The organism is Parashewanella sp. 2304DJ23-3, assembly GCF_056591695.1.
This window is the reverse complement of the sequence record NZ_JBWQOH010000004.1, coordinates 57,672-288,357: the sequence shown is the minus strand read 5'-3', so window position 1 is coordinate 288,357 and position 230,686 is coordinate 57,672. Positions and strand designations below refer to the sequence as shown.

Below are 230,686 nucleotides of genomic sequence, written 5' to 3'. Positions count from 1 at the left end.
TAATCTCAGATGCTGGTACACCGTTAATTTCAGACCCTGGCTATCATTTGGTTAACTATGTGCGTGAAGCGGGATTTGATGTCATTCCTTTGCCGGGCGCCTGTGCTGCAATTACTGCATTGAGTGGCTCGGGGTTACCATCGGATCGCTTTTCGTTCGAAGGTTTTTTACCTGCGAAAGAGAAGGGCAGAACAGATAAGCTTAAGGCATTAGTCAATGACCCTCGTACGCTAATTTTTTACGAATCACCACATCGTATTATCCAAAGCTTACAGTCGATGTTGACTAGCTTTGGTGCTGACCGTCAAATGGTCATGGCACGTGAACTTACCAAAACGTTTGAGACTTTTTTATCTGGAACGGTAGAAGAAGTACTGAACAAAGTTGAGTCTGACTCAAATCAGCAACGCGGTGAAATGGTACTGATGATTCATGGTGCAGAAACTGCGGTTCAAGATGCTTTACCTGCTGAATCTATCGAAACCCTGAAAATTCTTTGCACTGAATTGCCATTAAAGAAAGCATCAGCTTTAACCGCACAAATTCATGGTTTGAAGAAAAATGCGCTCTATAAGCATGGTTTAGAACTCGGCTTATAATTCTTTATTTTTCATTCTACATTTGAAACGTATGCACCCATTTGCTGCATACGTTTCAATTTAACGCACAGCCGTTTCAGGCCTTGAAAAGTGCGCTTTCAAATAATCGATCAGTAGACGTATTTTTTTAGAATCCGCATTTCCGGGGGGAAACACACCAAAGACCTTAATGTCTCTCATGGTGTAATCGTCTAATACTGATACCAGTGTACCGTTTTCAATTTTAGGTTTGGCATCATAAACGGGAATACGAGCAAGCCCATGCCCACCCTCAACAAATGCGGTTCTTGCCGAAGCATTATTGGTTTGAATTGTGCCGTTCATTTCAATGCTAAATGAACGACTGCCTTTGGTTAACTCAAGCGCTGATGACGTTAGCTTATAGACTACCCATTGATGCTGATTTAAGTCCGTTGGGTGTTTAGGGAAACCAAACTTTTTAAAGTAAGAGGGTGAACCACATAAGCAGGTTTTAAGCGTCGACAGCTGAGTGGCTTGTAAACCTGAATCTGCCAGTGGTGCGCCACGTATTGCCAGATCAATGCCTTCTTTCATGATATTGACGACTTCATCGGTCAACATGACGTCGAGTTCAATTTTAGGGTAAAGACTTCTAAAATCATTAAGCGCAGGAACAATGGTTTGTAATCCGATGTTCACTGGGCAGGTGATCTTAATCAAGCCAACAGGTTCGTGTTTCAGGTTTTCGATTTGTTGATTCGCAGCAGACGCTTGCTCGGCAATCGTTCGGCAGTATTGATAATAATCGTTTCCGGCTTCGGTGAGCGATAAAGTGCGAGTGGAGCGATTCAGTAACTTGATGCCTAACTGGGTCTCAAGCTTTTTAATGTGGTAACTGACCACCGCCCTCGATAACCCGATGTGTTTGGCTGCACCACTTAGCGTGCCTTGTTCAATGACGTGTGAAAACACCACCATACTTTTCAGTTGCTCAAAAGAAATATTCACCGATCATCTCCAACGTTCTCATCGCTTCATTGTATTAAATTTTGATACAAAGATATCGATTTTATCTGCATTATCCTTATTAATATACTGCTGTAGACTGTCTGACAAATAATTACTTCAAATGATTAGAGGTCAATATGAGTGCAAAGAAAGTATTAATGGTATTAACGTCACACGATACTTTAGGTAATAGCGGAGAAAAAACAGGATTTTGGATTGAAGAGTTTGCCTCTCCTTATTACACATTCATTGATGCAGGCTTTCAAGTAACACTTGCTTCTCCGGCTGGTGGTCAAGCGCCTATTGACCCTAAAAGTGAATTAGAAGATTTTCAAACAGTGTCAACGCATCGATTTGATGAAGACAAAACAGCACAACAAGCGGTGATGAATACCCATGTGCTATCGACGATCGATCAACAACAATTCGATGCTGTTTTTTATCCGGGTGGTCATGGGCCATTATGGGATCTGACTGAGAATCAAACGTCCATTGAATTAATCGAGCAGTTTTTAGCAGCACAAAAACCAGTAGCCGCGGTTTGTCATGCAACCGCAGCGTTATTAAACGTGAAAGACGCAAGCGGTGAGTTCGCCATTAAAGGTAAAGCGGTTTCTGGTTTCACAAACACTGAAGAAGCAGCGGTTCAGCTTACTGATATCGTGCCATTTTTGCTGGAAGATGAACTGGTAAAACGAGGCGCTGATTATCAAAAGGTAGAGGATTGGAGTGCGTTAGCAGTACAAGATGGGCTGATCATTTCAGGTCAAAACCCAGCGAGCTCAGAGTTAGTGGCGAAAAAATTAGTTCAACAAATTATTAGGTAAGTACCTGAAGATAAATTTCTTAAGATTTTATCGTGCCCATATTCAGCACTCTACAGCGTTGCAACTCCTTGCCATAGTTACGGCTATGACTCGTCATTGCGCCTTGTATTTCGCTAAATCTGAACACGATAATTTTCAAAGAACTTATCGTCAGGTACTCAATTGAGGATATCACTTTGTTAAATTTCACATTTCAAAATCCAACTAAAATCCATTTCGGTGAAGATCAAATCAAGATGATCGCAACTGAGATCCCTGCAAATGCAAAAGTACTGCTTGTGTATGGTGGTGGCTCAATAAAACAAAATGGTGTGTACGATCAAGTAGTAAAAGCACTGTCTGAACACACGTGGTTTGAATTCTCTGGTATTGAGCCAAACCCAAAATACGACACGCTAATGAAAGCGCAGCAGTTGATTAAGCAACATGATGTGGATTACCTATTAGCTGTGGGTGGTGGTTCCGTGGTTGATGGCTGTAAGTTCATTGCCGCTGCAGCATTATTTAACGGTGACGATCCGTGGGATATTCTAGCAAAACAAACGCCTATCACTGATGCATTGCCAATGGGTGCAGTACTCACACTTCCTGCAACAGGTTCTGAAAGTAATGGTAACTCAGTTGTGACTCGTGACGGTCACAAACTGCCATTCTCAAGCCCGATTGTGCGCCCTCAATTCGCAGTATTGGATCCAAAGGTGACGTTATCGCTGTCTGATCGCCAAATCAGTAACGGTGTTATCGACGCATTTGTTCACACCATTGAGCAATACCTGACTTACAGTGTTAATGCGAAAGTACAAGACCGATTTGCAGAAGGGTTACTACAAACCTTAATCGAAGAAGGGCCTAAAGCGCTTGTTGCAGAAAGCAAAGAAGACTTAGACGTTCGTGCTAACATCATGTGGTCAGCCACCATGGCCTTGAACGGACTTATCGGGGCTGGTGTGCCACAGGATTGGTCAACGCACATGATTGGGCACGAGTTAACGGGTGGCTTTGGCATTGATCACGCACGAACCTTGTCTATCGTGTTACCAGCGGTTATGAAAGTGAAGCGCCAAGAAAAGCGTGAAAAACTGGTTCAGTATGCTGAGCGTGTATGGCAACTTACCGATGAAGATGAAACCGTAAAAATTGATAAAGCCATCGCAAAAACAGAAGCATTCTTTAAACAAATGGACGTACCGACACGACTTTCAGACGTGAACATCAGTGAAAAAGACATTGATGATTTAGTGAGTATGCTAGAGCAGCACGGAATGGTCGCACTGGGTGAACACAGCGACATTACTTTAGCCGTCAGCAAGCAGATTTTAGAGCAAGCTCTATAACCTTAGACGACATTAAATTGCGCAAAGTATTCTGAATTGGAGTGCTTTGCGATTCTTGTTTTCTCAATATCTAAATCGAGATCTTCATGATAACAGTCCATCATTTAAATCAGTCTCGCTCTAAACGTGTTTTATGGTTACTGGAAGAGTTGAATCTTCCTTATCAATTAGTGAACCATCAACGTGATCCAATTACTCAATTAGCACCAGACAGCTTAAAAGCCATTCATCCGTTGGCGAAAGCGCCAGTCATTGTTGACGGTGATATTACCTTGTGTGAATCAGGTGCCATTATGGAGTACATTTTAAATCAAAATGAACGTGGGTCACTTCGTCCTCAAGCGAACTCAGCTGAATATTATGCGTATTTAGAATGGCTGCACTTTGCAGAAGGTTCTCTTAGTTTACCCGTCATTTCCACTTTGTTTATGCAAATGGAAACACGGGACGGCAGCCAAGCCATGGATCACTATATTGGCAAAGAAGTCGCGCTAGACTTCGGTTATATCGAAGCCACGTTAGAGAACAACCCTTTCTTTGCAGGCGAAAGCTTCACCGCAGCAGACATCATGATGACGTTTACATTAGAAGTCGCACATCGATTAGGTTTACTGGAAAACCGCCCGAATACTCTGGCTTATCTTGAGCTAGTACAGAGTCGAGAAGCTTATAAAAAAGCAGCGAGTTTTGGGTGAGTCGGTTTGTTTAAGATTAACTTTTTGCATCTTAGGTTTTTTGATCTTTCGTGATTGTTTTTGCAGCGAAAAACTGGTTATTTTATGCAAGGCAGCGCTTGTGCGGTTTGGTGATTACCGACATATAAATCTGTCGTTACTTCGTTTCCAAATAAACAAGCGATAACGTAGCACTTTTTATTTTGAAATAGCGACCAATTTTCGCTTTCTCTTTTACTTGAAGGACGGTGCTCATAATCTTCCTCTTGTGTTGTGGTAACTAAAGGGTAGTTGAGTTACTGTCCTTCATAGTTTTTAGTGTCGTCGGGTGATAGAGATTTATATCCAACTACTGCTATTTCTAAATATGCTTTATTTTTGGCTTAAGAAACTTTCTGATAAGCCTTTTCTATCAAGCTTTTAAACATCGTTTAATGATTTTAAGAACCAGTCTATGATTTTGGGATAGTTCCTTAAGAAAAGAACTGGAGGGAGAATGCCTTTATAATTACTCAACCAGATTTACTTTGATTAAGTTAAATTAATAATAAAGCTAACTCTAGTCAATGTGACCTACTTTATAATACACGAGTGTCAATTTACTAATTGCTGCCTCTACGATGCCTGCTTCTACGCCACCTTCATCAATGCTCCCTGTGGGACGCTATGATATTCAATGGGATAGTGGGAGGCGTGAGATACAATTGTGGAAACAACAAAAAATTAAAGACGACATTGTTCTAGGTGGTAATTGGCAAAAAGTGGTGTTTAGTTTCTCTGATGAGAAATGCGCTCCATCAAAAAGATCTTACGAACGATGTTTTGAAGTTAAAAAAGTAAAAATGCCAGATGGTCGTCAAAGCTTCCTTATCCGTGAATCGAGCCGAGTCAAACGTCTGTTACCAGACTTCCTATTTAAATCTAAATATAGAATTGCACTTGATAATGATTTTGATGTTGACTGCGAAAGCCAACCAGTAGCTCAAACTCATAATGAAACAGTAGATAAGGTAAAAGCGCTAACCTGTTGCATTCCAGAAGCGAAATGGAATAAAGGCATCGATACAGAATGTGCTGATATTGGAGCGGCTCGACGCGATACAGAATTTAGAACCGTTAAAGGTAATAAAACAGATAAAGTTACTACCCTTGATTTTGATACTCAGTGCAATCCAGATTTGTTAGCGAAATGTCGAGTGAGTGATATTCACACCTCAATCCAGGTTCCTATTGCAATCAGAAAGCCTGAATGTAGACGATTAAGAATGGAAGCTGTGATGAGTGTGGCTGATATTGGGGGAGCCGTTAATGTTTCAAAACCCATTTTTGTATTTGATATTGATGAAACATTGGTGCAAAAAACAAAACACTCGAATGGTATTAAGAGTTCTGAAGCGGTTGAGAAAAATATTAATACTCATTTAGCTAATTTAAAAAAAAGATTTCCTAATGCTCATATTATTGCCGTCTCACACGGAAAAGGAGCTAAGGAAAAGCTGAATTTTGCGAATATCAAAGATATTTTTAATGCCATATACACGCCGGAAAATGCAAGTTCAGAGCCTGGAGTAAAGTTTGATAAAAGCAAGGTCATAAAACAGTATATGCGAGAACAAAGATTGCAAAATAGTTATGTGGTGTTTATTGATGACAGTATTGAAAATCATCAAAAAGTTGCAAATGGATTTAACGGAAAGCGTGTGCAGCATTTTTTATTTTTGGGCGCAACAGACGATAAAACAAAAGTATTAAGAGATGGGTATGATTCAAATTCTCAGTTGTTTGATGAAGATGAACATGCTCTGTTTTGTTATAACCTTCATAAGGCTTTAGAGGAAATACAAAAAAAATTAGCAATCAAACAAAAGCGGATGGCCTTTAAAAGAGACTATGCAGCCTTTTCAAAAGGGAGATAATAGAGCCAGTCAAGTCAAGACTCATATGTATAAGTACAGGCAATGGTGTGTGCGACATGGGAACAACTCATAGTAAGAGTATATCAGCATGATGTGCAACGGCACGATCTAAAGTATTCTTATAACTTTATCCATCCTTATTCTCTTTTGAAAACTCATCAATGAACTTATTGCTTGCTTAAGCGATTCAAGTCTTAAAGCAGGTGATTTTTTTATAAAAGAAGTCAACTTTACAATTTAGATCCCACAAGATTTGAATTTCTTCTCTATAGAATATAATCTGTTTTTAATTGTGTGACTAATAGTCACAAAATGACTTTGAGTCACAAAATGACAGAAATTGAATTAACTCGTAAACAAAAAGCATTTGCTCAACGAGAGCAAGACATCATTGATGCTGCCCTTATTCTGCTTAGTGGTGATGATTGGCAGTCCACTACAGTCGAGCAAATTGCTAAAAAGGCTGAAATTGGAAAAGGCACTGTTTATAAGCATTTTGCATCAAAAGAAGAGATCTATGCACAGATCACTTTGGATCATTGTAAAGTCCCATTAGCCCTCATGAGACAAGTAAATTATGAGAGTGGCATTTTGTCGGGCTTGCAAAAAATCATTGAAGCATCATTGTTTAACGCAGTGAATAACCCCGTATCAGCCAAGATCACTCACTATTGCCACAGTTCTGATTTTAAAAATCGACTGACAAATAAATACGCCACAGCGTTTGAAGAGTTTGATCAAGAGTGCGATCAAATGATCGTCAAGCTGTTGCAAGCAGGTATAGACAAGGGTGAGCTGCCTAAGCAACCTATTGAAGAACTCGTCATTGCCATGCATACCTGTTTTCACGGTGTATTAGCCATGGTGTGGGATGGTCACATCAAAGAGTTTAACAACGTAAAACAAGACGATTTTATACGCATTACTACTCGATTCATGATTGCAGGTGCGTTGGGGTATCAAAAATAGGTAGTCGCTTCACGTTTAAAAAATAACGGAATTAACAAATTATAACTGGGACTCAGATGTTTAAATCGAAAAAAAGCTCATTGATCATAGCTTCAATTCTCGCTGTGGGTGCCTTAACTTGGCTCGCCACAGGCAACATTGCTGGTAGTCAGTCATCGGTGTCGGCGAAAGCTGAGAATACCAACACTAAAATCCCTGATTTATTTAAAGTTCAAGTGGCTGAGTTTATCGCAGCGCCATTAGTGAACAGCATTCATTTACAAGGGCAAATCGAAGCATACCGCCGCATTCAAATTAAATCAGAAACCAGCGGGCTGGTGGAAGAAAAACTGGCAAAGAAAGGCGACGTACTCAAAAAGGGCGAGCAATTGCTGCAAATTCAGTTGAATCATAAATTGCTTGAACTTGATTATGCCAAAGCTCAGTTATTGGCAAGAGAAGCCGATCTTGAAGCCAGCCAGCGTTTGATGAAATCAAAAATGGTGTCGTCGAATCAACATAAACAAACTCAAGCGGAACTCGCACAAGCCAAAGCACGGGTAAAGCAGCTTAATATTGATATTCAACATACTAAAATCACTGCCGCTTTTGACGGTGTGCTTAATGACATTCAAGTCGATAAAGGTGACTATTTATCGGCAGGCGATCCGATTGCAACATTGGTGGATAACACCAGTTTGATTATCACTGCCAACGTACCGCAAGCCTTAGTTCATAAATTACATTTAGGGTTGCCAATAAAAGCGGAATTGATTGGTGGTCGAGTGTTAAAAGGCGAGCTGACCTTTATCTCTAACGATGCCGACCCACAAACTCGAACTTTCAGAGTTGAGTCTCGTATTAACAACCTAAAAAACATGCCTGCGTTTGGTCAAAGTGCATCGATTACGCTGGATGTTGATCCTGAACTCGCTCATCAATTGCCGAATTCATTATTGGATCTTTCAACCGAAGGTACGCTGCAAGTTAAGGCGGTGGATGACAATGACATGGTGATCAATATGCCTGTCGAAATCATCCGTTCGCAAAACGCAGGCACGTTTGTGAATGGGTTACCAAAATCCGTTCGGTTAATCACGGTTGGTCAAGGTTTCGTTAAAGCGGGACAAGTGGTGATCCCAGAGCTTGAAGCAGCAAGCGGGGAATAATCGCAATGAATACAATTATTAATTGGGCGATGAACCACGCCCGAGCTGTGATGGTGTTCCTTGCCTTCATTTTATTGAGCGGGCTGGTGGCGTATAACTCCATTCCTCGTGAATCACAGCCTGATATTGCCATCCCTATTATTTATGTGTCGATGTCGCACGAAGGGATCTCGTCCTCAGATGCAGAGCGCTTACTCATTCGGCCGATGGAAAAAGAGCTGCGTACCATTGAGGGCGTAAAAGAAATGACCGCCGTGGCTTCGGAAGGTCATGCCTCTGTGCAACTTGAATTTGATGCGGGTTTTGATGGTGATAAAGCGCTGTTAGATGTGCGTGAAAAAGTTGACCGTGCTAAAGCGAAACTGCCTCAAGGTGGTGAAGAGCCAGAGGTGCATGAGGTGAACGTTGCGCTGTTCCCGATCCTGTCGTTGAGTCTTTCTGGCCCCATTCCTGAGCGTCAGCTGTTGAGAATGGCTCGTGATTTAAAAGACGAAATTGAAGCCCTGCCAGAAGTGCTTGAAGTCGATATTGGCGGTGATAGAGAAGAAGTCTTAGAAGTTATTGTTGACCCTCTGATCTTAGAAACGTACCAAATCGATTTTCAAACGGTTGTGAATAGCATCAGTCGTAATAACCAATTGGTGGCTGCAGGCGCACTGGATAATGGTGACGGGCGCATGGTCGTTAAAGTGCCGGGTGTTATCGAAAATATCGATGACATGTTGTCATTGCCGATAAAAACTGTGGGTCGTACCGTGGTGACGTTTGGTGATGTCGCCAGTGTTCGCAGAACCTTTAAAGATGCACCCAGTTTTGCCCGAGTGAATGGTCAAAGTGCGATTTCACTTGAAGTCTCTAAGCGTGTTGGTTCAAACATCATCAGTACCATCGAGCAAGTGAAAGCCATTGTGGCACAACGCCAAACAATTTGGCCGCAAAGCGTGCAACTGGATTACATTCTTGATCAATCTGGTCAAATTGAAACCATGCTGGCGGATTTACAGAACAACGTGGTCAGTGCGATTATCATGGTGATGATCGTAATCGTAGCCGCATTAGGTATTCGTTCATCATTGCTCGTTGGTCTTGCGATCCCAGCTTCATTTTTAGCTGGGATTTTAGTGATTTATTGGATCGGTTTTACACTCAACATTGTAGTGTTATTCAGCCTCATTTTAGTGGTTGGTATGTTGGTGGATGGCGCCATTGTGGTGACGGAGCTTGCCAACCGATACGCCACTGAGGGCTTAAGTTCTAAACAAGCCTTTGGTCTGGCGGCTAAGCGTATGAGCTGGCCAATTATCGCATCAACAGCAACAACATTAGCGGTATTCGTGCCGTTAGTGGGGTGGCCGGGAACGGTCGGTGAGTTCATGAAGTTCTTACCGATAACGGTGATGATTTGTTTGCTGGCGTCATTGCTGGTGGCTTTGGTGTTTTTGCCAGTATTGGGCGCCGTACTAGGCGGAAGTAAAGGTAATAAACAAGAACAAGACATTAATCAGTCAGACATTGAAGCAACCACGATTAAGCAAAATACGTGGTATTCAAGAACGCTCAAGCTTGGTTTATCTCACCCTGCAAAAGTACTGGGGCTTGCAATGATGACCATCATTTTGAGCTACATCAGTTATTTTTCTTTCGGCTTAGGTACGGAGTTCTTCCCCGAAGTGGAACCTGAAACAGCACAAGTGTTGGTGCATGCCCGTGGCGATCTATCCGTTTATGAAAAAGACGCTTTGCTTAAAAAAGTGGAAGACCGTTTACAGGGGATGAGTGAGCTTAAATCTCTATACGCTCGTTCATTCAACAAACCAGACAATAAGTTTGCCACCGATGTAGTTGGTGCCATTCAATTTGAATTTGTCGATTGGAAACAACGCCGAAAGGCATCGAGTATTTTGGCGCAAATGGAACAAATGACGGCTGACATAGCTGGGGTGAAACTTGAGTTCCGTGGTCAAGAAAATGGCCCAACACAAGGTAAGCCGATTCAACTGCAAGTGAGTGGTATTAGCCAAGATAATATTTACCAAGTGGTGTCTGAAATTCGCAGAACTATGGATTCGCTTGGTGGGTTTAAAGATGCCGAGGACAACCGTCCGTTACCGGGTATTGATTGGCAAGTGAAAATTAACCGAGAAGCCGCCGCTCAGTATGGTGCCGACGTGACGCTGATTGGCAGTGCGATTCAAATGATGACACGTGGTTATAAAGTCACAGAATATCGCCCAGATGATGCAATTGAAGAAGTCGACATTGTGATTCGATTTCCACAGCAACAGCGGCATTTAGATGAGTTTGTAAACTTTAACCTGCAAACTCCGAATGGGCCTGTACCGCTATCGAACTTTGTTACGCTTACACCTGTAGCGAAAACGGGCACCATTAATCGTGTGGATGCCAAGCGGGTGATTACGGTTCAAGCAGATGCGGCGGAAGGGTACTTAGTCAGTGAACGTTTAGAAGCATTGCAAGCAGAAATGGCGACTAAAACCTTTCCGTTAGATGTGCGTGTTGCCGCTAAAGGTGACTCAAAAGAGCAGCAAGAAACGGGCATGTTCCTGATGACGGCATTCTTAATCGCCATTTTTGCGATGCTGATGATTTTATTGGTTCAATTTAACAGTTTTTACCAAAGCTTCTTGGTACTGAGTGCCATTGTGTTCTCAACGTCTGGTGTATTGCTGGGATTATTGATTGCTCAACAACCATTTGGTGTAGTGATGGTCGGGTTAGGTATTGTCGCCTTGGCGGGGATTGTGGTGAACAACAATATTGTATTGATTGACACCTACAATTCATTACGTAAATCAGGGCATCGAGCTTTTGATGCAGCGTTGATTACGGGGCAATTACGTTTCCGTCCTGTACTGCTGACAGCGGGCACAACTGTATTAGGGCTGATACCTATGGTGATGTCGATGAACATTGATTTTGTAAATCGTGAAGTGGCGTTTGGTGCACCATCAACACAGTGGTGGACGCAACTTTCTAGTGCCATTGCTGGTGGTTTAGGTTTTGCTACTGTGCTGACATTATTTCTGACACCATGCTTGTTGGTGTTAGGTGCAAATATTTCTGATTGGTGGCAAGTGATAAAGCCACGACTTTTCAGAAAATTGGCTCTATCGCAGAAATCGTAAATAAAAGGAAATAAGCGGTGGTGTACTCATACTGAGTTGGGTATAATCGCCGCCCTGAGTTGGCCGAGACAATCGCCGCGTTGCTTTTATGAGTAACGGGGAGGAAAGTCCGGGCTCCGAAGAGCAGGGTGCCAGATAACGTCTGGGCGGCGTGAGCCGACGACAAGTGCAGCAGAGAGGATACCGCCAGATACTTGTATTTGGTAAGGGTGAAAGGGTGCGGTAAGAGCGCACCGGGCCACTGGTAACAGTTGGTCGCAAGGTAAACTCCACCCGGAGCAAGATCAAATAGGGTTCCATATGGCGTGGCTCGCGTTGGAACCGGGTAGATTGCTTGAGCCTGTGAGCGATTGCAGGCCTAGACGAATGATTGTCGCTCTCGTAAGAGAGAACAGAACCCGGCTTATGCGGCCAACTCAGACCTTTTCTTTTTTATTATCTCGAATATTACCGCTTTCATAACCGCAGTCATTCATGTCTGTACTATACTTTTTTCAATTGATACTTGCTTTGTGCAAGGGAAAATTGAAGGAGAGGAAAGAGAGCATGGAAATCAAATATTTTAATATTTTAGCAAGCGTATTTCTTTTTTTTACTATCATCGGGTATTTCTTTCTCGATAAATCGATTGCGCTTTATTTCCTGCATAATTTTTCAGATGCTGAGACTACCCAATTTTCACATAAACTTGCTTCATGGACATCGTCTAAAAAGATTTGTTTTTTAGGGTTGTTTATATGTGCAATAACATTCATTCAATTACTTAAAAACAAAATAAACCTTACGCATCCACTTGTTCGAATTTCAGCCATCTACGCTTTATCGATAGCCATTGTTTTCGTCATAAAAGGTGTCATCGCTCGTTATCGACCTGAGCTGTTCTTCTCTGATGACCTGTATGGCTTCCACTTTTTTAGTGCGAAGCATGCTTTTACTTCAATGCCTTCAGGTCATGGAATAACGGCATTTACCTTATTACTTATTCCTGGAATGTTCTTATGGTGTAAAAATAAATTGTTGAGCATCATATTTATTTTTTGTGGGCTCTTCTTGGCATTCAGTCGTATTTTAACGACGGACCATTATTTTTCTGATGTGGTATTTAGCTTTGCGATAGGGAGTTATGTCGCTGGATATATATTCTCAAAAGTTCCAACTCAGGAATGATCGTGTTAAATAATTAACTTACGTAACGTTGAGGTACGTAAGTTAATTATACTCTTTTACAAATTTTGACTTGTCTCTCATTTGTTAAATTAAAGATTTTCTTTATCAGAAAAATAACATCTGTATGGTATTATCACGATGTTTTTAGTTCTTTTTTATAAATAAAGAAAATCACACAATAAAAATATTAAAAAAACAGTTAAGGGACAATTATGAAGTTATTTAAACTTCTTTCTGTTGCTATGTCGATATTGCTACTTTCGGCATGTGCTAGCACTTCAAAGATGAATGCTAAAAAATTACCTAAAGGGGTAAAGATCGCTAAGGGCGTTGAGCTACCGAGAGATATTGAACTTGCCTATTACATTCCTAAATCATTATCTGATGAAAGCTTTTACTTAAATAAATATAAAACACGCGTTAATACCGGCCCAGCGTTAAAGTCGGGTGTTGAAGATGCATTATCGGTTTATTTCAAGAGTAGAAAAGCGTTTGATCGCAAGTCACAAGAAAAGTTTGGCTTACTGTTAGATTTAGAGCCTAAGTGGTCATTCGAATACCCGAATGTCAAGATGACTATGAAATACAATGTGTTTGACTCTGCGATGAATAACATTCATTCAGGTGAAAAAGAATTCAAAGTTAATTTTGGTCATATCGGAAATGATGCAGCGTTTTACAACGTATCGTTACGCGCTGCACAGCTTGTCGTTGTTGATGTTATTAATAAATTTAAACCATCAGCAGCAACGTTTCCAGCAGAATTCGCCATGTCAAACGTTGATGTAGTGAAACTGGCCAATACAGAAAAACCATATTCAAGCGGTACCGGTTTTTATATCAATGATTCAGGGCAAGTACTAACGGCTGCTCACGTACTGCGTAAGTGTCTTTATACCGAAGTGAATAAAGATGGTGAGTCGCATGTTGCTCATACGATCGCAGATTCAACACTGCTTGATCTTGCTGTTATTGAAGGCAAAGGTAAAGTTGAACGCTTTTTACCTTTTAGAACAAAGCAAGAGATTTTCCTAGGTGAGCAAGTGACGAACGTTGGCTTTCCACTTCAAGGTGTTTTAGCTCAGTCTCCTAACTTAACTAGAGGCAATGTGAGTTCTCGTAAAGGCTTAAAAGGTGATGTGGCAAATTTCCAATTCTCTGCACCGATTCAACCTGGTTCTAGCGGTGGCCCTGTTGTATCCGATGGTGGCGAATTGTTGGGCTTAGCGGTAAGCACTTTGAACTATAAAGCGTTAGTTGAAAATGGTTCTTTACCACAAAATGTTAATTTTGCTTTAGATGCTCAATATATTGTTAAGTTTTTAAATAAGCACGAAATAACATTTACTGAAGTAGAGCCGAACTTGGAAGGCAATATCAGAATCAGTAATGATGCCGCTTTGACTTCAGTTGTACAGCTAAACTGCTACCAATAATAAAGGAAAATAATTATGAGATTAGCATTAGGATTATTGCTAAGTATTGTTAGCTTTTTGGGGCAAGCTGAGGCCTTGCCTCCAATGAGTTTTGGTAGTTCATTCAACCACGAAGAACTTTACGATATTTTAAAAGACAAGCCATTGTTTAAAAATATGGACTCCGAGCTAATTGGTGCACCAATTCGACTTGAAATCAGCCATACCTTTAAGGCCACCGCAGGTGGAAATGCCGCTGGATTAGCCTCTGCAATGTGGGCTGGAATGTCGTTAGGTATCTTACCTGTTGTAACCAATCGTGATTTAGTTATTCGCTACGAAGTGTTTGTGAAAGGCCATCCAATTTCAAGTCATGAGTTTTCTGAGAATTTTACAGAAGCGATAAATATGTACAGTGTACAAAACAGCTTTAAGCTTGATGGTAAGCCTTATGAGTGGGTTAAAAGTACGATTCCACAGGCGCTAAAGTTGATTGAAGAAGATAAAAAAGTGAAAGAATTACAAAGTGAGTACGAATTTTATTTCGGCGAAAAGTAATTCTAAGTCCCCTATATCAGGTCTGATGTAGGGGATAGTTAACATTATTTACGATAACTCACTTCAATTTTTACGTTACCTTCTTGTGCTGTAATCTCATTGAAACGCATATCCTCAATTAATACGTGTGGTGTGGATGTATAAAGTCCAATGTGTGTCAGTAAGTCAAAATCTGAAGGCGCATCTTCGATAAAAACCACGCCATTTTCTACGGTGAACTTTTTAAAGTCAGGTAACTGAGTTTGATAAAAGTTAATAACGTTATTGATGTCGTCATCCGTTGCAAAAACCGCCACAGGAAGGGAGCTCGTACCTAATACATCACCCATTCCATCAGGGAAGTGACTCACAACTCGGTGGTTCATATACAGTGGAAGAGTAACTTGCCCAATATCGGATTGGTTTGCATGCAGTTTGAGCCCTTGGTTTAACCTTTTTGCCGCTTCCTTTAAAGAACTTGGTGGTGAATACGCAGCGGTTTCACAGCGATCTATCGTTGCTTGAGACAGGTCAAAATGTGATCTTAATCCATTGGTAACACAGTTACCAAATTCTGTTGCGTAGTGTTCTTTTTCTGCACGTTCAATGCTTTCAGGGAGCCGTTCACCGCAAGTGTTTTTCGCATCTTTGAACACGTCATTAAAATCTACTCTTGAAATACCTAGGCAACTGAGTGGTGTCGATGATAAACCCTCTTCAATGATTAACGCAGCTTGTTGAATCAGTTTATCTTTAGGTGTGATATTCGCATTTACTGCTACAGGGAGTAGAGCAGTGATAAGAGATAGTCCAAAAATCCTTTTCTTCATCAATCCATTCCTTAGATTTGAAAACAGCAAAATCATTTTGCATAAAAAATATGCTAGCAAGTTAATTATAAAAGAACCAGTTAATTGTTTAGCCGACCCATGTTACCAGTAGGTATAAATATTTTAGACCGTGATAGCGTTTGTTCTATTCAGCCTTCGTTAAGTTTATGATACGTATGATGTATTTTAAGTGGAATACTTTGAGGTAAATGTTGTTAGTTAAACTATATTTTATCGCGTGATGTTTTTCCTCAGCGGTGAAATATCGTTGCAGTAATGAAGCTGTTATTCCCCATGAGGCTACAATTGCTTTACTTGCAATAATTTCAGAGAACTTATTGAAGGGTATTTACTTATTTCTTCTTATTAAACAGGAAAAGCTCTATGGCTAGTCGTATAACGTTTATTACTTTCTCTTTAATGCTCAGTTGTTTCCATGTTGCATATGCGCAAACGGTAACTCCATTTTCTCAAGTTGAACAAGCAGTCAGTGATAGCCCTGAAGCCTTTAATCTACATAGGATGATTTTTTCTAAAGATAAATCGGAAGTGTATATTGAGGCAGAAGATAATAATGGCCAACAGATAATAAGTTGTGATGTTCAACCTGGAGCCGATAAACCTTTCTATGCGTGTGTAAAACACCATTGGAGTTATAGCTACTTTTCAGATATGGCCGTCAACCCTACAGATAAATCTTTATTTGTTTCTTTGAATAAAGATGGAGCATTTCTCAAAAAATGCATAGTAGATGGGCCGACGAATAATAATTGCAGTTTCATCAAAGCACTTGATAAGTTTAACCTTGAAAATATAGGCTCGTTAGTAATAGATCCGTCAGGACAGGTTTTGACTGTTTTAGCACAGAAGCTTAAACCTAATACTCGTTCTCTTTATGATGTAATGATTACTTGTAAATTACTCTCTGGTAATGATATGAATTGTGCACTCAAAGAGTTAAGTGCTTTAATGCCCGTAGTTACATGTACATCACATCCAGATAATAGTGAGGGTTGTTCAGTTAAAGAAGGTAGTGATTCAAAAATTCAGCTTCACGGTCCGACAGTGTTAAAGTTTAATAATAGTGGAAAGAAAGTTTACTTATATAATGATGATATATCGCCAAAATTTCTGAGTTTGTGTAATTTTAATACTGAGGATGGTATCACAGATTGCCATTATTTAAATGGAGCGGCTTTTATCAAGGAGGATGGTGGAATAGCAGCAAATGATGATAACGACGAATTTTGGGTTTTAGGTGAGGAAGGGCAGCTGAGTGAATGTAAGTTAGAAAGCAGTGATAAGATATCTTGCAGTTATAAAGGTGTAATCAAAGTTTCGAGTTCAACTTATCTAGGAGGAATTGAGAGCTCTCACGATTATGTTTTTGCAACGGTACATAATCCAAAAAGTGATCATATAGTTAGGTGTGAAAAAAATCAGGAATTGAACAATTGTGATCAGTTTGAACTTTCATTTAAATAGCATTATTTTCCTCTTACAAAAAAGCCGCTAAATAGCGGCTTTTGAGGATGTTTTTCAACATTTTCATTTTTGTTTCAGGTTAGAACGGAATATCGTCGTCCCAACCATCATCTAGATTTGGCGTGTAATTTTGTTGTTGCTGAGGCTGCTGCGGTTGTGATTGAGCAGGCTTTGCAGGAGCCGATTGTTGTGCCGGTGCAGATTGTTGCTGTTGTTGAACAGGCTGGTACGCAGGCGCAGATTGTTGCTGCTGTGGCTGTGATTGGTAAGCCGGAGCTGACTGCTGTTGCTGTGGTGCAGAAGAACCGTAAGATTGCTGCTGTGGAGCTTGTCCATAACCGCCGCCTTGACCACCGTTACCACCACGGCTGTCTAACATTTGCATTTCATTAGCAACGATTTCTGTGCGGTACTTATCTTGTCCAGTTTGCTGATCTTGCCACTTACTTGTTTGTAGACGGCCTTCAACATAAACTTTTGCACCTTTCTTAAGGTACTCGCCTGCAACTTCAGCTAAACGACGATACATTACAATGTTATGCCATTCAGTTCGTTCTTGTTGCTGACCTTGTTGGTCTTTCCATGTTTCACTTGTAGCAATCGTGAAGTTCGCTACAGCGTTGCCGTTTGGCATGTAGCGTAGTTCAGGATCACGTCCTAAGTTGCCAACTAAAATTACTTTATTAACACCACGACTGGCCATTAATATCTCCTGAGAGTCTTTATATATTTTATTGCTTACTTGCGTTACGGCAAAGGTACGCGGTTTTTTGATATGCCTCTGAATTATGCTTATTCAAAGGCATGAATAGATTATTCAGTAGAGCCTAACACAGCTCGAGCCTCGGATAAATCAAATTGATCATTTACCTTGAGGTAGGCTGCTTGCTCTTCTGCAATCAAGGTTGCTTCAGCAACACCTTTTAGGTTTGCCAGCTCTTCAGCCATGGTTTTAGCATGTTGCTTATTCTTAATATTAGCCGTTAATGTATAACTTTTCAGTAGTACAGGGTTTTTCATTCCAAGTGATAAAAATAACCAAATTGTGACGAGTACAAAGGCGAAGATAAAGACGCCTGTACTACCAACAAATTGATACATGCTCCCTCCCATCATACCGCCGCAGAATGCACCTAAAAATTGGCTAGTGGAGTAGATGCCCATAGCGGAGCCTTTATCGCCAACAGGGCAGAATTTAGCAATTAAGCTTGGTAATGAGGCTTCTAAATAGTTGAAAGCGGTGAAGAACAATAGAATGGCAACGGCAATTGCCCAGAATTGCCCCGAAATGGCTAAGATTGCTAATGCTGCGAGCATTATTAACAGTGAAATTTGGAACGTGGCTTTGGTATTTTTCTTCTTAACACCAATAATGATCAACGGAACCATCAAAAAGAATGCGCCGATAAATGTTGGGAAATACAGCTTCCAATGCTCTTCTTTAGGAAAACCTGCATTTACTAATACAAAAGGCAATGCAACGAACACAGCCGTTAATGTTAAATGAAGGATGAAGATCCCTGCATCTAAACGTACGAGCTGAGGATTTTTTAGCATGGCTTTTAAACGTGCTGGTGCCGCAGTTGTATCACCTTTAGGAGCATGAGTTACTGGGTTTGGCACGAAGAACTGAACAATCAGCATTCCCAATACGGCAAAGGCAGCAGTCATCAGGAACAGACCATGTAAGCCTAGATGCTCCGCAACAATAGGCCCCGCTAATAAGGCTAATGCAAACGAAAACCCAATGCACATGCCAATGATCGCCATGACTTTGGTTCGCTGCTCATCACGAGTTAAATCTGAAGCCAGTGCTAAAACGGCGGCGGCAATTGCTCCCATACCTTGAACCGCTCGACCAAAGACAACCATATAAATACTGTCTGCGGAGGCTGCGATTAAGCTACCAATAGCGAACAAGACGAGACCAATGAGAATAATAGGTTTTCGTCCAAACTTATCAGAAAGAATGCCCATTGGAATTTGTAATAAGGCCTGGGTTAAACCGTAGGCACCAATAGCAATACCCACCCACAATGGAGAGAACCCCGTTAAGTGCTGACCATACAAGGCAAATACCGGCATGATCATGAAAAGCCCCATCATTCGGAGGCCGAACACACTTGCCAGAGAAAATGCGACTTTTTTCTCTATTTTAGATAAGCCATTGTTGACCATATGGGAGCCTTAAACATCAAAAAAACAGAAGGGGACGCATAATAACATAGTGAAAATGCTCTACTCAAAAAAAATCAAGACGCCGTACAGTTTAAGGTCAGGTAAGTTATTGAGAAATCTGTAAGAAAAAGTAGCTAAGAACAAATAACATAAGGTTAGTTTATGTTATTTGTAACTAGAATTCAGTGTCTGTGAGACTAACTAAAGCTAAATACTAGAAATACATCAGAAAACTTGGCAATAATGTTCTTCTGTTAATTTTAGTTATTCTCATTTTAAATTTTTTTTCATAAATATTGCATATAGAAATAAGCAGCATAGTCTAGAGTTACTTTTCTTTAATACTTTCTTCTTATGGCAGCATGGCTTCCCAATACGCACTCAGCTTTACCCTTATTGGAAAATAAAACTGATAAGCAAGAAATGCGCTTATTCCCTAATCAGCTTGTTATTGGCACAGCTACTAAAGGTGAGCAAAAGTGGCAAGTTAAGTCTGGGAGTATTGAAGAAACCGAAAATTCAACTTGTTCAAGTTGGCATCATAATGGAAGTGTAACGAAAAAAGCTGAATTTGTGAGTGTAGAGTCAACTCCCCTCTGTTTTTCAGAGTTTGACGTTACTCCTAAAGAGACATTTAAATTCTCGTTAGAGCAATATATAGAAGACCCCTCAACTGCTGAACCAGTAACAGTTGAAAGAAGTATTGAGCCTAGCAGTGCACAATATGAAGCAGCAGACTGCAAACATTTATCTTCTAATTTGGCGCAAGAGTCTTTTGAACTAGTATGGTACTGTGAAGTTGAAGTAAGAAAAGCCTTGAAAAGTAAAGATAGGTCAGAAATAAGTAGAGTATTCAATAAATATAGTAAACGGGAACAAATACCGTTTTTAATTAAGTTAAAGGAAGAGGGGAACTCAGAAGACATAGAATTGCTTCTTAAATCGATGCATAGTCCCAGTCATAATGGGAAGCCTACTTTATCAACGCATTCAGACGCATTAGATTTAGCAAGTGTACCAAAGCATTGGACTGAGTCAGTTACGCCGAAGCTCACTTTTCCTCGGAGTTTTGACGCATTAGATTTAGCAAGAGAGCCTAAACATCGTCATGTTCCTCAAGAGGCGTCACCTATTGATCTTGGCAGCCTTGACGCTTTAGATCTAGCCGGTGAACCTAAAATATCGAAATCCACTTTGCCCCTTAATATTGATGCACTAGATCTCGCAAGAGTACCTGAAAATTGGAGTGAACTCGATACACCACAAATGTTATTAGCAAGCCATTTTCTGATTGCAAAAAACTATCAATGCTTTAAACAAAAAATAAACGATGACCTTACGAGAGATCAAATAAAGTTGCTGCTTAAGAGAGCATCTGAATTAGGTGATTTAAATGCAATTAAGATTATTCTTGAGACTTCTCAAATTAATATTAATGAACCTATAGATGCGGCAAGGAATACAGTATTACATTTAGTTGCACACAAATTTAACTTCAAAGCAATTGAATATTTACTTGAACTTGGTGCATCTACTGAACTAAAAAATGCCGATGATAGAACGCCACTTGGCTCATGGACCGAAAGTTTGGCTCAAGGATCGAAAAGGCCTTTCAGAAATATTGAGACTGGGGAAACAGTTTTTCATGAGGCGGTTAAATATGGATGTCCACATATTGTAAAGCATATAGTAGCACAAGGAGTGCCAGTAAATTATTGGGCATCTCCAGCTGAAAAAGTCTCAGAAAAAGTGGCTCAGCCTAATATTTCAGAACTTGGAATGGCTATAAAAAGTGGTAATGCTGAAATAGTCAAAATTTTAATTTCCTCTAAAAATATTAAGCCAAATAGAGTTGAAGTCCATGACATGTTCCCGCTTGGTTTGGCAATAGAGACAAATAATTATGAACTTGTAAGGCTTTTACTCGAAAGTGGCTTTTCAGCAAAAGGCGATGCTTTTTTTGGGGAAAAAGCCATTAATTTTGCTGCATCTTATGGACATGTCGAAATCCTAAAGCTGTTAGTTGAATTTGGGGCAGATGTTAATTGTGAAAGTAATTACGGTTTTAACACTGTGGTATGGGCTATTCAGCATGGTCAGTTTGAAGCTGCAGAATTTTTAATACAAAGCGGTGCTGATCCATTGTTGAGGGTGCCAGAGGACTGGTCTCCATTTGGAGAAAGATCTTTAACTCAGGATACACAGAAATGGCTCAGAGTTAATCCAACTACTGGAAACGAACCTATTCATGATTTGCTTCAACATATGGGTAAATATGAGGTGTTATTAACACCTTTTATGAGTCAGAAAACGAAATGGAGTAACAAGGAAAACAAAGAGGGTTTAACAGCGTTTGATCTAGCAGTTCTAAGAGGTGATAAATCGCTAGTGAGTATTATGTTAAAGGACACTGAAACTGCAAAACTTATCAATGCTTCATCTTCTAAAACAGGCAAAACCCCACTGATGTTGGCGATTGAGGCTAAACATACAGAAATGGTCAAATTACTCCTCGAGAGTGGAGCTGGACCTAATCAACATAACAAGGGAATGACACCGCCATTAATTCTTGCTGTGAATTCAGGAGAGCCAGAATTATTCAAGGAGATGTTGGTTGAAGGACTTAATATAAACATTCAGGATTTAGATGGTAAAACTGCTCTGCATTATGCTGTAGAAAGTGAGGGGGCCGTGTTCGTCAAACTGATGTTTGAATTTCAGGATAAGTTTAGTATTTTGTCAGAATATAGTAAGGGTTCCTCGGAGTACCAATGTTATTTATTATCACAAATTAAAAGTAACCTTGGAGATAAGAGTGAACGATTGCCGCTTCACTATGCTATTGATGCAAAAAATAAGCTGGCGATTCGATATTTATTACATCATGGTATTGATCTTGATAGGCCCTTAGAAGATAAATGCCCAGCAGAACAAAGTTCTTTATTAGAAAATGGAGCAGATATTTATTTTAAATTAAGCGAAAATAAACACTCTCCACTAGCTTATGCAATTGTATCAGCACCACTTGATATTATAACGGCCATGATAGAAGAAACAGCCAAAAAATATTGCTTGAGAGAGTACAGAGGCAAGGAGTCTCGACTTGGGTATATTTTAGCGCACAGACCTGAAGAGTTTATTAAAATCGCAGGGTTATTAAAGAAACATGGTATGTGCTTTTTAGATAGAGTAAGCACTGATAAAGATGAGGGGAAAATACTTGCTCAAGCATTGCTATCGGGACATATAGAGAACGCCAATTGGCTAATAAAAAACTATAGGTCTCGTGTTCATCGAGGGCTGCTTGTAAAAAATGATAATGGACAAAACCTATTACATCTTGCAACAACAATTCGTGGGAACCATTCAATAAGGCCGCTTTTAGATCTTATGCCGAAAAGTTGTCTGCTCGATGCTGATAAAGATAATTTTCATCCTATTCACTATGCTATAAACCATGGAAACATTACGGCAGTTAAAGAGCTTGCAGAAAAAATGGGAGCAGATGTTTTTCGTAAACCATCTGATAAAGCAGTTGATTCTATCGGACGCGCTATCAACAATGCACCATTATCCTTCGTCAAAATTATGTTAGAACACGCCATTAAAGACCCAAACCGTTTAAGCAAAAGATTAGACAAATTCTGGTTGGAGTTCATTTTGCAAAATAGGCCTGATGATTTTATGGAAATCGCTCCTATGCTTAAGAGCTGCAAGGCATGTTGTGTTAAGTCGGAAGGTCAATTAGTGGGAGGAGAACATATACTCTCTAGAGCATTAATATTGGGACGATTTGATATTGTTCATTGGGTGTTCCACAACTTTAAGTCTGAATTTAATAAGTTACTTACTATTCCCAATGAGCGAGGCCAAAACCTCTTACACTGTGCAGTGATGAACTCTCAAAGCCATTCATTGGCGCCTTTAATGAGCTTGGTGCCTAAATCGTATATACTTCAATCGGATAAAACAGGAAAGTTGCCGATTCATTATGCAATACTACACGGTAATATTTCAGCTGCGAAAGAGCTTATTGAACAAATGGGAGAACAATGGAACGCTCTTGATGGGCTGGGGTTTGATGTCGTGGCTTATGCAACATCATGGGGGCAAGTAGAGCTATTGAAGGAGTTGGAACGACTTAATCTTCTTACCTCTGATGTTCTCACTCAAAGTCATTCGAAGCATTCTTTACATGTTCAAGCCGTCATGTCTGATTCTACTGAGATGATCGATTATCTCATTGAGCATAACTTTGATTTTCGTACACCTGCTAATTTACAAGGCGAGACTCTCTCTGAGATGGCAATAGGTAGTTTAAAATTGAAGACTTGGTTCAAATTAAGGGGGATTGATCATGAACAAAAAGATTCGACAAAGGCTTCTATAGAGATAAAAGACTGGGGGCAGCAACAGTTGGCAGGCTTTTCGTCGAAAGCTGCAAATGCGCTTGAAAAGGCTATTTTAGAGAATGAAGAAGATATTACTAGAGAGATACTTTTTTATATTGATGAAGTTATGAATTTGATGACATTTACGCATTGGATGATACACCTTGGAAAATTAGAATCGATAAAACTACTGAAAAAGATTGAAATTCCTGAGCCTCTGCAATCTCTTGAAGATGAACCTGACTGGGCTAAATACGCAAGCGAATGTCAACAAGACAAGATCGCTCAATGGTTTAATGACGAGCAAAGTCAATTATCGGCTTAAAATTGCAAAGTAAAACTAAACTCTATCTTGCCTTTATTCTTTGAGAATTAGAAATATAGCTTTTACTCGCAAATAGCATTACTTCAATAAACAGAATCTGTCATACTAGCTGACTGAATTTTTTACGCTAAGGGCATGTAGAGTCAGATGGATAAAATTGAAGTACGCGGTGCCAGAACCCACAACTTAAAAAATATCAATTTAACCATTCCCAGAGATAAGCTAATTGTTATCACTGGTTTATCTGGCTCAGGTAAGTCCTCTTTAGCGTTTGATACGCTTTATGCAGAAGGTCAACGTCGATACGTTGAATCACTGTCAGCGTATGCTCGTCAATTTTTAAGCTTGATGGAAAAACCCGATGTCGACCATATTGAAGGCTTAAGTCCAGCCATTTCCATTGAACAAAAGTCGACCTCGCATAATCCTCGTTCGACCGTTGGTACTATCACCGAAATCTACGATTACTTACGTCTCTTGTTCGCAAGAGTTGGTGAGCCTCGATGTCCGACTCATCATCAAGCATTGACGGCGCAGACGGTTAGCCAGATGGTGGATAAAGTCCTTGAGTTGCCTGAAAGCAGCCGCCAAATGCTATTAGCACCTGTCGTTAACGCCCGTAAAGGTGAGCACGTTAAGCTGCTCGAAAGCCTTGCTGCACAAGGCTATATTCGAGCTCGAATTGACGGCGACGTGTGTGACTTATCCGACCCACCAGCTTTGGATTTACATGTTAAGCACACTATCGAAGTGGTTGTTGACCGCTTTAAAGTGCGTGAAGATTTAAAACAGCGTTTAGCCGAATCGTTTGAGACTGCACTTGAGTTATCCGGTGGTATTGCTCATGTTGTGTCGATGGATGACGATGCGAGTCATGAGCCTCTTATTTTTTCGGCCAACTTTGCATGTCCACATTGTGGTTATTCGATTACTGAGCTCGAGCCGCGAATTTTCTCATTCAATAACCCCGCTGGTGCTTGTGGAACTTGTGATGGTTTAGGTGTTCAGCAGTTTTTCGATCCAACGAGAGTGGTTATTAATGATGACTTGTCGCTGGCTGGTGGTGCAATTCGTGGCTGGGATAGACGTAACTTCTACTATTTCCAGATGTTAACATCGCTGGCTGAGCATTATGATTTTGATGTTGAAACCCCGTTTAATCAGCTGGATGACAATATCAAAAAAATCGTATTTTATGGCTCTGGGCGTCAGAAAATAGCGTTTAAATATGTCAACGATAAAGGCGATGTGGTTAATCGTAATCACCCATTTGAGGGTATCCTCAATAATATGGATCGCCGTTATCGAGAAACTGAAAGTAATGCCGTACGCGAAGAATTGGCCAAATTTATCAATACTCAACATTGCCAAAGCTGTAATGGCTCGCGCCTGAAAGAAGAAGCGCGTAATGTGTTTATTGGTGATATCAACTTACCAGTTTTGACTACGTGGTCTATTGGTGAAGCCAAAGCGTATTTTGATGAGCTGATGTTTGAAGGTCAAAAAGCAAAAATCGCTGAAAAAATCTTAAAAGAAATTCAAGAGCGTTTAGGCTTCCTTGTGAATGTGGGGTTGAATTACCTTAACTTATCTCGCTCAGCTGACACTCTTTCTGGTGGTGAAGCACAGCGTATTCGATTAGCCAGCCAAATTGGTGCAGGCCTTGTTGGCGTGATGTATGTGCTTGATGAACCTTCAATTGGTTTGCATCAACGCGATAATGAACGCTTATTGAAAACCTTGAAGCACCTTCGTGATCTAGGGAATACCGTGATTGTGGTTGAGCATGATGAAGATGCCATCCGTATGGCAGATCATGTTATCGATATTGGCCCTGGTGCAGGGGTTCACGGTGGCCAAGTGATTGCTGATGGTACATTTGATGACATCACATCGTGCAAGGACTCAGTTACAGGTAAATACCTCTCTGGTGAGTTAAAGATCCACGTGAAAGGTGAGCGAGTTCCTTATGATGCTGAAAAACTCATTGAGCTAAAAGGTGCACGAGGTAATAACCTTAAAAACGTCGATTTAGCGATTCCTGTAGGCTTGATGACTTGTATTACCGGTGTTTCTGGTTCAGGTAAGTCAACACTGATCAACGATACCTTTTATCGAATTGCTCATAAGGTGTTAAACAAGGCTACAGTTACTGAACCTGCACCGTATGACGAAGTTATTGGTATGGATCATTGCGACAAAGTGGTCGATATTGATCAAAGCCCGATTGGACGTACACCTCGCTCAAACCCTGCAACGTATACCGGGATATTTACCCCAATTCGTGAAATTTTTGCAGGCACACAAGAAGCTCGCAGCCGTGGTTATCAAGTTGGGCGTTTTTCGTTTAACGTCAAAGGTGGTCGTTGTGAAGCTTGCCAAGGTGATGGCTTAATTAAAGTTGAAATGCACTTTTTACCTGATGTTTACGTCCCTTGTGACTCTTGTAATGGTCAACGCTATAACCGTGAAACCTTAGAAGTACGTTATAAAGGCAAGAACATTCATGAAGTACTGCAAATGACCGTTGAAGATGCTCGTGAATTCTTCGATGCTATTCCTGCAGTGTCTCGTAAGTTACAGACATTAATGGATGTCGGGCTGTCTTATATTCGTTTAGGACAAAGTGCAACGACGTTATCCGGTGGTGAAGCACAGCGAGTGAAGCTAGCAAAAGAGTTATCAAAACGTGACACAGGCAAAACGCTCTATATTCTGGATGAACCAACAACAGGCCTGCATTTTGCTGACATTCAAATGTTGTTAGACGTATTGCATCGATTGAAGTCTCACGGTAATACGGTGGTAGTGATTGAACATAATTTAGATGTAGTGAAAACTGCGGATTGGATTGTGGATTTAGGCCCGGAAGGTGGCTCGGGTGGCGGCACAATTTTAACTTGTGGAACACCTGAGCAAGTCGCTGAGCATCCAGTGTCGCATACGGCAAGGTTTTTAAAGCCTATGTTGAAATAAGCGTTAAGTTTAGCTTAAGCCATAAGCCCGATTTTATCGGGCTTTTTTGTGAAGTCAGCTAAAACCTGAATGAGTTTAATGTTGTCTGAATTTACCTTTACCGTAAGCTGTAGTTAAGTTTTTTAGTTTATTATTCAGTGAATTATTCTTATTTAAACGTTTAATCACTATGGCTGAAGCTCAAACCGGAATTAGTTTTCATAGAGGGTATACTCACTTTACGATTGAGCATGACGGTACACCATCATCTCAACAGCACTCTGAGTTAACTAAAGCTGTTCAAGAGCAGCGATTGTTGGTCGTTACCATGAAGAAATCCGATTCTGAATGTTTTAGCTATGCCGTCAGACCAAGGTTAGCTCTTGATTACAGCCATTCGGCTAAAACTATGAGCATGATTGAATGCGAACATTTATCCAGGAGTGCATTTTTTGAAGCAATTTCCCCAGAAAATGAAGATAAACAGCTCTGGATTAATCCAATATTTGTAGAAGAGGTCCCTGAAGGATTATATTTTAAAGAGGACTTAGAGCGCTTAAAGACAGGTGTTCTAGAGCCCAGTACAGATACATCATCAAAAAAAACCAAAGAGCAAAAAATTTTCTATCACTATGTTTGTACAAGTAGTAAAGAAGGTGTATTGGGCATGTTTAATTTTGTTGCTACTGTTAATTCATTTTTGCATTTAGGGCGGAAAGGAAAAGAGAACTTTGGATTTGTCGATAAAGGGAGGCTCATCATTGAGGGAGAAAAGCATAATATCACAACGGCATCGCTTTTAGCTAAAGGTACGGATGGTAAAACGTTATTGATGATTGCGTGTACTGCTAATAACCTTAAGCAAGCTCGGCATTTTATTGAATATGGTGCCGACCCTCTTGTTGAATGTAATGGCATCACAGCGTTTGAGTATGCTTGCAATCAGAGTTCACACAAACTTTTGGAAGTCCTACTTTCATCCAAAACAGACACCAATCGAGTTGCTCAAAATCATTTACACACACTTTGTTATGCTGTTACAAAGGAGAATACGCTGAAACATATCGAGCTATTGTTGCAGCATAGCGCTGATCCTGATGGTAACGTTACGGAGGCCCAAAGAGGTAAAACTCCCTTAATGACATGTTGCCTCCCAGCACACAAAAGCTCAGGGCGGTATATAAAATTATTAATTCAAAATGGCGCAAACGTTAATTTGCAAGATGAGCAGGGTAATACCGCTCTTCATTATGCCATGTTGTCACAGAATACTGACCTTATAAAGATGTTGTTAGATTTAGGAGCCGATCCAAATATTCTTAACGACCGTCAGGTAAGTGCTTTTGAAGTTTGTCCGCTTGCAGAACAATGTAAAACTGAGTTGGCAGTGCCCCTATCTGAGTTTATTCATCAAGCTATGCAACGTGGTGCTTGCTTTGCTGCTATCCAAGTTTATAACCAAAATAAAATATACATAGCAATTGAGCTTGATAGCTCTGCTCCTCGAGTGAGTGATAAACATCGTTATACATGTAGTGCTTTAGAAAAAAGTTTGGATAGTAGTGTCAAAAATACGGGCTTACCGACTAAAGAGTTGCCTTTGGTTAAGGCATTGCTCTGTGGGGACTATCAAGCAGTGGAATTGCTCTTGCAGGTGCACCCTTTTGATATATTGAGTATTGCTGAAGACAGAGATGTGTTTGCTAGCATTAAGTCATCAAGCGGATATAGAAACAGTGAACAAATACGTAAGCTATATAATGAAACGTTGGAGCATTCTAGAAAGGAACTCCTTGCGAAAGTGACAGTGAAAGAGTCAGCAAAAGATGAAGATAGTGATTTTCTTGAAGTGGATCTAGTTGGTTAAACTTATAGGTGTGTAGTGACATCTAATATACAACTCACAAAAAAGCCCGATTTTTCGGGCTTTTTTGTGAAGAAAGCTTAACCACTTGGTCGGGGTTGGCTTCATCTTATCTTGTTAAAATATAATATATTAAGTTTTAAATTAATGGAGGATATGCCAATGCCATGTGCTTCCTCCCATATAATCTCTGCTGGTCACTGGAACTCTCATAGCTTGAAGTTCAGTGTTTCTGATAGTAATGAAATCGCACTTGAAGATGTATCGAGCTTTGATTCTGGTAATGGTTTTTTTATTGAAGTTGCTCGATTACTATGCAGATGGTTTACGAAGTTAGATAAGTCTAAAGTTGAAACCAATTTTTTGGCATTAGGCAAAGCTAAAAACGATGTCAGTTGTCTAAGAGTAATGGAAGACCTAAACTATTCACTTCGCTCAGCAAAAGGTGTCAGTGTTAAGTGTGAAGTTGAGCAGAATCCAGATTCTCACACATTAAAAACCACCTATTTTCTCACAATGCCAGATCAAACGCGTATTAATTTGAAGAGTGTTGAAACGGATAATCAGCTTGAACATGCAAGTCATTTTCAGCGTAAACAAAAGTTTCAACAATTGAGTGAACACTTTAAACAACACCCTAATTACCATCTCATAAGACCTCAATTAGTTTTATTAATTGCTGGTAAATACTCGGAGCCAGAAAAGTTAATACATACCGCTCAATATTTAGAGAGACTCATTGTACCTGCTGAATGGGGCGGCCTTGAAGTTAAGCAATGTCGAAATGTAGTTCGAGTTCATTTAAGGTTACCTGATCACTCATGCATTGAATTAAGGGAGCTTCGGCTCGTAGATCCTGCTCAAAGAGAAGAAGAGGTGGCTTTATCTAAGCGATTGAGTAGTGAATCAAGGCTAAAAGTAGCACAAATGTACGAGCATCAAAAAACACCGAGGGTCGGAAGTAGAAATACAGTCGATAAAAGGCATTTAGAAGACTTAAAAATTTCCATTGGTAAATGTGGACGCAAATATCGAGAACTCCTTGAATTGAATTCCGGTTTCTATGATGGACTTAAATTAATCAGTGGAAGTAGTGTAGGTGAAGCGTTTTGTGATGAGCAAATGACTGAACTTAATCATGCTCTGCAGAATTGTGAAATGGAATGCCAAAAGAAAGCCATGGTTGACACGGATGGTCAATATCACGCTTATTACTATTTAGTCACTCCAGGCAGAGAACCAATTTTATTAACCAAAAAACCTGTGGCCGGGAGTATAGCTTTTAATGATTTATCTAAGCTTGAGCAGTTAAACTTATTATCAGAAAAAGAAATAACAGATCAAAATTCCGTAAATGAATTTAACCGATTGATATCTAAAGACTTTGCGACTGTTGAACAACTATATGTTGCGGCTTGTGAATTGACAGAGTGCTTAAATCAGGTAGGTGTCGAATGCGATTTGTCATACAAGATTCATGCGAAAGAGCCTCAATCATTTTCTGTGAGTTTGGAGTTACCAGCACATCGTTCAATTCAGTTAAAATCGATTTCCTTACCATTCTTCCTTCTTGATACTGAAGTGCTTTCTGTACAAGATGCTATTAAGGCTGAGAGGGTTTTAAAACTTGAAGAGCGGCCTACGGGCAAATATGTAAAGTGCCAATATAGTGAGCTTAACAGATCCATGAAGGTTCACTTGAAAGGTCAATGGGAAGATTTAATTCATATGAAAGAATCTTTTTATGAACCGTTCAATCAAATAACTGGCATGACATCAACTTCATTGTCAGAGGATGAACTTGATGAGCTTGCATCCCAAATTCAAAACGCAGGTTGGGAAAAAGGTATCCGCTGTAGAAAAAGGAAGAGTGAACTAGGTGTAAGTTACTATATTTACATTGTCACTAACCTATTAAAAGATGACTCTGAACAACAAAAAATTGATAACTCTGAACACTTACTCGTTTCTGTTCCTACAGATAAATTAAAGCAGTCTTTTGAACATCGATTATTTTAATTAAGCACCTTCAAGAGTTCATATATAACGATTCTAGAATGAAAAATAAAAGCAGAAATGAACCAAGGTTAATTTAATGGTTGGGTATCGCTTAATCTCTGGGTGCTAAGCTTTAGATATGATCATTTTTCAAGGTGGAATGCTTTATGGCCGCACCAAGTGTGACACTTCAACACAGTGGTTGGGTATCATCTAGTACTCAATTTGAATTAGAAAATTTCGCTAGCACGAATTCATCAAATAAACCAAGCAAACAAGATACTACTGGTTTTATCAATAAGGTGCTAGGGATGTTGAAAGGCATTTGGAATGGACTAAACCCTGCTAAAATCGAGAGGAATATCGTAGAGTTGCATACAGCAAAAGACATCGGAGCATGTGACATGGCATATAGAGAGTTACAAGATGGGCTTTCTACGACGGATAATGCGAATATAGAAAGAGAATTTATTCCACCAAAACATGCTGATGAAGATGATTGGACAATCAACTATAAGTTAGTGGTCAAGGATGTTGGCACAGACAAGAGTGAAAAATTAGATTTAAGACGTTGTCAAGGAAAGCTGAATGAAGAGCACAAGAAAGAATTTGCTTTACAAGAAATTAGTCAAAAGCTTCAAGGGAAAAACGATCGCAATAGCGTGTACACCACATTGAATGGAGTTTTCCGAAGTGTAAACACTGTGAATGATGCTAAGAGTCAAATAAATGAGCTTAATACGAAGTTAGGGGAAAATATAAAACTCAAATGTCTTTCAGCTAGTCAATATGACCTTCAAAAAGTTGTGGTTATGGCGGTAATTAAGACAGAAAGTGGAACAACGGTTGATGTCAGGCTTGGCTCTTTCAGGCTTGGAGAAAGAAGGGCTGTAACAAAAGATATGCTTGAGAATTATAAAACTTTTGAAGAAGAGTTTGATGAGCTTCAAGTTAAAACTCGTAAGAATAAGCATCTAAACCGATGTCGAATGGCAGAGCGTGATGGATTAGTTTTGAAAGGGCATGAGCATAATCGATTCGCAGCACATACAGGATTTAAAAAGGTTTAAACCAACTTTTAAAAGCTCAGGTAATTTGATTTAAGCATTCGATAGTATTTAACTTCTATTTCAGTTATACTACGCCGCTTATCGGTGCGGGAAATCGACACGGGGTTGATTTTCTGTCTGTGAATTACTTTGCACTTTTCTGTGCATCCACAAGGCTACAACTCAATGTCATCCAGTGAAAAAACTTTCCGTGATCTCGGTTTATCTGAGTCATTATTGCGTTCTCTTGACGATTTAGGTTACGAGAAACCAACTCCAATCCAATCTGCTAGTATTGAGCCATTAATGGCTGGCAAGGATATTCTTGGTCAAGCGCAAACGGGGACCGGCAAAACCGGTGCTTTCGCACTCCCTCTTTTAAACAGCTGTAATCCAAAGCTGAATGCACCTCAAATTTTGGTTTTAGCGCCAACGCGCGAACTTGCTGTTCAGGTTGCAGAAGCTTTTAATAGCTATGCAAAACATATGAAAGGTTTCCATGTACTACCAATTTATGGTGGTCAAAGTATGGGACAACAGCTACAACATCTAAAGCGTGGGCCACAAGTTATTGTTGGAACACCAGGCCGTGTGATGGATCACATGCGTCGTGGTACGCTTAAACTTGATAGCTTAAAAGCACTCGTATTAGATGAAGCTGATGAAATGCTAAAAATGGGCTTCATTGACGATATCGAATGGGTATTGGATCATAAGCCTGCTGGCAGCCAGCTTGCATTATTCTCGGCAACCATGCCTGAGCAAATTAAACGTGTTGCTAGTAAACATTTAAACGATCCGACTTATATTAGTATTGCAGCAAGCCATACAACGGTTGAGTCTATCGAGCAATGCTTTGTTCAAGTTTCACAACATAACAAGTTAGAAGCTTTAGTACGTGTACTTGAAGTGGAGAATACCGAAGGGATTATCATCTTCGTTCGTACTCGTAACTCTTGTGTTGAACTTGCTGAAAAGCTAGAAGCTCGTGGCTATGCTTCTTCACCTTTACATGGTGATATGAATCAACAAGCGCGTGAACGTGCTGTTGATCAGCTTAAAAAAGGTAAGTTAGACATCATCATTGCGACTGACGTAGCAGCGCGTGGTCTTGATGTTGAGCGTATTGGTCACGTTATCAACTATGATATTCCTTACGATACAGAAGCCTATGTACACCGTATTGGTCGTACAGGTCGTGCTGGTCGTCATGGTATGGCAATCTTATTCGTAACACATCGTGAGATGCGTATGTTACGCACCATTGAGCGTGCTACGAATAGTCGAATTGCGCCAATGTCAGTTCCTAGTCCTGAAATTGTAGCCGAAAAGCGCCTGTCACGTTTAGGTGAACAAGTGGCTAAAACGCTATCTGGCGACTTAGATTTCATGAAAGAAGCAGTTGCAGAACTGTGTAATCAACTTGAAGTTGATACCGATTTATTGGCTGCAGCATTATTGCATAAAGTACAAGAAGAGCGTCCTCTTCAATTACCAGCAATGCAAGAGCGAGTTCGTGATGGTCGTGATAAGCGCCGTGATGGACGTGAAGGCCGTGATGGCGGTCGCCGCATGCCACAAAACATGGGCACAGCGGAATCGCTTAAAGATAACCCAGACGTTAAAATGTGTCGTTATTTGATTGAAGTCGGTCGCGATAACAAAGTTGGCGTTGGTAATATTGTTGGTGCTATTGCAAATGAAGCAAACATTGACAGTCGCTACATTGGTCAAATTCATTTATATGATGCCGTTACTACGGTTGACTTGCCTGATAGCATGCCAAAAGAAGTATTACAGCACCTTAAAAAAGTGCGTGTATGTGGACGTCAATTGAACATTCGCGAAGCGGGTGATCAAGCGATTGCTGATAACAACAGTCGTCCTCCTCGTCGCCGTAACGGTGGTGGTAATGATCGCCGTAGCAATGGTGGCGGTGAACGTCGTGGCAATGACAGAAATCGCTCAAACCGTTCTGGTGGTGAGCAACGTCGACCACGTCGTCCAAAGCAAGAAAGTTAATTTTTGCTGATAAATATAAAGGAGCTTCGGCTCCTTTTTTATTAATTGCACAGGCTTATTTTCAGTGTTTCATTGAATATAAGCTTTTTATTTTTTGTTTAACCGTTTTTTTATTGAAGAAAAAGTCATTAAAAATGTTCATAAACTCAAATAAAGCTACTTTTATTGGGTTTGCTGAATTTACTGATTTAGTTATACCAAACTCAACGGGTTGAACCTCCTGCTCAAATGTGCCAAATATTCGATCCCATATTATTAAAATACCACCAAAGTTTTTGTCCAAGTATTGTTTGTTTTTTCCGTGATGTACTCTGTGATGCGCTGGTGTATTGAAAAGTAATTCTAAGACCCCCAATGATTTAATTGCTTGAGTATGAATAAAGAATTGATAGACCAGATTGGTGATAACAGCAACAGTAATCCATTCAGGGGAGTACCCTATGATAATTAGAGGCAACCAGAAAAACGTAGTGAATGAAAAAATTCGTAACGGGCTCAGTCTCAATGCGGTTGTGTAATTAAAGTATTCGGAGCTGTGATGTACTGAATGAGAAATCCATATGAAGCGAAGTTTGTGACTGGTGTAGTGGTAGCAATAATATAGAAAATCTTGCAGTACGATTAAAAGGGTGAGGGTTAACCAGTTCATGTTGATATGGAATAGTTGAAAGTTCATGGTATCAGCAAAAATTTTCCCTGTGAAGAAAGCAAAATAAACATTAAAGAAATAACGCCAAGCGTATAGAGCAAAATTACAGGATATTTCTCTAAAATTATATTGGGCATTTTTCCGAACTTTTACTTTGTTTTTTTGTAAAAATGAGTAATGAATATACTCTATTACCATACAAGGAATATAAGCGATAAGAACAAGGTAAGTTATTTGGGCTGGATGAGTAAATACTTCAGGGAGCTGCATAGTTAATAAATCCATAAACTATAATATTGAACTCTATTCGCTCAAGGTTTAATGTAAGCTTAATGATGCGAAGATTTTTGCGATATATTTATACTTTTTAATCTTTTTTAAACTAAATTACTTTAATTAGAGGCTCACATATTTTGCTTCTTTGAAAACTTAAATGAGCAAATACTTGTCGCTTAAATACTCTAGTGCCACAATTAACTAAATAATTTACATCTACCCTATTTATGAAACCATCAACAAAAGCACTCTTATTTTCAGTCTTTGTATTTCCAGGCTCTGGGCACTTTATTCTTAAAAAGCGACTGCGAGGATGGATATTTATTATTGTAACAATGGCAGCATTTGCTTTACTGATGCAAAAAATCATGGAGATCGCCAATAAGATCGCCAATGAAATAGTGGCTGGCACAATCCCTTTAGACCCTGCTCAAATCATGCAAATGATTCATCAAAGTGTGTATCAAGATATCTTGCTTTCAGCATCTATGGGCTTGAAAGTTTTAATTGGGTGCTGGGTTTTAGCGATTTTGGATTGCTTATTGATCAGTTACTTTAATTTAAGAAAGTAAAAAGATATTCAGCTTATCTACAGCATAGTTTTTTCATACTCTATACATTACACCATTAAAAATGGTTTTTAGAATGTCATTAGGTTCAAACTCCCAACTATTTGGACAAACTACTCCAGAATTTTTAGGAACGTCAGCACAAGATTTTGATTTAGAAACAATTGAAGTCGAGAATCAAACTGAAAATTATGTACAAAAGGTTGAAGCAGAAAAAGCTATTGAAGACTTTCGCTTGGCTCCTACTTCTGAAAAAAGTCGAATGTATCATCAAGCTGAAATTTTTTTTTCCAGCTTGGGTGATGATGACGCAAATTTGTATAAAACGAAACTAGCTGAAGAAAAACTAAAGGATTGTATAGAACAAGTTCAAACTCTGAATTATAAACAATGCCTTTTAGGACATTCAGTTGCAGATATTAAAAAATATTTTATTGAACATATTAACTCTCAACAGTTTCAACCACCAGTACAAGACGATGATTTAAAAGTGGAATCGCAAGAGCGAGCAACAAATCCAAGTTGTGAGGTTTTGGTTGCCGAACAACCTCAAATATCACTGATTTCTGAGGCAGAAGAATTACTTCAAGAATTTCCATCATTGCTTGATTCTCCATTAAAGAAACAACTGGCAGAACTCAAATTTGCAGTATATTGTTCAGCATCGCAAAGATGCATCGAAAGAAAAAAATGTATTGCATATCTCAAAATTGCAAGGGCTTCTGGAATGCAGGCTGGTATGAAAGCCTGTGATGGTGCTATAGCTGCTTTAGACCAATTGCGAAGTGTTCATTGTGTAAATTTAATGAGTGAAGAAGTTCAAGAGCAAAGCGTAGAGCAAATTGACTCTGAATTAACAAGAGTATGCTTTTTGCTAAAAGAACGCCCAGGAGATGTTCATGCAAAGAGAGAGAGAATTCGTTTTGAGCAGTTAAAAGCGTTACGTCTCCCGGTGGAAATAAATGAAGATGGAAAAACGCGTTTGTTAAAACTTACTGAAGTTGGGCAGAATTTTGACCGTTTACAGAAGAAGGCAATGACTGAACGGTTAGGACAAAATCGGGTCAGTGAGAATGAAAGGTTGACAAGAGCTATTCAAAGCGAAGCTACAGCAAATGGGGAAGCTATTATTAAGGAAAAGACGGCCTATTGTGATTTTATAAAACGCTCTGCAGATAGATTAAAGGCTGTAGAGGATAACTTGGAACTCTGTAGAGGCATATGTGAAGACGATGAACTTCCAGTGCTTGAGGTATTTATCAGATTAGCCAGATTAAGCGCTGTTCATGCCAAAGTGCAAGGTTTATTTCAAGATGCACAATTGTGTTTATTACAAACAGGTCGACAAAAAATTGATAATTACGAAGAAGCTTTAAAGCTGTTATGTGACCTTTTTAATGAGCAAGCTACTCCAATAGTGTATGCGAAAGAGAGTGAGTTTGAAGGTGATATTTCTGAGAAATTAAAAGCTGAAGGTGAAGATACTTCTTACATTGCTGTCGAACAGCTTATTTTGTTAAAAGTGACTGAAAGTAACACTAGTGAAGAATCCTCCGTAAGTTCAGCGGACACTGAGCTGGAAGTTAAAGAAAAGGCAAAAAAAGAAAAAAGTGAAACAAAAATTGAGTCAATAGAAAGTGACAAATATAAACAAATGCTCGTTTACCTGCTTGCAATGATGGTGCAGACAGAAGTCATGTTAGCAACGGTAGAAAAAGCTGAGTCACCAAGGAAACTTGAATTAATAAACTCAGCATCTATTCATTTACGTTCAGCGAGAAATTTTGGCTTGGATGAAGGACAAGCGACGGATCTGGAGCTGTACCTAAAAAGTCAGAAAGATAATATTGTTTTTCTAAAGAAGAAAACAAATTGTGTGATTATGTAGCGAGAAAGGCTCTCGCTACAATTTTTACTTCAGCTTCATTGAAATCAATAAACTAACAATAATTAAAAACGTCGAAAACCACAAACAAGCTTCTAATCCATAAACTTGATAAATCCACCCTGAGAGCACAGTGCCGATCAGCCTTCCCATTGCATTCGCCATATAGTAAAAACCGACGTCTAACGATACGCCATCTGCTTTGGCATAACTAACAATCAGATAACTATGAAGCGATGAATTTACCGCGAATAAAGCACCGAAGATCAGTAATCCTGCAACAATAATCAAAGTAAGCTGAGTCGAGTTACCAATCCCTAATGCGATTAATGCAGGGATAACCGATAGAGGGATCAACCAGAGAGTGGCCGCTTTTGCTGTAGGTGCTTGACCTTGTTCTCTGCCGGTAACTTTAGGTGCCAATGCTTGCACAAAGCCGTAACCTATGACCCACAAGGCCATAAAGGAACCGACTTCCCAGTCCGTCCATTTTAACGTTACTGCTAAATAAACGGGTAGGGCCACCACAAACCAAACATCACGAGAAGCAAATAAACATAGACGAGCAGCAGACAATAAATTGATTTCACGACTCTTAGAAAACAGATCCTTAAATTTAGGCTTGGCTTTAGATTTACCGAGTTCTTGCTTGAGCATTGCAGTACTGAATACCCACACGACGGCTAACACTATGGCCATTGCAAACAAAGCACCTTGATAACCAAGCACAGTCAGTAACAATCCACCTAAGAAAAAGCCAATGCCTTTGAGCGCATTTTTAGATCCTGTTAATAAGGCGACCCATTGATAGAGTTTTCCTTGTGCATTGGCCGGAATCAAGGTTTTAATTGCACTCTTAGCGCTCATTTTATTCAGATCTTTCGCAATACCTGAAAAAGCTTGTGCGGCCATCACCCACGGAATACCAGCAATAACACTTGGCAATAGTTCAGCAGGAACAGTGAGCATGAGTAAGGCGAACACTTGTAGAGCCAAACCAATATTCATAGTGCGATTCAAACCAAGCTTTGCACCCAGATAGCCGCCAACTAAATTGGTGACAACACCGAAAAATTCGTAAAACAAAAACAGCATGGCGATTTCAAGCGGTGAGTAACCAAGCTGGTGGAAGTGCAGTACCACTAACATTCGCAATGCACCATCTGTCAGAGTAAAACACCAGTAATTGCCTGTGATGATCAGATATTGTTTTACAGAGTCAGGAAGCGCTTTGATAGAAGCTAACATAAGTCATTTGCTCTAAATTTAGCAGCAGTACTTCGGATGAGGCACTACTGCTTTACAGGTGAATAAAGATAAGTTTTGACTTTATTACTTGTCCATCTCACCAATCATGCGGGCAAGTTCTGCAGTGCGGTTTGCGTAACCCCACTCATTGTCATACCAAACATACAGTTTAGCTTGAGTGTCATTGATGATCATGGTCGACATGGCATCAACAATTGCTGAACGGGGATCTGTTTTATAATCGATAGAAACCAGCGGGCGAGTTTCAATACCTAGCACGCCTGCAAGTTCACCATTAGCAGCTTCAGTGAGCAGTTGATTGATTTCTTCAGCTGTAACAGGGCGTTTCATCTCAAATACACAATCAGTAATTGACGCATTGGCTAACGGTACACGAATCGCATGACCGTTTAGCTTGCCTTTTAATTCCGGGAAGATATGTGTAATGGCTGTTGCACTACCCGTAGTTGTTGGGATTAAACTTATTCCACAAGCACGTGCACGACGAAGATCTTTGTGTGGGGCATCAAGGATAGTTTGAGTATTGGTAATGTCATGAATTGTGGTCATTGATCCATGTTCAATGCCTATTTTTTCATGAAGCACTTTAACTACTGGTGCTAAACAGTTTGTTGTGCATGACGCTGCAGTGACAATTCTGTGCTCGTCCGGGTTATAAAGGTGATGATTTACACCCATAACAACATTAAGCACGCCTTCTTGTTTCACTGGTGCTGTAACTAATACACGTTTAACGCCTTGATCTAGATAAGCTTGAAGTTTTTGCTTATCTTTCATTACACCCGATGCTTCAATAACTACATCACAGTTCGACCAGTTTGTATCCGCAATAGCGCTATTTTGAGTAAATTGGATAGCTTTGTCATTGATAACGATTTCATTATCACTTGCAGTTACAGTCTCTTGCCAAGTGCCATGAACAGAATCGAATTGCATTAAATGCGCAAAGGTTTCAGCGTTTCCTTGTGGGTCATTGATTTGCACAAACTCAATATTTTCCCAATGCCATGCTGAGCGTAGAACTAAGCGACCCATGCGGCCAAAACCATTAATACCAACTTTAATTGTCATGATAATTACCTAATAAAAAATAAATTAACAACACTGGGTTTGACGTTGAGGACGGTCACCCATTTTATTCAATCTGTCTAATGCTGTTTGATAATTCTTGGGTTCTAAAACCAATTGATCGAGCATTTGAGTAAACCAAGTTGGAAGTTCAGGGTTAAGGAAATAAAAGACCCATTGCCCTTGTTTTCGGCCACACAACACCCCTTGTTTTTTTAATAATGCAAGGTGACGTGAAACCTTAGGTTGGATTTCATCCAATGCAGCCATAAGCTCACAAACACAGAGCTCTTGCTGAGAATGGATGAGTACAACACTCGTTAAGCGAGTATGGTCAGAAAGTGCTTTAAATAAGCTCAATGAATCCATAAAAATGATCTCCCAATAAATATCTTAAAAATAGTATATATTAAAAATCGTATGTGTAAACCACTAGATTACTGCTTCAATTAGACGTAAAATATTGCTCAATTTTTTAGGTTAGATATTTGACTAATAACGATAATTTAAAGCACTTTTACAGTAGTGTTTTAAAAATGATTAAATCTAACCTTATGAAAACAAATAAAAAATAAATTACCCTACCTGAAGGAAAACTCTGAGATGAGTCTTGCTGATTCTGTTCTTGCTGTAAATGATGATCTTCCTATTCGCACAGATAAACCAGTACATAGTGGTAAAGTGCGAAGCGTTTATTGGTTAACGGATACTGATAGCCGCCGTTTGATAAAAGAGAAAGGCTATCCGGTACCGGATGATACACCGCTTGCGGTAATGGTAATCAGCGATCGTATTTCAGCTTTTGATTGTATTTTTCATGGTGAGCAAGGATTAAATGGTATTCCAGGTAAAGGAGCAGCATTAAACACCATTTCAAATTACTGGTTTGATTGTTTTAAAGAGCAAGGGCTTGCTGATAGCCATATTTTAGATGTACCCCATCCACTGGTATGGATTGTACAAAAAGCTCGACCAGTAATGGTTGAAGCTATTTGTCGTCAATACATCACAGGTTCGATGTGGAGAGCCTATGAAAAAGGTGAACGAGAGTTTTGTGGTATTCGTTTACCTGAAGGACTGAAAAAGAACCAAAAATTACCTGAGTTACTGATCACGCCATCTACGAAAGGGATTTTAAATGGTATCCCAGATGTGCCGGCACAAGATGATGTAAATGTTTCTCGAAAGAATATTGAAGACAACTTTGAAGCCTTTGGTTTTGAATTAAAATCTGATATCGATCTGTATGAGACATTGCTGAAAGAGGGGTTTAACCTGATTTCTGAAAAACTAGCAGCTCACGATCAAATCTTTGTCGATACCAAATTTGAATTTGGCTATGTTACGGACAAGCAAGGCAATTCAAAATTGATTTATATGGATGAAGTTGGTACACCTGACTCGTCAAGAATTTGGGATGGTGCAGCTTATCGCGATGGTCAGGTAATTGAGAATTCGAAAGAAGGTTTTCGTCAGATGCTTCTGAATCACTTCCCTGATCCAGATATTCTACTCAATAAGAACCGTATGCCCGAACGAGAAGCGTTAGCCAGAGACAATGCTTTACCACTTGAAACCATGATGAATGTTTCTAAAACTTATTTAGGTATTTCAGAAAAAGCGACGGGTAAAGAAATTGAGATTTCAGAAAACCCAAGACTAGAGCTTATTTCAGTATTAAAAAATTATCGTTTAGTTGATTAATCTAGAGGCCGTTCCCAATTAGTCATTTCGATTTGTTACTGCCTAAAATTGGCAAACTCGAGGCACGAAGATAGAAGTTTAGTGAGCTAAATGAAAGATGAGTAACAAAGAGTTTGCCAGTTTTAGGCGTAACCCGAAGGGCTGTGTATATTTTTCGTTTCTTCTGTTTTGCCGAATGCTTATGTAGAACAACTACACCTCACATTCGTCGCCTTGAATAAACAAAAAATCTACAACAGCAAATCGAAATCGTTAATTGGGAATGGCCTCTAGTCTTATTCGAAGGTAATCTGCATAGAAATTAAAATGTAGATTACCTCTAAATTAAATAACGTTTATCTTTGTAAAACCTTAATAATTCCATGTTTATAATGTTCTTATTGTTATTAACAGGTTAAATTTATGGCGTTATCTGCTCATTTTTCTGATTTACATTCTCCCTATGGAAAACAACCACTTCCTGAAGATTTAAGTAATAATTCCAAAAAAGATATACAACTTAAATGTTTATCAACGCTAACTAAAACTGATACCAGTGGTAAAAATGCATCTAAACTCACAGTAAGTGATGGAAATCCAGAAAACCATCAAAGAGCTTCTAGGTTTCATCTGATTGGAAGAGCATCAAAACTTACGTCTGCAGCAGGCGATATTGCACGTTATATTTTTACACACGTTCGAGATGCATCGGCATCGTTAGCTAACGCTACAGAAGAGCTTGATGAAGTTGATTCTGATGGCGGGGAAGGAGATACAGTACCAACTGCGAATAATGAAGAAGTGTTAACTCATCGGAGCCTTGAACAACTTAGTGAAAGTGAAGAGCAGAAAGAAAGAGAAGCTAGGCACTCAGAGCAAGCTCAGCTTATAAGTAGAGAATATCTGCATTATACACAAGATAGTAAAGCAGAATTTAAAATTAGACAGCGTTTTTTAAATAAACTTAATATTGGTAATTCTAACCCAGCTAGACCAAAGTGATTGGCCTAGCTAGATAATTAGAGTTTACTTCAGTAACAAATCCAAGTGAGCCCCAAAATCTTTTGGCCCCATAAATCCAGTTATACGATACTGATCTGCTGCTTTGCCTTGCTTGTTAAAGAACATAATCGTTGGCAAACCTAATACATCATAATGCTCTAACAGCTCGATATCATCGTCATCATTTTTGGTGACATCGGCTTGTAATAGCACCATGTTATTCATGCGTGCAGCAACATCTTTATCAGCAAAAGTAATGTGTTCAAACTCTTTACAAGCTACACACCAGTCAGCATAAAGATCGAACATCACAACTTTACCTTGAGCACTTGCTTTAGCTACTTCAGTGTTCAATTCGGCCAGTGTTTTAACACGTTTAAAGCCTTGCTGCTGTTGCGGCTCACCGCCATCAGCAACGTGTGCTCGTTCTGCTTTTGGTGCTTGAAAACCTAGTGTCTCCATCATTGACATAAAGCCGTAAGAAAAACTACCAAGTAGAGCACCTGTCAGTAGAACCGAGCGAACGGTTTGCTTCCAGTTAAACTCAGTTTTCTTATTTTGATGAATTAAGTAACCCGTAAGTGCTACGCCCCAAATAGCCCATAGCACATCAGACACTACACCTGTCCAAATACGGCCTATCATCATGATTGATACTGCAATGAGAAGGAAGCCAAATACAGTCTTAACAATTTCCATCCAACCGCCTGCCCTTGGCAGTAATTTACCACCAGAAGCGCCCATGATAAGCAATGGAACACCCATACCCATACTTAGAATGTACAATGCTAAGAAACCCAATACTAAATCGCCAGACTGGGCAATGTAGATTAATACGCCTGAAAGTGGCGCTGAGGTACAAGGAGAAGCCACTAAACCTGAAATGGCGCCCATTACAAATACACCAATGAAATTACCACCTTTTTGGGTATTGGAGGCATTGTTCATTTTGTCTTGCCATTTGGCCGGTAGCTTTAAATCATACAAGCCGAACATTGATAAGCTTAATACCACAAACAATGCGGCAAGAATCAACAATATCACAGGGCTTTGTAGTGCAGCCTGGTACTTTAAACCTGCAGAAGCAACAATTAACCCTAAAACAGAGTAGGTGATAGCCATACCTTGAACATAGGTCATCGCTAATGCAAAGCCTTTGCCTACAGAAAGCTTTTCACCTTGTCCAACAATGATACCAGACAAGATAGGGTACATTGGAAATACACATGGCGTGAGTGCGAGACCAATACCTAAGCCGAAGAAGATTAATAGCGTGATTAGCAAGCTGTTATTTGAAAGCATTTGCGACAGCTTATCTTGCTGCGTAATTGGTGCTTGTGTTTGCTCCGCAGTTGATGCTTTGTCACTAGCCATTGAGTCATCAGCCGTTGCGGTACTCGCATCTACCTGAGTTAATTTAACGACTCGCTTGGTTGGTGGGTAGCAAAGCTTTCCTTCAGCGCAGCCCATAAAGGTGACTGTGAAAGTACTGCCTGCTTTCGCTTCTTTTAGACTTATCGGGAATTCGATAAAACTGGTATAGACTTCTTGCTCACCAAAATATTCATCATGATGAATTTTGCCTTTTGGTAAAGCTATTTCACCCAAGGTTGCGCCATCAGCCTTAAACTTGAGTTTGCCTTTATACATGTAGTATCCATCGGCAATTACCCAACTTAATTTCAGTTTGTTTCCTTGTTGATTAGCTTCGAAATCAAACGCTTTTTCAACGGGTAGAATTTCAGGTTCAGAACTAAAGAGTCCACCACTTGAGTTGTTAAAAATGCCATTGCTATGAGCAAGCGGCGCTAGTAAAACTAAGCTGGTAAGCAATATACTTAATAATTTTTTCATAGCTGAGTCGTGGTTTAATCCAGTTTAAATAAGCTCCTGAACTTTGTGTATTGGTATGCAATACGTTCAGGTACATCGTATGGATGGTGCAAATTGAGCAGTTTTTAAATTGCTTCAACATTTTGCTTCATGCATCTATATGCAATGCAGTCTCTTGATCTTCGCACACTTCATCTTGTTAATGATAGTAAGATGTTACATGTTGTATTACTTGTATTATCGGTAATACTTTCTGCTCTAATAATTGCTAGGTTAAATCTTTAGCGCATCGTAGAAGCAAGATGTTGCATTATTTACAATTATTCCTAAAAGTTACTACTTTAATGGTTATTATACTGAAATAACATTAATTGCAGATTAACTTTTGCTTATATTGTAATCAATTCGTAATTATCTCTATCTAAGACTTGAAAATAGACCGAATTACCCCCACTAATTATTCAACGGAATTAATTTTTTTTGGTGTATTCATGTTACTTGCTCTATTAGTCATCTTTATTGCTTTGCCTGTTCTTGAGATCTCATTGATGATCCACGTAGGGCAAGTGCTAGGAACATGGAATACTGTTGCACTCATTATCTTATCCGCGGTTATTGGCGCTTCACTTGTCAGAAGTCAAGGTGTCGCTAAGTTGATCCTTGTTCGTGAGAAAATGGCAAAAGGTGAATTACCTGGTATTGAAATCGTGGAAAGCATGATGCTGGCGATTGCGGGTGTATTTTTGGTGTTACCTGGGTTTATCACTGACTTTATTGGTTTGTTGTTTATCACGCCGTTTACTCGCAAACCGATTGCCAAATTTATTTTCTCGCGAATGAAGGTAAACATTGTTTCTAATCAGAGCTTTGGGCAACCAAACAACCCATTTGGGTCTTCACCGTTTGATCAGCACTCAAATGATCAACACGGAAATACCTTTGAAGGCGACTTTGAAAGAAAGCCGGAAGAAGTGAAGCCTGAAAATCGACTCAACGATGATGATAAAAAATAATTTTCTAAAGTTAAACTGAATTTAAGCCAAGCTTTTCTCCTAAGATACAAGCACTGACGGCTTGCATAAGGATGACATCTCTTTGAGTTGGATTAATGTTGTCATCCGAATTTTCAGCAAACTGAATTAATTTTTGCTGATCATAAAAAGGTAAGTTTTTCATCGATTGACTGTGGACTTTATCAAGTAAGAACTCATTGAGTAACAGACTTTGATTACTTTTAGACGGCGGACTGAGAAAAGGGTGTTTCATCCTTTTGTACATAGTGTCAGTTAACACAGGTTTTGCAGCCTCTCTGAGTAAGTACTTCTCTTTCATTCCTCTAATTTTTAAATGTTCAGGTAACCGAGCAACATACTCGGTGAGTTTATGATCTAAAAAGGGAACTCGACCTTCAATCGAGTGAGCCATTTCCATCCTGTCTCCTAGTAATGTGAGTAAATAGTGAGGCAAGACTGAGCGTGTCCAAAGATATAGGCTTTGATGCAATACCCCTTTACCAAGCAGTTTTTCTTTTACTGGCATTGAGTTTAATAAGTTTGTTATAGGATCAGAGTCTTTTACGATGTTCAAATAATCGTCATTAAATATCTGCTTGCTTGTAGCACTGATGTATGTAAATGCACTCATCCAGTTAGGTTGATATCCAAGAATGCGTTGTGCAGCATTCATCGCGGGATCATTTTGCTTTCCAATAAGGAGTCCTTGGCTGACTTTATTTGCGTTTTTAAATTCGGCTTCAACTTCTTGTTTTTGAGCCGAGGACATTTCGTTCATGTAATGAGCGAGATAATCTTGGCGGAAACTGGCATATCCAGCTAAAAACTCATCAGAGCCTTCACCCGTGAGTACAACTTTAAAACCATGTTGCTGAACATTTTTACTGAGTAAATATTTTGAAACAGCATTGCAATTGAAGATAAGCTTTTCACCTTTGTATACGCTGTCTTCAAAGTTATCGACAATATCCTTAGCGGTGACAGGTACTTCTATATAATGACTTCCAGTGAACTTCGCGGTTTCTTTTGCATAAACGGATTCGTCGTAAGATTGATCATCAAAAGACAAAGTAAAAGCCGTTATTGGTCGATGATATTGTTGTTGTGCAGCCCCTAAAATAGCGCTTGAATCAATCCCACCACTTAAATAACAAGCAACAGGGACATCAGCATTAAGTCTAAGCTTAACAGCTTCGTTAAACTTTTCTCTGAACCCTTGCACGGCTTCAGCTTCTGAAATGTCATACTGTTGTTGGGCTTTTGCTGAAAGGTACTTGATATCCCAATATTGCTTAATGGTGAGCTTGTCTGATTCGAAAGCTTTTATGAGATAGTGAGAGGCGGGCAATTCCTTAATGTTTTCAATGAGCGAGTGATCAGCAATATGAAACAATGATTTTTCTTGTAGGAAATTAGCTTTGTTCCACTTCAATGATAAGCCCAAGGGCTTAAATGCTTTCATTTCTGAAGCGAAGTAAATGTTCTCTTTATCTTGGTAATAAAAAAGAGGTTTGATACCAAAACGATCTCGCCCCGCAAAGATTTGGTTATTGTTCTTATCCCATAATACGAAAGCAAATTCGCCCCGAAGATGCTCGAAGCATTCTGCGCCATATTTTTGGTAAAGGTGGATTAGAATTTCGCTGTCGGAATGTGTTTTGAATTTATAACCTTCGAGAGTGAGCTCTCGAGCAATACGTTTATAATCATAAAACTCACCATTAACAACGGCGACAATACTTTGATCTTGATTGGTAAGAGGCTGGTGCCCTTGATTAAGGTCAATAATTGAAAGGCGGGCGTGCCCTAAGTGTATGCGGTTATCAAAGCTCCCCCAATGACCAATCTCATCAGGTCCGCGATGCTGAATAGCGTGTATTCCATTTAAAATACTTTGCTTATCAATCGCATTAGTTGGAGCAAAAGCACATAAAAAACCGCACATATAAACCTTCCCTTCTAGATCATGGTTTAGTAATTAAAGTGTGCGGTTGATGTTACGTCAATATATGCCAGTGTTTAGTTTTTCAATTTGACAGCGTTAATTCAATCTAATGGATGTTATACCAATTACTGTAATTGGTATTACTTATCGGCTATCAGCTTTTCTAATTCAGTGACTTTCTGTTGAAGTTGCTCTAGTTTTTCACGCGTTTTTAATAAAACATGTTGCTGTACTTCAAATTCTTCACGGCTTACAAAATCCAGCTTCATTAATTGGTTTTGCAAGACTTGCTTACTTTTACTTTCAAATTCACCAGCAAACTGCTTTAAGCTGTCAGGCATGTTGTCAGATAATTGCTTAGCAATCTCTTCAATTTTCTTTGGGTTCATCATTAATCTTACTTTTGAAGGCAATATGTTAATCATATCGAAAAGGGGATAACTTGTCGCTATCCCCTAATGGGTTAAGATTTATTTTCACTAAATTCTTTTAGCGGTTGGTGCTTTTCTGCGAGGAAGGTATAGAACACAGGAAGTACGAATAAGGTGAAAATCGTACCGATACCCAAACCAGATAAAATAACTAATCCAATATTAAACCTTGCGACAGCACCAGCGCCAGAAGCAAAGATGAGAGGGATTAACCCCGCAATCATTGACACCGTTGTCATCAGAATGGGTCTTAGACGAATAGACGCTGCATATTTTATCGCTTCAAGGCGATTGAGCCCATTATGCAGTTGCTCTTCTTTAGCGACTTCACACATCAAAATTCCGTGTTTTGTGATCAAGCCAATCAGAGTGATCATCCCTACCTGACTGTAGATATTCATCGACGAAAGGCCAAAGATATGAGTCCAATCTAACGCAATTAATGCTCCACTGATGGCGAGTGGCACTGTGATCAAAATGACCAAGGGATCTCTCACGCTTTCAAATTGGCTTGCAAGTACTAAGAAGATAATTGCAATCGCTAAAATGAAGGTTGTATACAGCGAGCTGCCTTCAGTTACGTACTGGCGAGCTTCACCCAAAAAGTTATAGCTATAACCTTTAGGTAAATCATTGTTACCGATGTTTTGCATAAACTTAATGGCATCACCTAATGCAACGCCTGGAGAGTTTACGGCACTGATGGAAACGGAGTTCATTTGGTTAAAATGTGGTAATGAACGAGGTTGAGTCGTCATTTCTACATCTACTAAGCTCGATAGTGGGATTTCTCGCCCATCCGCCGCTTTAACATAGTAATGTGATAATGATTCTGGTCCACTTCGAAGGTTACGAGTTACTTGTGGGATCACTTCATATGAACGTCCATCAAGGTTGACTCGATTGGTATATCCATCACTGATCATCGTTGACAATGTCGATCCAATATCTTGCATTGTAATGCCGTAGGCACCCGCTAAATCTCGCTTAATATGGATTTTCATTGTGGCGGAATCGTATTTTAAGTTGATGTCGCTATACACAAAAAGCGGGCTGGCTTGCACTTTGGCAAGCACCTCAGAACCTAACTGGAATAAGTTAACAAAGGGCTCAGAAGAAGTAATAACAAATTGGATCGGTAAACCACTCGAAGCCCCAGGAAGTTCTGGCATTTGGAATGTGGTTAACGCCACTCCCGGAATATCCTTAAGTTCAGCAGAAAACTCCTTCTGCATTTCTTTTTGACTCTTAGTTCGTTCACTCCATGGTACTAAAGGAGCAATACCGAATGCTTGGTTAGAGCTTGGAATACCCACGAATGCTAATGTTGCCGCAGTCTCAGGAGCTTTTTTAAGGATATTTGTGACTTGCTCCATGTTCGCTTGGATAAAATCTAAATTTGCTGAAGATGGTGCAGTGCCTGACATCATTACAACACCGTTATCTTCTTTGGGAGCAAGCTCCGTAGGAATTTGCTTGAACATGACGGGTATTGAAATCAATACAATTGCAGAGAAGACAAGAATGACAGAGCGTTTGTTTAAGGTCGCACTTAGCATTCGGTCGTAGCGTGATGTTAAACCTGAAAGAAAACGTTCTACTCCTTTTTCAAACGCATTGGGCTCTATGTGTGCTTTTAAAATTTTACCGCACATCATTGGCGATAGAGTTAATGCAATGATACCTGAGATAAATACACTACCAGCCAGCGTTAAGGCAAACTCTTTAAAGAGTGAGCCTGTGACCCCACCCATTAAAGCGATAGGAGCGTAAACAGCAGCTAGCGTAATGGTCATCGAGATCACAGGGACTGTGATTTCTCGGGTACCTATAATGGCCGCTCTGAAGGGGGACTCACCTTGCTTTATATGCCGATCGACATTTTCAACGACTACAATAGCATCATCCACAACAAGGCCAATAGCCAGTACCATTGCCAGCAAGGTCATCAAATTGATAGTGAAGCCAAACATCTGCATGACGAGTGCTACACCAATCAGAGATAGAGGTATGGTGACAATTGGGATCAGTACGGCTCTTAACGATCCCATAAACAAAGTGATTACGATGACGACAATTAGTGCTGCTTCGGCAATCGTTTTTATGACCTCATTTATTGACTCATTGATTGCTTGAGATGAATCATATAACACTCTTGCATTCATTGAAGGAGGCAAGTTTCGTTCTATTTGAGGTAATAGATCTCTCACTCCTGCCGCCACAGTTAATGGGTTAGCGGTCGGTGTTACATCAACGCCAATAACGACGGCTTCTTTTCCATCTGCAAGAGCACGATAGACGTCACGACTTTTCTCTAGGCTGACAGTTGCAATATCTCCCAATCGAACCACACCGCCTTTTTTACTGCGAATGACCAGTTTTTTAAGTTCATCAACCGTTGATACTTGTGTATCTGCCGTTCCATTCATCAGAGTGAAGTAGCTGTTGAGTTGTCCGACGGCGGATTGAAAGTTATTAGCTTGTAATACTTGGCTGACTTCTGATGCTGTAAGGTTGAAAGCCCCCATACGTGCAGGGTCAAGCCATATTCGCATGGCATATTGAATCCCGCCGTACAGGTCTGCTTTTGCTACGCCATTTACGGTAAACATTTGCGGCTTAACAACACGCTCTAAATAGTCAGTGATTTGGCTGGAATTTAATTTGTCACTTGAAAAGGCAATATACAATACAGCAGTCTGCGAGCCTGTTGATGAGGTCACAGTTGGATCTTGTGCTTCTTTAGGCAGTTGAGAACGAACAGAATTAACTTTCGCTAACACATCAGCCAGTGCACCATTTGGATCAGTGTTCAACTTCATATTAACTGTAACCGTCGAGGTACCTAAGGTACTTTCAGACGTCATGAAGTCGATATTATCAGCCTGAGCAATGGCTTGCTCAATGGGCTGAGTAATAAATCCTTGGACCAGACTCGCATCCGCACCGTAATAACTAGTCGAAACCGTAATAACAGTATTTGTGATTTTCGGGTACTGACGGACTTGCATATTACTCAGTGCATTTAAGCCCAACATTAAGATGAGTAAGCTTATTGAGACAGCAAGAACAGGTCGTTTAATAAATATATCAGTAAACTTCATCGCTGCCTCCTTAAAGTTGTGGCATAGCTTTAGGCGTTGTGATTGTTTTGCCGTTCACAATTTTAACTTTACTGTTATTGCTTAAACGAATTTGCCCAGTAACCACGATTTGATCGCCAGATTGTAAGTTACCTTTTACCAAGGCAAGATTTCCATTGCGTTCGACAATACTGACGTCCATTTGAGAGACCCGTTTTATTGATTTACCATCTTCTGAAATGGTGTTAACAACGTAAACGGTATTGCCATATAAAGCATAATTAATTGCCGTTTGCGGAATGATAATTTGATTTTCTAATTTAGGAAGTTGGACGTTTACCTGTGCAAACATACCACTACGAAGCTTTTCATCAGGGTTTGGTATTTCTGCTTGTATTTGTATAAGGCCACTTTGGTAGAATACTGCAGGTTCAATTGCTGAGATATGACCGACGAAATGCTGGCTAGGATAAGCATCAACATTGACATTTACTGCTTGGCCAACCTTTACTTTTGATAACTGAGTTTGAGGAATAGTAAAGCGAATTTTTAGTGTTTTTATATCTTCTAAGCGGACGATTTCACTGCCTGCTTGAAGAAACTCACCCAAGTGCACACTTCGAATACCAATTAAGCCAGAGAAAGGGGCTTTAATGACTTTGCGGTCAATCGTTGCTTGTAATGACTTTATATCGGCTTCTAAAGCGAGGTACTTCGCTTCAGCGTTATCGAGATCTTGTTTAGATACGGACTTTTGTCGATACAGTTTAATCAAACGTTGATAATCAGCTTTTGCGGCTGGAAGCTGAACCCGTTTACTGGTTAAATTCGCTTTTTCTACTTCATCATCTAAACGAACAAGAACTTGCCCTTTTTTGACTTCAGCGCCATTTTTAAAGTCAATAGAGCTGATCACGCCAGCTAACTGGTTAGAGACAGTTATACCCTGTAATGGTTCAACAAAACCAATAGCATTAACTTGTGGTTGCCATGATTGTTTTTTCAGAATCTGAGTGGTAACAGGAAACTCTTGTTCAGATAAATTGGATAAAGCGTCAGAGATTTTTCCCTGCACAAATAGATTGAAGCCAATAACTGAGCCAAAGGCCGCAACGGCAACCAAAAGCATTATTAGAATCCACTTTTTCATAATCTGTTATGACTCCTAGCTGTTTGAAAAAGAAGTAGATATTGCTGACCAGCATCGCTTGCAAACAACAAGCAGATCTGAATCGTTATATTCCAAATGTCCTTCTGAAATCCTGTGTCCTAATGCAATCGCTGGCTCAAAACCAATCGAAAACAAATACTCATCTTCAAGATGAGTGATTAAACCTTGTTGCTGACCTTGCTTAAACATCGTAAGCAAAGGCTCAAACGTATCTTGTTCAAATGCTCGGTGTTCATCAGTTTCAGTGCCAGGAAGCTGGCTGTATTGCTGATAGTTGAGCTGGTTTGAACTCTGATTGCTGCCAAGTTTTAAAAAATTAAACCAAAGGTGAGTGAATTGCGCTTCTACACCCTCCTGTGTGAAACCATTGAAAATAAATTCTGCAACGTTTTTAAGTACGTCTTTTCTTAACTCAGAGATAAGTTCTTCTTTATCAGTGAAATACCGATAAATGGTACCCGCAGCCACTTGAGCCGTTGTGGCTAACTTCTGCATTGAGAGGTTATGAAGGCCCTCTTCAGCAATGAGCTGCTCTGCTGCTCTCAAAATTACGTTTCGTTTATTTGCCATAGGTCCAAAATATAAAAATGAATGAATGTTCATTTATTATTGTAAGATTTGTATTTATAACGAGCAAAAGGTGCGCATAAAAATGTGATTCTGATCGTGTTTTTATACGTCGTATACAGTCTGATGAGTTTTAAGTTATGTTGGTTCAGCCCTGATACAGATAATTAGATCACGCTCACAAATATTTATCAGTATAGAAGGCTTTGATATCATTGAGCCCAAAACTCGCTATATACGATAGTAAACTGCTTGCCAAAAAGGGAGTGGTGTCTCAAACGTCTTTTATACTATTCAGTAGTCTTGGGTGCGTTTGCGTTATATAACTCTTTTAGTTCCATCGTCACTCATATTTTGGAAATTGCTTTTAATGAAACTTAATCCTGGTCAAAACGAAGCTGTGCACTATGTCTCAGGCCCCTGTCTCGTACTCGCTGGAGCTGGTAGTGGTAAGACTCGGGTGATCATTAATAAGATGGCTTACTTGCTTGAAAAGTGTGGTTATCGGGCGAGAAATATTGCTGCTGTAACCTTCACTAACAAAGCAGCACGTGAAATGAAAGAGCGTGTTGCACAGTCTATCGGTAAACAGTTATCACGTGGTTTATGGATTTCTACGTTTCATACACTAGGTTTAGAAATCATCAAAAAAGAATATAAAGTTGTTGGTTTAAAAGCAGGTTTTTCTTTGTTTGATGATCAAGATTCATTAGCTCTGCTAAAAGAGCTTACCGAAAATGAATTACAAGAAGATAAAGATCTACTGCGTGCGCTAATGACTGAAATTTCCAATTGGAAAGGTAACCTTGTCATTCCAGAGCATGCATTGAAGATAGCTAAAGGAGAGCAGCAGCAACTCTTTGCTCTATTATACAAACGTTATGCTCAACACATGAAAGCCTATAATGCGCTTGATTTTGACGATTTAATTTTACTGCCAACACTATTACTCAAGCATAACGCTCAAGTGAGGGATCGCTGGCAAACTCGTTTTCAGTATTTGCTTGTGGATGAGTATCAAGATACGAACTCGAGTCAGTATGAGTTAGTGAAATTATTGGTAGGTGAAAGAGCCAGATTTACCGTAGTGGGCGACGATGATCAGTCAATTTACTCATGGCGCGGTGCTAAACCACAAAATCTTGTACTCCTAGGGAAAGACTTCCCACATTTAAAGTTGATTAAACTTGAACAAAACTATCGCTCGAGTCAGCGAATTCTAAAGTCAGCCAATATCCTGATTGCCAACAATCCTCATGTTTATGATAAATCATTATTCAGCGAGCTTGCCTATGGTGAACCATTAAGGGTTTTACTTGCGGCAACCGAAGAACAAGAAGCAGAGAGGGTGGTAGCTGAGATCATCAGGCATAAGTTTGTTGGAAAAACTCGTTACGGTGATTATGCCATTCTATATCGTGGTAATCATCAATCCAGATTGCTTGAACGTGCGCTGATGACCAATCGCATTCCCTATAAGCTCAGTGGTGGTACTTCGTTTTTTGCGAGAGCGGAAATTAAAGACATCATGGCTTACCTGCGTTTAGTTGTTAATCCAGATGATGACAATGCCTTTCTAAGAGTCGTCAATCTACCAAAGCGAGGCATTGGCCCTGCGACATTAGAAATACTCGGTAACTTTGCTAACAGTAAGCATATCTCTATGTTTAGTGCGATTTTTGAAGCCGAGTTGAACCACCATCTCAGCCCTAAAGCGTGTGGTGAGTTATATAAATTCGGTAAGTTCATTGTCGATACGGGGGAAATTGCAACTCGTGGCGAAGGAATCGATGCCATTAAACAGCTCATTCGTAATATTAATTACGAAGATTACCTGTATGAAACCAGTACCAGTGCTAAAGCTGCTGAGATGAGGATGAAAAACATCTCTGAGTTATATCGATGGGTCACAGAAATGCTGCAAGGTGATGATTTGGACGAGCCTATGACGTTGCCAGAAGTGGTTACTCGCTTAACGCTTCGAGATATGATGGAGCGAAACAGTGAAGATGAGGCGGGTGATCAAGTGCAATTGATGACATTGCATGCATCGAAAGGTCTAGAGTTTCCTTATGTGTTTATGGTTGGAATGGAAGAAGGTTTGTTACCTCATCAAACGTCAATAGATGAAGATAATGTTGAAGAAGAGCGTCGTTTAGCATACGTGGGGATCACTCGCGCACAACGAGAGTTGTGGTTTATTATTTGTCGAGAGCGTAGGCAGTATGGTGAGGTTATTAGAACCGAGCCAAGTCGATTCTTAATGGAGTTGCCTCAGGACGATGTTATTTGGGAAAACAAAAAGCCCGCTCAGTCAGAACAAGAAAGAGTGAGTGCTGGTAAGTCAAATATCTCAAATTTAAGAGCGATGTTGAACAAAGACTAACTGGCGACTTTAGGCGTTGGGCTCATTGTTTGGGAAGGCTGGTGGAGAACATAACGTCCGCGTCCTTTAGCCTTAGCTTGGTACATAGCCATATCTGCATTTTTTAACATATTTTCAGTGCAAGATGTGGTTTGTGTACTAATGGTTATCCCAATACTGGCACTAGAATAAAACTTGTGCTCATTGAGAGAGTAGGGTTGAGATAAGAGTTGTAGTACTCGGTCGGCAATTTCAATCGCATCGGTAGTGTGCTGAATGCTATCTAACAAAATGACAAATTCATCTCCGCCTAAACGTCCTAACGTGTCATTTTGTCTAATACAAAGTTTTAGCCTATCTGCGGTTTCTACAAGAAAGCGATCGCCCTCAATATGGCCAAGCGTATCGTTGATCAATTTAAACTTGTCTAAATCAATAAACATCAGCGCAAAGGTGTCATCCGGGTGACGCTGAATATGATTAATGGCATGCTGTAGACGCTCCATAAACATTGCTCTATTCGGTAAGCCTGTTAGAGGGTCGTGTTTGGCATCATAAATGAGCTGTTGTTCAACTTTTTTGCGTCGACTGATTTCCTTTTCAAGTTCTTTATTCGACTTTTCTAACTCTTTTGTACGCTTGTCTACCTGCTTCTCCAGTAGTTTGTAACTACGCTGCATTGCTTCTCTTGATTCTTTTCTTTCGATAGCAGCCGCAATATGTTGTCCAACAAAATTGAGCAGCTCTAAATCTTTTTCTTGAAATCGAACATCTGGTTCATTGTGATGGACGACGAGGCTACCACGAATTTTTTGTTGGATGATAAGTGGCGTGCCCATCCACTGGGTTATTAAAGGCACATTTAAGCAGAAAGGCGTTTCTTGAAAAATCAATTTCTGCTTAGTCATTAAAAGAATGTCATCTTTAGAAAGTAAAATGGGCCTTTCTACTTTCATTACGTATTCAGTCAAACCATCTTTGTATCCGCGGCCTTCATGAATATGGGTTGAATCCTCTGAACTGTAAAATGGAAAGTTAAGCCAATTTTTCTTTTTATCATGCATGGCAATGTAGCAATCGTTGGCTTCAAGTAATTCGCAAAGAATATTGTGCAGTTCGTGATAAAAATCATTGTCGTCAATATAGGACTGGCTGAGATTGGCAATTTTATAAAGTGAACTTTGAAGTCTTTCGGCTTTAATTCGTTCTGTGACTTCAAGTTTTAAATCATTGTAAGCCGTAATCAGTTCACGCGTTCTTACTGAAATAGCCTGTTCTAATTGTGCGTGCTGTTTCAAGCGCTCGCTAACGCCCTCAATGTGCTGACAGATAAAACTGAGTAGTTCTATCTCTGGTTGCCCATAGCAATCGTAAGAGCTGTAGCTTTGAACAACAATGACACCAACTGGGGTGCCGCCTTGCAATATTGGGGTACCAAGCCATGATTTACAACTGGGACCTTGAGGAGTAATACCTTGCGCTGATATTTGCTCATCAATATCTTTACCACAAAATAAAAATGGTTCTCCGGTTTTGATTACATGGCCTGTCAAACCTTGCCAAAGCTTTTTTGATATTTGCTCTGCAGTATTAACAAATGGACAATCGTCTTTTTCATCCACAAAAAAAGGAATGTCGAGTCGATTCGTTTGAGTGCACAAAGCCGCAATGAAAAAGTTATCAGCAGGCATTATTTGTTGCAACTGTTGATGAACGCCTTGATAAAAACAATTGAGAGTCTCTGCTTTAGAAGCAATGTTTGAAATAGAAATGAGAGTGTCTCGAGCACATTTAGCTTGCTTATATTGCAAAGCAATGTCTTTCAATCGAACAATCCGTTTCTTTAATCGACCTACGGTACTGCTCTTTTGATGTGTTTCTGGTTTCTTTACGCCAAAATCCATTTGTTCGTATTCGCTCCAGCTCAGAATTATTCACTTTTTTTATTATCGCAACTAGAATTAACATGTATTTTTTTATCTGCCAAGTCAAATTTTAATCGAATAATGTATAATTCTCGACTTAATGTGCTAATTCTTGAGCAAATAAAATAAAAAGTGAAATCAGTACTAGACGCGGCATTCATTTATCCCTATTATACGCCGCGCTAACCGATGATGAGCGCCCATAGCTCAGTTGGATAGAGCGCACCCCTCCGGAGGGTGAGGCCGAGGGTTCGAATCCTTCTGGGCGCACCATTTCTGGAATGAATGCACTATTCATTAAGTTGTTAGCAAATATTTGTGGTGATTGTAGCTCAGTTGGTAGAGCCCCGGATTGTGATTCCGGTTGTCGTGGGTTCGAGCCCCATCAGTCACCCCACTTCTCGGTGATTAGCGCAGCCCGGTAGCGCATCTGCTTTGGGAGCAGAGGGTCAGAGGTTCGAATCCTCTATCACCGACCACATTTTAAAAACTGATTTTTCAGTTTTCCCAGATACGGTGATTAGCGCAGCCCGGTAGCGCATCTGCTTTGGGAGCAGAGGGTCAGAGGTTCGAATCCTCTATCACCGACCAAACATTAAGCCCTAGTTTAAACACTAGGGCTTTTTTGTGTCTGCTTGAGTTTCAAAATGAATTGGGTAATAAAAACGACTGTGGTCTGAACCTTTAAGAATTAGAGGGAAGTCATGGGAATTATGATTTCTTGCAGATTGCTGGGTAAATGAGTTCAATAGCTCTTCTGCTGATTTGTTTGAAAGAAGACAAAGCTCGTTTAATGGTTCTGATTTTAAACCATTATCGTATGGGATAATATTGAGTCGTGAATACATCATAATTCCACTCCTTGGAAATAACACGCTAACTAAATTTGATCATATCGATTAATAGACAACCCAAACATCGCCTTCTGCATCAAGTTCTTCTACTGCTCCGTTTTGTAAGTATATTTTTTTGAGCAGTTCTAACTTTTTTCTCTCCTCTTCTTCCCAAGGGAAGCATTGCTTTGATAGCACCATGCCTTTTACTCTTTCAATTCCGGGGAGTTGCTTAAAGCTTTTTAGTAACTCGACAAATGCTGAAACTGAACTCTTGATTCCTTTAGGTGATTTTTCGTGAGTTTCAAAGTCACCAATAATCACTTCATTTTCTTCAACTCGATAAGTCATTGTCCACTCATCTGTATTAACGGTTTTTCCTACTTCGTAGTTACTTTCTCCGAAGTAGGCCGTTTCAGGCGTAATTCCCTTACTGATAAAATATTCAGAAACTGGATCCATGGTTCACCTATTATTTGCTGATAGCAGCTTCGATAGCTCTATGTAAGTTTACAAGCTCAGTCAGTAGAGAAATCATATCGACAGAGGTTTTATTTGCTCTTGAGTAAGCATCGCTTACATCTTTAGAAAACTGTTCAGAAATTTGGTCAACTAAACCTGCAATCGTTCTTTTGATATCTGCACCATAAGTAATTTGAGCGCTACCCATACTACCAGCTCCATCGGTGAGCTTACTGAACATTTGGCCGCCAATTGATAAACTTTCACCTATACCAATTTTACCCAATCCACCACCAATGACACCGCAGACACTCGCAACAGAGCCAATTGTAGCACCAGCAACACTTAGTCCACCGGCGAGCATGGCTGCATTACGAGTTTGCCCTATTGCATCCATTTTCTGATTTAAGGCGTTCATTTTGATATCCCAATTGAGCTTATCGAACAGTGTTTTAGCATCCTGAACAATATTACGCAGTGCTTGGAACATTTTGGCTAATTTAAACATTAAATCGTTAATTTCAGCGATGGCTTGAGCACCATCAAGGTCACCTGAACCTAGATTGCCATAATCTTTTTTTAGTGCCGAATAAAAGTCATTACAATCTTTATTCAAGTCGCCAATATCATTAATAAGCTTATCGTCTGATTTTAGCGTACTTGTGAGTTTGTCATGGTTACTCAGCTTAGCGAAAGCAGCATGCCTTTGTTTGTAATCTTGAGTATGTTTACCCATGTTTTGTACTTCATCGTCTAAATCATCTAATTGACGATGTACTTCACTATTCAAGGCTCGATTCAACTCATTTTGTTGATGCTTTCCTTTTTGGGCTTTGTTATTTCGGTGGTGACCCGTTGCTGATTGTAGGTGTCCGCCTTTTCTTGACGCTCGCTTTCCACCTTTTCCTTTTTTACCACCTTTGATGTCATCATCGTCTGAGTAAAGCATGTCGACGTTTTGTGCAGCAATATGCGCCGCATGGAGTGGTGTAATGCTAGTCATAATAAATTCCTCATGTCTAAATCTGTATGTTAACGGCTAATATTCACAGCAACCTGAACGCTTACTTGCATCATTTGCTCTTGCATATCCTTAACGTTTTGTAAGACTGTTGCACTTTTACTAAGCACGTCTTTAATTTGTTTCTCTTCTTCTTTCCTGCTTGAGTCCATATCTTGGTCTAGAAGCCCTAAAAATCCTTGTTGCGTTATCAGTATTTGGATTGCTTTTGTAAAATTACCTTGAACGATAGTATTCGCCCCTTTACCACCTTGACTGATCGATTGACCCAAGCCGAAAACAGCAGTTAAAAAAGTGGATTTTATGGTGACTTTGATTGCAGCCATTAAACAGCGCTTAAAGATTTTTACTCTCATGTCGCTAATAACTCTTGTCAGGTTTCGGTTGATGCCTTTAGCGGATTGTTTTGCCGCTTCATCCATTGACTCTTTTAGGCTGTCTTTAACCATCTTTTTAATTGCATCTTTACCAAAGGCTTTTGTAACGCGTTTGAATACATTTTTAACCGTATCTTTAAGGGCTTCTTTACCTATTTTGTAGCCTTCTTTACCCGCTTCCTCGACGATTTCTTTGACACCTTGGTTAAGAATTCGTGTAACAACAGAGTCTCCAAGTTTTTCAGACACTTCTTCAGCTATTTTTTCAGACACTTCTTCGATGGATTTAACTGCTGCATTAACACCTTGATCAGTCACTTCCATAACTCCCTCTTTAGTGCCTTCAGTACCTGCTTTGGAAACGGCGGCCATGACTTGTTTACCTGCAGCTTGTGTCGCAGTTTCAGCTGCGCCTTTTACTGCACTATTCGCAGCTTTAAAAGCCATACCTGCACCCAAAATATCCGTTGCAAGACCAACCATCTCAATACCCAGTTGAATGTAACCTGCTATTTGAGCTACCTTGTCACAGATTTTGGGGTTAGCACCACAAAGTTTCGCCGTTTCAGCCGCAGCTTTAACCATGCCTGCCACACCTGCTGCATAGTAAGCCGCACCTGCAACAATACTGGCGTAGGCATTTGGGTCACAACCTAAACTTGCAACGGCTTCAACAACGCCTTCGACGAGTTTAAATAAGCCATAGATTTGCTCAGCAATACTGACCACCCAGTCTACGACGCAAGCAAAAATACCTAGCTTTTTGGCTTTCTTTGCGGCATCTACTTGTTTCTTTAACTGATCTTGATACTCTTTAACTTTGTTGTCTCGGATTTTACATTGTGAGTCCGTCATAATTTGACTGGCTTTAGACTTCGCATCAGCTGTAGCTGAGAAGACAGATAAGCAAAGGTTACCCATCATTCCTGAGAGCGATCGCATATTTATTTTTGGTAGATCCCTACCTGAAATAGTGCTGAGTGATTTGACCGCCGCTCTCACCTCTGGTGAATTAGGCTTCGCATTATGAGTGATCGCATTTAAGATATTCTGTGTAGATTGATCGTAATCTTTGAAGCTTACTTGTTCTTTTCTTTCCTTTTTCTCTTGCTCATCAACGTGACTCAGCAATGCACCGGCAGACTGATTAAAATGCGGCAACGATGTTGCTTTTTTGATCGCATGATTGCTTGCATCAATTAAATCTGGGTTAAGATCTGTGTTGTATTCTGGTGTTTCCACTTGGGGGATATGTACACCAGGTTTACCTGTAATTCCGCTACCACTAGGCATTTTGAACCTCCTCAGTTTGAGCTGCTAACAGAGCAAGTTGCTCTTTAGCTGAAGCCTCTACTTCTGAAAATTCAGTCCGTCCGTTTGTCCAATTTAAGGAAGCAGTAAAGCTCTTTGTTGCAAATTCTAAATTTCCAAGCGCACTATAACTTAGCCCTGCATGGTAAGAAGGCAATGGATTATCGATTTGAAGGGTTCCAGCTCTGCATAGGCAATAAATGGCTTCGTGATGTTGATCTAATTGTTGACACATCAAACCTAAAGAGAAGTTGTAATCAAAGTTCCAACTATCGATGCGCCAAAGCATATAGAAGATATTTCTTGCACCGTGGTAATCTTTGAAAGCTACAAGTTGTAACGCATATTGATAAAGGTTATTTAAATCTTTATCGTCAATATCCGTTAGCATTTTCAAAGAGCCGCCCATTTGGACGAACTTTTGTAGCGTATCGAAATCTTCATGTTTCATCTTACAACTCCTTCAATAGGTACTACACAGATGAATAAAAATTGTTTTGCTAGAAGTCTTATGCTTACTCTCTCGAGTCGTTGAAGAGCTGTGGCTTCTGCCTTTTTTGCACTTAACGTGTAGCTGCTATAGTTTTTAGTATAGTCATATCGCTGAGTTTGGCTGATGAACAGGTCATTTTTAACAGCGTTTTTAGACTTCTTCTGATATTAATAATAGATGGTTAAGTTTCTGGCGATATCGAAAAATAGAATAAGTATTTTTGTAACTGGTCAAACCACTAAGTGGTTGTTTATCGCATTACTAATGTTTGAGGCATTTAAATGAAAGATGCAGATGTAGTGATAATTGGAGGTGGAATTTTAGGTTCTGGCGTAGCGCAATGTGCGTCAGCAGCAGGTTACAGAGTTATCTTAGTCGATAAGAATAAAATTGCTAAAGCCACATCCTCGAATTCGAGTAAATTGATTCATGGTGGGCTAAGATATCTTGAAACGGCACAATTAAAGTTGGTATACGAATCATTGTCAGAGCGTTCGTTTCTACTTGCTAATGCAAAAGATCTAGTTAGGCCAGTCAAGTTTTATATTCCAGTATACCAATCTAGCCAACGTAAGCCGTGGCAGCTTTTTACAGGTTTAAGTTTGTATTATTTATTGAGTGGTTTTAGCCGTTATGGTCGGTTTCGTCGTGTTAATAAAAGGGAATGGCCAACTATTACAAGCATTAAACAAGAAGGAATGATCGCCTTATTTCAATATTGGGATGCTCAAACTGATGATCACCTTTTAACATCGGCGGTGGCTGAAAGTGCAAAAGAAATGGGCGCCGAAATTTATGAGAATTACGATTGCACCAAAATTGAGAAAAAAGGTGAATCTTATGTCGTTGAGACTGAAGCAGAAGGTGAAATTGTACAGATTAATGCTAAGTGTGTCGTAAATGCTGCCGGGCCTTGGGGGACGGAAATAGCCAAAAAATTGGTTCCACGAGTACCTGATATGGAAGTAGAACTTGTGGCTGGTTCTCATGTTTTACTGGATATTTCAGCGAGTGACCATATTTTGTATCTTGAATCACATCAGGACTCAAGAGTGGTTTTTGTGATGCCTTGGTATGGAAAGACATTGGTTGGGACAACTGAGAGTGCGGTAAAAGAAGCACCTGATACGTTTAAAGCCTCAGAAAACGAAATCCAGTATCTTTGTGAGATCTACGCTCATTATTTTGAGCGGTACTCATATGACGAATTACAACATTTGATTCTAAAAACCTTTTGTGGCGCTAGAGTCTTGCCTAAAAGTTCGTCCAATCCTTTTAAGCGGTCACGTGAAACCATGATGAAAGTATACCCAGAGCATCAAAATGTGGTCACCATCTTAGGAGGAAAATTAACGACTTATCGAGTGACGGCAAGGCAAACACTGGCCTGGCTTGAAAAACGACTGGGTAAACGAACCCAAGTGGCCGATTTCGATAAGATCGCTTTAAGCAAGCCAAAGGCTAATTGATCGTTTAAGTTCATGGTTGATATCAATAACTAATAACTAATGACATAAATTAAATGCAATCGAACAATGTAATATTACTGACATTAAAGTGTCATAATCTGGCTCAAAAAAATACTTAGGGAAAAGGCAATGCCTATACATATTTTTGGGCAGTTTCTTATTTTAGGTTGTATTTGTTTTGGGGGACCTGTTGCCCATATCGGTTACTTCAATAAACGATTTGTTGGTGAATTGCAGTGGCTCAGTGAAGCGCAGTTTCAACGATTGTTCGCTTTATGTCAGTGTTTACCAGGCCCAGCTTCTAGTCAGCTTGGTTTTGCTGTTGGATACCATCGAGGTGGTTTAGTCGGAGCGCTAGCCGCTTTTATTGGTTTTACATTACCTTCATTTTTATTGATGTTTGCATTAGCGGTGGTCAGTTCAACTTGGCTTGAAACGTCTTGGCTGCTGTTATTGATTCATGGTTTGAAACTATTAGCAGTGATAGTGGTGGCCGATGCCGTCGTCGGTATGAGTAAAAATTTCTGTGATGATATTGCCACTCGAATCATGGCACTGTTTTCGTTTGCCGTGCTGTTGTATTTCCCGAACGCTATTATACAAATTGCGGTATTGCTGATAGCAGCAATCATGGGTAGTACGCTTCTTGCAGAGACAAAATCAGTAACTGAAACTTCATCATTGAAGTTTAAAAAGCGCTGGTTAGCGCTGTTTTCATCACTACTATTTGCATTGATGTGGTCAAATCACTATCCACAAAATATTCAAGTGTTAAAAGAGTTTTATCTAGCAGGTTCATTAGTCTTTGGTGGCGGCCATGTCGTGTTACCTCTGTTACAAAATGGGTTATCTGAAATTATTGATTCACAAAGCTTTCTTGCTGGATACGGTTTTGCGCAATTGATACCGGGCCCGATGTTTACGCTCAGTAGCTTTTTAGGGACAACGGCATGGCAAGGGAATGCTTTCATTGGTGCATTGCTGGCAACATTAGCGATTTTCACGCCCGGATTTTTATTGTTGCTGGCAGCAATGCCAGCGTGGGAATCTTTGTGTCAACGACCGAGGTTTAATGCAGCCATTAAAATGTTAAGTGCTGCGGTAGTTGGCATTCTTGCTGCGGCGTGGGTATCGCCCGTTGTCACTTCATCTATTAATTCATTTGTTGATGGGGTGATTGTTTTAATCGGATTTTATTTGCTGAGATGGAAGGAATTTTCAATTCTTAAGCTCAGCCTGCTTATCTTACTCTTTCAAATCGCAAAATTTGTACTACAAACTTTATAACCGCTATTCCTTGTACAACTCGCTTAGGTTAAAATAATCGGCTGATTTTTTAATTTACTTGAAAGTGGTCCATGGCCGCTTTCAATGCGGATAAGCGAATAGAAATTCATGTTTGAAGTAAATCCGGTGAAAACCAAAATTAAGGAGTTGTCTGAGCGGACAGATCTTCTTAGGGGGTACCTTTGACTATGATGCTAAGAAAGAGCGTCTAGAAGAAGTTACCCGTGAGCTTGAAAGCTCAGAAGTGTGGGACAATCCTGAACATGCCCAAGCGCTTGGTAAAGAGCGTGTATCGTTAGAAAAAGTCGTAAAGACCATTGATGATATGGACAGTGGCTTAGAGGACGTTGAAGGTCTTTTAGAGCTAGCGATTGAAGAAGATGACGAAGAAACGTTTAATGATGCGAGTGCTGAATTAACCGATCTTGAATCTCGTCTTGAAGAGCTTGAGTTCCGCCGTATGTTCTCTGGTCAAAGTGATGAATCTGATTGCTACCTTGATATTCAATCAGGCTCAGGCGGTACTGAAGCGCAAGATTGGGCGAACATGGTTCTGCGTATGTTCCTGCGCTGGGGTGAAGCTCACGATTTTAAACCTGAATTAATTGAAGTGACTGATGGTGATGTTGCCGGCATTAAAGGCGCAACCATTAAATTTACCGGTGAATATGCGTTTGGCTGGTTACGTACTGAAACAGGTGTTCACCGTCTTGTGCGGAAATCGCCGTTTGATTCATCAGGTAAACGTCATACTTCATTTTGCTCTGTATTTGTTTATCCAGAAGTGGATGATTCTATTGAAATTGATATCAATCCCTCTGATTTACGTGTTGATACCTACCGTGCCTCTGGGGCGGGTGGTCAGCACGTGAATAAAACGGAATCTGCGATTCGTATTACTCACTTGCCAACTAATACGGTTGTGCAGTGCCAAAACGATCGCTCGCAACATAAAAACCGTGATGCGGCCATGAAGCAGCTAAAAGCAAAGCTTTATGAGCTTGAAATGCTAAAGCAAAATGCAGACAAGCAAGCTGCTGAAGACGCTAAGTCTGATATCGGTTGGGGAAGTCAAATTCGTTCATACGTTTTGGATGATTCCCGTATTAAAGATTTACGCACAGGCGTAGAAAATCGTAGTACACAGTCCGTCCTTGACGGTGATCTAGATAGATTTATTGAAGCCAGCCTGAAATCAGGTCTGTAATTGTTAACGAGAGAAGAAAATGACTGAACACGTCCAAGATGAAAATAAGCTCATTGCTGAGCGTCGTGCAAAGCTCGCCCATATTCGCGAAGCTTGTCCTGCTAATGGTCACCCAAACAACTTCGATCGAAAACACAAGGCCGCAGATATTCAAGCTGAGTATGGCGAGTATACCAAAGAGCAGTTAGAAGAAATGGGCATTCAACGTTCAATCGCTGGTCGTGTAATGGCGAAACGTGGTCCTTTCTTAGTGATCCAAGATGTTTCTGGTCGCATTCAAGCCTATGCTGGTAAGCCCGTTCAAAAAGAGCTAAAAGCGAAATATCAAGGTTTAGACATCGGTGACATCATTGGTGTTACTGGCCAGCTACATCTTTCAGGTAAAGGCGATCTTTACGTGAACATGGAAGATTACCAATTGCTGACCAAAGCATTGCGTCCACTTCCTGAAAAGTTCCACGGCTTAACTGACCAAGAAATGCGTTACCGTCAGCGTTATGTTGATTTGATCGTGAATGAAGATTCTCGTGAAGCCTTCATCATGCGTTCTAAAGTGGTTTCCTCAATCCGTAACTTCATGATCAAAAAAGAGTTCATGGAAGTTGAAACCCCAATGATGCATACCATCCCAGGTGGTGCAACAGCGCGTCCATTTGAGACTCATCATAATGCACTTGATATGGCGATGTACCTACGTATTGCACCAGAGTTATATTTAAAGCGTCTAGTTGTTGGTGGTTTCGAGCGTGTATTTGAAGTTAACCGCAACTTCCGTAACGAAGGCTTATCACCACGTCATAACCCAGAATTCACTATGATGGAATTCTATATGGCGTACGCTGATTACCAAGATCTAATGGATCTAACGGAAGAGATGCTGAGTTCAATCGCAAAAGAGCTTTGTGGTGATACTAAACTTCCTTATGGTGAGCATACCGTTGATTTTGGTGCGCCATACGCTCGTATGAGCATGCTTGATGCAATTAAGCACTACAACCCAGATAACGCAACGGTTCAGTCAATGACTTATGAAGAAGTTAAAGACGTTGAATTTATGCGTAAGCTGGCGAAGAGCCTTCATATTGAAGTGGAGTCATTTTGGACTTGTGGTCAATTGCTTGAAGAGATCTTTGGTGAAACGGCTGAACCTCAGTTAATGCAACCAACGTTCATTACGGGTTATCCTGCGGATATTTCTCCACTTGCTCGTCGTAATGATGAAAACGAATTTATTACCGACCGTTTTGAGTTCTTCATCGGTGGCCGTGAAGTCGCAAATGGTTTCTCTGAGCTTAATGATGCGGAAGATCAAGACAACCGCTTTAAAGCACAGGTTGAAGCGAAAGATGCCGGTGATGATGAGGCGATGTTCTATGATGCAGACTACATTACTGCACTAGAGCACGGCTTACCGCCAACAGCGGGTCAGGGTATTGGTATCGATCGTTTAGTGATGCTGTTTACCAACACGCATACGATTCGTGACGTAATTTTGTTCCCAGCAATGCGTCCCCAAGCATAGTTCATGCGTCCTCAAGCTTAATTCCTGTTTTATCGCAGAGAAAAGCCCTGATTTATCAGGGCTTTTTTGTAAGAAAAATAATAGCTTAATTCTGTGGGTGTGGATCTAAAGCATATTCGAACGTTGCCGCAACAGGGTAATGATCTGATAAGTCCCAAATGCCCCACAAGTCACTTGATGAACTTCTCATTGGGATCACTTCGTTAGTTGCTTTCAATGGAACTAAATGATCATTAATTGGCAATACGTAATCGAGGTATTCTTCGATGCCTTCGGCCCAATGGTTATGCTGCGGATCAAACGTATACTTCCATCCAGATAAATCAGGCACGGTTGTATCTAATGTGGTTTGCATAGTGTCATATTCATCAGGCATGTTGATTTTATCGATGTTTAGATCGCCAGCCACAATCACAGGTTCATCTTTTGGGATGTTTTTCGAGTCGATAAAGTCTTTTATCTCTTGGATTTGTGCTAAGCGATCATTTTTGGCATCAAAAGATGTCCCTGATTGAGTATGTGAGATAAAGAGATGATATTTCTGACCGAGCTTGTTTATTTCAGCGTACACAACTCCTTTTGAAGCAAAACACTGCAAACCATCACAACGATCGAAATAGTGAACATCTGCAGCAAGGATTGGGTACTTCGATACTACTCTAAGTCCAGTGCCTACAAATCGAATGATTTTGTCATGAAATATCGGGTGGTAATCTTGGGTAACATAGGGGTATTCTTTTGAAAGAAGGGGGAGCAGAGTTTTAGTTGCTGGCTTTTGGTCAACGACTTCTGAAAGGGCTAGAACATCATAACCGTGCACTTGCTCAGGAATAGCAGAGAATCGTTCATCTTCTTTTTTTGAACCGTAGATTTTAGTTCCCCATACGTTGTAACTCAGAATGGATATTTTACTTGCGTCGTTATTGATTTCTGGGCCCAAATGCGTTGGATTTAACATTACAGATAAATTTGCAGAGGATAATTTTGCTGCAACTTCCGAATGAAATGAAGCCATTTCAGGGTTGAACCGTTTTACCTTCTCATCGGCTTTCAAAGCTAAGTTGCAGGTTTTGTGTATGCCGTTTGATTCACAATCTCCAGTTAAGGTAGCATTGAATGTTCCGTTAGTTTCAACGACATCAAATGTTAATTGTCGGCTCATATTTTCTAGTTGAACTTCAAATTGATTTTGTAAGTTACCATCACCTGTCAATGTGAAGTTCCCATTACTGAGTGCATTGATGCTTGTCGGCTCATCAAGCAGTTCAGATTGATTCTGCTTAATCGAGGTAATTGAAATTGGATTGGTGAAGCTGTTGGTTATAGAGATAGTAAATTGGTTAGCATAACTGTTTGCTGTGAATAGTGATAAAAGTAAACTACCTGCAACATGAAGGTGCTTTGCAGTCATATTTAATCCTCAAATGCCGTTAAAGTTTGGCGTCCGAGCGGATAATATCCTTTGTAGAACAATTGATTATATTGCGGTTTGTCTGCAGTTTATATTAGGAAAAAGAATTAGGTATAAAAAAGGGGGCTAATGCTTAGCCCCCTAGAAGTTAATATGAGTACTACAGTGCTTTAAGAATATTGGCCACACTTGCTTTAGCATCGCCAAAGAGCATTTGCGTATTTTCTTTGAAGAATAACGGGTTTTGAACACCAGCGTAACCCGTATTCATCGAACGTTTAAACACAACGACGTTTTCTGCATTCCATACTTCAAGTACAGGCATACCTGCAATTGGTGAGTTTGGATCGTCTAGTGCTGCAGGGTTAACAGTATCGTTAGCACCAATCACCAGAACAGTATCTGTATCAGAGAAATCATCGTTGATCTCGTCCATTTCTAATACGATATCGTAAGGCACTTTAGCTTCTGCTAACAATACATTCATGTGTCCCGGTAGGCGTCCAGCAACAGGGTGTATACCAAAACGAACATTAATCCCTTTATCACGCAGTTTCTGTGTGATTTCAGCTACAGGGTACTGTGCTTGCGCTACTGCCATTCCGTATCCAGGAGTAATGATCACATTGCGAGAGTTTTTCAGCATATCTGCAACATCTTCAGCTTGAGTTTCACGGTGCTCGCCTTGCTCTTCATCAGAAGAAGACTGCTGCACCTTGGTACCAAAACCGCCTGCAATAACCGAAATAAATGAACGGTTCATTGCTTTACACATAATGTAAGAGAGAATCGCCCCTGACGATCCCACTAACGCACCAACAATGATCAATAAGTCATTAGAAAGCATAAAGCCTGCTGCGGCAGCAGCCCAACCTGAATATGAATTCAGCATTGAAACAACCACTGGCATATCTGCGCCACCAATTGATGCAACCAAATGCCAGCCAAAAATACCTGCAATTACGGCCATAATGATCAGCGAAGTGATACTTGCATGAGAGCCAACAAAGTGGATAAGAATGGCAGTGCTCACAACTAGAGCAAGCAGGTTGAGTTTGTGGCGATGAGGTAGCATCAGCGCTTTAGAGTTAATAACGCCTCTTAATTTACCAAATGCTACAACAGAGCCAGTAAACGTGACCGCACCAATAAAGATACCTAAATACACTTCAACTAAATGGATGTTGTATTCAGCACCGCTGTGGCTTATTTGTTTTATAGCGTCAGAAACTGAGCCCACTGTTTCGGGGTGTAGATCAATAAAGCTATTAAAGCCAACTAACACCGCAGCCAAACCAACAAAGCTGTGCAAAACCGCAACCAGTTCTGGCATTTCCGTCATTTCAACACGACGGGCTAGATAAACACCAATTGCACCACCAAGCACCATTGCGACAACTATCCATTCTATACCCAAGGTTTCAGGTTTTAAGATGGTTGCTATTAAGGCAATGGTCATACCGACCACACCGCAAATGTTACCTTGCTTCGCAGTCTCTTGTTTTGACAGACCTGCAAGGCTGAAAATGAATAGTACCGCAGCAATTAAGTAAGCGGCTGTAATAATCCCTTGTGACATAATTAAGCCTCTTAATCTTTACGGAACATTTTCAACATACGTTGGGTGACGGTAAAGCCCCCAAAGATATTGATACTGGCAATCAATACAGCAAAAAAGGCTAGACCTTTAATTAACAATGAGTCATGCCCAATTTGGAGTAGCGCTCCAACAACGATAATCCCCGAGATGGCATTAGTGACTGACATCAGAGGTGTATGTAATGAATGCGATACATTCCACACGACGTAATAACCCACTACGCAAGAAAGTATGAAAACTGTAAAGTGTGATAAGAAAGCCGCAGGCGCAGTCGCTGCTATGGCTGTGAAAGCTAATGCGCCCAGTGCACCAATCCAATATTTTTTATTGGATGGTTTTTCAGGCTCTTTTAGTTGAGGTTTTGTTTCTTCTTTCGGTTTTTGCGGTGCCGCAGATACTGAAATCGGTGGCGGCGGGAACATGATTTCACCTTCGTGAGTCACTGCCATGTTTCGAGTCACAACATCCTCAAAGTCCAATTCAACTTGGCCATCTTTCTGCTTGCAAAGCAGTTTCATTAGATTGACTAAATTGGTTGAATACAGTTGGGAAGACTGAGTCGGTAGTCGACCAGCCAAATCGGTGTAACCAATCACGGTAACCCCATTTTCAGTGGTAACTTTTTCACCTGCAACACTTGGTTCAACATTACCACCCGAACCCGCAGCCAGATCGACAATGACCGATCCAGCTTTCATCGAATCAACCATCTCTTGTGTGATCAATTTCGGCGCTGTCTTACCTGGAATTTGTGCCGTAGTGATGATGATGTCCACATCTTTGGCTTGTTCTGCAAACAAGGCCATTTCAGCTTCAATAAACGCTTCAGACATGACTTTGGCGTAACCATCAGTCGAGCCACCGTCCTCATCACTGAATTCAAGCTTGAGAAATTCACCTCCCATGGATTCAATTTGCTCAGCAACTTCTAGTCGAGTATCAAAGGCACGAACAATGGCGCCTAATGATCCTGCTGCACCAATTGCGGCTAAACCTGCAACCCCTGCACCAATGACTAATACCTTAGCTGGTGGTACTTTACCCGCTGCGGTAATTTGACCTGTAAAGAAACGCCCAAATTCATGAGCTGCTTCAACAACAGCACGGTAACCACTGATGTTCGCCATTGAAGAAAGGGCATCCAATGATTGAGCACGTGATATACGTGGCACCATATCCATGGCTAAAACCGTTACTTTCTTTTCAGACAACTTTTGCACAAGTTCAGGATGCTGAGCTGGCCAAATAAAGCTGACAAGAATGGTTCCGGCTGTTAACTTTTCGATTTCATCATCAGTCGGTGCATTCATTTTGAAAATGATATCTGCTTGCCAGATATCCTCAGAAAGGTTTGCACCAGCATCCATATAGGTCTGATTAGTGAAGCTTGCCGCAGCTCCAGCATCAGGTTCAATCTGTACATCAAAACCAAGTTTAATGAGCTGAGCAACACTGATTGGAGTTGCAGCAACTCTTGGTTCATTTTCGAGTGATTCTTTGGGTATTCCAATTTGCATTATGGTTCCCTTTGTAAAACAGTGGGCGTATGAAAAATAAGCTAAATATGACGATATGGTAGACTCGATTAAAATGCAATCAGATTAGTCTACAAAAAGGTTGACCGTTGGTAATAAGCGTAAATTTCAATTGAAATGGTATATGTTATGAGTTTTAAAGCGGAAACTTTGCCGCACAGCCGAAGATTTAGCGAATACAAGTGAAAGAGTTGTTCAAATGATCACACTACATGTTGAAAGTGTGAAGAGCAATTACTCAAGCTGCAGCTCGAAATGAGGTATAACGAATTTGTATATAAAATAAACAATTAGCCTAGTTAGGTTATTTCAGCCAGCATTAAATTCGATTAATGTGAGCATGCCACATCTTCCAAAATTTGCTTCTAAGCAGTTGTTTCGTAGAAAACACCTATGGTGTGACATTGTCGCAAGTGAGGCTATGAAGCTACCCATCGACATAGAGTTTTTCAACAAGCTTAATTCCAAGTCTTCAAATACGAGAATGATGAAGAGGTGTATAAATGTACCTAAAAACGTTGAAACGGGCTTTAACCGTTACTCCGCTTTTACTTTCTGCAATGGCGATTCAAGCGCAAGCGCAGACACAAGTAAATGATGTAAACTCAAACTCTTACCCTAAAATTAACGATATTCAGACGACTGTTTTACAAACAGGAACAGGTTATGAGCTCAAACAAGTGACCTACTATTCTGACGATTCTTCTCAACAGCAGAACAGTACACTGTTTTATATCCACTCGGTGCAAGGGGCAATGAATGCTGCGAGGGAAGCAGGGCTTTCAAAAGAAGAGGAACAAGGGATCATTGATGATTACTCCCACAAAAACTGTGAAAAAAATGATAAACAGTGCCTTAACCGAGAAATCTCTCTTATTGTGGTAGATAAAGGGGTTGCTGATCATTTAAATGACTCTCCTGAGCAATTCAACGCTTACATTCAGTCGACTAACCTTCAACCTTATGTTCAGCAAAGACTAATGAGCTTGGGTAAAAACGTCAATGCTCAAGGCATTGCCCCAATGAGCAGCTTTTATAGCTGTAATAGTCGCAGTCAAGAAGATTTCACTCTCAAAAAAGATTTCGACCAGCCTTATAGAGAATCAAAAACTGCAGCAAGCGGTAATGCAAACCTGAATGGAGAAATTGATGCTGAATTTGCTATTAAGACTAAAGCTCAAATTTATTACAGCGTCTATTCAAAGCTATGCATTCCCCATCGTGTAGAAGTCGATAAAGTGGTTGGTACCGCCAATTACACTATCACGGGTAATTTTGATATTCATGGCAGTGTGGCTGGCGACATTAAAACTTGGGATTGGGATATCAAAGACCCAGTTATAGGCAGTGGTGGTTTTAAAATTGCGAGTATTCCATTTGTTTACGATGTTAGGTTACCAATAAGTGCAGGTGTTGGTGACATCCATTATCAAGCTAATGGCGATATTGGCCTTAAAAAGCAATTGGATATCGAAGGTGAATATCAATACGAATGTACCAAGCATGAGTGTAAAAAAACCGAGTCGACTTATAATGATAATGGTTTGGTGACGCTTGATGATATTCGATATCAGGCACTTGGTTCAATTTCGCTTACACCACACATCAATTTGATGATTTTAGCTGACGTATTTAATGGCTATATCCATGCTCAAGCTGGAATTGATGCCAATATGCCAGTAAATGTAAATGGGTATGTTGGTAATGACTGTGGTAATGGGAATGGACTTGGTGCGGACGATACTGTTTATGCAGGTTTTGTTAAGGTCGATCTTCATGTCAATGCTGCAGCAGAAGGGCATGCGTTTCATAAGAACTTCTTAGATAAATCGTGGCCACTCGTAAATAAGAACGTCTTATTTAAAGATATTGCGCACCCAAGTTCAGCACTTTCGCCTATTGTTCGATCAAGTGTTAACGGTCAAAATGTAGATTTATCTGTAGGGCTGCGTTCTTGTGTAGGACAAATTCCAAGTTCTTATCAGAATTACGTGGTTGATTGGGGGGATGGTCAAACCCAGAAAATTGATGGAATGAATGGTGGAACATCGTTGCAACATTCATACACTCAATCTGGTGATTATAAAGTTACGGTTAAACATAAAACAGGGCCAAGCACTACGTTAGATGTGAACACTTAAAATCCAAAAAAATGTATTTTTCAAATGGATCTTGAAAAATACATTAAAGGTACTGCTTTATATTTCTTTTCTTTAATTAATGCTAATAATTCATGTGAATCAAATCTTCTACTACATAAACTATAATTAACTGGTTTAGATCTAAGCTATTAATTAAATTGTAGACTTTATCCACAAGTATTACTATTTACTAATAGCTATGTGTATTCTCATATGAATTGGCAAGTCAATCAAATCCAGGCTGGAGCTCCAATGTTTGTTGCTGCTCCGATTTATGTTACTACTGTGCGACCGCCCTTTTGGGTTGCTCCTGCAAATAAACAGTCATATCTCTCCGAACAAGTTCCCGTTCCTGCAGCAACAAGAGAATTTTGGTGTTCTACTCAACATCAAGAAGCGACTTCAGAGCCTGAAAAGGAAGCAGGATCTGTTTCTAAGATCACTAATCACCAAAGTGTTGGAGTCCGTTATGGAATTGACGGTCCTAGTGTTTTAACTGGGGAGTCGAAAGAGGTTGCGAAACTACAAAACGATTTAGTTGTAACTCAAATGGAGTTAACTTCTGCTCAGCAAAGGTATTCTGAAGTCAAGAGTTCACTAAAAGTTGAAGTGAGTAATTGCGATAAGTTGAAGCAATGGAAAGAAGGCCTCAATGAGCGTTTAGTAAAAGCACAAGAGGATTTACAAACGAAAAAAAGAGATCTCGAGCTCTACAAAGTAGAATACCAAAAAATTGCTCATCAGCTGATAGCTTGTAAATCACGACAGACTCAAATGGAACAGGACTTTGAGAAAATTAGAAGTGATTGCTTGGCAGTTGACTTAAAAATTGAAACTAAAACTAAAAACTTAGAGCAAGCTAGAGAAAATTTAGCAAAACTTAGAACCAGCTTTTCTTCTTTAGGGGAAGCTGCGCAACTGAGAGTATCTCAGCTTAGAGAAAATGGTGTTGGTAAGAATCTTTTTTCTCAATTTCCAAGTTTGACAATGCAAGCTAATGCAGACGGCCGTTATATAACTCAGGGTAGTATATGGGGTGAGCGTTCACCGGCTGTCACTTCTCATTATTTTGCGCAAGATGAAATGGCGTTTTATAGCCAGAGAAATGGCACTAAAAATCAACGACTTGCAACTGATTTGAATAAAGCTAAGACAAGGGTAACAGATTTAGAAGGGCGCTTATCAGAACTATATCTTCAAAAGAGAGGACTGGATGGTCAGTTTGTAGAGCAAAATAGTAAGCTTCGACAACAGAACAGTTGTGAAGAACAGTTAACAGAAAAATTGAGAGGATACAGTATACATTGCTCCACATTGGCTACAGAGGTGATAGAACTAGAGAACGATATAGCCTTCAATAGTGAAAAGCTTCACAAAGAAAAAATAGCAGTTTCAGAGCTTCAGGCACATTGTATTACTGGTTCAAAAAAATTAGAAGAACTGCAGAATATAATAACATCGAAACAAGCACTGCTCGACGGGTTGAACGCAAACCTATCGATTGCAGCTAAGTTACAAAGCTAAAGTTGCAAACGAAGTTCTTAAAAAAACAAAGAGCCGTTTTAAAAGCTCTTTGGTCGTGATGAATTCATTAAAATTTGAAGTTTAGCTTCGCAGAATAACTTGCCCCATCAAATCCGTAAGGCACAGCTCGTACAGGATATCTAAATGCTCCATTAGTGATGAAGTTTAGCGCTGTGTTTTCTCCAAGCTCATCCGGTCTGTGATCAAACACGTTATTTACTGCTAAGTCGAGGCGCAATGCTTCGGTAAGTTGGTAGCTATAAGCTAAATCAATTAATACAGCTGCAGCCACTTTACTGGTTGGCAAGAATGAACCTGTCGGAGATAACTCGTCTGGTAAGCCGATATGGTTGTTACCAAAATAATCAACTTCGGTTTTACCGTAATAGTTCGCACGTAGGGAGGCATCCCATTTATCTTTTTGATACTCAAAGCTCAATGTCGCACGTTGTTTAGGTTGCCCACCCGTTAAGAAACCACGTTGCAAGTCATCAAGGGCGATATTGTCTGGGATACCCGGCGCAGCATTTACACTATCAATATCCGTAGAGTTGACATTGCCTGCGAATGTAACTTTAACATCGCCTTCCGCTAATTCAGTTTCATAGGTTGTAATCAAGTCCACACCTTGTGTGGTTGAGTTTACTGAGTTAGAGAAGTAATTTCCTTGTACTGCACCTGTTGCCTCAAGTGCAGTGACTGCTTCGGAGCTAAATGCTACTTGTTCTGCTGACAGCAAACTGCCAAGGGAAATACGATCTTCAATTTGTACACGATAAGCATCGATAGTCAGAGAAACTGAGTCAGATAAGTTGGCGACAAGGCCTAGACTTAAGCTTTTTGAGGATTCTAGTTTAAGGTTATCTACGCCCAACGCTGATGGGAACGGTGAACCAGCCGTTGCTGTAAATGATTGAGATAAGGCGCCTCCAGGTCCGATATTTGTCGTAAAAGCGGTATATCCACTTTGTTGTAATGACGGTGCTCTAAACCCTGTTGCTAAGGCACCACGAAAAGCAAAGTCGTCTGAAATGTCATAGCGAGAGGATATTTTACCTACCAGCTTGCTACCTGCATCAGAAAAGTCTTCAAAACGTAATGCTGTTCCGATTAACCAGTTACTGGTGACTTGAGTCTCGACATCCAAGTAAAGAGCGTAACTGTCTCGACTCGTTTTGCCTGATGCATTGGGTTGAAGCCCTGGATAAGCTTGAAAGCCACAAGCAGCGAATACACTGGCATCCATAACGGATGGAAAAGCCGTCGTACTGCCTGAGGCACCACATGAGTATGAAGCTAATTCTCCAGGAACAATTTCATAACTCTCATCACGATATTCGGCTCCAAAAGCCACATACAGATCATCATCTCGACCGATATCTATCGCACCAGAGACGTCGGCATTAAAGGTCAGCTGATCAAATCGAAAACCACCACTGTAACCCGAAGTTGGTCCTGCATTAGCCGCAATGTCAGCATTTGATGCATCAGGATTATTGTATTTATATTCAGCAGCATATGACGCATTTAACGTATTCATAGAGCCAAAATCATAGGCGTTACGTCCGTAAACTACTGATACATCGTAATGCCAGTCGTCATTCAAATCACCGCGTAAGCCTATTGCCGCAGAACTGTCTTTAGCTTCATTATCAATCAGTGGTAAAAAACCATCGGGATAGACTTGCGCCACATTCTGTGCGGTGGCGTTAAAAGCGCGGTAAAAACCATTACCCAAAGCTGTTCGTTTCGAGTAACCACCAAATGAGTAAAGCTCAGCATCACCGACTGGCAGTGCTGCATTATAAAATACGGATAAAAACTCTGAGTCAGCATTACCTTGTTTATATCTTACTGTGTCCGATAGGGTTCCAGGTTCAGTAGTCGACGAGCCTGTAGTATCTTTTTGTGCTCGGTTAGTGCCCTTATAATCTCGATATTCGAGAGATAAATTAATGAACCCGTCTTCGAGTAGGGAAAAACCAGTATTTAGCCCTAATGAGTAGCCGTCCCCATCACCTTCAGTTGTAGCGCCAGTCTGAATGTAGCCCGTTGTTACATCTGTTGAATCTTTCAAAGAGAGGTTGATGACTCCGGCAATGGCATCTGAGCCATATTGTGCTGCGGCACCGTCACGCAACACTTGTACATTTTTAAGTGCAATCAGCGGAATCGCATTCATATCTGTGCCAGCAGAACCTGCACCAACAGTACCATTTAAACCGAGAAGCGCTTGATTATGACGACGTTTACCATTGATCAATACCAGTGTTTGATCCGGTTGCAAACCACGTAATGTTGCAGGTCTAAATAGATCAGAACCATCAGAAACTTGAGTACGAGTGAAGTTAAAAGAAGGCACAGAGGATTGTAAACTTTGACCCAGCTCAGTAAAGCCACTCTTGGTCAGAGTTTCACTATCAATAATATCAACAGGGACAGCTGAGTCGGTTTCGGTACGGCTAGAGACTCTAGAGCCTAAAACAGAAACTCTTTCTACAGCAGCGTTAGCCTGACTATCCGTAGAATTTGCATAGGCTAAAGGTGCCGAAAAGGCAGCAGATATGGCTAATGCTAGTGCATGGCAGGTAAATGTCTTGTTCATGTAACGTTTTTCCAATTCTTATAATTATACTGGTTGAGTTAAGCAGGAAAACCGTTAACCCCTCTATTGTTGTTTTTTATAGTTATTCTGAATCGGAACATATAATGTTGCTGGATAGTTTGTCTAGTGTTTATTTTTTGTTAATTGTGGTTTTTTGGATTGATTGATGATGTTTTTTCTTTATTTTACAGTGTTTTATTTTGTTTTTATTATAGTGAAAAAAGTTTATTAAAGTGGATTGTCAACGGTTTTTGTGGGCTTGAGTTTACGTAAACGTAATATAGTTATTCGCTTTTATAGCGTTATATTTCAGAATTGAGGTGTAGAATGTAAATCGTTGAATATAAAAAAAGCACAGTTAACTGTGCTTTTTGGATGAAATAGACAAAACTATGAGTTACTTACCTTCCCAAAACCAAATTTGGCAACCATTAATGTTGGCTCGTTGAAGTTTATGCCGATCGTGTTCTGCTTTACGCTTACGAGGATAAGGGCCTATTACAACTTTATACCAGGTGCCACTCTTAATATCGACTTTGCTAACAATGGCTTCTAGACCCTGAAAAGCAATTTTAGCTTTGAGCGCATCAGCTTGTGATTGTTTACGAAAAGAACCACATTGCATTTGATAAGGTCGAGAAGGTTTTGTACTCGGTTTAGGTACATCAACTTCGACTTCTTTCTTTTCAAGCAGGTCTTGATATTCCCACTTTTCTTTTGGTTTTGGAGGCAAAGCATCTTGCTTACGTGGTTTGGGTTTTGGTTGTTCAACTTTTGCAGTTTTAGGCTCAGGTCCAGCACTGTCCTTAATACTCCATAAAAAGTACCCAAAAGCACCAATACACATGATCACAAAAAGCAAAGCCAAAATCGGGAATGATTTTGGTTTTTGCTTAGTGGACTTATTGCCACGACTGCTATTGCGTCGTGGCTTAGGTTTATTAGCGTAATCGCGGCTCATGTTACATTTGCTCTAACGTTTCAATCCCTAGAAGTGCAAGACCTTGCTTTAAGGTGCGTGCAGTTAGTTTAGCTAATAATAAGCGGCTTTGCTTTTGTGCTTCTGAATCGGCATTAAGTACAGGACAAGCTTCATAAAAGCTAGAGAATGCACCAGCAAGTTCAAACAAGTAACCACATAGTACATGAGGCTGGCCTTTAGCACTAACGCGAACCAGAATTTCATTAAATTGACCTAGCTTGTTACCAAGATCTTTTTCTTTCTCATGCTCAAGGTTGATCTTAGCATCTGACAAATCAATGTCTTCAGCACGTTTAAAGATACCCGCAACCCGAGTATAAGCATACAGAAGATATGGTGCGGTATTGCCTTCAAAGCTCAGCATCTGATCAAAGCTGAAGATGTAGTCACTAGTACGGTTTTTAGATAGATCAGCATATTTAACTGAACTGATCCCCACGACTTTAGCAATTTTATCAACCGTTGCATCGTCCATGTCTGGATTCTTACTACGTACCAACTCATTAGCACGAACAATGGCTTCATCTAATAAGTCTGCTAGCTTAACTACGCCACCGCTACGAGTTTTAAATGGACGACCATCTTCGCCGTTCATCGTTCCAAAGCCTAAGTGCTCTAAAGACATTGAATCAGGCACAAATTTAGCTAGCTTCGCTAAACTGAATACCTGCTGGAAATGCAATCCTTGGCGTAAATCAACAAAATAAAGAGCACGATCTGCTTTAAGAACATTAGCACGGTAGCGCATTGCCGCTAAGTCAGTAGTTGCGTACAAATAACCGCCATCGGCTTTTTGAATGATTACTGGTAAGGGTTCACCGTCTTTATTCTTAAACTCTTCTTGGAAAACAACTTTCGCCCCTGCACTTTCTTTGAGCAGTCCTTGATTTTCTAGATCACTAACGACTTGAGCTAAATCTTCGTTATAAGCACTTTCGCCATGTACGTCATCGCGTGTTAGGCTCACACCAAGTTTGTTATAAACTTCATGACAATGACTGAGTGATATGTCGTTAAATTTGCGCCATAACTTGTTGCAATATTCATCACCTGATTGCAATTCGACCACCAAATTACGAGCGCGAGTCGCAAACTCTTCGGATTCATCAAAGCGAACTTTTGCAGCACGATAAAAGGTTTCTAAATCTGAAAGTTCAAGACTGGCTTTACTTCCGTCTTTAGCCTGTAATTCTTCCATGTACGCTAGAAGCATACCGAATTGAGTACCCCAGTCACCGACATGGTTTTGGCGAATAACGTTATGGCCTAAAAATTCAAGAGTACGAACAACACTGTCACCGATGATCGTTGAACGTAAGTGACCAACATGCATTTCTTTTGCTAGGTTTGGTGAAGAGTAGTCAACCACAATGGTTTGTGATTCAGGTAAGTTAACACCCAATTTTTCATCTTCTAACGCATCCTGCAATTGGTTGGCTAACGCATTTTCATCAATAAAGAAATTAATGAAGCCAGGGCCAGCAATTTCGACTTTCGCTACATGCGATGACGCTGGTAAGTTGTCGATAATTAACTGAGCGAGTTCACGTGGGTTTTTGCGTGCAGCTTTCGTCAACATCATTGCTAAATTTGTTGCAAAATCGCCATGACTTTTATCTTTGGTTCGGTCAACCTGAATTCGAGCCTGAATGTCAGAAGGAACGATCTCTAACTGGATTAATGTGGCTAAGGTTTGTTCAAGCAAAGACTGAATATGTGATTTCATTGGCGATCTTCAACGTCTAAAATGAATGTGAAAAGTGAACCAGACATTTTAACCCAATGTAGTGCTATATGCTATGCAAACGAATGGACTATCTAACAGAATGTCGATTTGGTTGATGTTAATTTTGCACAGGGTTAGGAAGCAGAGGTCGAGTGTTGTCTGGTTGTGGAGACGTATTAGAGGAAGCATTCTTTGAATGGGCATAGCTTCTATTTTTTGTGCGGCTTCTTAATTGCTGTGCGAGTTGCCAATTCATTCTTGAACCCGGTTTTAATTTTGCTAAAAAGTCTTGCCGCTGTTTCATTTTAAGCTCTTCTGCATCTTTCGTTTCTTGTTCTTGTTTTTGTTGGCATTGAAGTTCAAGTTCTGCTTCTTCTTGTTCTAGTCTCGGCAGTAACTTTTCAGTCTCTGTACTCACCTGTTGAGCATAATCCATGGCATCAGCGGGGAAGCACATGCTTGCAGTTATTTTACATTGTTTCAGTTTTAATTGAGAGTGTTGACCTGCTTCGAGCACTTGTATGGCGGTATGAGCGCAATTCTGACCTATTACTTTATATCCTTTCGACTTGATTTCATTGAACTTACTGATCATGCGACTCGTTTGAGCTTTTGGTATTTTTATGTGATTTTCTTGTTGAATGGTTCTGTCTCGGTACTTACGTATTTCTGCTTTAAGTCTTTTTCTTATGCTTGTTTCATTTTCTTGTTTATCTTCTTTTGAAAAGGTTTCATGTTCTGCTTTTACGTCAGAACATCTTTCAGAACCATTATTGAATGATAAAAAAGCGTAGCCACTACTCGTTTTGACGATCATGGCAGCGTGAGCCCCACCTTGAAAATTCAAAAATAAGGCTTCTCCGTTTTTTGAACACTTGTTTAGGAGTGTAGTGGCAATATCATCAGCGACCTCATCAGGTATTCCTGCATTACATTCTTGCTTCAACGTTGCCAGTATCCACTTGGCTAATCCCTTTAAAAGTCGGAAAGGGTTCGATAATTGGCTTTTGTGAAAGCTAGGCACTGAAGGTGCTTCAGAAGGTTTGCAGTCATATTGATTTTTACCAAATCTGGGATTTTGTGATTTAATTTGAATTGAACCAGTCCGAGCAGGGTTATATGTCTTAAACTCAGGTCGAGCAAAACGCATCATATCCAAACTCATGTTTACCACCTTAGAAACTCATCAGCTTGGGGCTATCGTTTAGTGTTTCCTCAAAACAGTGCGTGTAGCTGCCAAAACTGACTAAAGTATTTACACTAATAATTATAGGCGGTGAAGATGAAATTAAGGTTGATCAAATGATTAATTTTTGGAAACCAGTGAGCTAGTTTGACCCTAGAGGAGATCTTGAGGATCTCTATCAACGTGCCATCGACACTTTTTCGCAATAGGCAGTTGCTCAACTTCAGCCAAAGTTTGTTCAAAAACTTTTTGCATAAGAGGTCTTGATTGCGTTTGGAACATTAAATGACGACGAAATTTGCCTGCTTTTTTGTCCATTGGAGCTGGCATGGGACCTATCACTTCACAATGTTCGTTTTGTGGTAGGCGCTTTGCAAACTCATTGAGTAAGGTATCAGCATCAATGGGATTGTGAGCTTCAGCTTTTACTAGCACCATATTCCATGCTGGTGGTAACAGTGCTTGTTTACGCTCTTCGAGTTGATTACGGGAAAATTCTGCATAGCCCTTGTGTAAGATTTCTCTTAATATGGGATTATCAGCTTGATGTGTCTGTAAAAGTACTGTGCCAGCTTTAGTTGCTCGTCCTGCTCGACCTGAAACTTGTGTATAAAGTTGCCCAAAACGCTCTGGAGCACGAAAATCTGCAGAGAAAAGTGCACCATCTACATCAAGCATTCCAACCAAGGTTACGTCTGGGAAGTGATGTCCTTTAGCCAACATCTGTGTTCCCACTAAAATCTTATATTCACCTTTGTGAATGGCATTAAGATGAGATTCTAATGAACCTTTGCGTCGAGTACTGTCACGATCAATTCGAACAACAGGGTATTTAGGGAATAACTGTTGAAGTGTTTGTTCAAGTTGCTCAGTTCCAATGCCTTGTCCTGCAAGCATGGTGCTACCACATTGATGACACTGGCGAGGAATAGCATACTGATTACCACAGTGGTGACAGCGAATTTCACCTAGACCTTGGTGAAGGGTAAAAAAAGCATCACAGCGATCACACTCATGTAAATGACCACATTCATGACAGAGCAGGGCAGGTGCATAACCACGGCGATTTAAAAATAGTAACACTTGATTGCCAGCGTCAAGGTGAATACGAACTTCATTGATGAGCGCTGTTGATAACCCTGCTTTTAATGGTTGATCACGTATATCAATAATGCCTTGACGTACTTTTTTTGCAGCACCAGCGCGATTGGTTAATTCGAGGTGTTGATAACGGTTGGAAAGCGCATTGTTTAAGCTTTCTAAAGAAGGAGTGGCAGAACCTAAAATGACTGGAATATCTTCAAGGTTTCCGCGCATTACTGCAAGATCTCGTGCATGATAACCAACACCTTCTTGCTGTTTAAAGCTGCTATCGTGTTCTTCATCCAGAATGATGATGCCGGGATATTGCATAGGCGTGAATAATGCCGAGCGAGTACCGATGATAATAGCAGCCTCGCCTTCTCTGGCTTGTTGCCAAGCTATCAGGCGTTGTTTATCTGTTAATCCTGAATGAATCACACACACTTGCACATCAAAGCGCCTGCGGAAACGACCAATGGTTTGAGGCGTCAAGCCAATTTCTGGCACCAATACCAGCGCTTGTTTACCTTGTTTAAGAATATGTTCAATAACAGAAAGGTAGACTTCAGTTTTCCCCGAACCTGTTACACCTTCAATTAAGCTTGTTTTAAAGCCAGATTGCTGTGTGAGTGTTGATACCGCAACGGCTTGTTCAGCGTTGAGCTTGTGAGGCGTTTCACCTAAAACCAGTGATTTTCGCCAGCTGAGGTCAAACTCAGTTGCTCTTTGTTTATCTTCAACCCAACCTTTTTCTTTGATGGCCTTTAATGCAGATTTGCTGAAGGAGAGTTCATTAAATTCTGCTGGTGACAGGGTACCGACTTTTAACGCTTCTAGTAGTTTCTTTTGTGCAGGTGAGCGTTTAAGAGTCGACAATTCAATCTCACTGCCTAAGGTTGTAATGCAGTATTCACTTTGTCCTTCAAATTCACTTTTGCCCCCTTTTCGTAAGGCAACAGGGATGGCCTGGCTGAGCATTTGGCCGTGACTGGTAAAATAGTATTTTGCTGCCCAATCACACAGTTTTGCCAGTGATTCGGGTAAGAGGGGGCGTTGATCAAGCAGTTCTGAAATGGGCTTTATCTTGGATTCATCCAGCTCACAGAAAGGTTTGATATTAAGAATAATGCCAACACGATGTTGGTTACCAAAAGGCACACTGACGCGAGAACCAATTTTTGCTTGATCAACAAGTTCATCGGGTAATAGGTAACTAAATCTTTGTCTTAATGGAACAGGCAAAGCAACATCAACGAAATTTGGCATATAGAATTTAAGTATGAAGGTATAGGCTAAGTTTATTCATGTTAACGGTATCGAGCTAGAGATAATTCAATATTTTACTTAAGTTAAGCTAACTTTGAGTTTAACTGCTCGAAATATAACTTCTACTTGTTTGAAGTGCTAGGATAAGTTAAAATCTTGCGCCTTCGAATACTGCTGTTAAGCAGCAATGGCGAAGTAACGAATTTTAAATTTTAACGCATGTGGTGCCCAACTTCGGGTTGGGAAGGCGACATGGCCTTATTTTTGAGGTAACCCAAATGAAGCAAGGTATCCACCCAGAATACGAAGAAATCACTGCAACTTGTACTTGTGGTAACAACATTAAAGTTAAGTCTACTGTAGGTAAAAACCTTCACTTAGACGTTTGTGGTGCATGTCACCCATTCTACACAGGTACACAGAAAGTTGTTGATACTGGTGGTCGTATCGACAAGTTCAACAAGCGTTTTGGCGCACTTTCAAGCAAGAAGTAAATTCTGCTTTGAATTGAACTATAGAAAGGCGCTCAATGAGCGCCTTTTTTGTATTCTAATTTTTCATCTGAAAAGCTAACTTCAACCATTATTGTTTTGTTTGAAATCATAATCTTCTACAGAGTGGTGAATATTATAAGCAATAATGCTCGCTATCATCATTAAAACCGCAGCCAAGGCTAGAGCATAAATGGTGTGATTATCAAAAATCTTTTTCATAACAATACTCATAGTACTTGAAACAATAAGCTGTGGAATAACTATAAAGAAATTAAAAATACCAAAAAAGCTTCCAACTTTATGTTGAGGTATAACACTCGAAAGCATTACATAAGGAAGTGATACAATCGATGCCCAAGCAATACCTATACCTAGCATAGATATCAATAAATAGTTTGGGTTTTGTAAAAATAAAAATGAAGCAAATCCAACAGAACCAACGAAAAGGCACAGTGAATAAGCTTTTCTTAAGCCTGTAACTTTTAGTAATTTAGGGAGCATAATGGAAACTACTGCTGCTGTGCCACTGTATGTGGCAAACAATACTCCAACCCAATTAGCTCCTTTATTATAAGCATCAGACAATATATCTGTGGTATGAAAGAATGCAGAAGTCACCACCGGTGTAGCATAAATCCAGACAGTAAAGAATGCGAACCAAGTGCAGAGTTGGGCACAAGCAAGTTGTTTCATTGCTTTAGGCATATTATAAATATTCTGAATAACTTTTTCGAAGGTCTTGTGTTTTAGACCTTTAGAACGCCGCCAAAACATGGTTAATTGCAGAAGGCCAAAATAAGTAAATACACCGGTTAAAATATAAGGTTGAAAACCGGCCTTTTGTATAAAGAGCAATAGTGAAATTAATAGCCCTGTGACTAAATAAAATAGACCATTTTTAAAAAGCTTTGTTTGCATTAAATGATCTAGCTCTGATTCTCTTAAAATGTTCCTTTGTTTTAAGGGGTAATCTAATTGTTGTGGTTTTACTTCATTTGTTTTAAAAAAAGTCCAGCTAGTGCATATAAATAAGGTTATCGCACCTAATAGATATGACAGTTTTACCGTGTCAGATACATTATGAAGGGATGAGTGATTAGCAACGCCGAAAAAGTTAAATAGCCAGGGCATGCATGAAGCTACAATGGATCCTATGCCAACAAAAAAACTTTGCATTGTGAAACCCAAAGCTCTCTGTGAGCTTGGTGTATTGTCTGCAACGAGTGCTTTAAGGGGTTCAAGAGTCAAATTCATAGCTGAATCAAGCAGCCATAAAAGGCTAGCGGCTTGCCATAAATATTTTGTATTGGGCATGAGTATAAGAGCAATACTACTAATGAATGCCCCGACTATAAAATAGGGCTTTCGTCGTCCGAACCTGGTCCAAGTTTTGTCGCTAAATACACCAATTATAGGCTGAATGATTAAACCAGTAATCGGGCCTGCAATCCATAAAATAGGAATAGACTCAAGACTCGCACCATGTGTTTGTAGAATTCGGCTCATATTTGCATATTGCAAAGCAAAACCAAATTGCAGACCAAATGAACCAAAAGTCATGTTCCAGATCTGCCAAAAGGTTAGTTTACTTTTTTTCACTTGTACGCCTCTATAAATTCGGGGTGATTAAAAAGGTATGAATGTTGGACTCACTTCGAAAAGTAGTTGTTGAGGACGTAGCTTAGCCATGACTCTGTGCAATAAGAAAATATCAATTTTTTATCTGATAGATTTTTGAATATTAGGGTTTGTTGATCTTTCGTGATTGTTTTTGCAGCGATAAATTGGTTATTTTATGCAAGGCAGAGCTGGTACGGTTTGGTTATTACCGACATATAAAACTGTCGTTACTTCGTTTCCAAATAAACAAGCGATAACGCAGTACTTTTTATTTTGAAAGAACGACCAATTTTCGCTTTCTCTTTTTTCGATGCTTTTTAGCGTTCATTGTTCTGTGTTGTGACCAGCTCACTTAGATGACTAAGCTTCACTGCTCACGCCTTGAACAGGTAAACGCTAAAATAGCACAAAATTTAATCCTGAAAGATCAACAAATCCTGGTTTCAATTAATACTCATTTGTGTTCAGATTAAATTCAGAATCTTCAAATATAAATGTGATGAGTAAGTATCAATATTTCTATCTAACTTTGTCATTAGTGTCCGGTGGTTTTTTGGCTGCAATGATATTTTTTAACAGTCAGCTTGCTGTTTTTTACTCTCCAGCTGAGTCATCTTGGTTTGCACATGGGATTGGTGGTGTTACTGCTCTTATACTTATTTTTAGCCTTAACCGAGGTAGGCAGCAATTATTTGCAAAAACAAGCAAAACGCCTTGGTGGGCATATTTAGGTGGTCTGCCAGGAGCATTTACCGTTTTACTTGCTGGGATAACTGTAAACAGCCATTTAGGACTCACAGGATCTTTAGCGTTGGGGTTAGTTGGGCAAATCTCATTCAGTTATCTTTGTGATTATTTCGGTTTATTTGGTTTAGAACAAAAAAAAATGACGTTGAGAGATCTTGTGAGCCTATGTTTGATATGCGGTGGTAGCTTGATGATTATCTTTTCAAGAGGAGCTGTCTAATGACCATGGTATTACTGGCTTTACTCAACGGAATTTTAATCGGACTTGCTAGAACCTTGAATGGACGCTTGGGGAGCAGTCGAGGTGCATTTTCCGCTTCTTTTGTGAACCACTTTGTTGGTTTTGTTTTTCTCACGATTTTGCTTTGGCTTGTATTCGAAACACCTCATTTTGATAAGTCTATTCCTACACATGCTTATTTAGGAGGGGTTATTGGAGCACTATATGTTGCTGTAAACAGTTTTGTATTACACAAAGTTGGTGCAGTAACTTCTATATTATGTGTGTTGAGCGGTCAGATGTTAGCGAGCCTGATGATTGATATGTGGTTGTTAGATTCAGCGCTTTCTTCAAATCAAATTTTGGGTGTTTTGTGTATTTTTGCGGGAATGTACCTAACGTTAACAAAAAAACAGGTCTGATGACTTGGGTGAATTTTTGAGTTTTTCTAACAAACTTCTTCAATTTTAAAAAATCATTTTTTATCACATTTGTTAGTTTAAATACAAAATTGTATACAATTCGTGCTCAAACCACTTTCGAATTGCGCTAATACAATTTAATCGCCAGTTAAACTGTATTTAAATTACATATCTTGAGGGAAAGTATCTGTTTTGCTTCAGTTATAGATAAAGAAAACTCATCAAAAAGACAAATTGTTCACTAAAGTTAAAATGACAAAGAGCTTGTTCCATTTGGTGTTAATGACTAAAATTGCCGAATTATCTGCTTAAGCCCCAAGCAGTTAATATATAAGTTATTTTTTTGTTAATTGCGTTTCATTACAACAACAAAATGGAACAATAAAAATCGCACACTTCAGGACGTGAACATGTCAGATTTTCGCCAACAAGCCCTCGATTATCATGAATTTCCAATACCAGGAAAAATGGCTGTAACTTTAACTAAACCTGCTAAGACTAGCCATGATCTTTCTTTAGCATACAGCCCTGGTGTAGCAGAGCCCGTTCGAGAAATTGCTGCGGATCCTGAAAATGCATATCGATATACAGCTAAAGGTAATACCGTCGCTGTTATTTCTAATGGCACTGCTATTTTAGGCTTAGGAAATCTAGGCCCAATGGCATCAAAGCCTGTAATGGAAGGCAAAGCACTATTATTTAAAACTTTCGCTGATATTGATGCAACAGACATTGAAGTTAAGCACAACACGACTGCAGAGTTTATTAATACAGTTTCTGCGATAGCAGATACATTCGGTGGCATTAATCTTGAAGATATCAAAGCACCTGAGTGTTTTGAAATTGAAAAAGCCTTGATTGAAAAATGTAATGTACCGATTTTTCACGATGATCAGCACGGTACAGCCATTGTTACCGCTGCAGGGATGATCAATGCATTAGAGATTCAAGGTAAGAAAATTGAAGATGCAGTGTTTGTATGTTTAGGTGCAGGTGCGGCTGCAATTGCTTGTATGACAATGCTGGTGAAGTGCGGTGCTCAACGTGAGCACATTTACATGTTAGATCGTAAAGGTGTAATTAATACTCAACGTGACGATTTAAATGAGTACAAAGCCCTGTTTGCAAATAATACGGATAAACGTACTCTTCAAGATGCAATTAAAGGCGCAGATGCATTCTTAGGTTTATCTGGTCCAAACTTATTGGGTGAAGATGACATTAAGTTGATGGCTGATAACCCAGTTATTTTTGCATGTTCAAACCCGGATCCTGAGATTAAGCCTGAGCTTGCCAAATCAGTTCGTCCTGACGTCATAATGGGGACAGGTCGTAGCGATTATCCTAACCAGGTTAACAACGTACTGTGTTTCCCATTTTTGTTCCGTGGTGCACTAGACGTTCGTGCACGTGAAATTAATGATGAAATGAAAGTCGCTGCTGTATTTGCACTTGCTGAACTGGCAAAAGAGTCTGTCCCTCAAAAAGTATTAGAAGCTTACCCTGATGTGGCTGAATTAAGCTTTGGCGCTGATTATGTGCTGCCTAAGCCAATGGACTCACGTTTATTGCCTAGAATTGCGACAGCCGTGGCTGAAGCCGCAATTAAATCTGGTGTTGCAGGCATAAACGAATTACCTGAGAATTATTTAGCCTAAAGTATAGGTGGTATAACAGGGAGCTATGGCTCCCTTTTTTGTTCATGAGAAGCAGTAAATATGGATAAAAACTTCGATAAACTCGCAAATAAGTTTGCAAAAAATATATATGGCTCTCTAAAAGGAGAGATTCGAAGTCAGGTTTTATTAAGAGACCTCTTTGAACATATTGATTTACAGTCAGGCACCAAACTTCGGATTCTTGATGCAGGAGGTGGCTTTGGATATCTCAGCCAGAAACTTGCAAAGTTAGGCCATAAAGTAGTGCTATGTGATATTTCTTCACAAATGCTAGAGCTTGCTCAACAGCAGATTGAGTTGCTAAGTGAACCTGTAGATATTGAGCTAGTGCACTCATCTATCCAAGAATTGACAGAGACAGAGTTTGGTCAGTTTGACGTTATTCTCTGTCATGCTGTTGCTGAGTGGCTCGCAGATGCTGAAAATACACTGCAAAATTTGCTGAAACTATTAAAGCCGAACGGGGCTTTTTCACTGATGTTTTATAATAAAGAAGCACAGCGATTTCATAGCCTTGTTTCGGGTAATTTTGAGTATGTTGAAGCAGGCTTGAAAGCCAAAAAGACCGTTGGCTTAACCCCTGAATACCCACTTTATATTGAACAAGTGACATCGTGGTTTGAAGCCTGGAAATTGAATTTGGTTTGTACGTCAGGTGTTCGTGTGATTAACGATTATATGAAACCATATCCAGATCAAGAAATTAACTTTGATAAATTAATGCAAATGGAGTTGACCTACTCTCGAAAGCAGCCCTATATTTCAATTGGGCGTTATGTTCATTTTATCGGCAAATTTGCATAAAACTATGTTCTTTCGAGGTCGCCTGGTATGCAAATCAGTCGATTTCGAGAGGGTTAAATGCTGCATCGAAAACAAGACTCGCATCAAGGAGGTGTATTCAGTACACCTGAATCTAGACACGAGCTTCCTAAAGATAAACTTCCACAAACAAGCCATTCCTCAAATACAATTTATCAGTTGATCAAAGATGAACTCATCTTAGATGGAAACTCTAGGCAAAATTTAGCCACTTTTTGTCAAACTTGGATTGAGCCAGAAGTTGAAAAGCTGATGGCTATTGCTGTCGACAAAAATATTGTCGATAAAGATGAGTACCCTCAAACGGCTGAAATTGAAAAACGCTGTATTCATATCATCTCTGATCTTTGGCATGGAGAAAGCGGTGGAGAGTCAGCACTTGGTACTTCAACTACAGGCTCAAGTGAAGCTGCAATGCTGGGAGGATTAGCGTTACTTCGGAAATGGCAAATAAAAAGAAAGTCACAAGGTCTCGATTTTGATAAGCCAAACCTTGTTACTGGGCCTGTACAAGTGTGCTGGCACAAGTTTGCAAGATATTGGGGGGTGGAGCTGCGTGAAGTACCAATGGAGCAGGATTGTTACCAATTAACGCCTGAAGCCACAATTAAACATTGTGATGAAAACACCATTGCGGTAGTTGCCACGTTAGGGCTGACATTTACGGGTCAGTATGACCCCATAGAGCAGATAGCAAAAGCGCTCGATGAATTTCAATTGAAAACAAATATTGACGTCCCTATGCATGTTGATGCAGCTAGTGGTGGGTTTGTTGCCCCGTTTATTCAATCAGACCTTAAATGGGATTTTCGATTGAATCGAGTACGCTCAATTAATGCCTCCGGTCATAAGTTTGGATTAACACCATTGGGCGTCGGTTGGATATTGTGGCACACAGAGTCTGACTTGTCAGATGATCTTGTGTTTCACGTTAATTATCTTGGTGGCAATATGCCTGATATCGCCCTTAATTTTTCTCGACCCAGCGGGCAAGTCATTGCACAGTATTACAACTTTTTACATTTGGGTTTTGAAGGTTACCAGGCCATACAGTCAACCTGCCGAGATATCGCCATTTATCTTGCCGATGAAATTAACAAGCTAGGATATTTTGACATTATCTATAACGGTAATGGTGGGCTACCTGTCATTAGTTGGCAGTTAAAAGAGAATATAACGGATTTCAATCTCTATGATTTAGCAGATAGGCTAAGAAATAAAGGTTGGCAAGTTCCAGCCTACGCACTCCCTGTGAATCAGCAAGATACTGTAGTTCAAAGAATATTAGTGAAACGAGGGTTCAGTAAAGACTTAGCTTGCTTGTTAATGCGGGATTATAAGCAAGCTATTGAGCATTTAACTTCGCACCCAAGAGTTAAACCCTTAGAACAGAGCGAAGCCAGTGGTTTTCGTCACTGACAAATTGCAGGAGAGCTCCAGCAGCTCTCTATTTTTGCACCTGCTTTTTTAAGGTATTGATTAATACTTTTTTCTCCAGCTAAATGCGCTGCACCAACTGCAATAAAAAGCTGATACTTAGAACGTTCTTGTAATTTTTCAATGATGGACGAAGCCATACTTTTGTTTCGCTGCCAGAGTAACTTATCAATGAACTCTTGATCTCCTTGTCGTTTTAATTCCTCCTGAGAAAGGGCATCAATCGCATTTAAATTACCTTGTCGCCACGCTGCAAACATGGTTGTTACTTGGCTGTCGGAAGCGGTGATGGATTGAGTAAGCATTGACTCTTGAATACTTCTACTCATTTCACTCATTAGCTTCAATTGAAACTCTGTACTCTCTAATTGTAATAGCAGCTTTGAACCTTTATTTTCAATGAGGTGAGATTCAATGCCGAAGTTGGCGTGGTAGCCTAATTGATTTAAACGAAAGAGGGTAATTTGAGTAGCTTTAACCCAAGGTGAAAAACGCTCTAGTGCTGCGCACAGGCGGTGATGTGTTTTACAGTAATTATCATAGGCTTTATTTTGATTTTTATCAGTTTCAGCTCGAAGGGAGTATTTCGTAATAAGATGCTGGTCTTCAGCGGATGGTACCGCTTCGAGAACAATAGCATTACTAAGGTTAAGTTGTTTTTTAATTAAACTAGGTAAGGGGTAGAAATCCGGTTTTCCGACATGGACAGAACCAAGTAAGTAGGCTGTGTGCCCTTCAAAACTGATTTTAAAGAAAGGTGGCGTATCAGACTCTTTGGCTGATGCCGTTGATAATGCAAAATAGAAAAAAACGAAAATTAATGCATTAAGCTTTTTGCTGCTTTGCTTCATAATCTTTTATAATCCCTGTCAATTAAGATATCGAGAACAGTGTATGTCGTATAGCAAGATTTTTGAACAAATTCAGCAAAATATTCAACTGGTGTATCGTCAGGCTATTGATGCTGACCAACAATTGGACTCATTGAAGCAAGCTGGTCACGGGAAGTATAAAAGTATTTTTACTAAAGATGAGGGGTTTGTTGTAGAGAGCAACCGTTTCAAGCCTTATGTTGCAGAGCTTGTCGAGGAGTTTGAAGGGTTAAAAAAGCAGGAGCAACCCGATAATCAAGCTATTGCTGATGTGGTCGCCCGCTTGGGTGTGATATTACAAACATTACAATTACTAAAAAAGAAGTCTAAATAATTACTTTAATTTAGTTTTTGCCATTTTATCCATCCAGCTATTTAATAGGTGAGTTTCGTATTTAAACGGACGATCAAAGGCTGGTTGGATACGATCTAAGAAGCCCAAATCAGAAATATTCTCTTTTCCTTCCGCAAGGACTTTACCATCTTGAGTCACTTTATAAGTAAACTTAAATCTTGGTGGATAAACATCTTTTACCACTCTAATGTCGGATGCGCCCGCACCAAAACTTGGACGAACATCGCCGGCTAAATCAACATCAGTGACGGTCATTTGGAGCTTCTGATTAGATTTAAGTACCTTTTTAGCTTCTTTACTCAAGTTTTTTGTTAAATCTTTAAATAATCGAGCTTGAAATCGAGATTGTAATTCACCCGACGACTTTATATCACGATAATGATCTGGGGACTGCCAAGTCACCGATACATTTCCGTTTTCAATGTTTACAGTTTCATCTTTTTTTGCGTCATGAGCTGATGCTGCGCCAGCAAATATTAATGCAGCCAGCCCTAATACTAGTTTATTCATGGCTCCTCCTAATTTGAGCGTTATCAATAGTAACTTATTGTATTTGACAGGTTTGTGCTACTGAAGTTCTATTAATTTTAGTTTAGTCTTCATTCATTTGTTAATTTGTGATCCAGCACGACGTTGCCTATTAAATAACGATAAGTATTAAAGACTTCTCATCGCTGCATCAAACCGTTAGTATTCTCAACATTCTTTGCATAATAGATATCACTCATGCCTTTCTCTCTGCGTATTCTTAGTGTTTTATACGTGCTTATCATCGTTGCCGCTGTTTGGCGTTTTGTTGATGCGAATTCATTAGAAGTGTTTACTGTAGGCGTTTTACCTGTTTTATATGGGGTATGGAGAATCGAACCGTGGACGCTCATTGTTTTAAGGGTTTACCTTGCTTGTCAAACATTAGGCGTTGTTGCCCTTGGTGCTACGGCGGTGATTGCTTATCAAATTACGCCCGAAGATGTGAAGGTCGTTTTTGAAGGGTATAATATTCCGATGTTACCTTTAGTCGTGGCTATTATTGGTCTTTTGGGCTTTCAATGGTGGGTAGCGTTCAGCGCTAAAAATATTAAATATTTTAAGCAGCAGTAAATTTTTCTGGTGTAACTCCTGAGTTATGTGTCTATACTAGGAAATGAAGGTCGAAAAATGACCTCTTGCTTGCAGTTATTGGCAGTAATTCTAAGAAACACTTCTTCGTTGTTTGAATTCAATATAAAGCACTGACTTTAGGCTAAGCCTTAAAATATTACGTGAATGAGTTATTCGCTCAGTTTATGAAAGTGGTAATACATACGTTAAAAACGTAGAGTCTTACTTGAATTATCTATGGAAAGAAGAGACAACAATATGAATAAAAGTGAACTTGTTGCCATCATGGCCGAGAAAGCTGAAATCACAAAAGCAGAAGCAGGACGCGCATTAAGTGCTTTTGAAGGTGCTGTTACTGGTGCACTGAAATCAGGTGATAAAGTATCTATTTTAGGGTTTGGTTCGTTTGAAACCTCAACTCGCTCAGCAAGAACTGGTCGTAATCCACAAACGGGTAAAGAGATTCAAATCCCTGCAGCGACAGTTCCAAAATTTAAAGCTGGTAAGGCACTAAAAGACAGCGTTAATTAACTGCACAGTCAAGCTTGAAAAAGCAATGCAATAGCATTGCTTTTTTTTGTTTAATGAGCTTGAACATCAGCTGGTGTATAAAACTCTCTAAGAGTGCTTTTGTTCGGTCTACTATTCTGGATGGTTTGTGTGATAACCCTTTGAATGAGTTCGTCTGTTATTTCTAATTTCGTTGCCCCATTAGCAATCTCCCTGTTTAAATTTTGAGCGAATGCGAAGGCGAAATAACCTGAGTAGCGAGCGCAATTTTTGGAATCGAAATAGCTTTGCCATTTAGTACGGTATTGAGTGACGTTTGCACCGCACTCATATTTATATGCCTTGGGTTCGATCATGAATACTTTTTGGCGAGTAATAATTAAACAAGTTGCATGATCCGCTCTTTTTCCAACATGTTTCCAAAAAGGAAACATGCGTAACAACTTAAAAATTCCACCTCTGTAGCCTCGTTCTGATATTCCAAAAGGACACACAACAACTTTCTTTTCTTCATTTTCTTCATTGGCTATGCCAAGTTCACTATTAATATCTGAAGAAATATCGGTTAAAGGTGTACCATTAATAGAGTGTTGGTTTTGGATTTTTACAGGTAATTTTTCACTATTTATTTTTTTAACTATGTACGAGGTTACTTTTTGTGTATCTACTTGTTCACTAAAGTCACTTAGCTCTTTATCACTTTGAGAGCTCTCTATCGTCTTTGCGTGTTTCTTTGCTATTGAGCTTTCCATATCAGGACCTTCTGAACCAATGACCTCAATAGTTAAATCCAGTGATTCAACGACCTCGGGTCGGGCAGTACGGTCATATGATGAGCCCGTTTGAGAATCTTTTTCATCTGGTAGAACTGAGGCTGGAGGTAATTCTCGGCTCTCGATTTGGGGTGTTGCGCTTTGAGTTTCAGAGTGTCCTGAACTCATAGAGTTTTGTAATGAACTATTATCACTTATCTCATTTTTAGGTGGAGTATAAGGTTGGTCTTTAGATAATGGTGTTGATGAAGTTTGCCACTCAGAGGTAGGAGTTGAGGCAGCGCTTGCTTCATCATTAAGCGTAACTTCATACTCACGACCATTTTGATTAAGCGTTCTGTGTACTTCTTCCGGGCATGGAGAATCTTTCACAATTGAAGTTGTGAGGCTGGTGGCAGGATTCGAACCATCTACAGCTGACGTCATAAATAATCCATCAAGTTTAAAATACACATAAATTTGGTATGTCGTTTACGCTTAATTATAACCCTTTAATTTTGTAGAGTTTGTTTGTGAAAGTTTCTTAATCCTCAGTTTAAAGCATGTTTATTAACTAAAGTTCAAGTCTTTAATACTGGAAGTCATATTCAGAGAAATGTGATTAAGGTTGCGTTTTAGAATTGAGTCACTAATAATCCGATATAAGCAGTAGCAAAGGTTTAAGACGGAAAGCATTAATGAAACTTACACGGATGCTCACAAAAAAATTAGCCAGTTTTTGGTTAGGTTCATTAATCGCTGTGGCCGCCGTTTTTCTTATTGCTGCACTGCTCAGCTTTTTTCATCTGGCCAACCGGATGCAACAGCAGCAAGTTACTGAATTACAAGAAATGCTTTTGCAGCATCACCACCAGCATCTCACTTGGGATTTGGATGAGTGGTTGCCGCCCGTATTAATGAGTTATAAAACAGTAAAATTTGAGCTAACCCAAGGTGGACGCTCCTTATTTCAGTATCAAGGAAACAGTCATACGCCGTTTGTAACTGAATACCATAAAGCTTTCGATCCTGAGCATAACATTGTTATGCATGTCACCCTTGAGTCACCATATGTTTTACACCGTGTCGATGGTGTAGAGGTGGCCATTATTCTCATTGCATTAAGCCTGATAGGTTTATATGTCCGCTATGGTTTTAATTGGCTCTATAAGCAATTATTTGGTGTAGAAGAACTCGTTGCTCGCGGCCAAATGGTTCTTAATGGTGAGCATCATCGAGCACTTGAAAATAAGGGCAATGGTCAGCCGAGAATCATTAACCGTGCGCTTACTCAATTACTTGAGGAGCTTCAAGATGCACATAAAGAGCGATCAAGGTTTGACAAGTTTATCCGTTCAAATACTTTTCTTGACCCGGATACAGGGATAGGGAATCGGTTATACCTAAAAAACCGAATTGCAGCTCTTTCTAATGATTATGGCATGCTATCTCATGGTGTTATTTATTTGCTTGAAATGGAAGAGCTTGACGTGCTTCAACAAGATGCAGGTGAGGCGGCCATCATTGAATATTTAACAACCTGTGTCACTGCAATTGATAGTGCGTTAAAAAATCAAGCCAACAGTTTTGTCGCACGACGAGAATTCAATCAATTTGCAATCGTTATCCCGCAAATATCTCTACTTGAAGCAGACAGTATTGCTGCGAAGGTGCTAAGCATATGCCAACGTATTCCTATGCCAGAAGGTTTTAAACTTGATAATTTTTATCACATTGGTGGGGCGTACTTTAGCGTACAAGACAAACCTTCACAGTTGATCGAAGAAGCTGAAATGGCACTTAGGGCAGCTCAGTATCAAGGTAATAGCAGCTGGTTTATGTACGACAAAGGGAGTGTTGATCAAGAGTTTGCTAAAGGTTCTGTTCGATGGAGAACATTGTTGGCAATGGCATTGGAGAAGAAAAGGTTCGTTCACTTTGCGACTCCAACGCTCGATTTTGATGGTGAAATACTGCATCAAGAAATTTTCGCTCGCTTGAGAGAGAAAAAAGACAGTTATATACGTGCGACTCAATATGCTCCGATGGCTGTGAAGTGTGGTCTAATGCCGCAAATTGATCGAATGCTCATCAACGAGTTATTTAATAAATACCTGAAGCAAAAAAAGTATCAGGGTCAACATTATTGTATTAATTTAAGTCTTGATTCAGTGATGAGCGAACAATTTGTTAGCTGGTTAAAGACAACCTTGTTAGAGCACCGAAACCACGTTTCAAACCTCATTTTTGAAGTGCATGAGTCTGCGGCTTTTAAGCATAGTGAACAATTGAAACCCGTGTTTAACATCATCAGAAAAATGGGGGCAAAAATCAGCGTTGATTTTGTCGGTCAGCAAGTTGTCGGGAGTCAGTATTTGAAAGAGTTACAAGTTGACTTCATTAAGTTGCATCCATCTATTATTAGACAAATTCATTTGCGCCCAGAAAACCAACTGTTTGTGCGTAGTTTAATTGGTGCGTTGTTCAAAACAGAAATACAAATTCAAGCGGAAGGTGTCGTTAGTTTTGAAGAGTGGCAAATTTTGAAAGTCCTTGGTGTTACTGGTGGTCAAGGACCTTATTTTCAAGAGTTGAAAGAACTTTAAAACCGGTAAACAACTTGATCAAATTAGGTCAATTTATAAGGTAGTATTTTTGGTAGTATTTGACTCGTTTGAATCACAAAAGTCTGAGCCATTTGATAGCCGTTATCTTAGCTTACTTATTGGGAGCGACCGCTAGTAAATCGCTGCGCAAAATACTTTCATCTGCCTAAGTGAAAGTTCTGTGATTATTTTCTATTTCCCTTAGCTGTAACAATAGAAAACTATTCACCTCTCTGATATTTCGATGATTATGATACCGGGTAGTTTGTCGAAGTCTTATCGATGTCGCTGTTGTTTTTTGACAATAAAAACAATGGCTTTCTAGATTAATCTTGTTTTGAATAGTATGAGTAGATTAATGACTTTTTTCTGAAGGTTAATGATAAACAATAGAGATATGTTGCTTATTTCTAAATAAACTCAATCAAGCTTGACCTTTTACTGTCAATTAATAGAGAATTGTCAATTAATTGCCCGACTTAGAGTTGTGCGCGAAGTATACTTATAATAATCATAAAGGCGTTTGTATGAGTGCTGGGTTGTATCAAAAGCTGGCTTTTTGGAAGCAATCCAAGGAGCGGGTCAACATTGGTGTGTTTTTAACAAAAAACACTCTATGGTTAACGATGCTTAATGAGCATGACCGTCCGCAATATTCATCTATAGATTTTGATGGAAATTGGCATCAAGCGTTTTCACAGATTCAGCAACGTTTTCCAAGTGCCAGTCTTTCAATCGTTCTAAGCTCAGAATTTTATCAATTGGTTCAGGCCGATAAACCTAATGTTGATGAATCAGAGCTTAAAGCTGCACTTATTTGGGCCGTAAAAGATCTTGTAAATGTGCCTCCGGCGAACATACATCTGGATTATTTTGATACGCCTATAGCCGCAAATGGAAAAGTAAATGTCGTGGTGGCAGCCAAAGATGCGATACAAGACATTGCGCTTGCAGCTCAAAAACATAATGTACACATCAAACAAATCAGTATTGAAGAATTACTTCTGCCAAAAATTTCTAATGACGTAGACCAAGCTCAGCTTGTACTTTGTCACTACGAGGGAGGGGAGTTGCTTTTATCCATCGTAAAAAATGACGCTATTTATTTGCAACGAAGAATTCGTGGATTTCATGCTTTAGATAAAATGAGCCGTGAAGACTTAAGTTATGGCGCAACAGATAATCTCAGTATTGAAATTCAACGCTCGATGGATTTTTATGAAGGGCAGTTGAGACAAGCCCCAATCAAGAAAATTACTGTGGTGATTGATAATGTTGCCGAGGATTTAGCCGACTTATTAAAGGTGAATTTTGCACAAACTGTCGAAGCGATAAAAACCGATAATGTGAGCGCTTATTTATCCGGATTAACGCTCGTTGAGATTGAGCAAGAAAGCGCTGAGGTGAGTCAATGAGTCAAACAGCTTTAAAGCTAAGCATTAATCTTTATTCTTCTGAGCTGTTACCAAAACAACTCAAGTTGTCATTTGCTCGGTTGATGGCGGCCTTAATTTTGCTTCCCTTAATTAGCGGTTTTTACTTCGCAGTGAGTTATATAGAGAAACTAGACGTTCAATCACAAATTGCTCATGCAAACCAACTAAAGCAACAGTTAACCCAAGAGCAAGACACATTAAAAAAGCAGCTTGAATTACATAAACCCACGAAGAAGCTTTTAGATGAAGTGGCAAATGGCCGGCAACGTCTTGAGCTTACACAAAAGTTGATTTCTAAAGTAGGAAGCTCCGACCAATATCAGAGCAAAAGCTTCCAAGTACTATTAGAAGATCTCGCCGCAACAGCCGATGGCACGACTTGGTTAACTCACATTATTGTCGAAGGTAAAAAGGTCAATCTCACTGGTGAAACGCAGCAAGCTGCAGCAGTGCCAGCATGGATTAAGCGGTTAGGAAAAACATCAGCATTAGCAGGCGTCAGTTTTAATCAGCTTCTTGTTAACCGAAACCAAGATAATGTGTTGCAATTTCAGATTAATTCGCAGTCTGCGCCGCAAGGAGAAGTAAAATGAAAGCACTTTTCCTGACGTGGCAACAAGCTTTTGAGTCGTTGACCAAACGTGAAAGATCGTTGATTGGGTTATCAGCACTGATCGTAATCGGTTGGCTCTCATGGTTGCCGATAGAGGGTATCTTAAAAGACGTTTCTGCTAAAACGCAGCAGTTAAAACAACTTGAGATGGATAATGGTGTCGCTCAACAGTTGAATGACAGTTATCATCAAGCATTACTTAAAGACCCCAACGAAGAGTTTCAACAGCAGTTGCAGAGTTTAAATCAACAGCAAAATCTATTAGAAGACAAGTTAAAAGCGCAAGTTGTTGATATGGTTCCTGCAGAACAAATGCCTGTTCTGTTAGAACAATTTCTGGATAAAACCAGAGGGAATACATTGCTTTCTCTTGAGTCTATCGCACCGACACCCTTATTAGATCCAGATGTTAACAATGCGCCTAATTTGTACCGTCACGGTATAAAAATCAAATTAAGTTCAAGTTACTTTGATTTTCTTGATTTTGTAAAAGCGGTTGATTCAATGCCTAAGAAGCTTTATTGGCATCGGTTAGATTACCAAGTTAAAGACTACCCAAAAGCAGAAGTTGAGCTGGAATTGTATTCGTTAAGCTTATCTAAGGAGTTTATTCGTGTTGCGCAAAACTAACTTAGTCATGCTGTTTTCTGGCTTGCTTTTTTTACCTCAATTACAAGCTAAATCTGAAATATCTATTGATCCTACTCGGCCTGGTGTTGTTGTGACACATTCAAAGTCAACCAAAGAACAAGCGTCGGCATGGAAGCTAACGAGTATTGTAATGGGCGATAAACCGTTTGCCATTATAGATGATCAGATTAAACAAATTGGTGACAAGATTCATGGCGTAAACATTACGTCTATAACGTCAGATTCAGTAACACTTTCCGATGGGCGTGAATTGGCGCTTTTTGAGTCAGTAATAGAGCACAAAGGATAATAATAAGATGACTTTAAATAAAATTCTGATTTCATGTATCGCTCTGTCATTAATAGGATGCCAAAGTGCTTATCGGCCAGAGCCTAAAGCGGCTAAGCATGAATTGGAACAGGCGATCTCCTCTGTTAAAACTAAACCAAAAACGAATTCACTGACACCACCGCCACCCTTACCACAGGCCGTTCAGCAAGAGTTATCAGCAAATGCGTTACTGGGTGATACAGGCCGAAGAATTCAAGAAAAGCGTTTTGATGTTAATGCCAAAGACGTCGATGCCAAGGTGTTTTTCGCAAGTTTAGTACATAGCTCACCTTTCAGTATTGTGGTTCACCCTCAAGTGACAGGAACCATTTCCCTGTCGCTAAAAGCAGTTACCTTGTCGGAAGTTCTTCAGGTTGTTCAAGATATCTATGGTTATGAGGTGCGCCGCCAAGGGCGTATTTTGCGTGTCTATCCAGCTGGATTGAGAACAGAAACATTCCCTGTTAATTACCTTTACATGCAACGCCAAGGGACATCGCTCACATCTGTGAACTCAGGGCGTATTTCTGACAATAATCAGAATAATAGTAGTAACAATAACAACAGTAATAACGGCGGTATTGGTAACAATAATAACTCGAGTAATAACCAGAATGGCGCTAATAGAAGTAATAATTCGGTAACGAATGGTACCTTTATTCGTACCACGAATGAGACTGATTTTTGGAAGGACTTACAAAATACGTTAAGTTCAATTGTGGGTAGCGAAGGACAGGGCCGCCAAGTCGTAGTGACGCCTCAAGCTGGGTTAGTTACAGTAAGAGCTTACCCAGACGAGCTTCGTCAAGTTCGCGAGTTTCTCTCTAAAGCCGAGTCTCACTTGCAAAGACAAGTGATCTTACAAGCTAAGATCATTGAAGTTACTTTGTCAGATGGATACCAACAAGGGATTCAATGGAAGCAGCTTAGTGCAACAGCTGGCAGTGGTGGAAATACCAGTATTGACTTTGGGACGTCATCACCGACTGAAGCGATTGGTAATCAAATTACTCGAGCGATTGGCGGTGTCGCAGGGCTAACAGTCAAAGGCTCTAACTTTGAAGCGATGATCAACCTGCTTAAAACGCAGGGTGATGTTGATGTGCTTTCCAGTCCAAGAGTGACAGCCTCGAATAACCAAAAAGCAGTGATTAAAGTTGGCTCAGACGAATATTTTGTGACAGAGGTTTCTTCCAATGTTGTGCAATCTTCAAATGGTTCGGCACCAATAACTCAGCCAGAAGTTGAACTCACGCCATTCTTCTCTGGTATTGCACTCGATGTTACACCACAAATTGATGATGATGGTGGTGTACTTTTGCATGTTCATCCGTCAGTGATAGACATTAATGAGCAGACGAAAAGCATCGAAATAGGTGATGAACCTTTAGTATTGCCATTGGCACGCAGCCAGATCCGTGAGTCAGATACAGTGATAAAAGCGAAGACAGGTGATGTGGTTGTAATCGGCGGATTAATGAAAACTGAGAAGGTTGATCAAGTTTCTAAGGTACCATTTTTAGGTGATATTCCTATTATTGGTGAAGCATTTACTAACCGTAAGAAAGTAAACCATAAGACGGAGTTAATTATTTTACTCAAGCCAACAGTTGTGGGTGAAGGCACCTGGAAAACAGAACTTGAGCGTTCTCGAGATCTGCTGAATCGCTGGTATCCAGAAAATTAATCTGGAATATACCTATGTATGAGCAGCATTTTGGTTTAACGGAGCTTCCATTTACGCTTACGCCCGACACGAGTTATTTTGTTGGGCTTGCTCCTCATGTCGAAGCCATTCAGGTGTTGCAGGCAGCATTACAAATGGGAGAAGGTTTCATCAAAGTGACTGGTGAAGTCGGTAGTGGTAAAACATTATTGTGTAGAAAGCTGCTTAATGAACTACCTAAACAGTTTCAGTGCGCTTATATACCTAACCCATATTTAACTCCGGAGGAGTTGAACTGGGCTTTAGCCAGTGAATTGGATATCAAGTTTAAACAGAACGTGAATCAGATTCAGCTGAGTAATTTAATCCAACAGAAATTGATTCAGTTAGCCGCAGCTAAAAAAATTGTGGTGTTAGTGCTAGATGAAGCACAGGCAATACCCAGTGAAACATTAGAAGCACTCAGACTTTATACCAACTTAGAAACAGAAAAGCGTAAGCTCCTACATTTAGTGATGTTTGGCCAGCCAGAATTAGATCAGCGTTTAGCGACAAACGAATTCAGACAGTTACGTCAGCGGATCAGCTTCAGTTACGGTTTGCGTTTACTCACTAACGATGAAGTGCATAACTACATTGAGCAACGTTTAAGGGTTGCGGGCTTAAAAGGTGCAAGTTTACTTACCCCGAGTGTAAGTGAAACTATCGCCAGTGCTGCACGTGGTACACCGAGATTAATCAATATTTTAACTCACAAAGCCTTATTACTTGCTTTTGGAGAAGGTGCACATCAACTCTCTCGTCAGCACATTTTAACCGCCGTATTAGACACTGAAGATGCAACAAAAGTAGGTATGCGTTCCCAAAAAACTGTTTGGGCCTATGGTATTGCTGCAGGCTTACTTGGCACTGTGGTTTACTTTTTTTCAAGTAGAGGTTTTCTATGAGTGTTATCAACAAAATGTTGAAGGATTTAGACAACCGCCAACAACCCCACGGAATTGAAAATATTTCAGCAGCGCAAAAGTCATCGCAGCAGGTTAAGCCAAATCGATTGCCATGGATTTTAATTGCATTCATTCTTGTTGCTGGTATGAGTTATTACTTCTTTCAGCAAAACTCCTCGACAGAAACGACGCCTAAATCAACGAATAGCCAAGTTTTAGCGAAGAAGCCATTCAAGGACAAATCTGAGGCTCAAGTCGCTGCAGAACCAAAGCAAAAAGTGATCACGAAAGTTGAAAAATCTTTGAGTGAATCAAGTACTGAGGATAAGACATCTAAAGCGATAAATGCGAGCGTGGGCGATCGTTTTCCGAATACAAAAAAAATTGAGCAGCGTAAACAGCAACGAGCCATTCAAGCAGAGGATCAAAAAAACGGTTTTGATGCGAGCACTCATGAGGCAGAAGTTGTGCCTGAGCAGCCTGAAAAAAGTAGCCAAATGGCGGCGCAAAGCCAATCACAAACAAAGCCTGTCGATAGCGTGTTAGAAATAAAAGAAGTGAAGTTATCGCCTCAAGAATTAGCAAATAAATTTGCAAAGCAAGCACTGTCTGCAGAACTGTCTGGTGAGTTGTCGCTTGCAAGAGAAAATTATGCCAAAGCGTTAACCCTGGATAAAGCAAAGCATTCAGTTCGTACAAAGTTAGCCGCACTTTATTATGGCGAGCATGACAATCGTCAAGCAATGCAATTACTTGAGGATGGTATAAAACGATTTCCTAACCAGTCTGAATTCAAATTACTCCTTGCGAAGATACAAGCTAAGGAGAACAAACCGCTTCAATCGTTAAAAACCTTAGACACTATTGCTGATACGGATAATCTAGCGGCAGAAAAATGGGTACAACAAAGCACTATTGCTCAGCAACAGAAACAGTATTCACTGGCCATTAAAGCGTTTCAAAAACTGACCAGTTATGAGCCCTCTCAAGCTCGATGGTGGCTTGGTTTGGGTTACAACCTAGATGCGTCTGGACAGTACTCTTTAGCCGTCAAGGCATACCAACGTGCGCTCCAGCAAGCGAATTTATCTCGTGCGAGCAGAGAATACATAGTGTCTCGTCTTTCGCAAATCACCCACTATAAATAGGAAGCAGAGTTTTATATGAAACCTAAGTTAAAAAAACGTCTTGGTGATTTGTTAGTAGAAAACGGGATCATTAGTGAAGAACAACTAATGGAGGCGTTGGCCGAGCAGCGAAGTTCAGGAAGAAAACTGGGTAAAACGCTGACCGATTTACGTCATATCTCTGAAGAGCAATTACTGACATTCTTATCCCAGCAGTTGAACTTACCGTTTCTTGATATCAGTCGCCGCCCTATTTCTGCCGAGGTTGTAGCACTGTTACCTGAAGTTCAGGCTCGCCGTTATCGAGCTTTGGTGATTGAAGCGGATGACAGTTCCGCTAAAGTTGCGATGAGTGATCCGGCAGATCTGCAAGCGCTCGATAATATTGAGTCATTGCTCGCACCAAGAAACATCAGTCTTGCCGTGGTGCCTGAACAGCAGCTTTTAAATGCGTTTGATACGCTTTACCGCCGAACTCAAGAAATCGCTCAAATAGCTGAAGAGCTTGAACAAGAATATGCTGCCGATGATTTGTTTGATTTAGGCGGATTGACCGCAGGTGACTCAGATAATGAAACAACAGTTGTCAAACTCCTGCAATCGATTTTTGAAGATGCCGTGCAAATGCGTGCTTCAGATATTCACATTGAACCCGGTGATGGAAAACTGTTTATTCGCCAGCGTATTGATGGTCAGTTGCAAGAGAATATTCTGAATGAAGCGAATATCTCCTCGGCGCTCGTGCTGCGTTTGAAATTAATGGCTGGTTTAGATATTTCTGAAAAACGCTTGCCACAAGATGGTCGTTTTCATATTGAAATTCGTGGTCATAGGATTGATGTACGTATGTCAACCATGCCCATTTATCATGGTGAATCGGTAGTAATGCGTTTACTTGACCAGTCTGCAGGTCTTTTAACACTTGATGAAACCGGTATGCCGGCAGAGATGCTTGAAAAAGTGCGAAAGCAGATCAAGCGCCCTCACGGTATGTTATTGGTTACAGGTCCTACGGGTAGCGGTAAAACGACCAGTTTGTATGGTGTGTTGAGTGAGTTAAACACGCCAGATCGTAAAATTATCACAGTAGAAGATCCTGTTGAATATCAATTGCCACGAATCAACCAAGTTCAAGTCAATCATAAAATTGGTTTGGATTTCTCGAATGTACTGAGAACAACACTTCGTCAGGATCCTGATATCATCATGGTCGGTGAGATGCGTGACAAAGAAACCGTTGAAATTGGTCTACGAGGCGCATTAACCGGTCACTTTGTATTATCTACACTTCATACTAATGACGCAGTGACCAGTGCTTTGAGACTGCTTGATATGGGGGCGGCAAGCTACCTTGTTGCCAGTGCACTTCGAGTTATCATTGCACAACGTTTGGTACGCCGCGTTTGTCAAAATTGCGCCGTAGATTATCAACTAAGCCATCAAGATTTGATTTGGTTGATGAATGCAACCACCAAAGACTTTACTCAAGCTAAGTTGAAAGTAGGCACGGGTTGCCAAAACTGTAACCACAGTGGCTACCGTGGACGAATTGGTGTGTTTGAAATGCTTGAGCTTGACGATGAGCTCGTTGATGTAATGCGCAGTGGCAATCCGCAAGATTTTGCTCGCGCTGCGAAAAACAAACCTGACTTTATACCATTAGCACAAGCTGCAATGGATTACTTATATCAAGGGATGACGACCATCGAGGAAGTCGCTAAGTTGGTTGAAACCGTTAATGAAATAAAACAACCGGTTTCAGCAATCAACACGATGTTAGAGGAATAGTTTATCGATGGCATGGTTTGAGTTTCGAGGTCGGGATAGCAGTGGCCAAGAAGTAAAAGGAAAGCTTGAAGCACAGTCTGAAAATGCAGCCGCCGATTTATTGATGGCTCGTGGGACAATTCCACTTGAAGTTAAGCTGCATAAAGAGGCGGCTAAATTTGATGTTGCAACGCTGTTTCAGCGTAAAGTCAGCCTCGAAGAGTTACAAATCTTTACTCGGCAACTGTACTCGCTTACTAAAGCGGGCATTCCAATTCTTCGCTCGATAGCAGGGCTTGCAGAAAGTACGCATTCGATAAGAATGAAGAATGCATTAGCGTCGATTTTAGAACAACTGACGGCGGGTCGCCCATTATCTTCTGCAATGAATCAACATCCTGATGTGTTTGATGCACTGTTTGTTTCGATGGTTCATGTCGGAGAAAACTCAGGTAAGTTGGAAGAGGCTTTGATTCAACTCTCTGGTTATATTGAGCGTGAGCAAGAGACACGTCGTCGAATAAAAGCGGCCATGCGATACCCAACTTTTGTACTAGCTGCAATTGCTATCGCAATCACGGTGCTAAATATTCTGGTGATCCCCAAGTTTGCCGATATGTTCAGTCGTTTTGGTGCTGATTTACCTTGGGCCACCAAAGTATTGATTGCGACTTCTAACGCATTTGTTCATCACTGGGTATTAATGCTAATTGCGTTGGTTAGCGCAATCGTTGGTATACGTTTTTGGCATGCCAGTGAAAAAGGTGAAAAACAATGGGACAAATGGAAGCTAAAAATCCCCGTTGTAGGCTCGATCATTGAGCGCTCCACCTTGTCACGTTATTGCCGCAGTTTTTCTATGATGTTAGGCGCTGGTGTTCCAATGACTCAGGCACTGAGCTTAGTGGCGGATGCGGTAGATAATCAGTATATGCATGACCGAATTGTCGGTATGCGCCGTGGTATTGAATCTGGTGAGTCGATGTTACGAACTTCAGCGCAAAGTGGTTTGTTTACCCCTTTGGTGTTGCAAATGGTTGCCGTGGGTGAAGAAACAGGGCAAATAGACAGCCTGCTTACTGACGCTGCTGATTTTTATGAAGGTGAAGTGGATTACGATTTAAAAAATCTCACCGCTAAGCTTGAGCCTATCCTTATTGCAATTGTCGCTGGCATGGTTCTGATTTTAGCATTAGGGATTTACTTACCGATGTGGGACATGCTCAACCTTGTGAAAGGTGGATAATGGCAAGAATGGATCGCCAGCAAAACACAGAAGCAAATTTGATGCATTCGCTTGTGCGGATTATCTCAGTAGCGATGATTTTAGGTTTGATTGCCGTTGCCATTCACAAAATGTTAGCGCCATTGCAGGTTTTTCATAATGAGACCTTTAAGCAAGAGTCATTAAGGCTAAAGCAAGTCATTTCAGTACTGCACAATCAATGGTTGATTAAAGGTAAGCCCGATGTGTTAAAGGCTCAATGGCATCAACTTGATGCTGAAGCTAAAACGGAGAAACTCGTTTTAAAAGGCGAGCATAGCATGATTAAGTTTACCAACAGTGGGTACCCGATGCCGAACTCGCTTGATAATCAAGGTTGTATGGCACTATGGAATGACTTGATGGCTGCAGACTCTAAGCACTTAAAACTTTTTGCTCAATACCATGAAAAAAGTCGTTTATGTCGGTATCACCAACAAGGTGACACTCGAAACAGCGGTAAGTTATCAAGCATTGAGTACCAATGGAAGATAGGAAAAGTTGCTTATTTATTTTTAGATACAGAATAAAAATTTGCAGTAACTTGCGAATAGCGTCAAAAATTTGTGGTTGGATGAGTTTAGGGCTAGGTAAGTAATTAAAACTTCGATAGAATAACTTTTGACTAATCATTTTTTCCTAGTAGGTTTTTATAATTTCTCGGGTGAAAAGGATAATAAAATAACAACAGGATGGAGTTTTATCAGGAACTCTCTCATGTAGTGAAAATTGGAGTAGTAACAGCAACAACTGACGTTTACACGATGGGTTGATTGCTGCACGTCACGGAAGATTGAGGGTGTCATAGCCGAGTAGCGTGAGCTGATCGATATGATTTTCTGGGACGGCGGTTTTGCGATTATTTATATAGTTAATTGTGCAACCGTAACTTGTATCATTCGTACCCCTTACCTCTGAAATACCTAAATATTTTTGCATCAACATTACGTCATTGATTTAGTCTGTGTGGTTTTTTGTTGGTCTTGTTTATTGTTTGGAATTTCAGAATAGGCAGTGTGAATAGCATTGAACTTGAGAAACATTATGAAAATGAAACAACAGGGTTTCACCCTAATTGAATTGGTTGTTGTGATTATTATCTTAGGTATTTTAGCGGTGACAGCTGCACCTAAGTTTCTAGATTTTGAAAAAGATGCGAAAGAAGCGACTATTAAAGGGTTGGAAGGTACTTTAAAGAGTGCGGATTCATTAGTTTACTCTAAAGCTGTAATTAAAGGCTTAGAGACAACAGATAAAGATGCGACTACAACTCCTACAGTGGATTCCATTAATCTGAATTTCGGTCACCCAGTTGCTGTATGGTCTAACTCTTTAGAAAATGCGCTAGATATTTCTGCTGATAGTACAGGAACTTCTTCTGACTGGTTATATGTTGAAGATACGGACGATAGTTCTATCTATTTTTACCCACAAGGTGAAGCAAGTCCTATAGCGGATTCTGACGCTGGAACTTGTTTTGTACAATACACTAATGATCTTGATGCAATTGGTAGCGTGAGCATTAAGTCGACTACTACAGGTTGCTAAAGGGATATAAAATGAAAAAAAATAATAATGGTTTTACTTTAATTGAACTTGTAGTTGTTATTATCATCCTTGGTATTTTAGCAGTTGTTGCAGCGCCTAAATTCATCAATTTTCAAGGTGATGCAAGAGTTTCAACTTTAAAAGGTCTTCAAGGCTCGATAAACAGTGCCAATGCTTTGGTTTTATCTAAGGCATCACTACAAGGTGAGCAGAAGAAAGCAACCGGTTCTGTTGTTATCGTTAAAGGGGCGGCCACAGACACTGACGTTTCAGTCACAACAAAGTACGGCCAGTTGAGTAGTGAGTTTGCTAATTTCGAAAAAGCATTAGATTTAAGTATATCTGAGGGATCTAATCCTCAAGCCGAGGATATTGATACAGATTGGATCTATGAAGCTGGCTCAGATACTGATGCTGGCACTGGCAAATTCTGGCAAGCTGGCTCAAAAAGTACGTGCTTTATCACTTACACAGAAGCAACAGCAACAACATCTGCGAAGTTTGGGGCTCTACCAGCAAACACCGCTTGTTAAGTTTTATTCTGTTTGTAGGTATTGAATAACTCTTTATTCAAGTATCAAATAATGCCTCATCATTATCTTGATGAGGCATTATTTCAAACGCCTACATAACCTTAACCAACTCCCACATCTTTTCTCCTCTAACTTCCTGGGATTTTGGCTCAAACTCTAACTTTTGTATCTCTGCAAACTCTCCCGTAGAACTGTTGTACTTTGCGTAATACCCCATTTCCATTAATGAAGCCAAAACCTTATTAATACTTTTGCTGCTTATCTTTCTGTCTGCGGGAGCTTTATATCTGGCTGGCAAGATGTACTCTTCTTCATCAGTATTAGGCTCTGGAAGTGGTAGAGCAGCGTTATTGATTGAAGCAATCGAGTTCGCAAACTCTACTAACGTCTTTTTAGCTTGCTCAAGGGTGAAACCTTGCCAAGATTTTTGTATTGCCTCCACTTGTGTTTGGTTATACCAAGCACGATACGTGACTTCGGGTGTTGAGGGCTCTTCTGGAGTAAGCTCAGGTTCGGGTAACAAAACCCAGTCCTTTAATGAAAGCTTACCAGCATTTGCTGAAGTGGCATTAGATTCATTTTCGTTTAAGCTTACATACTCATCAATGGCTTCGGTTTCCTCATGCAACGGAGATGTTGGAATCCATCTGCATTTAACGACTTCAGAAAATCTGGTTTTTTTCTGTCCAGGGGGTAATTTATCAAAAAAATCACCCCGAGATATGGGAGGACCTTCTGGAACATCATATCTTGTTAAACTGTTGTTTAGTGACGTAGGCTCAAGCTCTGGTTCGGGAATAATCGGGCTGCCATAATTAACACCAGTCAAGAGTTCTTTTTCTCGTAATTCAGAGCTTTGAAAACGGGTTGATTTAACAGGAATGGTATTAAAATCTAAGTTCCGATCTATTGGCTTTACAGTATAACTTTCGAGTACACATGCACTACTTGAGCTACCACTGTCTTTAGGCTGAGATGAGGTACTGAGTGATTTCGAAGGTAATAAGGCTGTAAATTTTGTTTTTATGGATTGTACCCATGTTGTTTGAGTGTCGGTTGGGTTAGCTACAGTGTAAGTCAGGTGATTAAAAGTACAAAGAGGTGAAGCTGAAGACGAGGTAGCTTTCGCATTCGAAGACGTATGCGTAGGATTTATTGAAAGAGGAGTGTCCAAAACAAAGTTCACCGCAGCTCTCATTTTCCTGTGGCCATGAGATAACTTTACTTTTAACGTTTAGAAGATGTAATTAAATATTATTTATCTGACGTTCACTGTCGACGTTAATTATATTGATTTTATTAGCTTTAAATATAGTGCTGTCGTCATTTTTATATGTAATACCTTTTTGGAACAGTTGTTAAAAGCTCTGAAGTATTGATAAATGATCAGTCTGCCGTACTCAATAACCCTCTTTCCATTTCTTTATTCTCAAAGTAAAGTAAGCGCGTACTTTTATTATTTTTATCAAGGTGATTACTGATAGGGACATTAAATTACCCGTTACGTATGCACGCAATTTAAAGAGGTATTGCCATGCAGAAACAACAAGGTTTTACGTTAATTGAACTTGTAGTTGTGATCATTATTCTTGGGATTCTTGCCGTTACAGCAGCACCAAAGTTCATCAATTTACAGTCAGATGCTCGAAAATCAGCGCTTCAAGGTTTAAAAGGGGCGATTGATGGTTCTAATGCACTGATATTTTCTAAAGCCGCACTTGAATCAAAACAAAAAGCGGAATCAGATACGCTAAGTATTAATGGCTCCTCGGGCGTTGAAGACGATGTTGCAATTAAATATGGTTATATGGATGCTAACCTTACGGCATTTAATAATGGTATGGATGCTAATTTTGAAGCCGGCACAAGCCCATCAGACTCAGGTAACAGTGATTGGGTAGCCAACGTCGACTCAAGCGGAACGTCAATAACGTTTTGGCAACGTGGTGCTCCGGCGGATACCAGTGGTGGTAGTACTGCTTGCAAGATCGTGTATACCCCAGCAGCAAGTGATGGGGCATTACCAAGTGTTGTTATTACCGATAATGGTTGTTAATAATTTTAAATGATGAATAAAGGCCTCGATAAGCGACATTGAAGGCCTTTATGAACGTCTACTCCTGGGGAGGTCAAGTACCCAAAGGCTTTTACCGTTAACTTTATATTCTGTAGGTTTAAAAGTGAGCCTTTTGCCTACTGTAATTTTTTGAGTTTCTTTATCTTCATTCGCTTCAAAGCCCATATCAAAGAGTGTTCCCATAATTGCATTCTGTTGTTCGTTGGATCTTTTTCTAGCGGCCCTGTTACTTGAGTAATCGATGGAAGGGCTTTGTTCTGAAGCCTCGGGTAGTGATGGAGTAACGATTGCTGCAAGGACTTCTTCTGCATCGGCTTTGCTGTATTGCTGCCAACGCTGCTGTATGGTTTCCATTTGTTGTTGGGTGTAGCCTTTACCCTTACATGGGGAAAACGTTATATCGGGTGGTGGCAGTTTGAGAGCGCTATTGGCTGACTTCCTAAAGGTGTTGCTGTATTCAGGGTTATTAAGATTAGCAACGGGTTGATCTGTAGATTTTAATGGTTGAGGTTCACTCAGTGGACAGAGATCTTTTGTTGTTGCGGTTGCGGGCGTATCTGATATTTCAGCAACTTGTACATTGTTATTAAATTGAATTGTTCGTTTTCTTTGCGGCTCTGCAGTGTCACTAGACTCATTTGAGCTAACTGGAAGTTGTGTGTTAGATGAAGTAAAGCGAGTAGTGCGTTGTTGCTCCGTTTGCGTGTTACTTAAATTAATTGTTGTGGTTAAATCTAATTCACGTGCCCGTTTGTGGTTATGATTTGGAGCGACTGGAACAGAATGAAAAAGTTCTTCACGGGAGGTTGCACGCAAAGAGAAGTTATTAAAAACATCAGTATCAGGTTCTTTTTGGGTTAACTTTGTTGGCGAGAACTTAGATGGTGAGAGTTTAGATGAAAAAAACGCAATTAAAGTTCTGACTAGAGGGAGACTCTTCCATGAATAGCTTACTTTAGACTTTACTTGATAGTTGTGGGCATTCAATTCACATGGACGAGACGGTTCACTTTGAGGTTTCTCAGTAAAGTGATGGTGTGAATGCATTGATGCACACGCTATTGCTGACTCAAGCATGTTTGGCATCATTACCTCCTCACCTCTTTTATCTATATCATTAGTTTAGCTTTTACTTTGATTGACTGTGATTAATTAGGCTTAATTTGTAGGAAATAAATCAAGTGAGATTAAGTTTAAAATCCACTGTATTTGTAATACCATTGTTTGCGTTATCTTTGACAAAATAAAGATAAAAGTAACACTTCGATTGATTTGTTCGTTAATATCAAGCTGTTTGAGGGCTACGGCAACAACGATGGTATTTAACTATAATAAAAATAAAGGGTTTACACTCGTAGAACTCGTCACCACCATAATCCTTATCGGTATATTGGCCGTAGTCGTTTTACCTCGTCTTATTAATGTCTCCAGCTTCAGTGCATACAGTGTGCGTAATGAAATTATTTCAGAACTCAGAACCGTTCAACAAAGAGCGTTAAATAATAGTGATCAATGCTATCGAGTGGCGTTCAAACCCAATGGTTATGTGATGATGAGCGCAGATCGTAATGCTTCTGATTGTAATGCTTTCAATGACGTTGGCCAGCTTACACCATGGGAAAATGGGGTTTCAGTGACTTCTGAGTCAAACCAAGTGTTTGATGTTAACTTCGATGCTTTGGGTGGAATAAAATTAAGTAATCGTTGTGTGGGACCTTGCATAAAAGTCACTGCTGATGACGCTGTTGAAATTCAATTGACGACTGCGGGGTATATTAGTGCAAGCTAGCTTTAGGTCTGTAAAGTCAGGATTTACTCTTATTGAGCTTGTTGTAGGAATGTTAGTGCTTAGCATCGGCTTAGTGATGATGACCAGCATGTTATTGCCTCAAGCCGATCGTGCTGCCGAAACATTACATCGAGTCAGAGCTGCTGAACTCGCAAGTACAATTATGACTGAAGTGTGGAGCCAGCGTTTTGATCCTAATACGGGAGACGCTGGTGTGCCTGCCTGTGATAGCGTCCAGCCACTGAGTAATCCATGTGATGGTGTCATTGATACTGTTACCAAAGCAAGAGCGGCATTTAATAATTTGAATGACTTTAACGGCTTAACACAAGACTCCATGATGTTAGGTAGCACAACAACATACGCTCAAGTCTACCCTAACTACCAATTTAACGTTGTGATTGAAAAAGGCGATGAAGCGGGTGGTCGCCTACTCAATAAAGTGATTACGCTTAACATTACGACTCCTTCAGGTGAACAGATCCGGTTTGATGCTGTAAGGAGTAATTATTAATGAGTCGGCATAAAAACAGAGGTTTTACACTTGTTGAGCTGATTACTGTCATCCTAATTTTAGGAATTGTGGCGGTTGGAGTAAGCAGTTTTGTGACCTTTGGTACTCGAATTTTTGTTGATTCGAGCAGTACAGATCAAGCATTAAATCAAAGCCGATATGTTTTACAACGTATGAACAGAGAGTTAACCAATGCCTTACCTAATAGCGTTCGTATTACTCATTCTGGAGTGACCCAGTGTATCGAGTTTGTACCCGTTATTACCTCAAGCAGCTATATCTCTTTACCAACTGTAGGAACACCTTCACGTAATACGGGCTCAATTTTCAAAGATCAACCGAGTGTTGCTATTGACGTTAATCAACGAATGTATTTACTTGGGTTGACTACAGGTGAGGCTGACATTTATGGGCCGCAAGATGCCAACAATGCTTATTTTGTGACTTTAGCTGAAGTAACTCCTACTGGAGACGCACTGACCCTAAGATTTGATAACTCGGTGATATTTGCTGCAAACTCCGCAAGAAAGCGAATATTTTTAACTCAGATGCCGGTCAGTTATTGTGTATCTGGTGGTGAGCTTAAGCGTTATGACGGATATGGCTTTAAAATTATTCAGCCTATCGCCTTCAATAGTGGATCGAACAGTGTTGTTGCCCGAGATATAGTAAATAATTTGGCTGACTCTGCTGATTTGCCATTCAACTTTATATTGTCGGATGATAATCACGATATTGTGCAGTTAAATCTTAAGTTTCAGGTGCTTGACCAAACGATAGAATACCATCATCAAGTGCAGGTGGTTAATGTTCCATAATAAGAGAGCAACGATCAAAATACTAAAACAACAACAAGGCAGTATGCTCGTTCTGGCTATTTTCATTCTGACGGTAATGTTCTTATTAGCCGCTGCGCTTATCCATATTTCGCAAAATGAAGATGAATCTGTACTTCAAGAGGTGATGGGGGAGAGAGCTTTACTTGCTGCTAATAGTGGTGCTGATGCTGCATTGGCGAGGTTATTTCCATTAACGGTCAATGGCAGTTCAAATTGCAGTGCTGTCACGTTACCTGCAACGTGGGCGATTCCTACTAAGGCTAAAACTCTTCAAACTTGTACTGTCAGTTTAGGATGCGAGTCATTCAGTGATAATTCAGGTGGCCAAACTTTGACCCAATATCGAATTACCAGTAAAGCCGTTTGTGGTGAAGGAACGAATCATAGAACAAGCCGTCAAGTGGAAGTGATTGCGAGATACTAATAATGAAAATAATGCGCATCAATCATATTTTTAGATACTTAATCGTGAGTCTGTTGTTTGTGGCAAATTTGTCGCAAGCGATTGAGCAGTGTGATTCGGTTTTTACCTCGCCAGCCACAGGGGGACATAATGATTTCCCTGCACCCACTGATTTAGTTCCAGCGACAGAAGATTTAGATTGCTTCAGCTTTTTCGGTTTTATCCCTTTCTGTTCGCCTAATGATGATTATGTTGATGATGACTTTAATTACTTAAATGGTTCATTTTCTGATGATAGTTTCGTAAGCCCAAGTGAGCGTACAACGCGATTATATTTCAATAATTTGACGTTAAATAATGCTCAAATCAATGAAAATGGTAACCCTGAAAACTTAATCATCTACGTACGTGGTAGCTTTAATCTGGCAGGGCAAAGTCAGATAAACGCTCTGGTTTATGTTGCTGGCGCAGCCCATATTTCTGGGCAGGCTCAAATAAGTGGAGGCTTAGCTGCAGCAGGCGACTTGAGGGTGACCGGGCAGGCGAGAGTCACTCGTATTGAAAATGCCGTGAACAATGCAAACTTTAATGGTATGTGCTTTAACAGCCAAAACCCTGAACCTGAGCCCGAACCTGAAATTTCTGGTATTCGCTTTGGTGTAACCGATACTGACACCGTTGGTTCAGTGCAACAAACGACATTTGACACTGCATTTCCTGCAGGAACGAAACCACTTGTGTTTATTACACCTACCATAAACCCTCAAACACCAGAGACCGATGGACCAAGCAGTATCAAGTTAATTTCGGTAACGAACACGGGATTTAGTTGGAAACAGATCGCGGCACCAATGAAAAATGGGAACTCAGCATTAACCCCACAGCCAATGAAGAATGTTAACTGGATAGCTTTAACTTCTGGCGAACATAATCTGGGTTCCAAAAAGCTAATCGCAGGAATAGCGAATTTTAATAACGCTTTTGACTTTAATAACAATACGGGAATGCCTTCATCGCCGTGGTTTTCACCACCAGTATCGGGTTCATTTAGTTTAGCCATGTCACAAATTCAAACGGACCGAAATTCTCGTTGTTGGCTATCCAGTGTTTCGACGGTGGAGACCGTAAATGGACAGTCGCAATTGAATTTAAGTTTGGATCCATCATTGGTTTATGACCGCAATAGTCAAGGGCAGAGAGCTTGTCCAGGCACAAGTCAAACGGTCTTGAATAATGAAGATGTTGCTTATTTAGTTTTTGACGCTACTTCTGGCAGTGAAAGTACAATACTGAATGGTGTCATTACCCGATTTCAATTTGGGCAAGGATTAAATCGCCCTGAGGTGCCAAGAGGCCAAAGCTTGACGGAACAGTGTCGGCATGTAAATGCATTGGATGGGTTCACTGCTATTCCTGCGCTAGTTGGAAGTAAAAGTCGTCGTCAAGGTGTCGATGGTGGTTGGTTTCGTCAATGTGAGCTGAGCCAAAGTCATGTAAGCATGGTTATTGATGAAGACCAATATGATCGTCCCACCAATGATCGACGTCACTTAGCAGAGACTTTTGATTATATCGCTTTCCAAAAAGTAACCAACGATACTGAAATACTGCATCATTTTGAGTTTTTGTATTCAGATGTAGAAAACACGTGTGAAGCGAATGATATTCAATTTCGAGCGTGTGCAAACGAAAGTTGCAGTAAAAAGTATTCGTTACCACTAGCCATTAATTTACAGCCGGACAATATTAATCGTGGTCAAGAGGAAGGTTGGTATCACAATAATGTTCGAATCTCTCCGAATAATTTTCAGTTAACAGGTGGCGAAACAAACTTTGATATTAAGTACTTTCGAGGTCGAAGTATCCGTTTAGATGCAACAACTGCTTCAACACCGGTACTCAGTCAAACCGTTTGTGGGACAAGCTCCGCTACAGCAACAGCAGATCAATGTCGAATACGCTTTGCTCGTTCAGGCTTACAGTTGGACTTTCCAAATACTTATTCTAATAAGCCGCAAACTGGAACCATTAGAGTGATTAGGAATTGTCGAGCTGACAATCGTTTTCGTAATACTTCAGATTGGATTGTTAGTAGAGTCAGTTACAGTGAACCATCAGCACCCCAAAATAGAGCACTTTTCAGTTACGTAGGCGGCTCTGCTGAAGAAGGACTCAGCTATAAAAGCATAAGGTTTAATTCGAACGCAGAAGCTGAAGTCGAGTTTCTATACCCTGAAGCAGGTAAGTTAAGCTTAGACAGTTTTTTATGGTTTAACAGGGGGCTTACATCAAGTAATGATGTTACTTTTGTGCCTTATGGTCTGTGTCTAATGGCCCAAGATGCTGCAAAATGTTCAACAAATGATGCTAATTGTTCAGTTTATAAAAAGGCTGGGGATAATTTTGCTTTGTCAATTCAGGCAAAAGCATGGCAGCTAAATAGTGCAATTATGTGCAACAACCCTAACGTAGTTAATTATCAAACTGAAGCCGGTGACTTACCTGTTCAGTTGACGCATGACATTGTTGCACCAAGTGGTGGTAAGAAAGGCTCTTTAGATATGGGGCAACCGGCTGATGTTTCGGGTAGTAACCCTTCCGAATATGTGTACCAGCAAGGTACCAACAACGTCATAAACCGTAGGCTTTCTGAAAGTGGAATTTTTGGAATGATGGCGAGTGCAAACAGTTACTTGGGCGTAACAAATCTTCCCATTCAATCCGGTTTTGTAGGTAATTTAGGTCGTTTTGTTCCTGCTACATTCGATGTCGAAAATGTGTCGACATTTAATGCGTGTAGTGCGGGCAGTTTCACGTATCTCGGGCAGCCATTTTCAAATACTTTTAATATTCTTGCTAAAAACCTTCAGGGAAATGTCACTCAAAATTATCAAGGTGCATTTGCTAAAGCGACAGGCATCATTAATGCCGATGATAACAATTCGCATATTTTAACGCACCGCCTTGTGGCAGATGACAGTGCAACTAACAATGCGATCCCAAGTACCGAATTAGTTTTTGATAATGGTGTGGCAAGTGTTGAATTATCACCACTGTTAACTCGAAATCCATACCCTCAGACTTTAGCTACACCGGTAAATATTGATGAGTTAAGGCTTGGTCTTACGTTAACTGATAATGACGGTGGATTTGCTCAGCAAGCACCACTTAATATGACGGTGGGCCAGAGTACTTGTTTACTCAATACAGCCGCCTGTGATGCCACTCGTATTGATAGTGCTAATGTATCTCTGAAACTTGGTCGGATAATTGTTCAGCCAAGTATGGTAACCGGCTCAGCTTCAAGTAATGAAATCCTGTCAGCGAAGATATATTCGCAAGTATGGAATGGTAATGACTTCACTAATTTTAGTGCCGATAGCTGCACTGTGTTAGACCACGCTGGTTTTACTGAGTCTCAACCTTACAATCCACCATTGGATCAAGGTCAACAAGTCAATCGTACCTTTGCGTCTGGAATAACTGCACCGCTTGTTCAAGGCATTGCCACGTTAAACTGGCAAAATATCGGAAGCTACAAAGGCATTGTGATCGATAAGCTTACTGTACCAGATTACCTCAAGTGGCACTGGGAAAATGACAGTAACTTATTGTTTCCTGAAGCGTCAGCTAATTATGAAAGCCAAACCAAAGGACATGATCGGATTATTTATTGGCGGGAAATTAATTAAATTAGTGTGTCTCTATTTTTGTAGTTTGAAATCAATGTCCAATAATTAAATTTGATTGCACTTGTTTACTATATTTCATACTTGAAGTTGGATTGTCAAAATGAAAGGGTTTTCAATCGGGATTATTGGTACTGGTTAAGCGGCCACTGATATTACTGTAACAACTGGTTGCTGCGGTGTTTATAGATGTTGTTGGGCTGTTTGATTGCATACCATCTTAGTCATACCGCCACTAGAGTCTTCCTTATCACTGCCACAAGCAGCATGTAGGACTTAAAGAATAAGTGTTAAGAGTATTGTTTTATTGGTTTTCATTTTCCTGTCACTTGGTTTGAAATGATGAGCCCAATACCCTAAACATCATTTGTGACAGGAAAATCGCAAAACTATTGCGTAAATATATAGTTAATAATTAACTTTTTATTTATTGATATCAAGTAGTTCAACATCAAAAATGAGTACTGAATTCCCACCAATCTTACCAGTGGCACGGTTACCATAGGCTAAGTTTGCAGGAATAAAAAAGCGAAACTTATCACCAACCGTCATTAGTTGTAATCCTTCAGTCCAACCTTTAATAACGCGATTTAGTGGGAAAGAAATTGGCTCACCACGGTCGACAGAACTATCGAAAACCGTACCATCGATAAGTGTACCGTGATAATGCACTTTAACGGTGTCTTTCGCTTTTGGGTGAACTGTGCCATCACCCTTATGCAGAACTTTATATTGTAATCCGGATTGAGTGGTTATTACGCCTTCTTTAGTCTTGTTTTCAGCGAGAAAGGCTTTGCCTTGCGCTAAGTTTTGTTTGGCTTGCTCACTGTTTTGCGACTGAGTGAAGAAGTAAAAAACAACCATGGCGATGACAACCACAGCAAGTAACATTTTCATATTTAATTCCGTTTTAGAGGGGGAAACAAAATGCCATATTTGCACTATATTTAAATGAATTCAACGAAGTATTGAAAGGATTCAACAATGGCGACCAAAGTAGTAATTATTGGCGGTGGGTTTGCAGGTGTGTTTGCGGCAAAACATTTATCAGAAATAGCGAATGATGATTTAGAAATAGAGCTGATCAGTGAAAGAAACTATTTTGTTTTTCAACCGCTATTGCCTGAAGTAGCGTCAGGAGTGATTAACTCTCAGGACGCCGTAACACCGCTACGCTTATTGTTACCCAAAGTAAAGGTCAGATTGGCTGAAGTTCGTGGTATTGATATCGAAGCCAAGACAGTACAGCTCGTACAAGGTCGCCAGCGCATCCTTCATGACTTACCTTACGACGAAGTGATTATTGCTTCTGGGCAGGTCACCGACCTTTCTATGTTTAAAGGGTTTCAGCAACACAGCTTAACCATGAAGAACTTATCAGACGCTTACGTTCTTAGAAATAAAGTGATTCAAAACTTTGAACTTGCCGATGTCACTGACAATCAAGCATTAAAAGAGAGACTACTGACGTTTGTTGTCGCTGGTGGTGGTTTTTCTGGTGTTGAAACTATGGGTGAATTACAGGAAATGATTCATCGCACACTTCAATATTATCCTCAAATATCCAAGGAAGAAATTCGTTTAGTGTTAGTGCAGTTTGGCGATAGGATTTTGATGGAACTACCAGAAAAGCAAAGTCAGTATGCTCATAAAGTGCTTGAAAAAAGAGGGGTAGAAATAAAGCTCGGTACTGGCGTTAATTCTGCAACATCGACGAGTGTTACGACTAATCACGGCGAAGTGATCCCAACAACAACCGTGATCACCACTATCGGTAACGGACCATCACCTTTTGTTAAGTCGCTTGGTTTGGAGCTAAATCGAGGTAAAATTCCTACAACTCGAGAGTTACAAGTCGAAGGGGTAGAGCATGTCTGGTCATTAGGTGATATTGCTGCCATTCCACTTGATGATGGAAAAATTGCACCACCGACTGCGCAAGCAACCGTACGTGAAGCGAAACTGTTGGCTGATAATCTTTATGCATCTTTACAAGGCAAGGCATTAAAGCCTTTCGAGTATTGTTCGAAAGGGGCATTAGCGTCATTGGGCGGGTACTCAGCGGTTGGCAGCATGATGGGGATGAATTTGTATGGATTGTTTGCATGGTTTTTATGGCGTGGATTTTATATTGCCATGTTGCCAGGTTTTACCACACGTGTTCGAGTCGCCCTAAACTGGATGTTTGATTACTTCTTACCTCGTACGATTGTCCATATGGAACAAGATAAACCTCATGCGTGTCGTTATATGCACTTTGCAAAGGACGATATCGTATTTAATCCGTGTGAATGGGTAGATGGTTTCTATGTTGTCGTGGAAGGTGAGCTCAAGCTTGATGTTGAGTCTTGTGATGACACTCCAGCGTTTTCTAGAACCTTTGATGTCAATGATCATTGGGGAGAGCGAACAATACAAAATGAATGTATGACAACCGGAACGTTAACCGCCGTAAAAGACACTATTGTCATGGTTATACCCAAAGATGACTTTTTAAGAATACGTCAGGCTATGCCTAGCTGGGATAATTATTTTGAAAATCTGGATGCCTCTAAATATTCTGATGCCATTTTGGAAATAGAGCGTAAAAAAGCGAGTTAATGTTTTCAACGGTTATTCTAATTTTGACCTAATCGTTTAAGTGATTTTAGTGAGTTTGAACGGCTGAAAAATAGAAGGAAGATTGTTGTAAGGCACATGATATCCCTTACAACATCTTTCTACTATGATTGTGACTTGAGGAAAGTCGCTTTCGAATACTGAGAGGCTTAAGACGCTAAAAGAGGAAATTAACCCCACTGTTAATCGATGATTTTTAAAAATTTAACGACGATTTTCTAAGTCTACCCTTTGATTATTCTTATCTATGTACCCAATCCATTTAAACCACACAATAGCAACACCTAAATCTAATATTTCAGCTTCAGATAAATTGGGACGACTGTAACGATATCGCCTTAGGATTTCAGATTGTAATGATGTCATAGAATGAATTGTGTCGACGGTGAAACTGAAGTTCAGTTGTTCAGCTTTGAGCAGTGCTTCTACATCGGCATAACTTAAATGACTTTTTACTTTTTTAGCTTTAAAAATTAATGCATTGTTGAGTGACAGTTTAGGAGCAACATATCCATCAGAGCTTGTATCTTGCCCTAGAGTGACAATTGGTAGTGCCAAATACTCCTGTCCTACGATTGCGTTATTCTTTTCAAGGCTGAATCGGATAAATCTCTTTTCAGAAATGTTCAGATTATTAGTGCCCATAGAGTTCAAAAGTTTGACTTGTGGTAACCTATTGAACTCTTCTACTGGAATACGATTAATCCCTTTTACTTGATAGTGCCTAAAGAAGTCATGCTCGGAAAAACGTTCGAGTTTACCTTGAATGTAAACATCTACATTAGCAGGTGATTCTGGTAAGTGATTTATCGTTAGCATAGCAATAAGCCCTATTACTATTTTCATAAAGCCTAAATTCTAGGTGTGTTTTTTATCAAGTATAGATTGAGAAAGTGAATTTTTTTGATTAAAAAATCCTGACCAAGCAAATCTTCATTTGCAAGAAAGGTCAAGTTAATCTTGGTTATGTTAAGTTTTGTTTATGAGTTTTTTATATATGCTCTAACATCGAGGGGAAAATGGAAATACCAATGCATAGCTTGCTCCTAACATCTGAATCGTCATATTCAGATTTATCGAGTCCGATGTCTTGGGCTCAAATAGTGAAGGAGCCTGTGGTATTTAAAAAAGATGGAAAAGAATATGAATTGGTTGCTAGGGATGGGAGCATAGGAATACAATTTTTAAAGTTCGTTGATTCACAAAATGAAGGAAAGGCTGTTCAAAATAAACTAGTGTTCTGTGAAACAGATGTAACCGAACCAGATACTCAAACTGCAAAAAATTTATTACTTTCATTTGTTATGGGGAAGGTTGTTAAAACAAGCTCTGTCAAACTACCTGATGTCTCAACTTATTTTTCTGAATCTGATTTGTTAAGTGAAAACCTAGGGAGTCAAGAGAGTATCAAGCCCCTGTCGTTGCAAAGAACTAAATTAGTGCTTTCTGAATGCAACTCGATTGTTGCCTCTAGGTATCTTGCAGATTTAATGCTTCAATTTGAACACTTACAAGATAACGTAGGTTTAAGTGCCGAAGAAGAAATTCTTGAGAAAGCTTTAATGAAGCATGTTGGGAATGATCCTGAAAAAGCAGGGACTACTTTCAACCTGTTAATTAAAAATTACGGCTATGGAGCAAATATCCTTAGGTACTTGGATAAAAGGTCATTGTTAGCAGCTCTTAAGCATATGGATATGAGTTCAATTGCGAGTTTACTCAGTTATGAACGTAAAGGGTTTAATTGTGCGGAAGTAATACTTCTGATCTGTCACCAATGCAAATTAAACTTTGAGCCTATTATGGAAAATTGTTCAACAGAAGTACAAGTTAAAGTTATGGCTGCCTTAATTGGTAATCCTGAAATGTTAACGTCATTGTTCAAAATTGCCGAAGGTGACCCAGATCTATTGGATACTTTCATTGAAAAGGCCAATGAATTTCAAGGAAGTGATGAAATGAGATTTAAAGCCAGCTTAGGTAAAGCAGATCTGAGTAATGTAAGTGATAATGCCACAAAAGCACTTGCAACGAGACTACCTGCCGAAATGGCGAGCGCTTTTTTACATAAATGCAGTGATGAGGTAAAAACCGAAGCCACTAGGGAGTTATTTCCAGACAGTACTCCCAAAAAGGTACTTGCTTGTGGGTACATTCCTAATGTTGACCGCACAGAGCAGATAGATGCATTCAATGCTTTAAAAAAAGTGTACAAAACTTTGACTGCCGACGAACGAGGTACCGTACACCAAGTTGTAACACCTTCTGTTCAGCAGACTCTTATAGACAGTATAAAATAGTGTTCAGTATTCACTGTAGTCATGGCTAGTTTTGACTGAGAGCTTACAGCATTGATTCAGTGCAATTATCTATGTTAGCTTTGTTGTTTATAAAAAGTTAACAATAAGTTGTGGGTAATTTAATGGAACAGCAAGTGGCACTAAGAAGGCCATCCTCAGAAGATATTGAAATCTTTTATCAAAATCAGGCTGATGTAACAGCTTGTCAAATGGCACGTTTTCCTGCTCGTTCAGAGTCCGATTTTAAAGCTCATTGGCAACGCATAACCCAAGATTCAGATAATGTAATACTTTCTATCGAGGTTAATGGTGAGGTGGTTGGTAACATGATGAGTTGGTTAGATGGCGATAAGCGTCTGATCGGGTATTGGCTAGGAAGCCAATATTGGGGTAAAGGTTATGCCACAAAAGCGCTGAAGCAATTCTTACAGCATTTCGAAAGACCATTGCATGCCTATGTTCATCAAGATAATTTAATATCACAACGTGTACTTGAAAAGTGTGGTTTTATGCCTTGTGCACAAATAGAAACAGAAGATGGCATTGAGCTTATGTTCTGTTTAGCGTAATAAACATTAAAGTTATCTGGTCTTAAAATTACCATACAAATAACGGGGTAATTATGTCTGAGCAACATCATCCACTGACAGACTTTGTTGAGTATCCACAACAAGAAATGTTGGAACGTGCACAAGCGCATTATCAAGATATTAAACGTCGCCATTCAATCAGAAAGTTTTCTGATAAGCCTGTGCCACAAGAGATCATTGAACAATGTATTTTAGCCGCAGGTACAGCACCAAATGGAGCAAATCACCAGCCTTGGCATTTTGTCGCAATCAATAGCAGCGATGTAAAAGCACAGATTCGAGAGCAAGCTGAGGCGATTGAACGTGGGTTTTATGATGGCAGAGCGGGCGAAGAATGGTTGGACGCATTAAAGCCTTTAGGCACCAATGCCAGCAAACCTTACCTTGAAACAGCACCATGGCTTATTGCTATTTTTAGTCAGAAGCGTATGGAAACTGAGGTGGGTGATAAGAACAATTATTATGTTCATGAGTCCGTAGGGATTGCGACAGGTTTTTTAATTCAAGCATTACACAATGCGGGGTTAGGTACGTTAACTCATACCCCTAAGCCAATGTCATTTCTGAGTAAGGTATGCGAGCGTAATCCTGACAACGAAAGACCCTACATGCTTTTAGTTGTGGGTTATCCTGCCGATGATGCGACGATTCCGGATCATGCCATCAACAAAAAACCGCTTGAAGAAATCATGACAGTTTTATAAGAAATGGGGCTTGAATAAAGCCCCATTTTGATATCAGTGCTCAGTTAACTTTTACCACCGATATCTTTACACGCTTTGGCTGGCATGAGCACAAAACCGGTTCCTTTACAGCTTGCTTGACCTTTACAGCTGTGATCTTTGCCGCCACAATCATTGTGGCCATTACACTTATTAACGCCATAACACTTACTTAGTGCTGCTTTATCTCGTTTTCCTCGCCAGGCATCTTTAATTTCGCCGCCCACATCTTTACAAGCTTTTGCAGGCATTTTAACGAATCCAGTGCCATTACAACCAGCCTGTCCTTTACAGCCGTTACTACCTGTTTTGCAGTCATTGTGTCCATTGCATTGGTTCACACCATAGCAATGCACCATCTCGACGGCTGAACTACTCTCTCCGCCAGAATTATCAGGTCTGTTATTCATTGTTGAACAAGAACTGAGGCCAGCCATTGCAAGCGCAAGTGCTGTACCAGTTAATGCTGTTTGGGTCGATTTCTTCATCACAACTTACCTTTAGTTAAATAAGATTAGAGCAATAAACGAAATAAACAGGAATGAGGTTGGAGCTATAAATTGAAAGTGAATAATTAGTTTATTTAATTATCTGTTTAAACGTTCAATATGCTCTGAAGAACATTTTTTACTTAGTTATCACTGAGCATCCTATAGCGGATAATCAAAAATCTCTAGTGAATATTTTTAATTATCTTGGTGTTTATTAAATAGTTTATTTAATACAGTAAGTTGGTTGTTTTTATAATTTTAGTAATCTCGCTTTACAAATTAAATGATGATGAAATGTTTTTTGTAAATCATTATTTGACTGTTTATTTTAATATGGTGACTAAAGAAGTATATTTGTTGTAATTAAAGTTTAAAATTGTGATGTTTATATTTGATTTTAATTAAATAAATATATTTCAATTGGTTATATTTTATATTCGAATGCAACTGTTCTTTTTTAAGTTATTGAATAATAAGGGGGTAAGTTCTTCGTTTTTGTTATTTGTATTATAGTAACTTGTTGATTTTAAATTTAAGTTGTTGAATTATTTTATTATTAGTAACTGATTTGTGACCTGTTTCACTTCTTTTTTAGTCAAGTCTCTGAGAAAATCACCCTCGATGGTTAAAAAATTAAAATATTCGGCATAGTTAACGTGAATTAATTAGCACGAATATAACCAATTATAAAAAAATGGGGTTGATGTAATGAAAAAGATAAATAAGTTGACGGCTGTTTCAGTAGCTGTCGCGGGTGCGTTGTCTTGTGCTGCAAACGCAAATGTAATGATCACTGAATATGTTGAAGGTGGTTCATTCAATAAAGCAATTGAACTTTATAACTCTGGCACAAGTAGCGTTACTTTAGATGGTTATCAACTACTTCGCTATAAAGATGGTGCAACTGAAGGGTCGTCAATGGGCACCATTAGCGGTGTGACTTTAGCTGCAGGTGAAGTGTTAGTTGTTAAGCATTCATCAATCACACTCGATGATTCAGTAAAATCAGTTGATTTAGGCCTGAACTTCAATGGTGGTGATGCTGTTGGATTATCTGATGGTACAAGTGTTGTCGATTTTGTTGGTGCTGTCCCTACTCCGTCAAGTTGGGGAAAAGATGTTACTTTGCAACGTTCTGCTGATTCTGAGTTTACAGGTACTTTTAAAGAAAGTGATTGGACAAGCCAACCAAAAGATACTCTATCTGGTTTAGGCGAGTTTGGTGGTGAAGTTGTTATTCCTGACCCGTTCAGCTGTGAAGGAGCAACACTTGTTCCGGTACATCAAATTCAGGGTGAAGGCGCAAGAAGTCCTTTAGTTCCTGAAGGAAAGTTTGAATCAGAAGAAACCATTACAGTCAAAGGCGTCGTAACTGCACGCGGTGAAAGCTTACAAAAAGGTTTTTATATCCAAGACCTTACTGTAGATGGCGATCCGGCAACATCTGACGGTATTTTTGTATTTATGGGCTCTGCAGCGCCTAAAGAAATTCAACCAGGCGTTGAAGTTTGTTTAGAAGCAAAAGTTAAAGAGTTTTTCGACCAAACTCAGCTAGATTTATCTAAAGATAAAAATAAAGTAGAAATAGGTGAAGTTGGTGAAGTACCAGCAGCAGTGCCATTCGTTGTGGGTGACGAAGAAAACTTACAAGAAGCATTAGAACGTTACGAAGGCATGAAGATTGTTCTTGATGCAGGTAGTGAAATGAAAGTTACTCGCTCGTTCAGCTTTGACTTTGATTCACGTCGTAACAATATGACTCTTTCTCATAAAGCGCCATTATTTAAAGCTACACAGCTTTATATGGCTGAAAGTGAAGAAGCGGTAGCACACGAAGCTGCAAACCGTAAGAATGAGCTTTTCTTAGAATCTGACTACAAAGCGGCAGCGGGTGTTCTACCTTACATGTCAGATTTCAATGCTGAAACTGGTTATATTCGTATTGGTGACCAACTTACTAACCTTGAAGGCATGGTTGGTTATACCTATGGCGATTATCGTTTAATCGTAGGTGCTGATGAAGACATCACAGCTGGTGATATCCTTAGAGGTGATGACCGTGTTGAAACGCCGGCGATTGCCAATGAAGGCGACCTACGCATTGCAAGCTTTAACGTATTGAACTACTTCAATGACTCTGTTGGAGGCGATGAAAGCGCAGCAGGTCAAAACCGTGGTACTGACGATCAGTTTGAGTTCCGTTTACAACGTGACAAAATCGTTAATGCGATTACTAGCATGAATGCGGATATCGTTGGCTTAATGGAAATCGAAAACAATGGTTTCGGTGAAGCGAGTGCAATTCAAGATTTAGTGAATGCACTCAATGACGAATTGAGTGACGATGAAGCATACAGTTTCGTTAAAGTTGCTGATGCTGACTTGTACAACGAAAAGTTCTTCGGTAGCGATGCCATCATGGTTGGTTTACTTTATCGTGCAGCTAAGGTAACACCTGAAGGTGATGCATTAGTAATCGAAACACCTGAACAGCATGCAGCAGCAGGTGCAGCTACTCGTGGCGAAGGTGATGAGCAAGAGTCTAGTCCTAAGTATGACAAGTATCAGCGTCACTCTTTAGCCCAAAGCTTTACTGTTGATGGTGAAAAGTTAACTGTTGTTGTTAACCATTTTAAATCAAAAGGTTCTGCGTGTTTAGAAGATTGGATTGCATATGAGTCTGAGCGTTCTGATCCTGAGCCTGCTGATCTACAAGGTCACTGTAACAGCTTCCGTGTAAGTGCGGCAGATGCAGTTGGTGCAGCTTTAAAAGATGTTGATGGCGACATTTTAATCCTAGGTGATTTAAATGCTTACGGTAAAGAAGATCCTTTACAAGTATTAACAGATTACCATCCATCTACACACGGCAAAGTGATCAAGACTGCGGCTTACACCTCTATTGGTGGTGAAGAGTTTGATGCTAAGCAACGTGTCATTACAGAGAGCTACGGCTATGTGAATTTAAACACTAAGCTGCATGGTGCTGACACTTATAGCTACAGCTATAGTGGCGAACTAGGTAACTTAGACCATGCGTTAGCCAATTCAAGTCTTGCGGACAAAGTTGTTGCGATTGAAGATTGGCACATCAATGCTGTTGAATCTAACATGTTCGAATATGGCTCTAAATTTACGGGTGATTTAGTTAAATCTGGTAATGCATTCTCATCATCAGATCATGATCCAGTAATCATTGCGATTGATTTGCCAGATCCAGTTACACCGACTCCAGAGCCAGAAGAGCCTAAGAAGAAAGACAGTGGTTCTCTAGGTTTCCTAGGTCTAGCCTTGTTATCACTATTTGGTATCAGACGTCGTCGTTAATTCAACCTTGAGTTAACCCTTTAAAGAGCAGCTTAGGCTGCTCTTTTTGTTTTCTATGCTGTCAGGTCAAAGTCAGGTTTACTGTCATATCATCATCCTTCGATATTCCTTCAGAATTTCTAAATCACTATCTCACTACTCCTCAATTGGAATATCTCGATAATAAATGAATCATTACGGGGTTGATGTATGAAACAAAAAAAACTTTGGCTGCAAATCGCTATTGCATTGTCTTTGGGAACAGCTTATTCGGCAAATGCAGCGTTTATATGTGATAACGATAATCTAGTCGCAATTAATGCCATTCAAAGCACAGGAGGAAATAGCCCTCATCTTGGTGAGAGCGTTTATGTCAAAGGAGTGATTACAGCTTTAGATTTAGAATACGACAAGAGCGCAAAGAGTGACTACGTTAAAGGCTTTTATGTAGAGTCAGAAAATCCAGATAATAATCAGCAAACATCAGATGGTATCTATGTTTATGCGAATAAAATATCACTTGCGGATGCGTCCGAATTGCAGACTGGTTATAGCGTTTGCTTACAGGGTGAGGTCGATGAAAATTTTGGAAATACGCAAATAGACATCTCGCAAGATACAACGAAATACAAAGTTGGTGACAATGTAGGTTTACCTAGCGCAGTAGATTTAAATATTGGTACCGATGAAACACTGCCTCAAACCATGGAACGCTATGAAGGCATGAAAGTTAAATTGACCGCCAGTAGTGACATGCGAGTCACGCGTAACTTCAGTTTCGACTACAGTTCTTATCGTAACAATATGGTGTTGTCGCATTTAGCGCCATTACAAAAACCAACTCAATTGTATGTACCAGGAAGTACAGAAGCCAAGTCATTAGAAGCAAAAAATGAACAAAATCAGCTGTACGTTGATACTGATAAGAAACCGGCTAACGGTGAAAATCCATTTATGCCTAGCTTTGGTCCTGAAACAGCTTATATCAGGACTGGAGATACGGTAACCAATATGGAAGGTGTGATTAGTTATTCCTATGGAAAATATCGGATTGCGCCAACGAATATTATTTTGGCGGGTGATCTCATTCGAAATAACGATCGCGTTGATCCTCCTAAGTTGGCAAACAGTGGTGATATAAGAGTCGCAAGTTTCAATGTCTTGAACTTTTTTAATAATGTCATACCAGATGCAGACCCAAACCCAACAGGTCAAAATCGTGGGGCGACAACAGAGGATGAGTTTGAGCTTCAACGTACGAAAATTGTCAATGCACTCACCAGTATGAACGCTGATGTCGTAGGCTTAGTGGAAATTGAGAATAATGGTTTTGGTGAAAACTCTGCCATTAAAAACTTACTGGATGCGTTAAATGACAACCTTAAAGATACCAGCGATCATTATCAGTTTATCGCCACTAAGGGGAATGGCCCAATAGGAAACGATGCAATTAGTGTCGGCATGTTGTACCGGCCAAGTAAAGTTAAACCTATAGGGGATGTAACAGACATCAAAATGCCAGCGCAAGCGTTTTCATATATGGGGCAGAAAAAGGGCCAAGAGCCAGAATCTATCACTGTTGGAAAAAGCCAAAGAGATTCACTTTTGCAAAAGTTTGAAGTGGTTGCCAATGGTAATTTAAATGAGGGGAGTGAATTTAGTGTTGCAGTAAGTCATTTCAAGTCAAAAGGCTCACAGTGTAAAGAAGATTTTGATGAATATAATTCGCCAATCCCTCTTACTTCAAGTGGAAAGATAGACAAGAGTGCCGTCCGTAAAGATGGTTATATCGACGATCTTCAAGGGAGTTGTAACAATTTCAGAGTGGCAGCAGCAACAGCACTTGGAAACTACATTAATGAAAATGTGACCGGCGATGTATTGCTATTAGGTGACTTGAATGCCTATGGACAAGAAGACCCAATCAAAGTGCTTACCGATTACGACTCATCGGCGCAGGGTGCTAGAAGCATTATGGCGGCAGGAAACACGACCTTGAATGGTAAGCCACTTTATAATACCCCAACAAAAGTAACCAAAAACTATGGTTTCACCGATTTGAACAGTAAGTTACACGGTAGAGGTGTATTCAGTTATAGCTATGAAGGCGAATTAGGAACACTCGATTATGCGTTGGCTAATGACAGCTTAGCCAGTAAAGTGATGAGTGTTGAAGATTGGCATACCAATTCATTAGAGTCGAATTTATTTGAATATCCAAGTAAATATACTGGTGATCTTGCTAAATCAGAAAATGCATTTTCTTCTTCGGATCATGATCCCATCATTGTGGCGCTAAACTTCCCTAAAACTACGAAACACCATCGCAGTAGTGGAGCTTTAAGTTTAGATTGGTTGTTACTGTTAACGCTCTTAGGCTTCAAACGTAAACGATAAGTCAAAAAAAGCAGTTGTCTTAAAGGATGGTTAAGTTACCATCCTTTTTATTACTCAATATAAATTAAAAGGAATAACAATAATTATGAGTATTTGGTTTAAGCCAATGACTTTAGAAGATTTCGCACGTTTGGATAAAGGTCTTCATGAGCGTGGAACATTAATGCAAACGTTAGGGATCAAAGTGACAGAGATAGGGGAAGACTACCTAGTTGCCAGTATGCCTGTTGATGCTTCTGTTCATAATCCTGTTGGGATAGTTCATGGCGGTACGAATGTTGTATTGGCAGAAACCGTTGCCAGTTATGCTGCGAATTTTGTTGTCGATTTTGAAAACTATTACTGTGTTGGGCAAGAAATTAACGCCAATCACATTCGAGCTTCTCGAAAGGGCGTGCTAACCGCTGTTGCGAAGCCAGTGCATATTGGAAAGCGGAGTTCAGTTTGGAATGTTGAGATTACCAATAGTGGTGGCGAGTTAGTATGTGTATCGCGTATGACGGCAGCGGTGGTTAAGCGTTAAACCTTTTAGAACATTTTACTTTAGGTAGGAATACACTCGTTGAGAGCTAAAAGAAGCACTTCTTTTAGTTGAGTGATTAGTGAAGGGCATGCTATTAACATTTCGCTTAGATTGAGGAAGCTTGGTAGGAGACGGTTCGTATAAAGATGTTCGAGATTTTGACGAAAGGGAGCTTCCCATTCTTCTTAGCTCCGTATTTTTAGAAAAAATTTGCCATCTAGGCAATGCATGAGAGTAGTCAGTTTTAATCGGGAATAGAGAAGTTTTATGGAATTGAGTAACTTGTTCTGTTCCTCTTAGCTTTAATAGAGTTCGGTAATCTAAATCATTAATAAGAGTTTTTCGATACTGTAAATGTTTTACTTCTGGTTCAAATGACTCAAAACGATCATTATATAAAGTAAACTGCACTTTGCGCTTACTTTTATAACTCTGATCAGATGATTTCTGATTAAGTATGCTTTTTAGAGGTGGGACAGTTGATTGGCCATTTATAGACATAGTCACTTATATATCAAACAATAATACTTCAAGATTAGTCAGAGAGAAGTTAGATTGATACATAAGTGAAATTTAATTAATCTTGAATTAATTTATCATTTAGATCAAATTCCTAAATCTTTACCAGCGTAATAACGCCGATAATTCCAAATAATATGGCACAAACAAGTCTTACCCATTTTAACGGTACCTTCTTGGAGCCTATATTTCCCATCAAAACGATAGGCACATTGGCAAGTAACATTCCTATCGTGGTACCCGCCAGAACAGGAATGAGCTGTTGATATTTGGCGGCTAAAAAGATCGTAGCAACTTGGGTCTTATCGCCAATTTCAGCGACAAAAAATAGAACAGTTGTCGCAAGTAACGGCCCATAACGATAAAAGCGAGAATCTTCATTATCGGGCTTGTCTGGAATTAAAACCCATAATCCAATAATGATGAAACTCAACCCTACCAGAAGCTGAGCAATATTTGGTGACAAGTAAGAAATTACCCACTCACCAAAGAGTGCTGCTAACAAATGGTTTAAAAGCGTTGCAATAAGAATTCCCAGTATAATTGCCGTTCTATTTGAGAACCTTGCGGCCAAAAGAAGTGCTAAAAGTTGAGTCTTGTCACCAATTTCGGCAATAGCAACACTCGTGGTTGAAACAAAAAATGCGTCCAAAATGTAATCTCTGAAAAAAGAAAGCACTGCATTTTCTGTGTTTTATTTTCTTTCTTCAATTTTTAATGTTGTTTATGTGAACAATAATTAAGGGGCTCTCAGGTTTTCACCTTAGAGCAGTTTGTCTATAGTTAGCTAAAATTTAGATATTGAGTTTGATTAGGCGTTGGGAGTTACCTGAAATGGAATCATTATCTAGGAAAGCACAACTAAAAATAATCACTGTTTTGTGTGGTGTGATGTCTTTGGGAAATGTTGTAATGAGCTATGCAGCTGAAGCCGGCAATCAACTAGCTGCTCCTAAAATGATGACGTCATATAGCCAAAACAAGCCACTGAAGTTTAGTGTCTCTCCTCAACAAATAGAGGGGCGCAGGCTTGTAGGGAAAATTAGCGTTCAAAATACCCAACTAGAACCTGGTGATGTGGTTGTTCTTAAATTGTTTGACCGCGAAGAGCGTCAGTTACCTGAAAATGTAAAAGTTGTAATCAAACAGCCAGAGCAAGAAAGTATGAAATCTTGGTCTTATGAACTGGCTAATGCAATCAATCATAACCTTGTAGGGATTCGTGCTGGTCAGCAAAACGGTAGTGGCATAATTGCACCTGCTCAAGCGAGTAACTATGTTTATGCTTCAGGAAACAGCATCGTTCATCGTATCGAAACTCAAGTTCAGAAACACCCCGATAACTCCTCATTTAGTGTGGCTAATCTAACGCATCAGATTCCATTTAATTCTGATGGTACTCATGTCACCTTCGATGTGGCTTCAGAAGTAAGAGGCACAGTAACCGCTAAAATTTTTGATGCGAATGATATGGCTGCAGGCTCATTTGAACAAGAGTTATCGCCAGGTAATCAAAACATGTCATTAAGGATTCATCAGCCAAGTGTCGGCAAATATCGTCTACAGCTGACTTTTAAATCTTCAGATGGTTCTCTAACTCAACAACAACGTTTAATTACCGTCACACACGATGAGACAGATGTTTGATTATATGAAGCTTAGTTTAATAAGGGTTGCCGTAGACAAATTGTTTTGATACGTTCGAGCTAATAGTTTGGAAAAGCTTGCATTTTGCAAGTTTTTTTATGCCCTTTGCAATGCAGTAAATTGCTGGTGGGAGAAAATAATTATTAGAATATTAGGATAACTTTGTGAATTCGAAAATTTTAGGCTCAATAGCCATTGTGTCAGGTACAGCCATTGGTGGTGGTATGCTGGCACTCCCTCTCGCAACGGCGGGGCTCGGAACTCTTCCCGCAATCGCATTACTTATGGTGATTTGGGTTATCACTGCTTATACCGCATTATTAATGCTCGAAATTAATTTGCGCAGTGGCGTGGGTGATAATGTTCATGCCATTACAGGAAAAACGCTAGGTAAAGTAGGGCAGTTTATTCAAGGTGCTTCGTTTCTCAGTTTACTGTATGCATTAACGATGGTTTATTTGCTTGGTGGCTCTTCACTTTTTGCATCCAAATTAGAGTTAGTTTTCGGTCAGGCTGTCGATTCAAAACTGACTATTATTTTATTTACTCTCATTTTTGGTGGTTTTGTTGCCGTTGGTGTTAGCTTAGTCGATAAGGTGTCTCGTCTGCTCTTTCCTTTGATGATCGCATTGTTTGTTGTCGTGGTTTTCTTTTTATCACCAGAAGTTCATATTTCGACTATTGTTGCTGATAACCTTACTGCTGCAATTGAAAAAGGTGGTTATAGCAACATTTTGCTGGCTGCAATTCCAGTGGTGTTTACCTCTTTCGGTTTTCACGTTTGTATTGCCACTCTTGTCCGATATTTAGATGGTGAAGTTAAAAGTCTTAAAAAAGTATTATTGATTGGCTCAAGTATTCCTTTAATTTGTTACATTTTCTGGTTACTGGTTACGATAGGTACCGTTGGTGGAGATACGATAAACCAATTTAACGGTTCTCTACCTAAACTTGTGGTTGCATTGCAGAATGTTTCTCATCTGCCATTTATTGATCAGGCGATTAGCTTTTTTGCTGACTTGGCGCTTATCACTTCTTTCCTAGGTGTAACGATGAGTCTATTTGATTTTCTTGCTGAATTGACTCGTGCTCGTAACGGCGTTGCTGGTAGAGCGAAGACTTGGTTATTAACTTTTATTCCACCATTATTGTGTGCTTTGTTTTACCCAGACGGCTTTGTGAAAGTACTAGGGTATGCAGGTGTGCCTTTAACGGTAATGATCATTTTCTTGCCAATAGTGATGGCTATTAAGCAACGCAAGCAAACTCAAGAGGGCTATCAAGTGGCTGGTGGTAATGCAGCATTAGTTGGATTAGGACTAGCCGGTGTGGCAATTGTGGCATCACAAATTATTGTTACAAGTTTTAGCTAACTTACTACACCCATAGCAAATTAATTGTGATAAAGTCAGGCCTTCGCCTGGCTTTTTTGTTATGTATTTAATTAAGTAAACGGCTTTATTAAGTGCATAACGCCTACCTTTGGCAAAAGCCGAAACTGCCTAGAACAGGGACTAGGTCTGAATCATAATAAGAGAGAATCTTCCATGAAAAAGTGGTTACTCGCTGCAGCTGTAGCTGCAAGCTTTAACAGCGTTGCTGATGAAGGTATGTGGCAACCATACCAGCTACCATCAATGGCCGCTGAGCTAAAAGCAAAAGGATTAGAGATTGATGCGAAGTCAATCTCAAAGCTAACAGAATTCCCAATGAATGCCGTTATTAGCCTTGGTGGCTGTACTGCATCATTTGTATCACCTAAGGGCTTAGTGGTCACAAACCATCACTGTGCATACGGTTCAATTCAATACAATTCAACAGCTGAAAACAATTTACTCAAAGATGGTTTCTTAGCTAAGACGTTTAAAGATGAATTGCCAGCGGCGCCGGGTTCACGAATTTACGTTACAGAGAAAGTCACTAACGTAACCGACAAAGTAAAAAGCGGTATTGAAAACCTCAAAGGTGAGGCTTTCTACAAAGGTGTAGAAAATAAAGAAAAGCAGTTAGTCGCTGAATGTGAAAAAGAAGACGGGTATCGTTGTAACGTATACAGCTTCCACGGTGGTCTTGAGTACTATCTCATTAGACAAATGGAAATTCGTGACGTTCGCCTAGTGTATAACCCAGCGGGAAGTGTTGGTAAGTATGGTGGCGATATCGATAACTGGATGTGGCCACGTCACACGGGTGACTTTTCATTCTATCGCGCTTACGTAAACAAAGACGGTAAACCAGCTGATTTCAGCAAGGACAATGTGCCGTATGAGCCAAAAAGCTTTTTAAAAGTATCGGCTAAAGGTGTTCAAGACGGTGATTTTGTAATGGTTACGGGCTACCCAGGTCGTACTAACCGTTACCGCACGGCTGCTGAAGTAGAAAATACCTTTGAGAAGAACTATCCATACAGCAAAATGCTACGTGAAAGTATCATCAGTGATATTAAAGAAGCATCGCCAGAAGGCAGTGAAGATCGTATTAAATACGAAAGCACGTTAGCAGGGTTAGCTAACTATGCGAAAAACTTCACTTCGATGATTGAGTCCTACGGCAAGTCAAACATGCTACAAGCGCGCAAAGATCGTGAAGCTGCGTTAGCAAAATGGATTGCAGCTGATTCAAGTCGTGAAACGAAATATGGCAAAACATTGGCTCGTCTAGATGAGTTAGTTAAGCAAGGTGAAAAGCATCAAGAACGCAAACTGCTAACTGGCTACATGGGCTACAGTGCGATGCTGAAAACAGCAGATCGTTTATACCGCTATGCGCATGAAAAAACGTTGCCGGATATGAAGCGTGAGCCAGGCTATCAAGAGCGTGATATGAAGCGTTTTGTAGCAAGCCTTGAGCGTATCGATCGCCGATTCTCTGCGAAAGTTGAGAAAGCATTCTTGCTGGATCTGCTAGGACGTTATTCAAAACTGGCTAAATCTGAACGTTTACCTTCTTTAGATGCAGTGTTTGGAATTACCAACAACACGACTAAAGCTCAGCTTGTGAAGCGTTTAGACAGCATGTATGCGAAAACTAAGCTGACTGACAAAGAAACTCGTTTAGGTTGGATGAAGAAATCTACAGCAGATTTTAAAGCATCGAATGACCCATTTATTCAATATGCTGTAACGACTTACGATGCTCGTATTAAGCGTGAAAATGAAGCTAAAGAGCGTGCGGGTGAGCTAATGAAAGTTCGTCCACAGTATATGGCTGCAATCATTGCCTATAACAAAGAGCAAGGTAAGCCAGTTTATGCTGATGCAAACTCTAGCCTACGTGTGAGTGTTGGCCATGTTAAAGGTTATTCACCTGAAGACGGCCTATACGCAGTGCCATTTACGCGTTTAGAAGGTATTTTACAAAAGGATACAGGTAAAGACCCGTTTGATGCGCCTAAGAAAGAACTTGAGCTGATTAAGAACAAACAGTACGGCGATTATTATATGAAAGAAATCGATTCAGTACCTGTGAACTTCTTATCGACTCTTGATACTACGGGTGGTAATTCAGGATCTCCTACCTTAAATGGTCGTGCTGAATTAGTCGGTTTGTTATTTGACGGTGTATACGAAAGTATCATTGGTGATTGGGGATATGACCCACAAACCAACCGCTCAATCCAAGTTGATAGCCGCTATATGCTTTGGGTTATGAAGTATCTCGATCATGCAGATAACCTGCTTGATGAAATGGAAATTGTTAAGTAATTTCTGTTTCAGCTTTAAATAAAAAAGGTGGCAATTGCCACCTTTTTTATTCTATTGTTGCTCTACTTGAATGATTTTCGACGTGTCGTAACCGTAAGTTTTTGCTGTTTTATAAAAGTCTTTTAAGACAGCATCGCTGATTGTTGGTGTTCTTGAAAGTAGCCATAAATACTTCTTGTTATAACCTGAGACATAAGCGTACTGGTAGTTAGGATCGAGCTTGAAGATCACATATGAAGAGTAGAAGGGCTTAAAGAAAGAGACTTTTAAATAACCAGTATCTGGCGATTTAACAAATTTTGCGGTGCCGTTAGCGGTTTTTGTTTCACCTTTTTGCTGATGATAACCTTGGTTTACCACTTTAACGGTTTTGTCATCATTAAGGCTGTAGTTTGCGGTGACATGGTCTAGTCCCTTTTCAAAACTGTTGTCCATTCGAGCTATTTCATACCATTGCCCCATGTAACTTCCTGCATCGAAATTAGTTACGGGTTTGATCCCTTTTGGCATTCCTAAACATGAACAAAGTAAAAATGGTAAAGCACATAAAAGCAGATTACGAAATCTCATTGAACTATCCTCATTAATATTGCTTTTGAGGATACGTTCAGAATGAAGATTTGGATTGAAAAACTTATACAATAAAAATATTTGTTAGATTTTTATCAAATGCACATCGCATGGAGCATAGTTTGCAACGCCAGAAGCAGTAGAGCCAAGTAATGCACTAAGTCCGGTTTTGGAGTGTGTACCTATGATGATTAAGTCAGCCTGTTTTTTCATCGCTTCAGTACAGATGACGTTATAAGGCTTACCCACTTTAAGAATTTTATTTTTTTTCAAAATATTAAATTCGGACGTCAGTTTTTCGAGCTTTGGAATTGCTTCATCCTTCAGTGCTTTTTGATAATCTTTTGGCAAAAAAGTGTAAGGAAGCACGTTTATTACTATCAAGCGGCTATTAAATCTCTCTGCAATTTCGATTGCTTTAGATAGCACTTGTTTACCTTCGTCAGATGACTCTATCGCACACATTATTGTTTTATACATTGTTATTTCCTATCACTTTTTCCATGTGATTGAACCTTGCTTATAAAAAATTTAGGGAAGCAAGGCTCATAACTGAGCATTAAAACAACTATAAAACGACTTTGATAATAAATTCAATTGTTTATTTTCTGATCGCTATTATTACGACAGAAACTACAGCTAGTACCATACAGTACCAAGCGTGTAATCCAGCAGATAATGGGCTGATGCTGAAGATGGAACCAATCAGTAGAGCTTGTGCTCCGAAAGGCAGTATCCCCTGAACAATACAAGCGAAAATATCAAGAAGACTGGCCGAGCGTTTAGGACAAATATCATGCTTTTCAGCTAAATCTTTTGCAATGTCGCCCGTGACGACAATCGCAACGGTATTATTCGCAATACAGCTATTCGTTAGTGCCACCATTAACGCAATACATAACTCAACAAGTTTGGGGGACTTATCAGTATTTTTATTTGATAACCTTTTTACTAAAGATTCAATCTTATGATTGATAAACGCAATGCCACCTTGTTGTTGAATTAAGGCCGCTAATCCACCAACTAGCATAGATAAGAAGAAGATCTCTTGCATATTACCAAAGCCAGCATAAATATCTTTACTGAACTGGAGTACGGTGTAATCGCTCGTAGTAAATCCTGTTATACCCGCAAATAGAATTCCTATGGTAAGTACGACAAAAACATTTAAACCAGAAATGGCCAGTATTAAGATGGTTAAGTAAGGTATGACTTTAAAGACATCGTAATCTTTTGCTTGAAGGTCAACTTGCCCTTGGGATTGTAACGAAAATAGAATCAGTGTGATTAATGCTGCAGGAAGAGCAAAAATAAGGTTTTCTTTAAACTTATCTTTCATTTCGCAGCCTTGAGTGCGAGTCGCTGCAATGGTCGTATCTGAAATAATGGATAAGTTGTCACCAAATAATGCACCGGATATCACTGCGCCGACCATTAATGTTGCTTCAATGTTGGTCTGCTCGACGACACCAAAGGCAACAGGAGCTACAGCTGCTATAGTCCCCATTGATGTACCCATTGCAGTTGCAATGAAAGCTGAAATTAAAAAGAATCCAGGTAACAAAAATTCGGCCGGTATGTACGATAACCCCATTGCTACAGTGGCATCTACACCACCAGTTGCTTTTGCAACAGCAGCAAATGCCCCTGCTAACAAGTAAATCATACACATCGTAATGATGTTGTTGTGACCAACACCTTTTACAAAAGTATCAATAGTCTGATTAAGTTTTTGCTTTGAAATCAAAATAGCGAAAATGATCGCAGGTAAAATGGCAACGACACTTGGTAATTGATAAAACGCATAATCTACATTTTGACTTTGAAAATAAAAGCCAGTGCCAACAAATAAACCTATAAAGATCAAAAGCGGGATAAGAGCAATGGCGGATTGTGGTTGTTTTAAATTCACTGAATCTCTCTTCGTCGAAATTTCATCCATGAATTTAACATGGATTTTACAATTGTACTTATTTTATTGAGTAAGCGGGATTCAGTGTATGTTTTGTTTGGACGTGTGTCAATCTAGACGTCTAAATGTCCTTTCCGTTTTAAGAGGTCAAATGCCCCTATAAACGGATTTAATTCGAGTTTAAAATTTGTCAGTATCTATCGAATGTTTTGGGCGATTGATTTGTTCATTTCTTCTAACATAGTTTGCATACTATTGATTAAACTGACGGTTACGTTATAAGTCTGCATTACTTTCTGGAGCTGAAGCTGTGATTGTGAAACATAATCAGATGCACGGTTTGATTGGTTTTCTAACGCTGATTTAACTGCATCAAGCTGACCTTTATCCAGCTTTCCACTTGCTGGAGCGGAAATCGCAGGGTTTGGTTTCATGCCTTTTGGAACTGAGTTAAAAATACTTTGTGAATTATGTGTATGTGCTCCTGTCTTAGAGTCATTACCCTTATCAAAGTAATACGCTTCTCCATTATAAGTTATGGGGACGTTGTTATTACGTTGATCGAATGCCCCTACATTAACAGCTGACTTTTTCCCTTTATCCTTATCCCAGATATACCATTTTCCATCAGAATCCTTAAAAATGGTAATTGATTTTTTGTAATGATAATTTCCAATGGTGTATGTTTGTTTGGGAACCTCTTTAATCGGAGTAGTTGCTGAGGGATCTGATGCTTTTAGATACTCATCAATCGTCTTATCACCGACTTTTATGTCATTTTGTTCCATATATTTAATGACTTCAGGATCTAATTTCACTTTCGCTGTGTCAGGATCTTTGCCTTTTGCTAAATCAGCTATTTGTTCTTGTACTCGGTTCGCCATATCTTGTGCGTCACGGGATACTTTCGCTTTTTGCTGCATCTCAACGTATTTGAATTGCGCTATATCTGAAAGTAGGTTCATAAATAAATACAAAACAGCAATACCACCTGAAAGAACAATGTCACCTTGAGCAGCCATGGCATTATCGGCTTCAACAAGATTATGCACATGTTTCAGCTTGTCATCATTCAAACCATATTTATCTTTCAATGTATTTACGCTGCTGGTTACATGATGATGAACCATTTTTCTGACGTCGTTCTGGGCATCTTCATCGTGTTCATTATCGTTAATCTTGTAACCTAGCGCCCTCTCAAGCTCATTGACCAGCTTTTTTAAGCGTTCTTTCTCTGCAGCATGTTGATGTGCACCATGGTGATTATGATGATGATTTCTTCGATGCTGAATGCCTCGTTCGACATGCTCTTGTCCTTCTTGATGAGCATTTACTCTGGGAGCATTTGCGTTTACAGTGCCAACCATTTTCTTATCCTCACTACTAAATAGGTATTGAAAGTCATTGCTTATTTTTAACGTATATTCTGTGCAATAGACTTATTCATTTCTTCTAACATAGTTTGCATACTGTTGATTAAGCTGACAGTTACATTGTAGGTTTGCATTACCTTTTGTAATTGTAGTTGAGATTGCGATACATAGTCAGAAGCGCGATTTGATTCGTTTTCTAAGGCTGATTTAACAGCGTCTAATTCACCTTTATCGATTTGTCGGTAGCTTTTTACCTGAAATGTTCCGCTAAATTTAGTTCCTTTTTTTATCGGTTCTTCGAACATTGGGTTTTTACTAAAGGCATGTTTGTCGTCAATAGTTAATGTTACCTTTCCGTTTTTTATGTCGAATGTAGGTGCTGAAATTTTGCTAGGTTGCTGGCCCAGCATTCCCACACCCCCCATACCTGTAATACCTCCTCCCATCCGATCTGACAGATCTTTATCTTCCATATACCATTGGTCGCCTTTCTTCCATACATGGAGGTTCTGTTTTCCGTCTGCTGATTTAAGTGTTACATCTGTGGGGGTGGTTCCTTTTTCGTTTAAATACTGGTCGATAGTCTTATCACCGACTTTTATATCGTTATCTTCCATATATTTAATCACATCAGGATCAAGGTTTACTTTAGCTGTATCGGGATCTTTACCCTTAGAAACATCGGCAATCTGTTCATTAACTCTATTTGCCATATCTTGAGCATCGCGGGATACTTTCGCTTTTTGCTGCATCTCAAGATATTTGAACTGTGCTATATCAGAAAGCAGGTTCATGAATAAATACAATACTGCAATGCCACCTGATAGAACTATGTCGCCTTGAGCAGCCATGGCATTATCAGCTTCTTTGAGATTATGAATATGATTCAATTTTTCATCATTGATACCGTATTGATCTCTTAAATTTCTGACACTATTTTTAACGTGGTCATGGACTAATTGATCTAATCTGTGTCCGTTTTTATTGCCTTTTTTAGGTTCCTCTATATCATCAGGATCTTGTTGATCGGAAAACATTCGCTCAAGCTGCAAAAATAACTTTTTCAAGCGCTGCCTTTCAGATTCTTGTTGGTGAGCACCATGATGATTATGATGATGTCTGTGCTTGCGATCGATTTCTTGTTGGCCTTTATGGGCCAACTGATCGGGCGCGTTCATATTTGGTACGTGATTGTCAGCACCTTTAATTGCCCCAGCCATAATTGCCTCCTAGAAAATCTCAGTATTAAGGACTATTTAAAAGTCACTCTTCATAGTTTTAGTTTAGGACTTTCATTTTTCATAGATATCGAAAAAAAAATAAGATGATTCCTTGCTGGTCAAACCAGTTGTGGTGGTGTTAACTATTGTTAAAATGCACTTAATTTAGAGTTTATCTGAAAGAAAAAGTAATATTGTACTTGCACTTTATAACTCATATCTGCGATTAGCGTATATTCTGAGCAATAGATTTATTCATCTCTTCGAGCATCGTTTGCATGCTATTAATCAGGCTGACAGTAACGTTATAAGTTTGCATTACTTTTTGAAGTTGAAGCTGTGACTGAGAAACATAGTCCGATGCACGGTTGGATGTATTTTCTAGAGCAGATTTAACGGCATCAAGTTGACCTTTATCGAGAGGGTACTTCTTGGGATCTATGGAGCTCAATTTAGCGAAATCCGGTACTTTGCCAGTATATGTTACTCCATCTTTTACAACGGTAATGGTTGACCCTGCGACTTCGCTTCCACTAAAGCTTGTAATATCTCCATTAGAAATGGCTTTATCCATTGGAGTGTAGCCACCTTGCCCGTAAGTAAAATAAGCTCCATCATGATGATCAATCGTTAATTTTTTGCCATCTGCAGAAGTGACATCAAAAAGCTTGTTAAATACTCTAGTATCTTCAGTTGTATCAGCGGCGTTAGACTTCAAATATTGATCAATAGTTTTGTCACCGACTTTTACATCGTTTTGTTCCATATACTTAACCACATTAGGGTCAAGGGCTACTTTAGTTGTATCTGGATCTTTACCTTTAGCTATATCAGCAATTTGTTCTTGAACCGTATTCGCCATATTTTGTGCATCACGGGATACTTTTGCTTTCTGCTGCATCTCAAGGTATTTGAATTGAGCTATATCAGAGAGCAGGTTCATGAATAAGTACAACACGGCAATGCCACCAGATAAAACTATGTCGCCCTGAGCGGCCATGGCATTATCTGCTTCTTTGAGGTTATGAATATGATTCAACTTTTCATCATTGATACCATATTGATCTTTTAGATTTCTGACACTATTTTTAACGTGGTCATGGACTAATTGATCTAACCTATGTCCGTTTTTATTACCTTTTTTAGGTTCCTCAACATCATTAGGATCTTGTTGATTGGAAAACATTCGCTCAAGCTGCAAAAATAACTTTTTCAAGCGTTGCCTTTCAGACTCTTGTTGGTGAGCACCATGATGATTGTGATGATGTCTGTGCTTGCGATCGATTTCTTGTTGGCCTTTATGAGCCAAATGATCGGGAGCATTCATATTTTGTACGTGGTTGTCAGCCCCTTTTATTACCCCTGTCATAAATATCTCCTAAAAATCTTAATACTAAGGACTATTAAAAAATCACTTTTTACCGTTTAAGTTTAGGGCTTTCATATTGAGTAGATATCGAAAAAAAAATAAGAAGATTAAATGATGGTCTGACCAGTTACGATGGTGTTAATTATTGTTAGAACGCAATTAACTTAGAGTTTTCTGAAAGAAAAAGTAATACTGTACTAATTTTATATCTCACTATCGGTAGTTAACGTATATTTTGAGCAATAGATTTATTCATTTCTTCGAGCATTGTTTGCATACTATTAATTAGGCTGACAGTAACGTTATAAGTTTGCATTACTTTTTGAAGTTGAAGCTGTGATTGAGAGACATAGTCTGATGCACGGTTAGATGTATTTTCTAGAGCTGACTTAACTGCATCAAGTTGACCTTTATCGAGTTGATTAAAGGTTGCTTTAGGCATATCTACTTTCCCACTAAATACTGTGCCACTTTTTATAGTCGATGGAAATTTAGGGTTTCTATTAAGCTGGCTAGCATCATCGATAGTAATGGTAACATTCCCTTTATCATCGACAGCTGGCCTTGGAATCGGCGTTGATATACTTTTTAATGCAGCGGCAGGATCGTCACCTGGTGCAGCAGCTTTAAGCCTTTCATCCCCATCCATAGCAGACCATTGACCACTGCTGGGATCTTGCGATATATAGAGTTTATGACCATCACTAGAAGCAAATGTAATAGCATTAAGTTTGCCTTCGCCGCCCCCTTTCTTTTGTAGATATTGATCAATGGTTTGATCACCGACTTTTACATCATTTTCTTCCATGTACTTAATCACATTAGGATCAAGAGCTACTTTAGTTGTATCAGGATCTTTACCTTTAGCTAGGTCAGCAATCTGTTCTTGTACAGTATTCGCCATGTTTTGAGCATCACGCGATACTTTGGCTTTTTGCTGCATTTCAAGATATTTGAATTGGGCAATATCAGAGAGGAGGTTCATGAATAAATATAATACTGCGATACCGCCGGACAGTACGATATCTCCTTGTGCTGCTGTTGCGTTGTCTGCTTCGACTAAATTGTGAATGTGATTAAGTTTGTCATCATTCAAGCCATATTTATTTTTTAAGCTTTTAATATTCCCTTGAACGTGCCCTTTAATCATTTTTTGGAGTTCACTCTCAATTGCTTCATCACTTTTGTCATCATCGTCTTTTTTAGAACCTAAAATAGCTTCAAGTTCTTTAAAGAGCTTTTTTAATCTTTCTTTTTCAGAGGCGTGATGATGAGCACCGAGGTGATTATGATGGTGTTTGTGTCTGCTATGAATTTCATCTTGCTTTTTTTGCTCAACGTTTTCGGAGCTGTGCGTATTGTGATAGTTTCCACTTGCGACTTTTGACACGCCCGTCATAGACCTCTCCAACGACTTAATATTTCTTTTATCTAAGTTTTCAATAGGTTCATCAAACTTAGTATAGATGAGGAAAGTTCAAAAGCGATTTAGCATGGTGATTTTAATATTCAGTTCTGAACGGATTATTTTAATGTTAACTACTTGGATAATTTGTAATGTCCGACCTTATAGGAATAAACAAATTCATTTATACTGGCTTAAATTGTGCTGAAAGAATAAGAGAAGCAAATGCACGTTCATATTTTAGGAATTTGTGGCACCTTTATGGGAGGACTTGCTCTTTTAGCCAGAGCAATGGGCCATAAAGTAACTGGTAGTGATACTAATGTGTACCCACCAATGAGTACGCAATTAGAAGAGCAGGGCATTGAATTAATCCAAGGATTTGATGTAAATCAGCTCACGAATGGGCAAGGTCAGCATCCAGACTTGGTTGTCATTGGGAACGCCATGGTTAGAGGCAACCCATGTGTCGAAGAAGTGCTCAATAAAGGGATAGCTTACACCTCAGGTCCACAATTCCTATCTGATCATATTTTACTTAACCGATGGGTACTCGCAGTGTCAGGTACTCATGGAAAAACATCAACAGCCAGTATGTTGGCTTGGGTTTTAGAAGATTGTGGCTATCAGCCTGGTTTTCTCATTGGTGGTGTACCACAAAACTTTGGTGTTTCAGCAAGGCTAGGCGAGAGTCAGTTCTTTGTTGTGGAAGCCGACGAATATGACAGTGCTTTTTTTGATAAGCGCTCTAAGTTTGTTCACTACCATCCAAGAACATTAGTGATTAATAATCTTGAATTTGATCATGCTGATATTTTTGACAGTCTCTACGATATTCAAAAGCAATTCCATCACCTCATTCGTACCGTACCATCAACTGGTAAAGTGATTTGGCCTGCTGAAATTGAAGCCGTACAGCAAGTTTTCGACAAAGGACTGTGGAGTGAGCAAGAGCCGCACTATACTAGCAAAAGTGAGAATGGTTGGTCTTCTAAATTGCTAACGGACGATGGCCATAAATTTGAAGTGTGGTTTGATGGTGCATTACAAGGGATCTTGGATTGGCACTTAATAGGTAAACATAATGTTGAAAATGCCATTAATGCTATTGCTGCAGCTCGTCATGTTGGAGTGCGTCCACAAGATGCCATTGATGCTTTAGTGAAGTTTGCGCCTCCCAAAAGGAGAATGGAGTTATTAGCAGAGGTTAACAGTGTAAAAGTTTATGATGATTTTGCTCATCATCCAACAGCAATTAGTACCACTCTACAAGCTGTTAGAGCAAATGTAGGGGCAGACAAAGTCACTGTTATTCTTGAGCCTCGTTCAAATACCATGAAATCGGGTGTACATAAAGATACATTGGCTACTTCATTAAAGTTAGCGGATAAGGTTTTCTTATATCAAGATAAAGCAGTTAAATGGGACTTGGAAAGTGCCATGACTGAACAAAACATTGATGCACAAGTGAAAAACAGTATTGATGAATTGATTGAAGAGGTAGTGATCCAAACTCAAGCCAACGAACATATAGTGATTATGAGTAACGGCGGTTTTGGTGGTTTGCACCAAAAGCTAATTTCACAGCTAGAAATGAAATCAAAATGAAACAACAAGATAATCGAAAGAGTATAAGTATTGCTTGGACTGGAGCCTCTGGTGCTCCATATGGTCTGAAATTAGTTCATTGTCTTTTACAAGCTGATTTTCGAGTGTTTTTGATGATCAGCAGTGCGGCTAGAGTGGTATTAGCGACGGAAGAGAACATCAAACTCAGTGGAAGCCCTGACAAATCACAACAACAACTTAACCAGTATTTTGATTGTCAAAAAGGTGAGCTCGTTGTGTTAGGCAAAGAAGATTGGTTTTCTCCGCCAGCATCGGGAAGTGCCGCACCAAAACAAATGGTGATTTGTCCTTGTTCAACGGGAACATTGGCCGCTGTAGCTACCGGAATGAGCAACAGCTTGCTAGAGCGTGCTGCAGATGTGGTCTTAAAAGAGAGAGGGCAGTTGTTGCTTGTTCCTCGCGAGACGCCTTTCAGCACGATTCATTTAGAACACATGCTTTCACTGAGTAAAAACGGAGCCACAATTTTGCCAGCCGCTCCTGGGTTTTATCATGATCCCAAATCGATCTCAGATCTGGTAGACTTCCTCGTCGCTCGAATTCTCGATCATTTGAGTGTTGAGCACACATTAACTAAGCGCTGGGGTTATGACCCAACCTGATTGTACTTACTACAAGAGATTTTTATGAAACACACGATAGAAGTGATGATTCCTGAAACCGAAATTGAGCAAATGCTGAATGAGCTGGCGGATAACATCAACGAACATTATAAAGAGCATAAGCGTTTATTAATGGTGGGGTTACTTAAAGGTTCAGCCGTATTTATGGCTGATTTGTGCCGTAAGATTAAAGGTCATGTTGAAATCGACTTTATGGAAGTTTCAAGCTATGGCAGTGGCATGAAAAGCACTCGTGATGTAAAAATCTTAAAAGATCTACACTCTGACATTGCTGGCCGTGATGTTTTGATTGTGGAAGATCTTATTGATTCGGGTAATACGCTGAATAAAGTACGAGATGTACTGTTGCTAAGAGAACCAAAAAGCCTCGCTATTTGTACGCTGCTCGATAAGCCATCGCGCAGAGAGGTTGATGTAAAAGTTGACTTTATTGGCCAGAGTATTCCTGATGAGTTTATTGTTGGGTACGGGATCGATTACGCAGAACAATACAGAAATTTGCCGTATATTGCCAAAGTAATACCTTTAGAATAATTTACATATACGATTTCTATCAGGCCTTGGATTATCCGAGGCTTTTTTGTCGGAGAATGATAGCTTGAAGCAACCCATTGCATTGGAAATTAAAAGCCTTAAAAAGACCTATAAGGGCGGCGTTCAAGCTGTAAAAGGCATAGATTTAACTGTAGAAAGTGGTGATTTTTTTGCATTACTTGGGCCGAATGGCGCAGGTAAATCCACCACTATTGGTATTGTCAGCTCATTGGTCCAAAAGACAGAAGGGCAAGTCAGTATTTTTGGTTTTGATATTGATAAGCAGTTGGAACGAGCTAAGTTATCTTTAGGTTTAGTGCCTCAAGAGTTTAACTTCAATCAATTTGAGACTGTACTTCAAATTGTAGTAAATCAAGCCGGTTACTATGGCGTACCTCGCAAAGTTGCTTTGGAGCGTGCTGAAACTTACTTGTCTCAGTTAGACCTTTGGGAAAAGCGTAACAGCCGAGCCCGAGAGCTTTCTGGCGGTATGAAACGTCGTTTAATGATAGCAAGAGCGCTGATTCATCAACCAAAATTACTTATATTAGATGAACCAACAGCAGGTGTTGATATCGAACTTCGTCGTTCAATGTGGGAGTTTTTAACTCGAATCAATGAGCAAGAAGGGGTAACGATTATCCTTACAACGCACTATTTAGAAGAAGCGGAAATGTTGTGTAAAAACATCGGTATTATCGATCAAGGTGAGCTTGTTGAATGTACCAGTATGAAAAAGCTTCTAAGCAAGCTACACATGGAAACCTTTATTCTAGATGTTGATGGAGAGTTAGCAGAAGCACCTGCATTTAATGATTTCTCGTGTCGTTTAGTTGATGAACACACACTCGAAGTTGACGTTGATAATAGCCAAAGTATCAATGAGCTGTTTGTCGCAATTTCAGAACAAAAGATCAAAGTGAGTTCAATGCGAAATAAAGCCAATCGTTTAGAAGAGTTGTTTGTGAGTTTAGTGGAGGGCAACAAGTGAGAGAGTTATATTGGGTTGCTTTCAAAAGCATTGTAACGAAAGAAATTAACCGTTTTACTCGTATTTGGGTACAAACCATAGTACCTCCAGCGATCACTATGACCTTGTATTTTCTTATATTTGGTAGTCTAGTCGGTAGCCGAATAGGTAGTATGGAAGGGTTTAGTTATATGGAGTTTATTGCTCCAGGTTTGATTATGATGTCAGTGATTACTAGCTCATTTTCAAATGTAGCGAGTTCTTTCTATAGTGCTAAATTTCAGAGAAACCTTGAAGAAATCATGGTAGCTCCAGTACCACATTATGTTTTGATTGCAGGTTATGTTGGTGGTGGTGTTGCACGTGGATTGATGGTGGGCTGTATTGTCACTGCTGTTGCTCTGTTTTTTGTTGATATAAAACTGTATTCAATTCCAATTGTTGTGTTGACCGTGTTATTAACATCAATTTTGTTTTCATTAGGTGGCTTAGTTAATGCTGTCTTTGCAAAAAGTTATGATGACATCAGTATTATTCCAACCTTTGTATTAACACCGCTTACTTATCTTGGGGGGGTGTTCTATTCATTATCACTACTCCCTTCTTTCTGGAAAGACGTCGCTCAAATCAACCCTATTGTTTATATGATTAATGCTTTTCGTTATGGCTTTTTAGGCTATTCAGATATTAGTGTTACTGTCTCAATAGGGGTGACCGTTGGCTTCTGTATTGGCCTATTTACGCTGGCGTATTATCTGATTTCTAGAGGAATTGGGTTGAGAAGTTAGTCACCAGATATGAAGTAACTTCTTAGGTAGCTATTGTTCTAAATAGCTGCCTTTTTTATTTTAAGGCAGAAACAATTCCTAATAACTTGTAAAATCACATAGAGTTCAATAGATTAACTTAAATCAGCATGGAGCCTTTTTGTTAAATAAAGCATCATAAGTTTTATTTACATTTTTTGAACGTTAAGGATTGATATGAAGTTAAATTTACGCATATTGAGTTTATCGCTTGCGATGTTACTTGGATGTAACTCTGAAACTGCAATGAAGCCCAAAGCTCAATTTAAAAAGAGTGAGCATTCATTGGCCTCTTTAAAGAAGTCAGCCCCAGATAAGAGCGGCTTTACTTTCCGTATGAACCGTTCAATCTTTACTTCTGAATCACAGAAATTAATACAAGGAGTAAGATTATTCGACCTTTCGACCAAAGAGTATTGCAGAGTGAAAGGCGATATTGTATTTGTTTCTGACGCAAGTCTTGAAGAGTTAAAAATGTTTGGTCAGCAAATTGAGCAAACCACAAAGAATACCTGGCGATTAAATTATGTTAAAGGTCAAGATTTATACACTGAATATAAAAAGTTAGAAAAGAGTCCGTTAATTTCTTTGATTGAAATATCCCTTATATATGAACCCATAGAAAAACCAGAAGTAACAATGTGATAAAGAGTTAAAAAAAAGCCGGTAAAATTACCGGCTTTTATTAGCTCATATTACAAAGGCTTGACTTATTTTTTACGGCGTCTTAATACTGCAAACGGAGTAAGCACAAGTGCTAACCAACCAAGAGAACCACTAGACTTTTTCTTCTTGGTTTCTTGTTCTGGTGCTGCTTCTGGAATGTCTCTAACTTTTACTTCTACAGTTTGAACAACATCACCTGTTCCGTCATTTACAGTGAGCTCAAATGTAAGTTGTTGAACGCTACTGTCTACTTCTGGAGCGGTAAAGCTGACTTCTGCATTGTCAGTAGATGAAAGTGTAGCTGCATTTCCAACAGTTTGATTCCACGAGTACGATAGTTCATCGCCAGCATTTGCATCCACTGCTGTTGCAGTGAGAGTCACAACTTCACCCTCAGTTACATCAGTACTACTTGCAGCAATCGTTACATTCGGTAAACGATTATCACAAGCCATAGCATCACCAGCAATCATATTACTGAAAGCAGGTGTCATTACGTTTGTGAGACTTACATTGTCAATCCACCAACCCAAGTCACTGAACACTGCATCAGAAGCGATACGGAATCTGAGCTTAACAGTACTGCCATTTAAGCCTGTGCCAAAATTAATGCTTTCATTATTCCCCACAGTACCACTTGTATTATTTCTGCCATGGAAAACGGGTCTTTCTGAAAGTGCTTGTACATCTTGAGTTGTTACTGGTCCGTCATAACCAACATCAAAATTACCACCGACTTCTGTTACGTCTACCCAGTCAGAACCGTTAACACTGATTTCAACAACACCGCCATCCCAATCTTGCTCGAGCGCATAGAAGTGCCAAAAATCAACTTTAAAGTCCCCCTCGAAACCAACAGTAAACTCTCTGGTTTCAACAGCTACGTCTGATTGGAACGCATTATTATCTAGAACCATGACTTGATCACCAAGATCAACACCGAAGGTTTCGAAGAAATCAATATTTGGACCGTTGTCATACTGCTGAGTCGTTAATGCCTGTTCACCGCCATACATTACGTGCTGTTGCCAGTCTACAAACAGAGACCAATCTTCCATGTTTGAGTGAACATCGCCGTCAACAGGTGCTTGCTCTTCGAAGTCCATGTTCACAAGAGTACTAAATGAATAGTCAGTTGGAAGCACTACTTCACTTCCTTCTTCATCCATAAAGCTCAGTTCAAGCTCTAGAACTTCACCCACACCAGATTCGTCTAGCGAGAACTCAACAGGATCACTTGTAAGCTCAGAGAAAGCGCCACTTAAAGTGCTGAATGTAACTGTACCAGCGTTTGCGAATGTTACACCGTGATCACTAGTGACTTTTACTTTAGCTTGGATATTTTCAATATCTAGGTTACCAGTATTCTTGATAGTAAAACTAACTGTACCAGTTTCACCTTTATCCATAATGCTATCGTTTGAGCAGTAACCAACCGTTAACCCTTCATAGTTTGCATTTAGATCATGTGATTTCACATTAAATGCAGCTATTTCAGTTTCATATGACTCAACAGCTCCTGCGTGATCATTGGAGAAGCGTTCAGGTGAAACTGCACCCAGACCTAAACCTCTTGCTGCAAATGCTTTTAAAATTACAGTGTAATCTTCAGGATCATTAGCATAAGCGGCTGCTAAAATTGCATCACGAGCTTCTGTAAACGTTGGAGCTATCGGGGTCATTTTATACCCTGATACGATATAGGTTTTCATTAGGCTTTGTGCTTCAGCGAATGTATGGCGTTCATCATTAATCAGACCAACATAAGCATCCCAAAGCATAGTAGCCCAAACGGTTCCCGAAGCATGAACTTGTGCATTATTAGATATTTCTGCGAACGTAAAGTTGTTAACTTCAGTATCTGTTGAATATGGAAGGCGACGAATACCTGTTTGGAAGTTTGCGACATACGAAGTAGCGCTGTATGCAGTTTGGTACTTATCATTACCTGCCATCATCGCATCGTCTTCTTCTGCAAGTAACAATAATGCATGGAAGTCACCCCAACCTTCGCCCATTGAGCGACCTTGGTTATTGACTAGACCTGAACCATTACCAACAAGACGATTGCTTATATAATGTCCCCACTCATGTGCAACAATACCGTTATCCCATGAACTTGCTTTAAACCCGCGAGGCGTTTTATTACTGAACATTGAAATTGTTACGTCGCCTGCAGAAATAGCTTGATCAAGCTCCATACCTTCTGCTTTTGAGATCATGACATTTGGGATTTGAATTTCTAATTTAGGATCATCTCCTCCCATTCTAATTGCACTACCATCAGCGTTATTTGCAACAATTACACCTATTGCACCTGCGTTTTGAGCATTTAAGATTTTATCAATAAAAGAACATGCTCCACGATCGATAAGAGCAATATTTCCTTCAAGGGCTTCAGCATTTGTTACGACATCACAACCGTCTTTATTTGTATTTTCATCGACGACAGTATCCATTAATCGAACAATTTTACCTTTGACCTCATCATAATGGACAGGCCCTAAAGCAGATAATACAGTGGACTCAAGAAACGTAGAGGTTTCTCCATTTACGATTGACGTACCGTAATCTGTACCGTTAAGAGTTGGCTTATCCCATAAGTACATTTGCATTCTAGGTGATGCACCGTCAGCTGGAGTTGACATGTTTGCATTGTTAAAACCTGAATTATCTTGAACTTCAACGCGTAGAGGATCACCTTCGACACCACCTCTATCATAGTTTGATAATTGTGCGTTTCCAGAAGCTTCATCAAAACCATGAGCATAATAATCGTCATGCAAGAAGTTGTTAACTAAGAATAAGTTAACGATTGCGGCTTTACGGTTTTCAACAGAATATTCGGCACTTTCAGGGTTGTACGGATAATCAAATGTTGCATCACCATTAACTTCAGCTTTTAAGTCCCCAGTAGTAAAACCGTCAGGTGCTACTAAGTCAGCATACGCATGAACATTGTTACCATTTGTTTCTTCTGCATCTTCTGCGAGCCAAGGGTCGTCCGTTGAGATTCCTGCATTTTTAAGAGCAACCATTGGGGCTTCAAGATAAGAAGCAGAAATATAATCTGTTGACTTACTGTCTGCAGCCGCTGGAATAACGTTTCCGTGAGGGCTGTCCCAAGGAGTACCATTTTCAGAAATATAAGCTCTATAGTTATATTCACCAGCATGGCTAACTAAATTGTTCTCGAATAGTACTTTTCCATTCTTACCAATTACATAGCTCATGTATTTGGAGTCAACAGAATCTATTTCACTCGATTGAAGCTCGATATAGTAAGACGGCTCAAGATTACCATTTACTTCAAAATATACTGGCTTTGCTCTTGGGGTTCCGACTAAAAAATGCTTAGTGTCTGACTGGGTAACTCTAAAGCTATGATAAGTATCACTATCAGCGTTAACTTTTTCAAAGCTTATTGATTGACTATCAATGCCGTGTTTTTTTATTGCAGATAAAATGGCAGTTTCAGGTTGTTCAAATACATCACCAACATGCTTAGCTTCAGCCGCTTTTGAATAAGCATTTTTATTTACTATTGTTCCAGATGAAGCAACTAAGTTGTGATCTTGGTCCATAAGAATGTTGAATTCTTTATTAAACACTTCGATCCCACCGACTTGCTGCTTGTATTTAACTATTTTTGAACCATGTTTTGGTGCATGGACATGAGCAAGGTACAGTGTAGAATTCGGCTTGTTAACAGATTCACCGACAAGCTGATTTAAGTAAAAATCAGAAGCAAATTCCGTTCTTTTATCCAAGGTAACTGGAGTCAGGTTAGGACTAGCTTGATTAACGCTAGCCCATTTGAACGTAATTTCTTTTGTTGTTGAATCATACTGGTGGTTCATGCCACTTAATGTTTGAGGTGAACTTGCAATACCTTTAAAGCTAGCTTGCTGTGTCACTGGCTTTAAAATATTCGCTGATTCACCAGCGTAAAGTGGAGCAGTAAGTAGCGATGACGCTATTGCTATGGCGAGTTTTGTTTTCATTGTGATTCCCTAAAACTTAATTATTTTCCCTTAAATGGCCATTTATATAAATTATTAAATTTATGGCAACAAAAACTTAACATATATGGTGCGGAAATAAACAATTATTTAGTAGTAAGGTGTTTTTATTTTAAAAAAAAGCTAAAGCTAATTACTTAGGCTGAAAGTTGTAATGGTTTTTTTTGAATAAAAAAATTAAATTTGAATGCTAAGCCTTGGCTTGTGAAATGTACTTTGGTTAATGAGAAATAAAAAAGCCTCACATGGTCGTGAGGCTTTTTTGTAGAGCTTACTGACTACTTCTACTTACGACGACGTATAAATGCGACTGGAGCAAGAATAAGTGCTAACCAACCTAAAGAACCACTAGATTTTTTCTTCTTAGGTTCTGGCGTTGGCTCTGGAGCTGGTGTAACAGTGACTGTTACGGTTGAAGATTCAGTTACTTCTTCACGGCCATCACTTGCTGTTAAGCTAAAGGTAAATTCACCTGAGCCTGCTGGAGCAGTAAACGATACACTAAGCTGATCTTCACTCTCTGTGAAATCGACAGTTTCACCACCAGTTTGTGCCCAAGTTAAAGTTAACTTATCTTCTTCCGCATCTTCTACAGTTGCAGCAACAGTCACTTCAGAGTTTTCTTGAACTGAAATACTCTCCAAAGATATCACTGGTGCTGTATTGTTTACAGCTACAGTGATAGTCGTTTCATTGTCAGAAACTTCACCGTTCACATCAATAGCTTTAACTTTTAACATTACATCGGCAGTTGCTTGATCAATAGCTTGAGTAGCAATTAACTGTCCCTGAGCATTAACAGTAATAAGTTCTGAACTGTTCTCTGTAATACTGAAGCCACTTACTGGAACATTTTGAATGTCGCCACTATAAACTTCTAACTGACCCAAAACAGAACCTGCATCAGTGCCTTTATCAACTGAGAAACTTGCTTCTTTAATCATGATGTTGGTGTAGACCGTGTCATAATTTACTTCAACGTCAAGGTTACCAGTGTCGGTTAAGACTAAAACACCTTGAGTATTAGGATCGCGAACAACTTCTAGAAGTGCACTTTCACCAGGTTGAAGTACTGTAATTTCTTCACCCACGTCTGATGTTGATGCAGAGCTTATGTTTGCACCGTCAGTTCCACTTACACTCACCATTCTTACTTGGCTCGTTGAAGGTGCAATCACTAAGTCTGCTTCAGCAAAATCTGCAGTATCAGATATTGTTGGGTGATAAGTGCTATTTTCAACTCGATATCTGACCTTAATACTTGTCTCTTCATCGAACATATCTTTCGTAATACCTACGTTTTCTGAACAAGTTAATGTCGTTACGAAGTTATTACCAGCATTATGGATTGCAGGTGCAGTCCAACCTGGACCACCGCCATAAGGGTAGTGGAAAGACAGAAGTCCAGATAAATCTGAGCCATCAGGTGTGAACCATTCTTCTTGACCTGTTTGCGAAACGAAGTCCCATTCTCCATCACTATCTATATCAAAATCAGCGTAGTAGCTTGCTGGACGTGTGTATAGGATAGGATCGCGAACTTGAATTGTGTTGCTCATTGCAAATCCACTTTCACAGAAACTATTAGCTATAAATTCTGTTGAACCTGCAGTTAAATCATGACGACGATCATTTTCTATAGGGTCTGTTGCTAACAGTGATGCAGAGAAAGGTGCATCAATAGCAGTACCGCCATTGTTGGTAATAAAGAATAAATTACCAGTTTGCGAACTTACAAAACTTACTTCTGCATTATCAGTTGGTTTTGGTAGCATGTGATAAACCACATGAATGGCTTTGGTATTGCCATTTAGGAACTCGATAGAACCATCAAATTCGATACGAGTTAACTCCGCTGATGCTGCATTAATAGCATCGCCCTCTGAAAGACCGTTTTGACCACTTGTTAAATCACCAATCATCGCTGAATGAAGGTTCCAAGATGGTAGTTTGCTTGGGTCAATATGGGCAGTAACTTCAACTTCAATTGATTCGCCAGCCGGAATAGTGACACTATCAGGTAAAGTAAATGTCAATGCACCTGTATCAGCATCATCAGCGAAGCGAGGACGTGGATTTAGAGTATATGTTTGGTCACTGTCTGAATAGTTTTTAACCATTATAGTTTTAGTTACAGACGTTTCTTCTTTAACGCTCACTAATCCATAAGCTAAAGCCGCTTGCTTAGTGTCTTTATCCCAAGCTGCGACAGGTGTATTTACTGCCTTTTTAACATCAACTAAACCAGCACCGACATAACTGATAGGAGCAAGCTCTGCTTGTCTATTTAGCCCGACTGGCTCAGCATAAACAGCTAGGTTTGCAGTGTTCATTGCGATCGCTTTTATCTCAAATGCATCGCGTTCTTCATGCGCTTCACGAATGATACTCAATGCACCTGCAGTAATAGGGGCTGAGAACGAAGTGCCGTCGATAGGTGTTAGACCGTCGCCTAGTCCAGGATGTGCCGTTAAAATGGCTGTACCAGGTGCTGTAATTTCAGGCTTCAGAGTCCCTGCAATAGATGGACCACGTGATGTAAATGTTGCGATAGCACCTGAGTCATCAAAAGACTTAGAAACAAACGAGAAGCTTTGACCTGCTCCACCTTCGATTTGAGCTTTTAAAATGTTACCTAAGTCTTGATTAACACCCACTGAAGGTATAGTGATGCCTTCGGCAAAACCACCTGGACCGAAAAATTCACCCTCACTATTATTCGCGATAATTACGAATGATGCACCACGTGCCTGAGCATTAAGTACTTTATCTGTAAATGCACAGCCGCCTCGATCAATGATTACTGCCTTACCTGAAAAATCCACATCTTCAGCAAACTCAAGACAACCATCTTGATTGGCTTCAGGATAAACCAGCGGCGCAGTTTCATTATTAAATGAGAAATCAAGTTCAGGATTGAAGCTTGAGGCATAAGCTGTTACTTCTTCACCACCTACCATTGAGGTGACAACAGCATTTCTACCTTCAGGGTGAGTCATTGCGCCAACAGAAAGAGCATTATTTGATGTACTTGGTCCACCAACAATAAATGGAGTAGGGCCATCATTACCCGCTGAGATAACTAGGTTAACACCTAATTCAACCATTTGATCAATTAGAACTTGAACTGCTCCACCATCAACATCACCAAAATTTCCACCAAGTGACATATTTACTGTGTCTACTCGGTCAGAAATATCACCATCGCCGTTTGGATCCATTGCAGCTTCTAGAGCTTTGAATTGAGCTAAACCTGGGCAACCGCCACCACAAACACTGTAAACGTATAGTTCAACATCAGGAGCGATACCTAAAACTGAGTGACTTACATGGGTACCGTGATTTGTACCAGCATCAATTGGGTTTGGGTCATCGTTAATGAAATCATAACCACCAATTACTTTGCCTTGAGGCCAATTCACTGGTTGATCTGCTGCCGCTACAGCTGCTTCATAATCTTCTACGTTACCTGAACCGCCGATTGCTGCATGCGTATAATCAACACCTGTATCTAATACCGCGACTCGTTGACCTTTACCAGAAGCAATACCGTTAGTTACTAATTCTTTTGCATTAATATATTCAGCAGAAGCATCTACGTTTAATTCATAATCATAAAGTGGCAGGACTGCTTTTACTTCAGATAGCTTGGAAATTTGATCAAGCGCTGAGCTATTAGCATCAACGATGATTGAGTTAGCCAAGATTTTAGTTTGATCTAAAACCTTTACTTCTGAATTCAATGTTTGAAGTTTTGAAATTAATACACGTTGTGAACTATCTACATCTGAAAGAGCGCTTACCGCACTTACCTTAGAGCCTTTTTTGAATTCCGAAATTGAAGGTGTGTTAAGTTGTACCATCCAGGCAGAAACTGTTTTTTTCTCTGGTTTGAATGTCGCCTGTGTACCTTTAATGTTATTTAGTGACTGGCCTGTAGTATTAAACTTTATGTCTGTTTGTGCTATTGCTGTTGAAGCAATTAATGCTGTTGATATTGCGAGTGCTAATTTTGTTTTCACAACTATTTTCCTTGTCAACTGGAACGACGATAGTGATAGGAAACATCAAATATACGTCTTTTGTTATAGTTTTGTTATTTTAGAAATAAAGTATGTTTCAAAAATATTTCGTAGACGCATTTCTATCACAAAAAGTTAACACTTGTAATAACGTTTTTTCATACAAGAACGCAATTGATTATAAAAAAAGCATAAATAACTAAGTTAAATAATAATAATTAAGTATTAATTATTAATTATTAGTTATTTAGTTTTAGATGAAGGGTTTTGACGTTGAGCAATGAGCGAATACATTTATTGTTAAGAAATGTAACTGCGCAATATTTATTTTAATCCGCAAAAGGAATCTGTGTCGAAAAAGTAAGCTCTTCTTGACTGTAAGGTTGTTTAATTGACAGAGATTGTGCGTGAAGGTTTAAACGTGATCTTAACCTTTTTCCTACAGTATCAGCATAAAAACCATCACCCAAAATTGGATGACCAATAGCCATCATATGCACGCGCAGTTGGTGAGAACGACCAGTGATGGGGGTTAATTTAACCAATGTAGAATGAGGGTCATAGCTAATGACATCAAAATAGGTGAGCGATGGTTTTCCTATTTGATGATCCACTTTTTGCTTAGGGCGATTTGGCCAATCGCAAATAAGAGGTAAGTTTACTTCTCCGCTTTGCTGCTTTACATGACCCACAACGCGAGCATAGTAGATTTTTTGGGTTTCTCTGTCTCTGAATTGGCGCTTTAACTCACTTTCTGCTTTTTTTCTCAAAGCGACAACCATAATGCCAGATGTCGCCATATCAAGACGATGCACAATTTGAGCATTAGGGTGCAACATTTTAACTCGTGACCAAATACTGTCGGCATGTTTAGGGTCTCGGCCTGGAACAGACAGTAGACCTGATGGCTTGTTTACTACAATAATATCTTTGTCCTGATAGAGAATATCAAGCCAAGGTACAGTTGGAGGGTTATAAACAAAGTCAGGTACAGACATATAAAGGTAGTTTTAAGCTCAAAAACAGAAGTGCGCAAAGATACTGACTCTTGGCTACCAGTGCAAGTGAAGATTAAGTTTCTTAGATGTTGAGAGATAATTTGCTATACAGAACTCTTTATTGAAGATTCCTCTTATGTTTCCGTTAAAAATGTATGTAGTTTCAAAAGCATTTAAATTGTTATCAACAGTTTAAATGCTTAACAGATGCTGACAATTCACAATTCTGCCACAGAATTAACCCATATTTTTCGTGGCGATACACAGCTAATTGGGGTAAAATGCGCGCGACCAACGTGATTGCGATCGCAAATCTGCGATATTTCTGCGTCAGCTCAACACTCGAATGTATTTGATTTTTGAGGGTTTTGTGACGTGGACGCATTTTATTTCCTTCAACGTAGTGCTTGTGGATATGATTACAATTAAGAAAGGATTGGATCTACCTATTGCTGGTGGACCAGAACAAGTTATCCATAATGGCCCAGCCATTAAACAGGTAGCTACACTAGGTGAAGAGTATATTGGCCTGCGTCCGACGATGAAAGTTCGTGTCGGCGACAAGGTGCAAAAAGGTCAGGTGATTTTTGAAGACAAAAAGAATCCTGGCGTTGTATATACGGCTTTAGCTAGTGGTACAGTTACCGCTATTAACAGGGGCGCAAAGCGTGTCCTGCAATCTGTCGTTATTGATGTGGAAGGCAATGAGCAAGTGTCTTTTGCAAAGTATGAGGCAGAGCAGATCGACAGCTTAGAAGCCGATAAAGTTCGTGAGAATCTGATTCAATCAGGTCTGTGGACTTCATTGCGTACTCGTCCGTTCAGTAAAGTGCCAGCCGTCGATTCAGATGCAGCAGGGATTTTCGTGACGGCAATTGATACGCAGCCATTGGCGGCTGACCCAGTTGTTATTATTAACGAACATAAAGATGATTTTGCTAACGGTTTAAAAGTGTTAGCGAAGTTGACTCAAGGGAAAGTGTTCTTGTGTAAAGCACAAGGTGCTGACATCCCTTCAGCCAATGCTCAAGTAGAAGAGTTTGGTGGTGTTCACCCAGCAGGCTTAGTAGGGACTCATATCCATCACTTGCTTCCTGCTTCAGCTAATCGCACAGTTTGGCATATTGGCTACCAAGATGTGATTACTATTGGTCAGCTATTTATTACTGGCGAATTAAACGTTGAGCGAGTTGTTGCTGTCGGTGGCCCTAGAGCCCTTAAGCCAAGATTACTTCGTACTGTAGCAGGTGCAAGTACGGCTGAGTTGATGGCAAAAGAAACTCAAGAAGGAAGTGTTCGCGTTATCTCAGGTTCTGTGTTGAACGGTCGTACCGCGACAGGTCCACACGCATTCTTAGGTCGCTATCACGCTCAAGTAAGTGTTTTAGAAGAAGGTACTGAAAAAGAGTTTCTTGGTTGGGCAATGCCTGGTGCTAAGAAGTACTCTGCAACTCGTGCGTTTTTGTCTCACTTATCGCCATCACGTTTATTCAATCTAACGACCTCTACAGGTGGTTCAGATCGTTCAATGGTACCAATCGGTGCTTATGAGCGTGTTATGCCGTTAGATATTCTTCCTACTATGCTACTACGTGACTTATTATCAGGTGATGTAGATGGCGCACAAGCATTAGGTGCGTTAGAGCTGGATGAAGAAGATTTAGCGTTATGTACTTTCGTATGTCCAGGCAAGTATGATCATGGATCATATCTTCGCGACTGTTTAGATACGATCGAGAGGGAAGGCTAATGGGCTTAAAGAGTTTTTTCGAACGTATCGAACCGAACTTTGAAAAAGGCGGTAAATACGAAAAGTGGTATGCGCTATTTGAAGCGGTATACACAGTATTTTATACACCAGGTCATGTGAATAAAGGTCGTACTCACGTTCGTGATAATATCGACTTGAAACGCATCATGATCACTGTATGGGCATGTGCTTTCCCTGCGATGTTTATGGGGATGTATAACGTTGGCCTGCAAGCACAAGATGCGTTAATTGCTGGTTTTGGTACGCCTGATGTTTGGCAGGTTGACCTATTCGGTATGTTTGGTGCTCAACTTACCAAAGACGCTCACTGGGCAACCTTGATGTGGTACGGTGCTTGTTTCTTCCTTCCGGTTTATGCAACAGCATTTATCGTGGGTGGTTTCTGGGAAGTTCTGTTCGCATCTGTTCGTGGTCACGAGATTAACGAAGGTTTCTTCGTAACATCGATTCTTTTTGCACTAACACTGCCACCAACCATTCCTTTATATATGGTTGCATTGGGTATTACCTTCGGTGTTGTGGTTGCAAAAGAAGTATTCGGTGGTACAGGTCGTAACTTCCTTAACCCTGCACTTGCGGGTCGTGCGTTCCTATTCTTCGCTTACCCATTAAATATGTCTGGTGATACGTCTTGGGTTGTAGCTGATGGTTTCTCTGGAGCTACTGCATTAAGCCAAGCGGCAGCGGGTCACTTTAGTTATGCGTTTGACCAAAGATGGTGGGATGCGTTCTTAGGTTTCATTCCTGGTTCAATGGGTGAAGTATCGACGTTAGCTATCCTTATCGGTGGTTTAGTAATCATCTACGCTAAGATTGCTTCATGGCGAATTGTTGGTGGCTTGATGGTCGGTATGATTGCTGTATCAACATTACTCAATCTTATTGGTAGCAGCACAAACCCAATGTTTGCGATGCCGTGGTATTGGCACTTAGTATTGGGTGGTTTTGCATTCGGTATGATGTTCATGGCTACGGATCCGGTTTCAGCTTCATTCACCAATAAAGGTAAGTGGTGCTACGGTATATTAATCGGTGCGATGGTGGTATTCATCCGTGTGATCAACCCAGCATTCCCTGAGGGCATGATGTTAGCGATTTTATTCTCTAACCTGTTTGCTCCATTGTTCGACCACTTTGTGGTTCAGTCGAATATCAAACGGAGGATCGCTCGTGGCTAACGCAGCAAATAAAGATTCATTTGGAAGAACGCTATTCACCGTTGTTGGCCTGTGTTTGGTTTGTTCGATCTTAGTGTCTGCAGCGGCAGTAATGCTTAAACCAGTACAAGATGACAACAAGGCTTACGATAAGCAAAAGTATATTTTAGCTGCAGCAGGTTTATATGATGCAGGTAATAGCAGCTTAACTAAGAAAGAAGTAAAAAAACTTTACGGTGCTCGAGTTGAAGCTCGCTTGGTGAAGCTTGAGACAGGTGACTTTGTAAAAGGTGATGCTGATAAGTTCGATATGGACAAAGCGGCACGTGATCTAAGCAATTCATTTAAGCCTGAGCACGATATCGCTTCTGTTAAGCGTGTAGCAAATGATGCCGTGGTATACTTAGTTCGTAGTGAACAAGGTAAACTAGAAACGGTCATTCTACCGGTTAAAGGTTATGGTCTTTGGTCTACCATGTATGCTTTCTTAGCTCTGAAACCAGACATGAACACAGTTGAAAGCTTGGTTTACTACAAATTCTCAGGCTCTGGTGAAACACCAGGTCTAGGTGGTGAAGTTCAAAACCCGAAGTGGATTGCTAAGTGGACAGGTAAAAAGTTATATGATGACAAAGGTAACTTTGTTATGAAAGTAACTAAAAACCCTGTTGAAGCTCAAACAGTTCATGGTGTTGATGCGCTTTCTGGCGCAACGCTAACCAGTAATGGTGTTCAGCATTCGCTAACATTCTGGCTTGGTAAAGAAGGTTTTGCTCAGTTTATCGATAAAGCCCGTAAAGGAGGGTTAAAGTAATGGCTGATGCTAAAGAACTTAAATCGGTCTTAACTGGCCCGATTATCAGCAATAACCCAATTGCGCTCCAAGTATTGGGTGTATGTAGTGCTCTAGCTGTAACCAGTAAAATGGAAACAGCATTGGTAATGACCTTAGCACTGACTGCGGTAACGGCGTTTTCTAACCTGTTTATCTCAATCATTCGTAATCAAATTCCGAGCAGTGTACGTATTATCGTACAAATGACTATCATTGCGTCGTTGGTTATCGTGGTTGACCAAGTACTGCAAGCGTTTGCTTATGATGTAGCAAAGCAGCTGTCGGTATTCGTTGGTTTGATCATTACTAACTGTATTGTAATGGGGCGTGCTGAAGCGTATGCGATGAAGACACCTCCAATGATGAGCTTCATGGATGGTATCGGTAACGGTTTAGGTTATGGTGCGATTCTTCTAGGCGTAGGTTTTGTTCGTGAGTTATTTGGTAACGGCAGCTTGTTCGGTATCGAAATCATGAAGAAGATCTCTGAAGGTGGTTGGTATCAACCAAATGGTCTACTGCTTCTTCCACCAAGTGCGTTTTTCTTAATCGGTATTCTGATTTGGATCATCCGTACTTATAAGCCTGACCAAGTTGAAGCGAAAGGGTAAGCGTAATGGAACATTTAATCAGTTTGTTTATTCGCTCTGTTTTCATTGAAAACATGGCACTATCCTTCTTCCTTGGTATGTGTACTTTCCTAGCGGTTTCTAAGAAAGTAACAACGGCGATGGGCTTAGGTGTTGCAGTTATCGTGGTATTGGCGATTTCAGTACCTGCGAACCAAATTATTTATCAAGGTTTATTAGCTCCAGGTGCACTAGCGTGGGCTGGTTTCCCTGATGCAGATTTGAGCTTCCTGAAATTCATCACTTTCATTGGTGTAATTGCAGCGTTGGTTCAAATTTTGGAAATGGCTTTGGATAAGTATTTCCCACCTTTGTATAACGCACTGGGTATTTTCCTACCACTGATTACAGTGAACTGTGCGATTTTTGGCGCCGTATCATTCATGGTAGAGCGTGATTATAACTTAGGTGAAAGTGTGGTATTTGGTATCGGTTCTGGTGTCGGTTGGGCACTGGCTATCGTGTTACTTGCGGGTATCCGTGAGAAGATGAAGTACGCTGATGTACCAGATGGCTTACGCGGTCTTGGTATTACCTTTATCACCGCTGGTCTTATGGCCTTAGGTTTTATGTCATTTTCAGGCGTGTCACTGTAACACGCCCATTGACAGAGTATTTTAGGGCAATTTAATTAGGACCCTCTAAGGATAAGTTGATGGATATTATTTTCTTAGGTGTAGGTATGTTCACTGTGATCGTACTGGTATTAGTTTTAGTGATTTTATTCGCTAAATCTAAACTGGTTGCGTCAGGTGATATTACCATCGGCATCAACGGTGATGCTGACAAAGCAATTAAGACCGCTGCTGGCGGAAAATTACTAGGTGCATTAGCCGAAAGCGGTATCTTTGTTTCAAGTGCATGTGGTGGCGGTGGCTCATGTGGTCAATGTCGTGTGAACATCAAATCAGGCGGTGGTGATATTCTGCCTACTGAATTAGATCACATTACTAAAGGTGAAGCTCGCCAAGGCTGTCGTTTATCATGTCAGGTAAATGTAAAAACTGACATGGAAATCGAACTTGACGAAGAAATTTTCGGCATCAAGAAGTGGGAATGTGACGTTATCTCTAACGATAACAAAGCCACATTCATTAAAGAGCTTAAGCTTGGTATTCCTGATGGTGAATCAGTACCTTTCCGTGCAGGTGGTTACATTCAAATTGAAGCGCCAGCTCACCATGTAAAATATGCTGATTTTGATGTACCAGCAGAATACCGTGGCGACTGGGAACACTTTGGCTTCTTTAAGTTAGAGTCTAAAGTAGACGAAGAAACCATTCGTGCATACTCAATGGCGAACTACCCAGAAGAAGAAGGCATCATTATGTTGAACGTGCGTATTGCTACGCCGCCTCCACGTAATCTAAGCCTACCATGTGGTAAAATGTCATCGTACATTTGGAGCCTAAAAGCGGGTGACAAAGTAACGATTTCAGGTCCATTTGGTGAATTCTTTGCTAAAGAAACCGATGCTGAGATGGTATTTGTTGGTGGTGGTGCTGGTATGGCGCCAATGCGTTCTCATATCTTCGACCAGCTTAAGCGTCTTAACTCAGATCGTAAGATGTCATTCTGGTACGGCGCACGTTCTAAGCGTGAAATGTTCTATGTTGAAGATTTCGATGGCTTAGCAGCGGATAACGACAACTTTGATTGGCACGTTGCGCTTTCAGATCCTCAACCAGAGGACAACTGGGACGGTTATACCGGTTTCATTCATAACGTACTTTATGAAAACTACTTAAAAGATCATGAAGCACCAGAAGATTGTGAGTTCTACATGTGTGGCCCTCCAATGATGAATGCAGCTGTAATTGGCCTACTTAAAGATTTAGGTGTAGAAGACGAAAACATCCTACTGGATGACTTCGGTGGCTAAACACCATTAGTCTGATTTAAAAGCCGTATGTTGAGTCAATATGCGGCTTTTTTGTACTTGTGACCTTAGGAAGAGTTTTTTTACTCTCTTAATGATTAGTTGCTTTGTTGTATGATTGACAAATTTATTAGATTAATTTTTATTCACTCTTGAAAGGGTTTTAAAATTCTGCTGTAAAATATTTGTGTTTTGTTTCTATGGAAGGCGATGTTTATCTTTATAAGGCGCAAACCATGTCTAAAAACTCTAAGAACCTCCAGTCAATAAGTAGAAGGAAACTTCTCTCAGCGACATCTAAATTAAGTATATTAGCTGCACTTTTATCACACTCTCTACAAGCAAAATCTCTTTTAAAGGTAACAGAAAGTGATAGTGCTCAAGATAAAATTGATGAGCTCATTAATTTAATCAACAGTAATGGCTTACTTTGGGTCGCTGAACATAAATTGCTGCTGTTTGAGCAAGTTCTATTTTCTCATCCTGATGCACTACTCAATGTACTGAAGGATAGTTCATTTACTGATGTCGACATAAGCACCTTTAATCAAGTATCGGCTTTTACTGATCGCAAGTTCAAGTGGCTTGAAAGAACTGACACTAAGAACGAACAATTTGAAAACTGGGGAAAAACAATTCGTAATACACCCAGCGAAACACATTACGTTACTCAAATAGAAACTCTTAAAGAACTTGTCAAAAAAGCCAAGGAAGACAACTTGAGAGTTAGAGTTTCACAGTTCAGGCATTCATTTTCAGATGTATTTTCTGAAGATAAACAAATGTTAGTTTGTATGCAAAGTAAACGACTTGCACTAGGCAAACCAAGTCTCCATCCGCCGATAAATCCTGAGAACGAGTTCCAAAAAATCAAACTTATAGGTGAGCCTTATCTAAAGAATAAACGTCATCATTTATGTAAGGTAGGAGCTGCGGTGCACAATAATCACATGCGGCTTTGGAGTTATAAACAATGGCAGGCTAAAAAAACGAATATCGAAGGTGATACATGGGCATTACCATATAACGTCGTGCTTGTTGAAAACGCCATAGGATCTGTTTGTAGTTCTGGTTGCCACGGTGCCGGAATAAATAGTCAATCGCTTTCTGATTTAGTTGTTGCTATTGAGTTTGTTAACGCAAATGGAGAACTACAAACTGTTTGTGATCCTGATGAGTTAAAGTTAGCTCAATATGATATTCCATCAGAATGGCTTCAAGATAAGATAACACTCAAGCGTATTGCTACTAATTTTGGCTTGATTGGTATTACAATTTCACTTGTCCTGCGTTTAGACGAATTGTCGTATGCTTTTTTACAGCCAAAACGGATTCCAATGCTTAGTGCAATTCCACCAAATAAACTGGATGATGTGCCTGATTTCTTTGCTTCACAGAGATCATCAATGGACAATTTAACTGAAGTCAAGAATGCTTTCAAAGAGATTTGTGAAAATCAATATTATGCGGAATTTTTCTATTTTCCTTACCAGCAAGATGCAATAGTAAATGTGTGGAATAACAACGGTAGTTTTGAAGATAGTATTCCGTCACCCATTCAGGCACATGATTTAGAACAGAATATCCTCACTTATTTTGTCTACCTGATCACTCCAGTTCTGAGTAAACTGCTTTCACAAGAAGAAGTTGCTAAATTATTTGCTGCGCTTACCAATAAAGCTTTTTACCAACCAGAGCAGCCTGCTTGTATCCCAATCACTGAAGCTATGCATTTCCAACGAGGTACCCATAATATTCCAGTGACCCTTATGGAGATGAATGTAGCAATACCTGAGCTGGATAATGGAGACTTAGATTGGTCAGTTGCTTGGAATGTTTGGTGGCGGGCAATGACGGAGATCTACTCTCAGGCTAAAGGCAAGCAAGCGTTACAGACCACTATGGAAGCTCGAATTACTGGAGGATCTGAAGCTGTACTTTCTCCTTTGTACGGAAATAAGGCTTGTTTTTCTATTGATATTTTGGGAAACCTGCAAGAGCCCAATCAACAATGGGTAGATTTTATGCAGGTTGTGTTGAATCAATGGCTTGATGTTAAAGACAGTCACCACAATCAGATTCTAATAAAGCCACATTGGAATAAGCAGTGGAGAGAACTCAAATTTAATGGGATGACTGGAGTCGATTATATGGCACACGTTTATGCTGAACAGGCTCTACTATTTTTGAAAGGATTAGAGCGTCTTGCTCAAGAAGGTAATTATAGTTCTGAAGATGCTCAACAGTTATTTAGCAATCCTACTTTCGATAAAATTATCTTCGGAAATTAAATAATCATTTTGCGAAATCTTATATTTGGTAAGTCAAATCAATTTCTTTAGGTTATGCGGCACTAATGATTATGGTTTAAAATAGACAGTAACTCGGAAGGCATTTGAACAATAGGAGTTCTGCCAATGACTAAGTTAAAGTCTGCATACAGTTTATTTTTTTTTGTAGTAGTAGCTACTGCCCTCTCTGGCTGTAGTAAGCATGTTGATACGGTTTCTTTACAGGGTAGTACTATGGGCACCACGTATCATATTAAATATGTGCCTAATGATAAAACACCTGATATTGATACTTTACATGCCGAAGTCGAATTGACACTTGAGCAAGTGAATGACCAAATGTCGACCTATAGACCTGATTCTGAATTATCGACCTATAACAGACTAAAAGAAGGTCAGGGCATCAAGGTGTCTCCTGACTTATTAACCGTTATCAAAGAAGCAAAAAAGATTAATAAAATCTCTGATGGTGCTTTAGATATCACGGTGGGGCCGTTAGTGAACCTTTGGGGTTTTGGTCCACGTAAAGGGCAGTTAGAAGCACCAAAGGCTGAACAAATCGATGCTGCGAAAAAGCGTGTAAATATTAATGGTGTCGTCATCAATGGAGAGCGATTAGAAAAAGGCAGTAAAGATTTATACGCCGATTTATCTTCAATTGCTAAGGGCTTTGGTGTTGATAAGGTCTCAGCAATATTAGAAAAGTACCATGTCTCAGGTTACCTCGTAGAGATTGGTGGCGAGTTACGAGCTAAAGGTAAAAAAACAGATGGTTCAGGTTGGAAAGTGGCGATTGAAAAACCAACTTCAGATGAACGTAAAGTTCAGCAAGTAATTACACCTGGAGATATGGCGATGGCAACCTCTGGTGACTATAGAAATTATTTTGAAGAAAACGGAAAGCGCTATAATCATATCATTGACCCTAGAACTGGGATGCCAGTGCAACACCGTTTAGCATCAGTGACCGTACTCAATAAAGAATGTATGGTTGCAGATGGTTATGCTACTGCGATGATGGTTTTAGGCGTTAAAGATTCGTTAGCGCTTGCTAAAAAGCAAAACTTAGCGATAATGCTCATCGAAAAGCAAGATGATGGATTCAAAGTTCATTACAGTGATGCTTTCAAAAAATACGTAAAAGAGTAGTGGAGTCCTTATGAGCACCTTTATTGCCGCTTTTGTGGTGTTATTAACGTTTTTCCTATTGATGTCTATTGGCTATATCGTAAAGAGAAAAGCTGTAGAAGGCAGTTGTGGTGGCCTAGGTGCATTAGGTATTGAAAAAGCCTGCGATTGCGATGATCCTTGTGACAGACGTAAACGTCGCATGGAAAAAGAAGCAGCTCGTAAAGAGATGTTAGAGAAAAACAGAATTATTTAACCATAACTCTGCACTCCTCAATAACAGCGATATCATTTGATGTCGCTTTTTGTTTTTTCCTATCAGAGTTTACTCATCGAGTTTCTGGTTTATTAAAAAGAAACCCAAGTCCCTTATAAGCCCCCAGATGCAAAACATCTCCATGATCTAATGTTGGGTAAAACTGAAAATCTACCGCATTTGGCTTTAACCCTGCTTTAAGCGTTTTTTCATACAGTGATTTTGCAACCCGTTTCATGATGTCTCCTTCCTCTCCCACCGTTATAAACACTTTTCCTTTAAAGGTGGTTAAATCAAGAGGCTGAGATAATAAAGACTCTTTATCCCACCATAAGCTTGGGCTGACAATCAGATAGTTTGTGAACATGTTGGGTTGCTGATGTAATATCGTACTGGCTAACAACCCTCCTAGAGATTGACCCACCAAAGTTCTATTGTTTGTTGTGCGATAGTGAGCGTCTATTAACGGAAACACCTCATTGTTTAAATGGGAAATAAAAACACGAGACTTACCGGATGTTGGAAGCTCCTTTTGGTCTGTTAAATCTGAGCTTGGGTAAGTGAAATCACGGCGCCGATCGACATTCTGAATACCAACAACAATCACTTCCGGCATCGAGTTTATCCAAGAGAACGATAAAAATTGAGTTAATCCACTCATATGAACAAGATCTTCATCCAAACCACCATCTAAAAGGTAAATGACAGGGTAGCGTTTTGATTGAGTTTTGAAGTAACTGACAGGAAGATACACATTGAACTGACGGGTTTCATTAAGCGCTTTTGATTTCAACTTAATGGATTCTCCGATCACCAGTGGTGATTTATCTGTTACAGCCGCAGTAGCATTTAAATTAATCAATAAAGTCAAAAGTAGCAGTAGTCTTTTCATGTTGCGCCTCAATCCGTTTGAATTTTAATCCTACTTATTCAATTACCCTTTTACTGCGCTTAGGGATTACTTAATTTACCAAAATTACGAAAAATTTAGCTATAAAATTACGTCCAACACTTATATACTGTTTATATATACAGTTGTCGGTGTACTTTATGAAAAAGATCATACATGTGGATATGGACTGCTATTTTGCAGCTGTAGAAATGCGTGACTTTCCAGAATATAGAGATAAACCCCTTGCCGTTGGGGGAAGCCGGGAGCGTAGAGGTGTGATTTCAACCTGCAACTACGCAGCACGAGAATTTGGTGTCCGTTCTGCTATGCCTACTCAGCATGCTTTAAAACTTTGTCCTAATTTGGTTTTAGTGCCAGGACGTATGCAAGTCTATAAGGAAGTATCTCAGCAGATCAGAGAGGTCTTTGCTCAATATACCGATTTAATTGAGCCGCTTTCTTTAGATGAAGCCTACCTTGATGTGACGGATAGTCAGCATTGTCATGGTTCAGCGACGCTAATTGCAGAAGAGATCCGTAGCAAGATATTCGAATTGACGGGGTTAACAGCATCAGCAGGTATCGCACCGGTAAAATTTCTTGCTAAAGTTGCCTCAGACTTAAACAAGCCTAATGGGCAATTTGTCATCACACCTCAACAAGTCTCTGAGTTTGTTAAAACGTTGTCTCTACGAAAAATACCAGGTGTGGGTAAAGTGACAGAAGAAAAATTAGCTCAACTGGGCTTATCAACATGCGAAGATGTTCAACAATTTGATGAAAATAGACTGATTCAAAAACTTGGTAAGTTCGGGCAAATATTGATAGAACGAAGTTATGGCATAGATGAGCGAGCCATTGTGTCCTCTCGTGAGCGAAAGTCGGTTGGAGTGGAAACAACATTAGCTCAAGACATATTTCAATTAGAGCAATGTGAGGGCGTACTCGTAGGCTTAATTAAAGAGTTATCTGCAAGAGTTCAACGCAGTGCTAAAGAGCGTCAGATTCAAAAACAAGTGGTTAAATTAAAGTTTGCTGACTTTCAACAAACCACAGTAGAACAACGAAGTGATGAAATTTCACCTAAGTTATTTAAGCTGTTGCTCGTTGAAGCTCATGCTAGAGGCCAAAGAAGAGGAATTCGACTTGTTGGTATTTCAGTGGGACTACGCATTCAAGCTACCTCTGAACAAAGCGAACAACCTACACAATTAGAACTAATACCATAGTGCACTATTGTGTGGTTTAATTTTATACCTATCTACCTAATCGCTATTTGTGCAGTGAAATGTTTCATTGTTATAGTCTAATCACAATATAAAAATTCTTTTAAAATAATGCTTGTTGCACTTTAGTATTACACAATCAAAAATAAACTATTCCAATATAATAAAATTAAAAAGGAAGTCGTAATGAGGGTGTTGAAGCGTTCTCTCAGCTTGCAATTAGTGATTATGATTGTAAGCCCTCTTGCCATTATGTTGGCAATCGTAGCAAGTATATTGGTGAGTCATGAAAGCGATCGAGCGCGTAATCAGATAGATTCAGATATTCATAGTTTAGTTGAACTCAAAGCTACTGAGGTAAAGGGCTACTTTCAGGCTAAGGGCCAAATCATTCACACCTTATTTTCTCAGCCAGATGTATTGAATTGGTTTAGTCAATATCATGCACGAGGCTCAGATTTATCAGATGATGCCCAGTACAACAGAATCATTAAGCACTTCACGTATCTCACTGACAGCGATAAAGATATCAAGGCTGTATTTTTCGGTTCCGCGAACACATACGAATACTTCGATATTTTAGGCCGTTATGACGGTGATCCTAATTACTACACCAATAAACGACCTTGGTGGCAAAAATCTATCGATAAAAATGGATTATATGTGAGCGATCCTGCTGTTGATGCTAACGACGGTTCAATTTCAGCAACGGTTAAAACTATTGTTAGAAATCAGCAGGGACAATTAATTGGTATCGGTGGCATGGATATCTTAGTTGATACCATTGGTCAGCACTTACTAGCCCCCATTAAATATCAGCAGCAAGGTCAAGCCTTCTTGATGACGGATGAAGGGAAGTTAGTTTTTTTCAAAGGCTTTAATGACAGTTTTCCACCTGGCTCAATGCTGAGTAAAGTGGATGCCCACTTCAGTGATAGTAATGGCTTTTCAGCACTAGAAAGCGCAATGATCAACAATGACTCAGGTGTTGCCGAGGTCATTTTTGATGGTGTACCGCAGCGCGTGTCTTTTATGGATGTCTCGAGTGACTATCCACAACAGCGCTGGCATCTTGGTTTCATGCTACCTCAAACCGTTATCGATGCCCCTGTACAGAAAGTGGTGTTGAATGCTTCATTGGTAGCTGTTGGTATTATTTTACTCGTGGCTGCCATGGTGTGGATGATGTTATTACCGTTCAGAACACAATTGAAGAAACTGGTTGATGCAATGGAAAATATTGCTCAGGGTGATGGCGATTTATCTCAACGTATTGAACTTGATAGAGAGGATCAACTTGGCAGACTCGGCAAAGCATTTAATTTGTTCGCTGAAAAAGTTCAGTCTATGTTAAAGCAAACTGGTCAGCTTACGGCAAACGTCAGTCATGGTGTCGTCGAAGCCAATAAAGAATGTGAAGTTGCCGTTGATATTGTTAAACAGCAAAAGCTACAAATTGACTCAGTAGCAGCATCAGCCACAGAAATGGCACAAACAAGCCAAGAAATGGCTTCAAATACGCAAAATGCGATTGAGCTTGCAGATAATGCCCATACTCAGGCTGAAGATGGTGTAAAAATCGTTACCTTGGCCACAGACGGTATTCGTACTATGTCTCAGCAAGTGATTGAAGCAGCTGACGTGATACGAGAGTTACGTGGTAGCAGCGAGAAGATTGGCGAAGTCCTCAATGTTATCAGAGGTATTGCAGAACAAACCAATCTTTTAGCTTTGAATGCGGCTATTGAAGCGGCGCGCGCTGGTGAACAAGGTCGTGGTTTTGCGGTTGTTGCCGATGAAGTAAGAACATTGGCTTCTAGGACTCAGGATTCAACAACAAACATCCAACAAATTATCGAAACACTGCAGCAAAGTGCACTGCAAGCAGAGCAAGTGATGGAAACCAGTGTCGATCAAGCTAAGTCAGGTGAAGCATTGACTGGGCAAGTTGAAATAGCATTAAAAGACATCACGCAAGCGATTAACGATATTCAACAACAAACGACTGAAATTACTGTGGCGATCAGTCAGCAAGCGGTTGCAGCAGAAGAAGTTGCCAGTAATATTGAAGCAGTAAGAGCGCTTTCAGACAACTCGTTAACGTCAACCGGCCAATTGGCAAAAACCGTGAAAGAGTTTGATAGTACAACGATGCAATTATCAAATAACATCAACCAATTTAAAGTGTAGTTGTTAGAACGTAGCTCATGGTTTTCCATGAGCTACGATTATGATTATTTTAACTGAAAAGCCATTGATAGCCGTATCCTGCGAAAATCGCCATTGATAATACGACAGCTACGAAGGCAATAATCATCTTATTTTTGAAAATCGATTTCAATAAGATTACCTCTGTTAAGCTGGCGCCAGCACTTCCAATAATCAGAGACATTACCGCTCCCATGCTCATGCCTTTTGCTACGAGTGCCGCACTCAATGGAATCACGGCTTCGGCTCTGATATACAGTGGTATTCCGATAACCGCTGAAACAGGTATTGCCCACGGATTATCGTCACTGGCTACCGAAGAAATAAATTCAGTTGGGATAAAGCCATAAACAAACGCACCAATACCTATACCAATCAATAAATATGGAAGAACTTTTTTAAAGTCTTTCCAAGTACTCTTCCATACCCTAACCCAAATATTGCTTTGTGGTTTAGCCGAGCAACCAGATCCACAACCTTTCACTTCAGGTTCTAAATAAGCGTCAGGTTTTACGTATTTTTCAAAGCCCAAGTATTCAAGAATGATCCCTGCTGCAATTGACACACCCATAGCAATAACAAAGTAGAAGATGGCAACTTTGAAACTGAACGTGACAATAAATAAACCAATAATAATTGGGTTTAAAAGTGGGCTCGAAAATAAAAATACCAGCATAGTGCCAAATCCCGCTTTCGCTCTAAGTAATCCCTTTAAGAAGGGGATCGTCGAACATGAGCAAAATGGCGTGATAGCCCCAAGCAGAGCAGCAATTAAATACCCTCGGCCATTTTTACTGCTCAAAATACTTTGAATTTTTGCTGGTGGTATTTTTTCCTGTAGAAAGCCAACAATATAACTGATGACAAGAAACAAGACTGTGAGCTCAGCTCCTAAAAATAGGAACATATTAATAGTTTTTTCTATTGCTGAAATTTCCATAGTTTAATCTCTGTATTTCTGGAATAGTCGAAATATAAATTTGATTGTTGTCATGATCAAGTTATTTCTAGTAATATCGAATTAAAGTTTTTTAAGGTTTGATTATAATGAACGTAGATATTGCTGCTAAGGCGTTGAAAGAGCTAGGGCATTCAACACGACTATCCATTTTTAAGTCTGTAGTGAAAGCCGGATACGAAGGGATTGCAGTTGGTAATATCCAGGAAGCGTTAGCAATACCAGGGTCGACACTATCTCATCATATTTCAGCACTCGCTTCGGCTGGGCTAATTTCACAGCGAAGAGAAGGACGTACACTCTTTTGTGTTGCAGATTACGAAAAGTGGCAATCTGTTATCAATTTCATTCAAGATGAATGTTGTATCGATGAGCAAACCAATGAAGATTAATATTTATCAGGTGGATGCGTTCACTTCTTCTGTGTTTAGGGGAAATCCTGCTGCAGTTTGTCCCTTGGATAGTTGGTTGTCGGATGAACTATTACAAAATATCGCGACTGAAAATAATTTATCTGAAACCGCATTTTTTGTTAAAGAAGTCGACGGTTATCGTTTAAGGTGGTTTACGCCTAATGGCGAAGTTGATTTGTGTGGTCACGCTACTCTAGCAACAGCGCATGTATTGTTTCAGAATTTGAATAACACCAGTTCGGAAATTGAATTCTCTACTCGTAGCGGAACTTTATTGGTTAAACAATGTGACACTGGTTATCAGATGACATTTCCTGCGACGCAAATTAAAAAAGTTGTTGCACCAGATGCACTATTCCAAGGTCTAGGGATAGAACCACAAGAAGTGCTACTTGGTTTTGATTATTGCGTTGTCTTGGAAAATGAAGCACAAGTTAATGCCGTACAACCTGATTATAATTTACTGTCAAAATTAGAATTCCGAGGTGTTGTGATAACGGCCATCGGTGATGATTGTGATTTTGTAAGTCGCTGCTTTTTTCCCAAACTTAATGTCAATGAAGACCCGGTAACAGGTTCTGCACATTGTGAATTAGCACCTTATTGGGCTCAACAATTGTCTAAGAATACATTAACAGCAATACAGTTATCCAAACGAGTTGGAAAGCTTGAGTGCCGAGTTGAAGATAATAACGTTATCTTAATCGGTAACGCTGTAGACTATATGAAAGGCGTGATATCGATTAGATAGCTTGTGCGTAGATAAATAAATCTGTCGTTACGGGACTATCTTCAACAGGAAATTGCTTTCGATAGTATTCAATTATTTTGAAGTTATTCGATATCAGCTGTGCCTTTATGTGTTCATACTGATGATAATGAATATAAACTTGATCTCCACTGCTTGATGTTTGTATTCCCGATTTGTAATCCTCGTCTTCCATTGTACTGAGATAAAGTAACCCACCGGACTCTAATTTACCTCTAATATCTCTAATTAGCTTTTCGATATCTGCTTTGGATAAATACGGAGTACAAAAGCCGCAGACTACGGCATCGAATGTTTCATCAATTTTATTAACATCTCGGGCATCCAGTTTCATGGTTCTAGTCGACGGATTGTTCGCCTTCGTGAGTTCAAGCATATTTGGAGCGAGATCAGTGGCCAGTATCTTCAGCTCTGGTTTATTAGACAATAAGTAGTGAGTAATATTTCCGGGACCGCAGCCAAGCTCTAAAATTGATGCATTATCGTTGATGATACTGAGGAATCTATCGTAGGTATCAAAATAAAAATCGAAATTCATATACTTATCTTGGTAGCGTTGTGCCAAGCGATTGAATGTATCGACCGTAACTTCGTATTTATTCACTTAAAGTCCCTTTAATTAATGATATTAATAATCTACATGTGAATAAATGAAAAAAAAAGCCCCAACAAATGTTGAGGCTTAATCAAGTCAGTAAACTTAGTTTTTAGCTGGAATGCGTTCAAGAACCGCCAACAATAGCTCCCAGTATTGACCAACAGTTTCAATCAATACTTTTTCATCAGGGCCATGTGGGTAACGAATGGTTGGGCCAATGGAGACCATGTCCATTTCAGGGTATGGTTTTTTAAATAAACCACACTCAAGACCCGCATGAATGACCATGATATCAGGCTCTCTTTTATAGATATCGTGATAAGTTTCATTGACGAGCGCCATAACTCCAGAGCTGTTGTCTGGTTTCCAGCCAGGATATGCCCCACTGAATTCTACTTCAGCACCGCCTAGTTGTGCTAAGGCAGTAAGCATTCCTTCAACTTCACTGCGACCAGAGTCAATAAGTGAACGAATCAAACACAAGACATTAACGCATTCATCTTCTGTAGTGATAACACCAACATTTAAAGACGTCTCAACAACACCCGCCACGTCATCACTCATTCTAATTACGCCGTTAGGTGCAGCGTTAAGTAGAGCTATAAAGTCATTTTGAGTGTCCTCCGCCATGACTCTTTCTGGAGTCGCAACTTCGGTTAATGTGAAAGAAGTATTTGGATCGGCGACTGCGAGCTCTGCTCTAACGATGCCGTCAAATTGATCAACACGTTGGTTGAGCAGGTCAACTTTTTCTGCTGGTACAGTAAATACGATATCGGCTTCGCGTGGAATAGCGTTTCTTAAAGAGCCGCCAGTAAATGAAGCAAGCTCAAGTGCTAACTCATCCGCATGTCCAAAAAGAAAACGCGCTAACAGTTTATTAGCATTACCACGACCCATGTGAATGTTAACGCCAGAGTGGCCGCCTTTCAAACCTTTTGCTTCAAGTTTGAAGGCTTTCTGAGTTGACTCAACACCTTCCCAGGCCATAGGTACTTTGATTTCAGCATCCACACCGCCAGCGCAACCCATGTAGATTTCGCCTTCTTGCTCTGAATCCGTGTTAATGAGGATATCAGCTTCAAGTACACCGGCTTGAAGTCCAAAAGCGCCGGTCATCCCAGCTTCTTCATCAATGGTTAACAGAATTTCTAACGGGCCATGTTTAATGTCAGTTGAACCTAGAATCGCAAGCGCACTCGACATACCAATACCGTTGTCGGCACCTAAAGTTGTACCGTCAGCCGTAACCCAATCACCATCAACGTAAGCTTGAATAGGATCTTTAGTAAAATCGTGCTCTTTATCGTTGTTCTTTTGCGGCACCATATCTAAGTGTGCTTGGATACATACCGTTTTACGATCTTCCATTCCAGTTGTGGCTGGCTTTTTGATGATCAAATTACCAACGTGATCTTCTACAAACTCAAAACCTTTTTCGGATACCCAATCTTGAATATGTTGACTAAGCATTTGTTCGTGTTTTGAAGGGTGTGGAATTGAGCAAATAGTTTCAAACCATTGCCAAAGAGGTTGTGGATAAAGTTGATTTAATGCGGTCACGAGGGCTCCTTAAGCGCAATATCTATTTTGATGGCAGTATACCATGTTAAGTACTCATGCAAATGAAACACACCTTTCGATTCATTTTCTAAGCTAGTGACCTGAATTTCACATGCCCTGTGGGATGGGGGTTATGCTCATTTATCTATAAAACCATTCGATGATGCTCAATGTACACTTTCAGAGAGTCGAATACGCGTTGAATGAGCTGCAAAAAATAATGGGATACCATTCACATGTTTCGATGTAATTTTGCAACCATTAAATAATCATTATTATTCAGTGCTTTAGTTGTGAGTGTGTGACATTAAAGCAAACCAATATCACCTTTTTGTGTAACTAAATTACAAAAATAGCGGTATTTTTAGTTTATTTAGAAAAAATAGTTGTAATAAAACTACATTTATATATAATGCACTCATCGATTCGGAAGTGACACTGAATCGGATGTTGTTCTTCCAGGAAGGAAACGTGACTCCAAGGACCCGAGTAACAAGTTGTTTGTCTCCACGGATATGAGAATCTCTAGTTCCAAGGAACCGAGCCAAGCTTTACTAGAGTAATTTAATTTTTATAACAACTTAGAACTTTTTAGGAGTACTTAATATGTATACAGGTAACGAAAAACTATATTGGCAGAATACTTGGTTTAACGCTGAAGCGATGAAAGGCGGTTTATTCAGCATAAAGCTGTAAGAGCGTTTTTATCCCTTAACTGTGGTCGATATAAGACGACATAGTTAATTAAAGTAAATAATATAATTTTTTAAGGAATTTAATATGTATACCGGCAACGAGAATCTATATTGGCAAAACACTTGGTTTAATGCAGATGCGATTAAAGGTGGTTTGTTCATTATGAAGCTGTAAGTATTAATTACTTACTTAGCTGACCAGTTTTAGGGTTAACTGACCCTACTGTAAATAAATAATTAATTTATTTCGATGATCAGTTACCATTCACCCTTTGTTTTTACCCATTTGGGTCTATCAAATTCAAGTAGTGTGATTGGGAATGGCATCCGTCATTACTGAACATACCAAGTTATTCTTTTGTGTTGAGAGAGTAACTTCCTCTAAGAGGCCGCTTGCAAGATGTCTTCGCCTGCTCAATGAGCAGGCTTTTTTTTATGAGAAATTTATTGCAAAAATCGATGAAAATTTTCAACGATATAATCTTTAAATACTTCGATGCGTAACGGTCTGTGTTTGTCTTGAAGGTATAAAAGATAAAGCGATGTAGGCTCTATTTTCCAATTATCGAAAAGCGGTATTAATTGATGCTGTTGAACCTGAGTTTTACAATAAAGTTCAGGTACTCTAATGATCCCTTTGCCTGATGTTGCCCAAGAAAGCATAACCTTACCGTTCTTACAGATGAGATCACGATTAACCGTAATGTCGAGCGACTCATTAGTCGTTTGATGGTTAAAGATCCAATTTTTTAAACTTCCTACGATACATTTGTGATTAACCAGTTCTTTTGGTGAAGCAGGTTCACCGTACTCAGTAATGTATGCAGGACTTGCAAAAGTACCAATGGGTAGGTCGATCAATTTTCTTGCAATTAGTCTAGAGTCACTGAGCTTTCCCATTCTAAAAACAAAGTCAAATTCTCCAGAAATAAGATCGACCCTCTGGCTAGTAAAGTCCAATTCTATGTTGATATTAGGGTAAAGCTTTAGAAACTCATCAATAAGCGGTGCAACGATACTTTCACCTATATGGCCTCCGACACAATTAATATGAATACCGCCTGATAAAGAAGAGGTACTTTCAATTGCACGGTCAACGGCAATGTCGATACTGTCGAGTGCTTGTTTACAGCGAACAAAAAACGCTTCACCTTGAGGTGTTAATTTTTGGGTACGAGTTGTTCTCGTCAATAAGCTTATTCCAAGACCGGATTCTAACTGTGTTAACTGTTTTGATACATGAGAGCGAGAACACATTAAGTTTTCTGCAGCACGAGTAAAGCTTCCGGCTTCGGCTAACATGACAAAGGCTTTTATGTCGGAAAGATTGATATTCGTTTTCATCACACTCAAGGTTTTTCTGATGACATCTATTTGTCACTATACAGAAACAGTAATGTGAATACAGTCGTATATATCAACAGTTATTGAGTCTGTAATATTCGCTCCAACGTTCAAAGCAAGACTCGGAGAGATGATAATGAACAAAATGACTTTACTCGCAATCAGTGCAATTTCAGCGGCTGTATTTTCAGCGTTACCAGCATCAGCTGAATCAAATCAAACATTAACGGCTTATGCTTCAAAGCACGATAGCTTTCTGGGTGCAAAGTATCATGCAGGTAAAAACAAAGTTAGCTTCTTGAGTGAACAAACACGTATTGCTGGCAATGTATTTTTACCACCAAACTATGATGAGAATAAACAATATCCAGCTTTAGTTGTTATCACTCCAGCTAGCGGCGTAAAAGAGCAAACTGCGGGTATCTATGCTGAGAGAATGGCTCAAGAAGGCTATATTACTCTCGCTTTCGATCACAGAACCTATGGTGAGAGTGGTGGCTATCCACGAGGTATGGAAAATGCGCCAATGAAAGTAGAAGACATAAAAAATGCTATTACTTTTATTCGTTCTTTCCCTGGTGTTGATGCGCAAAGAATCGGAGAGTTAGGTTTGTGTTCTGGAGCAGGTTACAGCTTGCAAACAGCGATGCAAGACACTCGCATCGATTCAATTGCGACAGTGAGTGGATTTGTTGATTTTACCGATTATGGTATGGGCGAAAATACTCAATATATGGATACATTGACAGGCGATTCAGTCGAGCAATATCGTCAACAAATTAAGATGGCGAGTGATGCGCGTCAGAAGTACCAAGCTACAGGTGAAGTTATTCTAGTAGATGGTATTCCATCTGCCGAAAAAGCCAGAAATATGAATGAATTTTGGGTTCGTGCGGCAGACTACTATCGTAATCCGAATCGTGGTGGTGGCGCTAAAAATTATACACCAATGCGTGCAGCTTTATCGTTAGACACTCGATATGCATTTAACCCTTCTGAAAACATGAAGTTATTAAGCGATACGCCATTTTTAGCGATTACAGGGACAGAAGCATTATCGGCTTACTTCAGTAAAGTTGCTGTAAAACGTGGCAAAGAAGTTGGCGGAAGCGTTGAGTTATTCGAAATTGAAGGTGCACAGCACTTCGATTTATATGATCAAAAACGTTATGTAGAGCAAGCCGTTGTCAAGCTAAACAGTTTCTTTAGCAAGACACTCAAAAAGTAGTCCTAGCTGAATAGCTTTAAGCTCATTGTCAATGGGTGGGAGAGTATTAAACATTAAGCCTCATAAGCATATTGTTCAGTGAGGCTTAATGCTATCAATGGTAAAAGTAGATACAAATATCAGACTAAAACACTAAAGTATCTGTAATTATTGCGTTTTAAATTAAAGTTAAACTTTATCAGTTGTTTACGGTGTTCATGGCTAAAATTTTGAGATCTGGCTCTCTAAATTCACACTCTTAAATTGTTGTTAAATTACATTAAAGTGACTATTTTTAATTTTTTGATAAAAATAGTTGTAATAAAACTACATTTATATATAATGCACTCATCGATTCGGAAATAATGTTTGAATCGATTGTTATTCCAGGAAGGAAATGCACTCCAAGGACCCGAGTAACAAGTTGTTTGCCTCAACGGATATGAGAACCTCTAGTTCCACGGAACCGAGCCCAAACGCTTTACTAGAGCTATTTTTGATTTTATAACAACTTTGAACTTTTGTAGGAGTACACATTATGTATACAGGAAATGAAACCCTTTATTGGCAAACCACTTGGTTTAGTGCAGAAGCGATTAACGGCGGGTTGTATACACTATCAGTTTAATAAGCTGAACAGTTTTATAGGTCTGACTGAACCTTATATCAGTTACCATCATTCATCACCCTTTGGTACCCATTTATTTTGGGTTGTTTGAACAGATTCAAGTAGCATAGCCGGCGACTATTTTGTGCTGATTATGCCAAGAGTTTTCTACTACTTTAAGTAGAAAAAGCTTCCTCGAAGAGGCCGCTTGCAAGATGTCTTACCCGCTCATTGAGCGGGTTTTTTTTTGCCATTTTTTTATGAATGTCTTGAACTTTCAAACTCTTTGAATATTACGTCAGTGATCATTTAAGAATTCTAAGATTTTAGATGTGTCTTTTCCAATATCTGTTTGGGTATGCTCGTCTGTTGTTGGTTTTATTGCTTCAAGTGACGACTTTAGTGTTTTTAGTGATTCTGCCAAATGTGTTACGAGGGTTGTAAGCTTTCATGATGTATAAATTCATCACTGTCAGGCAATAAATTAACTCTAGTAATTTATGTTTTAACTATTTTATCTTAACTTTTTTTAAGCTTCTGTAACAATACTAAACGCTTACTCAGTGAGCTTTCAGCGTCGGCTCCTCTTCGTTCTAAAAGATGTAAATTAGCCACGCTAGTTTTGTCATCCACGTCTTGAATAATCTCTTAAAAATTACAGTTTCAAGTATCTTGAGTGAATGTATGCCACTTTTCTATGCTGTTGAATAAGCGATGTCAGCTGTTTTGATAATTTATCTGAAAAACAAAACTATGAGTTTGATCACATTATTCTATGACGATGTGATAGATACCAGTATAATTCGCCCGTTTTCATTGTGGTTAATATGAAAACATCCTCTGGATCTCAATAAAAATAACATAAAGTAGTTGATGATAAGTTTCTTCAGAGTTTTTATGTTCAGATATAGTGCAGTACGAGACGTAACGTAAGGCGCATAGTAATAGCTATGTAACCCAAGTAGCAACGCAGTAATGTACTAGAAATTGAAATGAAAAATGTTCAAAAACTTATGAGCAGCTACTTGCTTACCAAGGACACGCTTAAATGTTTGAAAAGCTTTTCAAGCTGAAACAGCATCACACCACAGTAAAACGTGAAGTGCTTGCTGGGGTCACGACTTTCTTAACTATGGCATACATCATTTTCTTGAACCCAAATATCTTAGCAGATGCGGGCATGGATCATGGTGCGGTATTCGTTGCTACCTGTGTGGCAGCTGCGATTGGCTGTATGATCATGGGGTTCTACGCTAATTACCCGATTGCGTTAGCGCCAGGTATGGGCTTAAACGCATTTTTCACTTATACCGTTGTAGGTGAAATGGGGTATACATGGCAAACAGCATTAGCTGCAGTATTTCTCTCAGGGATCTGTTTCTTATTTTTATCACTGTTTAAAGTGCGCGAATGGATCATCAACTCGATTCCAATGGGATTGCGATTTGGTATTACTGCAGGTATCGGAATTTTCTTAGCCCTAATCGGCTTGAAAAGTGCAGGAATTGTTGTTGCTAGCCCTGCGACATTAGTTACTTTAGGTGATATCACTGCGTTTCCTGCTGTTATGGCTGGACTGGGCTTTATTTTGATTATAGCTATGGTGCAACGTGGTATGCATTCGGCAGTATTTCTGAGCATCTTAATTATTACTTTAATCGGTCTCGCATTTGGTGAAGTGAAGTACCAAGGCATTGTTTCTATGCCACCAAGTGTAATGCCAACATTTATGCAAATGGATTTATCTCATGTGTTTGAAGTGAGTATGATTTCCGTGGTCTTTGCATTTCTGTTTGTGGACTTGTTTGATACTTCAGGCACTTTAGTGGCTGTTTCACAACGTGCAGGACTGCTTGATGATCAAGGTAAGTTGCCACGTTTGAATCGTGCGTTAGTCGCTGACAGCGTTGCGACCATTGCAGGCTCTGCACTCGGTACATCAACGACTACAAGTTACATTGAAAGCACTGCAGGTGTGAGTGCTGGTGGACGAACAGGGTTAACCGCCGTAGTTGCGGGTGTCATGTTCTTATTGGCACTGTTCTTTGCACCTCTTGCGGGTATGGTGCCAGCGTTTGCTACAGCAGGGGCACTGTTTTATGTTGCAATGCTAATGATGGCTGGCTTAACGCACGTAGAATGGGAAGATCTGACCGAAGCGGCCCCCGTTGTCGTAGTATGTATTCTTATGCCGCTGAGCTTTTCAATTGCAACAGGCATTGCAATGGGTTTTGTGTCATACGTATTGATTAAGCTGGTTTGCGGTCGTGCGAAGGAGTTGAATTTAGGTGTTGCAGTCATTGCAGCCTTATTTATGCTCAAGTTTGTATTTGTATAAGAACCTTTCTATTGCGGTCGTTGGCGATAATGTCAGCGATCGTAACATTTCTTAAAATTATTTTATTCTCTCCCTTGTTTTCAATAAAGCCATCCCAATATATGTGGTTATACAGATTTTAATGAATTCATCTGTTATCCCATTAAACAAACTTTCATGATGGGAAAGCTTGAAAAGGGCGAATTGAATCCCCACATCGAGTTTATAAACAGATTATTGCGTATTATTTTTTTGGAGGACCTCATGGGTAAAATTATTGGTATCGATTTGGGCACAACCAACTCTTGTGTTGCGGTATTAGACGGTGACAAAACTCGAGTGATTGAGAATGCTGAGGGCGATCGTACCACTCCATCAATCATCGCATATACAGACGACGAAACATTAGTAGGTCAACCTGCAAAGCGTCAAGCGGTAACAAACCCAACAAATACGATTTTTGCGATTAAACGTTTAATCGGTCGTCGTTTTAAAGATGACGAAGTTCAACGTGACGTAGACATTATGCCTTTCAAAATTGTAGGCGCTGATAACGGCGATGCATGGGTTGAAGCAAAAGGCGAAAAGATGGCGCCACCACAAGTTTCTGCAGAAATTCTTAAGAAAATGAAGAAAACAGCAGAAGATTTTTTAGGTGAAGAAGTTACTGCAGCCGTTATTACTGTACCAGCGTACTTTAACGACTCACAACGTCAAGCAACAAAAGATGCTGGTCGTATCGCAGGTCTTGAAGTTAAGCGTATCATTAACGAGCCAACAGCAGCGGCACTAGCTTACGGCATCGATAAGAAAGAAGGCGATAACATTGTTGCTGTATACGACTTAGGTGGTGGTACATTCGATATCTCTATTATCGAAATCGACAATCACGATGGTGACCAAACGTTTGAAGTATTAGCAACGAATGGTGATACTCACTTAGGTGGTGAAGACTTTGATACTCGCTTAATCAACTACCTAGCTGATGAGTTTAAGAAAGAGCAAGGTTTAGATTTACGTCAAGACCCTTTAGCAATGCAGCGTCTTAAAGAAGCAGCAGAAAAAGCGAAGATTGAGCTATCAAGCACGACTCAAACTGAAGTGAACCTACCTTACATCACCGCTGATGCAACAGGTCCTAAGCACTTAGTAGTTAAAGTAACTCGTGCGAAACTAGAATCTTTAGTTGAAGATTTAATTAAGCGTTCTCTTGAGCCATTAAAAGTAGCACTTGCTGACGCAGACCTATCGGTTTCTGACATCAATGAAGTGATTCTTGTTGGTGGTCAAACGCGTATGCCTAAAGTTCAAGAAGAAGTTGCAAACTTCTTCGGTAAAGAGCCACGTAAAGACGTTAACCCTGATGAAGCTGTTGCTTCTGGTGCGGCTATCCAAGGTGGTGTTCTTGCTGGTGACGTTAAAGACGTACTTTTACTAGACGTTACGCCTCTGTCTTTAGGTATTGAGACTATGGGTAGTGTAATGACTAAGCTTATTGAGAAAAACACAACGATTCCAACTAAGGCATCGCAAACCTTCTCAACAGCTGAAGACAACCAAAGTGCTGTAACGATTCATGTACTTCAAGGTGAGCGTAAGCAAGCAAGCGGTAACAAGTCTCTAGGCCAATTTAACCTAGAAGGTATTGAAGCTGCACCACGTGGTATGCCACAAGTTGAAGTTGCATTTGACATCGATGCTGATGGTATCTTGCATGTATCTGCAACTGATAAGAAAACAGGTAAAGCACAAAATATCACAATCAAAGCATCTTCAGGTCTAAGTGACGACGAAGTTGAGCAAATGGTTCGTGATGCTGAAGCGCACGCTGATGAAGATGCGAAGTTTGAAGAACTTGTTCAAGCTCGCAACCAAGCTGATGGCATGGTTCACGCGACTAAGAAGCAAATCGAAGAAGCAGGTGAAGCACTTCCTGTAGACGAGAAAGAAAAAATCGAAGCAGCAATGGCTGACGTTGATGCAGCGACTAAAGGCAACGACAAAGAAGCTATCGATACAGCTACTCAAAAGCTAATGGAAGCTTCAGCTAAGTTGATGGAAATTGCGCAAGCTAAAGCACAAGCTGGCCAAGCACAAGGTGCTGATGCAGGCGGTGAAGAGCAAGCGAAAGATGCAGCGGCTGAAGATGTCGTAGATGCTGAATTCGAAGAAGTTAAAGACGAAGACAAAAAGTAATTTGTTGAACGCTTCAACTCTATAACACTTTTAAAATGGGCGTTCTGGGAAACCAGTAACGCCCTTTTGTCTAATTGAAGATTAATCTAAATAAGCAAAGATTATGTCAAAAAGAGATTACTACGAAGTATTGAGCGTTGGCCGTGACGCCAGTGAGCGAGAAATTAAAAAGGCTTATAAACGCCTGGCAATGAAGTATCACCCAGATCGTAATCCAGGTGATAAAGAAGCAGAAAAGAACTTCAAAGAATGCAAAGAAGCTTATGAAATTCTGACCGACAGCAGCAAGAAAGCGGCTTATGATCAGTTTGGTCATGCAGGTGTTGACCCGAACCAAGGTGCTGGAGGCTTTGGTGGCGGTGGTAATGCTGATTTTGGTGACATCTTCGGTGACGTATTTGGTGACATCTTTGGTGGCCGTCGTGGTGGCGGTGGTCAGCGTCAAGCTGCTCGTGGCTCAGACTTGCGTTACAACCTTGAGCTATCGCTAGAAGAGGCGGTAAAAGGGTTAACTAAAGAGATCCGTGTTCCAACATTAGTTGGCTGTGATACCTGTGATGGAAGCGGTGCAAAAAAAGGTACATCTGCTTCAACTTGTGGAACTTGTAACGGTGCTGGTCAAGTACAAATGCGCCAAGGTTTCTTTGCTGTGCAGCAACCATGTCCAACGTGTCATGGGCGCGGTAAGGTAGTCAAAGATCCTTGTAACAAGTGTCATGGTGAAGGCCGAGTTGAAAAGACTAAAACGCTTTCAGTTAAGATCCCTGCTGGTGTAGATACGGGCGACCGTATTCGTCTTTCTGGTGAAGGTGAAGCGGGTGAGTATGGTGCACCTCCAGGCGATTTATACGTTCAAGTTAGTGTACGTGAGCATGGTATTTTTGTTCGCGATGGCAATAACTTGTATTGTGAAGTACCAATTTCATTCAGCACAGCTGCGTTAGGTGGCGAAATTGAAGTTCCAACCTTAGACGGTAAAGTGAATCTTAAAATACCTGCAGAAACGCAAACAGGACGTATGTTCCGTTTACGTGGTAAAGGCGTGAAGTCTGTTCGCAGCCATGCAATTGGTGATTTACTGTGTAAAGTCGTAATGGAAACACCTGTTAATTTGAGCGAGCGCCAGAAAGAATTACTGCGAGAGTTTGAAGAAACCTTAGGTGGTGATTCTAAAACCATGAAGAAACATAGCCCGAAAGCGGAAGGTTTCTTTGATGGTGTGAAGAAGTTTTTTCAGGATTTAAATAGTTAGATACAGTCATTGTTAGCGACTTATTTTTTATAAAAAGGCCACCTTAACAGGTGGTCTTTTTTTATGCTCAGGCTGATAGCGACTCTAATATTCGCATGTGCTTTAAGAGTTGTTAGGAGCTACGCAAGACAAATTAATTAAGGTTAATTTGTTATTAATCAGTGCATTTTTTAATATCAATCAATGTATTTATTTAACCGTTTTTTTGCTATGGCAGATGTTAGAGTTACTGTTGGACTAACTGATTTTAGAAGGGGAGAGGATTCTCTAGTTAACCCTGAACAGAAAGCGTCCTTTCAGCAAGGTGAGAAAGAGTGGGAAGCGACAAAAGTTCAATCCGACCCTACACAAAATTTTCAAAAAGGCCTTCAAACTGCACCAGCCCATAAAGATTTTAAAGAAACAACGATAAAAAAAACTAAATACCTAACTTTTACAAATGACGAATCTCGACTTCAATTTATCAAAGAAGATATTAGTGAAGGAAAACTTGAAACTGTCAAGACAAGCCTTGAGCAGATTCGTAATATTGATAAAGAAAAAATGGATAATGAAACTAAAAAAGAACTTAAAAAAATGTCAGTTTCGGATATCGCTTATTCATTAGAAATAAATAAACGACTCAATATTATCCCTGTTTCAGAAGTGATTAGAAGAGGACTTAGGCTGAGTAAACAAGTAGAGCATTTGTTAGTTCTTGATACTAAGGAATGTCAAATCGTAATTGCTGAGTTAGATTTACCTGAATCTCATGTCGATAGCTTGTTGAAGGATGATTTTCCTAGCGCTGTTGTAGATAAGATTAAAGAAAAATTTATGAAAAAAACTAAGCAGAGCACAGGAGAAAACGTACAAGATGGCAGTGATATGGGTTCTTTAGCTGCTTCGGTTGATGATCAAAAGGATTACCATCGGTTGCAATTAAAGTCACGCTCTAGAGAGCAAGAGAATCAAAATGTTATTCAGGCTACCGAATTAAATGAATTCAATCCTAATCAAGAAGAACGAGTATTATTAAAAAGAACGAAGTTGATTGAACCTATAAAGTTGCGTGGTGAGAAAAGTGAATACTATAAAACAAGTATCACTGAACTCTACCAAAAGTTTCCACCGCAATGGCTTTTTGAAGTTGAGTCTTGCAATGATAGCAATGGTGGACGAAGCTCTCATTACAATGCGGGTAAAGCCGATTACTGTCTGGTTGCTATTGCACCTTCAGGAAAAAAGTATGCTCTCGCATATATAGAATTATTAAGCCAAGATGTCTCTTTATTAAATCAAACTATCAACGCTCAGTTTGATAGTGTTAATTCTGTTTTAGCTCATCAGGAGTTTGAAAGTAGAGAAGAAGTTCCTTTAAACGAAGATGAGCGAGAAAAGATGTCTTGGAGTAGTCGAGCTGTAGCTTTACCGAAAGAGCATCATTTCAATGAACATAAATCAAGTACTCCATTTTTTGTTGATGGTGCAGAATTTGGATTGAATGTACTTTCTCGAGCCTCTAGTGCTCAATCTATCTTGTTTACTGTCGGATCTGAGCAAGGTAGCAATGTCATTGCGTTAGGAAATTTTGACTCAAGAGGAATGCTGAGATTCCCCAGTGAACAATCCCTCATGGTCGGGTTTAAACCTGAAATAACTTTATTTCGAGCTCCTCGATTTTATAGAGATTCCAATACTAATGTACCCAATATATATAGAGAAAGTAGCGGAACCACTCTTGTTCCATTTGCGAATCCTAAGGCCGTTCAAATTTATTCTGCGAGAACTTCTAAATATAGCTCAGAACAGTGTAAGGAAGTTAATCGTCAATGTTCTGAGTATGTTCGGCGGTTGTTATGGAAAAACTATGATGGGATTGAATACGATAGAGATTTTCATGAATCAGTTGCCATAGCTATTCATCGCCTGATTATTTTTGAAAAGCCATCTCTAAAGTTGTTGCTTTTAAAATGGCTCCAGCACAACAGTGAGGAAATATCTAGATATGTTGATGTTAAAAAAGAGCTAAGTGAACAAGGTTTAATGGAAGCCGAGCTCACGATAAATAATGGAGATATGAAATGTGTACTAGTATTACCTGTTTTCGAAGATGAAATAGGGGAAGCAGAAGCATCCTTTGAAATATTGAAAGACATGTCTGAAGTAATCCTCAGGATGTGTGAGCAAGCATTACCTGATGAAATTGACCCAGAAATAGCATCTAAGGAAGAAATTAGGGCTTATAATCTTGAAATATCCAAGTTATCTTCACTTTATAGCGAGATAATGACCGCATTCGCCGTACACTTATCTCACAATAATGGTTTTACTGATTTTCTTGATGAAAACAGCCCTTTTTTTGATGCTCTCGCATCATTACGAAGTAAACTTGGCAGAAATTATGAGTGCCCCTTTAAATTTAAGAAAATTGAAAATGCTCTTTTCTTAGAGATAATGACAGATAAAGGGAAACAATCGCTAGCTATGACGAGAGTAAAGGAGGTTGCTGAGTACTTTTGTTATTACTTGGAGCAGTTAAAGGAGATCAAAGTAGAAGGCTGTAACAGTAGATGCTATCGAGATTACGTCAGACATAAAGATAAATCTTTCCCTCAAGTTAGAAAGCTTGTTGAAGTTGAAATGCTAATGGGGCCGGATATTAGTTCAAAAATGCATAAAAAACTAGGTATTGAAGCTAGTAAGGAGCATCCTACTAATAAAGCCTTAAATTTTAATACTGATGTTGAAGTACCAAAAAGGAAGTTTGGTAAACCTGTTTATACTCCATTGGTACCCTCTCAAAGGAAACAAATTCAAGAGTGCTTTGATTCGTTTCTGGATTTACTAGAAGATAGAAAAGGTTTTTGTTGCTCTAAACTACTAGTTAGAAGAGTTGGTGGGCATTGGGTTGAAAGAGTTCGTGTAGCAAATAAAGAAGGGCTCAAAGGGTTGATGATTAATTTTACTAACCTCACCTTTACCCTATTTGGAAATTCAACAGTATTACAGAAGAATAAAGCTGCTGTAGAATTATTGTATTATTCAAGTTTAGTAAATGCGTTTTGCGATTTACACCAACTCTCTAAGGCCGTAAAGCTAGCTGTTAAAGCAGAAGCTTTAAAAGGAGTGTTTACAGAAGAAGAATTAACACATGCTCTAGAAGAAACAAGTGATAACGAAGAAGCAATAAAAGCAGTAGAAACGATAATTGCTAGAGAAACTGAAGCTATAAGAGCGCAGAAACAATTAAAAGGGGATTTATTTAGTGTCAAAGGGCAAGTTAAGTTCAGAGCCGATGCTCGTCGAAATCAAATTCCATATAAAGGTAGTTTAAAATCAAAACTTGATTTAGACATCAAGTCAGTTGCATATATGGTGACTGTTGGAGATAAAACCCTGGCTGTTAAAGTTGAGCTCCCTCTTTCCATAAAAACTACAACTGATAAACAGTCATGGCTTAATCAGCAGTTTACAAAGGGATTATGTGAAACCTCCCCGTTATTTAGCTTGCAAAGGCAAGGAATCCTCTTCGAAGACCAAGATTATCCAAAGGGAATGATTGGTTTTGGATAAGTATTAAAGGTAGCATGTAAATAACTCATAATTTGAACAATTTATCTCATAACATCAATCATTAAGTGCTTGCCTATCGATTAAGAGCTCTTCTAAAGCGATAAGAAGAGACTCTATATAAATTTAATCTGTTTATTTATTACTTTGATATTAACGAATCTTAATTTGCTTAACTGATTCGAAATTGTACCCTTGTAGCATATTTATTTGTTCTCATTGAGGATCAAATGGAAGCTAGCCCACTCAGAGAAACACATCCTCCAATCGATAGCTCTATACCTGACTCAAGGAATTCAGGTTCTAGAAAATTAAAATCCAGTAATGGACAGACATATACAGTTGAGCGCAGCGAAGACTGTGGCTTAGATCATCAAAGCAAAAAGTTTTGTAAGAGTATTCATCCTAGTTCATATGGAAGTGTTAGAGAGTGTTCTCTTACTTGTTCAAGTTGTCTCGAAACTGGAACTGAGAAGACGTTTGAGGCTGCAATTAAACTCTCAAGTCAAAGACATTCAGATCAAAACGCTTATATTGAAGCTTTGATAGGCATCATGGGCTCTTTGAAAGATCCTTCAAAACTGGAAATTGTTGAGGGTAGTTTAATAAAAGGTGATCCAAATAAAGGCCACTCATTAGTTCTCAACCTTCCCAGCGGAGAGTCTGTTGTTTTGGCTGAGCTTCCTATAAAAGCCTCATCAGACATCATAGAACAGCTTACTACTTTGATTCCCAAACATGGCGTTATTGCCAGATATGAAGTATCTCCATGCGATTCAATTGTAAGAGATTCATCGACAAGTAAATCTGAAAAATCTACCTCATTTTCACCTATAGGATTTTTATCCAGTTTATTTAAACCTAAAGAAAGACCAGTAGCTCATGTTTTACCTTTTAATGTAACGGCTAAGCCCGAAAAAGGTGTAGTGGTTCCACCACCATCCAGTTCAGTACCTACTTACAAAGGCGAATTTGAAGATTTTGAAGTTCTCGGGGAAGAAATAAAAGAAAACATTGCGCCTGATGAAGAACCTATGGATATAGGAGAGCCAGAAGAGAGAGATACAGAGCCTCTAGGAGATCTACCTGTTGGTGAAGTGGAACAAATTGAGCCTATGGAAGTAGATCAAGGCGACTACGTATACAGCCCTGAAGCTCCTGAGTCGTATTTTATATATCCACCAAGCGTTCAACCAGTGAACTGTGTACTCACAAATGAACAGAGAGAGGAAATTAATGCGATTCGGTTAGGAAAAGCAATTGCTTTATGTGATCAGTTAGACTCTTGGATTTTATTAAATCATCAAATTAAAGATTCACTAACGGTTCTATTTGAGGATACCGATCCAGTTCGAAAACTCGTTATTGCAAGACGGTTAGAAAATATATCTGAACATTCAGATATTAATGTTGAAATTAGTGGTAGTACAGAAATTGGCAATGAAGAACGATATCTTGATATCAATATAACAATTAAGGGCACTCTTTTTACTGTTCGAGTTCCTCATACTTTTGATGATCTTATGGATTCATACAGTGTCCATGATGAGATTGAAAATTGGGCAAAATTCGCAAAAGAAAAATTGTCTGAAAAGTATTTGGCAAGGAGGCAGCTCTATATCAAAAATAGATCGGATTATGAAACTGGTGATGAGGATGATATAGAGTTCACAGATCGAGATGAAGTGAGGGTCTTAGCTAAAGTTGAAAAAATGGTAAATGTACTTACTACTTTATTTACTAAAACTGAAGATATAGAAAAACTAATTGGAGTTATTGAGCTTCATTACTTGGCAAGAAATGAAGGTATAAAAGTATCAACCCATTCACTTGTAGATAGCTCTGGGCAAAATAGAGTGTACTATCGAATCTCATCGGAAATCGGTAACAAAGAAATAGCCTTGAAACGCACTCATTTCAATGGCGTTCCCCTTAACTGGAAACCTATAACGGACTCTCTAAAAGATGTTGTTGTTCCTTCAATAGCACCTCTTCAGCAACAGTGGGTGGCTGCATTTGATAAAGAATGTAGGAAGGTATTTCGTGACTTTAAAGAAGACTTTATTGTTCAGAATTTTGCGAATTTAGCTGAAGCAGGTATTCGAGAACGAGCGATTTGGGGAGCTCAGCAGACTAGAGAAAGAATTTATGGCAACACGATTAAGTGCATACAAATATTATTTGGAAATGCAACTGTCATTGAGAAGCACCTTGCCGCAATGGAGCTAGAGTCCTTAGGTGACACTATTGCAGCGATGATTGAAGTATATGAAATTCGAGTTAGAGCATACCAGAGGGTTTATACAGCGTTAAAGCAAGAAGGGGTAAGCTATAATGGTGCTCAATTAAAGATGTATCCTCCTCTTGATCTTAATAAAGTGAAAGAAATCGTTCAAAGAGAATCAAAAGCGTCATTTATGGAGTATGTGCAACATAGAAAAGGTGAAAAGGAAAGTATCAGTATAGTAGGTACGACCCTTAGAGAGCAAAATGGCTCTTTGAAAAAAATGACTTATTTTATTAGGTTACGAGACGTTAAATTTCCCGCTGAAATAAGACTGTCTGGTGCGAATACTAAACGTGAACTTGTTTTATGTGAAGGTGTTGCTAAAAGATCTAGGCAATTCAGAGAAGAAAGGGTGAAAAAACTATTTCCATTTGGTTTACCACAAATTCCTTAACATACAATTAGTTTAGAGAAGAAATGCTTAAAACATTTCTTCTCATATTGAGGTTATTTACCGAGTCCCGTAAACCACAATCGTCTTGCCGTGTGCCTGAATTAAGTTCTGCTCTTCAAGCATTTTTAAAATACGACCAACGGTTTCACGTGAACAACCAACAATTTGACCGATCTCTTGACGAGTGATCTTAATTTGCATGCCATCCGGGTGAGTCATAGCATCAGGTTGCTTAGCAAGATGTAATAGAGTCTGTGCAATTCTTCCAGCAACATCTAGGAAAGCTAAATCCCCGACTTTTTGACTCGTTGTTTGCAAACGGTAGGCCATTTGCTGTGACAGTTTCATCAGTATTTCAGGGTTAACTTGAATCAGTTGTTTGAACTTCTTGTAAGAGATTTCTGCAATCTCACAAGCTTGTTTTGCACGAACCCAAGCAGTTCTTTCTGCTTCTTCTTCAAATAATCCTAACTCACCGATAAAATCACCTTGATTAAGATAAGACAGGATCATTTCCTTGCCTTCTTCATCTTTAATCAACACAGCGACACTACCTTTAACAATGTAATACAAAGTATCAGAAGTCTCTCCTGCGTGGATCAATGTGCTTTTTGCTGGATACTTGTGAATATGACAGTGCGATAAGAACCATTCTAGGGTTGGATCTGGTTTTGGTTTACCAATTAGAGCCATGCGTAAATCCTCTATCGGTTGAAAGTTTAAAGTTTGAAATTAAGTTACACACAATCTACGTCATTCTTTTATAAGAAACTTTGATTTAGATCGTTTTTAATGGGTCTATTTTACTTGTGAATGCTAAATAAATTAATAGGTTTAATGAGATTTATTGATGTATTTAATGTGTTGTTAGCTATGCGTAAATAAAAACACTATGATTTACATTAGAAACAGTGCATATAATCTCAACAGTTTTTGATCTAATAGTTACAGTTTTAGTTACTGTCAGAACGGCATATTAACCACTTATTCTGCAATATTGCAATGAAACTCGACATCTTAGTCAGGATCTGGCTAACTAAAGGCTAAGGTTTAATTGTTTAAAAGACACATGAAGTTATCAGTATTAAAAATATTACTTTGCTCGTACATTATTTTTTCAGAAAGTGCATTCGCGTATTTTCCTACGCCTCAGCCGCAGGAAGAAATATTGGCGAGTAGAATCGCTACGATTCAATTGGGTGCTGAACAAGGAAACCAAGAGGCACAGTATTTATACGGCCTTTTATTACTCTCAGGTCGAATCGTTGAAAAAGATCCCGTAAATGGTTTTCTATGGCTGACAAGAGCTGCTACGAAAGGTCATAAAAAGGCACAAAAAGCGGTAGCCGATTTAGCGTTTGAAGGACAAATTGTCCCGAGGGATCTATCGTTAGCTGAAAAATGGTACCTTAAACTGGATAATTCATGGGCACATTTTCGGTTAGGTTTCATCTATGCCGCAGGTGGTGATGGAATCAAATCAAACTGTGGTAAAGCCGTTAATGAGTTTCTGAAAGCAGGAGATGTTGCATCAAAAAATAATGCAGTATGGATTTTATCGACCTGTCCTGAAGCCAAATATCGTAATGCTAAGAAAGCCATTATGATAGCCGATCAACTGAAAAATAAATCGCCAAATGACTTTGCTATTTTTGATAATTTAGCGGCAGCTTATGCTGAATACGGCAAGTTTGATAAAGCGATTCATTACCAGCAAAAAGCCATCACCTTATCTCGTCAACAAAGCAATAAAGATACATCTTCAATGATTGAGCGCTTGAAACTGTATGAAAAAGGTAAGCCATTTCGGGAAGTTATTTCTCTGCCATAAGGTCTATACTGAGTAAGGGAAGTAAATTAACAGGTGTCAGATATGAGATTTGCAATAGCAGCATTGTTGTTGAGTGTTTCAAGTTTAGCCGTTGCCGCCCCTCATGATGGTGAAGTGAAACGTAGCGGTAGTAAAATGCAGATGTGGGAGCAATCCAGTAATAGTTGGGTTGGAGTTGAGACCTTCTGGAAGAATTTCGCTGACAGAAGTGGTGGGTTGACTTGGGGTGAAACAAAGGTATGGCCTGAGTACGACAAGCTTAAAGAGCGTGATTTAATGTTGATTGAGGTAAAACAAGGCAAGTGCTTGATGGAGTTTTTCCATGGTCGCTGGCGTAGAGCACAAGATGTTCAGCGTTGGGATGATAGAGTGAATGAGTTTGGTGGTTGCCCATACGTTTTTGATTAATAAAACTATCATAAACATAAAGCCTCTCAAGTAGAGGCTTTATATCTTCTTATCCGCCGTAATTGCTTTCAAGCGCTTATCAATCAGTTTACCGATCAATGGGGTTAAAATAATTTCCATTGCGAGTGACATTTTTCCACCCGGAACAACTAAGGTATCTATTCGAGACATGAATGATCCCTGCAACATCTGTAAATAATACGGGTAGTCAACATCTGCCATGCCGCGAAAACGAATAACAACAAAGCTTTCATCGAGAGTCGGGATGCCTTTAGCACTAAAAGGGTTGGATGTGTCGACGGTGGGTACACGTTGAAAGTTAATATTCGTTCGAGAAAACTGCGGAGTAATGTGGTTTACGTAGTCATCCATGCTGCGGACAATAGATCCCATCACCTTTTCACGGCTATGGCCTCTGTCTGAGGTGTCACGAACGATTTTTTGTATCCACTCTAGGTTAACAATGGGTACCATTCCAATGAGTAAATCAACATGTTTAGCCACATCATGCTCTTCAGTAACGACACCACCGTGTAATCCCTCGTAGTAAAGCATATCAGTATCGTCCGGCAGTGGACGCCACTGGGTAAATGTTCCCGGCATTTGATTAAAGGGTACGGCCTCGTCGAAGGTGTGTAGGTACTCTCGAGTTTCCCCTAAGCCTGTTGAAGCGTAATCAGAAAAACATTTTTCAAGTCGTTCAAAATCATTCGCTTCTTGGCCAAAGTAGCTGATATTCCTACCTTCTTCTTGAGCCTTGCGAATCATGACTTCCATCTCTGCACGGGTGTAACGATGAAAACTATCCCCCTCAACAGAAACCGCATTAATGCCAAGCTGACGAAAAATATGGCTAAATGCTTCTGTGCTCGTAGTTGTTCCTGCACCAGAAGAACCTGTAACGGCAATAATCGGATGTTTCTCTGACATTTTATTTACCTTATTATTTGGTCAACGTGGCGGACACCTATGGATTCATCATTTTCACTATATTCAACGATAAGCGTGCCTTTTTTTAGCATTTCATGACATTGCAGCAGCGCTTTTTCAAGATGAACATCATCCATTGTAGTAAAACTTCCATCTTCAACCTGAGAAAAAAGGTAATCTTTTACCAAATTATCGAGGGTTTCTTTCGGTAGATTTGTCAGTGACTCATAGGGAATAATCATTTAACGTCCTATTCGTTTTCAGTAAAGAAATCGATAATTCGTGGCTCAAGATAGTATGTCGGTTTCCAAGGTAATCCACCATTTATAAAACCTACATGACCGCCTTGTTGATGCAATTCATAAGTTACGGTTGATGATAACTGATTTGCATCAGGGATTACGGCCTCAGTCATAAAGGGATCGTCTTTAGCGTGAATAACTAAAGTGGGTGTACTGATCGATTTTAAGTAAGGTAATCCGCTTGCTTGTTGATAGTAATCGTGAACATCTTTAAAACCATGCAGAGGCGCAGTGACTTTATCATCAAATACATAAAAAGTATTGAGTTTCTCAACTTGCGTCATTGCAATAGGCATTCGCTCGTTCAGGCTAGGATGCTCAATTTTCTCACGTAACTTAGCTTGTAATTGTTTAATTAAGTAGCTTTGGTAAACTTTGGAAAATCCGTTTTCTAAGCGCTTTGCACAAGCACTTAATTGAAGAGGCGCTGAAACGACAACGGCTCGCTCAATCAAACTTTGATCTTGAGCTTCTCCCAAATACTTAGTAAGAACATTACCGCCGAGGCTATAACCAACAGCCCAGATTGGTGAACGTGGAAAATGACGTTTTAATAAATCCAAGGTGACTCTAAGATCCTGGGTATCGCCACTATGGTAACTTCTCGCAAGTCTATTGGGTTCTCCAGAACAGCTGCGGTGATGATGAACACAAACATTTAGGTCTAGCTTGCTGCACTCTGCCAACATTCTACGAGCATAATGAGACTCTGAGCTGCCCTCTAGCCCATGTAAAATTAGCACAATGGGTGCTTCAGATTGAGGTTTTTGTGTCCAATCTAAATCGATGAAATCACCATCATCAAGTTCTATTCGTTGCCGCTGTAGATTAACTAAAGGTATTTTAGTCATAACAGGAAGAATGGTTTGAATATGAGTGTTTTTCAGCCACCATGGTGGGCAGAACTTATTGTTTTTCATTAAGTTATTGTCAAGAGTGCAATAAATTGCTATCAAATGTTAGAAAAGAATAATAACACAAGGAGTTCTGGCGATGGAGCGGCGTACATTTTTACTCGGAGGTTTTGTTGCCACGGCAGCGTTAGCCGTTGGAGCGGATTGGTATATCAATGCTTTTGATTCAACGCCTGAAGGCACAAAGCAGAAGCATGCTTTGCTTTTTACAGCTCTGCTGCCAGCTTTACTTGATGGTGCGTTGCCCATAGACGAGGTAGAACGTCAGCAGCAGATTGAACGAACGATTGAAAATATTCATACTACGATGAATCTATTGCCAGAACATGCTCAGCAAAAACTTGTGCAGCTATTAGAATTGCTTGAAACTAAGTTTGGTACCCTTCTTTTAACCAGTAGCTTTACTTCCTTCCTCGAATTGAACCCTAACGGGTTACAGCAATTACTGACCTATTGGCGAGAGCATTATCTTTCAATGATGAATGAAGCTTACCTTGGCTTACGTGAACTTGTAATGAGTAGTTATTACGCCTCACCAGAACATTGGAGTTTATTGAGTTATCAAAAACCTGTTTTAGCAGGAGTAAACTCATGATGGTTGATCCGATTAAAACGGGACTTGAAAACGGCTGGAAGCACATTGATGCAAGTCAACTAATCAGTGACCAATACCTTGAAACGGATATTGTTATTGTGGGAACAGGGGCTGGTGGAGGCATTGCGGCTGAGCAATTTGCCAAGGCGGGGCATAAGGTCATTATGCTCGAGGCGGGCAGCTTAAGATCATCCTCTGAATTTGATATGGAAGAGCGCACAGCTTACCCAAATCTCTATCAGCAAGCCGCAGCAATGAAGACTAATGATTCGGCCATTGGCATCTTTCAGGGGCGAACTGTTGGTGGTTCAACGACTATTAACTGGACCACATCGATAAGAACACCTGAGCTCACACTCAAGTACTGGAGTGAAAACTTTGGGATTAAAGGTATTAGCCCATCAAAGCTAAAACCTTGGTTCGAAAAAGCAGAGCAAAGACTTAACATAAAACAATGGCCTGTGCCGCCAAACCCGAATAATCAATCTCTGTTAGATGGCTGTAATCAGCTACAGTGGCAACACACTATCATTAAGCGAAATGTGAAAGGTTGTTGGAACTTGGGTTATTGTGGGATGGGGTGTCCAACCAATGCTAAGCAGTCCATGTTAGTGACTACTGTTCCTAGTGCGTTAAATCATGGTGCGACATTAATTTCTAATGCGAAAGTCATCAACCTTCAACATCGAAAAAGACAAATATTAGGTTTAGATGCCGTAGCGCTCAATAAAGTGAAACAGCCAACAGGCCACAAAATTCATATCATTGCCAAGCGTTATATCTTAGCTGCGGGAGCAATTCATACTCCCGTCTTATTGATGCGATCTAATACACCCGATCCCTATCATTTACTCGGAAAAAGAACATTCCTTCACCCTGTTTTGTTATCGGGAGCATTATTTGATAAACCTATTAATGGACATAGCGGGGCGCCACAATCTGTTTATAGCGATGAGTTTTTATGGCGTGATGGTGTAGAAGGTGAGCTGGGTTATAAGCTTGAAGTTCCGCCGATTCATCCACTATTGGTTGCAAGTAAGACATTAGGGTTTGGAAGAAGTCATGCTGAATTGATGAGGGACTTTAATCAATTGCAAGTAACCATCGCATTGATCCGTGATGGGTTTAATTCAGAAAGCCAAGGTGGAGAAGTGAAACTCACCCGAAATAGCTTCGAAATTGATTATCCGCTGACCGATATGTTCTGGCGAGCCGCTAGGGCGTCGTTTATATCTATGGCGGAATTACAGTTTGCTGCTGGTGCTCATAAAGTATTACCAATCAATGATGGTATGAACTATTTAAATTCTTGGTCACAAGCAAAATCGTCCATCGAAACCATGTCTTTAGCTAAGTTAAAAACTGTCATAGCTTCTGCGCACGTGATGGGTGGTTGTCCGATGGGAGAAGAATTAGAAACATCCATGGTCAATTCTTACGGGCAGCATCATTATTTGGATAATTTATCGGTGATGGATGGTTCTGTTTTCCCAACGAGTGTAGGTGCTAATCCGCAACTTTCGATTTATGGGATGACATTGAGGAGTTGCAGTAATTTGATTAATTAGTCAATGAGTAACTTTAATCCATAAACTGACTTGTTAAGTAAGGTAAAAGCCTCACAATATTGTGAGGCTTTGCTTTTCAACTTTCCAGGGAGTGTTAAGTTGAATTAAAGGGTATAATTAACACCTAAGAAGAATGCACGACCAGTAGTATCATAATATCCTGCACCATCATAAGTAGAAGGTGTACGAGGAGGTACTTTGTCAAATGCATTTACTACGCCAAATCTAACTGTTAAATCGTCAGTAAAGTTATAACGTCCAGTGAAATCCCAAGTTGTATGTGATGGGATATCATTGTAATTGTTATCAGTTGGAATCCAGTCGTTATCTCTAACTGCTGCATGGCGATATTGAGTTCTTGATTCTAAATGGAGTTTATCAAACGTCCATCCAAGGCTGAAAATACCTTTCCAGCGCGGATCGGTATATTCTCCAACATCTTTCTGAAGATCTGCTGCGAATCCTGTTGGGTTAAATTCCCATTGCTCCAAGTAAGTCGCAATCAAATGGAAGCGGAAATCGCCCATATCGCTCGTTTCTAAAGTATAGTTCGACTCGATATCTATACCTTTAACATTATATGAAGCCGCATTTACAGGTTTTTGTACGAACCCGTTAATATCAAGCGTTGTGGCGTCACGTGTAAATAATGAGCAATAGATGTTGTCTAATGATTCTGAGTCATAGCAATATTTGACCGCAGTATTTACACCAATAGATCTAATTGCATCTTCAATATCGAAAGCCCAGTAGTCAGCCGTTATTGAAAAACCATCAAAGAAGCTTGGTGTATACACTAACCCTACGGTATAGTCGTTAGAGGTTTCTTCTTTTAAGTCAGGGTTACCTGCATTAGTGCCTGGACGATTTGATTGATAAAACTCATCAGTTGGGTTCCAACCTTCTGGTAAGCCCGCTGCACGGCAGTTAGCTTTACGGTATGGGCTGTCACCTTGATTAATATTCTTCAAATCACAAACATCAGTGAAGCTTTCGAATGTTTGTCCACCTTTATTGAATAATTCGTCAATGTTTGGTGCTCTTACTGATTTAGAACGTGTTGCTCTGAATCTTAAATCTTCAATTGGAGACCAATTAACACCTACTTTCCAAGCATTATTCTTACCCGCTGTGCTGTAATCCATCCAACGATACGCTAAATCAATACTTAGACTGTCAGCTAAGAACATATCAGCTAAAACAGGAATACTGATTTCAGTTGCAAATTCAGTAACGTCGTATTCACCAACTAATGGAGTCGTTGTATTACCGAAGATAGTTCCATCAAGTAATTCTTGATCTGGACGAGAATTGGCTTCTTCTTTTCTGTAATCAGCACTGAAAGCAACACTTAAGTCGCCTGCTGGCAATTCATATACGCTACCGCTAACTACAGCACCTGCACTAGTCTGTGTAGTTGTAGCCGTTTGACCTGCACTTGTACTTACCCAGTCAACCGATTCTTGACTTGCTTGACCAACACCTAATAGGTTTAAAGGAACACAGCCGGCAGCACGAGCAGCTTCATTACGACAAACAATGTTACCGTTTGAGTCTAAAATAGCATCTTTAGCTTGGTCATAACGATCTGCCCAGATTTCCCCTTTCCACAGAGTGGTTTCTTTTAATTCACCACGTTGTGCGTATACAGAGTAATCCCAGTTCTCGCCAATAGCACCTTCAACACCAAGTAAAACCCTGAAAGTTTCGCGATCTTGGTTATACGTTCTATTACCAAACTCAGTATCAATTCTATATAAATTAAACCCAGTCATACCTGTTTCGGTTAGCAGATCTTTTGTTGCTTGAGGAAGGAATGCGTTATCTGCCGAAATAGAATTACGAGTATGGAATACAGGGCTACTTTCACCGTTAGACTGATAATCTACATAAGATAATTCACTGAATATTCTGTGATCATCGTTGATATCAAAAGTCGTGTTTAGGGTAAATACTTTTCTGTCTAGAGGAGTACGTATTTGATCATAGCGAACTGGATCATAGCCTTCACAGCTTGCTCCACAGTAATTGCCATTATTACCAGGACCTTCGACAAGACCTTCACCATAATCAAAAAGTTTCATGTTACCATCAGCGTCATAAGTATACTGATTTCCATCTGCGGCAAAGAATGTTCCTGCTTCATTAATCCATGAAAGTGGTTTGCGTCCATAATAAGCAATTCTTGAAGGTGCGCCTTCAGAGGTATCTGGATTATAGATACTAGTGATATTGTTACTTAAAAAGTCTCTTTGAGTGGCGTGTAGTTTTTTCTGTTCAGCATATGTGAAGTTGAAAATGGTGTTTAGTCTACCGTCAACAAAGTCACCACCAGCAGTTACAGAGAACTGGCTAGATTCACCACCGCTTTGATGTGGTTGGGTGTATGAAAGGTCAAGCTCTACACCTTCTACATCTGTTCTTGTTATAATATTTATAACACCCGCAATTGCATCTGAGCCATAAACAGCAGAAGCACCACCAGTAACAATCTCAACTCGCTTGATCATTGCTGTAGGAATAGTGTTAAGGTCAACTGCTGTTCCACCATATTGACCAGCAACAAAACGTCTACCGTTTACTAGAACAAGCGTTCTATCACTTCCCAAACCTCTTAAATTGGTGTAGTTCAAACCATTTGCAAAAATAGTGTTGTTTGTTGTTTCTGGAGAAAGTCCTACAGTAGAGGAAGGGAGCTCATTTAGAATATCTGCAACGTTGGTAAAACCCATATCAGCAATATCAGAACCGCTAATTACAGTTACAGGTGTTGGAGAAAGTTCACCAATTCGTTTGATTTTTGAACCAGTTACTTCGATTCTTTCAACTGTATTGTCATTAGAATCATCTTCAGCTGCATTTGCTGTTGCAACGAAGCCAAAACTAGCAAGTATTGTAGAGGTAAGCAGAGACCTCTTATAGTTATTCATCATCATTTTTATTCCCTGTTATAAAACTTTTTATACCAAGTAAATAATTCTTTATTTATTTGGTGCAATATTGTTATCACAATGTTCCGTATATTCCAAATGGTTTTAATATATAATTAAATGTTTTGTGCCTAATGTATATTGTATACATTAGATGTTATTAAGTTGTTGTATTTATGTTGTTTTATTGTTTTCTTAAAAATTGCAGGTTAATTTTATTTTTATTCACTAATTTTACGTATTTAGTTTTGAGGGAGAGCGAAATTCAAGGGGGTTAGCGTTCTAGTGTCATTAATATTATGGGAGTAATTGAGATGAGTTTTCTCTAGTTACTCGCTTTAGCACTATAGTTACCATTTTAAAGTCAATGGTTTAAGTTTTGGTGTTTTTAGTGGGGTATAACAAATTTATATTTATATAAGTTTATCTATATTTGTTTTATTTAAATTGAATTTATTCAGTATTTTAAATGTTATTTATGTACTACTTTTAGATAAAACATAATTCTTCTATCTAGTTGAAACTAATTTGTTAATAAATAAATAATTTCCCGGATGATTTTTGAACTAAATAATTGAAGACACTGTAAGATGTTGCTTGTTAACGAGATAGTGGATGTAAAATAAAATGGCGGAAAAAGTTAAACACATTCTATTTTGATAGTTTGCATAGTTAATTGAAAATTTTGAATTGTTAACTTTTGAGTAGTTGAGTTTCAAACATAAAAGGAGGGAGAAGGTTGAAATTTGCTAAATAAGTAGTGAAATTATTAACCTTATTTTTAGGGACTAATTTCAGTAGCTCGTGCTTAATTATTGTTTGCGATTTCCTTTCCATCATAAGTTCAACATCTAATATTTGTTGATACTCTAACTTGTTTATCATTTCTTTGGATTGTCGTCTTAACGCTCGATAAGGTTTTAAGATGTCCGTCTCCCAATCCGCAATGGCATCAAGTAATGATTGCCACTGTTGTTGGCTATATCCAATGTCAGTATTGTTATCGAGATATAAGGCGAGCAGTAGAAGGTTGACGTTGACATCATGTTCATCTTGAAGCTTTAAACAAATGCTTTTATTAGCTGGGTAGAGCGCTTCGCACTCTGCCCATAGTGTGTCAAAATCCAGCTTACCCATGTTCAGATTCAATTTCCTCAATTTGCTCCTGAAGTTCTAACCACTCCATTTCGCTTTCATCTAAATTTTGGGTGAGCTGAGTACGTTCGTCAATGATGGATTTTAGTTCACTTTTGTTTTCATCGTCATACAAGCTTGCATCACCAAGCCGGTCTTCAAGTTCGGCAAGGCGGGTGTTCATTTTTTCTTGCTGTCTTTCAAGCTTGGTTTGTACTTTTTTCAGTGGCGATAGTTTATTACGTAATTCAGCTTGTTTACGCTTTTGCTCTTTTTTATCGATAACGGTGCCAGACGTTGATGGAGTATCGTTACGAGCATCAGCTTTGTTCGCTTCTAAAATCCACTTATGATAATCATCTAAGTCGCCATTAAATGATTGAACACGGCCTGCATCGACGAGGTAGTAATCATTACAAGTGAGACGAAGTAAGTGTCTGTCATGCGATACAATGACCATTGCACCTTCAAATGTTTGTAAAGCCACCGTTAAGGCATGACGCATATCGAGATCTAAGTGGTTGGTTGGCTCATCGAGCAGCAGCATATTAGGGCGCTGCCAAACTAATAAAGCCAGAACGAGACGGGCTTTCTCACCGCCTGAAAACGGACGTACAGGGTCGAGCGCCATATCACCAATAAAACCAAAGCCACCTAAGAAATTACGTAACTCCATTTCTTTTGCATCTGGCGATAAGCGTTGTAAATGCATTAATGCTGAATCGTCCAGTGACAAAAACTCAATTTGATGCTGAGCAAAGTAACCGATTTTTAAACCTTGATTTGGTTGGTATTCACCTGACATGGGTTGCAGTTGGCCAGACAGCAATTTAATCAATGTTGATTTACCAGCACCATTACGACCAAGCAAGCCAATACGAGCGCCCGGAACTAAATTCATTTTTACAGAATTTAAAATAGGTGTTTCACCATAACCTACTTTTACCTTTTCCATTGCGACTAGCGGATTGGGTAGGGCATCAGGGGCTTTAAAGCTCATTTGAAATGGACTATCGGCATGTGATGGCATTAATTCAGCCATTCTCTCCAGTGCTTTTAATCGACTTTGAGCTTGCTTCGCTTTACTTGCTTTGTAACGAAAGCGGTCAACAAAAGACTGCATATGAGCACGTTCTTTTTGTTGCTTTTCATAAGAGGCTTGTTGTTGTGCCATACGTTCAGCACGCACTCTTTCAAAGCTGGTGTAGTTGCCTTTGTAATAATTCAGTTTTTGATTTTCAACATGTACGATTTCATCAACAATCCCGTCGATAAAATCTCTGTCATGGCTGATAAGAATTAAGGTGCCTTGGTAGCTTTTAATCCAGCTTTCTAACCAGTAAGTAGTATCCAAATCTAAATGGTTGGTTGGTTCATCGAGTAATAACAGATCAGAACGACACAACAAGGCTTGCGCTAGGTTTAAACGCATACGCCAGCCACCAGAAAAGCTGCGAACAGGGTTTTGCTGTTCATGTTGGCTGAAGCCCAAGCCCGCAAGTAAGGTACTGGCTCTAGATTGAATACTGTAACCGCCTATAGCATCAAGCTTTCCGTGTGCTTCAGCAATTTTATGGCCATCGTCATCGGCTTGAGCTTGATTCAGCTGCGCTTCTAGTTGGCGGTATTCTTGGTCACCATCAAGCACATATTCCAATGCCGATACATCTAAGGCTGGTGTTTCTTGAGCTACTGAAGATACCTGCCACCCTGATGGCAGTGAAAATTCCCCTTTATCGAGTTGTAACTTACCTTTGATTAATGCCAATAACGATGACTTACCACAACCATTTGCGCCAACTAAGCCAACCTTATGACCCGGATAAACGGTTAAGGAGGTTTCATCTAATAAGGTTTTTGTACCACGAATAAGTTGCGCTTCTGAAATGGATATCATGTGTTTTCTGAAATATTTAATATTGGAGCAGATTCTAACCTACTTAAACACACAACAGTAACGGAATTCGAATTACTGTGTCAGAATATAAGCATACGCAGTATTGGAAGAACAATTAATGAGCAAGTTGAAAAAACGATTTGTTGCAGGTGCTACCTGCCCAAAATGTAGAGCAAAAGATAGCATAGTACTGTTTAAAGAAAATAATGTTGAGACAGTAGAATGTATAGAATGTGATTATCGTGAACAGCAGACAGAACAAAAAGTTGAGCCTAAGATCGCTGGTAACGTAATCGGTGTTTTCAAACCGGATTAAATTTTTCTCCTACCTTAATGCCTGAAATTATCAGGCATCAAAAACCATTAAAAATTGATCTGTCTGCGGTGTATTCAGGTATAGTGTAGATAATGATATCTATTGGTTTTACTTAATGAATTTAGATTTAGAACGTAGAATTCAAAGCTCAATAAAAGACTGGTCTAACGTAGCATCTCGTAGTATTCAATTCTCCGTTTTCTTCGGTGTTTTACAGGGAAGCATCCTCGTCATTCAGGCCTACTTTATAGCTTCAACGCTGAATCAAATTATCATACTCGAAAGTTCCGATAACTTAATCCAGCACTTGTTACTGATTTTTACATTGACTTGTTTAAGAGCGGTGGTTCATTTTGCCAAAGAAGCGTTTAGCTTTAAGTCTGGAAAACTTGTTCGTGAGACCGTGCGCCAAGCATTAAAAGTAAAATTAACCGAATTAGGACCAAGCTATTTAAATACTAAGCCTGAAGGCTATTGGAATACATTGCTATTAGAGCAAGTTGAGCAGCTTAACGAATATTATGCTCGCTATTTACCACAGAGAAGTTTAGTTGCATTTATTCCTTTAGTTATTTTAGTTGTGGTGTTCCCTCAAAGTTGGCTTGCAGGACTTATTTTGTTGCTTACTGCACCGCTAATCCCACTGTTTATGATTCTTGTGGGTAAAAGTGCAACCAAAGCAGGGCAGGAACATAATCTGGCGCTTCAAAAGCTGACCAGTTATTTCGCTGATAGATTGTCAGGGCTTTCTACCTTAAAACTGTTTTATCGTTATCAAGCTGAACTTGAGGGTGTCACTAAGGTTTCTGATGACTTTCAACGTCGTACAATGTCAGTACTTAAGCGAGCTTTTCTAAGTTCGGCCGTGCTTGAATTTTTTAGTTCAATTTCTATTGCATTGCTCGCCGTTTATTTGGGTTTTAGCTTTTTAGAGTACATTGACTCAGGTTTTTATGGTGTGAAAGTAAGTTTGTTCAGTGCCCTTTTTATTCTGCTTTTAGCCCCTGAGTTTTACCAACCGTTGAGAGAACTTGGTGCATTTTATCATGCCAAGACTCAGGCTGTTGCAGCTGCTGAGTCGATCAGTGATGTGTTATCCACTGAGTCACACAAGGGGAACGTTGTTCCTTCGAATGAAAAGATCGTAATTGAAGCGAATGATCTGATTGTAAAGAGTCATACTGGTGATAAGTTGATTGGACCGGTTTCATTCAAGTGGCAATCAAAAGATAAGGTTGCCATTGTGGGTCGCAGTGGTGCTGGTAAAACGAGTTTGATCAATGCGATTTTAGGGTTTCAACCCTATGAGGGTCATTTAACGGTCAATGGCATAGAGTTGCAGCAGATGGATTTAAACAAATGGCATCTTAGTCTTGGCTGGTTAGGGCAAATGCCAAAACTTTTTCCCATGAGTTTGAAAGATAACCTCATCATGAATGAGACTCTGCTGACAGAGAGTCAATTAAAGACGGCGTTAAACCAAGTCGGGTTAAGTCAATGGCAAAACCAATTAGACAAAGAAATTGGTGAAGCTAACAGTGGCTTATCTGTCGGACAAGCACAAAGAATTGCACTAGCAAGACTTTTATTGAAAGACCATCAATTTTTGCTCTTAGATGAGCCAACCGCAGCGTTAGACTCCGAAACACAAGGTACAGTGTGGCAATTACTCTCCCAAAGGTTATTGGAGCAAGGTGGACTAATTGTGAGTCATAAAGTCTCTGAGATGAAAGCTGTAGATCAAGTTTGGCTTGTTGAGGATGGCTTAATAAAGCATAAGGGCTCATTCGATGAACTCCAGGGTTTATTGATGCCTCTCACAGAAAATGAGCAATAATATGAGCGAGCATCAAACGATTAATTTAAAGGCTTTAATACCTTATATCAAAATGTTTAAGGCTCAGTGGTTGTCCATTACTGTGGGTCTTGTTCTTGGTATAGCGACCATTGTGGCCAGTATCGGTTTGCTGGGGTTGTCAGGGTGGTTTTTGTCCGCAACAGCCATTGCTGGTTTAACTGCAGTCGGCATTAAGAGTTTTAATTTTTACACACCAGCGGCTGGAGTTCGATTTTTAGCTATTTTACGCACAGCAGGACGCTACGGTGAACGGATCATTACTCATGATGCAACACTGAAGTTACTGTCAAATATTCGAATTTTTCTCTGGCGACGGCTTCAACCACTCTCTTTTCAGCAGCTGTCTAAGTTAAAGCGAGGAGATATTTTATCCAGACTGTTGACGGATATCGACGTGCTTGACCAGTTATACCTCAGGTTGATTACTCCTATTGTCAATTATTTCTTGGTTGTTACTTTAGGCAGCATAGTGCTGTCACTTTGGTTACCTCATCTATCTTTGATATTGGCTGTAGTTTTGTTGATATTAGGGTTCGTGTTGCCGTGGCTCAGTTATGCGGTTTCAAAGAATATCGCTGTGGACGAACTGACGAATAAAAAACACTACCGAAGTGCCGTATTGGAGTTTTGTAGTCACAATATCGAATTGCGAATATTTGGGCTGATGGAAACGAAACTTGAGCAACTTTCATTATTCGAAAATAGGCTCTATCGAGCTCAATGGAAATTAGCCCGCAATCAAGCTTTGCTGCAAGCGACACTGTTTATCTTGCATGGTGGTGTGGTGATGTTTTCGCTTTATGTTGCTGCAACGGCATCATTAATGAATGAGATCTCCCCTCCAATCGTTGCAATGGTCGTGCTTGCGATTATGGGTGTGTTTGAATTATTGATGCCGATTGCATTGTCTAGCCAGCACTTATCTGCTTGCGCTCTTGCTGCTGGTCGAGTCAGTGAGTTAACAGAAAATCGAAGTATTGATGAATTTGGTGAGCATGATACGCCTGCTAAGTCGGGAAAATTGTGTATTGATAATGTGACGGTTTGCTATGGTAAACACGAAGCACTGACTCATTTCAGCACCGTGGTTTCTCATGGGGAACGGTTAGTATTACTCGGTCGTTCCGGGAGTGGGAAAACAAGCTTACTTTCAGCAATAAGCAGACTTATTCCAATCAGTCAGGGGCAAATTAAGCTGAATGATGTTGATATTTCTCAATACAGCGAAAATGCGTTGAGGCAATCAATCACTTTCATTGAGCAACAACCCCAAATTTTTTCTGCCACCCTAAGGGATAACTTAAATATCGCATTAACTGATGATGTTGAGGTCGACGATGAAAGGTTGAAGTTGGTGTTGAATCAAGTGCAATTGAGTTACTTATTAGATGCTCAAGGACTTAATCTATGGGTTGGTGATGGAGGGAGGAAGTTATCTGGCGGTGAACTTAGGAGATTGGCTTTCGCAAGAGCATTATTACGTCAAGCCCCTTTGATACTTTTGGATGAGCCCACTGAAGGATTAGATATTGATACTGCACAAAAAATGAATGATTTAATGCTTGATATTTTTAGTAAAAGTACGTTAATTATAGTGACTCACAGAGTAGAGCATTTACACAAGCTTGATAGGGTAATATCAATTGAAGGTTAATGAGTATGAGTGATGATGTTATCGCTGAACAAATAGAAAAAACGGCCGTTCCCACTGTTGTTATTACAGGCGCTTCAAAAGGTGTGGGCGAAGCCTGTGCCATCAAATTTGCTGAAAATTATCCCAGTGGTGTTAATATCGTCGTTGTCGCTCGTACAGTCTCGGGTCTGCTTGATATCAAAAAAAAGTTAAGTACTTACCCTAATTGCCAGGTTTTGATTGTAACGGCAGACATAAGCATCAACAGTTGTTGTAAGCATATAGTTCACCAAGCGGTTTTAGAGTTTGGTAAAATCGACATTCTTGTTAATAATGCGGGATTGCATCACAGAGGCGATTTTATTGAGCGAGAGCATGATGACGTTGCGGCGATGGTCGATGTAAATTTAAAAGCCCCAATCTTTTTAACTTCCCTTGTACTTCCTCATATGCCTAAGAATAAACAAAGTGCTATTGTGATGATAGGCTCTTTAGCGGGGAGGGCCCCTCTTCAAGGTGCTGCAACTTACAGTGCGACAAAAGCGGGGTTACGAGCATTTACTTATGCGTTGGCGGACGAATTAGCTGGTGTCGCAATTAAAGTGGCTATAGTTTCACCAGGCCCAATCAATACAGGCTTTATCATGGAAGAGATCGATAATGTCGAAGATATTGTATATTCGCAGCCGATGAGTAGTGCAGGGCAAGTGGCTGATGCTGTGGTAGAACTCACTATTAATAAAAAAACTGAAATTGCAATGCCTTGGCTCAGCGGGTTACTTACAACAATCAGCTATTTATCTCCTAAAATTCGCCGAGGCACTCGCCCTATGCTTTACAAAATTGGCGCGAAGAATAAGAATAAATATAGAACTTAGTTAACAGCCGCTTACCACGATATTTATTTGATATTTTTCAGTCAGACTGCAAGCTTCTTTATATTCAACAAAACATTCGTCTCCATACGAAGAAGTACCTGCTGTTCCAAGGTTACCAAAGCCACCACGGCGAAAAGTACAAACTCTTGGACCTCTTTCCCTGCTTAATGAGAAGTCACTGATGTTCTCTACACCGACGATTTCAAAAATACCTATTTTACTATCCCCTTCTCCGACTGTTTCTAGGTAGCCGTTATAGACGTTAATCTGCCCAAGGCTTGAATCAAAAAAAGCATTACCACTAGTTTGAGATTCACCTTCAATCGTGGCTTTTAAATGTACTATTTCATTGAGGGATTTCATGTCTCCTGCGATTTTTTGTAAAAGTGCTATTTGGGCATCTTTTTTAAAGTTAAGTAGTTTAGGAAATGCGGTGACGGACAGAAAACCTAGAAGTGTTATAACAATTACAAGTTCAATTATCGTAAAACCATTCGAACGAATCACCGTCATTTTTACCTCAAACCAGACTCTAAAGAATATAATATTAACACTTTAGGTCTTGCTAGCAGGTATGACATCGAAGCCGTTTTTATTTTAATTGTGTAAGTGCAAGTTCTGTGATTTTTTGAATTTCATTAGCAGTCATATTGAGCTTTTCTTTATTGAATGAGCACACAAATTGGCAGCTATTAATTAGCTCAATTAACTGAGAATTATTGAGGCTGTCAGGTATTTCTATTGAAATTAAATCTAGAAGTAATAAACATAGATTTGGGTCATACTTCGTGAATTTATAAGCTTTAATTGCTTTTACAAATGCTTCTTTGGGTCTGGCCGTAGCTTTGAGTGCTTCAGCTTCATCAAGTGATTCTTGAGATTGCTCTATAGCGTTATTCACCCGTTTTTGAAAACTATTGATGAGTTTAAGCATACTTAAATTTAAAATATCATCATCGCCATCATTGCAAAGTTGTTTCGCTCTTAGTGTTATGTTTTGTAAATTCTTGGTATTTCCACAAATAGCACTCAAGCAAGCAATCATCATGGCTGAATAAAAGTTGTTGATTTTCTCTTTTTGAATTTTTTGTTCGAGGCGTATACTTTCTTCAAACTGGAATGTTGATGCTGAATAAATACCAAATAAAGCGGTCAATGAATTTAGGCTATCGATGTTTCTGTTCTCACCAACTTCAACTTTTGACTTTAATGTTGCGATTAAACTCAGTGCTTCTGCCAAGATACTTTCGACTTCATCCTCAGTTTTTGATTCATTAAAAGCAGAAAGCATGAATGTTAAGCATGAAAATGCCTCAATATGAAAGTCATAACGGCTCGTCCCAACAACTTTATCGCAGAAACGGAAGTAACTATTTGCTGATGCAGTTTGATCGCCAATTGATGTGGAGAGATTGGCAATAATCAATTCTCTAACAGGATTAGATGAATTGATCTTATGCAAAGCTTTAAAGTGTTTTAACGCTTCAGGAACCGAATCTTGAACCAGCATGGAGCGGCCTAGTGCTGTTCTAGCTTCAACGTTATGAGGGTGTTTTTTTAAAATTGATTCAAAAATTTCATCGGATGCTTTTATTTCTCCTAACTCAAAGAGTGAGTTCGCAAGACCGACTTTTGGCCAAACGTGAGAGGTCATTTTAATTTCTTCTTCGTAAAGTGCCTTTGCACTATGAAGCTTTTTAAGCCTTAATAAACAATCGCCCTCAAGCCTTCTTATATAAGCCCTATATTCAGGGTAGGTTTTTACTGACCAATGACACTCGTTAATGGCATCTTGATATTTTTTTGTTGAAATTAATCTGAGCAGAGAAGTCAAAGAGACCTTTCTTTTCATGACTCGGCTCAGACGCTGATCAAAGTCTTTTTGCGAAAAAGGTTTAATTAAGTAATCGTCTGGCTCCATTTCTAAGATATGAGCGAATATTCTCGGATTACCATCACCGGTAATTAGGATAAAAACAGCATTATCTGACAGTAGACCTTTACGCTTAATTTCATCAAAAATCATTCCACCATCAATGTGATGATCAAGATCATAGTCACAGATAACGGCATCAAATTTATAAGAAGCCAGAAGTTGTAACGCTTTAGTACTGCTTGTGGTCGTGGTGATCTTTGACTTTGATATACCAATTTCATTAAGAATAGATTGCATTAAAGAGATAAAATTTGGTGAATCATCAATAATTAAGAACTTTTTATTATCGAACAATGAATCAGGAGATTGCGTTCTATTTTCCTTGGCGCAGAGCATGAACTTCCTATTAAGACTCTATCTAATTGGTAATATAAGGCGGTATGAAAAGCCGTTTATTGTAATAAAATTTTGGCTTTCTAACAGTGTTTTTTTATTGGATTGTTAAAGTAGGCTGTAATGTGAATATTGTTGAAAAGAGTAAGCCCATTTATGGGCTTACTCTATTATTGTAGAGGACTGAAAAACACCTTTTATTACTATAAGTTACACTTAAATCCCTGTTGTTTCAGTATTGAGCAGGCCTTTTCTGCGATAACCTTATGAGTAGCTGTTGTTGGATGAACGCCATCCCAGAACATGTACTCGCTTTGATTTTCGCATATGCCACCGTTCGGAGTCGCCATTTCATTTATGGCTCTTAAACTTGGGTTGTTTTGTACAACTTCTGAATCATCAAGCCCAGGGGCTGGTAGTGTTGAGCATGGTTGATCTAACACGTACATACCATGGTCATGCGCATTGGCTATGATGTCTTTAAATATCTTATTTGCATCAACAAAGATAACATTGACGCCTTTGTTAATATATTTTGATTTTAGTTCGATGAACTTCATCATTAACAAAGCGTTGTGAGTATTGATTAAGCGTGTTGTTTCTTGTGCTTTATCCATACCTGATCCATTTAAATAACGTGGTGTCTGAGCAATGTTAGGCATATTTAACCAAGCAACACTTTTAGCGCCTTTTGCAATCGCATCTTCAATCACTTCTGCTTGTGCATTAACTACTCTAGCTGGATCTTGATAGAGATTAAGATAGTCGTTACCGCCAAAAAACAGAATCGCAAGATCATTTGGATGGTAATTACCATATTTATAGTTCACCCCTTTCGCAATCAGCTTCAAACACGGAGGCACTAAACTGCCATTTACCATATTCATCGCAACAGTTTTTAAATCACCTTTTAGATCTCTAATCCCTAAGGCTTTATCGCCAACACAGAGTGACCAACCTCCGGCGTGAGAAACATTAATATAACGACTGGTATCATTTAACGGGATGCCCATCATTTGGGATAGATACTCTGGCCACATCGGTCCGTTACTCCAACGGCCATTATCGTAGTGAGGCGCAGGTGTTACAGGTACAGCACCAGATTTTTCGAGAATTTTTGCTGTAGCCTTCAATATCCCTTTTTCTACGGTACGGCACGGAACGTATTTCCAACTACAAAACCAACCGTAACCCCATACTCTCTCTGAGAGCCAGGCTCTAACCCAAGGTTGCATATGATTGAGACCTCGATCACCGGTTTGGCCATTAAGTGTTTTTGTAAGAAACCAAGTCGAATTATCTCCACCATCATCAGACAGGCTATCTCCGAGAACGACGATTCGGTCGACTTGTTTTTCAGCTGCTTTAGCTGGAGAAACGTTGGCGATTGTTACAAACCCTAACATCACCATAGTGATCAGTTTTGATATTGACATGTTGTTCACCCCTCGATTTTGTTAATTTTTTGTTCTTTTTGTTATAGCGACAACATTAACAGGTAAGATGAGTTTTTAACCATAACTAATAGTTATTTAAAGTGCATAAAAAACCGGTATAGAGCATAAGCACTAATCAGAATGTCTATAAGTTGTTAATATTTAGGTTTAAAAAATAAATGAGGCTGTGCGCTCTAAGTCATTTAAAGAGATACTATTTTGTTTATTTTGTGAAGTTAGATAAATAAGTGTAACTAATTGGGATAAATGTAATGTCTTTGATCACAAAAATATTCATTTCAGTGAGGTTATGGATTGTTTTTTGCTCAGAAATACATACCAACTTGGTAAAGTTTTAATCTACGACAAGCATTATAAATACGCTATTTTGTATAAGTTGTGAACTAATACGCATAAATGTAGTTAATTCGTGTTTTTTTGTGATCTAGATCGCCTTATTGGTTTTTGGGGCGTGATTTTTATCTCGTTTTTAGTGAATCTGAACACATGTTATCCATTTTAGGCTGTTCTATGCACAAGTTTGCTGTCAGTTGTTTACTTGCAACCTTAACCATCAGCGGTATGGCTTACGCCAAAGTTGATGAAAACAAAGTTTGCCTGTATTCAGACCCTGAGTATAAAGGTCAAGAGACCTGCTTTAGTGTTGGTCAACATGGTTGGATCGGAAATCAGATTAACGATAAAGTATCGTCGATTCGGCTATACGGTAATGCTTACGCCAAAATTTACTCGGACGGAAGTTTTCGGGGACAGCATACCGTTGTAATGGCGAATACTTATAAACTTGATGCAATGGATGATGCTATCAGTTCATTAAAAGTAGGTGTTCGAAATTCCAATGATTTTGCATGCTTGTTTGAGCATAACGGATTCAGGGGGACACCTTATTGCCTTGAAGCTGGGCAGTCGGTTTCAGATTTAGACAATACTGTTGTAGGGCGAAACGAAGGTGCGTCGTTATTGGTTTCAGGCAAGACGAAAGTGACTTTATTTGAATATCCGAATTTCGATAAAAATCGTCAGCATTCACAAATGACACGCTCGAGTAGTAATTTAGGCGAAAGGCCAGGCGATTGGCAAGATGAAAATGTTGATTCATTTCAGGTGAATAAACGTTTTCCTACTGAGACAGAAAAGGCCATTGATTTAACGGAAACTCTATCAAGTGAGTTACCACTTACACATCTACAAGTGCTTGCATCGCATAACTCATTTAATAGTACTGCTTATTTTTCAGGTCAACTAATCCCTGGGCCAAATCATCGCCGTTCTTTGGCGGAGCAACTTCAACTTGGGGTTCGTTTTTTTGAGTTAGATGTTAGACGTGGTGATGGATACACAACAGTGTGCCACTCATTCGATTGTCGCTTTTCTAGCTTTAATATTTCATTACGTCGTTTATTAGGTGAAGTAGACACTTGGTTGAAAGGGTCAGATCCAAATGACGTTGTATTTTTCTACTTGCAAGACGATATGAGTAATGATCAAGAGGGATATAAGCAATTAGAAAAAGACATTAAGTGGATGGGGAGTGAAGTCTATTCGATTGATTCATGTTCCACAGTTCCTAAAGATCTTACGCTCAAGAAAATACGTGATTCTGGCGCAAGAGTCTTTTTCTATAAAGATACGGGAAATACTGGTTGTGATCTTGCACCAAGCGTGATGATGGGAAATGGCTTTGAAAAAAACATCGGAGTGGCGTCCATTAATATGCACGACTCTCACTTTGATATTGATACTTTCTTGAGATCTCAAGAGTGCCATAACAATTTCTGCCATGACACTGTAACAGCCGATGAAGCTAGAGTAGGCATCATTAATGGTGTCAATGCGATTGGCTTGGACATGCTTGAGGAAAGTGATCTTGATAGCAAGTCAGGACGATTAAATAAGCAACTTTGGGCATTTGGACCTGAAACAAGTTTTGGTGCTTATTCTAACGGTCGCACTGCATCATTTTTAGGTAGTGGTGAGCGTTTCATGAAAGTTGACTGGGATAAGCAACAAAAGTTTGCTTGTCGAGAACAAGATGGTGAATGGAACGTTTCTCATCAACAAGGGCGAATTGTACAGGGTAAAAGCATATGTGGAGCCGACTTTCCTGGTTCAACGTTCGACGTACCAATGAACCCAGTAGAAGCGCAAGCGCTTAGAGACAAAATGGCACCAGATGAAGTAATCCATGTTAACTACGGTTATAAGGGCAATCATCTATGGGTACCAGGAAAGTGGGGTACGTTAGGTAGCCGTATGGGGAATATTCCTTAAACTACCTGAATATCAATGTGGTTTTTAGGTGTCGTTTCAAATGGAATATCAACAATAGCGTAGAGTTCACGCATGTCATGGATGATAATATTGTGACCGCTTTCAGAGATAAGTTCTTTAGCGGTCATTTTTTTCATTAAACGAGAAAAAGTTTCAGGCTGAATCGATAATCGTGAAGCGAGTACTCGTTTAGGGATATCCAATTCCACTCGTCCTGTGTTTTCACTGGTTATTTGCATATGACGCATAAAGAACAACAGTAGACGAGATTGTGCATTCTGTAACGAAAGCTCTTCAACTTCAGTAATATTTTTACGAAGACGAACACTCATGTTAGACATCACGGCCATGCAAGCTTCAGAATTCTGTTTAAGCATTTGTCGATAACTGTCGTTGTCGAAACTGATTAATTGACACTCAGAAACGGCTTGCGAAGAGACTGGGTAATTCGCCTGTTTATTAAACATCAGCGCTTCAGCAAAAGTGTGGCCTTCTCGAACGACTTCAATGACTTTATCTTGACCTTGAGGGTTGCTTCTAAACAATTGAAGCTTGCCGTGCAGTAATAAATAGAATCGGCTAGCTGGCTCCCCCTGAAAAAATAAATTTTCGTTGGGGTTTAAGTGAACTAAAGCTGCTGAACTCATCACTCTCATTAGCTCTGCTTCTTCTAAGCTTTTGAATAAATGATGTTGATGAACAACTCTCTTGATGTAAGGCTCTTTAATCATTTTAATTATCTGTTAGTGACCCTACGCAAGAATTTATCCTAAATACGCTTAAAAAACACCTGAACAGATCAAAGTCTGATTAAATTGCTCAGGTATTTTATTTTGTTCAAAAAATCTTACTGAGCCATCATCGCTTTATCAGCTGCTAATCGTTTCTGGAATAATTCAGTAGCAAAGAGGCGTTGTTGATAGGCTGCGAGTTTAGGCCAACGTTCACTGTCAATCTTGTATCCAGCATACATGGTATTCATTAAGTTTGAACCTAAGGCAAAATCAGCCGTTGTCAATGACGTTCCTACTAAGAACCCACTCTCCGAAAGTTGTTCATTTAAGTAATCGAATACGGGAGGAATGTCGTTTTCAATCAAGCTCTGAATACGTTGTTCATCACTTTCTTGCTTCATAATATGAACTTTAACAATACGTTCGAAGAAAATGGGACCGCAAGAGCTTAATACAGCAGTATCTGCATATTCTTCAAACCAACGAACTTTAGCTCTCGCCACTAAATCTTGGGGGTAGATCGGGCTTTCAGGATATCGTTGATCTAAATATTCACAAATTACAGAAGAGTCAGCGGTAGAAATTAAATCGTCTTCGAAAGCAGGAATTTTATTTAGAGGGCTGAGTTTTTCAAACCCCTCCGGTAGCGCTAAGGGAGTAATGGGATTGATATCAAAGTCAACGCCTTTAGTCTCTAGTGCAAAGACAACCTTGCGAACAAAAGGGGATAACGGAACACCATGAAGGGTAGTCATAGAGAGTCCTATATAAATAAGTAACCGATTGGTAAAATATACTTTATATGAGGCATAATTTCTAAGCAAGAGATCTTTACCAATCGGTTCGTTATAATGCAGGGACGAAAATTGTGGAGCGTGCATGTGGCAAGACCTAAGAACTATCAGCGGCAAGCAGTCATTGAGAAAGCACTCGATGTTTTTTGGCGTAAGGGCTACGCAGCGACATCACTGACCGATCTAATTGAAGTTACAGGTCTAAACAAGCGAAGTATTTACAATGAGTTTGTGAGTAAAGATAACTTATTTATTGAAGTCTTAAAGCATTATAGTGAGTTGAGAGCACCTGTAATCCAAATTTTGAATCAACAACCTCTAGGCATGAATAATATTTTTCAGTTACTGAGAGAGATGGCTGAACATATCGACGACAGGGGATGTATTCTAGTACTAAGCCTAAACGAAAGAGCGTTATTGAGTGAAGCTGCGTTAACTTATGTGCTGCAAAGTTCGCTTGGGTTACATGACTTAGTTAAACAAAATATTCATGCGGGAAAAGAAGATTTAAGCTCGGAAGCAAAAACAGCTTTAGTTGATTTGATTACTGCACAAAGTTTTGCAATTGTGAATATGGCAAAATTGGGTCAATCAAAAAGTCGGGTTAAATCCGCGGTAGAAGCATTTATAGAATTAATTGAAAGTCCAAACCACGCTCACTCTTGATTGAGCTCATGCGTGGTTCAAGCTTCAAGGCGTAAGAATTATTTCTTTGCCTTAGGGACGGCAATCTTCATTTCTTCAGATTGACGGAATAACACCACAATGTGGCCGATTTGCTGAACTTTAACAGCTTGTGTTTCACGAACGATTGCGTCGATCACTGCATTTTTCATTTCGCGGTCCGTAGACGGCACTTTTACTTTAATTAACTCATGATGAGTTAATGCTGCGTCAATTTCAGCCAGAACCCCTTCTGTTAAACCATTTGCACCAAGTAATACAACGGGTCTTAAGTCGTGAGCTAATCCCTTTAGGAACTGCTTTTGTTTAGTGTTTAAATTCATTGTTACACACTTTTTCTGAGTTACTGTTGAAAAGCGGGTATTCTACCCTTATATAGCAATTATGTAATCTAGATTTATTGTGGTTTCTTAATGACGACCAAAAAAAGAAGTGCGAGCTCTGCTCGTTGGATGCAGGAGCACTTTGACGATCACTACGTCAAGTTAGCGCAAAAACAAGGATTGAGATCGCGCGCGGCTTTTAAATTAGAAGAAATTCAACAAAAAGATAAACTCATCAAGTCGGGAATGACAGTTGTAGATTTAGGGGCAGCACCAGGTGGCTGGTCACAAGTCGCAGTGAAACACATTGGTGAGCAGGGTAAAGTCATCGGTTGCGATATTTTACCCATGGATCCCATTGTTGGTGTAGATTTTCTTCAAGGAGATTTTCGAGAAGATAAAGTACTTGAAGCATTATTAGGGCGAGTAGGCGATAATAAAGTGGATGTCGTGCTTTCTGACATGGCGCCAAATATGAGTGGTGCAGGTGCTGTTGACCAGCCCCGTGCGATGTATTTGGTTGAGCTAGCCTTAGATATGTGTCATCAAGTGCTCGCACCAAATGGCAGTTTTGCAGTTAAAGTTTTCCAAGGTGAAGGCTTTGACCAATATATGAAAGACGTAAAAAGTGCTTTCAAAGTGGTAAAAACTCGTAAACCAGAATCGTCACGTGCACGTTCACGTGAAGTGTATTTGGTAGCGACAGGTTACAAGTTATAGTAATCTAAAAGGACGGCTGTAAAAGCCTTGAGTTAAAAATTTTTCACAAGACTTTAAACGAGGTCAGTTAATTTGAGTGACATGGCTAAAAATTTAATCCTTTGGGTGGTTATCGCAGTTGTATTGATGACGGTTTTCCAAGGATATTCTCCATCTTCTTCATCGACGCAGAAGTTGGACTACACGACGTTTTTGAATGATGTTCGCAATGGAACTGTTGCGCAAGTCGAAGTAAAAAGCGATCAGCGTACTATCGAAGGGGTAAAAAGGTCGGGTGAAAAATTTACTACCGTCATGCCTCTTTATGATACTGACTTAATCAACGATTTAGATCGTAAAGGTATCACCATGAAGGGGCAAGCGACGGAAGAGTCCGGCTTCTTGACCCAAATCTTTATTTCTTGGTTCCCAATGCTATTGCTCATAGGTGTGTGGATATTCTTCATGCGTCAAATGCAAGGCGGTGGCGGTAAAGGCGCAATGTCTTTCGGTAAGAGTAAAGCTAAGTTGATGAGTGAAGATCAGATCAATACTACTTTTGCAGATGTTGCAGGTTGTGATGAAGCGAAAGAAGAAGTAACTGAGCTGGTGGATTACCTAAAAGATCCAACGAAATTCCAAAAGCTGGGTGGCCGTATTCCAACAGGTGTATTGATGGTTGGCCCTCCAGGTACAGGTAAAACACTTCTTGCAAAAGCAATTGCAGGCGAGTCGAAAGTGCCTTTCTTCACCATCTCTGGTTCTGACTTTGTTGAAATGTTTGTAGGTGTCGGTGCATCTCGTGTGCGTGACATGTTCGAACAAGCTAAGAAGTCTGCACCTTGTATTATCTTTATCGATGAAATCGATGCTGTAGGTCGTCAACGTGGCGCAGGTTTAGGTGGTGGTCATGATGAACGTGAGCAAACCCTGAACCAAATGCTGGTTGAGATGGATGGTTTTGAAGGTAATGAAGGTATTATTGTAATTGCTGCAACTAACCGTCCAGACGTACTTGACCAAGCCTTGCTTCGTCCAGGTCGTTTTGACCGCCAAGTAGTTGTAGGATTACCAGACGTGAAAGGCCGTGAGCAAATTCTTAAAGTTCACATGCGTAAGGTGCCTTTAGCTGAGAATATTAAAGCCAGCATTATTGCTCGTGGTACACCAGGATTCTCTGGTGCCGACCTTGCTAACCTTGTTAACGAAGCTGCATTATTTGCCGCTCGTAACAATAAGCGTGTTGTTGGCATGGATGAGTTTGAAAAAGCCAAAGATAAAATAATGATGGGCGCAGAACGTCGCTCGATGGTGATGTCTGAAGAAGAAAAAGAAATGACTGCTTACCATGAAGCAGGTCACGCCATCGTAGGCTGCTTAGTGCCGGATCACGATCCTGTGCACAAAGTAACCATTATTCCTCGTGGTCGTGCGCTTGGTGTGACGTTCTTCTTACCAGAAGCTGATGCCATCAGTCAGAGCCGTCAAAAGCTTGAGTCTCAAATCTCAGTTGCTTATGGTGGACGTTTGGCCGAAGAGATGATTTATGGTGCTGAAAAAGTGTCTACAGGTGCATCGCAAGATATTAAGTATGCGACTCAAATTGCCCGTAACATGGTAACTCAGTGGGGTTTCTCTGAGAAACTCGGTCCTTTGCTTTATGCTGAGGAAGAAGGCGAAGTATTCCTAGGTCGTAGCATGGCAAAATCAAGTCATATGTCTGATGAAACTCAGGCGACGATTGATTCAGAAGTTAAAGTGATTATCGATGGAAATTACGTTCGTGCAGAACAATTATTAAAAGATAATGAAGACATTCTGCATTCTATGAAAGACGCATTGATGAAGTATGAAACTATCGGTGCAGATCAAATTGATGACTTAATGAATCGCCGTGAAGTTCGTGCTCCGGCTGATTGGGAAGAGTCTGACGACAGCGATAAAGGCAATGATAAAGGCGTAAAAGCTGAAACTAAGCCAGAAGCTGAGACTAAATCTGATGAGAAACCAGATGCAGATATAAATGATGCAGAAGGTGATGCAGCGAAGTAATTCGTAGCGTTTAGATCAAAAGCCCCTCTATAGGGGCTTTTTTGTTGAAGAGTTACTTCAACTAAGTGCCTTTGTTTGGGAGTGTGTAATGAAGTTAATAAGCGGTAATAAAACTTTAGATCTTTCAAGCCCTGTGGTCATGGGGATTCTTAATGCAACCCCTGACTCCTTTTCTGATGGCGGTAAGTTCAATACTTATGAAACGGCATGTCAACATGCTGATGAAATGATTGCTCAAGGCGCTAAAATTATCGATATTGGTGGTGAATCTACTCGCCCCGGCGCACCTGCGGTTTCGCTTAAAGATGAACTTGAACGTGTGATTCCGGTTATTCAGCATTTAAGCAAAAAAGACGTTTGGATTTCGATTGATACCAGTAAAGCTGAAGTGATGCGTCAAGCGGTTGCTGCTGGTGCAAACATTATTAATGATGTGAGAGCTTTGCAAGAGCCTGGTGCATTAAACATTGCAGCCGAAACGGGCGTGCCGGTTTGCTTGATGCATATGCAAGGTACACCACGAACGATGCAAGCTTCCCCTGAATACCATGATGTGATTGAAGATATCAGTGAGTTCTTTGAGCAGCGAATTAAAGCTTGTATTTCTGCTGGAATAAAACGTGAAAATATCATTCTCGATCCAGGTTTTGGCTTTGGCAAAACCCTTGAACATAACTTACAAATATTAGCCAATCAAAAAGAGTTCCATCGATTTGGTTTGCCTGTGTTGATTGGTCTTTCTCGCAAGAGTATGTTTGATAAGCTATGCGGTGGAAGAACCGTTGAACAGAGATTGGCGGGAAGTTTGGCAGGTGCAATATTGTCAATTCAAAAAGGTGCACAGATCATTCGAGTGCATGATGTAGAAGAAACTCAGGACGTGCTTGAGGTGTTATTGGCAACTCAGAAGCATTCCATATAAAAAGGGCTCTTAGAGCCCTCTATTCTTTTCAAACTGGCGAAATCTTAAAATCCCTGAGCTGGTTCTACTTTCAGCATTTCCAAATTTTTAGCAATATCTTCAGCTGCAGTTTCAGGATTCACATTTTTATCAACATGAAGAATACGACCATCTTTGCCAATATAAAAAGTGACGCGGCTTGCTACACGTAACCAATTTAAAACATCATATGATTTAGTGACTTTCTTAGTTGGATCACTCAGCATTGGAAAGTCTGCTTTATTTTTCTTAGCAAATTTTCTATTGTCATCCAAGTCGTCCACACTAGCCATCATGTAAACCGCATTATACTTTTTAATCATGTGACCTTTTTTAGCAAGAGAACGGCATTCAATCGTGCATCCACGAGTATTGGCCATCGGGTAAAATGCTAAAACAACAGCTTGTTTTCCCATGTAATCGTCGAGCTTATACATATTGCCATCTGTTGCCATTAGCTCAAACTTTGGAGCTATATCACCGGCTTTTAAGTCAGTAGCATAGGTGGAAAACGAGAAGCTAAGGGTTATGAATAGGCTGATAATTAATTTTGCTAGGCTAGTTTTCACAATAGTCGTCCTTGAAGGTATGCGATTATTGTTAAGTTTAGCGTTAAATGAGCTGGAAATACCAATTTTTAAAGAGTTATAAAAAAGGTAAGCCAAATGAGGCTTACCTTTTCATACTTACTGGCAATGAATCTGAGTATTTATCCCTGAAATGTTAGCTAACCGATGAATGGCGGCAAACGCTTCGTCGGAAATTTCATTTTTTCGTAAATTTGCTAACTGTCCATAACTCATTGGCTGGGAGCTTAAAGATGCTTGATAACAGGTAAGCTGTTTCCAATCGGGGTGGGCAAATTCACCGTCGCTATCAATCGATTTCGGCTCATATGAGAAGGCCTTACCAACAATGTCTAAAATAGCGATTTGCTGAGGAGAAATTGTTTCAGAATTGAGTATCTGGTTCAAAACAGATTCCCCTGAATTATTCTCAACAAACACATCTGCTCTTGCGTCAGTAAACAGCAATCGAGAAATCACTGGTTTTACACTTAGCTGAGAGGCTAAGTGCATTGGCGTCTCACCGGCGGTATTTTTAACCGTTCGGCTTGATGATTCGAAAGCATAGTCTGTCGCATTCAACCAAATAGATTGCATAACCTTTTGGGCATTGGTTCTTATTACATAGTGAAGGACCGAATCGCCAGCTTCAACAGTCATATAACGAGTTGGTTTACTAATGGTTAATCTTGGATCGGCGCCACCAAGCATTAACGCTTGGATGACATCGAGGCGATCTTGATATTTTTGCTGATGTTTTTCGTTGTTGCGAACTAACATCTTATTTCGTGCTTGAATTGCAAAATCAACGGCACGTGCCAACATCCAACCATCGAGGTTGCCATGATTGTCTTTGGTCACATCAACACCTGAATCAATAATGGTATTGATTAACTCTATGTCACCTTTAGCAACGGCTCTACGAAGATCTCGATAACCGTAAGCTCGTCCTTCATAATGGGCTTTTCTTGCTTGTAATTGTTTTGCTCTAGACTCAGCTAATGCTTGTCGAGTAACTCGACCATGAGTCCAAAGTGATGACCAGGCCCCACCGCCTCGAACCGCACCGATAACGCCATAAGTATCTAACTCTTCATCATAAGCCCATAGTGCCGAACCAGATTCACCGCCAGCAGTGTCGACAAGCGTGTATTCGACAATGTTAGTCCCTGCAGGCATTAAAGAGTGAATCGTGCCACCGCGCCATCCTGAGTGAGGTGTAAGATCATGTATACCGTGAGCACGGAACTCGCCTTTAGTATGATTTAGATCAGCTGGGTGAGTGTAAACTAACGGTTTTGGAAACTCTATTTCTTCTGGTTGCTTGTCGTATGGAGTATGCAAACGCCTTAAAACGTAATCTCCAAAGGTTGCACTAGCAGTAACACCACCACCGAAATACGGACTTAAGTAGACATCATAATCACTTTCGAAATATTGACTTAGTTCATCATCAATTCGTGAGGATTCATCATTATACCACTGGAAATCGTATTCTACTGCGGTGCCTACTTTTTCTCTTGCTGCGTTTAGTGCTTGAATATGGGATTTTTGTGCGTACTCATCTTTTGCGGCTAAAAAGCTGTAACTCGAAGGAGCGGTACGCCATTGACCATTAGGTGGGCGGAAGAAAGGGGCTTCGCAATGACCTGCACTCATTATTAAATCAGCGCTCAAAAGCACGCCACGACACCCTGGTGTTGCAATTGTTGACCTTTGTAATTTTTCTGGTATATCAAGCACCGTTGGAAAAGGAGTTGAAGGTTCTCTGTTTTGTAAATTCGCGGTGATGTCCATTCCATTGGTTAGATTAACTTTGTGATCGCTCAAATAGTGTGAAATACCACCAACGCCATTATCAGCAACAACACACAAATAATGATCATTTAGTGTTGCATCTGAAATTTCAAAATTGACTTCAGAGTCATTTAATGGGGTACCTCTAATGTAATCCTCACAAGTTCTTAAAACGTGGTCTCTACTCGATGTACCTTGATCAGAAATGTAGTTGATATAAACCGATTCCGCATCAGTAACATACCCTTGAATGGTTTCACTAATAACTTCTTCTGAGCTGACTGAGTCTGATATGTGAATTTGTGGAGCTCGGGCTTTCTGTATCCACCCAATTGGTTGGTTAAAAGTTCTACCATCAACATCTTCAACCTGCATACACGCAAAGTAGTTATGCAGATGAATCTGATTTATAAAATTGAAATGAGTACCAGAAGGCATCGGTTGAATTACACTTGCATTTGGGGTTGCTACAGAGCATTGCTCCGGATCCTCTAACATTAATAATCGTGTTTCAACGATATTCAATGGTGTTTGTAGATCCCAGCTCAGTTCGCCCGAAGCATAGTTGTTTTCATCTAAAGGCACAGCAGGCGTTTTAAAAATTTCAAAGGCGACCTTCTGGCCTTTAAAAGACAGTTGTTCATCACCTATTTTGACATTGTGATCAGACTTAAGGAAAGCTGCAAGCTTATAGGATTTGTGAGAGTTTACGGAGGTTTCAGGCAATGGCAACGGAAATTGCTTTATTTGCCATTCACCAGCATCTGTTGTTTCTGCTAGTTGAATGATATTACCTTGAAAATCGGTTAAAGCGATATCGAGCCCAGGATTAGTTTGTCCACTCAGATCAAACAATAAGGTTTCACCTGAATGTTGCTGACGATAAATAAAATCAACAGCGTTTCTATCTTGACCATAGTAGTCAGTCGTTGAAAGGGTATGTTCAAGTTGATTATTTTCAACTGTAGATATGTCAATTTTTGCAGTCACTAAGCTTATTTGCTCAGAACTTGAATAGGTATACTCTTTACCAGTTGTATCTTTTATGTAAACACAGACTTTATCACCGTTATAGCTACGATGATGTTTAAAATTATAGTTGACTGAAGTTTGATACTGGTTTCCTGAAACTGAAACTGGTGAAAGAGTAAAAAAAGGTAACTGGCACCACTCTTCTGGCCAATTTGTGACTTCAACGGTTTCTAGAGATTCAGTTGATGTGATATTCACATTAAAAGTTTGAAAAGGGTAACCTGTTGATGGCGTTGATGAATCAATATCGACTTGGACATCGGCCAATACAGTATTGGCTGTGAGAGAAAACAGTATTCCCGCACTTAACTTGGATAAACTACGCATAATGCAAACCTTTTTATTCAAAACAAATAAACAGGTGATCTGAACTGGATAAAACATGGATGTGCAGCTTAGCTGCTCCAGCAACCCCGCTATCCTAGTCCTATCTTCAGACCTTAGACCGGAGGCTTTGCGTCCCTAACTTTCGAGAGGTTTGCCTTTATTCACCTAAATTGTTCATCTACTGCTGCTACTGATGAGTTGTTACAAGGCGACAACTTTGAGAACATCTTAATAAGTTTTTTAAACTATTTAGTTATAAGCAAATAACATTGTTAAAATTAATCTATAAAAAAGAGTTTCAAGCCTTGGTTTGCATTTAGGTAACCGAAACTGATAGAAAATCGCAAAAGATCAGTCAATCTGCTGTCGAAATGCAGCTAATGTCAGTGGATTGACTAAAAAGCAGCCGAGAAAACATCGCTTTATAAAAATTAACACTAGAACTATTGTAACTTTTACATGGGTTCGTTATTATTCAGCCCGCTTTAAAGGAGACAGCAATGGCACTCAGACGTCCTATGATTGCTGGCAACTGGAAAATGAATGGTTCTTCTGCTTTAGCTATTGAACTATTTAAGAAGTTTGCCGCAAAGCTACAAAACGATTCCGCAGAAGTGGTTCTTTGTCCGCCAACAATTTATCTTGAAAGTGTAAGGCAGCAGCTGGAAGCTAATAAAGATGCATTGAACGGTTCTTTAGTACGTATGGGCGCACAAAACGTCAGTCAGCATGACTTTGGTGCATATACTGGTGAAGTTTCAGCTAAAATGCTGAAAGATGCTGGTTGTAATTATGTTATTGTTGGTCATTCAGAAAGACGTCGTATGTATGGCGAAACGAGTGATATTGTCGCTGAGAAATTCGCTGCAGCACAGCAAAATGGTTTAACGCCAATTTTGTGTGTCGGTGAATCAGGTCCAGCACGAGAAGCACGTCGCACCTTTGAAGTGATTGCTGAAGAATTAGATATAGTTATCGAAAAAAATGGTACTATGGCTTTCGATAATGCAATTATTGCCTACGAACCTTTATGGGCTGTAGGAACTGGTAAAAGTGCTACACCAGAGCAAGCTCAAGAAGTGCATGCTTTTATTCGTAAGCGTTTATCAGAAGTTTCACCATTTATTGGTGAAAACGTAAGAATTTTATACGGTGGTAGTGTTACCCCTAGTAATGCCGCAGATTTGTTCGCTCAACCAGATGTTGATGGTGGGTTGATTGGCGGGGCAAGCTTGAACTCTACCGAATTTTTGAGTTTATGTAGCATAGCGATGAGTGCATAACATGTACGAAGTGTTAATAGTAGTTTATTTGTTAGTAGCGATTGGCCTAATTGGTTTAATTTTAATCCAGCAAGGTAAAGGCGCTGACATGGGAGCTTCTTTCGGTGCAGGCGCGTCGGGAACTCTATTTGGTTCAAGTGGTGCTGGTAATGCATTAACGAGAGCAACAGCAATTTTAGCGATTCTTTTCTTCATCGTAAGTTTGATGATAGGTCGCATGAGTGCTAACCACGCTTCAGATGATAAAGCATGGGAAAATTTAGGTACTCCAGCTGCTACTGAGCAGCAACCAGCAGATGCAGCAAAAACTGCACCAGCGAAAAAAGAATCTACAGAAGATAAAATTCCTGACTAATCTAGGATTTATCGAAAAGCTTTAATGCCGAGGTGGTGGAATTGGTAGACACGCCATCTTGAGGGGGTGGTGGCCTATGGCCGTGCGGGTTCAAGTCCCGCTCTCGGCACCAAAGTTTAGCTAAGTTTTCTACGAAATAAGTAGGCTTAGTTATTGCAAGTAAAGGTGATAATCAATATACTTGCAGCAGTTGACGCGGGGTGGAGCAGTTTGGTAGCTCGTCGGGCTCATAACCCGAAGGTCGTCGGTTCAAATCCGGCCCCCGCAACCAGCTCCCTACAATGACAGTTAATTTAACGAGAGCGTTAAGTCATTGTAGTTACAGGTTCTTATAATGATAACCTCGTGAAATACGGGGTTTTTTGTTATTTGGGGGTAAGCTCCTAAACCTGAAAATTATCACATGAAGTGATGTTGTAATGGGGCTATATGCCCTTTTTTGTTTTTTATGGGGGTGTCGTTTTGGCAAGATTAGAATCCAAACTGACAGACATGCTTACTGCACCAGTTGAAGCGTTAGGCTATAAACTGTGGGGTATTGATTATGTTCAAGCAGGTAAACATTCTACGGTTAGGGTATACATTGACAGTGACAACGGCATTTCAATTGATGATTGTGCAGAAGCCAGTCGTCAAATCAGTGCGGTAATGGACGTAGAAGATCCTATCGTAAACGAATATACCTTAGAGGTATCTTCGCCGGGCGTAGACAGACCTTTATTTACTGTCGAACAGTACGGGATGTACATCGGTGAAGAAGTAAAAGTTTTATTGAATATGCCAGTCAATGGCAGTCGTAAATTAAAAGGCGCCGTAACTAAAGTAGAAGGACAAATGCTTTCACTTCAGGTTGATGGCAATGACACGCTAGTTGCTTTGGATAATATCCGTAAAGGCAATCTAATAGCGAAGTTTTGATAGTTTCAAGGTGAACGAGGCAAGACGATGAATAAAGAGATCCTGCTAGTTGCGGAAGCGGTATCGAATGAAAAAGCGGTACCACGCGAAAAGATTTTTGAAGCGCTGGAGATTGCGCTTGCGACAGCAACAAAGAAAAAATACGAAGGCGACATTGAAGTACGTGTTGAGATTGATCGTAAAACCGGTCATTACGATACTTTCCGTCGTTGGTTGATAGTTAACCCTGAAGCGGGTGAGCTATTAGAAAACCCATATGCTGAAATCACGCTTGAAGCTGCGCAGTTTGATGATCCTGAATTAAATGAAGGTGATTACGTCGAAGAGCAAATTGAGTCAGTTCAATTTGACCGTATTACGACGCAAACAGCTAAGCAAGTTATTGTACAAAAAGTACGAGAAGCTGAGCGTGCACAGGTAGTTGAGCAATTCGCAGATAAAGAAGGCGAGCTGATCACTGGTGTTGTTAAGAAGAGTAACCGTGACACAGTTGTTATTGATTTAGGTAACAATGCTGATGGTGTACTTTTTAAAGATGACATCATCGCTCGTGAAACATTCCGTCCAGGTGACCGTGTTCGTTCATTGCTTTACTCTGTACGCCCAGAAGCGCGCGGTGCACAGCTATTCTTAACTCGTACAAAACCGGACATGCTGATTGAGCTGTTCCGTGTAGAAGTACCAGAAATTGCGGATGAGATGATTGAAATCATGGGTGCTTCTCGTGACCCTGGTTCTCGTGCAAAAATTGCAGTTAAGTCGAATGACAGACGTATTGATCCAATCGGCGCATGTGTAGGTATGCGTGGAGCACGTGTCCAAGCCGTGTCTAACGAATTAAATGGTGAGCGTGTCGATATCGTACTTTGGGATGATAATCCTGCTCAGTTCGTTATCAATGCAATGGCGCCAGCAGATGTTGCATCTATCATCGTTGATGAAGATTCAAATTCAATGGACATTGCTGTTGAAGAAGGTGCTTTAGCTCAAGCTATTGGTCGTAATGGTCAAAACGTTCGTCTAGCTACTCAACTTACCGGTTGGGAGCTAAATGTGATGACTGTTGACGAAATGAACGAGAAACACCGAGCTGAAAGTGCGAAAATCACAACGTTATTTGTGAATGCATTAGACGTAGATGAAGATTTCGCTCAAGTACTTGCGGATGAAGGCTTCACTTCTCTGGAAGAAATTGCGTATGTGCCAGTAACAGAGTTACTCGATATTGACGGTTTCGATGAAGATAT

General features: G+C 39.8%; 178 protein-coding genes, 6 tRNA genes, 1 other RNA gene, 2 pseudogenes and 1 riboswitch (2 of these 188 only partly in view). Of the genes and pseudogenes, 117 read left to right on the top strand and 70 right to left on the bottom strand.

Going from position 1 to position 230,686, the window contains the following annotated elements:
- On the top strand, positions 1-599 hold the 3' portion of the coding sequence (rsmI, locus tag AC1EU2_RS11110) for a 16S rRNA (cytidine(1402)-2'-O)-methyltransferase (RefSeq protein WP_480298347.1). The gene continues 244 nt to the left of window position 1, outside the view; 599 of the gene's 843 nt are visible here — the last part of the coding sequence; its start codon lies beyond the left edge, outside the window; its stop codon occupies positions 597-599.
- Positions 600-659: 60 nt separating this feature from the next.
- Here rsmI and AC1EU2_RS11105 read toward each other — a convergent pair whose 3' ends face one another.
- Entirely contained in the window at positions 660-1,568 is a 909-nt protein-coding gene (locus AC1EU2_RS11105; RefSeq protein ID WP_480298346.1) for a LysR family transcriptional regulator, read from the bottom strand.
- Between the two features lie 137 nt (positions 1,569-1,705).
- Between AC1EU2_RS11105 and AC1EU2_RS11100 the strand changes: the two genes are divergently transcribed.
- The 11 genes from AC1EU2_RS11100 (at position 1,706) to AC1EU2_RS11050 (ending at position 14,722) form a co-directional block, all read left to right on the top strand.
- Positions 1,706-2,395, top strand: a complete 690-nt coding sequence (locus tag AC1EU2_RS11100) for a type 1 glutamine amidotransferase domain-containing protein (protein ID WP_480298345.1) — start codon at positions 1,706-1,708, stop codon at positions 2,393-2,395.
- 176 nt (positions 2,396-2,571) lie between these two features.
- Positions 2,572-3,729, top strand: coding sequence for an iron-containing alcohol dehydrogenase (locus tag AC1EU2_RS11095; RefSeq protein WP_480298344.1), 1,158 nt, complete (start codon positions 2,572-2,574; stop codon positions 3,727-3,729).
- A gap of 86 nt (positions 3,730-3,815) precedes the next feature.
- A complete protein-coding gene (locus AC1EU2_RS11090) occupies positions 3,816-4,424 on the top strand; it encodes a glutathione S-transferase family protein (protein ID WP_480298343.1) in 609 nt (202 codons plus the stop codon).
- 683 nt (positions 4,425-5,107) lie between these two features.
- Positions 5,108-6,319 (top strand): hypothetical protein, encoded by a 1,212-nt coding sequence (locus AC1EU2_RS11085; protein ID WP_480298342.1) that lies wholly within the window; start codon positions 5,108-5,110, stop codon positions 6,317-6,319.
- 330 nt (positions 6,320-6,649) lie between these two features.
- Positions 6,650-7,288 (top strand): TetR/AcrR family transcriptional regulator, encoded by a 639-nt coding sequence (locus tag AC1EU2_RS11080; protein ID WP_480298341.1) that lies wholly within the window; start codon positions 6,650-6,652, stop codon positions 7,286-7,288.
- 56 nt (positions 7,289-7,344) lie between these two features.
- Positions 7,345-8,436, top strand: coding sequence for an efflux RND transporter periplasmic adaptor subunit (locus tag AC1EU2_RS11075; RefSeq protein ID WP_480298340.1), 1,092 nt, complete (start codon positions 7,345-7,347; stop codon positions 8,434-8,436).
- Positions 8,437-8,441: 5 nt separating this feature from the next.
- On the top strand, positions 8,442-11,582 hold the full coding sequence (locus tag AC1EU2_RS11070; protein WP_480298339.1) for an efflux RND transporter permease subunit: 3,141 nt from the start codon (positions 8,442-8,444) through the stop codon (positions 11,580-11,582).
- Between the two features lie 56 nt (positions 11,583-11,638).
- An RNA gene (gene rnpB, locus AC1EU2_RS11065) (RNase P RNA component class A) lies at positions 11,639-12,004 on the top strand.
- Positions 12,005-12,128: 124 nt separating this feature from the next.
- Positions 12,129-12,749 carry a phosphatase PAP2 family protein gene (locus AC1EU2_RS11060; protein WP_480298338.1) on the top strand — a complete coding sequence of 207 codons (621 nt, stop codon included), beginning with the start codon at positions 12,129-12,131 and terminating at the stop codon, positions 12,747-12,749.
- A 212-nt stretch (positions 12,750-12,961) separates the two neighbouring features.
- Positions 12,962-14,185, top strand: coding sequence for a S1 family peptidase (locus AC1EU2_RS11055; RefSeq protein ID WP_480298337.1), 1,224 nt, complete (start codon positions 12,962-12,964; stop codon positions 14,183-14,185).
- A gap of 15 nt (positions 14,186-14,200) precedes the next feature.
- Entirely contained in the window at positions 14,201-14,722 is a 522-nt protein-coding gene (locus AC1EU2_RS11050) for a hypothetical protein (protein WP_480298336.1), read from the top strand.
- A gap of 44 nt (positions 14,723-14,766) precedes the next feature.
- Here AC1EU2_RS11050 and AC1EU2_RS11045 read toward each other — a convergent pair whose 3' ends face one another.
- Complete coding sequence (locus AC1EU2_RS11045; RefSeq protein ID WP_480298335.1) at positions 14,767-15,531, bottom strand: hypothetical protein; 765 nt, start codon at positions 15,529-15,531, stop codon at positions 14,767-14,769.
- Between the two features lie 384 nt (positions 15,532-15,915).
- Here AC1EU2_RS11045 and AC1EU2_RS11040 point away from each other — a divergent pair, with 384 nt between their 5' ends.
- Entirely contained in the window at positions 15,916-17,016 is a 1,101-nt protein-coding gene (locus AC1EU2_RS11040) for a hypothetical protein (RefSeq protein WP_480298334.1), read from the top strand.
- A gap of 79 nt (positions 17,017-17,095) precedes the next feature.
- On the opposite strand, the gene AC1EU2_RS11035 is transcribed toward AC1EU2_RS11040, so the two are convergent.
- Positions 17,096-17,719, bottom strand: a complete 624-nt coding sequence (locus tag AC1EU2_RS11035; RefSeq protein ID WP_480298333.1) for a single-stranded DNA-binding protein — start codon at positions 17,717-17,719, stop codon at positions 17,096-17,098.
- A 110-nt stretch (positions 17,720-17,829) separates the two neighbouring features.
- Positions 17,830-19,194 (bottom strand): MFS transporter, encoded by a 1,365-nt coding sequence (locus AC1EU2_RS11030; protein WP_480298332.1) that lies wholly within the window; start codon positions 19,192-19,194, stop codon positions 17,830-17,832.
- Positions 19,195-20,010: 816 nt separating this feature from the next.
- Here AC1EU2_RS11030 and AC1EU2_RS11025 point away from each other — a divergent pair.
- The 6 genes from AC1EU2_RS11025 to AC1EU2_RS11000 all read left to right on the top strand — a co-directional run bounded on the left by AC1EU2_RS11025 (position 20,011) and on the right by AC1EU2_RS11000 (position 33,798).
- Positions 20,011-23,910 carry an ankyrin repeat domain-containing protein gene (locus tag AC1EU2_RS11025; protein ID WP_480298331.1) on the top strand — a complete coding sequence of 1,300 codons (3,900 nt, stop codon included), beginning with the start codon at positions 20,011-20,013 and terminating at the stop codon, positions 23,908-23,910.
- A 147-nt stretch (positions 23,911-24,057) separates the two neighbouring features.
- Positions 24,058-26,886, top strand: a complete 2,829-nt coding sequence (gene uvrA / locus AC1EU2_RS11020) for an excinuclease ABC subunit UvrA (protein ID WP_480298330.1) — start codon at positions 24,058-24,060, stop codon at positions 26,884-26,886.
- Positions 26,887-27,055: 169 nt separating this feature from the next.
- Positions 27,056-28,732: an ankyrin repeat domain-containing protein gene (locus AC1EU2_RS11015; protein ID WP_480298329.1), complete on the top strand. Its 1,677-nt coding sequence runs from the start codon at positions 27,056-27,058 to the stop codon at positions 28,730-28,732.
- Between the two features lie 159 nt (positions 28,733-28,891).
- Complete coding sequence (locus AC1EU2_RS11010; protein WP_480298328.1) at positions 28,892-30,748, top strand: hypothetical protein; 1,857 nt, start codon at positions 28,892-28,894, stop codon at positions 30,746-30,748.
- A gap of 146 nt (positions 30,749-30,894) precedes the next feature.
- Positions 30,895-31,797: a hypothetical protein gene (locus tag AC1EU2_RS11005; RefSeq protein ID WP_480298327.1), complete on the top strand. Its 903-nt coding sequence runs from the start codon at positions 30,895-30,897 to the stop codon at positions 31,795-31,797.
- Positions 31,798-31,962: 165 nt separating this feature from the next.
- Positions 31,963-33,798, top strand: a complete 1,836-nt coding sequence (locus AC1EU2_RS11000) for a DEAD/DEAH box helicase (protein WP_480298326.1) — start codon at positions 31,963-31,965, stop codon at positions 33,796-33,798.
- 61 nt (positions 33,799-33,859) lie between these two features.
- Here the strand turns inward: AC1EU2_RS11000 and AC1EU2_RS10995 are convergent, their stop codons facing one another.
- Entirely contained in the window at positions 33,860-34,732 is an 873-nt protein-coding gene (locus tag AC1EU2_RS10995) for a sterol desaturase family protein (RefSeq protein ID WP_480298325.1), read from the bottom strand.
- Positions 34,733-34,950: 218 nt separating this feature from the next.
- Here AC1EU2_RS10995 and AC1EU2_RS10990 point away from each other — a divergent pair, with 218 nt between their 5' ends.
- Together AC1EU2_RS10990 and AC1EU2_RS10985 are read left to right on the top strand one after the other, a co-directional pair.
- Positions 34,951-35,295: a hypothetical protein gene (locus tag AC1EU2_RS10990; protein WP_480298324.1), complete on the top strand. Its 345-nt coding sequence runs from the start codon at positions 34,951-34,953 to the stop codon at positions 35,293-35,295.
- A 73-nt stretch (positions 35,296-35,368) separates the two neighbouring features.
- The gene (locus AC1EU2_RS10985; protein ID WP_480298323.1) at positions 35,369-37,180 is read left to right on the top strand and encodes a hypothetical protein; all 1,812 of its coding nucleotides are present in this window, start codon (positions 35,369-35,371) and stop codon (positions 37,178-37,180) included.
- A 24-nt stretch (positions 37,181-37,204) separates the two neighbouring features.
- Here AC1EU2_RS10985 and arsJ read toward each other — a convergent pair whose 3' ends face one another.
- The 3 genes from arsJ to AC1EU2_RS10970 form a co-directional block, all read right to left on the bottom strand.
- Positions 37,205-38,425 carry an organoarsenical effux MFS transporter ArsJ gene (gene arsJ, locus AC1EU2_RS10980; RefSeq protein WP_480298322.1) on the bottom strand — a complete coding sequence of 407 codons (1,221 nt, stop codon included), beginning with the start codon at positions 38,423-38,425 and terminating at the stop codon, positions 37,205-37,207.
- 84 nt (positions 38,426-38,509) lie between these two features.
- Entirely contained in the window at positions 38,510-39,517 is a 1,008-nt protein-coding gene (locus AC1EU2_RS10975; protein WP_480298321.1) for an ArsJ-associated glyceraldehyde-3-phosphate dehydrogenase, read from the bottom strand.
- Between the two features lie 24 nt (positions 39,518-39,541).
- Positions 39,542-39,883 (bottom strand): metalloregulator ArsR/SmtB family transcription factor, encoded by a 342-nt coding sequence (locus AC1EU2_RS10970; RefSeq protein WP_480298320.1) that lies wholly within the window; start codon positions 39,881-39,883, stop codon positions 39,542-39,544.
- A gap of 234 nt (positions 39,884-40,117) precedes the next feature.
- Between AC1EU2_RS10970 and AC1EU2_RS10965 the strand changes: the two genes are divergently transcribed.
- The gene (locus AC1EU2_RS10965) at positions 40,118-41,218 is read left to right on the top strand and encodes a phosphoribosylaminoimidazolesuccinocarboxamide synthase (protein ID WP_480298319.1); all 1,101 of its coding nucleotides are present in this window, start codon (positions 40,118-40,120) and stop codon (positions 41,216-41,218) included.
- A 402-nt stretch (positions 41,219-41,620) separates the two neighbouring features.
- Positions 41,621-42,199, top strand: a complete 579-nt coding sequence (locus AC1EU2_RS10960) for a hypothetical protein (protein ID WP_480298318.1) — start codon at positions 41,621-41,623, stop codon at positions 42,197-42,199.
- 24 nt (positions 42,200-42,223) lie between these two features.
- Here the strand turns inward: AC1EU2_RS10960 and AC1EU2_RS10955 are convergent, their stop codons facing one another.
- Positions 42,224-44,053, bottom strand: a complete 1,830-nt coding sequence (locus AC1EU2_RS10955) for a protein-disulfide reductase DsbD (RefSeq protein WP_480298317.1) — start codon at positions 44,051-44,053, stop codon at positions 42,224-42,226.
- A gap of 470 nt (positions 44,054-44,523) precedes the next feature.
- On the opposite strand from AC1EU2_RS10955, the gene AC1EU2_RS10950 reads away from it, so the two are divergent.
- The gene (locus AC1EU2_RS10950; protein ID WP_480298316.1) at positions 44,524-45,045 is read left to right on the top strand and encodes an FxsA family protein; all 522 of its coding nucleotides are present in this window, start codon (positions 44,524-44,526) and stop codon (positions 45,043-45,045) included.
- 10 nt (positions 45,046-45,055) lie between these two features.
- Here AC1EU2_RS10950 and asnB read toward each other — a convergent pair whose 3' ends face one another.
- From asnB to AC1EU2_RS10925, 5 genes are all read right to left on the bottom strand, one after another.
- Positions 45,056-46,990 carry an asparagine synthase (glutamine-hydrolyzing) gene (gene asnB, locus AC1EU2_RS10945; RefSeq protein WP_480298315.1) on the bottom strand — a complete coding sequence of 645 codons (1,935 nt, stop codon included), beginning with the start codon at positions 46,988-46,990 and terminating at the stop codon, positions 45,056-45,058.
- A 140-nt stretch (positions 46,991-47,130) separates the two neighbouring features.
- Positions 47,131-47,382 (bottom strand): ubiquinone biosynthesis accessory factor UbiK, encoded by a 252-nt coding sequence (gene ubiK / locus AC1EU2_RS10940; RefSeq protein WP_480298314.1) that lies wholly within the window; start codon positions 47,380-47,382, stop codon positions 47,131-47,133.
- 71 nt (positions 47,383-47,453) lie between these two features.
- Positions 47,454-50,525, bottom strand: coding sequence for a multidrug efflux RND transporter permease subunit (locus AC1EU2_RS10935; RefSeq protein ID WP_480298313.1), 3,072 nt, complete (start codon positions 50,523-50,525; stop codon positions 47,454-47,456).
- A 10-nt stretch (positions 50,526-50,535) separates the two neighbouring features.
- Positions 50,536-51,654, bottom strand: coding sequence for an efflux RND transporter periplasmic adaptor subunit (locus AC1EU2_RS10930; protein ID WP_480298312.1), 1,119 nt, complete (start codon positions 51,652-51,654; stop codon positions 50,536-50,538).
- A gap of 15 nt (positions 51,655-51,669) precedes the next feature.
- Entirely contained in the window at positions 51,670-52,245 is a 576-nt protein-coding gene (locus AC1EU2_RS10925) for a TetR/AcrR family transcriptional regulator (protein ID WP_480298311.1), read from the bottom strand.
- Between the two features lie 367 nt (positions 52,246-52,612).
- Between AC1EU2_RS10925 and rep the strand changes: the two genes are divergently transcribed.
- Positions 52,613-54,628: a DNA helicase Rep gene (gene rep, locus AC1EU2_RS10920; RefSeq protein WP_480298310.1), complete on the top strand. Its 2,016-nt coding sequence runs from the start codon at positions 52,613-52,615 to the stop codon at positions 54,626-54,628.
- On the opposite strand, the gene AC1EU2_RS10915 is transcribed toward rep, so the two are convergent.
- The gene (locus AC1EU2_RS10915; RefSeq protein ID WP_480298309.1) at positions 54,625-56,511 is read right to left on the bottom strand and encodes a diguanylate cyclase domain-containing protein; all 1,887 of its coding nucleotides are present in this window, start codon (positions 56,509-56,511) and stop codon (positions 54,625-54,627) included. The two genes, rep and AC1EU2_RS10915, sit on opposite strands and share 4 nt — an antisense overlap.
- A 217-nt stretch (positions 56,512-56,728) precedes the next feature.
- On the opposite strand from AC1EU2_RS10915, the gene AC1EU2_RS10910 reads away from it, so the two are divergent.
- From AC1EU2_RS10910 to AC1EU2_RS10895, 4 genes are all read left to right on the top strand, one after another.
- Positions 56,729-56,805 (top strand) — tRNA-Arg (locus tag AC1EU2_RS10910).
- Between the two features lie 48 nt (positions 56,806-56,853).
- A tRNA-His gene (locus tag AC1EU2_RS10905) sits at positions 56,854-56,929 on the top strand.
- Between the two features lie 5 nt (positions 56,930-56,934).
- Positions 56,935-57,011, top strand: a tRNA-Pro gene (locus AC1EU2_RS10900).
- 35 nt (positions 57,012-57,046) lie between these two features.
- A tRNA-Pro gene (locus AC1EU2_RS10895) sits at positions 57,047-57,123 on the top strand.
- A gap of 23 nt (positions 57,124-57,146) precedes the next feature.
- On the opposite strand, the gene AC1EU2_RS10890 is transcribed toward AC1EU2_RS10895, so the two are convergent.
- The 5 genes from AC1EU2_RS10890 to AC1EU2_RS10870 are packed head-to-tail and all read right to left on the bottom strand — an operon-like array spanning position 57,147 to position 60,987.
- Entirely contained in the window at positions 57,147-57,383 is a 237-nt protein-coding gene (locus tag AC1EU2_RS10890; RefSeq protein WP_480298308.1) for a hypothetical protein, read from the bottom strand.
- 48 nt (positions 57,384-57,431) lie between these two features.
- Positions 57,432-57,827: a hypothetical protein gene (locus AC1EU2_RS10885; RefSeq protein WP_480298307.1), complete on the bottom strand. Its 396-nt coding sequence runs from the start codon at positions 57,825-57,827 to the stop codon at positions 57,432-57,434.
- Between the two features lie 10 nt (positions 57,828-57,837).
- Positions 57,838-58,830 (bottom strand): type III secretion system translocon protein SseD, encoded by a 993-nt coding sequence (gene sseD / locus AC1EU2_RS10880; RefSeq protein ID WP_480298306.1) that lies wholly within the window; start codon positions 58,828-58,830, stop codon positions 57,838-57,840.
- A gap of 29 nt (positions 58,831-58,859) precedes the next feature.
- The gene (gene sctE / locus AC1EU2_RS10875; RefSeq protein WP_480298305.1) at positions 58,860-60,518 is read right to left on the bottom strand and encodes a type III secretion system translocon subunit SseC family protein; all 1,659 of its coding nucleotides are present in this window, start codon (positions 60,516-60,518) and stop codon (positions 58,860-58,862) included.
- On the bottom strand, positions 60,511-60,987 hold the full coding sequence (locus AC1EU2_RS10870; RefSeq protein WP_480298304.1) for a SycD/LcrH family type III secretion system chaperone: 477 nt from the start codon (positions 60,985-60,987) through the stop codon (positions 60,511-60,513). Before AC1EU2_RS10870 ends, sctE begins: the two co-directional genes overlap by 8 nt.
- Positions 60,988-61,310: 323 nt before the next feature.
- Between AC1EU2_RS10870 and AC1EU2_RS10865 the strand changes: the two genes are divergently transcribed.
- From AC1EU2_RS10865 to lysS, 4 genes are all read left to right on the top strand, one after another.
- Entirely contained in the window at positions 61,311-62,498 is a 1,188-nt protein-coding gene (locus AC1EU2_RS10865; protein ID WP_480298303.1) for a glycerol-3-phosphate dehydrogenase/oxidase, read from the top strand.
- Between the two features lie 129 nt (positions 62,499-62,627).
- Entirely contained in the window at positions 62,628-63,785 is a 1,158-nt protein-coding gene (gene chrA, locus AC1EU2_RS10860; RefSeq protein WP_480298302.1) for a chromate efflux transporter, read from the top strand.
- A gap of 108 nt (positions 63,786-63,893) precedes the next feature.
- Positions 63,894-64,992 (top strand): peptide chain release factor 2 gene (gene prfB, locus AC1EU2_RS10855; protein ID WP_480298301.1). Its coding sequence is split into 2 segments (ribosomal slippage): positions 63,894-63,968 and positions 63,970-64,992, totalling 1,098 coding nucleotides; the frame shifts between segments, so codons are not numbered across the junction.
- Between the two features lie 19 nt (positions 64,993-65,011).
- A complete protein-coding gene (gene lysS, locus AC1EU2_RS10850; protein WP_480298300.1) occupies positions 65,012-66,514 on the top strand; it encodes a lysine--tRNA ligase in 1,503 nt (500 codons plus the stop codon).
- An 85-nt stretch (positions 66,515-66,599) separates the two neighbouring features.
- Here the strand turns inward: lysS and AC1EU2_RS10845 are convergent, their stop codons facing one another.
- The 3 genes from AC1EU2_RS10845 to AC1EU2_RS10835 all read right to left on the bottom strand — a co-directional run bounded on the left by AC1EU2_RS10845 (position 66,600) and on the right by AC1EU2_RS10835 (position 71,042).
- The gene (locus AC1EU2_RS10845) at positions 66,600-67,925 is read right to left on the bottom strand and encodes a sphingomyelin phosphodiesterase (protein ID WP_480298299.1); all 1,326 of its coding nucleotides are present in this window, start codon (positions 67,923-67,925) and stop codon (positions 66,600-66,602) included.
- A gap of 160 nt (positions 67,926-68,085) precedes the next feature.
- Positions 68,086-69,504 (bottom strand): Re/Si-specific NAD(P)(+) transhydrogenase subunit beta, encoded by a 1,419-nt coding sequence (gene pntB / locus AC1EU2_RS10840; protein WP_480298298.1) that lies wholly within the window; start codon positions 69,502-69,504, stop codon positions 68,086-68,088.
- An 11-nt stretch (positions 69,505-69,515) separates the two neighbouring features.
- A complete protein-coding gene (locus AC1EU2_RS10835) occupies positions 69,516-71,042 on the bottom strand; it encodes a Re/Si-specific NAD(P)(+) transhydrogenase subunit alpha (protein WP_480298297.1) in 1,527 nt (508 codons plus the stop codon).
- Positions 71,043-71,563: 521 nt separating this feature from the next.
- Between AC1EU2_RS10835 and AC1EU2_RS10830 the strand changes: the two genes are divergently transcribed.
- Together AC1EU2_RS10830 and AC1EU2_RS10825 are read left to right on the top strand one after the other, a co-directional pair.
- On the top strand, positions 71,564-73,201 hold the full coding sequence (locus tag AC1EU2_RS10830; protein ID WP_480298296.1) for a hypothetical protein: 1,638 nt from the start codon (positions 71,564-71,566) through the stop codon (positions 73,199-73,201).
- Positions 73,202-73,453: 252 nt separating this feature from the next.
- Positions 73,454-74,725: a hypothetical protein gene (locus tag AC1EU2_RS10825; protein ID WP_480298295.1), complete on the top strand. Its 1,272-nt coding sequence runs from the start codon at positions 73,454-73,456 to the stop codon at positions 74,723-74,725.
- A 67-nt stretch (positions 74,726-74,792) separates the two neighbouring features.
- On the opposite strand, the gene AC1EU2_RS10820 is transcribed toward AC1EU2_RS10825, so the two are convergent.
- The 5 genes from AC1EU2_RS10820 to priA form a co-directional block, all read right to left on the bottom strand.
- On the bottom strand, positions 74,793-77,330 hold the full coding sequence (locus AC1EU2_RS10820) for a TonB-dependent receptor plug domain-containing protein (RefSeq protein WP_480298294.1): 2,538 nt from the start codon (positions 77,328-77,330) through the stop codon (positions 74,793-74,795).
- 397 nt (positions 77,331-77,727) lie between these two features.
- The gene (locus AC1EU2_RS10815) at positions 77,728-78,291 is read right to left on the bottom strand and encodes an SPOR domain-containing protein (protein ID WP_480298293.1); all 564 of its coding nucleotides are present in this window, start codon (positions 78,289-78,291) and stop codon (positions 77,728-77,730) included.
- Between the two features lies 1 nt (position 78,292).
- Positions 78,293-80,038 (bottom strand): arginine--tRNA ligase, encoded by a 1,746-nt coding sequence (gene argS, locus AC1EU2_RS10810; protein ID WP_480298292.1) that lies wholly within the window; start codon positions 80,036-80,038, stop codon positions 78,293-78,295.
- Positions 80,039-80,156: 118 nt separating this feature from the next.
- Positions 80,157-81,203, bottom strand: coding sequence for a hypothetical protein (locus tag AC1EU2_RS10805; protein ID WP_480298291.1), 1,047 nt, complete (start codon positions 81,201-81,203; stop codon positions 80,157-80,159).
- A gap of 174 nt (positions 81,204-81,377) precedes the next feature.
- Complete coding sequence (priA, locus tag AC1EU2_RS10800; RefSeq protein ID WP_480298290.1) at positions 81,378-83,573, bottom strand: primosomal protein N'; 2,196 nt, start codon at positions 83,571-83,573, stop codon at positions 81,378-81,380.
- A 278-nt stretch (positions 83,574-83,851) separates the two neighbouring features.
- On the opposite strand from priA, the gene rpmE reads away from it, so the two are divergent.
- Positions 83,852-84,067, top strand: a complete 216-nt coding sequence (gene rpmE / locus AC1EU2_RS10795) for a 50S ribosomal protein L31 (protein WP_480298289.1) — start codon at positions 83,852-83,854, stop codon at positions 84,065-84,067.
- A gap of 81 nt (positions 84,068-84,148) precedes the next feature.
- Here the strand turns inward: rpmE and AC1EU2_RS10790 are convergent, their stop codons facing one another.
- Positions 84,149-85,666 (bottom strand): MFS transporter, encoded by a 1,518-nt coding sequence (locus AC1EU2_RS10790; protein ID WP_480298288.1) that lies wholly within the window; start codon positions 85,664-85,666, stop codon positions 84,149-84,151.
- Between the two features lie 520 nt (positions 85,667-86,186).
- Here AC1EU2_RS10790 and AC1EU2_RS10785 point away from each other — a divergent pair.
- From AC1EU2_RS10785 to gad, 5 genes are all read left to right on the top strand, one after another.
- Positions 86,187-86,654 (top strand): DMT family transporter, encoded by a 468-nt coding sequence (locus AC1EU2_RS10785; protein WP_480298287.1) that lies wholly within the window; start codon positions 86,187-86,189, stop codon positions 86,652-86,654.
- Positions 86,654-87,076, top strand: a complete 423-nt coding sequence (locus tag AC1EU2_RS10780) for a DMT family transporter (protein WP_480298286.1) — start codon at positions 86,654-86,656, stop codon at positions 87,074-87,076. Before AC1EU2_RS10785 ends, AC1EU2_RS10780 begins: the two co-directional genes overlap by 1 nt.
- A gap of 410 nt (positions 87,077-87,486) precedes the next feature.
- Positions 87,487-88,734, top strand: coding sequence for a malic enzyme-like NAD(P)-binding protein (locus tag AC1EU2_RS10775; protein WP_480298285.1), 1,248 nt, complete (start codon positions 87,487-87,489; stop codon positions 88,732-88,734).
- 60 nt (positions 88,735-88,794) lie between these two features.
- Positions 88,795-89,559: a methyltransferase domain-containing protein gene (locus tag AC1EU2_RS10770; RefSeq protein ID WP_480298284.1), complete on the top strand. Its 765-nt coding sequence runs from the start codon at positions 88,795-88,797 to the stop codon at positions 89,557-89,559.
- A gap of 57 nt (positions 89,560-89,616) precedes the next feature.
- Entirely contained in the window at positions 89,617-90,996 is a 1,380-nt protein-coding gene (gad, locus tag AC1EU2_RS10765) for a glutamate decarboxylase (protein ID WP_480298283.1), read from the top strand.
- Here the strand turns inward: gad and AC1EU2_RS10760 are convergent.
- On the bottom strand, positions 90,990-91,865 hold the full coding sequence (locus AC1EU2_RS10760; RefSeq protein ID WP_480298282.1) for a TraB/GumN family protein: 876 nt from the start codon (positions 91,863-91,865) through the stop codon (positions 90,990-90,992). The genes gad and AC1EU2_RS10760 overlap by 7 nt on opposite strands.
- 43 nt (positions 91,866-91,908) lie before the next feature.
- Here AC1EU2_RS10760 and AC1EU2_RS10755 point away from each other — a divergent pair, with 43 nt between their 5' ends.
- Complete coding sequence (locus tag AC1EU2_RS10755; protein ID WP_129945499.1) at positions 91,909-92,220, top strand: prephenate dehydrogenase; 312 nt, start codon at positions 91,909-91,911, stop codon at positions 92,218-92,220.
- Here AC1EU2_RS10755 and AC1EU2_RS10750 read toward each other — a convergent pair whose 3' ends face one another.
- Positions 92,221-92,751 (bottom strand): DUF3016 domain-containing protein, encoded by a 531-nt coding sequence (locus tag AC1EU2_RS10750; protein ID WP_480298281.1) that lies wholly within the window; start codon positions 92,749-92,751, stop codon positions 92,221-92,223.
- Positions 92,752-92,967: 216 nt separating this feature from the next.
- On the opposite strand from AC1EU2_RS10750, the gene AC1EU2_RS10745 reads away from it, so the two are divergent.
- Positions 92,968-93,342, top strand: a complete 375-nt coding sequence (locus tag AC1EU2_RS10745) for a hypothetical protein (protein WP_480298280.1) — start codon at positions 92,968-92,970, stop codon at positions 93,340-93,342.
- A 258-nt stretch (positions 93,343-93,600) separates the two neighbouring features.
- The gene (locus AC1EU2_RS10740; RefSeq protein WP_129945493.1) at positions 93,601-93,873 is read left to right on the top strand and encodes an HU family DNA-binding protein; all 273 of its coding nucleotides are present in this window, start codon (positions 93,601-93,603) and stop codon (positions 93,871-93,873) included.
- A gap of 50 nt (positions 93,874-93,923) precedes the next feature.
- Here AC1EU2_RS10740 and AC1EU2_RS10735 read toward each other — a convergent pair whose 3' ends face one another.
- On the bottom strand, positions 93,924-95,051 hold the full coding sequence (locus AC1EU2_RS10735) for a hypothetical protein (protein WP_480298279.1): 1,128 nt from the start codon (positions 95,049-95,051) through the stop codon (positions 93,924-93,926).
- A gap of 251 nt (positions 95,052-95,302) precedes the next feature.
- On the opposite strand from AC1EU2_RS10735, the gene csrD reads away from it, so the two are divergent.
- The 13 genes from csrD to AC1EU2_RS10670 all read left to right on the top strand — a co-directional run bounded on the left by csrD (position 95,303) and on the right by AC1EU2_RS10670 (position 109,072).
- Positions 95,303-97,210, top strand: a complete 1,908-nt coding sequence (gene csrD, locus AC1EU2_RS10730; protein ID WP_480298278.1) for an RNase E specificity factor CsrD — start codon at positions 95,303-95,305, stop codon at positions 97,208-97,210.
- Positions 97,211-97,737: 527 nt separating this feature from the next.
- Positions 97,738-98,625 carry an MSHA biogenesis protein MshI gene (locus tag AC1EU2_RS10725; RefSeq protein ID WP_480298277.1) on the top strand — a complete coding sequence of 296 codons (888 nt, stop codon included), beginning with the start codon at positions 97,738-97,740 and terminating at the stop codon, positions 98,623-98,625.
- The gene (locus tag AC1EU2_RS10720) at positions 98,622-99,239 is read left to right on the top strand and encodes a PilN domain-containing protein (protein WP_480298276.1); all 618 of its coding nucleotides are present in this window, start codon (positions 98,622-98,624) and stop codon (positions 99,237-99,239) included. The genes AC1EU2_RS10725 and AC1EU2_RS10720 overlap by 4 nt, the downstream gene beginning before the upstream one ends.
- A complete protein-coding gene (locus AC1EU2_RS10715) occupies positions 99,236-99,889 on the top strand; it encodes an MSHA biogenesis protein MshJ (RefSeq protein ID WP_480298275.1) in 654 nt (217 codons plus the stop codon). Before AC1EU2_RS10720 ends, AC1EU2_RS10715 begins: the two co-directional genes overlap by 4 nt.
- Positions 99,873-100,199, top strand: a complete 327-nt coding sequence (locus AC1EU2_RS10710) for an MSHA biogenesis protein MshK (RefSeq protein ID WP_480298274.1) — start codon at positions 99,873-99,875, stop codon at positions 100,197-100,199. Before AC1EU2_RS10715 ends, AC1EU2_RS10710 begins: the two co-directional genes overlap by 17 nt.
- Before the next feature lie 7 nt (positions 100,200-100,206).
- The gene (gene mshL, locus AC1EU2_RS10705) at positions 100,207-101,907 is read left to right on the top strand and encodes a pilus (MSHA type) biogenesis protein MshL (RefSeq protein WP_480298273.1); all 1,701 of its coding nucleotides are present in this window, start codon (positions 100,207-100,209) and stop codon (positions 101,905-101,907) included.
- 14 nt (positions 101,908-101,921) lie between these two features.
- Entirely contained in the window at positions 101,922-102,833 is a 912-nt protein-coding gene (locus AC1EU2_RS10700; RefSeq protein WP_480298272.1) for an ExeA family protein, read from the top strand.
- Positions 102,830-103,981 carry a tetratricopeptide repeat protein gene (locus AC1EU2_RS10695; RefSeq protein WP_480298271.1) on the top strand — a complete coding sequence of 384 codons (1,152 nt, stop codon included), beginning with the start codon at positions 102,830-102,832 and terminating at the stop codon, positions 103,979-103,981. Before AC1EU2_RS10700 ends, AC1EU2_RS10695 begins: the two co-directional genes overlap by 4 nt.
- A 15-nt stretch (positions 103,982-103,996) precedes the next feature.
- Complete coding sequence (locus AC1EU2_RS10690) at positions 103,997-105,748, top strand: GspE/PulE family protein (protein ID WP_480298270.1); 1,752 nt, start codon at positions 103,997-103,999, stop codon at positions 105,746-105,748.
- Positions 105,749-105,755: 7 nt separating this feature from the next.
- Positions 105,756-106,973, top strand: a complete 1,218-nt coding sequence (locus AC1EU2_RS10685; RefSeq protein WP_480298269.1) for a type II secretion system F family protein — start codon at positions 105,756-105,758, stop codon at positions 106,971-106,973.
- Positions 106,973-107,521 (top strand): hypothetical protein, encoded by a 549-nt coding sequence (locus AC1EU2_RS10680; RefSeq protein WP_480298268.1) that lies wholly within the window; start codon positions 106,973-106,975, stop codon positions 107,519-107,521. The genes AC1EU2_RS10685 and AC1EU2_RS10680 overlap by 1 nt, the downstream gene beginning before the upstream one ends.
- 514 nt (positions 107,522-108,035) lie before the next feature.
- Positions 108,036-108,539, top strand: coding sequence for a type II secretion system protein (locus AC1EU2_RS10675; protein ID WP_480298267.1), 504 nt, complete (start codon positions 108,036-108,038; stop codon positions 108,537-108,539).
- A gap of 11 nt (positions 108,540-108,550) precedes the next feature.
- Complete coding sequence (locus AC1EU2_RS10670; RefSeq protein WP_480298266.1) at positions 108,551-109,072, top strand: type II secretion system protein; 522 nt, start codon at positions 108,551-108,553, stop codon at positions 109,070-109,072.
- A gap of 91 nt (positions 109,073-109,163) precedes the next feature.
- Here the strand turns inward: AC1EU2_RS10670 and AC1EU2_RS10665 are convergent, their stop codons facing one another.
- Positions 109,164-110,258 (bottom strand): hypothetical protein, encoded by a 1,095-nt coding sequence (locus AC1EU2_RS10665; protein ID WP_480298265.1) that lies wholly within the window; start codon positions 110,256-110,258, stop codon positions 109,164-109,166.
- A 348-nt stretch (positions 110,259-110,606) separates the two neighbouring features.
- Between AC1EU2_RS10665 and AC1EU2_RS10660 the strand changes: the two genes are divergently transcribed.
- Positions 110,607-111,128: a type II secretion system protein gene (locus AC1EU2_RS10660; protein ID WP_480298264.1), complete on the top strand. Its 522-nt coding sequence runs from the start codon at positions 110,607-110,609 to the stop codon at positions 111,126-111,128.
- A 48-nt stretch (positions 111,129-111,176) separates the two neighbouring features.
- Here AC1EU2_RS10660 and AC1EU2_RS10655 read toward each other — a convergent pair whose 3' ends face one another.
- On the bottom strand, positions 111,177-112,235 hold the full coding sequence (locus AC1EU2_RS10655; protein WP_480298263.1) for a hypothetical protein: 1,059 nt from the start codon (positions 112,233-112,235) through the stop codon (positions 111,177-111,179).
- A 229-nt stretch (positions 112,236-112,464) separates the two neighbouring features.
- Between AC1EU2_RS10655 and AC1EU2_RS10650 the strand changes: the two genes are divergently transcribed.
- The 5 genes from AC1EU2_RS10650 to AC1EU2_RS10630 are packed head-to-tail and all read left to right on the top strand — an operon-like array spanning position 112,465 to position 118,386.
- Positions 112,465-112,938: a prepilin-type N-terminal cleavage/methylation domain-containing protein gene (locus AC1EU2_RS10650; protein WP_480298262.1), complete on the top strand. Its 474-nt coding sequence runs from the start codon at positions 112,465-112,467 to the stop codon at positions 112,936-112,938.
- Positions 112,928-113,452 (top strand): type IV pilus modification PilV family protein, encoded by a 525-nt coding sequence (locus AC1EU2_RS10645; RefSeq protein WP_480298261.1) that lies wholly within the window; start codon positions 112,928-112,930, stop codon positions 113,450-113,452. The genes AC1EU2_RS10650 and AC1EU2_RS10645 overlap by 11 nt, the downstream gene beginning before the upstream one ends.
- Positions 113,452-114,270, top strand: coding sequence for a type IV pilus modification PilV family protein (locus AC1EU2_RS10640; protein ID WP_480298260.1), 819 nt, complete (start codon positions 113,452-113,454; stop codon positions 114,268-114,270). Before AC1EU2_RS10645 ends, AC1EU2_RS10640 begins: the two co-directional genes overlap by 1 nt.
- Positions 114,260-114,715 carry an MSHA biogenesis protein MshP gene (locus AC1EU2_RS10635; protein WP_480298259.1) on the top strand — a complete coding sequence of 152 codons (456 nt, stop codon included), beginning with the start codon at positions 114,260-114,262 and terminating at the stop codon, positions 114,713-114,715. The genes AC1EU2_RS10640 and AC1EU2_RS10635 overlap by 11 nt, the downstream gene beginning before the upstream one ends.
- Before the next feature lie 11 nt (positions 114,716-114,726).
- Positions 114,727-118,386: a DUF6701 domain-containing protein gene (locus AC1EU2_RS10630; protein WP_480298258.1), complete on the top strand. Its 3,660-nt coding sequence runs from the start codon at positions 114,727-114,729 to the stop codon at positions 118,384-118,386.
- A gap of 420 nt (positions 118,387-118,806) precedes the next feature.
- On the opposite strand, the gene bamJ is transcribed toward AC1EU2_RS10630, so the two are convergent.
- Positions 118,807-119,280 carry a BamJ family beta-barrel-assembly machinery protein gene (gene bamJ / locus AC1EU2_RS10625; protein WP_480298257.1) on the bottom strand — a complete coding sequence of 158 codons (474 nt, stop codon included), beginning with the start codon at positions 119,278-119,280 and terminating at the stop codon, positions 118,807-118,809.
- Positions 119,281-119,367: 87 nt separating this feature from the next.
- Between bamJ and AC1EU2_RS10620 the strand changes: the two genes are divergently transcribed.
- A complete protein-coding gene (locus AC1EU2_RS10620; protein WP_480298256.1) occupies positions 119,368-120,984 on the top strand; it encodes an FAD-dependent oxidoreductase in 1,617 nt (538 codons plus the stop codon).
- A gap of 222 nt (positions 120,985-121,206) precedes the next feature.
- Here the strand turns inward: AC1EU2_RS10620 and AC1EU2_RS10615 are convergent, their stop codons facing one another.
- Positions 121,207-121,848, bottom strand: coding sequence for a hypothetical protein (locus AC1EU2_RS10615; RefSeq protein WP_480298255.1), 642 nt, complete (start codon positions 121,846-121,848; stop codon positions 121,207-121,209).
- A gap of 185 nt (positions 121,849-122,033) precedes the next feature.
- Here AC1EU2_RS10615 and AC1EU2_RS10610 point away from each other — a divergent pair, with 185 nt between their 5' ends.
- From AC1EU2_RS10610 to AC1EU2_RS10600, 3 genes are all read left to right on the top strand, one after another.
- The gene (locus AC1EU2_RS10610) at positions 122,034-123,302 is read left to right on the top strand and encodes a hypothetical protein (protein ID WP_480298254.1); all 1,269 of its coding nucleotides are present in this window, start codon (positions 122,034-122,036) and stop codon (positions 123,300-123,302) included.
- A gap of 122 nt (positions 123,303-123,424) precedes the next feature.
- Positions 123,425-123,871, top strand: coding sequence for a GNAT family N-acetyltransferase (locus AC1EU2_RS10605; RefSeq protein WP_480298253.1), 447 nt, complete (start codon positions 123,425-123,427; stop codon positions 123,869-123,871).
- Positions 123,872-123,924: 53 nt separating this feature from the next.
- Positions 123,925-124,596, top strand: coding sequence for a nitroreductase family protein (locus AC1EU2_RS10600; protein WP_480298252.1), 672 nt, complete (start codon positions 123,925-123,927; stop codon positions 124,594-124,596).
- 44 nt (positions 124,597-124,640) lie between these two features.
- Here the strand turns inward: AC1EU2_RS10600 and bufA2 are convergent, their stop codons facing one another.
- Positions 124,641-125,102, bottom strand: coding sequence for a BufA2 family periplasmic bufferin-type metallophore (bufA2, locus tag AC1EU2_RS10595; protein WP_480298251.1), 462 nt, complete (start codon positions 125,100-125,102; stop codon positions 124,641-124,643).
- A 711-nt stretch (positions 125,103-125,813) separates the two neighbouring features.
- Between bufA2 and exeM the strand changes: the two genes are divergently transcribed.
- The 3 genes from exeM (at position 125,814) to AC1EU2_RS10580 (ending at position 131,331) form a co-directional block, all read left to right on the top strand.
- On the top strand, positions 125,814-128,432 hold the full coding sequence (gene exeM / locus AC1EU2_RS10590) for an extracellular exonuclease ExeM (protein WP_480298250.1): 2,619 nt from the start codon (positions 125,814-125,816) through the stop codon (positions 128,430-128,432).
- Positions 128,433-128,621: 189 nt separating this feature from the next.
- Complete coding sequence (locus AC1EU2_RS10585) at positions 128,622-130,808, top strand: ExeM/NucH family extracellular endonuclease (protein ID WP_480298249.1); 2,187 nt, start codon at positions 128,622-128,624, stop codon at positions 130,806-130,808.
- A gap of 85 nt (positions 130,809-130,893) precedes the next feature.
- The gene (locus AC1EU2_RS10580) at positions 130,894-131,331 is read left to right on the top strand and encodes a PaaI family thioesterase (protein ID WP_480298248.1); all 438 of its coding nucleotides are present in this window, start codon (positions 130,894-130,896) and stop codon (positions 131,329-131,331) included.
- Positions 131,332-131,346: 15 nt separating this feature from the next.
- Here the strand turns inward: AC1EU2_RS10580 and AC1EU2_RS10575 are convergent, their stop codons facing one another.
- Both AC1EU2_RS10575 and AC1EU2_RS10570 read right to left on the bottom strand, forming a co-directional pair.
- Positions 131,347-131,742 carry a hypothetical protein gene (locus tag AC1EU2_RS10575; RefSeq protein ID WP_480298247.1) on the bottom strand — a complete coding sequence of 132 codons (396 nt, stop codon included), beginning with the start codon at positions 131,740-131,742 and terminating at the stop codon, positions 131,347-131,349.
- Positions 131,743-131,944: 202 nt separating this feature from the next.
- Positions 131,945-132,502 (bottom strand): TMEM165/GDT1 family protein, encoded by a 558-nt coding sequence (locus AC1EU2_RS10570; protein ID WP_480298246.1) that lies wholly within the window; start codon positions 132,500-132,502, stop codon positions 131,945-131,947.
- A gap of 182 nt (positions 132,503-132,684) precedes the next feature.
- On the opposite strand from AC1EU2_RS10570, the gene AC1EU2_RS10565 reads away from it, so the two are divergent.
- From AC1EU2_RS10565 to AC1EU2_RS10555, 3 genes are all read left to right on the top strand, one after another.
- Entirely contained in the window at positions 132,685-133,497 is an 813-nt protein-coding gene (locus AC1EU2_RS10565; protein WP_480298245.1) for a hypothetical protein, read from the top strand.
- Positions 133,498-133,661: 164 nt separating this feature from the next.
- Complete coding sequence (locus AC1EU2_RS10560) at positions 133,662-134,870, top strand: aromatic amino acid transport family protein (RefSeq protein ID WP_480298244.1); 1,209 nt, start codon at positions 133,662-133,664, stop codon at positions 134,868-134,870.
- A gap of 174 nt (positions 134,871-135,044) precedes the next feature.
- Positions 135,045-137,201 carry a S46 family peptidase gene (locus AC1EU2_RS10555; RefSeq protein WP_480298243.1) on the top strand — a complete coding sequence of 719 codons (2,157 nt, stop codon included), beginning with the start codon at positions 135,045-135,047 and terminating at the stop codon, positions 137,199-137,201.
- A 51-nt stretch (positions 137,202-137,252) separates the two neighbouring features.
- On the opposite strand, the gene AC1EU2_RS10550 is transcribed toward AC1EU2_RS10555, so the two are convergent.
- The 8 genes and pseudogenes from AC1EU2_RS10550 to AC1EU2_RS10515 all read right to left on the bottom strand — a co-directional run.
- Positions 137,253-137,771, bottom strand: coding sequence for a lipocalin family protein (locus tag AC1EU2_RS10550; RefSeq protein WP_480298242.1), 519 nt, complete (start codon positions 137,769-137,771; stop codon positions 137,253-137,255).
- 84 nt (positions 137,772-137,855) lie between these two features.
- Positions 137,856-138,251: a universal stress protein gene (locus AC1EU2_RS10545; RefSeq protein WP_480298241.1), complete on the bottom strand. Its 396-nt coding sequence runs from the start codon at positions 138,249-138,251 to the stop codon at positions 137,856-137,858.
- A 121-nt stretch (positions 138,252-138,372) separates the two neighbouring features.
- Entirely contained in the window at positions 138,373-139,713 is a 1,341-nt protein-coding gene (locus AC1EU2_RS10540) for a Na+/H+ antiporter NhaC family protein (protein ID WP_480298240.1), read from the bottom strand.
- A gap of 167 nt (positions 139,714-139,880) precedes the next feature.
- Positions 139,881-141,050 (bottom strand): hypothetical protein, encoded by a 1,170-nt coding sequence (locus AC1EU2_RS10535; protein WP_480298239.1) that lies wholly within the window; start codon positions 141,048-141,050, stop codon positions 139,881-139,883.
- A 47-nt stretch (positions 141,051-141,097) separates the two neighbouring features.
- Positions 141,098-142,276, bottom strand: coding sequence for a hypothetical protein (locus tag AC1EU2_RS10530; protein ID WP_480298238.1), 1,179 nt, complete (start codon positions 142,274-142,276; stop codon positions 141,098-141,100).
- Between the two features lie 226 nt (positions 142,277-142,502).
- On the bottom strand, positions 142,503-143,645 hold the full coding sequence (locus AC1EU2_RS10525) for a hypothetical protein (protein WP_480298237.1): 1,143 nt from the start codon (positions 143,643-143,645) through the stop codon (positions 142,503-142,505).
- 223 nt (positions 143,646-143,868) lie between these two features.
- Positions 143,869-144,063, bottom strand: a pseudogene (locus AC1EU2_RS10520) (secretion protein EspA); the annotation flags it as partial.
- Positions 144,064-144,378: 315 nt separating this feature from the next.
- A pseudogene (locus tag AC1EU2_RS10515) lies at positions 144,379-144,795 on the bottom strand (hypothetical protein); the annotation flags it as partial.
- A gap of 480 nt (positions 144,796-145,275) precedes the next feature.
- On the opposite strand from AC1EU2_RS10515, the gene mpl reads away from it, so the two are divergent.
- The 6 genes from mpl to AC1EU2_RS10485 all read left to right on the top strand — a co-directional run bounded on the left by mpl (position 145,276) and on the right by AC1EU2_RS10485 (position 150,257).
- Positions 145,276-146,658 (top strand): UDP-N-acetylmuramate:L-alanyl-gamma-D-glutamyl-meso-diaminopimelate ligase, encoded by a 1,383-nt coding sequence (mpl, locus tag AC1EU2_RS10510; RefSeq protein ID WP_480298236.1) that lies wholly within the window; start codon positions 145,276-145,278, stop codon positions 146,656-146,658.
- A complete protein-coding gene (locus tag AC1EU2_RS10505; protein WP_480298235.1) occupies positions 146,655-147,281 on the top strand; it encodes a flavin prenyltransferase UbiX in 627 nt (208 codons plus the stop codon). The genes mpl and AC1EU2_RS10505 overlap by 4 nt, the downstream gene beginning before the upstream one ends.
- A gap of 24 nt (positions 147,282-147,305) precedes the next feature.
- A complete protein-coding gene (gene hpt, locus AC1EU2_RS10500) occupies positions 147,306-147,836 on the top strand; it encodes a hypoxanthine phosphoribosyltransferase (RefSeq protein ID WP_480298234.1) in 531 nt (176 codons plus the stop codon).
- Positions 147,837-147,900: 64 nt separating this feature from the next.
- Entirely contained in the window at positions 147,901-148,827 is a 927-nt protein-coding gene (locus tag AC1EU2_RS10495) for an ABC transporter ATP-binding protein (RefSeq protein ID WP_480298233.1), read from the top strand.
- Positions 148,824-149,594: an ABC transporter permease gene (locus AC1EU2_RS10490; protein ID WP_480298232.1), complete on the top strand. Its 771-nt coding sequence runs from the start codon at positions 148,824-148,826 to the stop codon at positions 149,592-149,594. Before AC1EU2_RS10495 ends, AC1EU2_RS10490 begins: the two co-directional genes overlap by 4 nt.
- A 195-nt stretch (positions 149,595-149,789) precedes the next feature.
- Positions 149,790-150,257 carry a hypothetical protein gene (locus tag AC1EU2_RS10485; RefSeq protein WP_480298231.1) on the top strand — a complete coding sequence of 156 codons (468 nt, stop codon included), beginning with the start codon at positions 149,790-149,792 and terminating at the stop codon, positions 150,255-150,257.
- A 65-nt stretch (positions 150,258-150,322) separates the two neighbouring features.
- On the opposite strand, the gene AC1EU2_RS10480 is transcribed toward AC1EU2_RS10485, so the two are convergent.
- The 3 genes from AC1EU2_RS10480 to rluA form a co-directional block, all read right to left on the bottom strand.
- The gene (locus AC1EU2_RS10480; protein ID WP_480298230.1) at positions 150,323-154,282 is read right to left on the bottom strand and encodes a rhombosortase-dependent M36 family metallopeptidase; all 3,960 of its coding nucleotides are present in this window, start codon (positions 154,280-154,282) and stop codon (positions 150,323-150,325) included.
- Between the two features lie 302 nt (positions 154,283-154,584).
- Positions 154,585-158,322, bottom strand: coding sequence for a S8 family serine peptidase (locus tag AC1EU2_RS10475; protein WP_480298229.1), 3,738 nt, complete (start codon positions 158,320-158,322; stop codon positions 154,585-154,587).
- A 329-nt stretch (positions 158,323-158,651) separates the two neighbouring features.
- A complete protein-coding gene (gene rluA / locus AC1EU2_RS10470) occupies positions 158,652-159,320 on the bottom strand; it encodes a bifunctional tRNA pseudouridine(32) synthase/23S rRNA pseudouridine(746) synthase RluA (RefSeq protein ID WP_480298228.1) in 669 nt (222 codons plus the stop codon).
- Positions 159,321-159,735: 415 nt separating this feature from the next.
- Between rluA and AC1EU2_RS10465 the strand changes: the two genes are divergently transcribed.
- The 9 genes from AC1EU2_RS10465 (at position 159,736) to nqrM (ending at position 169,266) form a co-directional block, all read left to right on the top strand.
- Entirely contained in the window at positions 159,736-161,070 is a 1,335-nt protein-coding gene (locus AC1EU2_RS10465) for a Na(+)-translocating NADH-quinone reductase subunit A (RefSeq protein ID WP_480298392.1), read from the top strand.
- A complete protein-coding gene (locus AC1EU2_RS10460; protein ID WP_480298227.1) occupies positions 161,070-162,269 on the top strand; it encodes an NADH:ubiquinone reductase (Na(+)-transporting) subunit B in 1,200 nt (399 codons plus the stop codon). Before AC1EU2_RS10465 ends, AC1EU2_RS10460 begins: the two co-directional genes overlap by 1 nt.
- Positions 162,262-163,062, top strand: a complete 801-nt coding sequence (locus tag AC1EU2_RS10455) for a Na(+)-translocating NADH-quinone reductase subunit C (RefSeq protein ID WP_480298226.1) — start codon at positions 162,262-162,264, stop codon at positions 163,060-163,062. The genes AC1EU2_RS10460 and AC1EU2_RS10455 overlap by 8 nt, the downstream gene beginning before the upstream one ends.
- Positions 163,062-163,694 (top strand): NADH:ubiquinone reductase (Na(+)-transporting) subunit D, encoded by a 633-nt coding sequence (locus AC1EU2_RS10450; RefSeq protein ID WP_129945422.1) that lies wholly within the window; start codon positions 163,062-163,064, stop codon positions 163,692-163,694. Before AC1EU2_RS10455 ends, AC1EU2_RS10450 begins: the two co-directional genes overlap by 1 nt.
- 5 nt (positions 163,695-163,699) lie before the next feature.
- Complete coding sequence (gene nqrE, locus AC1EU2_RS10445; RefSeq protein ID WP_129945421.1) at positions 163,700-164,308, top strand: NADH:ubiquinone reductase (Na(+)-transporting) subunit E; 609 nt, start codon at positions 163,700-163,702, stop codon at positions 164,306-164,308.
- A gap of 59 nt (positions 164,309-164,367) precedes the next feature.
- Positions 164,368-165,594, top strand: a complete 1,227-nt coding sequence (nqrF, locus tag AC1EU2_RS10440) for an NADH:ubiquinone reductase (Na(+)-transporting) subunit F (RefSeq protein WP_129945420.1) — start codon at positions 164,368-164,370, stop codon at positions 165,592-165,594.
- A gap of 233 nt (positions 165,595-165,827) precedes the next feature.
- Complete coding sequence (locus AC1EU2_RS10435) at positions 165,828-167,882, top strand: D-arabinono-1,4-lactone oxidase (protein WP_480298225.1); 2,055 nt, start codon at positions 165,828-165,830, stop codon at positions 167,880-167,882.
- A 126-nt stretch (positions 167,883-168,008) separates the two neighbouring features.
- Positions 168,009-169,031, top strand: a complete 1,023-nt coding sequence (locus AC1EU2_RS10430) for an FAD:protein FMN transferase (RefSeq protein ID WP_480298224.1) — start codon at positions 168,009-168,011, stop codon at positions 169,029-169,031.
- Positions 169,032-169,041: 10 nt separating this feature from the next.
- Complete coding sequence (gene nqrM, locus AC1EU2_RS10425; protein WP_129945417.1) at positions 169,042-169,266, top strand: (Na+)-NQR maturation NqrM; 225 nt, start codon at positions 169,042-169,044, stop codon at positions 169,264-169,266.
- 73 nt (positions 169,267-169,339) lie between these two features.
- Here nqrM and AC1EU2_RS10420 read toward each other — a convergent pair whose 3' ends face one another.
- Complete coding sequence (locus AC1EU2_RS10420) at positions 169,340-170,158, bottom strand: alpha/beta hydrolase (RefSeq protein ID WP_480298223.1); 819 nt, start codon at positions 170,156-170,158, stop codon at positions 169,340-169,342.
- Between the two features lie 158 nt (positions 170,159-170,316).
- On the opposite strand from AC1EU2_RS10420, the gene dinB reads away from it, so the two are divergent.
- Entirely contained in the window at positions 170,317-171,387 is a 1,071-nt protein-coding gene (dinB, locus tag AC1EU2_RS10415) for a DNA polymerase IV (protein WP_480298222.1), read from the top strand.
- Between the two features lie 183 nt (positions 171,388-171,570).
- Entirely contained in the window at positions 171,571-173,574 is a 2,004-nt protein-coding gene (locus tag AC1EU2_RS10410; RefSeq protein ID WP_480298221.1) for a methyl-accepting chemotaxis protein, read from the top strand.
- Between the two features lie 49 nt (positions 173,575-173,623).
- Here AC1EU2_RS10410 and AC1EU2_RS10405 read toward each other — a convergent pair whose 3' ends face one another.
- Entirely contained in the window at positions 173,624-174,532 is a 909-nt protein-coding gene (locus AC1EU2_RS10405; protein WP_480298220.1) for a permease, read from the bottom strand.
- Between the two features lie 107 nt (positions 174,533-174,639).
- Between AC1EU2_RS10405 and AC1EU2_RS10400 the strand changes: the two genes are divergently transcribed.
- Together AC1EU2_RS10400 and AC1EU2_RS10395 are read left to right on the top strand one after the other, a co-directional pair.
- The gene (locus tag AC1EU2_RS10400; protein WP_480298219.1) at positions 174,640-174,942 is read left to right on the top strand and encodes an ArsR/SmtB family transcription factor; all 303 of its coding nucleotides are present in this window, start codon (positions 174,640-174,642) and stop codon (positions 174,940-174,942) included.
- A complete protein-coding gene (locus tag AC1EU2_RS10395; protein WP_480298218.1) occupies positions 174,932-175,714 on the top strand; it encodes a PhzF family phenazine biosynthesis protein in 783 nt (260 codons plus the stop codon). The genes AC1EU2_RS10400 and AC1EU2_RS10395 overlap by 11 nt, the downstream gene beginning before the upstream one ends.
- On the opposite strand, the gene AC1EU2_RS10390 is transcribed toward AC1EU2_RS10395, so the two are convergent.
- The 3 genes from AC1EU2_RS10390 to AC1EU2_RS10380 form a co-directional block, all read right to left on the bottom strand.
- Positions 175,707-176,336, bottom strand: a complete 630-nt coding sequence (locus AC1EU2_RS10390) for a class I SAM-dependent methyltransferase (protein ID WP_480298217.1) — start codon at positions 176,334-176,336, stop codon at positions 175,707-175,709. The genes AC1EU2_RS10395 and AC1EU2_RS10390 overlap by 8 nt on opposite strands.
- Before the next feature lie 96 nt (positions 176,337-176,432).
- A complete protein-coding gene (locus AC1EU2_RS10385) occupies positions 176,433-177,893 on the bottom strand; it encodes an aminoacyl-histidine dipeptidase (RefSeq protein WP_480298216.1) in 1,461 nt (486 codons plus the stop codon).
- A 1,139-nt stretch (positions 177,894-179,032) separates the two neighbouring features.
- Positions 179,033-179,932 (bottom strand): LysR family transcriptional regulator, encoded by a 900-nt coding sequence (locus AC1EU2_RS10380; protein ID WP_480298215.1) that lies wholly within the window; start codon positions 179,930-179,932, stop codon positions 179,033-179,035.
- 136 nt (positions 179,933-180,068) lie between these two features.
- Here AC1EU2_RS10380 and AC1EU2_RS10375 point away from each other — a divergent pair, with 136 nt between their 5' ends.
- The 6 genes from AC1EU2_RS10375 to AC1EU2_RS10350 all read left to right on the top strand — a co-directional run bounded on the left by AC1EU2_RS10375 (position 180,069) and on the right by AC1EU2_RS10350 (position 193,744).
- Positions 180,069-181,160, top strand: a complete 1,092-nt coding sequence (locus AC1EU2_RS10375; RefSeq protein ID WP_480298214.1) for an alpha/beta hydrolase — start codon at positions 180,069-180,071, stop codon at positions 181,158-181,160.
- A 1,634-nt stretch (positions 181,161-182,794) separates the two neighbouring features.
- On the top strand, positions 182,795-184,084 hold the full coding sequence (locus AC1EU2_RS10370; protein WP_480298213.1) for an NCS2 family permease: 1,290 nt from the start codon (positions 182,795-182,797) through the stop codon (positions 184,082-184,084).
- 243 nt (positions 184,085-184,327) lie between these two features.
- Positions 184,328-186,259 carry a molecular chaperone DnaK gene (gene dnaK, locus AC1EU2_RS10365; protein WP_480298212.1) on the top strand — a complete coding sequence of 644 codons (1,932 nt, stop codon included), beginning with the start codon at positions 184,328-184,330 and terminating at the stop codon, positions 186,257-186,259.
- A 103-nt stretch (positions 186,260-186,362) separates the two neighbouring features.
- On the top strand, positions 186,363-187,511 hold the full coding sequence (gene dnaJ, locus AC1EU2_RS10360; protein WP_480298211.1) for a molecular chaperone DnaJ: 1,149 nt from the start codon (positions 186,363-186,365) through the stop codon (positions 187,509-187,511).
- A 210-nt stretch (positions 187,512-187,721) separates the two neighbouring features.
- Positions 187,722-191,066 (top strand): hypothetical protein, encoded by a 3,345-nt coding sequence (locus AC1EU2_RS10355; RefSeq protein ID WP_480298210.1) that lies wholly within the window; start codon positions 187,722-187,724, stop codon positions 191,064-191,066.
- A 227-nt stretch (positions 191,067-191,293) separates the two neighbouring features.
- Entirely contained in the window at positions 191,294-193,744 is a 2,451-nt protein-coding gene (locus AC1EU2_RS10350; protein ID WP_480298209.1) for a hypothetical protein, read from the top strand.
- Between the two features lie 57 nt (positions 193,745-193,801).
- On the opposite strand, the gene crp is transcribed toward AC1EU2_RS10350, so the two are convergent.
- Complete coding sequence (gene crp / locus AC1EU2_RS10345) at positions 193,802-194,437, bottom strand: cAMP-activated global transcriptional regulator CRP (RefSeq protein ID WP_129945403.1); 636 nt, start codon at positions 194,435-194,437, stop codon at positions 193,802-193,804.
- Positions 194,438-194,912: 475 nt separating this feature from the next.
- Between crp and AC1EU2_RS10340 the strand changes: the two genes are divergently transcribed.
- Positions 194,913-195,575, top strand: a complete 663-nt coding sequence (locus AC1EU2_RS10340) for a tetratricopeptide repeat protein (RefSeq protein ID WP_480298208.1) — start codon at positions 194,913-194,915, stop codon at positions 195,573-195,575.
- A 42-nt stretch (positions 195,576-195,617) separates the two neighbouring features.
- Entirely contained in the window at positions 195,618-195,983 is a 366-nt protein-coding gene (locus tag AC1EU2_RS10335) for a hypothetical protein (RefSeq protein ID WP_480298207.1), read from the top strand.
- 39 nt (positions 195,984-196,022) lie between these two features.
- Here the strand turns inward: AC1EU2_RS10335 and AC1EU2_RS10330 are convergent, their stop codons facing one another.
- From AC1EU2_RS10330 to AC1EU2_RS10320, 3 genes are read right to left on the bottom strand one after another with little or no spacing between them, the layout of a single operon-like run.
- Entirely contained in the window at positions 196,023-196,913 is an 891-nt protein-coding gene (locus AC1EU2_RS10330) for a phosphoribulokinase (protein ID WP_480298206.1), read from the bottom strand.
- Positions 196,914-196,918: 5 nt separating this feature from the next.
- Complete coding sequence (locus AC1EU2_RS10325) at positions 196,919-197,155, bottom strand: YheU family protein (RefSeq protein ID WP_480298205.1); 237 nt, start codon at positions 197,153-197,155, stop codon at positions 196,919-196,921.
- Positions 197,156-197,163: 8 nt separating this feature from the next.
- Entirely contained in the window at positions 197,164-198,135 is a 972-nt protein-coding gene (locus AC1EU2_RS10320; protein ID WP_480298204.1) for a hydrolase, read from the bottom strand.
- Positions 198,136-198,208: 73 nt separating this feature from the next.
- On the opposite strand from AC1EU2_RS10320, the gene AC1EU2_RS10315 reads away from it, so the two are divergent.
- On the top strand, positions 198,209-198,724 hold the full coding sequence (locus tag AC1EU2_RS10315; RefSeq protein ID WP_480298203.1) for a TAT leader-containing periplasmic protein: 516 nt from the start codon (positions 198,209-198,211) through the stop codon (positions 198,722-198,724).
- Positions 198,721-200,292, top strand: a complete 1,572-nt coding sequence (locus AC1EU2_RS10310) for a GMC family oxidoreductase (RefSeq protein ID WP_480298202.1) — start codon at positions 198,721-198,723, stop codon at positions 200,290-200,292. The genes AC1EU2_RS10315 and AC1EU2_RS10310 overlap by 4 nt, the downstream gene beginning before the upstream one ends.
- 104 nt (positions 200,293-200,396) lie before the next feature.
- Here AC1EU2_RS10310 and AC1EU2_RS10305 read toward each other — a convergent pair whose 3' ends face one another.
- The 3 genes from AC1EU2_RS10305 to AC1EU2_RS10295 form a co-directional block, all read right to left on the bottom strand.
- Positions 200,397-203,228 (bottom strand): TonB-dependent receptor plug domain-containing protein, encoded by a 2,832-nt coding sequence (locus tag AC1EU2_RS10305; protein WP_480298201.1) that lies wholly within the window; start codon positions 203,226-203,228, stop codon positions 200,397-200,399.
- Between the two features lie 687 nt (positions 203,229-203,915).
- On the bottom strand, positions 203,916-204,359 hold the full coding sequence (locus tag AC1EU2_RS10300; protein ID WP_480298200.1) for a TIGR02444 family protein: 444 nt from the start codon (positions 204,357-204,359) through the stop codon (positions 203,916-203,918).
- On the bottom strand, positions 204,352-206,253 hold the full coding sequence (locus AC1EU2_RS10295) for an ABC transporter ATP-binding protein (RefSeq protein WP_480298199.1): 1,902 nt from the start codon (positions 206,251-206,253) through the stop codon (positions 204,352-204,354). The genes AC1EU2_RS10300 and AC1EU2_RS10295 overlap by 8 nt, the downstream gene beginning before the upstream one ends.
- Positions 206,254-206,371: 118 nt before the next feature.
- Between AC1EU2_RS10295 and AC1EU2_RS10290 the strand changes: the two genes are divergently transcribed.
- The 4 genes from AC1EU2_RS10290 (at position 206,372) to AC1EU2_RS10275 (ending at position 210,938) form a co-directional block, all read left to right on the top strand.
- Positions 206,372-206,569, top strand: coding sequence for a YheV family putative zinc ribbon protein (locus AC1EU2_RS10290; RefSeq protein WP_480298198.1), 198 nt, complete (start codon positions 206,372-206,374; stop codon positions 206,567-206,569).
- A 115-nt stretch (positions 206,570-206,684) separates the two neighbouring features.
- A complete protein-coding gene (gene cydD / locus AC1EU2_RS10285; protein WP_480298197.1) occupies positions 206,685-208,406 on the top strand; it encodes a heme ABC transporter permease/ATP-binding protein CydD in 1,722 nt (573 codons plus the stop codon).
- A 1-nt stretch (position 208,407) separates the two neighbouring features.
- Positions 208,408-210,081, top strand: coding sequence for a thiol reductant ABC exporter subunit CydC (cydC, locus tag AC1EU2_RS10280; RefSeq protein ID WP_480298196.1), 1,674 nt, complete (start codon positions 208,408-208,410; stop codon positions 210,079-210,081).
- A 5-nt stretch (positions 210,082-210,086) separates the two neighbouring features.
- Entirely contained in the window at positions 210,087-210,938 is an 852-nt protein-coding gene (locus tag AC1EU2_RS10275; RefSeq protein WP_480298195.1) for an SDR family NAD(P)-dependent oxidoreductase, read from the top strand.
- On the opposite strand, the gene AC1EU2_RS10270 is transcribed toward AC1EU2_RS10275, so the two are convergent.
- From AC1EU2_RS10270 to AC1EU2_RS10260, 3 genes are all read right to left on the bottom strand, one after another.
- A complete protein-coding gene (locus AC1EU2_RS10270; RefSeq protein WP_480298194.1) occupies positions 210,939-211,451 on the bottom strand; it encodes a type II secretion system protein in 513 nt (170 codons plus the stop codon). It abuts the gene before it with no gap.
- 79 nt (positions 211,452-211,530) lie between these two features.
- Positions 211,531-213,210: a response regulator gene (locus tag AC1EU2_RS10265; protein ID WP_480298193.1), complete on the bottom strand. Its 1,680-nt coding sequence runs from the start codon at positions 213,208-213,210 to the stop codon at positions 211,531-211,533.
- A gap of 200 nt (positions 213,211-213,410) precedes the next feature.
- Positions 213,411-214,643 carry an SGNH/GDSL hydrolase family protein gene (locus AC1EU2_RS10260; RefSeq protein WP_480298192.1) on the bottom strand — a complete coding sequence of 411 codons (1,233 nt, stop codon included), beginning with the start codon at positions 214,641-214,643 and terminating at the stop codon, positions 213,411-213,413.
- 531 nt (positions 214,644-215,174) lie between these two features.
- Between AC1EU2_RS10260 and AC1EU2_RS10255 the strand changes: the two genes are divergently transcribed.
- On the top strand, positions 215,175-216,935 hold the full coding sequence (locus AC1EU2_RS10255; protein WP_480298191.1) for a peptidase inhibitor family I36 protein: 1,761 nt from the start codon (positions 215,175-215,177) through the stop codon (positions 216,933-216,935).
- Here the strand turns inward: AC1EU2_RS10255 and AC1EU2_RS10250 are convergent.
- Entirely contained in the window at positions 216,932-217,666 is a 735-nt protein-coding gene (locus tag AC1EU2_RS10250) for a Crp/Fnr family transcriptional regulator (protein WP_480298190.1), read from the bottom strand. The two genes, AC1EU2_RS10255 and AC1EU2_RS10250, sit on opposite strands and share 4 nt — an antisense overlap.
- Positions 217,667-217,782: 116 nt before the next feature.
- On the bottom strand, positions 217,783-218,424 hold the full coding sequence (locus AC1EU2_RS10245; RefSeq protein ID WP_480298189.1) for a glutathione S-transferase family protein: 642 nt from the start codon (positions 218,422-218,424) through the stop codon (positions 217,783-217,785).
- A 126-nt stretch (positions 218,425-218,550) separates the two neighbouring features.
- On the opposite strand from AC1EU2_RS10245, the gene AC1EU2_RS10240 reads away from it, so the two are divergent.
- On the top strand, positions 218,551-219,129 hold the full coding sequence (locus AC1EU2_RS10240) for a TetR/AcrR family transcriptional regulator (protein ID WP_480298188.1): 579 nt from the start codon (positions 218,551-218,553) through the stop codon (positions 219,127-219,129).
- A 38-nt stretch (positions 219,130-219,167) separates the two neighbouring features.
- Here AC1EU2_RS10240 and yhbY read toward each other — a convergent pair whose 3' ends face one another.
- On the bottom strand, positions 219,168-219,470 hold the full coding sequence (yhbY, locus tag AC1EU2_RS10235; protein WP_480298187.1) for a ribosome assembly RNA-binding protein YhbY: 303 nt from the start codon (positions 219,468-219,470) through the stop codon (positions 219,168-219,170).
- Between the two features lie 90 nt (positions 219,471-219,560).
- Between yhbY and rlmE the strand changes: the two genes are divergently transcribed.
- The 3 genes from rlmE (at position 219,561) to folP (ending at position 223,143) form a co-directional block, all read left to right on the top strand.
- Entirely contained in the window at positions 219,561-220,190 is a 630-nt protein-coding gene (gene rlmE / locus AC1EU2_RS10230; protein ID WP_480298186.1) for a 23S rRNA (uridine(2552)-2'-O)-methyltransferase RlmE, read from the top strand.
- A 72-nt stretch (positions 220,191-220,262) separates the two neighbouring features.
- Positions 220,263-222,221 carry an ATP-dependent zinc metalloprotease FtsH gene (ftsH, locus tag AC1EU2_RS10225; protein ID WP_480298185.1) on the top strand — a complete coding sequence of 653 codons (1,959 nt, stop codon included), beginning with the start codon at positions 220,263-220,265 and terminating at the stop codon, positions 222,219-222,221.
- An 88-nt stretch (positions 222,222-222,309) separates the two neighbouring features.
- Positions 222,310-223,143 carry a dihydropteroate synthase gene (folP, locus tag AC1EU2_RS10220; protein WP_480298184.1) on the top strand — a complete coding sequence of 278 codons (834 nt, stop codon included), beginning with the start codon at positions 222,310-222,312 and terminating at the stop codon, positions 223,141-223,143.
- A 44-nt stretch (positions 223,144-223,187) separates the two neighbouring features.
- Here the strand turns inward: folP and AC1EU2_RS10215 are convergent, their stop codons facing one another.
- On the bottom strand, positions 223,188-223,730 hold the full coding sequence (locus tag AC1EU2_RS10215; protein ID WP_480298183.1) for a peroxiredoxin: 543 nt from the start codon (positions 223,728-223,730) through the stop codon (positions 223,188-223,190).
- A 117-nt stretch (positions 223,731-223,847) separates the two neighbouring features.
- Positions 223,848-226,883, bottom strand: coding sequence for a hypothetical protein (locus AC1EU2_RS10210; protein WP_480298182.1), 3,036 nt, complete (start codon positions 226,881-226,883; stop codon positions 223,848-223,850).
- Positions 226,884-226,959: 76 nt separating this feature from the next.
- Positions 226,960-227,049: riboswitch (cyclic di-GMP riboswitch) on the bottom strand.
- 334 nt (positions 227,050-227,383) lie between these two features.
- Between AC1EU2_RS10210 and tpiA the strand changes: the two genes are divergently transcribed.
- The 6 genes from tpiA to nusA form a co-directional block, all read left to right on the top strand.
- A complete protein-coding gene (gene tpiA, locus AC1EU2_RS10205; RefSeq protein ID WP_480298181.1) occupies positions 227,384-228,166 on the top strand; it encodes a triose-phosphate isomerase in 783 nt (260 codons plus the stop codon).
- Position 228,167: 1 nt separating this feature from the next.
- Positions 228,168-228,521, top strand: a complete 354-nt coding sequence (gene secG, locus AC1EU2_RS10200) for a preprotein translocase subunit SecG (RefSeq protein ID WP_480298180.1) — start codon at positions 228,168-228,170, stop codon at positions 228,519-228,521.
- 26 nt (positions 228,522-228,547) lie between these two features.
- Positions 228,548-228,633, top strand: a tRNA-Leu gene (locus AC1EU2_RS10195).
- A gap of 82 nt (positions 228,634-228,715) precedes the next feature.
- A tRNA-Met gene (locus AC1EU2_RS10190) sits at positions 228,716-228,792 on the top strand.
- Between the two features lie 191 nt (positions 228,793-228,983).
- A complete protein-coding gene (gene rimP / locus AC1EU2_RS10185; RefSeq protein ID WP_480298179.1) occupies positions 228,984-229,439 on the top strand; it encodes a ribosome maturation factor RimP in 456 nt (151 codons plus the stop codon).
- 27 nt (positions 229,440-229,466) lie between these two features.
- Positions 229,467-230,686, top strand: the 5' portion of a protein-coding gene (gene nusA / locus AC1EU2_RS10180) for a transcription termination factor NusA (RefSeq protein WP_480298178.1). It continues 286 nt past the right edge of the window; only the first 1,220 of its 1,506 coding nucleotides appear in the window; its start codon is at positions 229,467-229,469; its stop codon lies beyond the right edge, outside the window.

Excerpts from the sequence above, each read along its gene's own strand:
- AC1EU2_RS11015 (WP_480298329.1), top strand. The coding sequence starts at position 27,056 with ATGGCTGAAGCTCAAACCGGAATTAGTTTTCATAGAGGGTATACTCAC.
- AC1EU2_RS11075 (WP_480298340.1), top strand. The coding sequence starts at position 7,345 with ATGTTTAAATCGAAAAAAAGCTCATTGATCATAGCTTCAATTCTCGCT.
- AC1EU2_RS10275 (WP_480298195.1), top strand. The coding sequence starts at position 210,087 with ATGAGTGATGATGTTATCGCTGAACAAATAGAAAAAACGGCCGTTCCC.
- AC1EU2_RS10355 (WP_480298210.1), top strand. The coding sequence starts at position 187,722 with ATGGCAGATGTTAGAGTTACTGTTGGACTAACTGATTTTAGAAGGGGA.
- AC1EU2_RS11000 (WP_480298326.1), top strand. The coding sequence starts at position 31,963 with ATGTCATCCAGTGAAAAAACTTTCCGTGATCTCGGTTTATCTGAGTCA.
- sseD (WP_480298306.1), bottom strand. The coding sequence starts at position 58,830 with ATGACTAGCATTACACCACTCCATGCGGCGCATATTGCTGCACAAAAC.
- AC1EU2_RS10395 (WP_480298218.1), top strand. The coding sequence starts at position 174,932 with ATGAAGATTAATATTTATCAGGTGGATGCGTTCACTTCTTCTGTGTTT.
- yhbY (WP_480298187.1), bottom strand. The coding sequence starts at position 219,470 with ATGAATTTAAACACTAAACAAAAGCAGTTCCTAAAGGGATTAGCTCAC.
- AC1EU2_RS11090 (WP_480298343.1), top strand. The coding sequence starts at position 3,816 with ATGATAACAGTCCATCATTTAAATCAGTCTCGCTCTAAACGTGTTTTA.
- AC1EU2_RS10480 (WP_480298230.1), bottom strand. The coding sequence starts at position 154,282 with ATGAAAACAAAACTCGCCATAGCAATAGCGTCATCGCTACTTACTGCT.
- AC1EU2_RS10585 (WP_480298249.1), top strand. The coding sequence starts at position 128,622 with ATGAAACAAAAAAAACTTTGGCTGCAAATCGCTATTGCATTGTCTTTG.
- AC1EU2_RS10745 (WP_480298280.1), top strand. The coding sequence starts at position 92,968 with ATGCCTTTCTCTCTGCGTATTCTTAGTGTTTTATACGTGCTTATCATC.
- tpiA (WP_480298181.1), top strand. The coding sequence starts at position 227,384 with ATGGCACTCAGACGTCCTATGATTGCTGGCAACTGGAAAATGAATGGT.
- AC1EU2_RS11045 (WP_480298335.1), bottom strand. The coding sequence starts at position 15,531 with ATGAAGAAAAGGATTTTTGGACTATCTCTTATCACTGCTCTACTCCCT.
- AC1EU2_RS11070 (WP_480298339.1), top strand. The coding sequence starts at position 8,442 with ATGAATACAATTATTAATTGGGCGATGAACCACGCCCGAGCTGTGATG.
- AC1EU2_RS10675 (WP_480298267.1), top strand. The coding sequence starts at position 108,036 with ATGAAAATGAAACAACAGGGTTTCACCCTAATTGAATTGGTTGTTGTG.
- AC1EU2_RS11080 (WP_480298341.1), top strand. The coding sequence starts at position 6,650 with ATGACAGAAATTGAATTAACTCGTAAACAAAAAGCATTTGCTCAACGA.
- chrA (WP_480298302.1), top strand. The coding sequence starts at position 62,628 with ATGCCTATACATATTTTTGGGCAGTTTCTTATTTTAGGTTGTATTTGT.
- hpt (WP_480298234.1), top strand. The coding sequence starts at position 147,306 with ATGAAACACACGATAGAAGTGATGATTCCTGAAACCGAAATTGAGCAA.
- AC1EU2_RS10815 (WP_480298293.1), bottom strand. The coding sequence starts at position 78,291 with ATGAGCCGCGATTACGCTAATAAACCTAAGCCACGACGCAATAGCAGT.
- ubiK (WP_480298314.1), bottom strand. The coding sequence starts at position 47,382 with ATGATGAACCCAAAGAAAATTGAAGAGATTGCTAAGCAATTATCTGAC.
- asnB (WP_480298315.1), bottom strand. The coding sequence starts at position 46,990 with ATGTGCGGTTTTTTATGTGCTTTTGCTCCAACTAATGCGATTGATAAG.
- AC1EU2_RS10210 (WP_480298182.1), bottom strand. The coding sequence starts at position 226,883 with ATGCGTAGTTTATCCAAGTTAAGTGCGGGAATACTGTTTTCTCTCACA.
- AC1EU2_RS10295 (WP_480298199.1), bottom strand. The coding sequence starts at position 206,253 with ATGATATCCATTTCAGAAGCGCAACTTATTCGTGGTACAAAAACCTTA.
- AC1EU2_RS11060 (WP_480298338.1), top strand. The coding sequence starts at position 12,129 with ATGGAAATCAAATATTTTAATATTTTAGCAAGCGTATTTCTTTTTTTT.
- AC1EU2_RS10955 (WP_480298317.1), bottom strand. The coding sequence starts at position 44,053 with ATGAAAAAATTATTAAGTATATTGCTTACCAGCTTAGTTTTACTAGCG.
- rpmE (WP_480298289.1), top strand. The coding sequence starts at position 83,852 with ATGAAGCAAGGTATCCACCCAGAATACGAAGAAATCACTGCAACTTGT.
- AC1EU2_RS10805 (WP_480298291.1), bottom strand. The coding sequence starts at position 81,203 with ATGAGTTTGGATATGATGCGTTTTGCTCGACCTGAGTTTAAGACATAT.
- mpl (WP_480298236.1), top strand. The coding sequence starts at position 145,276 with ATGCACGTTCATATTTTAGGAATTTGTGGCACCTTTATGGGAGGACTT.
- AC1EU2_RS10755 (WP_129945499.1), top strand. The coding sequence starts at position 91,909 with ATGTCGTATAGCAAGATTTTTGAACAAATTCAGCAAAATATTCAACTG.
- AC1EU2_RS10450 (WP_129945422.1), top strand. The coding sequence starts at position 163,062 with ATGGCTGATGCTAAAGAACTTAAATCGGTCTTAACTGGCCCGATTATC.
- AC1EU2_RS10350 (WP_480298209.1), top strand. The coding sequence starts at position 191,294 with ATGGAAGCTAGCCCACTCAGAGAAACACATCCTCCAATCGATAGCTCT.
- AC1EU2_RS10970 (WP_480298320.1), bottom strand. The coding sequence starts at position 39,883 with ATGGATTCATTGAGCTTATTTAAAGCACTTTCTGACCATACTCGCTTA.
- AC1EU2_RS10650 (WP_480298262.1), top strand. The coding sequence starts at position 112,465 with ATGGTATTTAACTATAATAAAAATAAAGGGTTTACACTCGTAGAACTC.
- AC1EU2_RS11035 (WP_480298333.1), bottom strand. The coding sequence starts at position 17,719 with ATGGCCAGTCGTGGTGTTAATAAAGTAATTTTAGTTGGCAACTTAGGA.
- AC1EU2_RS11050 (WP_480298336.1), top strand. The coding sequence starts at position 14,201 with ATGAGATTAGCATTAGGATTATTGCTAAGTATTGTTAGCTTTTTGGGG.
- gad (WP_480298283.1), top strand. The coding sequence starts at position 89,617 with ATGCTGCATCGAAAACAAGACTCGCATCAAGGAGGTGTATTCAGTACA.
- rluA (WP_480298228.1), bottom strand. The coding sequence starts at position 159,320 with ATGTCTGTACCTGACTTTGTTTATAACCCTCCAACTGTACCTTGGCTT.
- AC1EU2_RS10750 (WP_480298281.1), bottom strand. The coding sequence starts at position 92,751 with ATGAATAAACTAGTATTAGGGCTGGCTGCATTAATATTTGCTGGCGCA.
- AC1EU2_RS10265 (WP_480298193.1), bottom strand. The coding sequence starts at position 213,210 with ATGCTCTGCGCCAAGGAAAATAGAACGCAATCTCCTGATTCATTGTTC.
- AC1EU2_RS10310 (WP_480298202.1), top strand. The coding sequence starts at position 198,721 with ATGATGGTTGATCCGATTAAAACGGGACTTGAAAACGGCTGGAAGCAC.
- AC1EU2_RS10890 (WP_480298308.1), bottom strand. The coding sequence starts at position 57,383 with ATGATGTATTCACGACTCAATATTATCCCATACGATAATGGTTTAAAA.
- AC1EU2_RS10695 (WP_480298271.1), top strand. The coding sequence starts at position 102,830 with ATGAGTGTTATCAACAAAATGTTGAAGGATTTAGACAACCGCCAACAA.
- AC1EU2_RS10820 (WP_480298294.1), bottom strand. The coding sequence starts at position 77,330 with ATGAACAAGACATTTACCTGCCATGCACTAGCATTAGCCATATCTGCT.
- AC1EU2_RS10915 (WP_480298309.1), bottom strand. The coding sequence starts at position 56,511 with ATGGATTTTGGCGTAAAGAAACCAGAAACACATCAAAAGAGCAGTACC.
- cydD (WP_480298197.1), top strand. The coding sequence starts at position 206,685 with ATGAATTTAGATTTAGAACGTAGAATTCAAAGCTCAATAAAAGACTGG.
- AC1EU2_RS10995 (WP_480298325.1), bottom strand. The coding sequence starts at position 34,732 with ATGGATTTATTAACTATGCAGCTCCCTGAAGTATTTACTCATCCAGCC.
- AC1EU2_RS10610 (WP_480298254.1), top strand. The coding sequence starts at position 122,034 with ATGCATAGCTTGCTCCTAACATCTGAATCGTCATATTCAGATTTATCG.
- AC1EU2_RS10530 (WP_480298238.1), bottom strand. The coding sequence starts at position 142,276 with ATGGCTGGGGCAATTAAAGGTGCTGACAATCACGTACCAAATATGAAC.
- AC1EU2_RS10255 (WP_480298191.1), top strand. The coding sequence starts at position 215,175 with ATGCACAAGTTTGCTGTCAGTTGTTTACTTGCAACCTTAACCATCAGC.
- uvrA (WP_480298330.1), top strand. The coding sequence starts at position 24,058 with ATGGATAAAATTGAAGTACGCGGTGCCAGAACCCACAACTTAAAAAAT.
- argS (WP_480298292.1), bottom strand. The coding sequence starts at position 80,038 with ATGAAATCACATATTCAGTCTTTGCTTGAACAAACCTTAGCCACATTA.
- AC1EU2_RS10405 (WP_480298220.1), bottom strand. The coding sequence starts at position 174,532 with ATGGAAATTTCAGCAATAGAAAAAACTATTAATATGTTCCTATTTTTA.
- AC1EU2_RS10725 (WP_480298277.1), top strand. The coding sequence starts at position 97,738 with ATGAGTGCTGGGTTGTATCAAAAGCTGGCTTTTTGGAAGCAATCCAAG.
- bamJ (WP_480298257.1), bottom strand. The coding sequence starts at position 119,280 with ATGAAAATGTTACTTGCTGTGGTTGTCATCGCCATGGTTGTTTTTTAC.
- AC1EU2_RS10260 (WP_480298192.1), bottom strand. The coding sequence starts at position 214,643 with ATGTCAATATCAAAACTGATCACTATGGTGATGTTAGGGTTTGTAACA.
- AC1EU2_RS10660 (WP_480298264.1), top strand. The coding sequence starts at position 110,607 with ATGCAGAAACAACAAGGTTTTACGTTAATTGAACTTGTAGTTGTGATC.
- AC1EU2_RS10400 (WP_480298219.1), top strand. The coding sequence starts at position 174,640 with ATGAACGTAGATATTGCTGCTAAGGCGTTGAAAGAGCTAGGGCATTCA.
- nqrE (WP_129945421.1), top strand. The coding sequence starts at position 163,700 with ATGGAACATTTAATCAGTTTGTTTATTCGCTCTGTTTTCATTGAAAAC.
- AC1EU2_RS11010 (WP_480298328.1), top strand. The coding sequence starts at position 28,892 with ATGCCATGTGCTTCCTCCCATATAATCTCTGCTGGTCACTGGAACTCT.
- AC1EU2_RS10380 (WP_480298215.1), bottom strand. The coding sequence starts at position 179,932 with ATGAAAACGAATATCAATCTTTCCGACATAAAAGCCTTTGTCATGTTA.
- AC1EU2_RS10505 (WP_480298235.1), top strand. The coding sequence starts at position 146,655 with ATGAAACAACAAGATAATCGAAAGAGTATAAGTATTGCTTGGACTGGA.
- AC1EU2_RS10930 (WP_480298312.1), bottom strand. The coding sequence starts at position 51,654 with ATGAAAAAGTGGATTCTAATAATGCTTTTGGTTGCCGTTGCGGCCTTT.
- AC1EU2_RS10430 (WP_480298224.1), top strand. The coding sequence starts at position 168,009 with ATGACTAAGTTAAAGTCTGCATACAGTTTATTTTTTTTTGTAGTAGTA.
- sctE (WP_480298305.1), bottom strand. The coding sequence starts at position 60,518 with ATGCCTAGTGGTAGCGGAATTACAGGTAAACCTGGTGTACATATCCCC.
- AC1EU2_RS10935 (WP_480298313.1), bottom strand. The coding sequence starts at position 50,525 with ATGAAGTTTACTGATATATTTATTAAACGACCTGTTCTTGCTGTCTCA.
- AC1EU2_RS11030 (WP_480298332.1), bottom strand. The coding sequence starts at position 19,194 with ATGGTCAACAATGGCTTATCTAAAATAGAGAAAAAAGTCGCATTTTCT.
- AC1EU2_RS10965 (WP_480298319.1), top strand. The coding sequence starts at position 40,118 with ATGAGTCTTGCTGATTCTGTTCTTGCTGTAAATGATGATCTTCCTATT.
- AC1EU2_RS10640 (WP_480298260.1), top strand. The coding sequence starts at position 113,452 with ATGAGTCGGCATAAAAACAGAGGTTTTACACTTGTTGAGCTGATTACT.
- AC1EU2_RS11040 (WP_480298334.1), top strand. The coding sequence starts at position 15,916 with ATGGCTAGTCGTATAACGTTTATTACTTTCTCTTTAATGCTCAGTTGT.
- AC1EU2_RS10375 (WP_480298214.1), top strand. The coding sequence starts at position 180,069 with ATGAACAAAATGACTTTACTCGCAATCAGTGCAATTTCAGCGGCTGTA.
- AC1EU2_RS10555 (WP_480298243.1), top strand. The coding sequence starts at position 135,045 with ATGAAAAAGTGGTTACTCGCTGCAGCTGTAGCTGCAAGCTTTAACAGC.
- AC1EU2_RS10845 (WP_480298299.1), bottom strand. The coding sequence starts at position 67,925 with ATGACTGCAAAGCACCTTCATGTTGCAGGTAGTTTACTTTTATCACTA.
- AC1EU2_RS10975 (WP_480298321.1), bottom strand. The coding sequence starts at position 39,517 with ATGACAATTAAAGTTGGTATTAATGGTTTTGGCCGCATGGGTCGCTTA.
- AC1EU2_RS10950 (WP_480298316.1), top strand. The coding sequence starts at position 44,524 with ATGTTACTTGCTCTATTAGTCATCTTTATTGCTTTGCCTGTTCTTGAG.
- nqrF (WP_129945420.1), top strand. The coding sequence starts at position 164,368 with ATGGATATTATTTTCTTAGGTGTAGGTATGTTCACTGTGATCGTACTG.
- AC1EU2_RS10525 (WP_480298237.1), bottom strand. The coding sequence starts at position 143,645 with ATGACAGGGGTAATAAAAGGGGCTGACAACCACGTACAAAATATGAAT.
- AC1EU2_RS10330 (WP_480298206.1), bottom strand. The coding sequence starts at position 196,913 with ATGTCAGAGAAACATCCGATTATTGCCGTTACAGGTTCTTCTGGTGCA.
- AC1EU2_RS10655 (WP_480298263.1), bottom strand. The coding sequence starts at position 112,235 with ATGCCAAACATGCTTGAGTCAGCAATAGCGTGTGCATCAATGCATTCA.
- AC1EU2_RS10865 (WP_480298303.1), top strand. The coding sequence starts at position 61,311 with ATGAAAGATGCAGATGTAGTGATAATTGGAGGTGGAATTTTAGGTTCT.
- AC1EU2_RS10320 (WP_480298204.1), bottom strand. The coding sequence starts at position 198,135 with ATGAAAAACAATAAGTTCTGCCCACCATGGTGGCTGAAAAACACTCAT.
- exeM (WP_480298250.1), top strand. The coding sequence starts at position 125,814 with ATGAAAAAGATAAATAAGTTGACGGCTGTTTCAGTAGCTGTCGCGGGT.
- dinB (WP_480298222.1), top strand. The coding sequence starts at position 170,317 with ATGAAAAAGATCATACATGTGGATATGGACTGCTATTTTGCAGCTGTA.
- bufA2 (WP_480298251.1), bottom strand. The coding sequence starts at position 125,102 with ATGAAGAAATCGACCCAAACAGCATTAACTGGTACAGCACTTGCGCTT.
- crp (WP_129945403.1), bottom strand. The coding sequence starts at position 194,437 with ATGGCTCTAATTGGTAAACCAAAACCAGATCCAACCCTAGAATGGTTC.
- AC1EU2_RS10670 (WP_480298266.1), top strand. The coding sequence starts at position 108,551 with ATGAAAAAAAATAATAATGGTTTTACTTTAATTGAACTTGTAGTTGTT.
- AC1EU2_RS10335 (WP_480298207.1), top strand. The coding sequence starts at position 195,618 with ATGAGATTTGCAATAGCAGCATTGTTGTTGAGTGTTTCAAGTTTAGCC.
- AC1EU2_RS10245 (WP_480298189.1), bottom strand. The coding sequence starts at position 218,424 with ATGACTACCCTTCATGGTGTTCCGTTATCCCCTTTTGTTCGCAAGGTT.
- rlmE (WP_480298186.1), top strand. The coding sequence starts at position 219,561 with ATGACGACCAAAAAAAGAAGTGCGAGCTCTGCTCGTTGGATGCAGGAG.
- AC1EU2_RS10690 (WP_480298270.1), top strand. The coding sequence starts at position 103,997 with ATGAAACCTAAGTTAAAAAAACGTCTTGGTGATTTGTTAGTAGAAAAC.
- AC1EU2_RS10825 (WP_480298295.1), top strand. The coding sequence starts at position 73,454 with ATGTTTGTTGCTGCTCCGATTTATGTTACTACTGTGCGACCGCCCTTT.
- AC1EU2_RS10615 (WP_480298255.1), bottom strand. The coding sequence starts at position 121,848 with ATGAAAATAGTAATAGGGCTTATTGCTATGCTAACGATAAATCACTTA.
- AC1EU2_RS10735 (WP_480298279.1), bottom strand. The coding sequence starts at position 95,051 with ATGACGTCAGCTGTAGATGGTTCGAATCCTGCCACCAGCCTCACAACT.
- AC1EU2_RS10600 (WP_480298252.1), top strand. The coding sequence starts at position 123,925 with ATGTCTGAGCAACATCATCCACTGACAGACTTTGTTGAGTATCCACAA.
- AC1EU2_RS10250 (WP_480298190.1), bottom strand. The coding sequence starts at position 217,666 with ATGATTAAAGAGCCTTACATCAAGAGAGTTGTTCATCAACATCATTTA.
- AC1EU2_RS11005 (WP_480298327.1), top strand. The coding sequence starts at position 30,895 with ATGGCCGCACCAAGTGTGACACTTCAACACAGTGGTTGGGTATCATCT.
- AC1EU2_RS10300 (WP_480298200.1), bottom strand. The coding sequence starts at position 204,359 with ATGGGTAAGCTGGATTTTGACACACTATGGGCAGAGTGCGAAGCGCTC.
- AC1EU2_RS10305 (WP_480298201.1), bottom strand. The coding sequence starts at position 203,228 with ATGATGATGAATAACTATAAGAGGTCTCTGCTTACCTCTACAATACTT.
- nqrM (WP_129945417.1), top strand. The coding sequence starts at position 169,042 with ATGAGCACCTTTATTGCCGCTTTTGTGGTGTTATTAACGTTTTTCCTA.
- AC1EU2_RS10565 (WP_480298245.1), top strand. The coding sequence starts at position 132,685 with ATGGAATCATTATCTAGGAAAGCACAACTAAAAATAATCACTGTTTTG.
- dnaJ (WP_480298211.1), top strand. The coding sequence starts at position 186,363 with ATGTCAAAAAGAGATTACTACGAAGTATTGAGCGTTGGCCGTGACGCC.
- AC1EU2_RS10775 (WP_480298285.1), top strand. The coding sequence starts at position 87,487 with ATGTCAGATTTTCGCCAACAAGCCCTCGATTATCATGAATTTCCAATA.
- AC1EU2_RS10605 (WP_480298253.1), top strand. The coding sequence starts at position 123,425 with ATGGAACAGCAAGTGGCACTAAGAAGGCCATCCTCAGAAGATATTGAA.
- AC1EU2_RS11100 (WP_480298345.1), top strand. The coding sequence starts at position 1,706 with ATGAGTGCAAAGAAAGTATTAATGGTATTAACGTCACACGATACTTTA.
- AC1EU2_RS10465 (WP_480298392.1), top strand. The coding sequence starts at position 159,736 with ATGATTACAATTAAGAAAGGATTGGATCTACCTATTGCTGGTGGACCA.
- AC1EU2_RS10485 (WP_480298231.1), top strand. The coding sequence starts at position 149,790 with ATGAAGTTAAATTTACGCATATTGAGTTTATCGCTTGCGATGTTACTT.
- AC1EU2_RS10420 (WP_480298223.1), bottom strand. The coding sequence starts at position 170,158 with ATGAAAAGACTACTGCTACTTTTGACTTTATTGATTAATTTAAATGCT.
- secG (WP_480298180.1), top strand. The coding sequence starts at position 228,168 with ATGTACGAAGTGTTAATAGTAGTTTATTTGTTAGTAGCGATTGGCCTA.
- AC1EU2_RS10540 (WP_480298240.1), bottom strand. The coding sequence starts at position 139,713 with ATGGATGAAATTTCGACGAAGAGAGATTCAGTGAATTTAAAACAACCA.
- AC1EU2_RS10410 (WP_480298221.1), top strand. The coding sequence starts at position 171,571 with ATGAGGGTGTTGAAGCGTTCTCTCAGCTTGCAATTAGTGATTATGATT.
- cydC (WP_480298196.1), top strand. The coding sequence starts at position 208,408 with ATGAGCGAGCATCAAACGATTAATTTAAAGGCTTTAATACCTTATATC.
- AC1EU2_RS10630 (WP_480298258.1), top strand. The coding sequence starts at position 114,727 with ATGCGCATCAATCATATTTTTAGATACTTAATCGTGAGTCTGTTGTTT.
- AC1EU2_RS10680 (WP_480298268.1), top strand. The coding sequence starts at position 106,973 with ATGGCAAGAATGGATCGCCAGCAAAACACAGAAGCAAATTTGATGCAT.
- AC1EU2_RS10535 (WP_480298239.1), bottom strand. The coding sequence starts at position 141,050 with ATGGTTGGCACTGTAAACGCAAATGCTCCCAGAGTAAATGCTCATCAA.
- AC1EU2_RS10870 (WP_480298304.1), bottom strand. The coding sequence starts at position 60,987 with ATGAAACATGAAGATTTCGATACGCTACAAAAGTTCGTCCAAATGGGC.
- dnaK (WP_480298212.1), top strand. The coding sequence starts at position 184,328 with ATGGGTAAAATTATTGGTATCGATTTGGGCACAACCAACTCTTGTGTT.
- arsJ (WP_480298322.1), bottom strand. The coding sequence starts at position 38,425 with ATGTTAGCTTCTATCAAAGCGCTTCCTGACTCTGTAAAACAATATCTG.
- AC1EU2_RS10780 (WP_480298286.1), top strand. The coding sequence starts at position 86,654 with ATGACCATGGTATTACTGGCTTTACTCAACGGAATTTTAATCGGACTT.
- AC1EU2_RS10580 (WP_480298248.1), top strand. The coding sequence starts at position 130,894 with ATGAGTATTTGGTTTAAGCCAATGACTTTAGAAGATTTCGCACGTTTG.
- AC1EU2_RS10960 (WP_480298318.1), top strand. The coding sequence starts at position 41,621 with ATGGCGTTATCTGCTCATTTTTCTGATTTACATTCTCCCTATGGAAAA.
- AC1EU2_RS10315 (WP_480298203.1), top strand. The coding sequence starts at position 198,209 with ATGGAGCGGCGTACATTTTTACTCGGAGGTTTTGTTGCCACGGCAGCG.
- folP (WP_480298184.1), top strand. The coding sequence starts at position 222,310 with ATGAAGTTAATAAGCGGTAATAAAACTTTAGATCTTTCAAGCCCTGTG.
- AC1EU2_RS10770 (WP_480298284.1), top strand. The coding sequence starts at position 88,795 with ATGGATAAAAACTTCGATAAACTCGCAAATAAGTTTGCAAAAAATATA.
- AC1EU2_RS11055 (WP_480298337.1), top strand. The coding sequence starts at position 12,962 with ATGAAGTTATTTAAACTTCTTTCTGTTGCTATGTCGATATTGCTACTT.
- AC1EU2_RS10685 (WP_480298269.1), top strand. The coding sequence starts at position 105,756 with ATGGCATGGTTTGAGTTTCGAGGTCGGGATAGCAGTGGCCAAGAAGTA.
- AC1EU2_RS10545 (WP_480298241.1), bottom strand. The coding sequence starts at position 138,251 with ATGTATAAAACAATAATGTGTGCGATAGAGTCATCTGACGAAGGTAAA.
- AC1EU2_RS10550 (WP_480298242.1), bottom strand. The coding sequence starts at position 137,771 with ATGAGATTTCGTAATCTGCTTTTATGTGCTTTACCATTTTTACTTTGT.
- AC1EU2_RS10885 (WP_480298307.1), bottom strand. The coding sequence starts at position 57,827 with ATGGATCCAGTTTCTGAATATTTTATCAGTAAGGGAATTACGCCTGAA.
- mshL (WP_480298273.1), top strand. The coding sequence starts at position 100,207 with ATGACTTTAAATAAAATTCTGATTTCATGTATCGCTCTGTCATTAATA.
- lysS (WP_480298300.1), top strand. The coding sequence starts at position 65,012 with ATGACTGAACACGTCCAAGATGAAAATAAGCTCATTGCTGAGCGTCGT.
- AC1EU2_RS10740 (WP_129945493.1), top strand. The coding sequence starts at position 93,601 with ATGAATAAAAGTGAACTTGTTGCCATCATGGCCGAGAAAGCTGAAATC.
- AC1EU2_RS10270 (WP_480298194.1), bottom strand. The coding sequence starts at position 211,451 with ATGACGGTGATTCGTTCGAATGGTTTTACGATAATTGAACTTGTAATT.
- AC1EU2_RS10990 (WP_480298324.1), top strand. The coding sequence starts at position 34,951 with ATGAAACCATCAACAAAAGCACTCTTATTTTCAGTCTTTGTATTTCCA.
- AC1EU2_RS10460 (WP_480298227.1), top strand. The coding sequence starts at position 161,070 with ATGGGCTTAAAGAGTTTTTTCGAACGTATCGAACCGAACTTTGAAAAA.
- csrD (WP_480298278.1), top strand. The coding sequence starts at position 95,303 with ATGAAACTTACACGGATGCTCACAAAAAAATTAGCCAGTTTTTGGTTA.
- AC1EU2_RS10620 (WP_480298256.1), top strand. The coding sequence starts at position 119,368 with ATGGCGACCAAAGTAGTAATTATTGGCGGTGGGTTTGCAGGTGTGTTT.
- AC1EU2_RS10830 (WP_480298296.1), top strand. The coding sequence starts at position 71,564 with ATGTACCTAAAAACGTTGAAACGGGCTTTAACCGTTACTCCGCTTTTA.
- AC1EU2_RS10720 (WP_480298276.1), top strand. The coding sequence starts at position 98,622 with ATGAGTCAAACAGCTTTAAAGCTAAGCATTAATCTTTATTCTTCTGAG.
- AC1EU2_RS10290 (WP_480298198.1), top strand. The coding sequence starts at position 206,372 with ATGAGCAAGTTGAAAAAACGATTTGTTGCAGGTGCTACCTGCCCAAAA.
- AC1EU2_RS10635 (WP_480298259.1), top strand. The coding sequence starts at position 114,260 with ATGTTCCATAATAAGAGAGCAACGATCAAAATACTAAAACAACAACAA.
- AC1EU2_RS10435 (WP_480298225.1), top strand. The coding sequence starts at position 165,828 with ATGTCTAAAAACTCTAAGAACCTCCAGTCAATAAGTAGAAGGAAACTT.
- AC1EU2_RS10925 (WP_480298311.1), bottom strand. The coding sequence starts at position 52,245 with ATGGCAAATAAACGAAACGTAATTTTGAGAGCAGCAGAGCAGCTCATT.
- AC1EU2_RS10785 (WP_480298287.1), top strand. The coding sequence starts at position 86,187 with ATGAGTAAGTATCAATATTTCTATCTAACTTTGTCATTAGTGTCCGGT.
- AC1EU2_RS10760 (WP_480298282.1), bottom strand. The coding sequence starts at position 91,865 with ATGAAGCAAAGCAGCAAAAAGCTTAATGCATTAATTTTCGTTTTTTTC.
- AC1EU2_RS10835 (WP_480298297.1), bottom strand. The coding sequence starts at position 71,042 with ATGCAAATTGGAATACCCAAAGAATCACTCGAAAATGAACCAAGAGTT.
- pntB (WP_480298298.1), bottom strand. The coding sequence starts at position 69,504 with ATGTCACAAGGGATTATTACAGCCGCTTACTTAATTGCTGCGGTACTA.
- AC1EU2_RS10325 (WP_480298205.1), bottom strand. The coding sequence starts at position 197,155 with ATGATTATTCCCTATGAGTCACTGACAAATCTACCGAAAGAAACCCTC.
- rep (WP_480298310.1), top strand. The coding sequence starts at position 52,613 with ATGAAACTTAATCCTGGTCAAAACGAAGCTGTGCACTATGTCTCAGGC.
- AC1EU2_RS10715 (WP_480298275.1), top strand. The coding sequence starts at position 99,236 with ATGAAAGCACTTTTCCTGACGTGGCAACAAGCTTTTGAGTCGTTGACC.
- priA (WP_480298290.1), bottom strand. The coding sequence starts at position 83,573 with ATGCCAAATTTCGTTGATGTTGCTTTGCCTGTTCCATTAAGACAAAGA.
- AC1EU2_RS10370 (WP_480298213.1), top strand. The coding sequence starts at position 182,795 with ATGTTTGAAAAGCTTTTCAAGCTGAAACAGCATCACACCACAGTAAAA.
- AC1EU2_RS10700 (WP_480298272.1), top strand. The coding sequence starts at position 101,922 with ATGTATGAGCAGCATTTTGGTTTAACGGAGCTTCCATTTACGCTTACG.
- AC1EU2_RS10985 (WP_480298323.1), top strand. The coding sequence starts at position 35,369 with ATGTCATTAGGTTCAAACTCCCAACTATTTGGACAAACTACTCCAGAA.